Origin of the sequence: Pandoraea terrae, from assembly GCF_902459695.1 — a bacterium.
Classification (GTDB): Bacteria; Pseudomonadota; Gammaproteobacteria; order Burkholderiales; family Burkholderiaceae; genus Pandoraea; species Pandoraea terrae.
Genome location: NZ_CABPRZ010000002.1, coordinates 169,376 through 400,061 on the forward strand (window position 1 = coordinate 169,376; position 230,686 = coordinate 400,061).

At 64.3% G+C, this 230,686-nt stretch carries 190 protein-coding genes, 2 tRNA genes and 5 pseudogenes (1 of these 197 only partly in view); 83 read left to right on the forward strand and 114 right to left on the reverse strand.

Features of this window, described 5'->3' with window-relative positions:
* The 8 genes in view from PTE30175_RS02870 to fabG are tightly spaced (at most 30 nt apart) and all read left to right on the forward strand, a layout consistent with a single transcriptional unit that may run on beyond the window.
* On the forward strand, positions 1–84 hold the 3' portion of the coding sequence (locus PTE30175_RS02870; protein WP_224788572.1) for an LpxL/LpxP family acyltransferase. 825 nt of this gene lie to the left of the window's left edge; only the last 84 of its 909 coding nucleotides appear in the window; the start codon falls outside the window, past its left edge; the stop codon is at positions 82–84.
* Entirely contained in the window at positions 74–649 is a 576-nt protein-coding gene (locus tag PTE30175_RS28480; RefSeq protein ID WP_150695538.1) for a LolA-related protein, read from the forward strand. The genes PTE30175_RS02870 and PTE30175_RS28480 overlap by 11 nt, the downstream gene beginning before the upstream one ends.
* A complete protein-coding gene (locus tag PTE30175_RS02880; protein WP_224788573.1) occupies positions 646–2,991 on the forward strand; it encodes an MMPL family transporter in 2,346 nt (781 codons plus the stop codon). The genes PTE30175_RS28480 and PTE30175_RS02880 overlap by 4 nt, the downstream gene beginning before the upstream one ends.
* Positions 2,988–3,803, forward strand: coding sequence for a polysaccharide deacetylase family protein (locus tag PTE30175_RS02885; RefSeq protein WP_150695539.1), 816 nt, complete (start codon positions 2,988–2,990; stop codon positions 3,801–3,803). The genes PTE30175_RS02880 and PTE30175_RS02885 overlap by 4 nt, the downstream gene beginning before the upstream one ends.
* Positions 3,804–3,833: 30 nt before the next feature.
* Complete coding sequence (locus PTE30175_RS02890; protein ID WP_150695540.1) at positions 3,834–5,039, forward strand: beta-ketoacyl-[acyl-carrier-protein] synthase family protein; 1,206 nt, start codon at positions 3,834–3,836, stop codon at positions 5,037–5,039.
* Positions 5,036–5,836: a beta-ketoacyl synthase chain length factor gene (locus tag PTE30175_RS02895; protein WP_150695541.1), complete on the forward strand. Its 801-nt coding sequence runs from the start codon at positions 5,036–5,038 to the stop codon at positions 5,834–5,836. Before PTE30175_RS02890 ends, PTE30175_RS02895 begins: the two co-directional genes overlap by 4 nt.
* Positions 5,833–6,288, forward strand: coding sequence for an ApeP family dehydratase (locus PTE30175_RS02900; RefSeq protein ID WP_150695542.1), 456 nt, complete (start codon positions 5,833–5,835; stop codon positions 6,286–6,288). Before PTE30175_RS02895 ends, PTE30175_RS02900 begins: the two co-directional genes overlap by 4 nt.
* On the forward strand, positions 6,285–7,004 hold the full coding sequence (gene fabG / locus PTE30175_RS02905; protein WP_150695543.1) for a 3-oxoacyl-ACP reductase FabG: 720 nt from the start codon (positions 6,285–6,287) through the stop codon (positions 7,002–7,004). Before PTE30175_RS02900 ends, fabG begins: the two co-directional genes overlap by 4 nt.
* Positions 7,005–7,018: 14 nt before the next feature.
* On the opposite strand, the gene PTE30175_RS02910 is transcribed toward fabG, so the two are convergent.
* From PTE30175_RS02910 to PTE30175_RS02920, 3 genes are all read right to left on the reverse strand, one after another.
* Positions 7,019–7,792: a glycosyltransferase family 2 protein gene (locus tag PTE30175_RS02910; RefSeq protein ID WP_150695544.1), complete on the reverse strand. Its 774-nt coding sequence runs from the start codon at positions 7,790–7,792 to the stop codon at positions 7,019–7,021.
* 355 nt (positions 7,793–8,147) lie between these two features.
* A complete protein-coding gene (locus PTE30175_RS02915) occupies positions 8,148–8,576 on the reverse strand; it encodes a PRC-barrel domain-containing protein (protein ID WP_150695545.1) in 429 nt (142 codons plus the stop codon).
* A gap of 79 nt (positions 8,577–8,655) precedes the next feature.
* On the reverse strand, positions 8,656–9,558 hold the full coding sequence (locus PTE30175_RS02920) for a LysR family transcriptional regulator (protein ID WP_150695546.1): 903 nt from the start codon (positions 9,556–9,558) through the stop codon (positions 8,656–8,658).
* Between the two features lie 112 nt (positions 9,559–9,670).
* Between PTE30175_RS02920 and speB the strand changes: the two genes are divergently transcribed.
* From speB to pgm, 3 genes are all read left to right on the forward strand, one after another.
* Complete coding sequence (gene speB / locus PTE30175_RS02925) at positions 9,671–10,642, forward strand: agmatinase (protein WP_150695547.1); 972 nt, start codon at positions 9,671–9,673, stop codon at positions 10,640–10,642.
* A gap of 95 nt (positions 10,643–10,737) precedes the next feature.
* Positions 10,738–11,883, forward strand: a complete 1,146-nt coding sequence (locus tag PTE30175_RS02930) for a branched-chain amino acid ABC transporter substrate-binding protein (RefSeq protein WP_150695548.1) — start codon at positions 10,738–10,740, stop codon at positions 11,881–11,883.
* Positions 11,884–12,028: 145 nt separating this feature from the next.
* Positions 12,029–13,699, forward strand: coding sequence for a phosphoglucomutase (alpha-D-glucose-1,6-bisphosphate-dependent) (gene pgm / locus PTE30175_RS02935; RefSeq protein ID WP_150695549.1), 1,671 nt, complete (start codon positions 12,029–12,031; stop codon positions 13,697–13,699).
* A 77-nt stretch (positions 13,700–13,776) separates the two neighbouring features.
* Here the strand turns inward: pgm and PTE30175_RS02940 are convergent, their stop codons facing one another.
* The 6 genes and pseudogenes from PTE30175_RS02940 to PTE30175_RS02965 form a co-directional block, all read right to left on the reverse strand.
* A complete protein-coding gene (locus PTE30175_RS02940; protein WP_150695550.1) occupies positions 13,777–14,547 on the reverse strand; it encodes a cyclase family protein in 771 nt (256 codons plus the stop codon).
* A 40-nt stretch (positions 14,548–14,587) separates the two neighbouring features.
* Positions 14,588–16,168 (reverse strand): indolepyruvate oxidoreductase subunit beta family protein, encoded by a 1,581-nt coding sequence (locus tag PTE30175_RS02945; protein WP_150695551.1) that lies wholly within the window; start codon positions 16,166–16,168, stop codon positions 14,588–14,590.
* On the reverse strand, positions 16,158–18,446 hold the full coding sequence (locus tag PTE30175_RS02950) for a thiamine pyrophosphate-dependent enzyme (RefSeq protein WP_150695552.1): 2,289 nt from the start codon (positions 18,444–18,446) through the stop codon (positions 16,158–16,160). The genes PTE30175_RS02945 and PTE30175_RS02950 overlap by 11 nt, the downstream gene beginning before the upstream one ends.
* A 17-nt stretch (positions 18,447–18,463) precedes the next feature.
* Positions 18,464–18,766 (reverse strand): PhlB family protein, encoded by a 303-nt coding sequence (locus PTE30175_RS02955; RefSeq protein WP_150695553.1) that lies wholly within the window; start codon positions 18,764–18,766, stop codon positions 18,464–18,466.
* Positions 18,763–19,038 (reverse strand): annotated as a pseudogene (locus PTE30175_RS02960) (thiolase C-terminal domain-containing protein); the annotation flags it as partial. The gene PTE30175_RS02955 and the pseudogene PTE30175_RS02960, both read right to left, overlap by 4 nt.
* 57 nt (positions 19,039–19,095) lie before the next feature.
* The gene (locus PTE30175_RS02965) at positions 19,096–20,676 is read right to left on the reverse strand and encodes an ATP-dependent acyl-CoA ligase (protein WP_420819601.1); all 1,581 of its coding nucleotides are present in this window, start codon (positions 20,674–20,676) and stop codon (positions 19,096–19,098) included.
* Positions 20,677–20,810: 134 nt separating this feature from the next.
* On the opposite strand from PTE30175_RS02965, the gene PTE30175_RS02970 reads away from it, so the two are divergent.
* The 4 genes from PTE30175_RS02970 (at position 20,811) to PTE30175_RS02985 (ending at position 23,672) form a co-directional block, all read left to right on the forward strand.
* A complete protein-coding gene (locus PTE30175_RS02970) occupies positions 20,811–21,716 on the forward strand; it encodes a LysR family transcriptional regulator (RefSeq protein WP_150695555.1) in 906 nt (301 codons plus the stop codon).
* A 146-nt stretch (positions 21,717–21,862) separates the two neighbouring features.
* On the forward strand, positions 21,863–22,495 hold the full coding sequence (locus tag PTE30175_RS02975) for a cytochrome b/b6 domain-containing protein (RefSeq protein ID WP_150695556.1): 633 nt from the start codon (positions 21,863–21,865) through the stop codon (positions 22,493–22,495).
* 25 nt (positions 22,496–22,520) lie between these two features.
* Positions 22,521–23,309 (forward strand): molybdopterin-dependent oxidoreductase, encoded by a 789-nt coding sequence (locus PTE30175_RS02980; protein ID WP_150695557.1) that lies wholly within the window; start codon positions 22,521–22,523, stop codon positions 23,307–23,309.
* A gap of 78 nt (positions 23,310–23,387) precedes the next feature.
* Positions 23,388–23,672, forward strand: coding sequence for a pentapeptide MXKDX repeat protein (locus tag PTE30175_RS02985; protein ID WP_150695558.1), 285 nt, complete (start codon positions 23,388–23,390; stop codon positions 23,670–23,672).
* 101 nt (positions 23,673–23,773) lie between these two features.
* On the opposite strand, the gene PTE30175_RS02990 is transcribed toward PTE30175_RS02985, so the two are convergent.
* The 4 genes from PTE30175_RS02990 to PTE30175_RS03005 form a co-directional block, all read right to left on the reverse strand.
* Entirely contained in the window at positions 23,774–25,096 is a 1,323-nt protein-coding gene (locus tag PTE30175_RS02990; RefSeq protein ID WP_150695559.1) for a cytochrome c, read from the reverse strand.
* On the reverse strand, positions 25,093–25,725 hold the full coding sequence (locus PTE30175_RS02995) for a (2Fe-2S)-binding protein (RefSeq protein ID WP_150695560.1): 633 nt from the start codon (positions 25,723–25,725) through the stop codon (positions 25,093–25,095). The genes PTE30175_RS02990 and PTE30175_RS02995 overlap by 4 nt, the downstream gene beginning before the upstream one ends.
* Positions 25,722–28,553 carry a xanthine dehydrogenase family protein molybdopterin-binding subunit gene (locus PTE30175_RS03000; protein WP_150695561.1) on the reverse strand — a complete coding sequence of 944 codons (2,832 nt, stop codon included), beginning with the start codon at positions 28,551–28,553 and terminating at the stop codon, positions 25,722–25,724. Before PTE30175_RS03000 ends, PTE30175_RS02995 begins: the two co-directional genes overlap by 4 nt.
* 215 nt (positions 28,554–28,768) lie before the next feature.
* Positions 28,769–29,539 carry a COG4705 family protein gene (locus PTE30175_RS03005; RefSeq protein WP_150695562.1) on the reverse strand — a complete coding sequence of 257 codons (771 nt, stop codon included), beginning with the start codon at positions 29,537–29,539 and terminating at the stop codon, positions 28,769–28,771.
* A 225-nt stretch (positions 29,540–29,764) separates the two neighbouring features.
* Here PTE30175_RS03005 and PTE30175_RS03010 point away from each other — a divergent pair, with 225 nt between their 5' ends.
* From PTE30175_RS03010 to PTE30175_RS03025, 4 genes are all read left to right on the forward strand, one after another.
* Positions 29,765–30,424, forward strand: coding sequence for a response regulator transcription factor (locus tag PTE30175_RS03010; RefSeq protein WP_150695563.1), 660 nt, complete (start codon positions 29,765–29,767; stop codon positions 30,422–30,424).
* The gene (locus PTE30175_RS03015) at positions 30,421–31,734 is read left to right on the forward strand and encodes a sensor histidine kinase (protein WP_150695564.1); all 1,314 of its coding nucleotides are present in this window, start codon (positions 30,421–30,423) and stop codon (positions 31,732–31,734) included. Before PTE30175_RS03010 ends, PTE30175_RS03015 begins: the two co-directional genes overlap by 4 nt.
* 110 nt (positions 31,735–31,844) lie before the next feature.
* A complete protein-coding gene (locus PTE30175_RS03020; RefSeq protein ID WP_150695565.1) occupies positions 31,845–32,600 on the forward strand; it encodes an SDR family oxidoreductase in 756 nt (251 codons plus the stop codon).
* Between the two features lie 189 nt (positions 32,601–32,789).
* On the forward strand, positions 32,790–34,157 hold the full coding sequence (locus PTE30175_RS03025) for an MFS transporter (protein ID WP_150695566.1): 1,368 nt from the start codon (positions 32,790–32,792) through the stop codon (positions 34,155–34,157).
* A gap of 32 nt (positions 34,158–34,189) precedes the next feature.
* On the opposite strand, the gene PTE30175_RS03030 is transcribed toward PTE30175_RS03025, so the two are convergent.
* A complete protein-coding gene (locus tag PTE30175_RS03030) occupies positions 34,190–35,680 on the reverse strand; it encodes a sensor histidine kinase (RefSeq protein ID WP_150695567.1) in 1,491 nt (496 codons plus the stop codon).
* A complete protein-coding gene (locus PTE30175_RS03035) occupies positions 35,677–36,393 on the reverse strand; it encodes a response regulator transcription factor (RefSeq protein ID WP_150695739.1) in 717 nt (238 codons plus the stop codon). The genes PTE30175_RS03030 and PTE30175_RS03035 overlap by 4 nt, the downstream gene beginning before the upstream one ends.
* Positions 36,394–36,585: 192 nt before the next feature.
* Between PTE30175_RS03035 and msrB (PTE30175_RS03040) the strand changes: the two genes are divergently transcribed.
* The 3 genes and pseudogenes from msrB (PTE30175_RS03040) to msrA all read left to right on the forward strand — a co-directional run bounded on the left by msrB (PTE30175_RS03040) (position 36,586) and on the right by msrA (position 38,626).
* On the forward strand, positions 36,586–37,113 hold the full coding sequence (msrB, locus tag PTE30175_RS03040) for a peptide-methionine (R)-S-oxide reductase MsrB (protein ID WP_150695568.1): 528 nt from the start codon (positions 36,586–36,588) through the stop codon (positions 37,111–37,113).
* A 242-nt stretch (positions 37,114–37,355) separates the two neighbouring features.
* Positions 37,356–37,823: pseudogene (locus PTE30175_RS03045) on the forward strand (thioredoxin family protein); the annotation flags it as partial.
* 71 nt (positions 37,824–37,894) lie between these two features.
* Positions 37,895–38,626 carry a peptide-methionine (S)-S-oxide reductase MsrA gene (gene msrA, locus PTE30175_RS03050; RefSeq protein WP_150695569.1) on the forward strand — a complete coding sequence of 244 codons (732 nt, stop codon included), beginning with the start codon at positions 37,895–37,897 and terminating at the stop codon, positions 38,624–38,626.
* Between the two features lie 100 nt (positions 38,627–38,726).
* On the opposite strand, the gene PTE30175_RS03055 is transcribed toward msrA, so the two are convergent.
* The 3 genes from PTE30175_RS03055 to PTE30175_RS03065 form a co-directional block, all read right to left on the reverse strand.
* Complete coding sequence (locus PTE30175_RS03055; protein ID WP_191628802.1) at positions 38,727–39,224, reverse strand: BON domain-containing protein; 498 nt, start codon at positions 39,222–39,224, stop codon at positions 38,727–38,729.
* 315 nt (positions 39,225–39,539) lie between these two features.
* Positions 39,540–40,961, reverse strand: a complete 1,422-nt coding sequence (locus PTE30175_RS03060; protein WP_150695571.1) for a DUF2252 domain-containing protein — start codon at positions 40,959–40,961, stop codon at positions 39,540–39,542.
* A complete protein-coding gene (locus PTE30175_RS03065) occupies positions 40,936–42,693 on the reverse strand; it encodes a mechanosensitive ion channel family protein (protein WP_150695572.1) in 1,758 nt (585 codons plus the stop codon). Before PTE30175_RS03065 ends, PTE30175_RS03060 begins: the two co-directional genes overlap by 26 nt.
* A 182-nt stretch (positions 42,694–42,875) precedes the next feature.
* Between PTE30175_RS03065 and PTE30175_RS03070 the strand changes: the two genes are divergently transcribed.
* Positions 42,876–44,951, forward strand: a complete 2,076-nt coding sequence (locus PTE30175_RS03070; protein ID WP_150695573.1) for a putative bifunctional diguanylate cyclase/phosphodiesterase — start codon at positions 42,876–42,878, stop codon at positions 44,949–44,951.
* 8 nt (positions 44,952–44,959) lie between these two features.
* Here the strand turns inward: PTE30175_RS03070 and PTE30175_RS03075 are convergent, their stop codons facing one another.
* The 4 genes from PTE30175_RS03075 to PTE30175_RS03090 form a co-directional block, all read right to left on the reverse strand.
* Positions 44,960–46,564, reverse strand: a complete 1,605-nt coding sequence (locus PTE30175_RS03075; protein WP_150695574.1) for a hybrid sensor histidine kinase/response regulator — start codon at positions 46,562–46,564, stop codon at positions 44,960–44,962.
* Between the two features lie 108 nt (positions 46,565–46,672).
* Positions 46,673–47,170 carry a winged helix-turn-helix transcriptional regulator gene (locus tag PTE30175_RS03080; RefSeq protein ID WP_150695575.1) on the reverse strand — a complete coding sequence of 166 codons (498 nt, stop codon included), beginning with the start codon at positions 47,168–47,170 and terminating at the stop codon, positions 46,673–46,675.
* Positions 47,171–47,249: 79 nt separating this feature from the next.
* On the reverse strand, positions 47,250–48,788 hold the full coding sequence (locus tag PTE30175_RS03085) for a DHA2 family efflux MFS transporter permease subunit (protein ID WP_150695740.1): 1,539 nt from the start codon (positions 48,786–48,788) through the stop codon (positions 47,250–47,252).
* A 155-nt stretch (positions 48,789–48,943) separates the two neighbouring features.
* Positions 48,944–50,092 (reverse strand): HlyD family secretion protein, encoded by a 1,149-nt coding sequence (locus PTE30175_RS03090; protein WP_224788574.1) that lies wholly within the window; start codon positions 50,090–50,092, stop codon positions 48,944–48,946.
* A gap of 200 nt (positions 50,093–50,292) precedes the next feature.
* On the opposite strand from PTE30175_RS03090, the gene PTE30175_RS03095 reads away from it, so the two are divergent.
* On the forward strand, positions 50,293–51,834 hold the full coding sequence (locus PTE30175_RS03095) for an efflux transporter outer membrane subunit (RefSeq protein ID WP_150695576.1): 1,542 nt from the start codon (positions 50,293–50,295) through the stop codon (positions 51,832–51,834).
* A 97-nt stretch (positions 51,835–51,931) separates the two neighbouring features.
* Here PTE30175_RS03095 and PTE30175_RS03100 read toward each other — a convergent pair whose 3' ends face one another.
* From PTE30175_RS03100 to PTE30175_RS03135, 8 genes are all read right to left on the reverse strand, one after another.
* Positions 51,932–53,386 carry an NAD(P)(+) transhydrogenase (Re/Si-specific) subunit beta gene (locus PTE30175_RS03100; RefSeq protein WP_150695577.1) on the reverse strand — a complete coding sequence of 485 codons (1,455 nt, stop codon included), beginning with the start codon at positions 53,384–53,386 and terminating at the stop codon, positions 51,932–51,934.
* Positions 53,386–53,712, reverse strand: coding sequence for an NAD(P) transhydrogenase subunit alpha part 2 (locus tag PTE30175_RS03105; RefSeq protein WP_150695578.1), 327 nt, complete (start codon positions 53,710–53,712; stop codon positions 53,386–53,388). Before PTE30175_RS03105 ends, PTE30175_RS03100 begins: the two co-directional genes overlap by 1 nt.
* Before the next feature lie 32 nt (positions 53,713–53,744).
* Positions 53,745–54,890, reverse strand: a complete 1,146-nt coding sequence (locus tag PTE30175_RS03110; protein ID WP_150695579.1) for a Re/Si-specific NAD(P)(+) transhydrogenase subunit alpha — start codon at positions 54,888–54,890, stop codon at positions 53,745–53,747.
* A 146-nt stretch (positions 54,891–55,036) separates the two neighbouring features.
* On the reverse strand, positions 55,037–56,161 hold the full coding sequence (locus tag PTE30175_RS03115) for a porin (protein ID WP_150695580.1): 1,125 nt from the start codon (positions 56,159–56,161) through the stop codon (positions 55,037–55,039).
* 125 nt (positions 56,162–56,286) lie between these two features.
* Positions 56,287–57,081 carry a TauD/TfdA dioxygenase family protein gene (locus tag PTE30175_RS03120; protein WP_150695581.1) on the reverse strand — a complete coding sequence of 265 codons (795 nt, stop codon included), beginning with the start codon at positions 57,079–57,081 and terminating at the stop codon, positions 56,287–56,289.
* 40 nt (positions 57,082–57,121) lie between these two features.
* A complete protein-coding gene (locus PTE30175_RS03125; RefSeq protein WP_150695582.1) occupies positions 57,122–58,093 on the reverse strand; it encodes a zinc-binding dehydrogenase in 972 nt (323 codons plus the stop codon).
* A gap of 41 nt (positions 58,094–58,134) precedes the next feature.
* A complete protein-coding gene (locus PTE30175_RS03130; RefSeq protein WP_150695583.1) occupies positions 58,135–58,500 on the reverse strand; it encodes a hypothetical protein in 366 nt (121 codons plus the stop codon).
* On the reverse strand, positions 58,490–58,951 hold the full coding sequence (locus PTE30175_RS03135) for a hypothetical protein (protein WP_150695584.1): 462 nt from the start codon (positions 58,949–58,951) through the stop codon (positions 58,490–58,492). The genes PTE30175_RS03130 and PTE30175_RS03135 overlap by 11 nt, the downstream gene beginning before the upstream one ends.
* Positions 58,952–59,177: 226 nt before the next feature.
* Between PTE30175_RS03135 and PTE30175_RS03140 the strand changes: the two genes are divergently transcribed.
* The 6 genes from PTE30175_RS03140 to PTE30175_RS03165 all read left to right on the forward strand — a co-directional run bounded on the left by PTE30175_RS03140 (position 59,178) and on the right by PTE30175_RS03165 (position 67,515).
* Positions 59,178–59,468, forward strand: a complete 291-nt coding sequence (locus PTE30175_RS03140; protein ID WP_150695585.1) for a UxaA family hydrolase — start codon at positions 59,178–59,180, stop codon at positions 59,466–59,468.
* A gap of 4 nt (positions 59,469–59,472) precedes the next feature.
* Positions 59,473–60,624: a UxaA family hydrolase gene (locus PTE30175_RS03145; protein ID WP_150695586.1), complete on the forward strand. Its 1,152-nt coding sequence runs from the start codon at positions 59,473–59,475 to the stop codon at positions 60,622–60,624.
* Between the two features lie 6 nt (positions 60,625–60,630).
* Positions 60,631–61,335, forward strand: coding sequence for a GntR family transcriptional regulator (locus PTE30175_RS03150; protein WP_150695587.1), 705 nt, complete (start codon positions 60,631–60,633; stop codon positions 61,333–61,335).
* Positions 61,332–62,345, forward strand: coding sequence for an Ldh family oxidoreductase (locus PTE30175_RS03155; protein ID WP_150695588.1), 1,014 nt, complete (start codon positions 61,332–61,334; stop codon positions 62,343–62,345). The genes PTE30175_RS03150 and PTE30175_RS03155 overlap by 4 nt, the downstream gene beginning before the upstream one ends.
* Before the next feature lie 83 nt (positions 62,346–62,428).
* Positions 62,429–66,010, forward strand: a complete 3,582-nt coding sequence (locus PTE30175_RS03160; protein ID WP_150695589.1) for an indolepyruvate ferredoxin oxidoreductase family protein — start codon at positions 62,429–62,431, stop codon at positions 66,008–66,010.
* Between the two features lie 179 nt (positions 66,011–66,189).
* Entirely contained in the window at positions 66,190–67,515 is a 1,326-nt protein-coding gene (locus PTE30175_RS03165) for an MFS transporter (RefSeq protein WP_150695590.1), read from the forward strand.
* 50 nt (positions 67,516–67,565) lie between these two features.
* Here the strand turns inward: PTE30175_RS03165 and PTE30175_RS03170 are convergent, their stop codons facing one another.
* Positions 67,566–68,567, reverse strand: a complete 1,002-nt coding sequence (locus tag PTE30175_RS03170) for a DNA-binding protein (protein ID WP_150695591.1) — start codon at positions 68,565–68,567, stop codon at positions 67,566–67,568.
* 90 nt (positions 68,568–68,657) lie between these two features.
* On the opposite strand from PTE30175_RS03170, the gene PTE30175_RS03175 reads away from it, so the two are divergent.
* Positions 68,658–69,761 carry a site-specific integrase gene (locus tag PTE30175_RS03175; RefSeq protein WP_150695592.1) on the forward strand — a complete coding sequence of 368 codons (1,104 nt, stop codon included), beginning with the start codon at positions 68,658–68,660 and terminating at the stop codon, positions 69,759–69,761.
* A gap of 26 nt (positions 69,762–69,787) precedes the next feature.
* On the opposite strand, the gene PTE30175_RS03180 is transcribed toward PTE30175_RS03175, so the two are convergent.
* The gene (locus tag PTE30175_RS03180; RefSeq protein ID WP_150695593.1) at positions 69,788–70,933 is read right to left on the reverse strand and encodes a helix-turn-helix transcriptional regulator; all 1,146 of its coding nucleotides are present in this window, start codon (positions 70,931–70,933) and stop codon (positions 69,788–69,790) included.
* A 228-nt stretch (positions 70,934–71,161) separates the two neighbouring features.
* Between PTE30175_RS03180 and PTE30175_RS03185 the strand changes: the two genes are divergently transcribed.
* Positions 71,162–72,271, forward strand: coding sequence for an NAD(P)H-dependent flavin oxidoreductase (locus PTE30175_RS03185; protein WP_150695594.1), 1,110 nt, complete (start codon positions 71,162–71,164; stop codon positions 72,269–72,271).
* Between the two features lie 61 nt (positions 72,272–72,332).
* On the opposite strand, the gene PTE30175_RS03190 is transcribed toward PTE30175_RS03185, so the two are convergent.
* The 7 genes from PTE30175_RS03190 to PTE30175_RS03220 form a co-directional block, all read right to left on the reverse strand.
* Positions 72,333–73,055: an ABC transporter ATP-binding protein gene (locus PTE30175_RS03190; RefSeq protein ID WP_150695595.1), complete on the reverse strand. Its 723-nt coding sequence runs from the start codon at positions 73,053–73,055 to the stop codon at positions 72,333–72,335.
* Positions 73,056–73,093: 38 nt separating this feature from the next.
* A complete protein-coding gene (locus PTE30175_RS03195; protein ID WP_150695596.1) occupies positions 73,094–75,082 on the reverse strand; it encodes a branched-chain amino acid ABC transporter ATP-binding protein/permease in 1,989 nt (662 codons plus the stop codon).
* A gap of 2 nt (positions 75,083–75,084) precedes the next feature.
* Complete coding sequence (locus PTE30175_RS03200; RefSeq protein ID WP_150695597.1) at positions 75,085–75,963, reverse strand: branched-chain amino acid ABC transporter permease; 879 nt, start codon at positions 75,961–75,963, stop codon at positions 75,085–75,087.
* 148 nt (positions 75,964–76,111) lie between these two features.
* Positions 76,112–77,329, reverse strand: coding sequence for an ABC transporter substrate-binding protein (locus PTE30175_RS03205; RefSeq protein WP_150695598.1), 1,218 nt, complete (start codon positions 77,327–77,329; stop codon positions 76,112–76,114).
* Between the two features lie 207 nt (positions 77,330–77,536).
* Positions 77,537–78,817 carry a type II toxin-antitoxin system HipA family toxin gene (locus tag PTE30175_RS03210; protein WP_150695599.1) on the reverse strand — a complete coding sequence of 427 codons (1,281 nt, stop codon included), beginning with the start codon at positions 78,815–78,817 and terminating at the stop codon, positions 77,537–77,539.
* Positions 78,818–78,832: 15 nt separating this feature from the next.
* On the reverse strand, positions 78,833–79,168 hold the full coding sequence (locus tag PTE30175_RS03215) for a helix-turn-helix domain-containing protein (protein WP_150695600.1): 336 nt from the start codon (positions 79,166–79,168) through the stop codon (positions 78,833–78,835).
* 164 nt (positions 79,169–79,332) lie between these two features.
* Positions 79,333–82,476 (reverse strand): DNA translocase FtsK, encoded by a 3,144-nt coding sequence (locus PTE30175_RS03220; protein WP_150695601.1) that lies wholly within the window; start codon positions 82,474–82,476, stop codon positions 79,333–79,335.
* Between the two features lie 258 nt (positions 82,477–82,734).
* Here PTE30175_RS03220 and PTE30175_RS03225 point away from each other — a divergent pair, with 258 nt between their 5' ends.
* Positions 82,735–85,752, forward strand: coding sequence for a transglycosylase domain-containing protein (locus tag PTE30175_RS03225; RefSeq protein ID WP_224788575.1), 3,018 nt, complete (start codon positions 82,735–82,737; stop codon positions 85,750–85,752).
* Positions 85,753–85,873: 121 nt separating this feature from the next.
* On the opposite strand, the gene PTE30175_RS03230 is transcribed toward PTE30175_RS03225, so the two are convergent.
* Positions 85,874–88,831: a putative bifunctional diguanylate cyclase/phosphodiesterase gene (locus PTE30175_RS03230; protein ID WP_150695602.1), complete on the reverse strand. Its 2,958-nt coding sequence runs from the start codon at positions 88,829–88,831 to the stop codon at positions 85,874–85,876.
* A 187-nt stretch (positions 88,832–89,018) separates the two neighbouring features.
* Positions 89,019–89,873 carry an N-acyl amino acid synthase FeeM domain-containing protein gene (locus PTE30175_RS03235; RefSeq protein WP_150695603.1) on the reverse strand — a complete coding sequence of 285 codons (855 nt, stop codon included), beginning with the start codon at positions 89,871–89,873 and terminating at the stop codon, positions 89,019–89,021.
* A 345-nt stretch (positions 89,874–90,218) separates the two neighbouring features.
* Here PTE30175_RS03235 and PTE30175_RS03240 point away from each other — a divergent pair, with 345 nt between their 5' ends.
* Positions 90,219–90,668: a MarR family winged helix-turn-helix transcriptional regulator gene (locus tag PTE30175_RS03240; protein WP_191628804.1), complete on the forward strand. Its 450-nt coding sequence runs from the start codon at positions 90,219–90,221 to the stop codon at positions 90,666–90,668.
* Between the two features lie 57 nt (positions 90,669–90,725).
* Positions 90,726–92,231 (forward strand): DHA2 family efflux MFS transporter permease subunit, encoded by a 1,506-nt coding sequence (locus PTE30175_RS03245; RefSeq protein WP_150695743.1) that lies wholly within the window; start codon positions 90,726–90,728, stop codon positions 92,229–92,231.
* A 47-nt stretch (positions 92,232–92,278) separates the two neighbouring features.
* Here the strand turns inward: PTE30175_RS03245 and PTE30175_RS03250 are convergent, their stop codons facing one another.
* The 7 genes from PTE30175_RS03250 to PTE30175_RS03280 all read right to left on the reverse strand — a co-directional run bounded on the left by PTE30175_RS03250 (position 92,279) and on the right by PTE30175_RS03280 (position 100,311).
* Positions 92,279–93,100, reverse strand: a complete 822-nt coding sequence (locus PTE30175_RS03250) for an IclR family transcriptional regulator (protein WP_224788589.1) — start codon at positions 93,098–93,100, stop codon at positions 92,279–92,281.
* 155 nt (positions 93,101–93,255) lie between these two features.
* Positions 93,256–94,857, reverse strand: a complete 1,602-nt coding sequence (locus PTE30175_RS03255; RefSeq protein ID WP_150695606.1) for an AMP-binding protein — start codon at positions 94,855–94,857, stop codon at positions 93,256–93,258.
* A gap of 5 nt (positions 94,858–94,862) precedes the next feature.
* Positions 94,863–96,611, reverse strand: a complete 1,749-nt coding sequence (locus PTE30175_RS03260; RefSeq protein ID WP_150695607.1) for an ABC transporter permease subunit — start codon at positions 96,609–96,611, stop codon at positions 94,863–94,865.
* Between the two features lie 12 nt (positions 96,612–96,623).
* Complete coding sequence (locus tag PTE30175_RS03265; RefSeq protein ID WP_150695608.1) at positions 96,624–97,697, reverse strand: ABC transporter ATP-binding protein; 1,074 nt, start codon at positions 97,695–97,697, stop codon at positions 96,624–96,626.
* 23 nt (positions 97,698–97,720) lie between these two features.
* Positions 97,721–98,794 carry an ABC transporter substrate-binding protein gene (locus PTE30175_RS03270; RefSeq protein WP_150695609.1) on the reverse strand — a complete coding sequence of 358 codons (1,074 nt, stop codon included), beginning with the start codon at positions 98,792–98,794 and terminating at the stop codon, positions 97,721–97,723.
* Between the two features lie 77 nt (positions 98,795–98,871).
* Complete coding sequence (locus tag PTE30175_RS03275; RefSeq protein ID WP_150695744.1) at positions 98,872–99,633, reverse strand: enoyl-CoA hydratase/isomerase family protein; 762 nt, start codon at positions 99,631–99,633, stop codon at positions 98,872–98,874.
* Positions 99,634–99,888: 255 nt separating this feature from the next.
* Positions 99,889–100,311, reverse strand: a complete 423-nt coding sequence (locus PTE30175_RS03280) for a F0F1 ATP synthase subunit epsilon (protein WP_150695610.1) — start codon at positions 100,309–100,311, stop codon at positions 99,889–99,891.
* Positions 100,312–100,820: 509 nt separating this feature from the next.
* Here PTE30175_RS03280 and PTE30175_RS03285 point away from each other — a divergent pair.
* Entirely contained in the window at positions 100,821–103,508 is a 2,688-nt protein-coding gene (locus PTE30175_RS03285; RefSeq protein ID WP_150695611.1) for an autotransporter family protein, read from the forward strand.
* Between the two features lie 55 nt (positions 103,509–103,563).
* Complete coding sequence (gor, locus tag PTE30175_RS03290; RefSeq protein WP_150695612.1) at positions 103,564–104,925, forward strand: glutathione-disulfide reductase; 1,362 nt, start codon at positions 103,564–103,566, stop codon at positions 104,923–104,925.
* A 2-nt stretch (positions 104,926–104,927) separates the two neighbouring features.
* On the opposite strand, the gene PTE30175_RS03295 is transcribed toward gor, so the two are convergent.
* On the reverse strand, positions 104,928–106,298 hold the full coding sequence (locus PTE30175_RS03295) for a sodium-dependent transporter (protein WP_150695613.1): 1,371 nt from the start codon (positions 106,296–106,298) through the stop codon (positions 104,928–104,930).
* Positions 106,299–106,669: 371 nt separating this feature from the next.
* Between PTE30175_RS03295 and PTE30175_RS03300 the strand changes: the two genes are divergently transcribed.
* The gene (locus PTE30175_RS03300) at positions 106,670–107,350 is read left to right on the forward strand and encodes a TetR/AcrR family transcriptional regulator (protein ID WP_150695614.1); all 681 of its coding nucleotides are present in this window, start codon (positions 106,670–106,672) and stop codon (positions 107,348–107,350) included.
* Positions 107,351–107,430: 80 nt separating this feature from the next.
* Here PTE30175_RS03300 and PTE30175_RS03305 read toward each other — a convergent pair.
* The 3 genes and pseudogenes from PTE30175_RS03305 to aroQ form a co-directional block, all read right to left on the reverse strand.
* Positions 107,431–108,696 (reverse strand): annotated as a pseudogene (locus tag PTE30175_RS03305) (MFS transporter); the annotation flags it as partial.
* 115 nt (positions 108,697–108,811) lie between these two features.
* On the reverse strand, positions 108,812–109,687 hold the full coding sequence (locus tag PTE30175_RS03310) for a shikimate dehydrogenase (RefSeq protein WP_150695615.1): 876 nt from the start codon (positions 109,685–109,687) through the stop codon (positions 108,812–108,814).
* Between the two features lie 2 nt (positions 109,688–109,689).
* Positions 109,690–110,151, reverse strand: coding sequence for a type II 3-dehydroquinate dehydratase (gene aroQ, locus PTE30175_RS03315; protein ID WP_150695616.1), 462 nt, complete (start codon positions 110,149–110,151; stop codon positions 109,690–109,692).
* 319 nt (positions 110,152–110,470) lie between these two features.
* Here aroQ and PTE30175_RS03320 point away from each other — a divergent pair, with 319 nt between their 5' ends.
* Positions 110,471–112,360, forward strand: coding sequence for a bifunctional sugar phosphate isomerase/epimerase/4-hydroxyphenylpyruvate dioxygenase family protein (locus PTE30175_RS03320; RefSeq protein WP_150695617.1), 1,890 nt, complete (start codon positions 110,471–110,473; stop codon positions 112,358–112,360).
* A 62-nt stretch (positions 112,361–112,422) separates the two neighbouring features.
* On the forward strand, positions 112,423–113,601 hold the full coding sequence (locus PTE30175_RS03325) for a porin (protein ID WP_150695618.1): 1,179 nt from the start codon (positions 112,423–112,425) through the stop codon (positions 113,599–113,601).
* Between the two features lie 118 nt (positions 113,602–113,719).
* Here PTE30175_RS03325 and PTE30175_RS03330 read toward each other — a convergent pair whose 3' ends face one another.
* The 9 genes from PTE30175_RS03330 to PTE30175_RS03370 form a co-directional block, all read right to left on the reverse strand.
* Entirely contained in the window at positions 113,720–114,481 is a 762-nt protein-coding gene (locus PTE30175_RS03330) for a phytanoyl-CoA dioxygenase family protein (RefSeq protein ID WP_150695619.1), read from the reverse strand.
* 11 nt (positions 114,482–114,492) lie between these two features.
* Positions 114,493–114,885 (reverse strand): hypothetical protein, encoded by a 393-nt coding sequence (locus PTE30175_RS03335; RefSeq protein ID WP_150695620.1) that lies wholly within the window; start codon positions 114,883–114,885, stop codon positions 114,493–114,495.
* 138 nt (positions 114,886–115,023) lie between these two features.
* Positions 115,024–115,248: a hypothetical protein gene (locus PTE30175_RS03340; RefSeq protein WP_150695621.1), complete on the reverse strand. Its 225-nt coding sequence runs from the start codon at positions 115,246–115,248 to the stop codon at positions 115,024–115,026.
* A gap of 23 nt (positions 115,249–115,271) precedes the next feature.
* On the reverse strand, positions 115,272–115,505 hold the full coding sequence (locus tag PTE30175_RS03345) for a formate dehydrogenase subunit delta (protein WP_150695622.1): 234 nt from the start codon (positions 115,503–115,505) through the stop codon (positions 115,272–115,274).
* A gap of 36 nt (positions 115,506–115,541) precedes the next feature.
* Positions 115,542–116,438 carry a formate dehydrogenase accessory sulfurtransferase FdhD gene (gene fdhD, locus PTE30175_RS03350; protein ID WP_224788576.1) on the reverse strand — a complete coding sequence of 299 codons (897 nt, stop codon included), beginning with the start codon at positions 116,436–116,438 and terminating at the stop codon, positions 115,542–115,544.
* A gap of 9 nt (positions 116,439–116,447) precedes the next feature.
* Complete coding sequence (gene fdhF / locus PTE30175_RS03355; RefSeq protein WP_224788577.1) at positions 116,448–119,324, reverse strand: formate dehydrogenase subunit alpha; 2,877 nt, start codon at positions 119,322–119,324, stop codon at positions 116,448–116,450.
* A gap of 68 nt (positions 119,325–119,392) precedes the next feature.
* Positions 119,393–121,003: a formate dehydrogenase beta subunit gene (locus PTE30175_RS03360; protein ID WP_150695748.1), complete on the reverse strand. Its 1,611-nt coding sequence runs from the start codon at positions 121,001–121,003 to the stop codon at positions 119,393–119,395.
* 50 nt (positions 121,004–121,053) lie between these two features.
* Entirely contained in the window at positions 121,054–121,539 is a 486-nt protein-coding gene (locus PTE30175_RS03365; RefSeq protein ID WP_150695623.1) for an NAD(P)H-dependent oxidoreductase subunit E, read from the reverse strand.
* 273 nt (positions 121,540–121,812) lie between these two features.
* Positions 121,813–122,886 (reverse strand): substrate-binding domain-containing protein, encoded by a 1,074-nt coding sequence (locus PTE30175_RS03370; RefSeq protein ID WP_150695624.1) that lies wholly within the window; start codon positions 122,884–122,886, stop codon positions 121,813–121,815.
* Positions 122,887–123,183: 297 nt separating this feature from the next.
* Between PTE30175_RS03370 and PTE30175_RS03375 the strand changes: the two genes are divergently transcribed.
* Positions 123,184–124,221 carry a fatty acid desaturase family protein gene (locus PTE30175_RS03375; protein WP_150695625.1) on the forward strand — a complete coding sequence of 346 codons (1,038 nt, stop codon included), beginning with the start codon at positions 123,184–123,186 and terminating at the stop codon, positions 124,219–124,221.
* A gap of 9 nt (positions 124,222–124,230) precedes the next feature.
* On the opposite strand, the gene PTE30175_RS03380 is transcribed toward PTE30175_RS03375, so the two are convergent.
* Entirely contained in the window at positions 124,231–124,518 is a 288-nt protein-coding gene (locus tag PTE30175_RS03380; RefSeq protein ID WP_150695626.1) for an acylphosphatase, read from the reverse strand.
* Between the two features lie 163 nt (positions 124,519–124,681).
* Complete coding sequence (locus tag PTE30175_RS03385) at positions 124,682–125,824, reverse strand: PepSY-associated TM helix domain-containing protein (protein WP_150695627.1); 1,143 nt, start codon at positions 125,822–125,824, stop codon at positions 124,682–124,684.
* On the opposite strand from PTE30175_RS03385, the gene PTE30175_RS03390 reads away from it, so the two are divergent.
* The 4 genes from PTE30175_RS03390 to PTE30175_RS03405 all read left to right on the forward strand — a co-directional run bounded on the left by PTE30175_RS03390 (position 125,823) and on the right by PTE30175_RS03405 (position 129,337).
* Positions 125,823–126,137, forward strand: a complete 315-nt coding sequence (locus PTE30175_RS03390) for a hypothetical protein (RefSeq protein WP_150695628.1) — start codon at positions 125,823–125,825, stop codon at positions 126,135–126,137. The two genes, PTE30175_RS03385 and PTE30175_RS03390, sit on opposite strands and share 2 nt — an antisense overlap.
* 113 nt (positions 126,138–126,250) lie before the next feature.
* Positions 126,251–127,024 (forward strand): trehalose-phosphatase, encoded by a 774-nt coding sequence (gene otsB / locus PTE30175_RS03395; protein ID WP_150695629.1) that lies wholly within the window; start codon positions 126,251–126,253, stop codon positions 127,022–127,024.
* 77 nt (positions 127,025–127,101) lie between these two features.
* The gene (otsA, locus tag PTE30175_RS03400; RefSeq protein ID WP_150695630.1) at positions 127,102–128,523 is read left to right on the forward strand and encodes an alpha,alpha-trehalose-phosphate synthase (UDP-forming); all 1,422 of its coding nucleotides are present in this window, start codon (positions 127,102–127,104) and stop codon (positions 128,521–128,523) included.
* A gap of 22 nt (positions 128,524–128,545) precedes the next feature.
* Complete coding sequence (locus PTE30175_RS03405) at positions 128,546–129,337, forward strand: crotonase/enoyl-CoA hydratase family protein (RefSeq protein ID WP_150695631.1); 792 nt, start codon at positions 128,546–128,548, stop codon at positions 129,335–129,337.
* Between the two features lie 67 nt (positions 129,338–129,404).
* On the opposite strand, the gene PTE30175_RS03410 is transcribed toward PTE30175_RS03405, so the two are convergent.
* The 7 genes from PTE30175_RS03410 to mltG form a co-directional block, all read right to left on the reverse strand.
* Positions 129,405–130,331: a cation diffusion facilitator family transporter gene (locus PTE30175_RS03410; protein ID WP_224788578.1), complete on the reverse strand. Its 927-nt coding sequence runs from the start codon at positions 130,329–130,331 to the stop codon at positions 129,405–129,407.
* Positions 130,328–130,990, reverse strand: a complete 663-nt coding sequence (locus PTE30175_RS03415; protein ID WP_150695632.1) for an ankyrin repeat domain-containing protein — start codon at positions 130,988–130,990, stop codon at positions 130,328–130,330. The genes PTE30175_RS03410 and PTE30175_RS03415 overlap by 4 nt, the downstream gene beginning before the upstream one ends.
* A 76-nt stretch (positions 130,991–131,066) precedes the next feature.
* A complete protein-coding gene (locus tag PTE30175_RS03420; protein WP_150695633.1) occupies positions 131,067–131,846 on the reverse strand; it encodes a TatD family hydrolase in 780 nt (259 codons plus the stop codon).
* A 47-nt stretch (positions 131,847–131,893) separates the two neighbouring features.
* Positions 131,894–132,421, reverse strand: coding sequence for a GNAT family N-acetyltransferase (locus tag PTE30175_RS03425; protein WP_150695634.1), 528 nt, complete (start codon positions 132,419–132,421; stop codon positions 131,894–131,896).
* Between the two features lie 7 nt (positions 132,422–132,428).
* Entirely contained in the window at positions 132,429–133,466 is a 1,038-nt protein-coding gene (gene holB / locus PTE30175_RS03430; RefSeq protein WP_150695635.1) for a DNA polymerase III subunit delta', read from the reverse strand.
* 20 nt (positions 133,467–133,486) lie between these two features.
* Positions 133,487–134,149: a dTMP kinase gene (gene tmk / locus PTE30175_RS03435; RefSeq protein WP_150695636.1), complete on the reverse strand. Its 663-nt coding sequence runs from the start codon at positions 134,147–134,149 to the stop codon at positions 133,487–133,489.
* Positions 134,146–135,141: an endolytic transglycosylase MltG gene (gene mltG, locus PTE30175_RS03440; protein WP_150695637.1), complete on the reverse strand. Its 996-nt coding sequence runs from the start codon at positions 135,139–135,141 to the stop codon at positions 134,146–134,148. Before mltG ends, tmk begins: the two co-directional genes overlap by 4 nt.
* A 163-nt stretch (positions 135,142–135,304) precedes the next feature.
* On the opposite strand from mltG, the gene ygfZ reads away from it, so the two are divergent.
* From ygfZ to PTE30175_RS03455, 3 genes are read left to right on the forward strand one after another with little or no spacing between them, the layout of a single operon-like run.
* On the forward strand, positions 135,305–136,372 hold the full coding sequence (ygfZ, locus tag PTE30175_RS03445; RefSeq protein ID WP_150695638.1) for a CAF17-like 4Fe-4S cluster assembly/insertion protein YgfZ: 1,068 nt from the start codon (positions 135,305–135,307) through the stop codon (positions 136,370–136,372).
* A gap of 12 nt (positions 136,373–136,384) precedes the next feature.
* Entirely contained in the window at positions 136,385–136,702 is a 318-nt protein-coding gene (locus PTE30175_RS03450) for a DUF4936 family protein (protein WP_150695639.1), read from the forward strand.
* Entirely contained in the window at positions 136,693–137,511 is an 819-nt protein-coding gene (locus PTE30175_RS03455) for an NRDE family protein (protein ID WP_150695640.1), read from the forward strand. Before PTE30175_RS03450 ends, PTE30175_RS03455 begins: the two co-directional genes overlap by 10 nt.
* Positions 137,512–137,539: 28 nt before the next feature.
* Here the strand turns inward: PTE30175_RS03455 and PTE30175_RS03460 are convergent, their stop codons facing one another.
* The 10 genes and pseudogenes from PTE30175_RS03460 to PTE30175_RS03500 form a co-directional block, all read right to left on the reverse strand.
* A complete protein-coding gene (locus PTE30175_RS03460) occupies positions 137,540–138,535 on the reverse strand; it encodes an NADP-dependent oxidoreductase (RefSeq protein WP_150695641.1) in 996 nt (331 codons plus the stop codon).
* Between the two features lie 44 nt (positions 138,536–138,579).
* On the reverse strand, positions 138,580–139,020 hold the full coding sequence (locus tag PTE30175_RS03465) for a PaaI family thioesterase (protein ID WP_150695642.1): 441 nt from the start codon (positions 139,018–139,020) through the stop codon (positions 138,580–138,582).
* A 25-nt stretch (positions 139,021–139,045) separates the two neighbouring features.
* Positions 139,046–139,651, reverse strand: coding sequence for a bifunctional nicotinamidase/pyrazinamidase (pncA, locus tag PTE30175_RS03470; protein WP_150695643.1), 606 nt, complete (start codon positions 139,649–139,651; stop codon positions 139,046–139,048).
* A gap of 30 nt (positions 139,652–139,681) precedes the next feature.
* A complete protein-coding gene (locus PTE30175_RS03475) occupies positions 139,682–141,772 on the reverse strand; it encodes a 3-hydroxyacyl-CoA dehydrogenase NAD-binding domain-containing protein (RefSeq protein WP_150695644.1) in 2,091 nt (696 codons plus the stop codon).
* A 137-nt stretch (positions 141,773–141,909) separates the two neighbouring features.
* Positions 141,910–142,605, reverse strand: a complete 696-nt coding sequence (locus tag PTE30175_RS03480) for an ABC transporter ATP-binding protein (protein WP_150695645.1) — start codon at positions 142,603–142,605, stop codon at positions 141,910–141,912.
* Positions 142,598–142,909 (reverse strand): ABC transporter ATP-binding protein C-terminal domain-containing protein, encoded by a 312-nt coding sequence (locus PTE30175_RS29170; protein ID WP_420819602.1) that lies wholly within the window; start codon positions 142,907–142,909, stop codon positions 142,598–142,600. Before PTE30175_RS29170 ends, PTE30175_RS03480 begins: the two co-directional genes overlap by 8 nt.
* Positions 142,898–143,446 (reverse strand): annotated as a pseudogene (locus PTE30175_RS29175) (ATP-binding cassette domain-containing protein); the annotation flags it as partial. The pseudogene PTE30175_RS29175 and the gene PTE30175_RS29170, both read right to left, overlap by 12 nt.
* Positions 143,443–144,759, reverse strand: coding sequence for a branched-chain amino acid ABC transporter permease (locus PTE30175_RS03490; RefSeq protein WP_224788579.1), 1,317 nt, complete (start codon positions 144,757–144,759; stop codon positions 143,443–143,445). The gene PTE30175_RS03490 and the pseudogene PTE30175_RS29175, both read right to left, overlap by 4 nt.
* On the reverse strand, positions 144,759–145,718 hold the full coding sequence (locus PTE30175_RS03495) for a branched-chain amino acid ABC transporter permease (protein WP_150695646.1): 960 nt from the start codon (positions 145,716–145,718) through the stop codon (positions 144,759–144,761). The genes PTE30175_RS03490 and PTE30175_RS03495 overlap by 1 nt, the downstream gene beginning before the upstream one ends.
* A 230-nt stretch (positions 145,719–145,948) precedes the next feature.
* Positions 145,949–147,574 carry a 3-(methylthio)propionyl-CoA ligase gene (locus PTE30175_RS03500; protein WP_150695647.1) on the reverse strand — a complete coding sequence of 542 codons (1,626 nt, stop codon included), beginning with the start codon at positions 147,572–147,574 and terminating at the stop codon, positions 145,949–145,951.
* A gap of 245 nt (positions 147,575–147,819) precedes the next feature.
* On the opposite strand from PTE30175_RS03500, the gene PTE30175_RS03505 reads away from it, so the two are divergent.
* Together PTE30175_RS03505 and msrB (PTE30175_RS03510) are read left to right on the forward strand one after the other, a co-directional pair.
* Positions 147,820–149,352: a protein adenylyltransferase SelO gene (locus tag PTE30175_RS03505; protein WP_150695648.1), complete on the forward strand. Its 1,533-nt coding sequence runs from the start codon at positions 147,820–147,822 to the stop codon at positions 149,350–149,352.
* A 26-nt stretch (positions 149,353–149,378) separates the two neighbouring features.
* Positions 149,379–149,825, forward strand: a complete 447-nt coding sequence (gene msrB / locus PTE30175_RS03510; RefSeq protein WP_150695649.1) for a peptide-methionine (R)-S-oxide reductase MsrB — start codon at positions 149,379–149,381, stop codon at positions 149,823–149,825.
* Here the strand turns inward: msrB (PTE30175_RS03510) and PTE30175_RS03515 are convergent, their stop codons facing one another.
* The gene (locus PTE30175_RS03515; protein ID WP_150695650.1) at positions 149,826–150,158 is read right to left on the reverse strand and encodes a hypothetical protein; all 333 of its coding nucleotides are present in this window, start codon (positions 150,156–150,158) and stop codon (positions 149,826–149,828) included.
* Between the two features lie 291 nt (positions 150,159–150,449).
* Between PTE30175_RS03515 and PTE30175_RS03520 the strand changes: the two genes are divergently transcribed.
* The 3 genes from PTE30175_RS03520 (at position 150,450) to PTE30175_RS03530 (ending at position 152,090) form a co-directional block, all read left to right on the forward strand.
* Positions 150,450–150,983, forward strand: coding sequence for a septation protein A (locus PTE30175_RS03520; protein ID WP_150695651.1), 534 nt, complete (start codon positions 150,450–150,452; stop codon positions 150,981–150,983).
* A gap of 1 nt (position 150,984) precedes the next feature.
* Positions 150,985–151,251: a BolA family protein gene (locus tag PTE30175_RS03525; protein ID WP_150695652.1), complete on the forward strand. Its 267-nt coding sequence runs from the start codon at positions 150,985–150,987 to the stop codon at positions 151,249–151,251.
* A 62-nt stretch (positions 151,252–151,313) separates the two neighbouring features.
* Positions 151,314–152,090: a peptidylprolyl isomerase gene (locus PTE30175_RS03530; protein WP_150695653.1), complete on the forward strand. Its 777-nt coding sequence runs from the start codon at positions 151,314–151,316 to the stop codon at positions 152,088–152,090.
* Between the two features lie 98 nt (positions 152,091–152,188).
* Here the strand turns inward: PTE30175_RS03530 and purL are convergent, their stop codons facing one another.
* Positions 152,189–156,220 (reverse strand): phosphoribosylformylglycinamidine synthase, encoded by a 4,032-nt coding sequence (gene purL / locus PTE30175_RS03535; protein ID WP_150695654.1) that lies wholly within the window; start codon positions 156,218–156,220, stop codon positions 152,189–152,191.
* A gap of 211 nt (positions 156,221–156,431) precedes the next feature.
* Here purL and PTE30175_RS03540 point away from each other — a divergent pair, with 211 nt between their 5' ends.
* The 3 genes from PTE30175_RS03540 to pgi all read left to right on the forward strand — a co-directional run bounded on the left by PTE30175_RS03540 (position 156,432) and on the right by pgi (position 161,056).
* Positions 156,432–157,706 (forward strand): D-amino acid dehydrogenase, encoded by a 1,275-nt coding sequence (locus tag PTE30175_RS03540; protein ID WP_150695655.1) that lies wholly within the window; start codon positions 156,432–156,434, stop codon positions 157,704–157,706.
* Between the two features lie 88 nt (positions 157,707–157,794).
* Positions 157,795–159,312, forward strand: a complete 1,518-nt coding sequence (locus PTE30175_RS03545; protein ID WP_224788580.1) for an NAD(P)H-hydrate dehydratase — start codon at positions 157,795–157,797, stop codon at positions 159,310–159,312.
* A gap of 94 nt (positions 159,313–159,406) precedes the next feature.
* Positions 159,407–161,056 carry a glucose-6-phosphate isomerase gene (pgi, locus tag PTE30175_RS03550; RefSeq protein ID WP_150695657.1) on the forward strand — a complete coding sequence of 550 codons (1,650 nt, stop codon included), beginning with the start codon at positions 159,407–159,409 and terminating at the stop codon, positions 161,054–161,056.
* Between the two features lie 7 nt (positions 161,057–161,063).
* Here pgi and PTE30175_RS03555 read toward each other — a convergent pair whose 3' ends face one another.
* Positions 161,064–161,756, reverse strand: a complete 693-nt coding sequence (locus tag PTE30175_RS03555) for an ABC transporter ATP-binding protein (RefSeq protein ID WP_150695658.1) — start codon at positions 161,754–161,756, stop codon at positions 161,064–161,066.
* Between PTE30175_RS03555 and PTE30175_RS03560 the strand changes: the two genes are divergently transcribed.
* Positions 161,755–162,450, forward strand: coding sequence for an arylesterase (locus tag PTE30175_RS03560; protein WP_224788581.1), 696 nt, complete (start codon positions 161,755–161,757; stop codon positions 162,448–162,450). The genes PTE30175_RS03555 and PTE30175_RS03560 overlap by 2 nt on opposite strands.
* Positions 162,451–162,500: 50 nt before the next feature.
* On the opposite strand, the gene PTE30175_RS03565 is transcribed toward PTE30175_RS03560, so the two are convergent.
* The 8 genes from PTE30175_RS03565 to tig all read right to left on the reverse strand — a co-directional run bounded on the left by PTE30175_RS03565 (position 162,501) and on the right by tig (position 171,446).
* The gene (locus PTE30175_RS03565) at positions 162,501–164,417 is read right to left on the reverse strand and encodes a SurA N-terminal domain-containing protein (protein ID WP_150695659.1); all 1,917 of its coding nucleotides are present in this window, start codon (positions 164,415–164,417) and stop codon (positions 162,501–162,503) included.
* 83 nt (positions 164,418–164,500) lie between these two features.
* A tRNA-Asp gene (locus PTE30175_RS03570) sits at positions 164,501–164,577 on the reverse strand.
* Positions 164,578–164,591: 14 nt separating this feature from the next.
* Positions 164,592–164,667, reverse strand: a tRNA-Val gene (locus PTE30175_RS03575).
* 53 nt (positions 164,668–164,720) lie between these two features.
* A complete protein-coding gene (locus PTE30175_RS03580; protein ID WP_150695660.1) occupies positions 164,721–164,993 on the reverse strand; it encodes an HU family DNA-binding protein in 273 nt (90 codons plus the stop codon).
* Between the two features lie 296 nt (positions 164,994–165,289).
* Complete coding sequence (gene lon, locus PTE30175_RS03585; protein WP_150695661.1) at positions 165,290–167,707, reverse strand: endopeptidase La; 2,418 nt, start codon at positions 167,705–167,707, stop codon at positions 165,290–165,292.
* Positions 167,708–167,899: 192 nt separating this feature from the next.
* On the reverse strand, positions 167,900–169,180 hold the full coding sequence (gene clpX / locus PTE30175_RS03590) for an ATP-dependent Clp protease ATP-binding subunit ClpX (protein ID WP_150695662.1): 1,281 nt from the start codon (positions 169,178–169,180) through the stop codon (positions 167,900–167,902).
* Positions 169,181–169,334: 154 nt separating this feature from the next.
* On the reverse strand, positions 169,335–169,988 hold the full coding sequence (clpP, locus tag PTE30175_RS03595; RefSeq protein ID WP_191628817.1) for an ATP-dependent Clp endopeptidase proteolytic subunit ClpP: 654 nt from the start codon (positions 169,986–169,988) through the stop codon (positions 169,335–169,337).
* Between the two features lie 114 nt (positions 169,989–170,102).
* Positions 170,103–171,446 carry a trigger factor gene (gene tig / locus PTE30175_RS03600; protein WP_150695664.1) on the reverse strand — a complete coding sequence of 448 codons (1,344 nt, stop codon included), beginning with the start codon at positions 171,444–171,446 and terminating at the stop codon, positions 170,103–170,105.
* 414 nt (positions 171,447–171,860) lie between these two features.
* On the opposite strand from tig, the gene PTE30175_RS03605 reads away from it, so the two are divergent.
* Positions 171,861–172,649, forward strand: a complete 789-nt coding sequence (locus PTE30175_RS03605; RefSeq protein WP_150695665.1) for a TetR/AcrR family transcriptional regulator — start codon at positions 171,861–171,863, stop codon at positions 172,647–172,649.
* A gap of 113 nt (positions 172,650–172,762) precedes the next feature.
* Complete coding sequence (locus tag PTE30175_RS03610; RefSeq protein ID WP_150695666.1) at positions 172,763–175,261, forward strand: acyl-CoA dehydrogenase; 2,499 nt, start codon at positions 172,763–172,765, stop codon at positions 175,259–175,261.
* A 145-nt stretch (positions 175,262–175,406) separates the two neighbouring features.
* Here the strand turns inward: PTE30175_RS03610 and minE are convergent, their stop codons facing one another.
* The 3 genes from minE to minC all read right to left on the reverse strand — a co-directional run bounded on the left by minE (position 175,407) and on the right by minC (position 177,358).
* A complete protein-coding gene (minE, locus tag PTE30175_RS03615; protein ID WP_150695667.1) occupies positions 175,407–175,661 on the reverse strand; it encodes a cell division topological specificity factor MinE in 255 nt (84 codons plus the stop codon).
* A 9-nt stretch (positions 175,662–175,670) separates the two neighbouring features.
* The gene (gene minD / locus PTE30175_RS03620; RefSeq protein ID WP_150695668.1) at positions 175,671–176,486 is read right to left on the reverse strand and encodes a septum site-determining protein MinD; all 816 of its coding nucleotides are present in this window, start codon (positions 176,484–176,486) and stop codon (positions 175,671–175,673) included.
* A gap of 125 nt (positions 176,487–176,611) precedes the next feature.
* Positions 176,612–177,358: a septum site-determining protein MinC gene (gene minC, locus PTE30175_RS03625; protein ID WP_150695669.1), complete on the reverse strand. Its 747-nt coding sequence runs from the start codon at positions 177,356–177,358 to the stop codon at positions 176,612–176,614.
* Positions 177,359–177,695: 337 nt separating this feature from the next.
* Here minC and PTE30175_RS03630 point away from each other — a divergent pair, with 337 nt between their 5' ends.
* Positions 177,696–177,884, forward strand: coding sequence for a hypothetical protein (locus tag PTE30175_RS03630; protein ID WP_150695670.1), 189 nt, complete (start codon positions 177,696–177,698; stop codon positions 177,882–177,884).
* Positions 177,885–177,993: 109 nt separating this feature from the next.
* Here the strand turns inward: PTE30175_RS03630 and PTE30175_RS28140 are convergent, their stop codons facing one another.
* From PTE30175_RS28140 to PTE30175_RS03635, 3 genes are all read right to left on the reverse strand, one after another.
* On the reverse strand, positions 177,994–178,158 hold the full coding sequence (locus PTE30175_RS28140; protein WP_191628806.1) for an NADH-ubiquinone oxidoreductase chain 4L: 165 nt from the start codon (positions 178,156–178,158) through the stop codon (positions 177,994–177,996).
* A 29-nt stretch (positions 178,159–178,187) separates the two neighbouring features.
* Entirely contained in the window at positions 178,188–178,346 is a 159-nt protein-coding gene (locus PTE30175_RS28145; RefSeq protein WP_191628808.1) for a hypothetical protein, read from the reverse strand.
* 142 nt (positions 178,347–178,488) lie between these two features.
* Positions 178,489–178,806: a hypothetical protein gene (locus PTE30175_RS03635; protein WP_150695671.1), complete on the reverse strand. Its 318-nt coding sequence runs from the start codon at positions 178,804–178,806 to the stop codon at positions 178,489–178,491.
* Between PTE30175_RS03635 and PTE30175_RS03640 the strand changes: the two genes are divergently transcribed.
* A complete protein-coding gene (locus PTE30175_RS03640; RefSeq protein WP_150695672.1) occupies positions 178,772–179,485 on the forward strand; it encodes an SDR family oxidoreductase in 714 nt (237 codons plus the stop codon). The two genes, PTE30175_RS03635 and PTE30175_RS03640, sit on opposite strands and share 35 nt — an antisense overlap.
* 11 nt (positions 179,486–179,496) lie before the next feature.
* Here PTE30175_RS03640 and PTE30175_RS03645 read toward each other — a convergent pair whose 3' ends face one another.
* From PTE30175_RS03645 to PTE30175_RS03655, 3 genes are read right to left on the reverse strand one after another with little or no spacing between them, the layout of a single operon-like run.
* Positions 179,497–180,405 (reverse strand): recombination-associated protein RdgC, encoded by a 909-nt coding sequence (locus tag PTE30175_RS03645; protein WP_150695673.1) that lies wholly within the window; start codon positions 180,403–180,405, stop codon positions 179,497–179,499.
* 44 nt (positions 180,406–180,449) lie between these two features.
* Complete coding sequence (locus PTE30175_RS03650; protein ID WP_150695674.1) at positions 180,450–180,917, reverse strand: cyanophycin metabolism-associated DUF1854 family protein; 468 nt, start codon at positions 180,915–180,917, stop codon at positions 180,450–180,452.
* A 12-nt stretch (positions 180,918–180,929) separates the two neighbouring features.
* Positions 180,930–183,290: a cyanophycin metabolism-associated ABC transporter gene (locus PTE30175_RS03655; RefSeq protein ID WP_150695675.1), complete on the reverse strand. Its 2,361-nt coding sequence runs from the start codon at positions 183,288–183,290 to the stop codon at positions 180,930–180,932.
* A gap of 302 nt (positions 183,291–183,592) precedes the next feature.
* Between PTE30175_RS03655 and cphA (PTE30175_RS03660) the strand changes: the two genes are divergently transcribed.
* Both cphA (PTE30175_RS03660) and cphA (PTE30175_RS03665) read left to right on the forward strand, forming a co-directional pair.
* On the forward strand, positions 183,593–186,229 hold the full coding sequence (gene cphA, locus PTE30175_RS03660; RefSeq protein ID WP_150695676.1) for a cyanophycin synthetase: 2,637 nt from the start codon (positions 183,593–183,595) through the stop codon (positions 186,227–186,229).
* Between the two features lie 34 nt (positions 186,230–186,263).
* Positions 186,264–188,837, forward strand: a complete 2,574-nt coding sequence (cphA, locus tag PTE30175_RS03665) for a cyanophycin synthetase (RefSeq protein WP_150695677.1) — start codon at positions 186,264–186,266, stop codon at positions 188,835–188,837.
* 157 nt (positions 188,838–188,994) lie between these two features.
* Here the strand turns inward: cphA (PTE30175_RS03665) and PTE30175_RS03670 are convergent, their stop codons facing one another.
* The 3 genes from PTE30175_RS03670 to PTE30175_RS03680 are packed head-to-tail and all read right to left on the reverse strand — an operon-like array spanning position 188,995 to position 190,984.
* Complete coding sequence (locus tag PTE30175_RS03670; RefSeq protein ID WP_150695678.1) at positions 188,995–189,360, reverse strand: hypothetical protein; 366 nt, start codon at positions 189,358–189,360, stop codon at positions 188,995–188,997.
* A 26-nt stretch (positions 189,361–189,386) separates the two neighbouring features.
* On the reverse strand, positions 189,387–189,944 hold the full coding sequence (locus tag PTE30175_RS03675) for a DUF6445 family protein (RefSeq protein WP_150695679.1): 558 nt from the start codon (positions 189,942–189,944) through the stop codon (positions 189,387–189,389).
* A gap of 5 nt (positions 189,945–189,949) precedes the next feature.
* Entirely contained in the window at positions 189,950–190,984 is a 1,035-nt protein-coding gene (locus PTE30175_RS03680; protein WP_150695680.1) for an adenine nucleotide alpha hydrolase family protein, read from the reverse strand.
* 304 nt (positions 190,985–191,288) lie between these two features.
* Between PTE30175_RS03680 and PTE30175_RS29030 the strand changes: the two genes are divergently transcribed.
* Both PTE30175_RS29030 and PTE30175_RS03690 read left to right on the forward strand, forming a co-directional pair.
* Complete coding sequence (locus PTE30175_RS29030) at positions 191,289–192,143, forward strand: glutamate-rich protein 5 (protein ID WP_224788584.1); 855 nt, start codon at positions 191,289–191,291, stop codon at positions 192,141–192,143.
* 251 nt (positions 192,144–192,394) lie between these two features.
* Entirely contained in the window at positions 192,395–193,369 is a 975-nt protein-coding gene (locus PTE30175_RS03690; RefSeq protein ID WP_150695682.1) for a cysteine synthase A, read from the forward strand.
* A gap of 17 nt (positions 193,370–193,386) precedes the next feature.
* Here PTE30175_RS03690 and PTE30175_RS03695 read toward each other — a convergent pair whose 3' ends face one another.
* Positions 193,387–194,394, reverse strand: coding sequence for a LysR family transcriptional regulator (locus PTE30175_RS03695; protein WP_150695683.1), 1,008 nt, complete (start codon positions 194,392–194,394; stop codon positions 193,387–193,389).
* A 178-nt stretch (positions 194,395–194,572) separates the two neighbouring features.
* Between PTE30175_RS03695 and PTE30175_RS03700 the strand changes: the two genes are divergently transcribed.
* The 5 genes from PTE30175_RS03700 (at position 194,573) to PTE30175_RS03720 (ending at position 202,070) form a co-directional block, all read left to right on the forward strand.
* Positions 194,573–195,451: an alpha/beta hydrolase gene (locus tag PTE30175_RS03700; RefSeq protein WP_150695684.1), complete on the forward strand. Its 879-nt coding sequence runs from the start codon at positions 194,573–194,575 to the stop codon at positions 195,449–195,451.
* A gap of 25 nt (positions 195,452–195,476) precedes the next feature.
* A complete protein-coding gene (locus PTE30175_RS03705) occupies positions 195,477–196,682 on the forward strand; it encodes an efflux RND transporter periplasmic adaptor subunit (protein WP_150695685.1) in 1,206 nt (401 codons plus the stop codon).
* 29 nt (positions 196,683–196,711) lie between these two features.
* Positions 196,712–199,897, forward strand: coding sequence for an efflux RND transporter permease subunit (locus PTE30175_RS03710; RefSeq protein ID WP_150695686.1), 3,186 nt, complete (start codon positions 196,712–196,714; stop codon positions 199,895–199,897).
* 11 nt (positions 199,898–199,908) lie between these two features.
* Positions 199,909–201,441 (forward strand): efflux transporter outer membrane subunit, encoded by a 1,533-nt coding sequence (locus PTE30175_RS03715; protein ID WP_150695687.1) that lies wholly within the window; start codon positions 199,909–199,911, stop codon positions 201,439–201,441.
* A gap of 158 nt (positions 201,442–201,599) precedes the next feature.
* Positions 201,600–202,070, forward strand: coding sequence for an RcnB family protein (locus tag PTE30175_RS03720; protein ID WP_150695688.1), 471 nt, complete (start codon positions 201,600–201,602; stop codon positions 202,068–202,070).
* 463 nt (positions 202,071–202,533) lie between these two features.
* Here PTE30175_RS03720 and PTE30175_RS03725 read toward each other — a convergent pair whose 3' ends face one another.
* Positions 202,534–203,253: a formylglycine-generating enzyme family protein gene (locus tag PTE30175_RS03725; protein WP_150695689.1), complete on the reverse strand. Its 720-nt coding sequence runs from the start codon at positions 203,251–203,253 to the stop codon at positions 202,534–202,536.
* Positions 203,254–203,932: 679 nt separating this feature from the next.
* On the opposite strand from PTE30175_RS03725, the pseudogene PTE30175_RS03730 reads away from it, so the two are divergent.
* Together PTE30175_RS03730 and PTE30175_RS28955 are read left to right on the forward strand one after the other, a co-directional pair.
* Positions 203,933–204,637, forward strand: a pseudogene (locus PTE30175_RS03730) (HPP family protein); the annotation flags it as partial.
* A 269-nt stretch (positions 204,638–204,906) separates the two neighbouring features.
* Entirely contained in the window at positions 204,907–206,544 is a 1,638-nt protein-coding gene (locus PTE30175_RS28955) for a methyl-accepting chemotaxis protein (RefSeq protein WP_150695691.1), read from the forward strand.
* A 79-nt stretch (positions 206,545–206,623) separates the two neighbouring features.
* Here the strand turns inward: PTE30175_RS28955 and PTE30175_RS03740 are convergent, their stop codons facing one another.
* The 3 genes from PTE30175_RS03740 to PTE30175_RS03750 all read right to left on the reverse strand — a co-directional run bounded on the left by PTE30175_RS03740 (position 206,624) and on the right by PTE30175_RS03750 (position 209,454).
* On the reverse strand, positions 206,624–207,394 hold the full coding sequence (locus PTE30175_RS03740; protein WP_150695692.1) for a ferredoxin--NADP reductase: 771 nt from the start codon (positions 207,392–207,394) through the stop codon (positions 206,624–206,626).
* 102 nt (positions 207,395–207,496) lie between these two features.
* Positions 207,497–208,528 carry a UDP-glucose 4-epimerase GalE gene (galE, locus tag PTE30175_RS03745; protein WP_150695693.1) on the reverse strand — a complete coding sequence of 344 codons (1,032 nt, stop codon included), beginning with the start codon at positions 208,526–208,528 and terminating at the stop codon, positions 207,497–207,499.
* 107 nt (positions 208,529–208,635) lie between these two features.
* Positions 208,636–209,454 carry a phosphodiesterase gene (locus tag PTE30175_RS03750; RefSeq protein ID WP_150695694.1) on the reverse strand — a complete coding sequence of 273 codons (819 nt, stop codon included), beginning with the start codon at positions 209,452–209,454 and terminating at the stop codon, positions 208,636–208,638.
* A gap of 477 nt (positions 209,455–209,931) precedes the next feature.
* On the opposite strand from PTE30175_RS03750, the gene PTE30175_RS03755 reads away from it, so the two are divergent.
* The gene (locus PTE30175_RS03755; RefSeq protein ID WP_150695695.1) at positions 209,932–210,210 is read left to right on the forward strand and encodes an HU family DNA-binding protein; all 279 of its coding nucleotides are present in this window, start codon (positions 209,932–209,934) and stop codon (positions 210,208–210,210) included.
* Between the two features lie 228 nt (positions 210,211–210,438).
* On the forward strand, positions 210,439–211,350 hold the full coding sequence (locus tag PTE30175_RS03760) for a CHAD domain-containing protein (protein ID WP_191628810.1): 912 nt from the start codon (positions 210,439–210,441) through the stop codon (positions 211,348–211,350).
* Here PTE30175_RS03760 and PTE30175_RS03765 read toward each other — a convergent pair.
* The gene (locus tag PTE30175_RS03765) at positions 211,302–213,638 is read right to left on the reverse strand and encodes a heavy metal translocating P-type ATPase (RefSeq protein WP_150695697.1); all 2,337 of its coding nucleotides are present in this window, start codon (positions 213,636–213,638) and stop codon (positions 211,302–211,304) included. The genes PTE30175_RS03760 and PTE30175_RS03765 overlap by 49 nt on opposite strands.
* A gap of 68 nt (positions 213,639–213,706) precedes the next feature.
* Between PTE30175_RS03765 and PTE30175_RS03770 the strand changes: the two genes are divergently transcribed.
* From PTE30175_RS03770 to PTE30175_RS03785, 4 genes are all read left to right on the forward strand, one after another.
* Positions 213,707–214,189: a Cd(II)/Pb(II)-responsive transcriptional regulator gene (locus PTE30175_RS03770; protein WP_150695698.1), complete on the forward strand. Its 483-nt coding sequence runs from the start codon at positions 213,707–213,709 to the stop codon at positions 214,187–214,189.
* Positions 214,190–214,418: 229 nt separating this feature from the next.
* The gene (locus tag PTE30175_RS03775; RefSeq protein WP_150695699.1) at positions 214,419–215,672 is read left to right on the forward strand and encodes an NAD(P)/FAD-dependent oxidoreductase; all 1,254 of its coding nucleotides are present in this window, start codon (positions 214,419–214,421) and stop codon (positions 215,670–215,672) included.
* Between the two features lie 327 nt (positions 215,673–215,999).
* Positions 216,000–217,334 carry a putative bifunctional diguanylate cyclase/phosphodiesterase gene (locus tag PTE30175_RS03780; RefSeq protein WP_150695700.1) on the forward strand — a complete coding sequence of 445 codons (1,335 nt, stop codon included), beginning with the start codon at positions 216,000–216,002 and terminating at the stop codon, positions 217,332–217,334.
* A 174-nt stretch (positions 217,335–217,508) separates the two neighbouring features.
* On the forward strand, positions 217,509–217,706 hold the full coding sequence (locus PTE30175_RS03785; protein ID WP_150695701.1) for a DUF1289 domain-containing protein: 198 nt from the start codon (positions 217,509–217,511) through the stop codon (positions 217,704–217,706).
* A gap of 53 nt (positions 217,707–217,759) precedes the next feature.
* Here the strand turns inward: PTE30175_RS03785 and PTE30175_RS03790 are convergent, their stop codons facing one another.
* Entirely contained in the window at positions 217,760–219,190 is a 1,431-nt protein-coding gene (locus PTE30175_RS03790) for an aldehyde dehydrogenase family protein (protein ID WP_150695702.1), read from the reverse strand.
* Positions 219,191–219,423: 233 nt separating this feature from the next.
* Entirely contained in the window at positions 219,424–221,016 is a 1,593-nt protein-coding gene (locus PTE30175_RS03795; protein WP_150695703.1) for an ABC-F family ATPase, read from the reverse strand.
* 405 nt (positions 221,017–221,421) lie between these two features.
* On the opposite strand from PTE30175_RS03795, the gene PTE30175_RS03800 reads away from it, so the two are divergent.
* Entirely contained in the window at positions 221,422–222,360 is a 939-nt protein-coding gene (locus PTE30175_RS03800) for a LysR substrate-binding domain-containing protein (protein ID WP_150695704.1), read from the forward strand.
* A 117-nt stretch (positions 222,361–222,477) separates the two neighbouring features.
* Here PTE30175_RS03800 and PTE30175_RS03805 read toward each other — a convergent pair whose 3' ends face one another.
* Both PTE30175_RS03805 and PTE30175_RS03810 read right to left on the reverse strand, forming a co-directional pair.
* Positions 222,478–223,842, reverse strand: coding sequence for an 8-oxoguanine deaminase (locus tag PTE30175_RS03805; RefSeq protein ID WP_150695705.1), 1,365 nt, complete (start codon positions 223,840–223,842; stop codon positions 222,478–222,480).
* 21 nt (positions 223,843–223,863) lie between these two features.
* Positions 223,864–225,219 (reverse strand): nucleobase:cation symporter-2 family protein, encoded by a 1,356-nt coding sequence (locus PTE30175_RS03810; RefSeq protein WP_150695706.1) that lies wholly within the window; start codon positions 225,217–225,219, stop codon positions 223,864–223,866.
* 431 nt (positions 225,220–225,650) lie between these two features.
* Here PTE30175_RS03810 and uraH point away from each other — a divergent pair, with 431 nt between their 5' ends.
* The 4 genes from uraH (at position 225,651) to aqpZ (ending at position 229,725) form a co-directional block, all read left to right on the forward strand.
* Positions 225,651–226,001, forward strand: coding sequence for a hydroxyisourate hydrolase (gene uraH / locus PTE30175_RS03815; protein WP_150695707.1), 351 nt, complete (start codon positions 225,651–225,653; stop codon positions 225,999–226,001).
* A gap of 40 nt (positions 226,002–226,041) precedes the next feature.
* Positions 226,042–227,253, forward strand: a complete 1,212-nt coding sequence (locus tag PTE30175_RS03820; protein ID WP_150695708.1) for a urate hydroxylase PuuD — start codon at positions 226,042–226,044, stop codon at positions 227,251–227,253.
* A 162-nt stretch (positions 227,254–227,415) separates the two neighbouring features.
* A complete protein-coding gene (locus tag PTE30175_RS03825; protein WP_150695709.1) occupies positions 227,416–228,825 on the forward strand; it encodes an MATE family efflux transporter in 1,410 nt (469 codons plus the stop codon).
* 207 nt (positions 228,826–229,032) lie between these two features.
* A complete protein-coding gene (gene aqpZ, locus PTE30175_RS03830; RefSeq protein ID WP_150695710.1) occupies positions 229,033–229,725 on the forward strand; it encodes an aquaporin Z in 693 nt (230 codons plus the stop codon).
* Positions 229,726–230,279: 554 nt separating this feature from the next.
* Here the strand turns inward: aqpZ and PTE30175_RS03835 are convergent.
* Positions 230,280–230,561, reverse strand: a complete 282-nt coding sequence (locus tag PTE30175_RS03835) for a hypothetical protein (RefSeq protein ID WP_150695711.1) — start codon at positions 230,559–230,561, stop codon at positions 230,280–230,282.
* Between the last annotated feature and the right edge of the window lie 125 nt (positions 230,562–230,686).

Consider the following 230,686-nt stretch of genomic DNA (forward strand, 5'->3'; position numbering starts at 1 on the left):
GTCACACAACTCGAGGCGCAATGCCGCGCCGCGCCGTACAACTGGTTCAATTTTTTTGACTTCTGGGCCGACAATGCCGGGTAAATGCCGTTCGCTTGCCATATTTCTGCTCTGGGGCCTGCCGCTGCTTGCAAGTGCCGGTGAATTCAATCTCGGCAATTTGCTTGGCGAGCTGGCACAGGTCCGCTCGGCCCGCGCCACGTTCACGGAAAAACAATATCTGGGCGTGCTCGACAAGCCGCTGGAATCGTCTGGCGAGTTGGCCTTCGAGGCGCCGGATCATCTGGAAAAACGCACGCTCCAGCCAAAAGCCGAATCGCTGATTCTCGACGCCGGCACGCTCACCGTCGAGCGCAACGGCCGCCGGCAGACGCTCGCGCTGAAGGATTATCCCGAGGTGGCGGCGTTCATTGACAGCATCCGCGCCACCCTGGCCGGCGATCGGCGTGCGCTGGAAGCGGCCTACCGGATCGAACTCGACGGGCGCCATGACCGATGGACGCTGCAACTGACGCCGCGTTCGGACAAGATGCTCGCCAAGGTCAGCCGGGTGCGCATTGCCGGGGCGCGGGCGGAATTGCGGCAGATCGAGATTTTCCAGGCCGATGGCGACCGTTCGCTCATGACAATCGACAAGGTGGCGCCGTGAGGCAACGCCGTGCGGTAATCGTCGGGATCTGGCTGCTGACGGTACTCGCGGGCCTGGCCCTGATGACGCGCGCACGCTTTTCCGCCGATATGTCGGCATTCCTGCCGGCCGCGCCAACGGCCGAGCAGCAAATTCTCGTCGATCAACTCAAGGATGGCACCGTGTCGCGCCTGATCCTGGCCGGCATTGAAGGCGCCGACCCCCAGGGGCGCGCCGCGCTGTCGCGTGCCCTGGCCGACCGACTGCGGCGCGACCCGGCCTTCGCCAGTGTCGCCAATGGCGAGGCCGGTAACTTCGAACACGAGCGTCGCCTGTTGTTCGGCGCGCGCTATCTGCTCAGCCCCGAAGTGACGCCGCAGCGCTTTTCCGTTGACGGTCTTCACGCCGCGATCGGTGACAGCATCACGGCGCTGGCGTTGCCCTCGGGGGCCTGGCTCAAGTCATTGCTCCCGGCCGACCCGACCGGAGAAACGCTCCAATTGCTCGCGGTGCTGGCCAGTCGCGACGGCGCAACGATGAGCGAAGGCGTCTGGGCGTCGCGAGACGGCCGGCGCGCCCTGATGATGCTTTACACCCGCGCGGCCGGATCGGATACCGACGCCCAGGAGGCCGCCATCGCCAGCATCAGGCGCGCGTTCGATGCCGCGCGCGCGCAATTGTCGGCACGCGATCCCGCGCTCGCCGGAAGCCGTCTGCTGTTGTCCGGTCCCGGCGTCTTCGGCGTGGAAGCACGGGCCCGCATTCGCGATGAGGCCTTGCATTTCTCGCTGCTCGGCAGCGCGATCATCATCGTCCTGTTGTGGACGGTTTACCGCTCATGGCGTGTCTTGCTGCTGGGACTTGTGCCGGTCGCAAGCGGCGCATTGGCCGGCGCGGTCGCCGTCAGTCTCGGTTTCGGCACCGTGCACGCCCTCACCCTGGGCTTCGGCGTGACGCTGATCGGCGAGGCGGTGGATTATTCGATCTATCTCTTCATTCAGTCGGGGGCGCCAGGCGTAAGCGCCGTCAGCACGTGGCGCGAGCGCTTCTGGCCAACCATTCGCCTGGGGGTGCTGACCTCGGCGTGCGGTTTTTCCGCCCTGCTCTTCTCCGGATTCCCCGGACTGGCGCAACTCGGCCTGTATTCAATCGCCGGACTCGGTTGCGCCGCACTCGTGACCCGTTGGGTGCTGCCGTTGCTACTGCCCGCCAACTTTGCGGTGCGCGACCTGAGCGCGCTGGCGCATGGCGCAGCGTGCGCGGTGCGGCACATGCGCCGCCTGCGCCTGCTGGTGCCGGTGCTGGCGCTGTTGGCGCTCGGGGTGCTGCTCGGCTACCGGGAGACGTTGTGGAACCGCGAACTGGCCGCGCTCAGCCCGGTGCCGGCGAAGCAGCAGGCATTGGATGCCGCACTTCGCGGCGACCTCGGGGCGCCCGACGTGCGCTATCTGGCCGTGGTACGCGGTAGCGACCGCGAGGCGGTGCTGCGCCAGACCGAGCAACTCACGCCGCAACTCGACGCGTTGGTGGCGAAGGGCCTGCTCGCGGGCTACGAAAGCCCCAGCCGATATTTGCCGAGTCTGGCCACACAGCAGGCACGCCGAGCGAGCCTGCCCGACGAAGCCACACTGCGTGCACGTCTTCACACGGCGCTGGACGGCCTGCCGATCCAGGCGTCACGGCTGGAGCCCTTCGTCGCAGCCGTAACCGCCGCGCGACAGGCACCGCTCCTGACCCCGGCAAGCTACCGCGACAGCTCCATTGCGCTACTGCTCGACGGCATGTTGATCGATCGCCCCGGCCAAAGCCTGGCCCTGTTGCCGTTGCATGCGCCACCCGGCGGCATCGACGCCGCGACATTGCAACGAGCATTCGCGGGCCAGCCGCTATGGCTGGTCGATCTGAAGACCGAATCCGAACGGCTCTACGGCGCGTATCTGCACGAAGCGTTGGCACTCGTCGGGTTCGGCATGCTCGCCGTCGTGCTGATGCTCGCGCTGGTCTTGCGATCGCCCGTGAAACTCTGGCGGGTGATGCTGCCGCTTCTGGCGTCAGTGCTCGTCGTCGCCGCCGCGCACGTGCTGGCGCGAACGCCACTGAACCTGCTCCATCTGATAGGCTTGCTATTGGTGGTGGCGATCGGATCGAACTACGCGCTCTTCTTTGTCGGCCGCGAACGCTCGCCAAGTCTGCTGCTCTCGCTGATGGTGGCCAATGCCACGACGCTTTCCGGATTTGGCGTGCTGGCCTTCTCCAGTGTGCCGGTGCTGTCCGCCCTTGGCGGCACGGCAGGTCCGGGCGCGTTGCTGGCGCTGCTGTTTTCGGCCATGCTGGATCGTCAGGTTGACGAGGCACGTTCATGAACCTTTGGTCCGCACGCTGGCGCCCGAGCCCGCTGATTGTCGTTTCGGCGGTGCTGCACGTGGCCGTGATCTTCGCCTGGTGGGTCCGGCCGGGGGCCTGGCCCTGGTGGCTGGGCGCGGTGATTGCCGATCACGCCCTGCTTGCGGCAGCGGGCTTGTGGCCGCGTTGCCGGCTCCTGGGCCCGAACTGGACACGCCTGCCGGCGGCTGCGGCGGCGCGCGGCGAAGTCGCGATCACCATCGACGACGGCCCCGATCCTGACGTGACCCCGCGCGTACTCGACCTGCTCGACGCGGCCGGCGCGAGCGCCACCTTCTTTTGCATCGGGCGCCAGGCGGCGCGTTATCCGGACCTTTGCCGCGAGATCGTGGCGCGCGGCCATGCGGTGGAGAACCATAGCGAACACCATCATCACAGCTTTTCAGTGCGCGGCCCCCGGGCGCTGGCACGCGAACTGGCTGCCGCCCAGCGTACACTGGCGGGCATCACCGGTGTTGCGCCGCGCTTCTTTCGCGCCCCGGCCGGACTGCGCAATCCGTTTCTCGATCCACTGCTGCATCGCCACGGCCTGCGGCTGGCGACCTGGAGCCGGCGCGGCTTCGATACGCGGCAGGGCAATCCGGACAAAGTGCTCGCCGCGCTGACCCGCGGCCTGGCCGCCGGCGACATTTTGCTGTTGCACGATGGACACGCCGCACGCACGCCCGCGGGCGAGCCCGTCATCGTGGCGGTATTGCCTGCCCTGTTGGCTGAAATTCGCGCACGTAAATTGCGTACCGTTACGCTGGCCGCATCGGATCCGCGCGCCTAGGGCCAGTTCACGCTAATGGAAATACGAAACATGCAAGCCCTGCATCTCTCCGCGTTCAGCGCGACGAGCGCACTCGGTATCGGGTTGACGGCCTCGCTGGACGCCCTTGCCGCCAATCGAAGCGGTCTCGTGCCATGTGCATTCGAGACCGTCCGGCTGGCGGCGTATGTGGGCGAAGTACCTGCGCTAGCGGACGTCCGCCTGCCCGCTGCACTGGCAGACTACGACTGCCGCAACAACCGTCTGGCCCTGTTCGGTCTGGCGCAGGACGGCGTCGCCGACGCGGTACGCAGTGCGGCGCAGCGCTACGGCGCCGGCCGGGTCGGCGTATTTCTGGGCACCAGCACTGGCGGCATCCTGGAGACCGAGCAGGCGTACCGCCAGCGTGACGCTTCCGGTGCATTCGTCCGTCCGCCGAGTTATCGCGGCAGCCACACGCCGTATGCGTTGGCCGAGGTGGTGTCACGCCATCTGGGACTCGCCGGGCCATCCTTCGTGGTGTCCGCCGCCTGTGCATCGTCGGCCAAGGTGTTCGCCAGCGCGGCGCGCTTGATCGAGGCCGGCATCATCGACGCGGCGCTCGTGGGCGGTGTGGATAGCTTGTGCCTGACGACGTTGTATGGCTTCAACTCGCTCGAACTGCTGTCCCCCGAGCCTTGCCGGCCTTACAGCGCCGCGCGCCGCGGCATCTCCATCGGCGAGGCGGCAGCCTTCGCCCTGCTCGAACGCCCTGCCGCCGAATTGCCGCCAGATGCCGTACTGCTCGGCGGCGTGGGCGAATCCAGCGATGCCTACCACATGTCGTCGCCGCAACCGGAAGGACGCGGGGCCGAGGTTGCCATGCAGGCAGCCTTGGCAAGCGCCGGGCTCACGCCCCGGCAGGTCGATTACCTCAACCTGCACGGTACCGCCACATCGAACAACGACGCCGCCGAAGGGCTGGCAGTCACACGCCTGTTCGGAAACGGCGTACCGGTCAGTTCCACCAAGGGGGCAACCGGCCATACGCTCGGGGCAGCCGGCGCGCTCGAAGTCGTGATTGGCGCGCTCGCGTTGAGGCACGGGTTGATCCCCGGCAGTCCGGGCAGTGATCCGATCGACGATACGTTCGATCTCGACTACGTGCTCACACCGCGTCGCCAGACGCTGAATGTGGTCATGAGCAATTCTTTCGGATTTGGCGGCAGTAACGCCAGCGTGGTGCTTCGCCGCGCCGTGATGCAGGGGGATGCATGACCGGATTGGTCGGTTACCTGGATGGCGTGGCCGCGCTCGGCCCCGGTTTCGACAACTGGCCGATGCTCGCGGCACAACTGCGCGGCGAGCAGCCGTGGCAGGCCGCGCCGACGCAATTGCCCGCCCCGCAGGGGCTTCCGTCGGCCGAGCGGCGCAGGGTCGGCAAGCCTGTGCGGCTTGCGCTGGCGCTCGGCTTCGAGGCGGCGGCCATGTCCGGCGCAGCGCTGACACATCTTGCAACCGTGTTCGCTGCATCGGGTGGCGACGGCGACAACATGCACATGATGTGCACGGCGCTGGCCGAACCGGACCGCGCCGTATCGCCCACGCGCTTCACCAATTCGGTTCACAACGCGCCGGCCGGGTATTGGGGCATCGCCGCACACGCCGAAGCACCCTGCAATGTGCTGAGCGCCTACGATGCCAGCTTCTCGATGGGGCTGCTGGATGCCCTGGGCCAGGTTCAGGCCGAACGGCGCAGTGTGTTGCTGATCTGCTACGACACGCCATATGCCGGCCCGTTGGCGGACTTGCGCCCGCTGCCGGAGCCGTGCGGCACGGCCATGCTGCTCAGCCCGCAACCGGGACCCGCGTCGCTCGCACGCATCGCCTTGCGCGTCGACGCGGCTGCGCCGGGTACCACCGGTCACGCGGCATTCGATGCGCTGGCGCACGCTGCCCCGTCGATGCGCGCCCTGCCGGCCTTGGCCGCGCTGGCACGACGCGAGCACGGCAGCTTTGGCCTGGAGGCGCCGGCCGGCCTGGCACTCGCCATCGAACTGGAACCGTGCGCATGAACCGCGCAGAGATCGCCCGTCGCATACCCCATCAGGGCGCCATGTGCCTGTTGGCCGAGGCGTCTCACTGGGACGAATGCCGCATCGTCTGCCGGGCCGACAGCCATCGCGCGCAAAACAACCCGCTGCGGCATCGAGGCAGGCTCGGCGCGGCCTGCGCCATCGAATACGCCGCCCAGGCAATGGCCCTGCACGGCGCTTTGTGCGCGACCGGACAGGCGCCGGTACGCGCCGGGTTCCTGACCAGTCTGCGCGACGTGCACCTGTCGGTGGCCGCGCTTGACGGCTTGGCGGACGATCTGACGATCGAGGCCGAACGCATGATTGGCGATGACGACAATGTCGTGTACCGGTTCGTCGTGACGGCCGGTGCACAGCCGGTGGCAAGCGGACGCGCCGCGGTAAGGCTCGATGCAGGACGCCATCTGGACGAACAGGGAGCGCGCACATGAAACGTGCATTGATCACGGGCGGCAGCGGCGGAATCGGCGCAGCGATTTGCCGGCGCCTGGCAGCCCAAGGGCACGAGGTACTGATTCATGCCAATCAGGGGATTGCCAAGGCCGAGGCGCTGGCGCTCGAATTGCAGGCGGCCGGGTATTCGGCGCGGGCGCTGGCGTTCGACGTAACGGCGCCGGAACAGTGCACTGCGGCCCTGGAGCAGGTACTGGAAGACGGTCCGATCCAGATTCTGGTGAACAACGCCGGCGTGCACGACGATGCGGTCATGCCCGGGATGCGCGCAGCGCAATGGCATCGCGTGCTCGACGTCTCCCTGAATGGCTTCTTCAATGTCACGCAACCGTTGCTGATGCCGATGATACGCACGCGCTGGGGCCGGATCGTCAACATCAGTTCGGTGGCGGCGTTGAGCGGCAATCGCGGCCAGGTGAACTATGCTGCCGCAAAGGCGGGCCTGCACGGCGCCACCAAGTCGCTGGCGCTGGAGTTGGCGACCCGGGGTATTACCGTGAATGCGGTGGCGCCGGGCGTGATCGAGACGCCCATGAGCGAGGAGACGTTCGATTCAGCCACGATCCGCAAAATGATCCCGATGGGCCGCGCCGGCCGCCCCGACGAAGTTGCTGCGCTCGTGGGCTTTCTTTGTTCAGACGACGCCGGCTACATCTCGGCGCAGGTGCTGTCGGTCAATGGGGCACTGTACTAGGGCACGCCCACGCATCAGCGCAAACACGCCGTGGCGCGTGTGAATCGGCGCGACAGCAGGCGCGGCAAGCGTATCAGGAAGCCGAGCACCAGCCGGCTGTGCATACCGGTCAACAACAGATTGTCGCGCAGATAGTTGAAGTGCGACACGCCCCCCTCGTCCGGGCGGAAATAGCGTACCGGGCATGGCACGTTTATCGGGTACACGCCATACCAGCACAAACGCACGGCCGCTTCCGGATCGAAGTCGAAGCGGCGCATCCAGCGCTGCGGCTGCATCACGGCGATCAGCGGCGCGACCGGGTAGACGCGAAAACCGAAAAGCGAGTCGCCGATGCCCATCCACAGGGTTTCCAGGTCGGCCCACGCGTTCGACAATTTGCGGCCCCAGATCCGGATGCGGGGCGCCTCGGGACCGAACTGCGGCTCGCCCAGCACCATCGCTGCCGGGGCGGCAGCAGAGCGCGCCATGAAGTCGGGAATCGCGTAGGCAGGATGCTGGCCGTCCGAATCCATGGTCAACACATGCGTGAATCCGGCGTCCTGAGCGAGTTGCAGGCCATGCAGTACGGCAGCGCCCTTGCCGCGATTCTCCGGCAGGACTTCGACACGCAGACCGGGATCCGCCTCGGCCATGGCCCGCAGGCCCGACGCCGTGCCGTCGTCGCTGCCGTCGACGATCACCCAGACAGGATTCCATTGCGCGCGCGCTGCCCGCACCGTGTCATAAGCCTTGGGCCCCGGGTTGTAGCTGGGGATCAGGACGAGGTGACTGCTAGAGCGTTCCATCGCGGCCTCTTGACGGGGCCATTTGCGGACTGGGCGCAACGGCGACAGGCGGGTCGGGCTGGATCGGGGGTAATGAGTCAATCATGATGGCAAAAGCAGTATGCGTCCGGACGGCCCGCGTGCATTCGCGCGCAGTCTGCCGAGCCGGCTTCGACCGCAATTGTATATTGCGTCGGTGCGGGAAATGATGTCCGAACGGTGAAACGTCACCAGGAATGATCACCGATGGTGCGCCCGCGAGGTGTTTCCGTTGGTAACACCTCGCGCCCGGCTGCAAATCTGTGCAACAACTTATTACACATTCGTCGCAACGATGCCGGCGGCCCGCCCGGACCGCAGGAAATCGCGCGGTCGACTAGGGCTGCGGCCCGGTCGGATAGTACGCGTGTATTTCCGTTGCCCAGGCCGGGTCGGTCATGTCGGGCCAGTCATCCTTGTCGAATCCCGGGGCGTGTTTCAGCCGGTCGCGGTCGATGTTCAGGGCGAAACCCTCGTGCTTGGCATCCGGAGAGAGCGCATGCCAAGGTACCGCGAACAGCCGCCTGCCCGCGCCCTCCATATCGCCGAACGTCAGGACCGCGTAGCCCACCTTGCCGCTTCGCACGTCAAGCATGATGTCCCGGATATCGCCGATATGCTCGCCGCGCGGGTTGTAGACTCCGCTGCCGACCAGCGTGCTGGCGCCGATCAGGCCGGGCTTGTGGCCCCGCCGCCCATGCTTCCTGGGCTGCGCCGCCGGGTTCGGCAGATGCATCGCATAGCCGTTGTGGTCTTCATGTTTCATGACACACTCCCATTGATAATGCGCTTGCCTGGCAACGATTATGAGACGGCGCACAGAATCGGACAAGCACGCGAGCGCGTTACCCGTGGCGCGCCTCTGCAAGAAAGCCGATCAAGGTCCTCACGACACGCGGGGTACTGACGGTACGCCGCGTGACGATCTTGAAATCCAGATGGGTCGTATAGCATTGCGGCACGAGCCGGCGCAACAACCCGCGCTCGACCCACGCGTCGGCGTAGTGTGGCGGCAAGAATCCGATGTAGTTGCCCGACAGGATCAGCATGGCGCGGCCCTCGACGTTGTCCACGAGTGCCGCCGGCTCCCGCATGCCCAACAGTTCAAGCTCCTTGCGCCCGAGGTAGCCGCGTGTGGCCAGCTTCGCCGTAGCGATCTGATCCGCAAGCTCCGGGGCATCGGCGTTCGCACCATAGAACAGCGGATGCGGCGAGGCGCAATACAGCCCCTGCTCCTCCTGGTAAAGCACGCGCGAATCGAGGCCCGGTGCCGGGTCCGGGAAAGGGCCGACGGCCAGGTGCAGGCTGCCGTCGAGCACACGTTGTTCGAGCCGGTCCGGCGAATCGATTTCGATATGCAACTGGACTTTAGGCGCCGCCTGGCCGAATTGACGGATGGCCGCAAGTAATGGCGCTTGCGGATCGGTCAGCGTCGCCTCGATCATGCCCAAGCGCAATACCCCGTGCAGTTCGCGCCGTATCGCGCTCGCTTCCATATTGAACGTGTCGACCGACGCCAACAGGCGTTGCGCCGCCTCATGCATTTGCAGGCCTTCATCGGTCAGGCGGAACCCGCCGCGCCCACGCTCGCACAACCGCACGCCGAAGCGCGCTTCCAATTGCGTCATCTGTTCGCTGATACTCGATGCGCCAACGCCGAGCACGTTCTGTGCCGCAGTAAATCCACCGCAGCGAACAATCGTCTCAAAGACTCTCAACAGCTTGAGGTCAACGTCCCGGATCTGCATGCTACGCTCCTGACTTCGGATTTTTCCGAAGTTTACTTAATTATTTTCTGATTTTACCGGACAAATCGATTGACCAGAATGAGGTCACCCTTTCAAGGAATGGTGAACCCAAATGTCAACGAATCAGTACGACAAAGGACGGCTGGATCTCCCGTTCGTCGGCATCTGTACTTTCGGCAAGTCTCCGGTCGCGCTGGACTGGGACGCGATTGACGCCGACGTCGCGATCCTCGGTGCGCCGTTCGACTGCGGCACGCAGTGGCGGCCCGGCGCACGTTTCGGTCCGCGCTCGATCCGCGAGGCGTCCACCCTGTTTTCGTTCGGTCATGGCGGCGCCTACGACTTCGAGGACGACGTTGTCTACCTGCCCGCCGACGAAGTCCGCATGGTCGATATCGGCGACGCCGACATGGTCCACACGAATACCGAAAAGAGTCATGCCAACATCGAATTCGGCGTGCGAAAGATCCTGGCGGCCAGCGCGCTGCCGGTCGTGCTCGGTGGCGACCATTCGATCAATATCCCGTGCATCGCCGCGTTCGAGGGGCAGGAACCGTTCCACATCGTGCATATCGACGCCCACCTCGATTTCGTCGACGAGCGCCACGGCGTGCGCCACGGCCACGGCAACCCGTTGCGCCGCGCAGCCGAAAAAAGCGTGGTAACGGGTATGACGCAGATCGGCATCCGCAACGTGTCTTCAACGGCGCGGGAGGGCTATGCGCAGGCGCGCGAAATGGGCTCGGACATCATTTCGGTCCGGCAGCTGCGCAAGCTTGGCATTCAGGGTGTGCTCGACCGTATCCCTAAAGGCGTACGCTATTACCTGACGATAGATATCGACGGTTTCGACGTTTCCATCGCCCCCGGCACCGGCACGCCCAGCCACGGCGGCCTGACGTATTACGAAGGTCTGGAACTGTTTGCGGGACTGGCCGCGCAGGGCGACGTCATCGGTATCGACCTTGTCGAAGTCGCGCCCGACTATGATCACACCGGATCCACGTCAATCCTCGCGGCCCAGTTGCTGCTCAACACGATCGGCCGCGTAATGCACCACCGAAAACTGCGCGGCCAACGTTAAAGGCGTCTGTTAGGGACTTTCCGATCCCGCGGCGCCGGCAGGCGTCGCATCATACCGTCACGCCCCGGAAACGGGGACGTGAAAAAGGAGCCAGCATGCTTCGTCCATCTTTATGTCTCGCCAGTCTCGTGTGCGTGCTTGCCGGCACGTGGTTGCCCCAGGCGCAGGCCGCCGATACCCAGGTTGTCAGGATCGGCCTGACCGGACCATTGACCGGTGCGCAAGCCGCCATCGGCAAGGACGACGAGAATGGCCTTCGCATGGCCGTCGACCGCATCAACGCGCAGAACGTCATGGTCGGCGCGCAGCGGGTGCGCTTTGAACTCGTATCCGAAGACGACGCCGCCGACCCGCGAACCGGCATGGCCGTCGCCCAACGCCTCGTCGACGCCGAGGTGAAGGTGGTGTTCGGCCCGTTCAATTCCGGCGTTGCGATTCCGATTTCGCGGCTGCTCGACCAGGCGGGCGTGGTCATGGCCACTGTCGCCTCCAACCCGTCGATCACGCAGAGCGGCCTGCCCTACGTGTTCCGGATCTCGGCCAACGACAGCCAGCTCGGCAAGCGCATGGGAGAATTCGCGGCCGGCCGCCTGCACGCCAGGCGCTTCGCGGTCATCGACGATCGTACGGCGTACGGCCAGGGCGTCGCCGACGAGTTTGTCAAGGCGGCAAAGGCGGCCGGCATCGAGATCGTTGCGCGCGAATTCACTTCGGACAAGGCGGTCGATTTCGTGCCGATCCTGACACGCATCCGCGGCATGAACGTCGATGGCGTGTTCTACGGCGGCTACTACGCGCAAGCCGGCCCGTTGCGCAACCAGATGAAGCGCCTGGCCATGACGCAGTTGTACCTGCTTGGCGGCGATGCGATGTGCAACATCGAACTGGCCAAACTGGGCGGCGAATCGGTCGACGAGCGGGTGTACTGCCCGCAAGGCGGGCCGGTGCTTGAACAAACGCCGCTTGGCCGCCAATTCAAGGCCGATTACCGCAAGCGCTTCAACGCCGACCCGCTGACGTACAGTGCATCGCTTTACGACGGTCTCCACCTGTTGGTACAAGCCATGCAAGCGGCCAACTCGACCGATCCGAAGCGTTATCGCGCGTCGCTTGCCGCGATCGACGCGCAGGGTGTGGCGGGACGCTACCGGTTCGACGACCACCGCGATCTGCGGGACTCGCCGATCACCGTCTACACGTACCGTAACGGCGCCCAGGTGCCGCTCCCTCAAGACAAGTAAGAAACCGCCAGCCGTGCGCCCCACCGCACGGCCGCGCCTTGCGTGATTGACCATCGCACCGGGACTGGCATGCCCAATGCCAGTGCTCTGCGACCGACGGGCCGGCGGGTATACTGGGGGCCTGTTCCACCACGGAGTTCACGTGATGCAGGCGCCTCAAAGCCAAGAGATCAACCACCCGCTGGCCGGAAAACCGGCGCCGTCTGACATTCTGGTCAATGTGGCGCGGCTCGTGACGGCCTACTACGCCGACGCGCCCGACCCGGCCGACCCCGCGCAATGTGTGGCGTTCGGCACCTCCGGCCATCGCGGTTCATCGCTGCGCAAAACGTTCAACGAAGCCCACGTGCTGGCGATCTCGCAGGCGATTTGCGAGTATCGCCGCCAGCATGACATCGACGGACCGTTGTTCGTCGGCATCGACACGCACGCGCTGTCGGAGCCTGCTTTCGCCAGCGCGCTGGAAGTGCTTGCCGGCAACGGTGTGACGGTCTGCGTATCGGCCAACGGTGAATACACGCCGACACCCGCCGTGTCCCGCGCGATCCTGGTCCACAACCGCGGCCGCACCTCGGGGTTGGCCGATGGCATCGTGATCACGCCGTCGCACAATCCGCCCGATAACGGCGGGTTCAAGTACAACCCGCCGCATGGCGGGCCGGCCGAAACCCCGGTGACGCGCTGGATCGAGCAACGCGCCAACGAACTGCTGCGCGAAGGCTTGCGGGATGTCCGCCGCGTGACGTTCGAAAAGGCCATGCGCGCGCCGACCACGCAAAGCTACGATTTCCTGAACACGTACGTCGACGACCTGGTCAACGTTATCGACATGGATGTCCTGCGCGATGCGGGCGTTCGCATGGGCGTCGATCCGTTGGGCGGCGCCGGCGTGAATTATTGGCCCGCGATCGCGGACCGCTACCGCCTGGACCTGACCACGATCCGGCGCGAGGTCGACACGACTTTCCGGTTCATGACGGTGGACTGGGACGGTCAGATCCGCATGGATCCGTCGTCGCCCGACGCCATGCAGAGTCTGATCGCACAGCAGGCGCGCTTCGATATCGCCTTTGCCTGCGACACCGACCACGACAGGCACGGGATCGTCACGCGCAGCGCCGGATTGCTGCCGCCGAACCATTATCTGTCGGTCGCGATCGACTACCTGTTCCGGCACCGTCCCGACTGGCGGCATGATGCGGCCATCGGCAAGACCGCCGTCAGCAGCCAGATGATCGACCGTGTGGGCGCAAGGCTTGGCCGGCGGGTGTACGAGGTACCGGTCGGTTTCAAATGGTTCGCTGCGGGACTGCTGGACGGAACGCTCGGTTTTGCCGGCGAGGAAAGCGCCGGCGCCAGCTTCCTGCGCCTCGACGGCACCGTGTGGAGCACGGACAAGGACGGTATCGTGCCGGCGCTGCTGTCGGGCGAGATCACCGCACGCGCCGGCCGGGATCCCGGCGAGATCTATCGCGATTTGACCCGGGCGTTCGGCGAACCGGTGGAAGATCGCGTGCAGGCGCCTGCCACGCCGGCGCAAAAGGCCGTCCTGTCGGCGCTCTCGCCCGATCGGATTGCATCGACCGTGTTGGCCGGGGAACCGATTCAGGCGGTGCTGACCAGCGCACCCGGCAATGACGCCGCGATCGGCGGGTTGAAGGTGGTGACCGAACACGGGTGGTTCGCCGCCCGCCCCTCCGGCACGGAAGACATCTACAAGATCTATGCCGAGAGCTTCCGGGGCAGCGGCCACCTGCGCCAGCTGGTCGACGAAGCGCAAGCCATTGTCGATCAGGCGTTGCGCACGGCGTCGTAGGCGTCCACGAGATCCTCGAGGTGCGCCAGCCGACAGGCACAACACGTTCGCGAGCCCGATATTGGCGTGAACAGGCGCTAAACCTCGACGAGCGCCAGCACCCGGCACGGGCTGCCCGATCCGCGGCGGATCTTCAGCGGCGGTGTAATGAGCAGCGCGCCCGTGGCCGGCAGCTTGTCGAGATTCACGAGACTCGCCAACCCGAACTTGTTATTGCCGTGCATATTCGCGTGGCACGGAAACGGTTGTGAAAAGGCATAGGCCTGCCCGGCGTCCGTGCCCACGCCTTCCGCGCCCCAGCCGATGACGTTGCGCTCGCGCGCGAGAAAGGCCGGCAGGTCGGGATGCCCGCCCGGGGTATGGGCGCCGTCCTCCTTAAGGTTCAGGAATGCGTCCGGATCGGTGCGTAGCGACCAGTCGGTACGCATGAGGACCCAACTCCCGGCGGGAATGCGGCCGTGTTCCGACTCCCATTGTTCGACGCGTTCGATCGTCAGCAGGTAGTCGGGATTCTCGCGGGTTTCGGCGCTGACGTCGATGACGCACGCGGGCGCGATCAGCTTCTGCACGTCGATCGTCTCGGTCGTGTTGTCCGGAAAATCCTTGCCCGTGATCCAGTGGATCGGCGCGTCGAAGTGGGTGCCGGTGTGCTCGCCGCACGAGATGTTGTTCCAATACCAGGCGGGCCCGCGATCGTCGAAGTTCGAAATTTCCTCAATACGGAACGGCGCGCTTTGCCCGTATTGCGGCGGCAACGGAATGATCGGTGTACGGCCGTGCAGGGTTTGACTCAGATCGATCACACGGACTGCGCCGCTTTGCAGCGCTTGGGCCAGGGCCTTCAGCATGGAGTTCTCCTCAACATTTTCGGGGACTGCCACAACACACTCAGGACGCAACGGCGGCCATGGGCGCACCGTGCGGAATCGGGGCACGAACCGCCGCCGGGGCAACGGCAGGCAGGCCCGTCAGTAAATCGCTCAGGCGCTTGCCCGTGTCGTCCGCCAACGCGGCTTCACGCAGTTCGCAGACGCGGGCGGCGGCGTCGGGCAGGCCGCGCAAGGCCGGCAGCGCGGCCTCGATCGCCGTGAAGCTGTGCATGCCGCGCGCGTGCGTATCGCCGTAGCCCTTCACAAGCCGCTGGCAACGCGTGACTTCGACGGCCAACGCGTAATCGCTGCCGGCGATCTCGGCCACCGTTGCCAGCCAGCGGCCGCAAGCGGCCATCTCGCGTTCGAAGCGCAGCGACGAACGGCGCACGCCACGCATCGACGCCACCACATACAGTTGCAGGAAGCCGCGCAACGAGGACGTACGCACCACACGGCCCTCGCGCGTACGGCGCTCGAGGAAACGGCGCGCCCAGCCCGGTTTCATCAACCAACGGCCCAGCCAGGCCGGCAGCGTGTCGGCGATTTCGTCGACGCGCGGATGCAGGTATTCGTTGATATGCAGCAACTGGCCGGCGTCGGCCTTGACCTCATCGGCTACGCGCGTGAAGCGTCCGCTACGGATCTTGAGATCGGCCACGCGTACCGTGTCCTCAAACGACATCCACAGCGCAAGGTGCCGCGCCGCTTCCGTCAGCAACGTCCATCGGGTACCCGGTTGGGCTGCGTCGAGGCGATGAATCACTGCCAATTTGTCGAGATAGGCCGCGCTGTACGCGACGTCCTGATAATCCGCGAGACGGCGCACGCCGGCCTGAAGCACCGGCTGAACCGGCAGCGGAAACGCCTCGCGAATGCGAACGTCCAATGCCGTCAGGCGCGCGTCGGCAGGCAGCGGCTTCAGGTTCGGGATGACCGGCCGCCCGGACATGGCCGCCGGCGCGCCCTGCTGCGCGGCGGCATGGCCGGCGTCGAACGCCTTCAGGCTCGGCTTCACGCCGACGCCGCCGCGTTCGATGGCCGCCTCGAAATCCCCGCGCGAAAACGGCAGCACGCCGGCCCCGGCCAGCGCGCCGAACAGGACGGCGCTCATGACGCTGCCCGTCTGCTCCGCAAGCGCCGAGAAGTCGGCGGCGATGAACCGTTTGGCCGCCTCGCGCCCGGCATCGACAAAGCGCTGCGAATCGACGCGCCCGTCGCCCATGGCGGTTTTCTCCGACATGGAATAGACGCGGTGCGTCGAGGTGATCAGGGTGGTGACGTCCGGCGTGACAAAGCCGCGCTGGATGGCGCGTCCGGCTTCCATCAGTTCGGAACACAGGACGATATCGACGTCGCCGGCGGCCGGCATCAATGCCAGGATCGGCGCAGGCGCCTGCGGCGGCAGCCTGACCGGATGGAATTCTACATAGTAGATCGTGGCGCCGGTACGTTGCGCGACGCCGGGGACCGACGTCGTCTGCGCGTAAAACCCTGCGTGTTCGGCCATGCCGACGATCCAGTCGGCCAACACGCCCCCGCCCTCGCCGCCCATGGCGAGAATGGCAATGCTGACCGGTTTGACGGCGTTATGCGACATATGCGACCTCCCGCGCCTTGACGCGGCGTTGCAGCGCGGCGATCACGCGATCGGCCAGACGCTTGGAAATCCGTTCCCACCAGCCCGCATTGCTGACAAGTTCAGCCCGGTAGAACGATGGACACAATACCGCCGCATGCGAGACCTCGCCGCACAGGCCGCAGCCGACGCAGCTATTCATCACGGTGGCGACCGGATCCTGCCGCAGCGGGTCCGGATTCTCCTTGATCGACAGAGACGGACAGCCTGACAGGCGAATGCACGAGTGATCGCCCGTGCACGTGTCCGGATCGACACCGAAGCGCTCACGCACGACGCGCTTGCCTTCGCCGATCATCTGCTTCATGAGCGGCTTCACGCGGCGCTGCTTGTTCAGCATGCACTCGGATTGCGCGACGATGACCTTCGGGCCCTTCTCTTTCGTCGTCAGGGCTTCGCGCAGCACGTCGCGCATCCTGGAGACACTGTACGTGTTCGTCATCGTACGCACCCATTTCACGCCGACGCCGCGCACGGCCTTCTCGATCGGGTTGCGCGTGGAACGGATCCTGTTCTCCGCCTTCGACGACAGGATGTCCTGCCCGCCGGTCGCCGCCGAATAGCCGTTATCGACGATGACGAGCACGTTATCGCTGCGGTTAAAGACAGCGTTGCCCACGCCGCTCGTCAGGCCGTTGTGCCAGAAGCCGCCGTCGCCCATGAAGCTGATGGTGCGCCGGTCGGTCTCCGCGGTGTTGAATGCTGCCGAACCCGCCCAGCCGAGGCCGTAGCCCATGGTCGTCGCGCCAATATTGAACGGCGGCAGGATGGAGAAAAGGTGGCAGCCGATGTCGCAGCTCACGTGATGCGCGCCCAATTCGCGCTCGACCAGCTTCATCGCCGTGAAAATCGGACGCTCCGGACACCCGGTACAGAACGACGGCGGACGCGGATGCACTTCCGGTGCGAGCGCCGCAGGGGCGGCAGGGGTGGCCACGGCGGCCGGCGGCACTGTCGGCGTCACCGCCGGCGTATCGCTCACCGCATGCCCCGCCTCAACAGCCACCGGATCGGCCGGCTTTTCAGTCACGACAGGCACCGGCACCGCACGCCGGCTCGCCACCGTCGCCCGCACGCCCTCGGGCAATACGGACGCGTCGGCCAGTTCCGGCAGATAGCGGCCAAGGAATTTCAGCAAACCCTTGATGATGACGTTCGGCGTGTAGTCGCCCGCCCGCGGCAGATAGTCCTTGCCATGCACGCGCGTTTGCAGATCCGCTTGCCGCAGGATCGTGTTGAGCGATTGTTCGATGAACTCCGGCTGCCCTTCCTCGACCATCAGGACGGCGCGCTTGCCCGCGCAGAATTCGCGGACTTCGGCGTCGATGGTCGGATACGCAACGTTCATCACGTAGATGGGCAGATCGGTGCGTCCGTCGACGTCGGCCAGGCCAAGCAGCGCCAATGATCGCACCATCGTATTGTACAAACCGCCCTGCACGATGATGCCGACGTCATGGCGGCTGTCCTCGCCGAAGGTTTCGTTGAGCTGGTGACGGCGAATGAATTCCACCGCAGCCGGCCAGCGCTTCTCGACCTTCTCGTGTTCGTGCACGAAACTCGCCGGCGGCAGCACGATGCGGCCGACATCGCGCACCGGATGCTCGATGGCGTCTTTCAGGGTGAAGGCAGGGCGAATGTTCGGTTTGGTCGTGAAACGTCCGTGGACATGGCATGCGCGTATCCGGAGCTGCAGCATGACGGGCGTGTTGCTTGCCTCGGACAGCGCGAAGCCCTTCTCCACCGCATCGACGATCGACGGCAAATTCGGCCTGGGGTCGAGCAGCCACATCTGCGACTTCATCGCGAAGGCGTGCGAGCGCTCCTGCATGATGCTCGATCCTTCGCCATAGTCCTCGCCGACGATCACGAGCGCGCCGCCCGTCACGCCGCCCGAGGCGAGGTTGGCCAGCGCGTCGGAGGCAACGTTCGTCCCGACGGTCGCCTTGAACGTGACCGCCCCGCGCAACGGGTAGTTGACCGACGCGGCCAACGTTGCGGCGGCCGTTGCCTCGCTCGCGCTGCTCTCGAAATGGACGCCGAGCGCCTCGAGGATCTCGTTGGCGTCGGACAAGACGTCCATCAGGTGCGAGATCGGGGCACCCTGGTAACCGGCCACGTACGACACGCCCGATTGGAGCAATGCCTTTGTCACCGCCAGGATGCCCTCGCCGCTGAAGGTCTCGCCGGCAGGCATGCGCAGTTTCTGAACTTCTTTCTTGAACGATTTCTCAGCCACGGTGGACTTGCTCCATGTCAAATTCGATACGCCACGATGCGATTGGCATCGTCCACGTGCAAACCGACCGTATCGCCGGCCGCGACGGCGCCTTGCGTGCGCGCGATGACGACCGGCCCGGCGTCGGTCAACACGGCCGCGAGCGATACCTCTGCGTTCGCAGCGCCCCCGACGCGATGGTGCACGACGGTCGTCTGCATCGCCGTGCCGCGCGCAACCGGGCGCGCCGTCCACGCGTTTGCCCCGCATGCCGGACAGAAGTAGCGCGCAGGAAATAGCGTCTGTGCACACACGGTGCAATGGAAAACCGTAAGCGTCATGACGCGTCTCCCTTGGGTTCGGCGGCCTTTTCCAGCACGCAAGCATTCGCGCACATGCCGTAGCGGTACTCGACCATGCCGTAACCGGACACGACGGCCCGCGTCGCCCCGGCCACCTGCCGCTCGCCCGCCTCGCCGCGCAAATGCGTAATCGCCTCGACCAGCCCGTGCATGCCGCCGGCCGCCCCTGCCTGACCGGCGGAGAGCTGGCCGCCGGAGGTGTTGACCGGCAATCGGCGCGACGCGATCCGTTCGATCAACGCACGTGCATCGTGACGATGTCTTTTGCCGGCAGAGGTTTCGGGGGCAACTTCGGGACTACGGTGACTTCATTTGCGCCCCAGCCGATAGCCGGAGGCCTCCAGATCCCAGGCTGTCGGGGTGACGCCGGCATCGCGCAACTTGTACTTCTGGATCTTGCCGTTTTCAGTCTTTGGCAGGTCCGTCACGAAATCGAGATAACGCGGCACCGCGAAATACGGCAGACGCGGTTCGCAATAGCGGATCAGGTCGAGCGGCGCGAGGGCATGTGTTTCGCGCAGCACGATCGCTGCCATCACCTCGTCTTCCGCAAGCGACGATTGCACCGCGAACACGGCTGCGGTCTCGATCGCCGGATGACTCAGCAGTACCTGCTCGACCTCGAATGACGAGATGTTCTCGCCACGGCGGCGAATGGCGTCCTTGAGGCGATCGACAAAACGGTAATAGCCATCCGCCTCGCGCACCACCCGGTCCCCGGTGTGGAACCACAGATTGCGCCACGCCTCCACGGTCTTTTCCGGCATGCCGAAATAGCCGCTGGCGAACGCAAAGGGCTCGTCGGCCCGCAAAATCAGCTCGCCAGGCTCGCCATCGGGCACCGGGCGGTCGCAGTCGTCGACCACACGCGCCTCGAAGCCGGGCGAGAGCTTGCCCATGAAGCCGGGGCGCTGGTCCTCGATGCCGCCGCCGATGGCGAAGTTCGTCTCCGTGGAGCCGTAGCCGTCAAGCAGCGCGATGCCGCAACGTGCCGTGAAGTCTTCCTGGAAGTGGCCCGGCACCCCCGGCGCCAGCGCGATCCGCACCCGATGTGCGCGCTCCGCTTCCGCCGCCCCACGCCCGAGCAGGATCGGCACCATGGCGCCGAGGACGTAGGTGACCGTGGCGCGCGTGGCGACGAGCGCGTCAAAGAAGCCGCTTGCCGAGAAGCGCCGATCCGCAACGAGTTGCGCGTCGAGCGTGAGTGCCTGGAAGAAACTGTTGAGCGCGTTGGTATGAAACAGCGGCAGGCAGGTATAGAGCACGTCGCCCGCCACGACGCCAAGCTTGGCGCCCGTGTAATGGGCCCACCAGAAGAACTGTGCGTGCGGGCAGATCACGCCCTTTGACAGGCCGGACGTGCCCGACGTATAGAGAATGGCGAGCGCATCGCCGTCGGCGAGCGGCGCCGCTTCGCACGCGTGGCCCAACGGCGGCAAGGCGATGGCCTCTATCGTGGCCGGCACTGCCGGCTGGCTGGCGTCGCCGCCGATCAGCCAAACCTGTTTCAGTGCGAGATCGGGGGCGTGAGCGGCATAGACAGCGTCGACCAGATGCGCTTCGGCCACCATCAGGCGCGCGCCGGAATTGCGCAGGATGTGTTCGAGCTGCAATCCCCGCGAGGCGGTGTTGATCGGCACGACGATCGCGCCGAGCCAGCCGCAGCCGAGCACGATCTCCATGAACTCGGTGCGATTCGTGCACAACAGTGCGACGCGATCGCCGCGCTTCACGCCGTGCGCTGCCAGCGAACCGGCGCGGCGCGCTGCGATGTCGGCGGCGTCGTTCCCGCTCCAATGCGTATGTCGATCCGAGAAGAGCGGCGCGGCGCCGTTACGTGCGGCGCGTGCCTTCAGCAACGCCGGCAGCGTCAACTGACCGCCGGCCATGGGCACATCCGCAGCCGGCCGTGTCGCTATTGTCTCGATGCGCCCCATGCCCTCGTCTCCATTCCGTTGTTGAATCGAGTCTAGGATCGGGTACTATATATGTCAAATTCATCAATATTATCTCAATCATAAACGTGACTGATTTTAACGCGGTGGATCTGAACCTGTTGCGTGTCTTCCAGGCGATTCTGGAAGAACGAAGCCTGACGCGGGCCGGCCAGCGGCTGAACCTGTCGCAGCCGGCCATCAGTTATGCCCTGGGAAGGCTACGGAACCTGTTCGACGACCCGTTGTTTGTCCGTACGTCCGACGGCATGCTGCCAACGCCGACGGCCGAACAATTGGCGTTGCCGCTGGGTCGGGCGATCGCATCGATTCGCGAGGCATTACGTCATGGCGAGTCGTTCGATCCGGCGCTCAGCGCGCGCGAGTTTCGTTTGTCGATGTCGGACATCGGCGAACAGGTATTTCTGCCCCCGGTGTGCGAGACACTGCAACATGCAGGACCCGGTGTGCGGCTCGAAGCGTGGCAAGTGCCAGTCGCCGACGTGGAGGGAAACCTGCGCCTGGGACAACTCGATTTCGCGATCGGCAATCTGCCGGCGCTAAAGCCCGTCACCCGCTACGCGCTGTTGTTCCACGAGGCTTACGTCTGCATGACGCGCAAACGCCCCGGCCTGCCGCGCAAGCTCTCGCGCGACGACTTCCTCGGCATGCGCCATATCGCCGTATCATCGAGTGAAAGCAGTCACCGCAGCATCGACGACTCGTTGCGCGCGGCCGGGCTGCACAGGCGCGTGGCACTGCGCGTGCCGCATTTCACCGTCGTGCCCCAAATTCTGCAGCGCACCGAGTGGATGGTGACGTTGCCGTATCGCGTCGCGAAGTTCTTCAATGAGACCCGGCAGTTCGTAGTCTATCCACTGCCGGAGGCGATTCCGGAGGTCGAAGTTACCCTCCATTGGCACGAAACGTTCGATAATGACGATGGCAACCGATGGTTCCGTCAACTCCTCATCGACACATTGCGCGATACTTGAGTGATGTCTCGGCGCGCCCCCGGCAGTCTTTGGCGGCTCGCCCGCCAAAAAAGTATCACGTTTTGTTTATGTTTCCGTGAGGACTTCGGAACCGCCGCCAGGGAACAATGGAGGCCATCGAAGGTTAATTCTTGGGAGCGCAGCAAATGTCCACCCTGCAGCGTCCGGCCGGGCCTACTGCCCCAGGCGCCAGCGCCGGCGTCATCCATCCCGCGTGGCTTCGGGTGACCCACTGGCTGAACGCCCTGGCCGTAGTGATCATGGTCACGAGCGGCTGGCGTATCTACAACGCCTCGCCACTCTTCGACTTCATGTTTCCCAAAGGCATCACGCTCGGCGGGTGGCTCGCCGGCGCACTGCAATGGCATTTCGCCGGCATGTGGCTACTGTTCTTCAACGGACTGCTCTATCTTGCGCTGAACGTGGCCAGCGGTCGCCTGCTGCACCGCTTCTTCCCGGTCTCGCCGCGTGGCGTGCTGCGCGACGTCTGGTCTGCGCTGCGGGGCCGCCTTCCCCATGACGATCTCAAGCATTACAACCAGGTGCAGCGTTTCGCCTACCTGTTCGTGATGCTCGATATCGCCGTGCTGATCCTCTCTGGCCTGGTCCTCTGGAAATCCGTGCAGTTCGGCCACTTGCGGGCCCTTCTGGGCGGATATGAAGCCGCACGCAGGATCCATTTCGTTGCCATGGCCCTTCTGGTAGGTTTCGTCGCGGTACATCTGGCGATGGTGGCGCTGGTGCCGCGCACGCTGATCGCCATGTTGCGCGGCCGGTAAAGATACGGGAATCCAGGGAGTCATCATGGGAATCATCAAACGCATCACTCCGGCCGTGGACGGTGAGTCCATTCTGAAAGAGGCCCGCAAGGTGCTGGCGCCGCGTATCGAGCAGCCTTCGCGCCGCGCCTTCCTGACGCGCAGTCTCACGCTCGGCGGCGTCGCCATGTTGTCCGGCTGCTCGATCACCGACGAAGCGCACGTCGAAAAAGCCCTGGCCTCCATATCGCGCTTCAACGATCGCGTGCAGGGCTGGCTTTTCGATCCGAACGCGCTTGCGCCGACCTATCCCGAATCCATGATCACCCGGCCATTTCCTTTCAACGCGTTCTACGAAAAGGAAAAAGCCCCGGTCGTTGAGGAAGCCGGCTTTGCGTTGGAGGTCTCAGGACTCGTTGCGGACCGGCACAGTTGGCGTCTCGAAGAACTGCGCGCCATGCCTCAAACGGATCAGATCACGCGTCACATCTGTGTCGAGGGATGGAGCGCGATCGGTCGCTGGGGCGGCGTGCGTTTCTCCGACTTTCTCAAGCGCGTGGGCGCCGATCTCAGCGCCAAGTACGTCGGCTTCAAATGTGCCGATGATTACTACACCAGCATCGACATGCCGACTGCCCTGCATCCGCAGACGCTGCTGACCCTGACTTTCGACGGCCAGGTGCTGCCGCGCGAGTATGGCTTCCCGATGAAGCTGCGCATGCCCACCAAGCTTGGCTACAAGAACCCCAAGCATATCCAGGCCATGTTCGTCACCAACCGCTATCCAGGGGGCTACTGGGAAGACCAGGGCTACAACTGGTTTGGCGGCAGTTGATGGGCAACGCCATGTTTACCCTTTCGGCACGACGGTTGTCGCGCTGTTTCCCACCGCAGGTCCAATGAGGAGTTCACGATGAAAACTTTGACTGCTGCCGCCCTTTCGATGTGTCTGGCCTTGGGCGCAACCTACGCAATGGCCCAGGAAACGGCGCCAAAAGAAGGCATGTCGAAAGACGCGATGTCCAAAGACGAAATGAAAAAGGATGGCATGGCCAAAGAAGGCATGGCCAAGGAAGGTATGAAGAAGGATTCCATGGGCAAGGACAAGATGTCCCACGGCAGCATGAAGAAGGACGGCATGAAAAAAGACGAAATGAAAAAAGACGATTCCATGGGCAAGGAGAAGAAAGAGTATTGAGTGAGCGTACCGTGAGTGCGCTTTGATGCCGGCACATCGCCCGGACTTACCTCCGGCGATGCGCCGGCATCGTTTTATGCGCTTGCACGAACGCCTCAGCCTTACCGCAATGCCTTGACCGCCGCCGGCGTGACATTGGCCGGCTGACCACCCCAGGCCACGCGCAGATAGTTGGTCAGTTGCGCCAGTTCGGCATCGTTCAGGCGCTTGTCGAAACCCGGCATATCCTGCATTCGCTCGAGCCCCGGAAAATCCTGCGCCTCGATGCCTTCGAGCATCGCCACGATGAGGTTGCGCGGATCGCCCTGGCGGACCGTCGAGTTGCCCAGCATCGCCACGGCCACATGCGGTTTGCCTGTCCCGTCCGCGCTGTGACATCCGGCGCATACCGCGAGATAAAGATTGCGCCCCGCCGTCAATGACCCCGTATCGCCGGGCGGCGGCAACGCGTGGGCCGCCGGCGGCTGGTCGCCGAGCAAGTAGATCGTCATCGCGCGAAGATCGTCGCGCGTCAGGTACTGTGTGCTCAGATGCACCACCGGATACATCTCGCCGAATGCCGAGCCCTGCGGGGCAATCCCCGTGGCAAACAACGTCTGCAAATCCTTTCCGGTCCAGCCCCGGGCCGCCAGGCCCGCAGGCGTGATATCCGGCGCTGCGACACGCCCCAACGCCGCACCGCCCAACGCTTTCGCGCCGTCGAGCTGGCCGAAGGTTCCGCGCGGCGTGTGGCACTCGGCGCAATGACCGAGCGCGTTGCTCAGATAGCGTCCGCGCTGCCAGTCGGCCGACTGTCCCTTCGAGGCATCCGGCAGCGTGTCCTTCACGAAGATCATGTTCCAGAAACGCATTCCGAAACGGAGGTTATACGGGAACGACAGTTCGGGGGTGCGATTGGCGACGGCCGCCGGCTTGATCGACATCAGGTAAGCGTAAATGGCGTCGCTGTCGGCCCGTGAGACTTGACGGTATGACGTGTACGGCATCGCGGGATACAGCGGCTTGTCGGGGCTGATGCCGTCGTGAAGCGCCTTGTAGAACTCGTCCGCGCTCCATTTGCCGATGCCGTGCGACGGATCGGGGGTGATATTCGTGCCATAGAAGGTGCCGAACGGCGATTTCAACGCCACGCCGCCGGCAAACGGCGCGCCGTCGGCGCTCGTGTGGCAAGCCGCGCAATCGGCGGCTCGGGCCAGGTAGCGGCCTCGCGCGATGACCTCGGCCGATGCGTGCGGCCGGGGCGCGGCTGCGCTGGCAGGCGTGCCGGGCACGCTCGACGCAGCCTCGGGCGACGTCGCGGCGACGGCCGCGGGCATCATCGCCGACGAGGACGAGGACCTGTCGCCGCAAGCGGCCAGCAGCACGGCCGTCAATGCCGCAGCCAGCGCGGCGCCGCACGGGGTGCGCAACGGAAAGTGGCTCATCGTCCGACATCCTTGACGAGTCCGGGCGTGCTCAATATCACGTCGCGCACCGCCTCGTAGTAACGCACATAGCCCGTGCAACGGCAGATGTGGTCGTTCAGCGCTTCGGTGATGGCGGCTTCGACCTGGTGCTTCGCCACCGGCTCACGTTTCAGACGCTCGATCAGCACCGTTGCCGCGTTGACGAAACCCGGCGTGCAGTAGCCGCACTGGAAACTGAAGTGTTCGAGAAATTTTTGCTGCACCGGCGTCAACGCCGTCACCTTGCCGTCGGCATCGCGTGTGGCGTGCCCTTCGACAGTGCGGATTTTCTTCCCGTCAAAATAATTCGCGCCCGTGATGCAGGTGCGCACGGTCTCGCTGGTGCCGTCCGGTTTGTCATGAATGACCACGCATGCATGGCAGATGCCCTGCCCGCATCCGAGCCGGGATCCGGTCAGCCCGAGGTATTCGTGCAGGAAGTCGATCATCATCAAGCCGGCCGGTACTTCCATGGGCCCCACCGCGCGGCCGTTGACCGTGACGGTGACCGGCAATGTCGTCCATGGCTTGCGTCCCGCATCCGGCGCAGGTGCCGCCGGGGCGGCAGCCGCCGACGCGGGATCCGGCGACTGCGAAGCGTCCGTCATGCCAGCACCTCCTGGATTTTCTGCGGTGTGACCGGCAAATTGGTAAATCGGTGACCGGTCGCGTGTGCGATGCCGTTCACGATGGCGCCGACCACGGGAATCATGACGACTTCGGCAATGCCCTTCGGCGGATCGGTTTCCGTCACCGGCGGCAAGACTTCGCCTGTTTGCGTCCAGACGGCGACGTCCGTGGCGCGCGGCAGCCGGTAACGGTTGAAATTCCAGGTACCGTTGCCGGGGCCATCCTCATAAAGCGGCAAATACTCATGCAGGGCATGGCCGATACCCATGGCGATGCCGCCCTGCAACTGCCCCGAGACGAGCTGCGGCGAAAGCTGCGTGCCGCATTCGACGATCGAATGGTGCGAGAGCAGTTCCACCTTGCCGCTGGCTTCGTGCACCGACAGCTCGACGAGCGTGCCGATGGCGCTGTAATACGTCACGGCTGCATTGTTGCGTTGTACCGGCGGGATAAACACGCGCTTGCGGTCGAGCGTGCGGTAGGCCGCAGCTGGCGGCGCAGCGTCCTTCTGCGGATCCGCCGCGGGCCCGGCGCCATACCGCAGCGCCATGCCGTCGATCGGCAGACGCGCCATCGTGCCGCCCAGATCGAACTCCGCCTCGGCCCACTGCCAGCGATTGAAGACATGAACGATAGCCCCGGTCACGAGCCCGAGCGCATGCGCCGTCTTGACCAACTGTTCGAACGGCAGCGCTTCAAGCCCACCGGCCGACAACTTGCCGTCGACCCATCGCGCATCCTCGATACGGACCACGAGCGGTGCGGCTTGTCCGCCGCCCAGCCCCCGGCGCCAGATGGACAGCGCGGCCGGCCAAAGGCCCTGCGAGAACACGAGCCGCGCGGCCTCGCGCGTGCTGTGCGTGAAGTAGTAAGCGGAATTGGTCGCGCTCGACGGCGAGGCATAGCCCGGCGACCAGCGTGGATTGGCCGACAGCTTGTCCTGCTCGGCCTGCGACATCAGGTAGGGATCGCCGCTCGTGACAATCGGCAATTCGGGCCAGTCGGTGACGGCCACGTGGACCTCCGTGGCCGGCCGGCCCAGCCACCTGGCGACCGCCACGGCCTGCGACGTCGATACGCCCGTGCCGATTTCAGCGGCGGTGTGATGCAGGCGAATCCTGCCGTCGGCGTCGATCTCCACCTTGGCGAACGAGGTTTCCGCCCCCGTGCCGAAATCCTTCTGGACGCAGGCAAACCCCACACCGTAGCGCTTGCCGGGGTTGGCCGCCTCGAACGCGGCCTTCTTTTTCGCGCGATCTGTCCACAACGGGTGGCCTTTCGCCTTCTGCAAGACCTCATCCACACGGATCGCACCGGCCGGGATCGCGCCCTGCGTGTTCTTCATGCCGGAGCGAAGCGCATTCTTCAAACGGAAGTCGATCGGGTCGAGGCCAAGTTTTTCGGCCAGTTCGTCGATCATCATTTCCGTGGCCGCCATGCTCTGCAGCGTGCCGTAGCCGCGCGCGGAGCCGGCATCGATGGCGCGCGAGGCGATGGCCACCGACGCGAGATCGCTGCGCGGAAAGTAATAGATCGATTGTGCGGCGGTCGCGCCGACCATCGCCACCGACGGCGAGAAGTTCATGCGGCCGCCGCCATTGGCCTCCATGTCGGCCTGAAACGTTTGCAGCAACGCGGATTTACGGTCCACGGCAATGCGGTAGCGCATTTTGAACGCATGCCGCTTGAGCGAGGTCTGGAACTGCTCGTACCGGTCGTTCGCGAGCCGGACCGGCTTTCCGTCACCGTACATGGCCGCCACGAGTCCATAGAACGGCATGTTGTAGTGGTCCTTGGAACCGTAACCGACGGTGTAGCACGGGTGCAGGATCAGATGCCTGACCGGCAATTTGCCCTTGGCCACCATGCCGGCTGCGCTCTCGGCCACTTCGTTCGGCGATTGCGTCGGCACGACCAGGTGCAGGGTCTGGGTGGCGGCGTCATACCAGCCGTTCGCATTGTCCGGCTCGAGCGCGGCGGTGTCGATCGACTGCGTCTGATACTCCCTCTCCATCACGAGCCAATCGTCGGGCGGATGGGCCAGCGCCTGCTCGATCTGTGCCGCGTGATACATGCCCTGTGCATCGAGCTTGCCGTGCTCCTGGCCGTCGGGCCACACCGGCTGATGCTTGCGCATCATGCTCGGGAAGATGGGAGCGTCCTTGAGACTGGAGAACACATCGTCGTCGTAGGGCGTTTGGCCACCGACCCGGACAAAACGGAACGTGCCCCACGGATCGCGCTCGAGCGGGCCGGTCGCGTCACCGTAGCGGATGATCTCGTCGTGGAACTTGAGCTTGTCCTTCGCGAAACGAAAGCGTGCGAAGTCGTGATAGATGAGGATGGCGACCGCGTGACCGAGATACGCCGGCGTCTTGCCGGACGGCAGCAGCATGTCGTCGCCGTAGAACGCCGGAAAAACCAGGCCGTCGCGCGCCAGATCGGTGGCGGTCACCACCCGGTCGGGTTTGAGATCGTCACCCAGCAGGGCAAGGTCGAAACCCTCGTAGGTACGGTCGGCTTGTGTCGTACGCAGCACAAACGCATGCGACTGCGTCTTCGGCCAATTCGGCATGTCGGCTGCGCGCACGTCGCGGGCGAAGATCTTCGCGCCCGTAACCTTGGCCGTGCCGTCGATTCGGAATTTCGCCTGCCCGGTCGCGGCATCCCACGGCACGGGGGTGAGATTGTTCTCTTCAAACAAGGCCGCAAAGGCGCGGCTGCCGATCGGCGCGATGTAGACCGATACCCCCGCGACGACACTGACCTTCAGGAAACTGCGACGCGACAGGCCGGGCGGCTGCATGAACGTCTCCTTCGGCTGCCGACTGCCCGGGTATCAATGCAGTGCACTACAGCCGGGGGGCGGCGCAGGCGTCCACGCGATTCGCGCGAACATCGATGCCAAGGCTACACGGCGGTTTCGGGAATTGCAAGGCGCGCGGATCCGCGCCACGGAGAAAGCGGCGGACCGCCGAACATGCGGTCCGCCGCTTGCGCGCCGGGCACGATCCCCGGGGATCAGTGCCCTGATGAGCGCGCGGCCTTCAGCGGGAACAGCAGGGCCACGGCGACCATCATCGACACCAGCGCGGCCGAGGCGCCATAGCGGCTCAGTTCGAGTCCACCGTGGGCGATCGGCTTGTCAAGGAAGTCCCCGACGACCGCGCCAAGCGGACGGGTCAGGATGAAGGCGGCCCAGAACAGCAGCGTGCGCGAAACGTTCGTCCGGTAATAGGCGATCGCGAGCAACGCCAGCAATCCGCCGAACAGCACGGCCGCACCGAGGTAGCCGAAACCCGCCGTATCCGCGGTCCAGTCGCCGAGTGCCGTGCCAAGCGTCTGGGAGAACATGATCGTCACCCAGTAGAAGACCTCGGCTTTCGGCTCGCTGATCGAGCGAACCGATACGGAACCCATTGCGCAATACCAGATGGCGAGCGAGACCAGCACGAGCGCCAGGAGTATCGTGGATCCGCCGGCGTAACCGATGCCCAACGAGCGGTCGGCAAAGTCCGCCAGCGTTGTGCCGACGGTCGTCGTGGCGACGATCGTGGTCCAGTAGATCACCGGATGAAACCGCTTCGCGGAAATCTGGGCGCCGACGGCGATCGCGAAGAGCACCGCGAAGATGGCCGTGCTCGCCAGATATCCGAGGTTCAGGGACATGGACAGCGCGTCGCCGGCGGTCTCGCCCAGCGTGGTGGCAGCCACCTTGATCGCCCAGAAGACCAGGGTCAGTTCCGGGACTTTGATCGGCGATGATTTGGATAACGAGGATAACTGGGTCATGTGTTGACTCCTTGGCGTTGCGATTCAAGTAACATCGTGTGCGCCCGCCGTAGAAATGGGGCAATGCAGTGACAAGGGAACGGGCAAGTCGCAGTGCGGATTCTGGATGTGCCGAATTAGGTCAGAATTAGCGTGTCGCACCCGAATCGCCTCGCGCGCCCCTAACTTTTCCCTAATGATTCTGGTTTACTGTTGCAAAATGCCCTGTATACACGAGGAATTTGCGTGAGAGTCCTGCTGGTGGAAGACGACGCGATGATCGGCGAGGCGCTGATGCAAGCGCTCAAGGATGCCGCGTATGCGGCGGATTGGTGCCGCGACGGCGCGGCCGCGATCACGGCGGTGACCACGCATGCCTACGATATCGTGCTGCTCGATCTCGGCCTGCCCGATCGCGACGGTCTGGATGTCCTGAAAGCCCATCGCGCGGCAGGCCGGCGCGAGCCGATCATTGTCGTGACGGCACGCGACGCGGTCGAAGACCTGATCGGCAGTCTCGATCTGGGCGCCGACGACTTTGTCGTCAAACCGTTCGAGGTCGGTGAGCTGCTGGCCCGCATGCGCGCGGTGATCCGCCGGCATGCCGGCGTGGCCGTGCCGGTGCTCTCGAACGGACGCCTGAGTCTGGACCCTGCCACACATGAGGCCAGGTACGGCGACGTGACCTGTCTGCTATCCGCCAGGGAATATGCCCTGCTGCACGCGCTCTTGCTGCGCCCTGGCGCCATCCTGTCGCGCGACGCCCTGGAACATCAGCTGTACGGCTGGGGGGAAGAAATCGAAAGCAACGCCATCGATTTCCTGATCCATTCCGTACGCAAGAAACTCGGCGCGGACGTCATCCGCAACATTCGCGGCGCGGGGTGGCTGGTGCCGAAAGCATGACGCGCTCACTCCAGTCCCGCCTGATCGTCGTGCTGTCGAGTTGCGTGGTCGTGCTCGGCATCGTCGCGGGCTACGTCTCGTACGAATTTGCGTTTCGCGACGCGTATCGATTTCAGGACGACCAATTGATCCAGGTTGCGGCCCTGGTCGACACGCACAACCTGGCAACGATCGACAGCGAAGTCCGCAGCATGCCGATCCACGATTTCGACTACCGCCTGACGGTGCAGCCGCTCGGCGGCGTTTTCCCGAAAACGCTCAGTGACGGATTCAACACGCTCGAAGCCAACGGGCACACCTGGCGTGCGTACGTGCGCACGCTCGATGACGGGCGGGTACGCATTGCCGTAGGCCAGCCGACCGAAGGCCGCAACGAAATTGCCCGGAACAGCGGGTTTCGCACCGCGCTGCCGTTCTTTGCGATAATTCCCCTGCTGATTCTTCTGATTGCGGTCACCGTTCGGCGAACATGGCACCCCGTGACAGTCCTTTCAGCCGGTATCGACGCGCGCAGCGACACCGACCTGCGGCCCATCGAAACCAAAATCGCGCCGCCCGAGATCGCGCCGTTCATCATCTCCATCAATCGCCTGCTCGCCCGGCTCGACGTTGCGTTGACCGAACAGCGGCGTTTCGTGGCGGACGCCGCGCATGAGTTGCGCTCGCCGATTACGGCGCTGGTGATCCAGGCCGAGAATCTCGACCACCGGGCGCTCGACGAGGAAACCCGCACCCGGCTGGACAAACTCAAGGCGGGCCTGAAGCGCACCCGCGAATTGCTGGAGCAATTGCTGACGCTGGCCCGGATCCAGAGCGCGCAACCGATATCGATCGGCCCGGTGGCCCTGCGGCAGGCGGTGCACGTTGCGCTGGAGGATGCCTATCCGCTGGCCGACCAGAAATCCATCATGCTGGATGTGGACGACCTTGCGCCGGCGATGCTCGTCGACGCGTCGCGGGCAGACATTGCGACCGTGTTGCGCAATCTTGTCGACAATGCCGTGCGCTATACGCCGCGCAATGGCAACGTCACGATCCGGCTGGCAAAATCTGCCGGCATGGCGGTCATCGACGTCATCGACACGGGGCCGGGGATTCCGGCCGCACAACGCGCCCATGTCTTCGACGCGTTCTACCGCGGCCACGGAAACCGCGAAGAAGGCACCGGACTGGGCCTCGCGATCGTGCGCGCCACCATCGATCGCCTGGGCGGCACCATCGAACTTGGCGATGACCGGCCTGCCGAGCCCCACGGCCTGCACGTGCATGTCACGCTCCCCCTCCATCGCGCGTCCGGCATGGCCACCTGAGGGATCTTCCCGCGATACGGCGGTATACTGGGCTGCCATTCGCCCCCTTTCCCCCGCTGTCCTCGCGGCCCCCTCTTCGTTATCCTGATTCCGATTCGGACCCCTTGAGAATGCCCCAGACCCTTGCCATTCTGACCGGCGCCTCGCGCGGTCTCGGCGCTGCATTGGCGCGCGGCCTGCTGCAGCCAGGCACCCATCTGATTACGCTCGCGCGCCATGCCGACGCGGCGTTGACCGGCCCCGCGAACGCGAACGGCGTGACGCTCGAACAGATCGAAACCGACCTGTCCGACCCGGCCGCGGCGTCAGCGGCCGCAGCACGCCTGTTCGCCGCCCTGCCCCGCGATGCCGCGCGTTTCCGGCTGATCAACAATGCCGGGACGGTGAACCCGGTCGCCAACAGCGCCGATCTTGCCGACGCCGGCGCCATCGGTAGCGCGTTCACATTGAATGTCACGGCAGTCATGCTCCTGACGGCACATTTCCTGCGCGCCACGAATGGACTGTCCGCGGATCGCCGCATCGTCAACATTTCTTCAGGCGCCGGACGCAATCCCAATGCCGGCTGGAGCGTGTATTGCGCGACCAAGGCTGCGCTCGATATGTACACACGCGTCGTCAAACTGGAACACGAAGGAAGCGGTCTGCGCGTGGTGTCGCTGGCGCCAGGCGTCATCGACACCGACATGCAGGCCACGATCCGGTCGAGCGATCCGGGCAACTTCCCATCGCTGGAACGATTCCAGGCGCTGCATGCCACCGGCAAACTCGCATCGCCGGAAAACGTCGCCGCACGCATCCTGGCCTTGATGGAACGCGACGACTTCGGTCAAACCGAAATCGACGACATCCGGAACTACACCTGAGCGGACACCCTCAAACAAGCATTTAATTGCATCTTCTGTTGCATGTTAACCCTATAAGTGCACTATATATCTTGCATCACATGGGCTTTATCGCCTACTTTATGCATCATAGTGCACTTCGCAGCCCATCCGGTTACATGCCTTCCGGAACCCCGCGCCTCGACGGGACCGGATCCACAGGAGACATCCATGCGCCCCATCGACGTACACAAGCTGGCCGACGAAGCCCGCTTCAACCGATTTCACGGACAAATTCTTTTCTGGTGCGCGCTCATCATCATTTTCGACGGCTACGACCTCGCCGTGGCGGGTATTGCGTTGCCGTCGATCATGAAGGCGATGGGCGTGAACGCCACGAGCGCGGGGTTCATGGTCAGCTCGGCGCTGTTCGGCATGATGTTCGGCGCGATCGTGATGGGCATGGTCGCCGACGCGATCGGACGGCGCGGGTCGATCGCGATCTGCATCCTGCTGTTCAGCGTTTTCACGGCGGCGGCAGGTTTCACGCATGAGCCGGTCACGTTCGGCGTGACGCGCTTCCTCGCGGGTCTCGGCATTGGCGGTGTCATGCCGAACGTCGTGGCGCAGATGACCGAATACTCGCCGCGCAAGATTCGCGGGACGATGGTCACCCTGATGTTCAGCGGCTACTCCGTCGGCGGGATGCTTGCTGCCTTGTTGGGCAAGGGTTTGATCGAAAGCTACGGATGGCAGTCGGTTTTTCTCGCCGCCGGCTTGCCCGCGCTGCTTGTGCCGTTCGTGCTGGGGTCGATGCCCGAATCGATGCCATTCCTGATCAAGTCGGGACGCACGGCCGAACTACAGCGCATTGCCGCTCAGATCGAACCCGCGTATCAGCCGGCGCCCGGCGATCATTTCGCGTTGGCGAGCGCCGGCCGTCGCAACGCGGCGCCGATCAGCCAGTTGTTCCAGGGTGGCCGCGGCTTCAGCACGGCCATGCTGTGGGTGGCGTTCTTCATGTGCCTGTTCATGGTGTATGCGTTGAGTTCATGGCTGACCAAACTGATGGCCGGCGCAGGCTACAGCCTGGGGTCGGCGTTGACGTTCGTGCTGGTGCTGAATTTCGGCGCGATGCTCGGCGCCATCGGCGGCGGCTGGCTGGCCGACCGCTTCAATATCAAATACGTGCTCGTGGGCATGTACGCCCTGGCCGCAGTATCGATCACGCTGCTCGGCTTCAAAGTGCCCACCGGCGCCCTTTTCGTGCTGGTCGGCCTGGCCGGGGCATCGACCATCGGCACGCAGATTGTCACGTATGCGTACGCGGGACAGTTCTATCCGATGGCTGCGCGCGGCACGGGTATCGGCTGGGCGTCGGGCGTGGGCCGCAGCGGGGCCATTCTCGCGCCGATCGTCATCGGCATGCTGGTCGGCATGTCGCTGCCGTTGCAACAGAACTTCATCGCCATTGCGGTGCCTGCCGTAATCGCCACCGTCGCGGTCCTGCTGATCGATCACCGCCGCTCGGCCACGGTCCAACAGGCCGTGTTGTCGGCCACCGGCACGCCGCACGCCCCCCAGGATGCGCCTGCATGAACCCCATTGAGGATGCTCCCGCCCGCGTCGCATCAACGCGTACGGGCGGAAGCGCTCCCCGGGTCCGCCGGCAGGGAAAACTGGAATGTTGCGCCTTGTCCCGGCACGTCGATCAGTGCGATCACGCGGCCGTGCAGCTGCAGAATGCGATGCACGATCCGCAAGCCCAGGCCGCCTTCGCGGCGCGCACCGCCCACCGTGAACGGCCGCTCGAACAGTCCATCGCGAGCCGACATGGGAATGCCGGGCCCGGTGTCGCCCACCGTCACGTCGACTTCTCCATCGCGCGGGGACAATGTGACCTCCACCGCGCCGCCCGCCGGCGTGTGCCGCAGCGCGTTGTCCAGCAGATTGGTCAGCACCCGTTCGATCAAACCCAGGTCGGCGCGCACTGCGGGAATCTGCGGCGCGAGATGCGCGCGCAACGCCACCTGCCGCGCCTCAGCCGTCAGCTCGAACTTCTGGAAGACGTCCTGCACGAGATCTGTCAATGAAAAACGCTCGGCTTCCGGCTGAACGAAGCCGTGCTCGAGGCGCGCCAGTTCGAACAGCGATTGCGCCAATCCGCCGACCTTGCGGCTTTGGTCCAGCGCAATGCCGAGATAACGGCGGCGTTCGGCCGGCTCCAGCGTGGCGTCCTTGAGCGACAGCGTTTCGAGATACCCGTGCAGTGACGACAGGGGTGTGCGCAGGTCGTGTGAAATGTTCGCGATCAACTCGCGCCGCTCCTGATCCTGACGCGTCAGCGCCCGCCATTGCTCGCCGATGCGTGCCGCCATCTGCCGGAACGCGGTATCGAGCACGGCAATTTCGTCGGTGCCGTCGACGGGAAGCGCCCGGTCGTCCGGCGGCGGCAGGATCGCCGGTGCGGCGTCGATATCGAAGTCACGGACCGAATCCGTCAGGCGGCGCAAGGGGCGGGTGATCAGCGCGAAGGCCGTGAGGCCGGCGATCAGACATAGCGCCGCCACGAGGCCTATCGACCACAAGGCCGCATTGAGCGCTGCGCTGGTCGCACCGAGCGCCGCGTACTTGTCATGCGCCTCACCGAGCAGCACCACGTAAATGTATCCGGATTCGCGCCCATTGACCCGCAACGGTGCCGCGCTGAAGACCTTTTGGCCGCCGGGGCTACGCGGATCGTCGCCGTAGACCGGCAATGCCTCGCCGGCCAGCAGCCTGTGAATCGGCGCCAGATCGACCCGGTCGCGACGCAGGTGCCCGGCGGGTGCGGCATGACCGGCAATATTTCCGGCCTGGTCGAGCAGATAGACCTCGACGCTCGGATTGACCACCATCAACTGTCCGAACAACTGCCGCACGGCGTCTGGCTTCAGGCCGTTGGCATCCATGAGCTGGGCATTTTCGGCGATATGCTCGGCCAACCCCTTCGACAGACCCTGCACGACCTCCGCGTCATGCATGCGATTTGCTCGGATCTGCAGCCACGCCGAGGTGCCGCAACATACCAGCAGCAGCACCGCGAACACCAGTGACAACCGCTGTGTCAGCGTCAGTTTCATGACCCGCCTCCCGCCGCAGCGAACTTGTAGCCGTGGCCCCACACGGTCAGGATGCGCGTCGGCTGCGCCGGATCGGCCTCGATCTTGGCGCGCAGACGGTTGATGTGGGTATTGACGGTATGCTCGTAACCCTCGTGCCGGTAACCCCACACGGCATTGAGCAGGTCCATGCGTGAAAACACCTTGCCGGGCTGGCGCACGAAGAAGTACAGGAGGTCGAACTCGCGCGGGGTCAGGTCGAGACGCTTGCCGTCAAGCGATGCTTCACGCGTCAGCGGGTCAATGAACAGGCCGTCGCACGAGAGACTGCCCGCATCCATGCGGGCGTTGCGCGCCAGCGCATCGACACGGCGCAGCAGCGCCTTGACGCGCGCCACCAGCTCCAGCACGGAAAACGGCTTCGCCAGGTAGTCGTCCGCACCGAGCTCCAGCCCGAGAATGCGATGGACTTCACTGGAACGGGCACTTGTGATGATAATGGGCGTGTAGCGCGTCATCGCGCGCGCCCGGCGGCAAATCTCGAGGCCGTCGACACCGGGCAGCATGAGGTCGAGAATCAGGGCATCCCAGCCACCCTCTTCCAACCGGCGCAGGCCTTCATCACCGTCGGCGCAATGCACGACATCGAGGCGCTCGTCGCGCAGATGCAGCTTGAGCAGGTCGGCGATATGCGTGTCGTCCTCCACGAGGAGAACACGTTTGGGCTGGTCCATGGCGTCGTTGGATGTGGATGCTGTGCGGGGCATGGCGCGCGATCGGCGCACAATGCTGGCGCGATGCCCTCATTGTGCAAAATTCCGCCGCCCCGAGGTATCACGAATTGTTTAATTCTACGTGAGGACTTCGCGACTGCCGCCGACGTAACCTGCCGTCATTCAGCAATCACGCCATTTTCGGAGGATGTGATGGTTTCAAGACGAATTTTCATGCTGACGGGGACGGCTGCTGCGGCCGCACTGGCCACCGGACTGGTACCTCGCCTGGCCCGACGCGCCACGGCCGCGGACGGAAAGACGCCCGCCAAAGCCGCTGCCGAGACATTCGAGGTCACGCACACGGACGCCGAGTGGCGCACCCGCCTGACGCCCGCCCAATATGACGTATTGCGCCGTGAAGGCACGGAACGCCCGTACAGCAGCCCGCTCAACGACGAGCACCGCGCCGGCACCTTCGCCTGCGCAGGCTGCGCCCTGCCGTTGTTCTCGTCGCGCACCAAATTCGACAGCCATACCGGCTGGCCCAGCTTCTGGATACCGCTCGAGCATGCGGTCGGCACGCGCTCCGACACCACCTTCGGCATGGTCCGTACCGAAGTGCATTGCCGCCGTTGCGGCGGGCATCTGGGCCACGTTTTCGACGACGGCCCGAAGCCCACCGGCCTGCGCTATTGCATGAACGGCCTGGCCATGACGTTTACGCCGCAGCCAGCATGAACCGCCACGCCCCTACGGCCCCACACCGTCCGTTGATAGCCTGCGTTTGCTCGTACCTATCCAAGTCCTGCGCCATGTCGCTACTTGCTCTCGCCAAACTCCGCTCGACGCTGCTGCTGGTGGCGTGCGCGGCCGCCACGGCCACGTCGCCGGCCTTGGCCGAACGCTTCACGGCGCCACTCCCGGGCGGCAACGCATCCGCAATCGGCGCCGCCGGCGGTGCAGTGATACTGAAGACGGGCAACGTCGCGCCGTTGCCGGTTGAAGGCCCGTTGCCGCCGCTCGATGGCGCGGTGCAGTGGCTCAATTCGCCGCCGCTGACGGCACAATCATTGCGCGGCAAAGTGGTGCTGATCGATTTCTGGACATTTTCGTGCATCAACTGCCTGCACACGCTGCCTTACGTGAAGGCGTGGTCGCAAAAGTATCGCGATCAGGGGTTGGTCGTGATCGGCATTCACGCGCCGGAGTTCGCATCCGAACGCGACATCGGGAACGTCAAAAAGGCCATGCACGATCTCGGCATCGATTATCCGGTCGCTATCGACAACAACTTCGCGATCTGGCGCGCGTTCCGGAACCGGTATTGGCCCGCGTTCTATTTCGCCGATGCGCAGGGGCGCATCCGCTACCACCATTTCGGCGAAGGCGAGTACGCTGAATCGGAACAGGTTATCCAGCAACTGCTGCGCGAAGCGGGGGCAAAACAGGGCGAAAACCGCCTTCCCGCCATTACCGCTGGCGCGCCGCGCGTGCTCGCGAATCAGGAGAAAACCGCATCATGACGATTTCGAAAACCTCGCCCTTGTGGCGCGCCCTCACGGCCGGTGTGGCCGTCGCCGCCGGCGTGCTGGTCTGGCAATGTGCCGCATACTCGTTCGGCGGTGCCGAATCGGCGGTCGTCATTCCGCCGCCCAAACAGGATGAACCCGCGAGCGCCGCCGCGCGCACGGAAACAGCCGTATTTGCCGGTGGTTGCTTCTGGGGCGTTCAGGGCGTCTTCCAACATGTGCGCGGTGTGCAGCGCGTCGTGTCGGGCTATGCCGGCGGCACGGCGAAGACCGCGCAATATGATACGGTCAGCGGCGGCGGAACCGGGCACGCCGAGTCGGTGCAGATCACATTCGATCCGGGTCAGGTGTCTTACGGCGCCCTGCTCCAGATCTTCTTTTCCGTCGCGCACAATCCGACGGAACTGAACCGTCAGGGGCCCGATTCGGGAACGCAGTACCGTTCCGCCGTTTTCCCGATGAGCGACGCGCAACGGCGCGTGGCCGAGGCCTATATCACCCAGCTCGACGCCGCGCATGCGTACTCGCGCCCGATCGCCACGCGCGTGGAACGTTACGCCGGGTTTTATCCTGCTGAAGCCTACCATCAGAACTTTCTGACGGAACACCCGACGTATCCGTACATCGTCATCAACGACTTGCCGAAAATCTCCGACCTCAAGCGGATGTTCCCGGCGCGTTACCGTGACGATCCGGTGCTGGTGAAAGCGGCTTCACAGTAAGCGCGGCGGACGCCGTTCGGCGCGCTGCGGCCCGATCGGCGTGCCCGACAATCTGAACCCGGATGACGCGCGTTGGCAAAATCGGGTTCCCTGCAGACGATCAAATTTCGTGGCCGGCCTGACTTTCGCCGGGGCCGCTCACCGGCACATGCTTCCTCTCATGCAGACGATTGTCGATCCGCACAAGACCTTCGGCGTCGGCGATAACGCTCTCGGCGACATTGCGCATCCAGGGTTCCGGCACTGACCCTTCGAGGACAGCCACGCCATTGGCGACCCTTACGGCCACGTCGGAGATGTCGACGTCGAGGGCGCACGCGAGACGTTCGCAAACTTCCACGTGCAAGCGCTCGTCGGTCACGCTACGTGAACCGGTGCCGGATGTCGCGCCGACCGTGCCCTCCGGCCACTCGATCCGGTGTGGATCGAACGGTTGGCGCGGCATGCTGGCCTGCATTTGACGTGTGCCGGCGCCCGCCGGCGGCGAGCCGCCGGCCCTTCCGCCGCGTTTGGCCGGGGTGTGCTGGCCGGCAAGCGTGTCGAGATGACCACCGGTCGTTTCAGCGTCGCCGTCTTCGTGCACAAGCAGGTAATCCATATCGCCTTCATTTCGGGCGCCCACGCCTGCGCCGCGCTTGGCCCGCGGGTTGGTTCGGCGGGTAGGCGATGTAGCGGGCGGGCGTTTGTCGGATGCTGTCGGGTGATTCGTACGCATTGCGGCACTCCATATCCGCGTCTACGCAACAAGTGTAGAAACTTGTCCGGCCAGACCCAATCGGAAACTTCCGAAAAACGCGTAGGCGGTTACTGGCAAAACCTGTCCCACGAAAAATAATTCTCTTATAGATCAATTCATTATAGAAATGATCTCACCTGCTTTCTTGAAAAATACGGCCTTTGCGAATTGCATCCGTCACGCAGTGAACTCCGCGGCCATGTCCGCGTCGGTGCGCGCTTCGAGTTCGCCCTTCTGGCATGCCTTGCGGAAGACCTCGTAATCGTGCTCGATCTGATCCGCGTAGCCCGTCGCATATTTCACCAAGGCTTCCCCCATGCGGACACCGCGCCCCAGATAACCCGACAGCTCAGGCGCGCACGCACCCGCCTTCGCGTGGGCGCGCGCCAGCACCCATCCACACAGCGTCGCGTACCCACGGAACGTCTCCGGACGAAACAGCTCCAGTTGTGCCGAGATTTTCATGTCGCGCAACTGCCGTCCGTAGATCGAACGCCCGAACGGACCGGAGGCCCATCCCAGGAACGGATCGGTGGCCGCCTGCATCAGGCGCTGGCCTTCGACCACGCGGCGCCCGTCGTGCTTCGGCACCGCGGTCCCCTTGCCTTTGAAGAAGCGCGTGACCACCGACCGGGTGGCCTCCTTGAACTGCAAGAACAGCGGCAGGTCCCGGACGTCCGTCAGCAACATGACGAGACACCGCGTCCCGACGCTGCCCACGCCCACGACCTTGAACGCCACGTCCTGCATCGCGAAGTTGCCGAGCATGCGCGCGCGGTCCGGCGGCAGGGAACTCAGATAACCACGATACAACGACTCAATCAGTGCGCGCCAATCCCCGAGTCCGAGCCAGTCATCCTCATGCGTGAACAAGGTCGTGCTGCCGTGCACATGAAACACTGCCGGCGGCGCGTCGCGAATCTGCCAATGGTCTTCCACGCGCTCGGCCAATTTCGGCAGCACCGCCTCGTGTGTGCGGCGCGAAGCACGTTCGATGCCGCGTTTGACGCGGTCGCGAACCTCGACGCTGCGCGCGTTGCCGAGCATGCGATCGAACGTGATCTGCTGGTGCCAGAGCGCCATCGTGCCCATCTCGGAGAATTCGGCCATTCGCCGGCAGTAGCTTTCGACCATGCCTTGCACCAACGCCGTCCCGAGCGAATCGCCGAAGCCGAATTGGCGCGCGGCGAGGACGAGACTCGCCGCAAGCCGCTTCATGTCCCATTCCCACGGTCCCGGGGCCGTTTCGTCGAAATCGTTCAGATCGAAAATCAGCGCGCGTTCCGGCGTCGCAAAGCCCCCGAAGTTCGACAGATGGCAATCGCCGCAGATTTGCATCGTCATGCCGGTATCCGGCGTCCCGGCCAGATCGTGCGCCTGGACGATCGCACTGCCTCGATAAAACGCGAACGGCGAGGCGAGCATGCGCCCGTAGCGCAGCGGCACCAGGGACGCCACACGCCCTTCGCTGCTCAAACGCAGTAAGTCGATAACATTACGATGGGTGTCGCCAATCTTGGCGTGGGCACTGCGCGGCACCTTGTCGCGCAAGGCACGGCCGGCGGCGAGGCGGTCAGCGTGGGACGTCGGCGTGGCCATCTGATTCTCCGTTGCCCCGTGCGGGGCGCAAAATCGATAAACCGTCGGCGCTTCCCGCTGCCGAGTTTGCCGGCGGTGGCGCCGGCGGTCGTGCTGGCGCCGGATACCAGCCGTCGGGAGAAACCACAACTGCGTCTTTCGGTTGCGTCTCGAAATGCGGCGACATGATCTGGACGCCGTATTCATTGAAAACATCCTGAATCTGGCCATGCAGTTCGCTGACGGCGCGAAAACGCGCCGCTGGATCCTTCAGGGCAGCGAATAGTTCGTACTCGACGTAAAAATCCGACAACGCCCGTTGCAGGACAAAAGGCGCAGGCTGCGCAGCGATGAGGCTCGTGCGCAAAGCGGCGTCCGTCAGCATGGCGTGCACCTGGCGCCACGGCGTGTCGTAGCCGATCGTCACGGTGGTGCTGAGCGCGGCGCCCGTGCGGCTGCCCTGGCTCGAATAATTGCGCACGATGGCGCCGACGACCACGGCGTTCGGAATCGTCACCTCCACCTGCGCGAGATTGACGATCTTGACGGAAAGCGCATCCACGCCGACGACGGTGCCTGTCGCGTCGCCGATCGTCACGAGATCGCCTTTACGCAGCGCGCGGCTGTAGATGACGACCATGCCGCTCATGAGTTGATTCACGATGCCGGACGATCCCAGCGTTACCATCAGGCCGAGTAATACGGAAAGCCCTTTGAAAACATCGCTCTGCGCGCCGGGAAGGTAGGGATATGCAAACGTCAGCGCCAATCCCCAGAGCAACACGCTCACCACCCGGCGGGTGGCACCGGCCGTCTCGGGGTGCATGCCGGGCAAGGTGAGGCGCCCGGCCTGGATGGCATCGAAGATATTATTGATGAGGCTTTGCAGCGCCCGGGTGAGCAGGAATATGACGATCACGGTGATCACGCCGGGAATCGCGGCGGCCGTGCCGAGCGCAAAATGGTCAATCAGCGCCCAAAGGAAGCCGGACAATCGCCCGCCCATCGGCGCGGTCGCCGGGAAACGGCCCAGCACGAAAATCAGATAGACATAGGCGAACATCAGTATCAGGCCCAGCGCCAGCAGTTGAACGATCTGATGGACCAGGTGAAACGCCGATCCGGCCCAGTCGAAACCGCGCACGGTACGTTGGAGTACCCGGGTCTCCAGCGCGCGCTGGAGGTTCGCATGAAGCCGTGTGCGCATTCGGCCGACGCCGAAGACAAGGAGCGCCAGGACCGCCGTCGCGAGCACCGAAAACGCCACGCCGCGAACGATCGTCGGGACATGCAGCTGCTCCCGCCGCGCAGCCATCGCGACTTGCAGCTTGCTGCGCACGTCATTGGAGATGGCGTCGAGCGAACGGTTGTCGCCCGGTTCGATGTCATCGGAGGTCAATGCAAAGAGAATGCGATCCTGCAGGCGAAATGCGATAACGCTGCGCCCGCCAAGCGTGCCTTGCAGCAAACCGATCGGCGCGTCGAGCAGCGTGTTGGGCAGGCCTTCAAGCGTGGCTTCGGCGCGGGCAGCCCGTTGCGCCGGGCTCGCGCCGGCGATGGCGCCGCGGAATGTGACGATTGGCCGATCCATGAAACGCAGTTCCGCCGCATCGGCTTGGGACGCTACACCCGCGGCAGCACCTGGCGGCGCGCCGGCATCCGGCGCGCTTGTCTGCGCGAACGCCGTGGCGGCCATCGCCAACCATCCCGCCATCCACCAAGCTGTCAGGCACTGCCTCAGGCACATGCGCATAAACCGCCTCCGTGTCCGGACGATCGGATTCCGAGAATTATTCACCAAGCGACTGGAACTGTCGAGTCGAAGGCAGGGCGGGCGCCGTCCCGGATATTTCGCATCGCGAGACAATTTATCGCTCAACTATTGAGCGGGACTGCCGATAACCAGTTAAGCGGTAATTTCAGGTCTCTTCCCTTATGCCCAGTACGTACAGTAGTTGGCTCGTCGCGTTGTCGCTCGTCGTCGCGGTGTTGGCGTCTTATACGGCGCTCGACCTGTCCGGGCGGATCTATCTTCTGACACAGCCCCGCCTGCGGCAGGGGTGGCTGGCGGTCGGCGCAACGGCCATGGGGATCGGCATCTGGTCGATGCACTTCATCGGCATGCTGGCGTTCTCGCTGCCCATTGACATTGGCTACGATCCGGTCATTACGGCAGCGTCGCTCGTGATCGCGATCGTCGTATCCTTTTTTGCGCTGCGGCTCATCGCGCGCGAGCGGATGTCGCGCTGGCGGCTGGGCGGCGCCGGCGTCACGATGGGACTGGGCATCGCAGGCATGCACTACACCGGCATGGCCGCCATGCGCATGTCACCTGCCATCCAGTATGAACCGTGGCGCTTCACGGCATCGATCCTGCTCGCCATGGGCGCGGCGACGGCGGCACTGTGGATTGCCCAGACGCTGCGCGACGCCAAGCAGCGGCACGTGCTGATGAAACGTTTCGCGGCGTCGTTCGTGATGGGCATCGCGATCACGTCGATGCATTACACGGGCATGTCCGCCGCACAATTCCCGATCGGCGCAGTTTGTGGCGCAGCGGGCGGCATGAATTCGCCCTGGCTGGTCACGACCGTCAGTGTGTTTACCTTCCTGATCCTGATGACCACGCTGCTCGTCTCGCGCCTCGATGCCCGCAGCAGCTTCCTGGCCAGTTCGGTCATCCAGCTCAACAGCCAGATCGCGCGGATGGCGACATTCGACGCCCTCACCGACCTGCCGAACCGCCATGCGCTCCAGGACGCGGCGCAAAGGGCGCTGGCCGCCGCCCGCCGCGACAATCGTCGCTTCGCGGTGTTGTTCATGGACCTTGACGGTTTCAAGACAATCAACGACTCCCTCGGACACACAGTGGGCGACGACGTACTGCGCGCGTTCGCAAAGCGTCTGCGCAAGAATGTCAACGGCGACGACGTGGTCGCCCGTCTCGGGGGCGACGAATTCGTGGTGCTGCTGGGCGCCCTGTCCTCCCCGGAAGTCGCGGGCCGTGTCAGCCAGCGCCTGCTCGACGATATGCGCAACGGACTGCGGGTCGGCCCGCATTCGCTGCATGTGATGCCAAGCATCGGGATCGCGCTGTATCCGGACGACGGGGAGGACATCGGCATCCTGCTCAAGCATGCCGACACGGCGATGTACGAAGCCAAACGGGCCGGGCGCGGCACCTATCGCTATTTCGAGCCGAGCATGAACGCGGCGGCGCAGCGCACGTGGGAGATTCAGCAAGCGTTGCATGACGCCGAGCGCGAGCAATATTTTTCGCTGCACTTTCAGCCGAAGTTTCGGGGGGACGACGAGGCGCTGGCCGGGGCGGAGGCGTTGCTGCGGCTCGATCATCCGCGATTCGGCGAATTGGTGCCGCTCGATTTCATCCCGGTGGCCGAGCGTTCCGGCCAGATCGTGTCGATCGGCTACTGGGTGGTTCGGGCGACGTGCCAACAGATCCGCCGCTGGGACGCCGTCGGTCTGCCGCGGATCAAGGTGGCGATCAACTTGTCGCCGCGTCAGTTGGGTCAGGCCGCGCTTGTCGAGAATATCGTCGGCATCGTGCGCGACGAAGGGCTGACGTGCGACCGGCTCATGTTCGAGATTACGGAATCGGTCGCGATGTACGATGCGCCAAAGTCGGTGGACGTCATCCATGCGTTCCAGGCGCACGGGTTTGAGGTCGCGATCGACGATTTTGGCACCGGCTATTCGAGCCTGGCGTATCTGCAGCGGTTCAGGGTCAAACAATTGAAGATGGACCGCTTCTTCACGAACGGACTCGACGCGCACGGTCGGGAAGGCAATGCGGTGGTCTCGGCGATCATTGCGCTGGCGCACTCGCTCGAGATGGACGTGGTGGCCGAAGGGGTCGAAACGGATTCGCAGCGGGCGGCGCTCAGGGAGCTCGATTGCGATGAGCTTCAGGGGTTCCTGCTGGGCAAGCCGCTCACGGGCGAGGATTTCGGCGATCTGCTGGCGGCACGCGGTCTACCGGTCGAGGTGTAATCCTGCCTTTAGCCTCGAACCGCCCCTTTTTGCATGAATTCCAGTGCCACCTCGAGCGCGTCCATGAACTCATCGAGCTTGATCGGCTTGGTCAGGTAGCGGAAAAATCCTGCCTTCATGCCTTTCTTGATGTCGTCCGGCATGGCGCTCGCACTGAGGGCAATGACGGGAATGTGCGCTGTTGCGGGGTCTGTGCGCAGCATTTTCAGGGCTTCGACGCCACTGATATCGGGCAGGTGGATGTCCATCAGGATCACCTGCGGCAGTGCGGCGCGCGCAAGTTCGATGCCCAGTCGCCCGGTCACTGCAGTCAGCAAGCGCATGTCGGTGCGGCGCGCGATAAGTTGCTCGACAAGCTTCAGGTTGGCCGGGTTGTCCTCGACGTAGAGCAGGGTGTGCAACGACGCGTCGTTCTGCAGCGGCACTTGGACAGGGGCGGCGGGTTTGCCAGCTTCGGCCGCAATTTCCGGGGCGGGCGCCCAGTTCAATTCGATCCAGAACACACTTCCCACGCCGACCGTACTTTCCACGCCAATGGCGCCCTCCATCAGTTCGACCAGTCGCTTGGCCACCACGAGGCCAATACCCGTGCCTTCCTCGGCGCCGGCCTCTTGCCCGAGACGATTGAATGGCTGGAAAAGTTGCGCCAGCTGTTGCGGCGACATCCCCGCTCCGGTGTCCTGAACGCTCACGCGCACGCGGTCCGGCGTGCGCATGCTGAACGTCACCTCGACCGCACCTTGCTCGCGGTTGTACTTGATCGCGTTGGACAGCAGGTTGACGAAAATCTGCTTCAAGCGGATCCGGTCGGCACTCACAAAGCAGGGGATGTCGAACTGGGGAAATCTCATGCGAATGCCGCGCTGTTGCGCCTGCGGTTCGACCATGCTGTGGCATTCACGCATGGCGTCGGCCAGCGACACCGGTTCCGGCGACAGCGACACTTGTCCAGACTCGATCTTTGCCAGATCGAGGACGTCATTGATCAGCTCGAGCAGATGCCATCCGGCGCGGAGAATCTGGTCAATGCTGGCCCGCTGGGAGGGCGTCGGCGGCGGGGAGTCGGAGGCCATCAACTGCGCGAACCCGAGGATCGCATTGAGCGGGCTGCGCAACTCATGGCTCATGCTGGAGAGGAAATCCGATTTCGCGCGGTTAGCCCGTTCAGCAGCGGCCTGCGCCTGCTTTTGGTCCTCGATGTCGGTGGCGGTGCCAAACCACTTTACGATATTTCCGCTTGCGTCTTTAAAGGGTAATGCGCGGCCAAGGTGCCACCGATAGACGCCATCTACTCTTCTCAGGCGGTATTCCATCTCGAATTCGCCGCCGCTCTTCAGTGCGCTCATCCACTGAGCGACGACACGGCGCACGTCATCCGGGTGGACGACTGACTCCCACCCCCTACCTTGGTCCTGGTCCTGAGCAATGATGCTTCCTGTTCCTGTATAGGCGACGCCCCGCCGGTTGACGTAGTCCACCCAGCCATCCGGCCTGGCTGTCCAGACGATATGGGGAATCGCATCCGCGAACGATCTGGCGCGCCGTTCGCCTTCTTCAATCCCGCCCATTGCAGGAGGCAACTCGGCCGAGGTATGCGTACGTAGTTTCCGCATAATGAGCCACCGCAGGAAGCATGAACCCTTCGATAGTAGACGCTACCCCGGACCGGCTGACAATAATTCAGAAGCCAGGACACCGGGACTTGCGACGTGGTGACGCATTTATCTTGTTCTACGCCCGGCGACCGCCGCCAGTCGCTCACGCGTGCCATCGCTGGCAGCCGGCCCGGCGGCAACCACATGTCGGCCGGGGGTCAACGGCACGCCCGTCACCTTGTCCACCACCATCGGCTCGACGGACTGGCCGGTCTGCGTATCGACCAACTCCACGGCGACGCCCTCCGGCGCAAAGTGTTTGTTGCCCCATTGGAGCAAAGCCCACATGACGGGCCGGAAATCCCGCCCGCGGTCGGTCAGCACGTATTCGTAACGCGGCGGGCGCTCGGAATACTGCCGGCGCGCCAAAAGCCCCTCCTCCACCAGCGCCCCAAGTCGGCGTGTGAGCATGTTGGGGGCGATATCGAGCTGTTTCTGGAATTCGTCGAAGCGCGTGGTGCCGTAGAATGCTTCGCGCAGGATCAGGATGCTCCACCATTCGCCCACCCGCTCAAGGCTGCGGGCGATCGGGCATTGCATGTCACGGAAGGTCTTTCGTTGCATATCGGTAGCGCGGCATCGCGCAAACGGCTATCACCATGCAATCCAGCATAACCCTATCGACGCCGGCGGGCAACCCGACTCAATGAGCATCAGCCGGCGGCGCTTTTGGCGGCACCACTTTCTTCATCAGCGGCACCATTGCCGTCGCGATCACGAAGCAACCCATGATGACGAGAAACACGTCGCCGAAGGTCAGCGTCTGCGCCTCGCGAAACGCCAGCGCCCAAAGCTGCCGGAGCGCAACCGTCTGCGCGTCCGCCATGTCGTAGCCCCATTGCGTCATCCGTTGCACCATGCCCTGGAGCGTCGCGTTCATCGCCTCGTTGCCCACGTTCAGATGCTCGGTCAGCCGCAGGAAATGCAGGTTCGTGCGGTCGTTGAGAATCGTCGCACAGACCGCGATGCCGATGGCCCCGCCGAGATTGCGCATCAGGTTGAACAGCCCCGACGCCAGCCGCAACCGCGCCGGCGGCAGGCCGCCCAGCGTCAGTGTGACCGTCGGCGCCACGGCGAACTGTTGCGCAAAGCCGCGCAAGGCCTGTGGCAACAGCAGTTGCGCCGAACCCCAGTCGTGCGTGATCGGCGAGAACTGCCACATCGACAGCGCAAAACACGCCAGGCCGAACATCATCAGCCAACGCAGGTCGACGCGATTGGCGAAGAATGCGTAGATCGGGATCGCCGTCAACTGGAACAGGCCGGTCGAGAACACCGCCAGGCCGATCTCCAGCGCAGAGAAACCACGCACCCGCCCGAGAAACAGCGGCGTCAGGTAGATCGTTGCGAATATCCCGATACCGGTGACGAACGAGAAAAAGCAGCCCAACGCAAAATTACGATCCTTCAGCGCGCGCAGATCGACGACCGGTTGCGCGTACGTGAGGCTACGCCAGAGGAACGCGATACCGGCGATCCCTGCCGTCCATGCCGTGGCGCGAATTGTGTCGTCGGCCAGCCAATCCCAGCGCGGCCCCTCCTCCAGCGTGTATTCCAGGCAGCCGAGGCTCAACGCCAACAGCACGATGCCGAGGTAGTCGGCACCGCGCAGCAGCGACAGGTCAGGCTTGTCGATCTTCACAAGCAGTGGCACCGCGATTGTCACGAACAGACCGGGCACCAGATTCACGAAGAAGAGCCAGTGCCACGAGAAGTTGTCCGTGATCCAGCCGCCGACCGTCGGGCCGAGCGTCGGGGCGAGCGAGGCGATCCCGCCGACCACCGCCGCCGCAATCACCCGTTGCGGGCCGGCGAAGAATGCGAACGCCGTGGTGAAGACGAGCGGGATCATCGATCCGCCCAGGAAACCTTGCAGCGCGCGGAACGCAATCATGCTCTGGATGTTCCACGCCATGCCGCACAGCAAACTGGTCACGGTAAAACCCGCCGCCGACGCCGCGAACAGCCAGCGCGTGGACATCACGCGCGACAGCCAGCCGGACAGCGGGATTACGATGATCTCGGCAATCAGGTAGCTGGTCTGCACCCAGACGGTTTCATCCGCACCGGCGGACAAGCCTCCGCCGATGTCGCGCAGCGAGGCCGAGACGATCTGGATGTCGAGCAGCGCGATGAACATGCCGAGACTCATCGTCGCGAACGCGAGAATCTTCGCGGGCATGCTCATCATGACCGGCCCGAACGCCTCGCTCGGCGGCGCAGATGACGGTGCCGCCCTGGCTTCGTTGCCGGGCGCGGTCCTGCCGGACGGATTCGCGGTCCGCGGTTCCTCCGCCGGGCGCGGCAACGGCAATGCCGACGTGCCGTGCGCCGAGGTCATTGCGCCCCCCCGGCCTTCGGACGCGTATCCACTTCGGCGGTCACCGACAGCCCCGGGCGCAAGGTATCGAGCTTGCCGTCGGCGTCGTCGAGCAGGACACGTACCGGCACGCGCTGCACGATCTTCGTGAAGTTGCCCGTCGCATTCTCAGGCGGCAGCACGCTGAATTGGGCGCCGGTGGCCGGCGCCAGGCTCGCGACGCGACCGTGATAGACGCGCCCCGGCAGGACGTCCGCCTCGACCGTCACGCGCATGCCGGGTCGCACGCGCGCCAACTGCCCTTCCTTGAAGTTCGCGTCGACCCACAGGCCGTGGGCCGGCACGAGCGACAACAGTTGCATGCCCGCGGACGCAAAGGCGCCGGGGCGGGCGCGCCGATTGCCGATGACGCCGTCGATCGGCGCGCGCACTTCCGTGTCGGCCAGGTTGAGCTTCGCGATGTCGCGTTCGGCCGTGGCCTGCGCCAGGGCAGCCAGCGCCTGCTGCTTTTGCGTACCGATCACGTCGAGCTGACGTTGCGCCGCCACCAGCCCGGCCTGCGCCTTCTCGCCGTTCGCGAGCGATTGGCGGTAGTCGGCGTCGGCCTTTTGTGCGCTTTGCACCGACACGGCCGATTTCGCGACGAGATCGCGATACCGGGCCTGGTCATCCTGCGTGCGGCGGGTATCGGCCGCAACGGCGTTTACGCCGGCACGCGCCTGCGCGATCACCGCGTCCTGAAGCTTCGCGGTGGCATCCAGATTGGCCAGCGCCGCTTGCTGCGCGGCCACCGCCCCTTCGGCGCGCGCCAGCGCGGCGCGATAGTCCCGATCGTCGAGCTTGAGCAGCACGTCACCCGCATGGACCGCCTGATTGTCCGCCACCATGACCTGCGCGATATAGCCGGGCACTTTCGGGCCGAGCACCGTGACGTCGCCGCCGACGTAGGCGTCGTCCGTCTTCTCGATGAAACGCCCGTCCACCCACCAGTGCGCGCCGTAACCGAGCGCCGCGATGACCGCGAGCCCGAGCACGCCGCGCACGGCAAGACGTTTGCCGGACCGCCCGACCGAGGCGTGAGACGTGCCGGACGTATTGGCCGGCGCACCGGCCGGAGCCAGCGCGACGCCGGGCATGGCGGTGGGGGATTGGGTCGTCGAGGTCATGAAAAATCCTTGCTTGCGAGAATCGCCGCACTGCGCGGGCATTCGCGTAAAGACACATCACATTGGCCGGTGGGGCGGTATCGGAATCGAAACGATGTTGCTTTCACGATGAAAGTTAGTATAGAGTTATAGATATCATCATGCAAGTAACTAGTTATATTTTTTCTCGCGGAGGGAACGGCCAGTCGGCCGGCTGCACCATGAATTCACTGCCAAGCGTCGCGCCCGGGACTTTTTCTTCATTGCGTCATCCGCATCATGACGGCCGCAGGTCGCGTCTACCGACGGCGACAGCGGCATTCGTCGCGCTTTGGCTGGCAGGTTGCGCTGTCGGCCCGGACTACAAGGCGCCTGTGGCCGATTTGCCAACGGCCTACGCGCATGCCGATGCGCTGGCCGCCCGGCACGGTGCCTTGCCCGCGCCGTCGATCGATCGCTGGTGGTCGGGTTTCGACGATCCCGCGCTCACGCGCATCGTCGAGCGCGCCCTTGCGGAAAACCTCGATCTCGCCGCCGCGATGGCGCGCGTGACACAGGCGCGCGCGGCAGCACAAGGTGCGGGGGCGCGTCTGTTGCCGGACGTCAACCTGAACGGCTCCGCCGTGCGCCAGCATCAATCGCTCGACAGCCCGTTGGGCAAGCTCGCGAGCGCACAGCCGGGCTACAACCGCAACCAGACGGTCTATGACATCGGCGCCGGGGCAAGTTGGGAGCTGGACCTGTTCGGCGGCTTGCGGCGCGGTGCGGAAGCGGCGAGCGCAGAGGCCCAGGCGGCGCAAGCGGACAGTGCGGGCGTGCGCGTCACCATTGCCGGCGAAGCGGCGGACGCCTATTTCCGTGTGCGCAGCGCACAGCGCCGCCTGGCCATCGCACAGGACCAGATCGACACCGAGACGCGACTGCTCGACATCGTCAAGGTGCGCCGTGGGGATGGACTTGCCACCGAACGCGAAGTCGCCCAGGCGGAAGCGCTCGTCGCCCAGGCGCGCGGCACGTTGCCCCCGTTGCGCATCGAGCGCGAAACGCAATTGAACCGTCTGGATGTCTTGATGGGTGCGGCGCCGGGCACCTACGCGCGAGAACTGACCGCCGATGCGGCGCGGGTGGATCGCGTTGCCGCTGTCAGCGGAAACGGAAGCGGCGGGCTGGCGGTGCCCGCGATCGAGGATGCCGGCGGGCCGGCCGCCCTGCTTCGGCGACGTCCCGATGTCATCGCCGCCGAGCGGCGCCTGGCCGCCACCAACGCACGCATCGGTGCGGCCGTGGCCGAGTATTACCCCAAGGTGTCCCTGTCCGGCGTGCTCGGCTTCGAGACGCTGGCCGGCGGCCGTGTGCCGAGCGCCGCGACATTCCAACCGTTGGCCGCGCTCGGCGTGCGTTGGCGGTTATTCGATTTCGGACGCGTCGATGCCGAGGTCGCGCAGGCCAAGGGGGCGAACGCCGAAGCGCTGGCGCGTTACCGCGCGTCGATGTTGCGGGCGACCGAGGACGTTGAAAATGCGATCGTCACCCTGACTGAGCTTGAGAACCAAAGCGCGGACCTGTCGATCGAGGTCAAGGCACAGACCCGGGCGCGCGACAGCGCGCAAGACGCCTACAAAGGCGGCGCAGTCAGCCTCTATGAAGTTCTGGATGCCAACAGACAGTTGTTGGCCGCCCGCGACAGCCAGGCGCGCGTGCATGCCGACAACGCACGCGCGGCCGTCGCCACCTTCCGCGCCTTGGGCGGCGGTTGGGAATAACGCCGGCAACAGGACAACCGGCCGCGCACGCCACCAGATACGGCTCCGCCATATGTCCTGTCGCCTGAGTCTTGCGGCACGTGGTGACCGCGCAACCTTACGCCGCCGCCTTCATCATGTCCTCGATCACCTTCTTCGCATCGCCGAACACCATCATCGTCTTGTCCATGTAGAACAGGTCGTTGTCGAGACCGGCGTAACCCGCCGCCATCGAGCGTTTGTTGACGATGACCGTGCGTGCCTTATACGCCTCGATGATCGGCATGCCCGCGATCGGCGACTTCGGATCGTTCTTCGCCGCCGGATTCACCACGTCGTTCGCACCGAGTACCAGCACGACGTCGACCTGACCGAACTCGCCGTTGATGTCGTCCATTTCGTAGACCATGTCGTACGGCACTTCGGCTTCGGCAAGCAGCACGTTCATGTGTCCCGGCATCCGTCCGGCCACCGGGTGAATCGCGTATTTCACCTCGATGCCCTTCTCGACCAGCTTGTCCGTGAGTTCCTTCAACGCATGCTGGGCACGCGCCACCGCCAGCCCATAACCCGGCACGATCACCACGGTTTGCGCATTGCCGAGCATGAACGATGCGTCGTCTGCCGAACCGGATTTCACCGGACGTTGCTCCGCCGACCCGCCTGCCGCCGCCGCGCCCGCTTCGCTCCCGAAGCCGCCAAGAATCACGTTGAAGAACGAGCGGTTCATCGCCCGGCACATGATGTACGACAGGATCGCACCCGACGCTCCCACCAGCGAGCCCGCGATGATCAGCATCGGATTGTTCAGCGAGAAGCCGATGCCCGCTGCCGCCCAGCCCGAATACGAGTTGAGCATCGACACCACCACTGGCATATCCGCGCCGCCAATCGGGATGATAATCAGCACACCGAGCACGAACGCGATCACCGTCATGATGATGAACGGCAGCCACGACTGCGTGAGGAAGAAGATCACGCCGAAGCCGAGCATCGCGATGGCCAGCATCAGGTTGACCATGTGCTGGCCCGGGAACACCACCGGTGCGCCCTGGAACAGGCGGAACTTGTTCTTGCCCGACAGCTTGCCGAACGCGATCACCGACCCGGAGAACGTAATCGCACCGACAAACGTGCCGATGAACAACTCGACGCGATTGCCGTACGGCAGGAAGCCCGGAATCGGATTCCCGGCATCGACGAGACCGAAGGCCGACGGCTCCGACACCACCGCATAGGCAATGCACACGGCGGCGAGACCGATCAGCGAGTGCATCGCCGCGACCAGTTCCGGCATCTTGGTCATCTCGACGCGTGCCGCGACGAACGCGCCGATCGCGCCGCCGACAATCAGCGCGGCAAACAGCAGGCCGAATCCGAGCGCCAGATTCGAGCCGAGCCCTGCGGCCTGCTTAGCGATCAGCGCAATGGTCGTGAGAATGGCAATTGCCATCCCGACCATGCCGAAGGTATTGCCGGTGCGCGCGGTCTTCGGATTCGACAGCCCCTTGAGCGCCTGGATGAAGCAGACCGACGCGACCAGATAAAGCAGCGTGACGAGGTTCAGGCTCATTACGCGTTCTCCTTGGCGGCTGCGGGGAGCTTGTTCGGCGCTTTCTTCCTGAACATCTCCAGCATTCGCCTTGTCACGAGAAAGCCGCCGAGCACGTTGACCGCCGCGAGCGCGACGGCCAGCGTGCCGAAGCACTTGCCGGGCGTACCCAAAGTGAGGCCCGCGGCCAGCATCGCACCGACGATCACGATCGCGGAGATCGCGTTGGTCACGGCCATCAGGGGCGTGTGCAGCGCAGGCGTGACGTTCCAGACGACGTGGTAGCCGACGTAAATCGCCAGCACGAAGATGATCAGGTTGATAACGGTGTGATTGATGACTTCCATTCCCTTCTCCTTTGTCCCATGCGACATCGTTGCTATGCCTTGCGCGTGACAGCGCCGTCGCGGGCCAGCAGCGTGGCCGAGACGATGTCGTCCGCGAGATCGATGTTCAGTGCGCCTTCCTTGGTGATGATCAGCTTGAGGAAGTCGAGCAGGTTGCGTGCGTAAAGCGACGACGCGTCAGCCGGCACCATCGAGGCCAGATTCGTATAGCCGACGATCTGCACGCCGTTATCCGTCACGACGACCTCGTCCGGCTGGGTGAGCGGACAGTTTCCGCCGCGGCGTCCGTCAATGACCGGGCCGCGTCCCGCAGCGAGGTCGACAATCACTGAGCCTGCCTTCATTGCCTGCACCGTATCCACGGAGATCAACGTCGGTGCGGGACGGCCCGGAATAAGCGCCGTCGAGATCACGATGTCCGCGTGTTTGGCCCGTTCATGCACAAGCGCCGACTGACGTGCGAGCCACGAAGGCGGCATCGGCCGCGCATAGCCGCCCACGCCTTCCGCCGCTTCACGCTCCTCATCGGTTTCGTAGGGCACATCGAGAAACCTCGCGCCGAGCGATTCGATCTGCTCTTTCACAGCGGGGCGCACGTCGGAGGCCTCGACCACCCCGCCAAGACGCTTTGCAGTCGCAATCGCCTGCAAGCCCGCGACACCTACGCCTAGCACCAGCACGCGCGCCGCCTTCACGGTGCCCGCTGCCGTCATCAGCATGGGCATAAAGCGCGGATAATAGTGCGCGGCAATCAGCACGGCCTTATAGCCGGCGATGTTGCTTTGTGACGAAAGAACGTCCAGGCTTTGCGCGCGCGTCGTGCGCGGCGCGGCTTCGAGCGCGAACGCGGTCACCCCTGCCGCTGCGAGCCGCTTGGCGTTCTCCGTGTCGAACGGGTCGAGCATGCCCGCCAGCACCGCCCCGGGTTTCATCAAAGGCAATTCGTCGGCTGTCGGCGAAGCGACCTTCAATACGATCTGTGCGCCATAGGCCGCAGCTGCATCGCCAATCTGCGCACCCGCATTCCGGTACGCGTCGTCCGTGTAGTGCGCACACTCGCCGGCACCAGCCTCGACAGTCACACCATGCCCTTGAGCGACGAGCTTTTTGACGGTCTCCGGCGTTGCCGCAACCAATGCCTGGCGGTCTCTCGACTCAGCGGGTATTCCAATCTGCATGTCCAACCTCACGTTGCGCATATCTGCGCGATACTGTTTTCACACTGATGATCCACACCACCGGCCCGCAGTCGCGGGCGCGGATGGTGGTGGCGCGCGAAACATCTGCCAAACCAACGCCCGCCGCATTCCGGTCACACCTTTGGTCAGAAGAGATGCCTGATGCCGAACTCCACGCCGAGCTGATTCGACCCGGGATGCGGCGCCGCAGGGACCGCACTTGAGGCCGACACCGAGTAAATGCCCTGCTTGCCGCTGTTCTTCATGTAGGCGAATACGCCGTAGAGCGCGGTCCGCTTGCTGAGGTTGTAGTTGGCCCGCACGGTGCCCATCATGCCGTCGGCGTCGTAGGCGCTGTCACTGATATGCGAGACCTGCGCATCGAAGGCCCATGCGCCGTAGGGCACCGATGCGCCGAGGTATTCGATGTCGATTTTGGCCGACCGTGCGTCACCCTCGACTCGCCGGTGCAGCCATCCCGCGCCCACACGCACCGAGCTGATATTCAGGTGCGCAGCCAGTTGGTAGCGTCGGTCGGTATCGCTGGACTTCGTGAAGGCGATACCTGCCGCACCCGGGACGACGGTGATGGGCGTCGCACCCGCACCGCCGCGCTGCTCGTCGTAGGTCGCAGCCACGCCCCATGCGTTGCCTTCGTACTTGAGCATCGCCGAGATCGCGCGACAGGCAAGTAAGTCATTGCCAGTCTGACCCAGACAATTTCCCGCTGCACTTGAATCGCGTCCGGTCGAATAGCTCGCGCCGACAGTGACCCCGGAAAACGTGCCCATGTAAACCACGTCGTTATCGAAGCGCGCAGCAAGCAGATACGGATCGAACGACGCCAGGCCACCGAATCCACCCGCGCCGATGATGTTCGACTCCGCCATGCCCCAGTTCGTCATGCTGTACTGTCGGCCAAACGTGAGTTGCCCCCATACGCCACTCAAGCCGACGTAAGACTGCCGACCGAATAGCCGGCCGCCCTGTTGAAGCGCACCGTTTGACACAGAAATGCCGCTTTCGAGCGCGAAGACCGCTTTTAATCCGCCACCAAGATCCTCTGCCCCTCGCAATCCCCAGCGCGACGGCACGTCTCCCCCGCCGATCACGGGCATTCGCGCAACGGAACCACCCGTGGGTGTGGCATGCGTGAAATACTCAATGCCGGTATCGACGATCCCATACAGCGTGACCGAGCTTTGCGCAATCGCCGGTGCCGAAGCAATGGCCGCCGCCACTGCAGCCAGCGACGTCGTAACCTTTTTCATCTACCCCCCCTTTGTGCTGATTTTCTCAATTTGCTTTAAAGTTAGCATGCCTAATCAACTAAAATTCGACCCATCCTGTCATTCATCTCATCCGGCCGCCTGCCGATGCGCGATCCGGCGATGCCTCAGACCGGCACTTCTCCCTCCAGCGTAATACGGTTCAACACGCGTTCCGCTTCGCCATAGTCATGCACGGCATAGTGCATGGTGCAGCGGTTGTCCCACATGACGACGTCCCCCACCTGCCACATGTGGCGGTAGACGTTGTCGGGCGTCGTGGAGTGTTCGTACAGGAAGTCGAGCAACGGCCGGCTCTCGGCAACGGTCATTCCCTCGATCTGCTGCGCCGTGTCCGGATGGCCTACATAAAGTGCCTTGCGGTGCGTCTCAGGGTGGGTGCGAACGATGGGATGCACCGCCGACGGAATCTTGTCGATACCTCTCATCCGGGCGAGCCGCAGGCCTGTGAACCGTGCACGCAAGCCCTCGAGCATGCGCTGCATGGCCGGCGACAGGCGCTCGTAGGAGACATACTGATTGCACCACATCGTATCGCCGCCATGCGGCACGACGACGGCAGAAAGAATCGAGATCTTCGGCGGAACGGGTGTATAGATCGAGTCGGAATGCCACGCTTCCGTAGATGCCGTCTCCTTGGGAATCTTCGTGACCTGGATCAGGCCGGGGAAGCCAGGCACCGACGGGTCCAATGGGTTGTTTTGCGCCGGGTTGCCCCAGAGCCTGGCGAACTCGACGTGCGCCCCAGGTTGCAGGAACTGCCCGCGGTAGACAAGCACACCGTGCTCGAGAAAAGCGCGATGCAGCACTTCGAATACATCGCGGGTGACGGGCTCGTTGAGATTGACACCTTCAACCAGCCCGCCTACCGAGCCAGTCAACGGTGTAATTTGGATGCTCATTGAAATCTCCTGTAAATCGATAGCATCAAACCAGGCGAACTCATGCGACCGTCAGCACGATCTTTCCGACATGCTGATCAAGCTGCATGTACGCGTGCGCGTCTGCGATCTCGTCGATCGCAAACGTGCGGTCGATCGGCAAGCGGATACGGCCTGCTTCGAGAAACGGCAGCAAGTCGCGCGCGCACGCCTGGATACATTCGAGCCGTTCCTGCTCCGTACGCGTGCGGAACGTCACGCCGATCAGCTTCAGGCGCTTGAGCCATAGCTTCGTCAGGTCGATCTGGGCCGTCGCTGAGCCAAGACGCGCGATATTGACGAGCCGCCCTCTGACCGCCAGGCTGTCCATGTTCGCCTCGAATACCGGGCCGCCGACGGTGTCGATGATCACGTCGACACCGCGCTTGTCGGTTGCGGCCATCACAACCTCGAGCTGCGACTCACGCGACGAATCGATGCCGACATCGACGCCGAACTGGCGAAGCTTCTCGAGCTTCGCCGCGGAGCGGGATGTCGCGATCACGGGCTTCGCGCCCAGCAACGAGGCAATCTGAATTGCCGCCATCGCCACGCCCCCCGACGCGCCATTAACCAGAATCGACTCGCCCTTGCGAAGCTCCCCGTTCGTCACGACCGCATCGTGCGCGGTGATAAAAACGTTTGGGAAAGCGGCCGCATCGACCCATGAAAGGTTTTCCGGCACCGGCATCAGCGCAAGCGGGTCGAGGACGGCGTATTCCGCCTGACAGCCCTTGCCGTGACCCATCACGCGATCACCTTCGCGCCAGCCGGTGACCCCCTCGCCAACCTGCGCGACCTCGCCAGCCAGCTCGACGCCGGCGGTAATCGCGTTGCCCGAACGGAGTTCGCGCGCCTGGTTGATCTCGCCGCGATTCAATCCCGCGGCACGGACCCTGACAAGCACCTGTCCAGCCCCGACCTGCGGCACGGGGATGTCCTGCACTTCCACTTTGCCGCCTTGCGGCGTCGGCACTACTCGCACTGCTTTCACTGTTGTCTCCTCCTTTGAATACGGGTTGTCTCCCGTGCCAGTCAACTGCCTGCCGTCGCCTTGAGACGGATAGCCGATAGCAACTCACGCGCACGGTCCGCAGCGGCCTGGGCGCCAGGCATATTGCCGCGCACGAACGCCGGACGCAGGTCCTCGATTTCGGACAGCGCGCGAACCATCTCCTCGTTTGCCACGCACAGCTTCCGATACGCGTTGACCGTGAGAAGATAGGTGTGAAAGACATCGCTTTCCGGCTGCGTCGCGCCCATACGGTGCAACGCGGCGTTCAGCCAATGAGTGCCGGCCAGCATCGCCCCTTCGATCTGCATCTCCGCGTCTTGTGCACCGCATTTCCGCAGCGAGTGCTCGATGCGCCCGGCGGCGGCGATGTGTTGTTCAATGTTCATGCAACGCTCCTTCCATCCGCTCATTCAACAGACGAAAACACACCCGCAAAGCCTTGTCGCACTCCTCCACGATCGCAGCCGTCGGTGCGACACCCGCACGTACACAGGGATCGCGATACTGCTCCACGACTTCCATCAGATGCATCATCGACGCGATGTCCTCTGGAACGGGTGCCTCGACAACAGGCCGGCCCACATGCAGCACGTCCCCTAAAGGATGAAAGGCAGCTTGCAACGTGCCATCCGGCTGAGGAACGAGGTAAACCCCTGGCTGCGCCGCGTAGACGTCGTCAGCAGTGGTGATCCCCGCATGGTGCAGTGCAGCATTGACGGCATGGGTGCCGCCGGTCATACCGCTCCAGAACCACAACTCGAAATCGTCCAGCGGATCGAAGCGCGCCCGCAGCGCTTCCAGTCTGACGATCTTCTCCAGATGCGACTTCACGTTCATCGGAAATCTCCTTGTCCGTACGCCCGCCGCATTGCAGTGCGTGCTTTGAAAGATAGATGGAGGCCACCCACAAGTCAACAACTTCTATATAGAAGTAGTTGGAAACACCTATATAGAACATTCCGCGCCAACTCTATTCTATGGCTCATTGATTAAGGAATATTCGGCTTGACTAACCCCGCGCCGGATCCTACAGTTTGATAAACATCTATATAGGAGTTAAACAATGCCTCGTGCGATCGTGCTCAACCCGTCAGACAATGTCGCCACACTGCTCGATTCAGGAAGCGTCGGCGACGCCTGCGTTCTTCAGGGTGAACGCTCAGGTGAGGTCACGCTGCGGCAAGACGTGCCATTCGGGCACAAGGTCTGCATTGCGCAGACCCCTGGTGGCGCGGAAATCCTCAAATACGGCCAGGTCATCGGCACCGCGCGCACGTCGCTGGCAGTCGGCGAACATGCGCATGTACACAACATCGACTCGACCCGCGGACGCGGCGATCTGAATACGAGGTAAGCAGATGAAAACATTTCTCGGTTATCGGCGCGCAAATGGCACCGTCGGCGTGCGCAACTGGGTCGCCATCATTTCCGTCATGGACAATTGCAACCCGGTGACACGGACGATTGCGAGCGCGGTAGACGGTACGATTCCCGTCACCACGCTGTTCGTACGGGGTCAATACGGTGCGGATCTCGACTTCGCGTACGAGTCGCTCGCCGGTCTCGGACGGAATCCCAACATTGCGGCCGTCCTCGTTGTCGGCCTCGAGGAATCGTCGACAGAGGACGTCGCCTCGCGCATACGCGATACCGGCAAGCCCGTCGACACCGTACACCTCCAACCGCACGGCACCATTCACTGTATCGCCGAAGGCACGCGCAAGGCGCTGCGGCTCTCGATCGCCGCCTCGAGCCTGCGGCGCGAGCCGTGCCCGATGTCGGAACTCATCGTGGGCGTCGAGTGCGGCGGCTCCGATACGACGTCCGGTCTCAGCTGCAATCCGACCATTGGGCGAATGGCGGACCGTTTGATTGCGGAAGGCGGCACCGTCATCATTTCCGAAACGTCGGAGTTCATCGGCGCGGAACATCTGTTCGCCGCGCGAGCGGCAGATGAAACCGTCAGAGCGGCATTCGTCGACGCGGTCCGGAAGATGGAGCACGCCGCGATTGTGCGTGGCGTGGATATGCGCGAGTCCCAACCGTCGCCGGATAACAAGCGCGGCGGGCTGACCACCGTCGAGGAAAAAGCGCTTGGCGCGATGGCCAAGGCCGGTTCGACCCCACTTGTCGGCGTGCTTCGATACGGCGAGGCGCCCCGCCGCAAAGGACTTCATTTCATGGACGCGCCTGCCGCGGCCGTCGAAAACCTGACAGCGCTCGCCGCGGGCGGATGCCAGCTCACGTTTTTCGGCACGGGCGTCGGGAACCCCATCGGCAACATGGTCGCGCCTACCGTCAAGGTGTGTGGCAACATCCATACTCTGCAGACGATGGCGGACAACATCGATTTCGACGCCAGCGGCATTCTCGAACAGGGAATGAAAATTTCGGATCTAGGTGACCGGCTGTATGACTATGCAACGGACGTGGCATCGGGCACGCGTCTCGCCAGCGAAGTGCTCGATGTACGAGAAACTGCCGTCAGCCGTTTTGAACGCAGCCTCTAAGAGAACATGACAAAACTATCCATGGTGTCGGAAGCGATCATCCGGCACATCGAATCCGGGTCATTGCGCGAAGGTGACCGTCTGCCCTCCGAGGGCGACCTTGCAGCGAGCCATGGCGTGAGCGTCGGGACGGTCCAGAAAGCGCTCGTCCAACTCGTGCACTCGGGGCTCATCACCCGCGAGCAGGGGCGGGGCACGTTCGTGTCGGGCTCGCGGGTCGCTCCCGCCGACGTGCGCTATCTACGCTTTCGCGATGCGGATGGCAACGACCTTCCCTCCTATGTTCATGCCCGCTCGGTGAAGCGGTTGAAACGCAAGGGGCCATGGTCGGAGTTCCTCGACGGCGACGGATTCGTGCGCATCGAGCGTGTCATCAGCGTGGGCGGCCGGTTCGATCTCTACAGCGAGTTCTGGCTGCGCGAGGAGGATTTCGCCGAGCTTGGCGGTGTGGACCGGGCCGCGCTGGAAAAAAATCTGCGCGAGCTCGTCGCCCAACGGCTCTCGCTGCCGACGCTGCGGGTAGACCAATGGATCCAGTTCGGCAAGTTACCAGCCGCGGCGGCGAACGAACTGAGCATCGATCCGGGCGAGCCGGGGTTCATCATGGAACTGCGCGGCTACACGCTGCGCAACCGGCCGCTCTACTACCAGTCGATCTATTCCGGGCCGTTTTCCGAGCGGCTCGTCATCGTACGAGAGAATGCGCAATGAGTGCTCGCCTGCTTCCCGATGCCCTCGAAAACTGGACGTCCAGGGTTTTCGAAACGTGTGATGTGCCGCCCGCACAGGCCGCCGAAGCGGCATCGGTGCTGGTTCGCAGCGAACTGCGCGGCTACGGCACGCACGGCATGACACGCCTGGCTTCCTACGTCGAGCGGCTTCAGTCAGACGCGTTCAACCCGCGGCCGACGATAACGCACAAGGCTTTCCCCGGCGGCATCGTGGTCGATGCGGACGGCGCAATGGGCCAGTTGGCGGGTCCGTACGCGGTTCGGCTCGGGCTCGACGCGCTGAAGACGAGCGCCTCCGTACTGATCGTCATCCAGGCATGCGGCCATCTGGGCGCGCTGGGCATCCACACGCTGCTCGCCGCCGAGGGCGGCGCCTTTAGCATGATGGGCCAACACACACCGCCCGCGCTCGCGATGCGGGGATTCCGCGGGGCAGCCATCGGACACAACCCGATCGCATTCGGCTGCCCGCGACCTGGGCACACACCGATCGTTTTTGACGTAGCCTGCAGCGTCGCTGCGCGTGGGCACATACTCCTTGCCGCGCGCGACGGCGAGCCGATTCCGGAGGGCTGGGCGCTCGATGCCGAAGGCCAACCGACAACCGACGCGAAACGCGCACTCGGCGGCTCCCTGCTCCCCATGGGCGGGCATAAGGGTATCGGCATCGCGATGATGGTCGAATGCCTGGCGGGTGCGTTGACGGCGGCCGCCCCTGCGCCCGCGCCGCAGCGCCGCGCTGCGATGCAAGGTGCGTTTCTATGGCTTGTACAGCCGGAGCAATACGCTGGGCAGCCGGCTTTTGGAGATTACATGAACGACTGGACCCAGACATACCGTGCAGCAGGCGGCGACGGCGCGCGGCTACCGGGCGAACGCGGCGACGTGCTGGAGCGGCAGGCACGCGAGGAAGGCGTGGCATTACCCGCGTCCATCTCGGAAGAACTGCGTGCCCTCGGTGATCGCTTACGCGTGAGCTTTCCCGGATAGGGAGACCTCACGCTCCGGCATTGCGGCGATTCAGGCCAATAAATTAGTCATCCTTATTATAAATACCGACGAGACACGTTCCTATGAATGCCCCTCTTACAGCAGCGAACCGTAAGGCCATGGAAGTCGTCACGCTCGACGACAAGTACACCTTGGAAACGGGGCGCGCCTTCATGAATGGCACGCACGCGCTCGTGCGCCTGCCGATCATGCAACGCCGGCGCGACGAGCAAGCCGGGCACAAAACCGCAGCGTTCATCTCCGGCTACCGCGGCTCGCCTCTCGGCGGCTACGATCAGGCACTCTGGCAGGCGAAAAAACTTCTGGCAGAGCAGCATGTCGTATTCAAGCCTGGCGTCAACGAAGAACTCGGTGTCACGGCGGTGTGGGGCTCGCAGCAACTGGAGTTCGACGCGCCCAGCAAAAAGTACGACGGGGTGTTCGGCATCTGGTATGCCAAAGGACCAGGCGTCGACCGAAGTGCCGACGCGCTCAAACATGCGAACCTTGCGGGCACCGCGCCGCGAGGCGGCGTTATCGCGCTGGCAGGCGACGATCACGTGTCGAAAAGCAGCACCCTCGCGCATCAGAGCGACCACACGTTCATCGCCTGCGGCCTGCCGGTATTCTTTCCCGCCAACGTGCAGGACATCCTGGACCTCGGCGTGCACGCGTTCGCGATGAGCCGCTACAGTGGTCTTTGGGCCGGCATGAAGACGGTGCAGGAAGTCGTCGAAGCGGCGTCTTCTGTGCTCACGGATGCCCACCGCATCCAGACAGTGATTCCGAGCGACTTCGTGATCCCGCAAGGAGGCATGCATATTCGCTGGCCGGACGATCCGCTCGAGCAGGAAGCGCGCATGATGGAGTACAAGTGGCCTGCCGCGCTCGCGTACATCCGCGCGAACCGCCTGAACCACAATGTCATCGAAGGACCCCATGACCGTTTCGGGATCGTCGCAAGCGGCAAGGCGTATGGCGATACGCGCCAGGCACTGCTCGACCTCGGTCTCGATGACGCGCAATGCCGCGCACTCGGCATCCGGTTGCACAAGATCAGCGTCGTGTGGCCGCTCGAACCCACAAGCGTCCGGGAGTTCGCGAGCGGTCTGCGCGAGATTCTCGTGGTCGAAGAAAAGCGCCCGCTCGTGGAGCAGCAGTTGAAGGACGAGCTCTACCATTACCCCGCCGACGCGCGTCCGGTCATTGTCGGCAAATACCATGCAGCCGGCGCGGACCACCCCGGCGGCGAATGGAGCCACCGCGCGCCGGGCGAGGACTGGCTGTTGCGCGCAAAGGCAGATCTTTCTCCCGCGCAGATCGCGAAGGCGATCGCGGCTCGCCTGAAGCGACTCGGCGTGCCTGCGGACGTCGCGGCGCGCATGGATTGCCGCCTCGCGGAAATCGATGCCAGAGAGTGCGCCGTCAGTCTGGTCACCGGCGAATCCGAGCGGAAACCCTGGTTCTGTCCGGGCTGCCCGCACAACACCAGCACCCGAGTGCCTGAGGGTTCGCAAGCCACGGCGGGTATCGGATGCCACGGCATGGCGACCTGGATGGACCGCTCAACCACTTCGTGGTCCCAGATGGGTGGCGAAGGCGTGGCGTGGATGGGGCAGGCACCATTCAGCCGCCGCAACCACATGTTCGCGAACATCGGCGACGGCACTTACAACCATTCCGGCCTGCTTGCCATCCGTCAATCGATCCATGCAGGCGTGAACATCACGTATAAGGTTCTGTTTAACAGCGCCGTCGCGATGACAGGCGGCCAGCCCGTCGACGGCCAGCTCGACGTGCCTGCCATGACCTGCGAGTTGGCGGCCGAAGGCGCCAAACGCATCGTCGTGGTGACCGACGAGCCGGCCAAATATGCGGCGGCGACCGGCCTGGCAACGGGTGTGACGGTACGCCATCGCGACGAACTCGACGCTGTCCAGCGCGAACTTCGGGACGTGCCAGGCGCCACGGTCATCATTTATGACCAGATGTGCGCCACGAAAATGCGCCGGGAGCGCAAGCGCGGCACGATGCCCGAACCCGACAAGCATGTGATCATTAACGAACTGGTGTGCGAAGGGTGTGGTGATTGCGGCGTGGAGAGCAACTGCGTTGCGGTCCAGCCGCTCGAAACCGAGTTTGGGCGCAAGCGGCAGATCAATCAGAACACCTGCAACAAGGACTTTTCGTGCGTGAAGGGTTTCTGTCCGAGCTTCGTCACCGTCGAGGGCGGACGGCTTCGGAAGCCTGAAGCCGCGCGCAAGGTGACGCTCGCCGACATGTTGCCGCTACCGGAACCGCAACCGCCCGGTGCCGCAATCGCACGCCGTATCGTGGTGGCAGGCGTGGGGGGAACCGGGATTGTCACGATCGGCCAGGTGCTTGGAATGGCCGCGCATCTCGAAGGCAAGCGTGTGATCACGCAAGACGCGACCGGCATGGCTCAGATGGGTGGCGCGACCTGGAGCCACATCCAGATTGCGGATCAGGACGACGCCCTGCATGCTGCGCGGGTCGATGTGGCGATGGCCGACCTGGTGCTCGCCTGCGATATGGTCGTAGGTTCGCAAAAGTCCACGCTCTCGATGATGCAGCCCGGGCGGACCTTCGTTGTGCTCAACAGCCACGTCACGTCGACGGCCGCGTTCGTGCGCAATCCTGACTGGAAAGCACCCGGCGACGAGGCAATGGCGGCGATCGCCCAAGGTGTCGCCCCCGGACAGATGGGTGTTTTCGATGCCGAACTGACCGCAACGCAATTGCTCGGCCAGTCGATCTACTCCAACCTGATGATGCTCGGGTATGCATGGCAGAAAGGCCGCGTGCCGCTGGCGCGGGAATCGCTGATGCGGGCAATCGAGCTGAACGGTGTGCAGGTTGAAAACAACAAGGCGGCCTTCGAATGGGGACGACACTGCGCGCACGACCTCGCCAGCGTGCCGGTGCGCGACGCCAGTGCGCAGGTGATCCAGATCACCAAAAAGCCGTCGCTCGACCAACTCATCAGCAAGCGTGCCGCATTTCTCACGCAATACCAGAACCCGTCATACGCCGCTCGCTATGAAGCGTTTGTTGATCAGGTGCGCGACGCGGAGTCGCGGTTCGGCAGCCACCGCCTGGCCGAAACGGTAGCGCGCTACCTGTTCAAGCTGATGGCGTACAAGGACGAGTATGAAGTTGCGCGCTTGCACACCGACACCGCGTTCACCTCAAGCGTAGGGTCGAAGTTCGAGGGCGACGTCCGCCTCGTGCATCACCTGGCACCGCCGCTCTTCGCGAAACGCAACGCAAACGGTGAACCCGTCAAGCGTCCGTTCGGGTCCTGGGTTCGCCCGGCCTTCCGTGGACTTGCGGCATTGAAAGGGCTGCGCGGCACCCCGTTCGACCCGTTCGGCCGTACCGAGGAACGCCGCACGGAGCGTCGACTCATCAGCGAGTACCGAGCGTGCATCGAGGAAGTTCTGAAGGGGCTCTCCGAGGACAATCTTACCGTTGCGCTCGAGATTGCCAGCGTCCCGGAAGGAATTCGAGGATATGGTCACGTCAAGGCGCGCAATCTCGCGGCGGCGCGCGTACGGTGGGAGCAACTCATGAAGCGATGGCGCGATCCGGCGTCGCCGGCACATGACCAGGAGCAAGATGTCCTCGATCGGATGACCCGGTAACACAGCAACGTGCCCCCGGTCGGGCAACACCGCTTCGAAGACTCGACCGGCCCGGCACGACGCAGGAAACGAGCGGTCTCGCACCACAGCACGAGCCGCACACCCGGTACCTCATTACCGTTCCAATCCGCCAAAGAGCGGGCAAACGCTGGCGCCGCCAGACAATTCAGGAGACTTCGATGTCCAACCAACGCAGCGCCTCTCATGCGCCAGTACGTCCAGGCGCTTCGAGCCGATCCGTATCGCGGCCACTCTCCAAACCGGGGACTATCGCCGCGATCACAATCGGCAGCGGTCTGGAACTGTACGACTCCGTTGTGTACAACTTTTTCGCCACGCTGATCGGCCCGATGTATTTCCCTGTCAGCGACCGGTACGTCCAGCTATTGCTATCGTTCGCCGCATTCGGCATCGGTTACGTGATGCGGCCTATCGGCGGACTGGTGATCGGTGCTTACGCGGACCGGGTTGGACGCAAGCCCGCAGTGATACTCACGCTGTGGCTGATGGCGATCAGCGCGGCGCTTCTCGTGTTGACGCCGACGTACGCGCAGATCGGCCTATTCGCGCCAATCCTGATGACGGTTGCCCGCCTCCTTCAGGGCTTCGCGATCGGCGGCGAAATGGGGCCGGCGAGCGCCATGCTGCTTGAGTACGCAGATGAGAAGTCGCGCGGCTTCTATACGAGCTGGCAACCATTCAGCCAGGGGCTCGCGGCGGTCTTTGCCGCACTCGTTGCGCTGTCGTTGACCAACGTTCTCACACCATCCGCGCTAGGCTCCTGGGGATGGCGGATGGCGTTCGTGATCGGCGTTCTCGTGATCCCCATCAGCGTGATGATCCGCAGCCGCCTCGACGAAACGCTCGTGCCGAAGAAGTGGGGAGAGAGTGATGCGGACACCCATCGTCAACTGCTGAAAGCGCATTGGCGCGAATTACTGGCAAGCGTGCTTCTGATGATCGGTCTCGCGTCCGCCGTGCACGTGGTCGTGTTCTACCTTCCCAATTACGCCGCGATCCAACTGCACATTCCACTGTCCCAATCGATCTGGGCCGGTTTCGTCGGCTCGCTCGTACTCATGCTTCTCTCCCCGCTATCGGGTTGGCTCAGCGATCGCCGCGGCCGCCGCGCTGTCGTCTGGTGGTCACGCGTGGCGCTAATGGTCATGATCTATCCGGCTTTCGCCTTTCTGAATAGCCATCCTTCATTGCCCGCCCTGCTGGCAGTGGCAACCTGTCTGGCCGTGCCCATGGCAATGACCTCGCCGTCAACCCTCGTGCTGGTGAGCGAAGTGCTGCCTCAGCGGCTCCGCGCCACGGGCTTGTCTTTCAGCTATTACGCGGCTGTGGTGGTGTTCGGCAGTTTTGCCCAGTTTTCTTCGACGCTGCTGATTCATTTGACCCACGACGCCAATGCTCCCGCGTATTACATCATCGGATGTGGCCTGTTGTCGCTGATCGGTCTGGCGATGGTGCGAGAGACGTTGGGCCGCCGACTGAAATAGCCTGCTTCATCGCAGGCGTCTGTTCTCGTCGTCTCGCCGCCTCCAGCCCTTTACCGCCGCCCGCGCCGGGCCCCGGGCGCCACGGCGATGGCCGCGGCGGCTGACGGGCGTAGCCGCCGGCCGCCGGCCGCCGTCATCGAGGAAATCGATTCGCGCGGCGCCGCGATCAGCGCACGGTACTGCGCCACCAGTAATTCCTGTGCAGAGAGTTGCTCGCGCAGACGCCCCGTGACCGCCTCCTGAACGGTGCGCGCGGCTTCCAGGCCGAGTTGCGTCTCGCGTAACGCCGCAATCGTGCCTTCCGCCGCAGTCACGTCCTTCTGCAAGGTTTTCTGAGCGGCGATCATCGCTTTGTTCGCTTCGCGCTGACCGTCGAGTTCGAGCATCAAGCGGCGCTCGCTCGCGTCGGCGCGCGCGTTGACCCGTTGACGCTCCTCATCCCAGGCCGCACGTTCTGCGTCGCGCTCGGCCTGCAATGCTTCCTTCTCCTGACGTGCAAGCGCGAGCAGCCGGCGCGATTCGACGGCATCGGCTTGTGCCGTGACCCATTGCGCCTCGGCACGACGCGCCTGCGCCTGCGCTTCGTCGCGCGCCTGACGTGCATCGGCGGCGGCCACTTCGGCCGACGCAAGCCGCTCTTGCAGCACCGCCCTTGCCTGCACCAACGCTTCGCGCTCGGCCGCCAGCGCTTGTGCCTGTGCATCCAATTCGCTCGTGCGTGCCGCCGCCATCTCTGCGACTTCTGCCTTGCCGGCCGTCAGCGCCACGTCCCAAAGATGGGCCGCTGCCTGCGCAACCGTTTCCGGCACCGTCCCGCCCGACGCCCCCGCGAACCCTTGCGGTTGCCGCAAACGCGCCCCAAGCCCGGCGAACCAGGCATCGAGATAGGGACTCACCGTATTGGGCGAGCCTCGGCCCATTTGTAGACGAATTCGCTCGATGGTCGGCCGCTGCCCGGCCAGCAACAGCGCATCGGCGGCCTCCCAGACGTCCTGCTCGGAAATTCCCCGCATTCCGCTGCGCGGATTCGGCGTTGTGCGCGGCATGACCATGGCGACCTCATTTAAGTTACGATAATGAAAGATTATCGTGATCTAACTCTGTGCTACGTATTATTTTTTACATCATACATATTATTTATTATGGATCGCAAGATTTTCGGCGAAATCGTCGCCCAGACTGCCGAAAATGGCGTCACCGCCCCGCTCAATCCAACGACGCTGGATCCCGCAGCCGAAGCGGCAGCGGCGGCGCTCGCCCGCGAAGGCGATTCAGTCAACACGCGGCAAAGCTATCGCTCCGCCCTGCGGTATTGGGCCGCCTGGTACGGTTTGCGATACCGCCAACCGTTGCTGCCGCCGCTCTCGTCTGCGGCAATCGTTCAGTTCATCGTGGATCACGCCGAACGGACGACGCCGCAAGGCCTCGCCACGGAAATGCCGGCGGCACTGGACGCCGCGCTCGTGGCGCTTGGCATGAAGGCGCGCCGGGGTGCGCCTGCACTGGCGACGCTACGTCATCGGCTGGCGGTGATCGGCAAGCTGCATACGGTTCGCGGGCTCGCCAATCCGTGCGCCGAGCCGGCGGTGCGGGAATTGATGGCGAAGACGCGCCGGGCATACGCGAAGCGCGGGGTTCGGCCCGCGAAGAAGGCGGCATTGACGCGCGATCCGTTGCGGCAGATTCTGGCCACGTGCGACGACTCGCTGCGCGGAAAACGCGATCGGGCCCTGCTGCTGTTCGCCTGGGCCAGCGGCGGCCGGCGGCGCTCGGAAGTCGTGCGGGCCTCGTTCGATACGCTGCGGCGCACCGGTGACGATGCCTACGTTTTTACCTTGACGTGGTCGAAAACCAATCAAGGCGGCGAAGCACGGGCGGAAAACGACAAACCGATCGTCGGCGAAGCGGGGGCGGCACTCACGGCGTGGCTGGCTGCCTCGAAACTCACCGAAGGGCCGCTGTTTCGGCGCATCCGTCGTGGCGGGCATGTGGGCGAACCGCTCACGGAGGCGGCAGTACGCGACATCGTGCGCAAACGTTGTGCAATGGCCGGATTGGAAGGCGATTACTCGGCGCACTCACTGCGCGCCGGATTTGTGACGGAAGCGGCCCGGCAGCAAATTCCGCTGGCGGAAACCATGGCGATGACGGGCCACACCAGCGTGGCGACTGTCGTCGGCTACTTCCGTGGCGCGGATATCTCACGCTCCCGCGCCGCGCGTCTCATTGACGACGAGCCGTCCTGAACGCTGCGAGCCGGAAGCATGAAGGTTCAGGTTTTCTTGCAGGCCAGCGCCGCGACGCTGTTGAGCAGGACGCGAACGAGTTCGGACTGACGGGCCACGCCGGTCTTGGAGAAAATCGAACGCAGATGCGCCCTGACGGTGTTTGTGCGGACGTTGAGCGCAACGGCTGCCTCCTCCAGCGAGAGTCCTTTGGCGAGCTCCATGGCGAGCGCCGCCTCGGCAGGCGTCAAGCCGAACATTTGGCGCACAACCTCGTGCGTTGCCTGCGGCTGGCTATCCGGGTCACGCACGAATACGGCCACGGCGGGCCGGCGCTTACCCTCCGACCACTCCCCCATGGGGACGCTGCGCACCACAACGCCGAGGTTCCGCTTGCCTGACGGGCGCATGACCGACATGGCCTCGACGACCGCCCGTCCCGGTTTCGCATGTCCGCACAACGCCCCCTTGACGAGCCGCTGAAGCTCACGGTCGTCGCGCGGGTACACCGCCGCCAGCGCGTTGTCGGCAAGTCTGAGCCCGTCGCGTGCTTGCAGCAGCTCGTCCGCCGGCGCGTTGGTTTGCAGTATCTTGCCGTTTTCGTCGAGGATGAGCGTCCCGACCATCAGGCGGTCCATCGCCCCCGCGTAGAGCTTGCGCTCGGACTCGCTCCGGTCGAAGTGCGCGTGCAATATCATGGCGCGCTTCAGGTGAGGCAGCAGCAGGCGACAGAAGGCCTTGTCATTTTCCGAAAACGCCTCGGCCTCGCGCGGACGACAGACGCGTAGTCGGCATTCCTCGCCGCCGGGGGTACGAACATCCGCCCCCATGATGTGAAAAACGTTGTAGTGTGCGAGAAATTCCTGATAGAGGGGTGAGGCTATCCATTGCGCCTCGCCCAGGATCTCGTGGACCGTGACGACCTGCTCGGGGGGCAGGTCCACGAACGGATCTAGCGAGTAGTAATACGTTGCATAGGAGACAGATCCTTCCGTCGTGACGTCTCCCGCGCTGATATACAACCCCGGGTCATCCGGCGTCGATGAGCGGAGAATCAATGTGACGTAGTTCGCACGCAAGCGCTCGCGGATGAAATTGAGACTCTTCTGCCAGGGAACGGGTTCGAGTGGCCCCTCGTAGATCAGGCCGATCAACTGGCTAAGTTCATCGGCAGACAGGGAAGCAGGATCCATCTTGGTTCTCGTGGGCGGGACGATGAGTCAGGCGCTGTCAGAACACTGCGCACGCTCGTCGTCCAGTCTGGTGCGCGGCATAGCGCGTGTCAAGTATTCCGCCCGCCTGGGCGCGAGGGGTACGCCTTCCTCGCCAGAAGCTACATTTGAATGGTATGTTTCGACATGCCGGCCGCGCAGCCACGACCTGTCCTTCGCCCCCCCTACCCCGATGAGGTGCCCAACGTCATGACTTCGTCCAACCCATTGCTCGTTACCAAGCTTGGCATCAGCACGCCGATCATCCAGGCGCCCATGGCGGGCGTCACCACGCCCGCGCTCGCCGCCGCCGTTTCCAACGCCGGCGCGCTGGGCTCGCTCGGCGTTGCCGCCATGGGCGCGGATGGCGCACGCACCGCGATTCGCGAGACTCGGGCACTCACGGACAAACCGTTCAACATCAATGTGTTCTGTCATCCGCCCGCTACGCTGGATGCGGCACGCCAGTCGGCATGGATTGCTTACCTTGCCCCCGAGTTTGCGAAGTTTGGCGCCGCTGCGCCCGCCGAGTTGCGTGAGATCTACACGAGCTTTCTCGCCGACGAGGCCATGTACAAGATGCTGCTTGACGAGCGTCCGGCCGTCGTCAGCTTTCATTTCGGCTTGCCACGTACTGAGTGGATCAAGGCGCTTCACGATGCAGGCATCGTCCTGCTCGCCAGCGCAACGAATCTCGACGAGGCCAAACGGATCGAAGCTGCCGGCATCGACGCCATCGTCGCGCAAGGTATCGAAGCGGGCGGCCACCGCGGCTTTTTCGAAGATGCCGGTGATCGCGGTCCGAACGTCGACGAAGGCCTCGGCACCCTGGCGCTGGTGCGTTTGCTCGTGGAGAAAACCACGCTGCCCGTGATCGCGGCCGGTGGCATCATGGATGGCGCGGGCATCGCAGCGGCGCTTGCACTCGGTGCGCAGGCGGCGCAGCTCGGCACCGCCTTCGTCGCCTGCCCGGAATCGTCGGCGGACGCTGCCTACCGCGCGGCGCTTACCAGCGCAAAACCACCGCGCACCGCCATGATCCGCGCGATCTCCGGGCGCCCTGCGCGCGGGTTCGCCAATCGGTTGTGGGAGTTGGAGCAGGCGGCCGACCGACCGCTCGTCGCGGGCTATCCGATGGCCTACGATGCCGGCAAGGCGCTGGGCGCCGCCGCGAAGGCAAAGGGTGACAGTCACTATGCCGCACAATGGGCGGGACAGGCCGCGCCCCTCGCGCGCGCCCTGCCCGCCGCCGATCTGGTCGCGGCATTGCGCACCGAGACGCGCGCCACGCTCGACGCCTTGCGGACGCTCATCATCTGACGACGCAAAAACGCCCGGCCAACGCAATGCGTTGCCGGGCGCGCTGGCTACACCACCGTCGTCAATGTCCGCCGCCGAGATACGCAGCCTTTACGGCCGCGTCGTTGCGCAAACGCTCGGCCGGTCCATGCACCGAGATCCGTCCGTTTTCCAGCACATAGCCATAATCGGCCACGGCCAACGCCGCACTGGCGAACTGCTCCACCAGCAGCATCGTCACCCCGTCGGACTTCAGGTTGCCGATGATGCGGAAGACTTCGTCCACCAGAATCGGCGCCAAACCCATCGACGGCTCATCGAGCAACACGATGTCAGGCCGCAACATGACGGCGCGCGCCATGGCGAGCATCTGCTGCTCGCCGCCGGACAAGGTTCCGGCAAGCTGATTGCGGCGCTCTTTCAGGCGCGGGAACAGGTCCATCGCCCGCTCCAGGTCGGCGGCCACGTCGCCGCGCGGACGGCTGCCGGTCAAGCGTGCAAACGCGCCGAGCCGAAGATTGTCGGTCACCGACATCGTCGCGAACACGCGCCGCCCTTCCGGGGAATGGGCCAGGCCGCGCTTGGCGATGCGGTGCGAGTCGAGCCCGTCGATACGCTGGCCGCTCAGCGTGATCTCTCCGCCGGTCGGCTTGATCATGCCGGAGACGGCTCGCATGGTGGTGGTCTTGCCGGCCCCGTTCGAGCCGATCAGCGTGACGACTTTCCCGGCCGGCACTTCGATGTCGATGCCATGCAGCACCTGCACCTTGCCATAACCGGCTTGCAAATTGCGAATCGAAAGCATATGCGGTCCGTGTTCAGTTGCGGTTGCGGGGTGGCCTCTCAGGCGCTCACGGCGCCGGCGCCACCGAGATACGCTTCGATCACCTTCTCGTCGGACTGAATCGCGGCAGGCAGGCCTTCCGCAATCTTCTGTCCGAAATCGAGCACGGACACCGTCTCGCAAGTGCTCATCACCACGTCCATGTGGTGCTCGATCAGGATCACGGTGATGCCGTGGTCACGGATCTTGCGGATGATGGACAGCAACTCGCGAATATCGGGCGCGGTCAGCCCGGCAGCCGGTTCGTCGAGCAAGAGCAGTTTCGGATCGAGCGCCAGCGCGCGGGCAATCTCGAGCAGGCGCTGTTTGCCGTACGGCAGATTGCGCGCCTCTTCGTCCGCCAGCGGCGCCAGGCCCACGAATTCAAGCAGCGACAGGGCCCGTGCGCGCGCGGCCGCCTCGTCCCGGGTGTAGCGCGGCAGCCTGAGCGCCACGTCGGCCAGGTTCGCGTCGAAGGTGTGATGCAAGCCGACCAGGATATTTTCGAGCGCCGTCATCTCGCCGAACAGTTGCACGTTCTGGAACGTCCGCGCAATGCCCGACAGCGCGATATCGGCCGACGACTTGCCCGCGATCGACTTGCCGGAAAACTCGATGGTGCCGGCTGTGGGCACGTAGATGCCGGTCAGCACGTTCATCATGGTGCTCTTGCCCGAGCCGTTCGGGCCGATCAAGCCGTGAATCGTGCCGCGGCGCACGGTCAGATCGACCTGGTTCAGCGCCTTCAGGCCATCGAACTGCATCAGGATCTGCCGCACCTTGAGCAACTCGTCCGGCCCGCTGGCGGCAGCCGCCAGCACAGGGTCCTGCTTGGTGGCGACGGCGTCGTCGATTTGCGCGGCCGACACCGTCATCGCCCGGCGGCGATGCAGGATCCCCTGGCGCAGGAAGCCGACAATGCCGTCCGGCAGGTAATACACGACGAACAGGATCATCAGGCCGAAGATCGTCAGGCGCCAATCGGTCAACGCTTCGAGCCGCCACGCAACGGCCGCCAGCGCCACCGTGCCGATCGCCGGCACGGCCGCCCGGCGGGGCGTGGTGCGTGCGCGCGCGATCGCGACGCCGGCGGCGGCGACCGTCACGACGGCAATCAACGATGCCACGATGCGGAAGATGGCAATGTCGTCGAGCAACTGCGGCAACAGGACGATGATCGCGGCGCCGAGCAACGAGCCGCTGCGCGTCTTGCGCCCGCCCATGATGACAGCCAGCAGGAACAGGATCGTCAATTCGAAGTTGTATGTGTTCGGCGAAATGTACTGTTCCGAATACGAATACAGGCAACCCGCAAGGCCGGCGAATCCCGCGCTGATCACGAATGCGTAAACCTTGTAGCGATAGACCGAGACCCCCATGCAATCCGAGGCGACCGGGCTGTCGCGCAATGCCTCGAACGCGCGGCCCAGATGCGACTTGAGAATGCGGTGCGCCACCAGCATCGCGGCGAGCAACAGTATGGCCACGACCCAGTAGTACTCGACTTCGTCGATGGCATGGCCGCCGATCATCGGCTTGGACAATTTGATGCCGAGCGGGCCGGACGTCAGAAAGTCCATTTCATTGATCAGGATCTGGAGGATGGTGCCGAACGCAAGCGTCACCATCGCCAGATACGGTCCGATCACCCGCAACGCGGGCAGCGCCAGGAGTGCGCCGAACCCGGCCGTGACCAGCACCGAAGCAGGCACGGCGAACCAGAACGAAAGGCCGAGTTTCGTGAAGAATACGCCGGCGACATAGGCGCCGACGCCGAACAGCCCCGCATGGCCGAGCGACACCTGGCCGGTGTAGCCGACCACGATGTCGAGCCCGAACAGCAGGATCGCGTAGATCATGATCGTTTCGATCATGTGGATGTAATACGGATTGCTGACGGCGAGCGGAAAACCGAACAACGCCACCAGGCCCGCCAGCGCGCCGAGCGCGCCGAAAACCCCGAGGCCGCCAAAGGCGCGCAGGGATTGGGAAGTCGTCTGTGCGCTCATGCTCACACCTTCTTGATGGCGGTCTTGCCGAACAGGCCGGCGGGCTTCACGGCCAGCACCAGCAACAGCAGCACGAGTCCCGGCACGTCCTTGTAGCCGGTCGACAGATAAAAGCCGGTGGTCGTCTCGGCCACCCCAAGCATCACGCCGCCCACGAGCACGCCCATGCCGGACGACAGGCCGCCGATAATGGCTACGGCGAACGCCTTCAGGCCAAGCACCGCGCCCATCGTCGCGCCCGTGAGCGTCAACGGCGCAATGAGCACCCCGGCGAAAGCCGCGGTCATCGATGAGAGCGCGTACGAGAAGGTGATGACGAGGCTCGTATTGATGCCCATGAGACCAGCCGCGTCGCGATCGTTCGACGTCGCCACGACGGCCTTGCCGTAAATCGAGCGGCGGTTGAAAAGCTCGACGGCGGCCATCATCAGGAGCGCGCCGCCCACGACGAGCAGTTCCATCGGCAACACATTGGCGCCAAGCAGATGCACCGGCGCTTCCGGCAGCGGCGACGGAAACTTCAAGTCGTCCCGCCCCCACAGGTTTTCAGCAACATTGCGGAAGATGATGCCGAGCGCGATCGTCGACATGATCCAGCCGAACTCCGACTTGATGCGAAGTGCGGGTCTCACGCCGATCCGCTCGACGAACGCGCCTTGAAGCAGCCCGAACAGACAGACAATGGGGATCATCAGCCAATAATTGAGGCCGAGGGAATCGACGAGGGTCAGGCCAACCAGGGCGCCAAGCATCAACGCTTCGCCCTGTCCAAAGTTCAGCGTGCCGGACGTCGCGAACGTCAGTTGATAACCGAAGGCGATCACGGCGTAAATCATCCCCAGCGCGATACCGCTGTAGATGAGTTGAATCAGGATGGTCATGCGGTCCTCTCTCGCGTGAGGGCGAGCCTACGAGACACTGCGGCACAGGAGACGTCATGGCAGACGTATCACGTCGGGGCCCGGCCCCATGCGCCGCAGCCCCGACGAAAAGCCGGCCAACGTGTGGCCGGCGTCACTGCCTGAGGGTTTATTTGCTTGCGTGTTTGGCGCGCACATTCGCACCGTTCTTGAGGTCCGCGTCATAGGCGTAGACCACTCGGCCGCCCTTGACTTCGCCCATCACGGGAATATTGGCCGTGATGGCGTCATGGTCGTCGCGGGTGAACGGCTTGTCGTACGTCGTCACAACGCCTTCGACCTTCGCTTGAAGGCTTTCGAGGGCTTCACGCACCTTCGGGCCGTCCGTGCTGTTGGCCTGCTTGATGGCGGCGGCCAGCAGATACACCGAGTCATAGCCTTGCGCAGCCGAGACCGGCGAGTCGATCCGGTTGTTCTTCGGCTTGAACATTTTCAGGTAGCCGTCGATGAAAGCCTTGCGCTTGGGCGTGTTCGCCTCCTGGATGAAGGTCTGCGGCATGCGCGCGCCTTCGCCGTTGGCGCCCGAATTGTCGATGTAATTGGCCATCGACAGGGTCCAGCTGCCGACGATCGGCAGTTTCCAGCCGAGCTTCGCCATGCCGTTCGCGATCTGGGCCAGTTCCGGTCCGATGCCGTAGGTCAGGATCACATCCGCGCCGGCCTGCTTCGCCTTCAGCAGTTGGGCCGTCATGTCCACGTCCTTGATGTTGAACTTCTCGACGGCGACCGGCTTGATGCCCTTCGCGGCCAACGCCTTTTCCAGGTCCTCACGGCCAAGCTGGCCATAATTGGTCGAATCGGCCAGGATCGCCGGCTTCTTGAAGCCGCGCTTGGCGATGGCTTCCTCGACGATCATCGGCGCCTGGATGCTGTCCTTCGCCGAGTTGCGGAAAACGTAGTTATCCGGATATTGCGGTGGCTTGAACTGGTCGGTAATGATGGTGCCGGTCGCAACGTTGTTGAACACCGGAATCCTGGCGTCCTGATAGAAGCGCTGCGAGGCCAGCGCCACACCGGTGTTGATGTAGCCGACGGTCGCGACCACCTTCTCCTTGTTGATCAGCTCCTGCGCGACCTGCACGCCGCGCTCGTTCTTGGCTTCCTCGTCGCGTTCCACGAGGACAATCTGGCGGCCCAGCACCCCGCCCGATTTGTTGATTTCAGCCGCGGCCAGCCGCACCCCATCGCGCATGGACACGCCCATCGACGACGAACCGCCCGTGAACGGCCCGGAAACCCCGATCTTGATCGGATCGGCCGCCACGGCTGCGGTGGCCGACACAGCGAATGCAACGGCGCCAGCGATAAGCTTGAAACGGAAGTGCATATGGTCTCCTGTCGATTGCGTGCGGTACGACGCTTGAATATAGCCAAGGCATGCTGACGCGCATCGATACGTCTCCTGCTTTTGCCGCCCCATGCTTGGAATTCGTTTCAGGGCAATCGGAACGATGCGAACGACAGGCCTAGCGCGCCGATTATGTGACCGCTGAGTTTCGCACGCAAAGGCGGGAATACCCCTATATTAAGGAGATCAAAGGGTCGGAAAATCGCTTGCGACGCGCGCGATCTCGTCGCCGGGGAGTCCCGCCGAGGCCGCGTGACGAGGCCATTCGGCAACGGCGTCCTGGACTTGCGTGACGATGCTTCGGTGTGCAGGCACCAGAAAACGGTCGCCAACTTGCCGAAGATCTTCGCGTGTGATGCCGCGAAAGGCGCCGTTGACCGACATCAGGTGCTGATACGTCCATTCGCCATGCGGGTTGTACGCGTGCGTGATGTCATACGCCGGCGAAAGCCGCCAGCGTCCGGCGCGGTCCATCAGGAACGACAGATTCTTGGTGTGATCGTCGCAGTTGGCCGCAAGGACGTTGAACGTCATGCGGCGAAACGCTTCCTCGCGCGCCTCGGCGGACAATCCGAGTGCATCGATCGCCTGAAAATACTGGTTGTAGTCGTGCGTGCCGCGCTGTTTGTAGTCGAGATGCTGCATCGCGCACAGTGTTTGTGCGTGCAGTTTCTCGTCGCCCACGCGATCGAAGCGGCGCGTCATGAAGTGCGCTCGGCCATTTTCTTCGAGCAGCCGGCATTCGCTCATCTCGATGCCTGCGGCCAGTGCCATGCGGTGGTACGCGTATTCGATGCGGCCGTAGTGACCGCCCGTGCCGAGTTCGGCATCGCGCCCGACGCCATCGAGCTTGAGCAGCCAATACTCGAAGCCCGGGTCCGCCGGCAACTGTCCGGAACGGATTTCATGGGTGTCCGGATGCCAGGCAATGACGGCTTTGGCGCGTGCGCCGCCGGCGGACGTGCCCACCTGGATCAGGTGCAGGAGCGCGGCTTCCGTCTCGCGATCCCCATCGAAGCGCCCTGCGAGGGCTCGACGCGAGCCGGCCACGAGTTCGCTGATTTCAATGGCCGTCGGCTTGACCCGGCGGGGACCGCGGGCGGGGCGAAATTCGAGCGCGCCCATGCCGCGCCCGGCCATGTACGCAAGCCGGTCCAGCGGCGTAATGGCGGCTTTCGTCACGCCTTCACGGGCCAGGTAGGCGTCGATCAGGGCATTGCCGAAGTCATCCGGCAGCGCATCGGCCAGCACCGCCGGCAAGCGCTTGAACGTGGCCTCCGGCAGCAGCGGAAAGACATGTGTCGACCGGGCGACCGGCAAGTTCACCGGCGAAATCTCGATGCCTTGCGACTGCCATTGCGGTGCATATTCAAAAACGTAATAGCCGAGCGTCGGATCCAGCGTCACGGCGCCGACCGTCTGGCCCCACATGCGGACTTCGATCAGATCGACAGGGCGATATGCCATGTGGGAATGTCTCGCTCAAAGATCGCCGTGGGCGCGCTTGCGCGGACGCGAAACCCGCTGGCGCGGGGCCTTGTGACGGCTGGCCTTGAGCATCTGCATCGGGCTGACGCTGATCCGCGGTGCCAGGGCTTCGAGCCAGTCCGTGCGTTGCAGGGCACGCAGCACCTTGATCATCGTCGTCATCGACGAGCCCTTGCCCCCTTCCAGGTTCTTCACCGCCCCAACGCTCACGTCGGCACGCTGCGCCAGCGTCTCCTGGTCCCAATTGGCGCGCAATCGCATCGCCCGGCATTGATCGCCGACGTAAACCATCCAGTCGTCAGTGGAACGTGCTTCCGTCTCAACAGCCATAAATTCACCTTTTAGACGAACTTTTGATGCGTATGGCTACTATTATAGCTCAGACAGCAATTTTCACTAACAGATAAAAAAATGGCCATTAGCTTACATATTACATTCAAAAGCCATAAAGTTGGCTATTGAAGCAAATCGAATTTTCGGCGCAATGCACGGGATCAGTCCCCACCAGGTGCAAGGACGTCCCGGGTGCCGTTGCGGCCCATTGGCGAAACGAGTCCGGCGGCCTCCATTTGCTCGATCAGGCGAGCCGCACGGTTGTAGCCGATGCGCAGTTGGCGCTGGACAGCGGAAATCGACGCTCGCCGGGTATTGAGCACGAAGGCGGACGCCTCGTCGTACAACGGGTCGGCTTCCGCATCGCTCCCGCCCTCGCCGAACAGGTCGGCCGATGCGGCATCGGCCGGGTCGCCCGCGAGGATTGCCTCCTCGTAATCCGGTTCGCCGTACTGCTGCCAGTGTTCGACGACACGATGCACTTCGTCGTCGGCCACAAATGCGCCGTGCACGCGTTGCGGATAGCCGGTGCCGGGCGGCAGGAAGAGCATGTCGCCCTGCCCGAGCAATGATTCCGCCCCCATCTGATCGAGAATGGTGCGCGAATCGATCTTCGACGACACCTGAAACGCTACCCGTGTCGGAATATTGGCCTTGATAAGCCCCGTGATGACGTCGACCGAGGGCCGTTGCGTCGCGAGTATCAAATGAATGCCGGCAGCACGGGCCTTTTGCGCCAGGCGCGCGATCAATTCCTCGATCTTCTTGCCGGCCACCATCATGAGGTCGGCCAATTCGTCGATCACCACGACGATCAGCGGCAGGCGGCCCAGCGGTTCCGGCGCATCAGGCGTGAGCGAAAACGGATTGCCGACCTTCTGCCCTGCAGCGTTGGCCGCGTCGATCTTCTGGTTGTAGCCCGCGAGATTGCGCACGCCCAACGCGGACATGAGCCGGTAGCGCTTCTCCATTTCTCCAACGCACCAGTTCAACGCGTGCGCGGCTTGCTTCATGTCCGTCACGACCGGCGCCAGCAGATGGGGAATGCCGCCGTAGACGGACAACTCCAGCATCTTCGGGTCGATCATGATGAGCCGGACGTCGTCCGGCGTCGCCTTGTACAACAGCGACAGGATCATGGCGTTGACCGCCACCGACTTGCCCGAACCGGTCGTGCCGGCCACCAGCAAATGCGGGGCGCGGGCCAGATCGGTGACGACGGGCACACCGGTAATGTCCTTGCCCATCGCGAGGACCAGGCGCGAGGCGTGCGTCTCGAACGGACGTGCCGTGAGGATTTCCGACAGACGGATCATTTGCCGCTGGGCGTTAGGCAATTCGAGGCCCATGCAGGTCTTGCCCGGGATCGTTTCGACGACCCGAATCGACGTGACGCCCAGGGCGCGTGCGAGATCCTTCACCAGTCCGACGACTTGCGCACCGCGCACGCCGACGGCGGGCTCGACTTCGAAGCGCGTGATGACCGGCCCGGCGGACGCGCCGACGACGGTCACCGGCACCTTGAATTCCGCGAGGCGTTGCTCAATCAGTTGCCCAACGGCAGCCAGCGCTTCGGCGGGCACCTCGGCCGTACCGTCGGCGGCCGGCGTAAGCAGCGCCAGCGGCGGCAAATCATAGTTGACGATCGGCGCCGGCACAGAAGGTTCATCGGCCTGCGCATCGGCGGCCAAATCGGGTGCCGAGCCGAAGTCCGTGTCCGTGTCGAGTTCGACAACGCGGGCCGGCGGTGCCGACGAAGCGGCCGACGAATCAAGCGGCGGCAACGTGTTACCGACCACCGCGCGAATCACATAGCGCGGCTTCGGCTTCGGCTTCGACGCCTCGTCCGGCACAAGATGCGACACGCGTTCGACGGGCGTGACGTCGGAGGCGTCCGGCTCGACCGGCCAGTCCGGGACTTCCGGCGTCGACGGCGTATCCGGCACTTCCGGTGACGGCGGCCAACCCGGCACCTCCGGAGTCGCCGGGGCATCCGGGACTTCGGGCGTGCCCGGCGTCCCCGGCACCTCGGGTGTCCCCGGCACCGGCGGCGTGCCTGGCGTCTGCGACGACTCGGGCGCCTGAGCCGTCTCCGGAATCCCGAGCGTCGCAGGTGTCTCGATAATCGGGGACCCCGGCGTCAATTCGAGCGCGGACGATTCACCACGCGTCCATGCGGCCCATTGCTGCAGATCGCGCAACAGCACCTCGGCTGCCTCACGCAGCGCCGCCATTTCCTGCCACGCCGCCTCCCGGGCAATCCGGTCGTGCGCTTCGTCGTGCGCTTCGTCGTGCGCTTCGTCGTGCATTTCGTCGTGCGGCGGCGGCGGCGCATCACCCGTATCTACATGCGCTGCCACAGCGCTCGCCGCGTCAGCCGCCGATGGCAACACCACCGCCGCGGCGGCGGCGCCTGCCGGCGCCAACCCCATTGCCGGCGCGGTCACGCCGCCCACAGGCGCTGCCGGCGGGGGGCGCCGGAAATCCTCGAGTCCGAGTTGCGGTTTGCGAAATGGGCTGCGTACGATCGTCCCGCGCAAATGCGCTGGCGCGACACCGGGCACCCGCGCCGGGCGCGTGTTCGGCGCCAGCGTCGTTTCGGCGGCATCGGCGTTTCCATGTGGCCCCGCAATGGCGCCGTTGCGCCGTACAGTCGGCCGAGGTTGCGCCAGGGCGGGTTCGGTTCGGATCACGCCGCGCACCTGCAACGGCGGCGGCGGCGCCGAATCGAGCCGGGCGCGCTCCTTGTCGGAAAGTTTCCAGCGCGGCTGGGCGGCAAGCCCCCTGCGGCGCGGCACGATTTCCTCGGGCAAGCGGCCCACACTGTGGTGCCCCCCTGCCCCGCCGTGCCATTGCGCGATGCTCTCCGGGACGCCGCGTACGCTTCGATATGACGTGCCGCGAGGCGTCTCATGGCGCACATCGAAGCGCGCCTCGGCGTCATGCGCATCGGCGTCGTTCTGCGCGCCGGATGGCAGCAACAAGCCCCACCACGTCGTGCCGCACAGCATCGGCAGCACCAGCAGCAGTGTGCCGGCGGCCAGCGCGAGGGCAATACCGCTGCCCAGTACTCCCGCCATGCCGCGCGACAGCGCTTGGCCGACAGCGCCGCCGGCCGTGCCGGCGCCTGCGCCGGTCAGGGCCGCCAGCGTGGCACTGCTGACCATCGCGAGGGGCGTGCCGACCGCGACGCGCAGCGTACCCGGCCCCAACAGGCGCAGCTCTGCGCCAAGCAGACCCCGCACGCCAGGCCAAAGCAACGCCAGCAGCCAAAACGTCGAAAGTCCGAACCAGCCAAACGCCATAGTCGATCGAAAATCAGTAAACCTCGGGCAGAGATTGTAGCAGGTCGATCACCCGAAACCGGCCTGCCATCAACGTTTCACAACGATGAAATCGCGTCACAGCCGGCCGCCGCTAGGGTATACACGATTTGGCCGCATGGCATAATCTGTCATCTTTGAAGGGAAGTCACGGCCGCCGGACAATCGCGTCGTGCCGCGTCCACGGGCGTGGTCCTCGATGCCAGCGCACTCCACCACTCCAACAAAACCCACCCAACTGTGACACGACGCACTTGGGCCTTATTGATCGCGGTGGCCATCGTCGGTGGCCTCGTGTACGCCGTCGTCCAAATCGTGGCCGAGGAGGCTGCGACTTCACGCTGGCAGTCGCGCTATCTTTCGCGCGTCGGACGCGACGCGACTTACCAGATGGCCCCCGGCCCGAGCGACGCCATCCGATTTCCCGGCAGCGGCCCCTACGATGAGCGACTGGGTTATCACGCCCTGCCCGATTACCTCTCGCGGCTGACGCAGCACGGCTTCGCGATTACTGAACAGGCACGCATGTCTGCCGGCATGCTGTCACTTGGCGGTGACGGCCTGTTCTTGCCGTACCACGAGAAAGCCCAGGCCGGCCTCGCCCTGACCGACTGCAACGGGGACATGCTGTACCGCCAGCGCCTGCCGCGCCGCGTCTATTCCGATTTTGCATCGGTGCCGCCAGTCGTCGTCGCCAGCCTGCTCTATGTGGAAAATCGCGGGCTCCTCGATCCCGAGTACCCCACGCGCAATCCCGCCGTGGACTGGCCGCGGTTCATGCTCGCAGGCACCGATCAACTGCTCCGATTCGTCGATCCGCACCACACCAGCCCGGGCGGGAGCACATTGGCCACGCAATTGGAGAAATACCGTCATTCGCCATCCGGGCGCACCACCTCGCCGCGCGAGAAGATCCGGCAAATGGCCAGCGCGTCCGTGCGCGCCTACCTCGACGGCCCGCTCACGATGCCCTCACGCCAGCACATCGTGCTCGATTACCTCAATTCCGTGCCGCTCTCCGCCCGCGTCGGCCACGGCGAGGTCGAAGGGCTCGGCGACGGCCTCTGGGTCTGGTACGGGACCGACTTCGACGAACTCAACCGCCTGCTCTCCCAGGCGCCCGGCACCGACGAGAGCCTGCGTCATCCGACCGAAGCCCAGGCGCGCGCATACAAGCAGGTGCTCTCGTTGATCATCGCCCAGCGGCGTCCCTCGCAATATCTGCGCCAGGACATCGCCTATCTCGACACCTTGACGGACAGCTATCTGCGGCTGCTTGCCGCCGCGGGGACCATTCCCGCCGGCCTGCGCGACGCCGCGCTCGGCATACGCCTGGAACGCGCCACGCCGCCCGGGCTGCCGGCGCAACCCTCGTATATCCAACGCAAAGCGGTCACCGGATTACGCACGCGCATCTCGTCGCTGCTCGGTGAGCCGTCGCTCTACAATCTCGACCGCATCGACCTCAGTGCGGCGAGCAGCATCAATGCCGCCGCGCAGGAGGCGGTCACCGACCAGTTGGTGCGCGTGCGCGGCAAGGACGGCGCGCACGCCGCCGGACTCTACGGCTTCAATCTGCTGCGCGAGGGCGACGACCCATCCAAGTTGATGCTGTCCGTCACGCTCTATGAACAACGCGACCACGCCAATCTGCTGCGCGTGCAGGCGGATAACATCGATCAGCCATTCGATCTGAATCGGGGCGCGCGCATCAACCTCGGTTCGACGGCAAAATTGCGAACGATCGTGACGTATCTCGAAATCATCGCGGAATTGTATGACCAGTACCACCTTATGTCCCCCGCCGAATTGCGCGCGCTCAAGCTGCCGCAGGGTGACATACTGAGCCGCTGGGCCGCCGATACGCTGGCGCACACGCCCGGCATGACGCGCGAGGATCTGCTTGACGCAGCGATGGACCGGCGCTATTCCGGCAACCCGGGCGAGGCCTTCTTCACCGGCGGCGGCATGCAGGGCTTCGAGAATTTCGAGCGATGGGAGAACTCGGTGATGATGCCGGTACGCGAGGCGTTCCAGCATTCCGTGAATCTGGTGTTCATCCGGCTGATGCGCGACATCGTTCGCCACGAGACGTACCGCATTCACCCGGACCTCGACGTCTGGCTGCCCGATCCGGATTCGCCGCAGCGGCGCGAATATGTGGTCCGTTTTGCCGACAAGGAAGGCACGGATTACCTGCTGCGCTTCTACCGCAAGTACCACGGACTGAACGCCGCCGCCGCGCTCGACCGCATGCTCGATGGCCGGCGGCTGACGGCGGTGCGCCTGGCCACGGCGCTGCGCAGCGTCGCGCCCGACATGCCGCTGCCCGAGTTCACGCGGCAGATGCGGGCCCGCTTGCCGAAACCTGCGTCCGCCGCGCTGGACGACGACGATCTCGCCAAGCTCTACCGGAAATACGCACAGGACAAGTTCTCGCTCAATGACCGCGGCTACCTGTCGCGCATCCACCCGCTCGAGCTGTGGCTCGTGGAACGCCTGTCGCGCACGCCGGACGCCACGTTCGCACAGTTGCGCGACGACAGCCGCGACGTCCGTCAGACCGTCTACGCGTGGCTGTTCAAGACGCGTCACAAGCAGGCGCAGGTCGGCAAGATCCGCCGGCTGCTGGAGGTCGAAGCCTTTCAGGAAATCGCGAAGCGCTGGCGCCGCGTGGGCTACCCGTTCGACAGCCTGACGCCGTCGCTGGCCACTGCCATCGGCGCTTCCGGCGACCGGCCGGCGGCACTGGCCGAACTGGTCGGGTTGATCGTCGACGACGGCGTGGGACGTCCCATGGAATCGCTGCGCCGGTTCACGTTCGCACAAAACACGCCCTTCGAGACACGCCTTTCGCTGAGCGCTGGCGACGGCACGCGCCGCCTGCCGTCGGACATCGCGGGGGTGGTACGCGCGGCAATGCGCGATGTGGTCGAGGGCGGCACGGCGCGTTCATTGCGCGGCATCTTTCCGGTGCAGGTGGGCGGCAAGACGGGGACGGGGGATCAACGGTTCGAGACGTACGGCCCGGGCGGCCGGTTGATCGCTTCGCGCGTGGTCACGCGCTCGGCCACATTCGTGTTCTTCCTCGACGACCGGTTCTTCGGCACCGTCACCGCGTTCGTGCGTGCGCCCGACGCCGCGCATTTCAGCTTCACCAGCGCACTTGCGGTGCAGTTGTTGAAGTCGCTCGCGCCGGTGTTGTCAGACATGTCGCGCACGGGCGCCGAGGCGGGGCCGTTGGCCTGCCGCGACTAGCGCCGGCGATACGGCCGGCGTGCGTGTGCCGATACCATGGCTTCAGCAGTGTGGAGAGCATGGCTTCCTGGTTAGGACTATGAATGAATACCGCCGGCATCGTGCCGCAGACGGGAAAGCGTTATTGCATACGCGTGCGACCACCGTACGCATAGTACTCGTCGCCCAGCTCGGTCAACAGCATGGCCAAATCCGGATCGCGGATGAAGCTGACGGCCGAGTCGGCCGTGAGGATCGCCTCAGGCGACTGCGGACGCGCAATCAGGTATCCCTGAACATAATCGACGCCCAGTTCCGACAATGCCTCGAGGGTCTCGGCGTCCTCCACCCACTCGGCAACGCTGCGCATGCCGAGATTCTTGGCCAGCGCCACGATTGCCTCGACGATCGCCACATTGGCCGGATGGGTCAACATGCTCTTGACGAAGGCGCCATCGATCTTGATGGCGTCGACCGGCAGATCCTTCAGATACGAGAACGAACTGAAGCCGGCGCCGAAGTCGTCGAGGGCGATCTTGCCGCCCAGCGTGTGAATCCGGTCGACGAACCGCCGCGTATTGTCGAGATCATGCAACGCCACCGTTTCCGTGATCTCGATGCACAGAAGTCCCGCTACCCGCTCGTATTCGGCGAGCGTGGCGAAGATGTCGCGAATGAAATGCTCATCGTTCAACGATGCGCCGCTCAGGTTCACGCAGACAAAAAGCGTCTTGGGCAAGCGCTCGCGGTGGGCATCGAGCCAGGCCAGCGTACTCGAAAGCACCCATTTGTCGATCATGCCGATAGTGCCGTTTTCTTCCGCCGCCGTGATAACCCGGTGCGCCGGCACGACATTGCCGTCGCCATCGCGCATTCTCAGCAACACTTCGAAGTTCAACGAGCCGCCGGGGTCGGCCATCGCCATGATCGGCTGCATTTCCAGATACAGGCTGTTGGGCGTGAGGCCGGCGTCGAGGGCGTCGATGAGACGCAACTCGTCCAGCCGCTCGCGAAACGCCGATGCGCCGCGCTCGTACACGACCAATTCGCGCCGCGCCTTCTTGGCCTCACGGCACGCGCGATCGGCCGCTGAAATCGCGTCGGGCACACGCATGTCGGCCGCCAGCTCGATGACGCCGATCGACGCGCGCACCTGAAATGCCCGGTTGCCGATCGGGTACGGTTCCCCTGCAATGGCGTCGACGAGCCGCCGTGCGATCGCGCCGGCCTCGCGGATCGTCGCGTCGCGAAACACGATGATGAATTCATCGCCGCCGGTGCGGCCCACGCTCTGGTCGGCCGACAGTCGTTGGCGCACGCGGTCGCACACCTGACGCAACACTTCGTCGCCGGCATGATGGCCGAACAGGTCGTTGACGAGCTTGAAGCGGTCGAGATCGAGATACGCCAATGCGGCCGGACGGGTGTCGGACAATGTACGGATCGCTTCTTCCAGACTCTTTTCGATACCGCGCCGGTTCGGCACGCCCGTCAGCGAATCGTTTTCGGCCAGAAAGCGCAGCTGCTCCATGGTCTTGGCGCGTTCGGTGATGTCCTGCAGCGACCCTTCGATGCGGCCGTTGGCGAGAATCGCCTTGACCAGATAGCGGTTGCTGCTGCCGTCCGGCTGCGGCAGCGACAAGATTTCCAGCTCCGATTCGCCGCGTTGCTGCGCAACGTCCTGGAGCATGCGCCACGTACTCTGGCCAAAGAAATCGTCCCAACGGAACTCATGCGACCCCAAGGCGCCGATACCCAGCATCGTATGCAGCGCGGCATTGGCGCGCACGAACGCGCCCTGGTCGTCGAGCGTAAACAGCCCGACCGGCGTGACGTCGTACGCATTGCGCAGTTCCGCCTGCGCCTGAAGCTTGCCTTGATGTTCGGCGCGCATCTGTTCGGCGATGGCCAGCGCCGCCATCATGCTCGAGAAAAGCGCGGCCGTGACGCTGTTGAGCGTGCCGGCCAGCGCCCGCGCATTGAAAGCGGCGGCAACGACTTCGGAGAACGTGGCAAACAGCACGATCGCGAGCGATGCGCTGTACCACAGCGCTACGCGAGACCGCGTCATCACGAGAATCCTCACGAGCAGACACAGCACGATGACGATGCCGAGCGCGGCCACGACCCACAGCACCGGCACGAAATGCGCGTACGGCAACGCCACGGCGGCAGAAAACAGCAGCACGCCGCTCCATTGCAGCGCCATCACCATCCAGCGCAGACCGATGCGCTGCAGTTCCCGCCGGAACAACTGCGTGAACAGCGAGTAGGTCAGAACATAGTAGATCGCAAACGTCAATTTCCGGACAAATGCGTCCCAATCGGTCGGAATCGCCCGTTCGAGCCACTGCGTATCCGCGCCGATGGAGTTCGCCGCAAGCCGCAGATTGCCGACGAGCCACGCCGCGAACAGCACGTAAAGCCATTCCTGATTGATGATCGCGGTCACGAGCACGAACCCCGACAGCGTCAACAAGCCGCCCTCGAGCAAGCCCGTGCTGCGGTGGAATTCCTTCTCCGACAACGACAACTGGCTCGATGGCCATGCCGTGAGCGTCAGGTGCGCCGGCCCGGAAAACGTCCCTTGGCAAAGCAAAATGGCCGGTTCTTTCAGGCGGCCAAGATTGATCGAAAAACCCGCCTTCGACACCCGGATGCCGCCGGAAACGCCGGTTCGGTCGCCATGACCGACCGGTTGCTGCGCACCATCGCGCCAACAGACGAGCGATTGGGCGTGGCGCGAGGGAAATTCGATATAGGTGGATTCGTTGGCCGCGGCAGGCGTGACGGCCACGCGGAACCAGACCGGTGCTTCGGACAGGTGCGTATCGTACTGCCGCAGTTCCGGGGTGGCGGCGACCGCATGCTCGGCCGCCTCGAGACTGAACGACGACGGCAGGTCACCGCGCGCCTGGAACGACAACGGGAGGTTGCCGTGCACAGCGTACTGGTTTTCCTGAAAAAACAGGACAAGCAGCGACAGCAACAGGATGGCAACGGGCACCGCGTACAACGATACCGTATGAAACAGCTCGTCGAGCCGCGCCGACACGCCCCACCGCTTGCTTGTCCGTTCGCTCCCGGAGACCCCCGTCATGACCCTTGCCCTTGGTTTGATGATGCGCTCCCCGACCGGCGCGGCGCCCGACGGGTGAAGCCCGTGCGTCAACATGCCTGTGCCGCGCCCGTCCCGCCGGAATCGGCCGGCGGGCAGGCGTCTCGTGTCACGAGGCATTACATTCTTTCCATCACTGCCCACTTGCGCGTGTTACCGCTTAACGGCATTACACGGCCACACTGTAATGTGATGGTTCGAATGCTACAGGTTCGGCGGCAAAAGATAAATCCCGCAAATGCGCGTGGTCACTGGCTTGCGGTAGCGTTAGGCGGTCTGTGACATCGCCGGACGTTTCATGCAACTGCAGGTCCGGGTGGAAAGTCTGGCACATGAAACCGAAGAGAGGGTGGCCCGCCGCTTGCCAGCGCGGCCGCGCCATGCCGACTTCGAGGGCCAGCACATGATGGCCGATACCCCCGACGTGCGCCATCGGGATGACCCCTCGATCCGGGAACACCTCCTGGAACATCAGCGCCTGATACTGCCGGTGCAGCGGCGGGCGCGCCGTAATGACCATCCAATCGATGCCGTTAAGCAGGCAATATTGATAGAACGCCTTGAACAACGTCGTCTTCACAACCTTACCCATCGGCCCTGAAACCACCCCGAGCCGCGTTGCTTCGGCCAGCGCGCAGTGGGCCAGCCAGTTCGGCAGCGGCGCCGATTCCTCCAGATGCAGCGGCTGGAACTGGTTGGTCTGGATTCTCATGGTGCCCAGTGGCGCGCCGTCGAGCCGCGCCTGAGCCACCAGCACGAGGCTACCGGGCTCGCGATCGCTGTCCTCCGGCTCGCCGAGCGTCGCCGCCAGCTCCGGCAGATGACGGCCGTAAGCGGACTGGCGCATCGACACGGCTTTCCGGAGGGACGCATCGTCACGGGCGATCCGGACGGTAAACGGCAGCCGCTCTTCCCGCAGGCTGGCGAGATCGCCGATCGGCAGCCGGGCGGGCGTGAGCACGGCGTCCAAAACCGCCGGGGTCTGGGCATGGGCAAGCGCGAATTCGTGTGTAAGGTCGTACATATGTGACACTCCTGATAGTCGTTGAACGAATGTGCCGACCGCGCGGCACGGATCGCCGCGCGGTCGGCACCTCTCTTTCTTGACCTAGGATTCCTACGTGTCAAGTGCTTATTACTTCGTTGTTTTTTATCGTTTGTCCGACATCGCTCGGCGTCCTCATCGTGTTGCCCCGCCCACCGCCCGCCCACAAGGCATTCCGCCGGTCGCCCCCCTCCCCGCGCGCCCGCATCCCTCAGGAACACCCCAATCCCGACAAGCGTTTTTTATTTCTTCTCCCCCCCTTTACGCGGAATATCGGGTTCTGGCAAAATGATAAACCTGTTTATCATTTTGCCCGCTGCCTCCATGCCCCCGATTGATTGGTCGTCCCGTTTCGGCACCCTGGTTCACGATGTCGCCCGGGTGTACTCGCGCTCGTTCGACCGGCGCGCCCGTGACCATTTCGACCTGACGCGCGCGCAATGCCGGGTGCTCGTCATGCTCAATCGCTACGGCGTCATGAGCCAGGCGGAACTGGCCGAGCGCATGGAGCTCACCCCGATGGCGCTGGTGCGCCTGATCGACCGGTTGAGGGAGAAGGAATTGGTACTGCGCTTGCCCGATCCGCGCGACAAACGCGCCTTTCAGTTGCATCTGACCGAAAAATCGAATGCCAAGATCGACACCATCATTGCGTTCGCGAACGCGGTGGAGACCGAGGCGCTGCAGAATATTTCCGAAGCGGAGCGGGCCGAACTGGTCCGCGTTCTGCGCAAGGTGCTCGACAACCTGACGTCGTCCGAGCACGAAAGGTAAGACGTGTCCGCCATCCAAGCCGCCGCCCAGGCGCCGTCCGACGAAAAGCATCGCGCCATGATCACCATGTCGGTGATGCTCGCCACGGTGCTGCAAACGCTCGACAGCACCATCGCCAACGTGGCGCTGCCCCACATGCAGGGCAGCCTGTCCGCGTCCCAGGATTCCATCACCTGGGTGTTGACGTCCTATATTGTCGCGGCCGCGATCGCCACGCCCCTCACCGGTACGCTGTGCGCGCGCTTTGGGCGCAAGCGCGTATTCCTGTGGTCGGTCGCCGGCTTCACCATCGCCTCCGCCCTGTGCGGCATGGCGCAATCGCTCTCGGAAATCGTCGTCGCCCGATTGTTTCAGGGCATCTGCGGCGCCGCGCTGGTGCCGCTCTCGCAGGCCACCATGCTCGACATCAACCCGCCGCACAAGCACGGCTCGGCGATGGCGGTGTTCGGCATGGGCGTGATGGTCGGTCCGATCCTGGGCCCGTCGCTGGGCGGATGGCTGACCGACAGCTATAACTGGCGCTGGGTGTTCTACATCAACCTGCCGATCGGACTGATTGCGCTTCTCGGCATCGCCGCCTACCTGCGCGAACCGCCGCCGGTCAAGGTGGAGAAATTCGATTCCCTCGGTTTCGTCACGCTGGGGCTCGCCATCGGCCTGCTCCAGCTATTGCTTGACCGGGGAGAGCAGCAGGATTGGCTCAGTTCGCCCGAAATCTGGATGGAAATGCTCGGTGCGATCATCTGCTTCGCGTATTTCGTCGTCCATACTTGGACAACCCACGCGCATTCCTTCTTCAACCGTGCCCTGCTGCGGGACCGCAACTTCAATACCGGCGTGATCTACATCTTCGTGGTGGGGATCATTCTGTATGCGACGCGGGCGCTTCTGCCGCCGATGCTGCAGAGCCTGTTCGGCTATCCCGCCATCCTCACGGGCCTCGTGACCGCGCCGTCCGGCGCCGGGACGATGCTGGCAATGCTGTTCGTCGGCCGGCTGGTCGGCCGCGTCGACGTACGGCTGCTGCTCGGCTTCGGTTTCGCGGCCACGGCGTTTTCGCTCTACCAGATGGCCGGCTATACGACCACGCTGAGCCCGTCGGACATTGTCTGGCCGGGCGTCATCCAGGGTTTCGGCCTCGGCTTCGTGTTCGTGCCGCTCACCACGATCACGTTTTCCACCCTGGCCTCGCACCTGCGTGCGGATGGCGCCGCCATCTACAGCCTGTCGCGCAATATCGGCAGCAGTATCGGGATTTCCGTCGTGCAGACGCTGCTCACGCAGAATACGCAGATCAACCACGCCTCGCTTGCGCAGCACGTGAGCCCGTACGCCTCGCTCGGCGACGGCGCGGCAGACATGTTCACCCGGGCCTACGGCGCGTCGGGGCTGGCGGCGCTCAACGCCGAGATCACCCGGCAGGCAGCGATGATTGCCTATCTCGACGACTTCAAGCTGATGATGATCATGACGATCGTGGTCATGCCGCTGCTGCTCCTGATCCGGGTCAAGAAGCGGCACGCCGCAGAACCGGAGGAAATAATGCATATTGCGGCCGACTGACGACTCGGGGCATCGGCGGCGCCGGCGCCACCGGCATGCGCCCGGCCTCAGATCTCCTGGCGCCGCCGCACCGAGATGGCGCTCGCCGTGGAAAGGACAAGATCGGCGAACCGGCGCTCGTCGCGCTCGGCCTGCCAGCGCACCCGCGGCACCGCGATGTTGATCGCGCCGATCGCGCGGCCGTCCTGATTGGTGACCGCCGCGGCCGTCGAGATATCGCCCATGAAGTATTCGTCTTCGGTATGCGAATATCCCACCTTGCGAATCCGCGCGATCCGCTCCTTGATCTTGCGGACGTTCGTGAGGGTCGACGGCGTATACGCGACGAGATTGGTGCGGGCGAGAATGTCGTCGACTTCGTCGTCGCCAAGCGTCGCGAGCATTGCCAGCCCCGGCGCCGTGCAATAGGCCGGCAGGCGCGAGCCGACGATCACGTTCGCGTTGAACACGTTGCGGCTCACGATCCGCAGGACAAACACGATGTCCGTATCGAGCCGCACCGTCAGGTTGGTCGCCTCCTCGACTTCGGCGGCCAGTTGCTGAAGATACGGCGCGGCGCGGCTCACCAGTTCGTTTGACACAAGATAGTGATACGTAAAGTCGAGCAGTTTCGGCGAGAGCTCATACTTCTTGCTTTGCGTGTCCTTGAGCAGATAGCCAAGCGCAGCGAGTGTGTAGGTGAAGCGCTGCGCGGCGCTGATGTCGAAGCCGGTCGCTGCAGCGATCTCGGAAAGCGAGAGGTGGCGTTTTGAACCGTCGAACGCCGTGAGCACCTTCATCGCCTTCTCGACCGACTGGACGTACAGCGTCGATTCGGTCGACAACGGGGTCGCGTCATCGGACGACGCCTTCGCACGGGGTTTGCTGATTTTTTGCGTGGCCACGATGAGGAGCAGGGAAATAGGGGCGGATGGGCTGAAATTATCTCATAAAAATAAGACTCTATTTGCATTCGATAACCCGAGGCCCTTTCACGTGAATACACGCGTCACGGCGGGCCCTGCCCCGATCCGCCTTGCGCGTCTCAGGCCGGGATACCGATGCGGTCCCAGGCGGCGCCGGCGTCGCGGGCCAGCAAGTGCTTCTTGATGCGTTCGCTCGGTGTCGTCTCGAACCGGTCCGCGCGCAAATAGTAACGCGGACACTGATAGCTGGCGAGCTTCTCGGCGGCCCACGCGGACAAGGCTGGCCATTCGACGCATGCCCCTTCGCGAAATTGCACGTACAGCAGGATCTCCTGCTCGCCGATCGCGCTGGCGACGCCGACCGCCGCGCTGGCGGCAATGGCCGGATGGCGTGCGAAAACGCGTTCGATCTCCCACGCAGACACGTTTTCACCGCGCACGCGCATGCTGTCGGTGCGGCGGCCGACGAAATACAAGTCGCCATGAGCATCGCGCCGCGCGCTGTCGCCAGTATGAAGCTTGCCGTCACGCAACGCGCTGGCGGTGGCATCGGGATTGTCGAGATACCCCGGCAGAAATACGCCCTCGACATCGCTCGACAGCACCACTTCCCCGATCTCGCCATCGGTGACCGGCAGGCCGTCGTCGCCAAGCAGCTCCAGCGTGAGCCATGGTAATGGCTTGCCGATGGAACCGGGCTTGTCTGCGTCGTTCAGGGTCGCGAAGCTCGAGCACTCGGTCATGCCGTAGCATTCACGAAGCGCACATTGCAGGCGCTCGCGTGTGGCTTGCCACGCACTGACCGAGACGCCCGCCCCCCACGCCACGCGCAGGCTATGATGCTTGGGCTGCGATTGTGCGGGCAGTTGCATCAGAATGTCGAGAATGCCGCCGAGGTAATGCAGCTGCGTCGCTTGCGACGCTTCGCATTGCGCCCAAAATCGGCTCGCCGAGAAGCGCTCCACCACGTGAAGCTCCACATGGCACAGGAACGGCAGCAACAACATCTGCGCGCCGCCGATATGGCACAGCGGCTCCCACAGGAACAAACGGTCGCCATCGCGCCCGTCGGCAACGCGCAAGGCCGCTTCGCTGGCGATCCGCATCATGCGGTGCGTGAACAGCACGCCCTTGGGCGCCCCTGTCGTGCCAGACGTATAGATGATGCACAACGTATCGTCGTGACGCACGGCCGGCAATGGCAGCGCCGCGCCCGATGACGTCGCGGCGGCGTCCGTCATCACATCCGCGAGCCAAACGCGCGGTACGGCAACGCCGGGGCGTTCAACGGATTCGGCGCTCAGCGCGTCGCTGGCCGCAAGGACATCGCCAAAGCACGGTTCGCTCACGAGCAGCTTGGGCGCCGCATGCTGCAGCAGGTACTGCAGGCCGTCGCCCTTGAGGCGCGTATTGACCGGCACCCACACCAGTCCGGACAGCATCAGCGCGTAGATCAACGCAATCTGTTCGGCACTGTTGCCGAGCATGACGGCCACGCGGTCGCCGTGGCGCAACCCTTGCGCCGCCAGCCACCCCTGGAGTGCCGCAACTTGCCGGGCCATTTCCGCGCGGCCGATGGCACGACCCTCGTAGACGACGACCGGCGCGGCTGCGCGCTCGGCGTCGAGCAGCCCGGCATGCAGCAGCGGTGCGACGTCGAGCCCGTCGCCGTGGGCGCGCTGCGGGAAGTATTTCGTATAGGGATGCGAGGGGGAGTGCATGGTCTTCAATAGCTATGACGTTTGAAATACGAGGACAGCCAGACGACGAAGGCCACCAGGAACACCAGCGACGTGGCCACTGCGGCGAGCGTCGGCGTGACGGCGAGCTGGATGTCGTCCCACATCTGCTTGGGCAGCGTGGTGTTGAGGCCGCCCGATACGAAGATGGCGATCGTCAGGTCGTCGAACGAGACAATGAACGCGAACAGGAACGCCGCGCCAAGACTGGACGCGAGCAGCGGCAACAACACCGTACGCACCCGCGTGAAACCCGACGCGCCGAGCATCTTCGCGGCATCGTCGAGACGCCAGTCGAAACGCTTGAAGCTTGCCGACAGCGTCACTACCACATAGGGAATCGCCAGCACCGTGTGTCCGATGACGAGGCCGGCATCCGAGCCCGTCAGGCCCAGCCGGGCGAACAGATACAGCAGCCCGACCGCGATCACGATGCGCGGCACGATGAGCGGCGCAATGAACATCGCAAACAGCGGTTTGCTGTAGCGGCCAGACATGCGCGACAGGGCCAGCGTCGCCCCGAAGCCGAGGGCGAGCGCGAGCACGGCCGTCGAGAAGCCGACCGCGAGCGAGCGCCACAGCGCGGCTTGCCAGACAGCCGAACTCAGGAACGCCCCGAACCATTTCAGGCTGAACAGATCCGGCGGAAACGCCACGAACGGACTGCGCGTGAACGCCAGCGGCACCACGAACGCGATCGGCAGCACCAGCAGCAGCACAGCCGCCCACGTATACAGCTTCAAGCCGCGGTTGCCCGGCACACGCCCGGCGCGATGAAAATGCAACTTCCCGGCCGCGCGGCCGATCGCCAGCAGCACCGGCAACGCGCGGCCGCCCTGCCCGCCTTTAGGGCGCGGTGCATCGCCCGACAGCGACGACAGGCCGACCACCCGGTCGTAGACATAGAACACCAGGATCGAGCACAGCAGCAGCACGGTTGACAGCGCGCCGGCGAAACGCAGGTCGAACAATTCGAGCACCGACGAGATCACCAGTTGCGCAATCATCGATTCCTTCGGCGAGCCGAGCAGTGCCGGCACGATGAAGAAGCCGAGACTCGTGATGAATACCAGCAGGCCGGCGGCGGCCGCGCCCGGCTCCGACAGCGGCAGGAAAATCGTGAAGAAGCCCGTGGCGCGGTCCGCGCCGAGCGTCTCGGCGGCTTGCACCAGCTGTGTGTTGATGCCTTGCATGATCGGCAGCATCGTCATCACGGCGAGCGGCAGCATCGCGTGCACCATGCCGATCAGCACACCCATCATCGACGGCGCCAGCGTCGACGTGTCGGCAATCAGTCCGAGGTGCGACGCGATGGTCGTCAGCACGCCGGTTTTCGACAGCAACAGCATCCAGGCATACGTCTTGACGAGATAGCTGGTCCAGAACGGCAGCATGATCCAGAGCAGCCAGCGTTCGCGGGCCCGGGCCGTCAGACGCGCGAGCAGGTAAGCGATCGGATAGCCGAGCACGACCGACAGCGCGGCCGTCAGGAATGCGATCCAGAACGTCGTAAGCATCACTTTCGCGTAGACCGGCGTGTGCGTCATGCGCGCGAATTGTGCCGTGGACAGCACGCCATCGGCGTTGTACAGACCGCCCTGCAGGATCTCGACGACCGGCACGACGAAAAACACCACGAGGAACAACAGCGCCGGCACCGCGGGCAACCAGGCGCGCAGGCGGCGCGGCCAGGACGGCCGCGTTCCCGCTTGGGGCAAGCGTTGAGCAAGCAACATGGGAAGGCTTCCTTAGCGGGTAAGCAGCGTGGCGCGGGCGTGATCCCACGCGAGCCCGACCGTCTCACCGACGCGCGGCGACAGATTGCGGGGACAGCGGACCGTAAAATCGACGTCGGCGGCAGCGCCGTTGTCATTGCCTAGCGACACGATGGCGCGCGTATCGCTGCCGACGAATACCACTTCCCGGATCGTGCCCGCGAGCGCACCGTCGGCGGGGGCCGTCAGACGCGCGGCTTCCGGGCGCACCAACAGGCAAGCTTGCCCGCTGGCCGGAAGGTCGGCCGACGGCGCAACCGGTACGAGACGGTTGCCGATACGCAGCGCCGCGCGGCCGTCGGGCAAGGTTTTTACCAGCCCGTCGAGCAGATTCGAGTGGCCGAGGAAGTCGGCGGCGAAGCGCGTGGCGGGCCGGTCATACAGTTCCGCGGGCGTGCCAATCTGCTCGATGCGCGCCTGGTTCATCAGGCAGATCCGATCCGACAGCGTGAGCGCTTCGTCCTGATCGTGGGTCACGTAGATGAACGTCGCGCCGAGTTCCTGATGCAGCCGGCGGATTTCCAGCTGCATGTGTTCGCGCAGTTTTTTGTCGAGCGCACCGAGCGGTTCGTCGAGCAGGATGATCGACGGACGAAACGCGAAGCAGCGGGCCAGCGCGATACGCTGCTGCTGGCCGCCGGAGAGTTCCGTGGGGAACCGCTGCCCGAACGCCTGCATCTTGACCATGGCGAGCGCCGCATCGACCGCGCCGCCCAACTCAGCCTTCGGCAGACGCCGCATGCGCAACCCGTAGGCGACGTTGTCCCACACCGTCATGTGCGGAAACAGCGCGTAGCTCTGGAACACCATGCCGATGCCCCGTTTGCCGGGGGCCTCTTGCGTGGCTTCTCGGCCGTCGATAAAGAGTTGGCCGGCGCTGGGCTCGACCAGCCCGGCAATCATTTGCAGCAGCGTGGTCTTGCCCGAACCGGAGGGTCCCAGCAGCGTCAGGAATTCTCCGGCGGCCACCCGCAGATCGGTCGGCAGCAGCGCCGGCGTTTCACGGTAGGTCTTGGCGAGGCCGACGGTCTCGAGTTTGGCGGTCATGATGGCGTCTACGGCAAGAGAACTTACGACAGGATCCACGCGTTGAAGCGCTCGGTCGCGGCGGCGCGATGCTCGGCCCACCATTGCGGGCTCGGCAGGCGCATATTCTTCAGGTTGTCCGGGGCGGTCGGCAGGATCGGCGCGCGCTTGGGCACAATCGAATCAAACGCCTTGAGGTTCGTCGGACCGTAGGCCAGATCCGTCGTGATCAATGCCTGGCGCTTTGCATCGCCGCAAAAGCGCACGAACTGCTTCGCGAACTCGGCGCGCGGCGTGCCCTTGGGGATGCCCCAGCCTTCGATCGAATAGAGTCCTTCGTTCCAGACGATCGACACCGGCGCGCCGTTATCGATCGCGGCCTGGGCGCGGCCGTTCCACGTCGACATCATGTCCACGTCGCCGCTCTGGATCGCCTGCATCGCTTGTGCGCCGGACGTCCACCACAGATTCACGTGCGGCTTGATGCGATCGAGGCTCTTGAAGGCGCGGTCGAGATCGAGCGGATACAGCTTGTCGATCGGCACACCGTCGGCAAGCAGCGCCTGCTCCAGCGTATCGATCGGACTGCGGCGCAACGAGCGGCGGCCCGGATACTTCTTGACATCCCAGAAATCGGCCCATGATTTCGGGCCGCCTTTCGCGAACTTGTCGGTCCGGTAGGCAAGCACGGTCGAATACACATCGACGCCGAGCCAGTCGGGCGTGACCGCTTGCGGCATCACGCCGGGGAAGTCCGTGGCTTTGAGGCCGATCGGTTCGAGGAAACCTTTGGATTCCAGAAACGGAATATCGGCGGACAACGTGAGCGTGGTGACGTCCCACACGTAATTGCGCGTCTGCACCATGGCGGCGAACTGGGCGACCGGTTGCGCGTCGCGTGCGACGTTGACGACCTTGATGCCCGTGGCCTTCTCGAACGGGTCGTAGAAGGCGGCGCGGTATGCGGTCGTGTAGGGACCGCCGGGGTCGGACACCACGAGTTGCCTGGCTTGGGCATGTGCCGCGCGCGGCAGCGTGGCGGGTAGTGCAGCGGCGGCGGCAAACGCGCCGGCGGCTTGAAGCAGGCGGCGGCGGGTCGGGTTGCGCGGTTCGGACATGAGGGTCTCCGGAGCGTGGGGCGAAGATACGCGTGGAACGTGAGGCGTGGGCGGCGCGGGAATGCGCCGACCTCCGATCACTGCTTGGCGCGTTTTGCGAAGAACGCTTCCATCATGCGGGCCGGTTCGCCCGAGTCGTACGACTCGCGCTGGATCCGCATGCCGGCTTCGATCGCATCCCGGAACGTGCCTTCGGTCATTTCGCGGAAGCGTTGCTTGTCGAGGCGCATGGCCACCGGCGGCTTGGTCGCCAGTTCCGTGGCGATCTCGACGGCCTTGTCGAATACCTGGTGTTCCGGCACCAGATGATGGATCAGGCCGATTCGATAGCACTCGTCGGCGTCCATCAACCGTCCGGTCAGCGTGAGTTCAATGGTGCGCGACATGCCGAGCATGTGATTCATGATCCACGGGCCGGTAGTGCTGGCGATGCCGGCGTTGATCTCCGGCTGGCCCATGCGCACGCCCGGGTGGCCGACGCGAATGTCGCCGAGCAGCGCGACCTGGAACGCCGAGCCGGCGGCGGTACCGTTGAGCGCCATCACCAGCGGCTTCTTCAGGCCCCGCAGCACGGCATAGTAATGCTCCCAGCCCTTGATCCACGACACGGCCTTCTCGCCGTCGAAGTCATGCGCTTCGCCAAGGTCCTGCCCGGCCGAGAATGCACGGCCGGCGCCGGTCATGATGATCGCGGATACGGCGTCATCGGCGTCGAAGCGCTGCAACGTGTCGATGATCTGTTCGCGCATGGCGATGGTCCACGCATTCAGGCTCGCGGGACGGTTCAGTGTGATGACGCCCACCGGGCCGACGTGTTTGACGAGGATGTCCTGGCTCATTTGGGTAACGATTTCCTTTGCAGTTGCGTTGCTCATTAGTTATCTCACTGTAATAACTATTATTTAACTGCAATATAGACGCATCAAAAAGATGGCGCAAGACCGATCGCGTCAGGGTTTACGCGATCGGGTTGCACCTATTGAGGAGGAGAGCGCGCTTGGCGCCGAGGGGGAATGATGGACGCACGCCGAGCGTCGTACGCGGCAGCGGTAGTACCTTTTGTTGCGCAGCAGTACCTGATGCGCCTGATGCGCCTATCGCGGCGTCTGCCGGCGAATCCGGTTGATAGCCTGGAGTTGGGCGACGGCCTCGGCGAGCTCGACTTGCGCCTTGGCGTAATCGATATTGCCGGACTGATTCGCGAGCCGCTCCATGGCTGCCTCCCGCGCTGCCGCGGCGCGCGCCTCGTCGAGGTTCTCCGCGCGAATGGCGGTATCGGCGAGCACTGTCACCAGATGCGGCTGGATTTCGACGAACCCCCCGGCAATGTAGAGAAACGTCTCCGTGCCGTCTTCTGCCTCGATCCGGACCGTTCCGGGCCGCATCGACGTCAATAACGGCGTGTGCCCCGGCAAAATGCCCAGTTCGCCGGCGGCGCCCGGCACGGCGACAAAACGCGCTTCGCCCGAGTAAATCGAGGTTTCCGTGCTGACGACGTTGACGTGAATCAAAGCCATGAATCGTGTGTCCCGGGGAGAGGATACGGATACTGTACTCGATCGAAACCCGGTTGCGGCGGCCACGACGACAAATACTGCATGTGGCCCGAGCGGCAGTCACGATGCCGATCAGGCGTGATGTCAGGACATGCAGCTCACGTCGGACGGCGCAAGGACGTCCTGCGCATCACGCATGTGCGCCTGCTTCAGCCGACACCGTGGATACCGAACTATTCGTCTACGCGCCATCCATCGATGGTCAGGCGTTCGAAACGTTTTTATCTTGATTCATGAGAAAACGCCAAGACCGCCACGCAACCCTATGATTTTATTTATTTTTTACGCGCCCAATTTCCGCATGGCGTACGCGATGAGGTGGCAAAACGCTTCCGTTATCAACCACACGGCGCAATATTTCATCTATTTATTAGCAAAACGAAACATTATGTTACGAATCTTGCGTTGCCTTTACGGAGACGCCTTCTTAGGCTCAGGTAACCCCGGCGTTGCGCCGACAGGAGACGACAATGCACCAGAGCCAGCGACGTTCCCGCAGCCGATCCGCCGTGCCTTCACGTCTTTCCCCCCTCCTCGTTGCACTGGGATTCCTGCCCGCCGCCTCTGCCTTCGCGACTTGCACCACCACTGCGCCGCCGTCCAACACCACAGTCACCTGCAGCGGCACCTCGACCACGCCGGTCGTCGCGCAACCCGGCAGTACGAACGTCACCGTCCAGGCCACTGCCGGCGGAACCGTCAGCACCGTACACACTACCGATGCCGATGCGGTCGCGTTGCGCGTGGATTCCGCCAGCACCATCGTCAATGCCGGCACGATCTCGGTATCCGGCACGGTCGGCTCGGGCCTTCATCGCGGCGCCGGCATGTTGGGCTTCAACGACGGCAACCAACTCACCAACACGAGCACGGGGATCATCAACACGACCGGTGGGTTTAACGACGGCATGGCGATCAATGGAAACAATGGCACGCTGACGAACGCGGGCGCCATCACGACCAACGGTACGCAAGCTTACGGGATGGCGGCGGAATGGGGTCAGTCCGCCAGCCCGAATGCCGACAACAATACGTTCACGAATACCGGTTCGGTCACGACCCACGGCGCTGCCGCGCGCGCGATCAGCGTGGTCGGCGGGCACGGCACCGTCAACAATAGCGGGACGCTGCTGGCGACAGGCAGCGGAACTGCCTACACCGTTTATATGCAGGGCAATGCGTCTTTGCTCAACAACAGCGGTCACATCGAGGCGACCGGCACCGGCGCCGATGCGGTCGTCGTCAATTCGCTCGGCACCACCTTCACCGCCACGGTCAATAACATGACCGGCGGCGAAATCGTCAGCCGCCAACGGTTTGGCATCCGCACGACCAATGGCATTTCCACGATCACCAATGCCGGGTTGGTACAAAGCGATGCGGGTACCGCCATCGCGATGGGCACGCTGGGCCACAATACCCTGATCCTGCAAACCGGCTCCCGGATTGTCGGCAGCGCCGACGGCGGCAACATGACCAACAGCCAGCTGATCCTGCAAGGCACCGGGGTCGCCGACAGCCCGTTCAGCAACTTCGGCAAGCTGCTTGCCCAGGGCACCGACTGGACTTGGGCCGGCAGCGGCACATTCAACACCGTGCAGGTGCAGAACGGCCGGTTCAATCTTACGGGCACGATCGGCGGCACGACATCGGTTGCCGCCGGCACCGAACTTGCCGGGACCGGGACGTTGACGGGCGACCTGACCAACGCCGGCACCGTGCACCCCGGCGCGGGCAATGCCACGGGGGCGCTCACCGTCGTCGGCAACTACGTCGGGCAAAACGGCACGCTCGCCATCGATTCGGCGCTCGGCAACGACAGCGCCCCGGTCAGCCCCCTGGTGCTGAGCACCGGCGCGGCCAGCGGCAACACCACCGTCTCCGTGCGTAATCTCGGCGGCGCGGGCGACTTGACGACCGCGGACGGGATTCCTGTCGTGAGAGCCGTCAACGGTGCCACGACCGCCGCGGGCGCATTCGCGCTCGGCTCGCGTGTCAGTGCCGGCGCATATACGTACTTCCTGTATCGGGGCGGCGTCAGCGCGGGCACGGCCGACAGTTGGTATCTCCGGTCGAGCGTGGCCGCCGCACCGCTTGCGGCGTTTGCTGCGTCTGCTGCGCCCGGCGTGCCGACCATTGCGCCGCAAGCCGCACCCGGCACGCCGCCATTGCCGACGCCGGACCCCGGCGACGATCCTGTCCCGACCTATCGCGTCGAAGTGCCAATTTACTCCGCCATGCCGGTCCTCGCGCGTGCCGTCGGCATTGCGCAACTCGGCACGTTTCACGAACGCCAGGGGCAGCAAGGACTCCTTGACGAACAAGGCCGGCTGCCCGCCGCCTGGGGCCGCGTCTGGGGTCAAGCCTCACAGTTGCGCGCAACGGGAACGGTCACGCCGCAGTTCGACGGCACGCTTGGCGGCGTGCAAGTCGGTCACGATCTGTTCGCGAGCACCAACGAAAGCGGCCATCGCGATCACATCGGCGTGCTGGCCGGCTGGACCGGGGCCCACGGCGACATCACTGGCTTCGCACTCGGCTGGCACGACACGGCCGCCGGCAGCCTCGGCGTCGACGCTTACAGTGCCGGGCTGTATTGGACCCACATTCTGCCTGCCGGCGCGTACACCGACATGGTGTTGATGGGCACGTCGATGCAGTTTTCGCCGAAATCGGCCAGCGGCATCAATACGTCGACGCGCGGCAAATCGTTCACCGCCTCCCTCGAGACCGGATGGCCGCTCGCCATCGCGCCAAATCTCAGCCTCGAACCCCAGGCGCAGGTGATCTGGCAACGCCAGTCGATCAACGATTTCGACGACGGCATTTCGACGGTCGGATTTTCCAACGGCAACAGCGGCCTGGCCCGGATTGGCGCACGCCTCGAAGCCAATCTCGACGGTCCGCGCGGACTTTTGCGCCCCTATCTGCTCGTCAATCTGCTGCACAGCTTCGGCGCGGCCGGCAGCGTACTGTTCGGCGGCGTCACGCCGATCACGACCGGCACGTCGAGCACCGCTGCACAGTTCGGCGTCGGCATGGCGGGACGCGTCGGCAAATCGGCAAGCGTCTACGCAACCGTGGCTTACCTCACGCAACTGGACGCGACGCGCCAACAAACCATCTCTGGCACAATCGGACTTCGCTGGTCGTGGTAGCGTAACGTCCGTTCGAGGGCACGCGCGGCACGCCTGGCAAGACAAGGAGTCCGCGATGCCCCAATTCGATGTCGACCTGTTCGTGATCGGCGCCGGCTCGGGCGGTGTGCGCGCTGCGCGTATCGCCGCCCAATACGGCGCCAAGGTGAAAGTGGCAGAAGAGTACCGCGTCGGCGGCACCTGTGTGGTGCGCGGCTGCGTGCCGAAGAAGCTGCTGGTCTACGCAAGCCGCTATGCCGACGAATTCGAGGATGCCGCAGGCTTTGGCTGGCAGGCCGGCACGCCAACCTTCGACTGGAACACGCTGATCGCGCGCAAGGACAGCGAGATCGCGCGTCTCGAGAACGTTTATCGAACGAACCTGGCAAAAGCCGGCGCCGAACTGATTGAAGGCCGTGCTGTCGTCGAAGGCCCGCACACGGTGGTGCTGCCGACCACCGGCGAGCGCATCACGGCGCGCGTGATCCTCATCGCCACGGGCGGACGCCCCGGCGATCAGCCTCACTTCGCCGGGCGCGAGCATGCGGTCTCGTCGAACGAGATGTTCCATCTCGAGCGCCGCCCTGCCCGCGCAACGATCATCGGCGGCGGCTATATCGCCGTCGAGTTTGCCGGCATTCTTGCCGGACTGGGCACGCAGACGACACTCGTCTACCGTGGACCGCACCTGCTGCGCGGCTTCGACGACGACCTGCGCGAAGGTGTCGAAAAGGCCTATCGCGACAAAGGCATCGAGGTCATTCTCAATCGCACTGTCGAGCGCGCCGACAAACATGGCGACATCCTTCACATCACCCTGTCCGACGGCAGTGCCCACGAGACCGATCTGCTGATGTCCGCGGCCGGCCGCGTGCCCTACACCCAAGGGCTCGGACTCGCGGCATCGGGCGTGGCGTTGGGCGCAAAGGACGCCGTCATCGTCGACGAATTCTCTCGCACCAACGTGCCGTCGATCTACGCCATCGGCGACGTGACGGACCGCGTCAACCTCACGCCGATGGCGATCCGCGAAGGCCAGGCATTTGCGGATTCCGTGTTTGGGGAACGTCCGACGCGCGTCGATCACACGCTGATCCCGACCGCCGTGTTCAGCACCCCCGAACTCGGCACGGTCGGACTGACCGAAGCCGATGCCCGACGCGCGTACCCGGATCTTCAGGTCTATCGCGCCGAGTTCCGTCCGCTCAAGGCAACGCTTTCGGGCCGCGCCGAACGTGTGCTGATGAAGCTGCTGGTCGACGGTGCGACGGACAAGGTCGTCGGCGCGCACATGCTCGGCGAAAGCGCCGGCGAACAGGTGCAACTGCTCGGCGTGCTGCTCGCCATGGGCGCGACCAAGGCGGATTTCGACCGGACGCTGGCCGTGCATCCGACCGCCGCCGAGGAGTGGGTCACGATGCGCACGCCCGTGGCGTGACCTCAGAGATTCTGATACCAGATCGCGAGGACCGCGATCGGCGTGAGTACCAAACACATGCCGCGCCATGTCGGCACGAGCCAACGTGCGCGCATTCCACCAAGCACCGTGCGCGCCTGCGGCCAGATCCGCCAGCTGACAAGCGCCGCGACGAACAGGCCGCCCAGCGGCATGCCGATGTTCATCGCCGTGTAGTCCATGATGTCGAACAACGAGCGGCCGAAGACTTCGACATCCTTCCAGGCGCCGAACGATAGCGCGGCGGGAATGCCGGCGACGAAGGTGGCGATGGCCACCACCACGACCGCCCGGCGGCGCGGCCATGCGTATTCGTCGATCAGGAACGCCACCACCGGCTCGAGCAGCGACACGGATGAGGTCAGCGCCGCGAACAGCAGCAGCAGGAAAAACGCGATCGCGACCGCGTGGCCAAACGGCATCTGCGCGAAGATGGCGGGCATCGCGATGAAGGTCAGGCCAGGGCCGGCGTCGGGCGGCAGCCCAAAGGCGAACACGGCCGGCAATACCATCAACCCGGCAAGCAGACAGGCCAGCGTGGCCATCGAGCCCACCCATACGCAGGAACTCACGAGCGGCGCGTCTTTCGGCAAGTACGATCCGTAGGCAATGATGATGCCCGCGCCGAGCGACAGCGAGAAAAAGGCCAGGCCGAGCGCCTGGAGCAGCGATTCGCCGCTCAGTTGCGCGAAGTCGGGCATCAGGAAGTACGCCACGCCATCCATCGCGCCGGGCAAGGTCAGTGAACGCGCGATTACCATCAGCATCAGCACGAAGAGCGCCGGCATCAGGATCTTGCCCGCGCGTTCGATGCCCTTCTGCACACCGCCGATCACGACGACGGCGGTCGCGACGAGAAACAGGCCCGCAAACGCGAGTGCCTCCCAAGGATCGGCAATGAATGTGTTGAATTGACTGTGCAGGCGCGCGGTATCCGCCACCAGCGCTTCACCGGTAATGGAACGCAGCAGATAGGCAATCGTCCAACCGCCCACCACGCAGTAGAACGCCAGGATCAGGAACGCATTGAGCGCGGAAATGCGCCCCGCCCATGCCCATGCGCGCCCGCCAAGCATGCGGAATGCGGTCGTGGCCGAACGCCCCGTCAGCCGGCCAATGGTCATCTCGGCAAGGAGCAGCGCCAGGCCGAGCGTGAACACGCTGGCGAGATAGACGAGCAGGAACGCCCCGCCGCCGTGTTTGCCGACGACATACGGAAACTTCCAGACGGCGCCGAGACCGACGGCGGAGCCGGCGGCGGCAAGCACGAAGCCGGCACGCGAGCCCCAGCCCGCACGCGCCGGTTCAGCGGCGTTGCGCGATGCATGAGACGAAGCCAAGGAAATATCTGACACGGAAAATCCTCCGGAAAATGTGGGGTCGCAACGGTCGGTGGCGCCGTCGCTGAACACAGCCTAGCAAGATCGAGGGCCGCGTGCCGCCAACGTGGGCGCGCGCGCTGAGCGGCGTTTGATTCCGCCGCATGCCCCGGGTTCCGGGGGATGGGACGCTCGAGGGTTCACGGGCACCACTTTAAGAAATTGCCCTAAATCTTCCGAGAAAATGTAAACCGGTGTAACCATGACACACCCGTTTCATGTGCCATATCTGCACCGGCTCCCCGTGTTTGGTTCGGCGCCAGCGGCCGGACGTATCGGGCCACCTCACCCCATTACGGCAGAAGCTTGCGTGCTAACATCCCTGTTTTCGTTGCCACGACAAAGCCATGAAGCGCCCGGTGACCAATGACAAGCAGAATTCCGCAGCCGCGCCGGCATCGCCGGAAGGGCGCAGGAAATACGACGCCGAACAGACCAAGCGCAACATTCTGGATATCGCTACGCACGAATTCTCGACCATGGGCCTTTCGGGCGCGCGTGTCGACGCCATCGCCGAGCGCACGCACACCACAAAGCGCATGATCTATTACTACTTCGAGAGCAAGGAGAAGCTTTATGAAGCCGTGCTCGAGAAGGTCTACAGCGATATCCGCGTTCTCGAACAGGCATTGAACGTCGATGCCATGGCGCCGACGGAAGGCGTCCGCAAGCTTGTCGAGTTCTCCTTCGACTACCACGACAAGCATCGCGATTTCGTGCGCCTGGTGTCCATCGAGAACATTCACCAGGCAAAGTACGCAGAACAACTGGCGTCGTTCAAGGACCGCAATGCCCCGATCATCGCAACGCTTGAGTCCCTGTTGCAACGCGGCGCGCAGACCGGCGAGTTTCGAACGGGCGTAGATCCGCTCGATCTGCATCTCGTCATCAGCTCGTTCTGTTTCCACCGCATCGCAAACCGGTACACCTGGGCAGCGGCGTTCGGCCGCGACCCGTCGCACGCCCGCCTGCGCGCGCAGCACCGCGAAACGGCCGTGGAACTCGTGTTGCGCTACATTAGCGCCTGAGCCCGCGCCCACGGAAACCACCGAACGCGAAATGGCCCCGACACGCCTACGGCGTTCGGAGCCATTGTCATTGCGTCGGGTCAGTCTTCCAGCACGATGCGCTTGATGTCGCCGACCACGAAGATGTATGACAGTGCGCCCACGATGGCGATGGCACCGATGAGCGTGAGCGCCCATACGAACGACCCTGTCGCCGCGACGATAAAGCCGATCACGAGCGGCGTGACGATGCCAGCCAGGTTAGCCGCGAAGTTGAAGATGCCACCGGTCAGGCCCAGCAGGTTCTTCGGTGCGATATCGGACACCAGCGTCCAGCCCAGCGCTGCCATCCCTTGCGCGAAAAACGCCACCGACAGGATCGCGATCACGGCCGCGTTGTTGTCCACGTAGTTTGCCGCCACGATGCTCGACGCACCGAGCAGGCCCGCAATGATCGGCAGCTTGCGCGCCACGTTCGCGGAGCGCCCGCGGCGCAGCAGCCAATCGGAGAACGATCCGCCGAACATCACCCCCACCGAAGCCGCAATGAACGGCAAGATCGCAAAGAAGCCGATCTTCAGCCAGCCCATGTGGCGCTCCGTTGCCAGATACGTCGGGAACCACGTCAGGAAGAACACGAGCGTGGAATTGCCCGCGAATTGACCGATGCAGATGCCGAGCAGCTGGCGGCGGCGGATCAATTTGCCGACCGTCTTCCAGCTGAAAGGCTGACGCTCGGCGGCCGCCACCGGCGTTGCCGGCTCATCGCGTTGAATGTAGGCAAGCTCCGCAGCGTTGGCGCCCGGATGATCCTGCGGTTCACGATAGCAACGCCACCAGACCAGGCCGAACAGCACGCCGACGACGCCAACGGTGATGAACAGCGCCCGCCAGCCGAAAGCGCCTGCAATCGCGAACAACACCGGCGAGAAGAACGCCAGGCCGATGTACTCCCCTACCGTGTAGGTACCCGTGGCCATCGCGCGCTCGGTCTGCGGGAACCACGTGGCGACGACGCGACTGTTGACCGGGAAACACGGCGCCTCGGCCAGGCCCAGCCCCAATCGACACGCGATCAGTCCCCCAAGGCCGGTAACGAGACCGTGCGTGAGGGTGAACAGCGACCAGAAGGTCATCGACAGGTAGTAAGTGAGCTTGCTGCCGAAGCGGTCGAGAACGATACCGCCCGGCACCTGCGCCAATACGTAGCTCCACGAGAACATCGAGAACACGATGCCCATGACCGCGGCGCCGATGCCCAGCTCCTTGGTCAGTTGCGGCGCGGCCACACCGAGCACGGTGCGATCCAGGTAATTGATCATCGTGCCAATCGCAAGCAGCGCCAGGATCTTGTAGCGCGCGTTGGACTTGGTTCCGGAAAGGGTTGCTTCCATGGCCCGTTGGGCTGCGCCCCCCGTTCGGCCGCCCTGCTGGCCGGCACGTTGTGATGTGTACGACATGTCTCCTCCGTCTGGAATGGTATCAACTGGACAGCAAGCTTCGGAAGTGATCGAGCATGCGGTCTGGATTCGGCGTGATGCCCGTGTAGATCTGGAACGCATCGACCGCCTGGTAAACAGCCATGCCGCCACCGTTGAGCGTGCGGCATCCCGCTGCGCGCGCTGTCCGGATCAGTTCTGTTTCGATCGGAAAATACACAACGTCGGCCACCCACATCGACGACCGCAGCAGCTCGGCGGGGATGGGCATGCCCGGCAGCTTGGTCATACCGGTCGGCGTGGCGTGGATCACGCCATCCACGTTGTTCATGGCCTCGCGAATGTCGTTTGCACGAACCACGCGGGTGCCGGGAAAGCGCTCCTGCAGATCGTCGGCCAGGCGTTGCGCCCTGTCTGCGTCGACGTCGAACACGCGCAACTCGCGTGTGCCGAGCTTCATCGCCGCGTGCCCGACCGCGCATCCGGCGCCGCCCGAACCGATGAGCGCAACGCGTTCCGTCGCGACATCCGCAGGCAGTCCCTGGCGAAAGCTTCGATAAAAACCCGACCAGTCCGTGTTGTGGCCAATGCGACGACCGTTGCGGAGCACGACGGTATTCACGGCACCCAGTGCCTTCGCATCATCGGAGAGTTCGTCCAGCAGGCCAATGATTGCCTGCTTGCAAGGATAGGTCACGTTGAAGCCGTCGAAGCCGGCGTCCTCCAGCGACTTCACCAGTGCAGGGAGCGCAGTCGTGTCGCGCCCGAGCTCGGCGAGATCGATGCGGCGGTAGACATACGACACGCCCAGGCGCCTCGCCTCCTCCTCATGAATGGCCGGCGACAGCGACGCGGCGATGCCTTCGCCGATCAATCCGATCAGGAAGGACTTCGGCTCGACGCGCAAATCGTGATTCATGGTCAGCCCTCCCGGCGAGCGGCATGCTTCGCGAGATAGCGCAGCCCGTACTCATAGCCATCGGAACCGCATCCGCAGATCACGCACTTCGCCACCGGCGAAACGTATGAGCGGTGGCGGAACACCTCGCGCTGATGCACGTTCGACAAATGGACTTCGACGATCGGCAGGTCCGATGCCCTGAGCGCATCGGCAATAGCGACTGACGTATGCGTATAGGCGGCAGGGTTGATCACGATACCGTCGGCCTCGAGCCGCGCCGCATGGATCCAGTCGATCAACTGGTGTTCGGCATTGGACTGGAAGATCCGGACATCCATTTCCAGCCCCTGCGCCACGTTGCGACACTTCGCCTCGATATCGGCAAGCGTCTGTGCGCCATAGACGGCCGGCTCCCGCGTGCCCAGCAAGTTCAGATTCGGGCCGTTCAGTACCCACACCGACGGCTTCGTGCGATTCGACATCCCTTTACTCCTGTATTCGGTCCGACAGGCCCATCGTGACAGGGCGTTTGCGCGGTCAATCTCATGATCGGGTCAACGCATACACGCCGAGGGCTCCATCAGGTTTGTGACTTTAGGGACAAAATCGAGGCTCGTCATCAGGGGTTAACTCTAATTTGAACTATCTAGTTAGTTTCTTTATTATCCGAGTCATGCCATTGATTTAATGAAATAGTTTTACTCTATCAATGTTCTAACTGGTACGTGTAAAAATGATTTCGAGGGCAAATCTTCACTGTCGACGACGTCGGATTCCAGGCCGGCAAGCACCAGAACGGGTATGAAAACTTCTATCGCCACCGTTTCCCTGTCGGGCATGTTGCCCAGCAAGCTGACAGCCATCGCCGCCGCCGGATTCGACGGTTTCGAACTATTCGAAAACGATCTGCTCTACTTCGACGGCGCGCCCGGTACAGTGCGCTCGATGGCGTGCGACCTCGGTCTGGAGATCTATCTCTACCAGCCGTTTCGCGACTTCGAGGGCGTGAGTGCGGCGCAGCTCCAGCAAAACCTGGAGCGCGCCCGCCGCAAGTTCGACGTGATGCACGCGCTGGGGGTCGGCACGATGCTGGTCTGCAGCAACGTGTCGCCGCAGGTGATCAGGGACGACGCATTGGCGATCGATCAGCTTGGCGCCCTGGCCGAACTGGCGCGGCAATCGGACGTGCGTATCGCCTACGAGGCGCTGGCATGGGGCGCGTACGTTAACTCATACAAGCACGCGTGGCACCTCGTGCAGGCCGTTGGAAGCCCCTATCTGGGGCTCGGACTCGACAGCTTCCACACGCTGTCGATCGGCGACGATCTCGACATGCTGGCGCAGATTCCGGGCGACAAGCTTGCCTTCATGCAGGTGGCCGACGCTCCGGTGCGGAAGATGGATGTCCTGGAGTGGAGCCGGCACTATCGCTGCCTTCCCGGCCAGGGCGAACTCGACGTGACGGGGTTCGTCGCCACGGCGCTCGCCGCAGGCTACTGCGGACCGCTGTCTCTGGAGATTTTCAACGACGGGTTTCGCGCCGCACCCGCCGAGCTCACCGCACGAGATGGCCTCAGGTCGTTGCGCTTTCTCGAATCGCAAGCACGCGACGCCCTCGCGAGCGCCGCCAATACCGAAGCCGCCGGAACGCTCGCGCCCTTGCCGCCGGCACCTGCGTCGGCCGATCTGCAATTCCTGGAATTCGCGGTGGACGCCAATGCCAGCGCGACACTGACCACATGGCTGGAGAAGCTTGGCTTTCTGCGCATGGGGCGCCATCGATCCAAGGACGTCACGCTGTTCCAGCACGGGCGCGCATCGATCATTCTCAACGCCGAGCCCGATTCGTTCGCCAGCGCGTTCTTCATGCATCACGGCGTTTCCTTGTGCGCGTCCGCGTTTCGCATCGATTCGCCGCAGGAAGCCGCGATGCGGGCCACGAAGCTCGGCTACGCATTGTATGAAGGCAGGGTCGGACCGAACGAGCGCAATGTGCCTGCCGTGCTCGCGCCCGACAGCAGCCTGTTCTATCTCGTCGATGAGTTGCCCGATGCGCCCACGCTGTACGAATCGGATTTTCACTTGACCGATTTCGATGGACCCACCGAGGCGGGGCCGATCGTCGGCGTCGATCACGTGACCTTGTCGGTGCCCGGAGACACGCTGGACAGTTGGGTCCTGTTCTTTCGCGCGGCGTTCGGCTTCGTGGCGGAACATTCGGTGGTCCTGCACGACCCGTTCGGCCAGATCCAGAGCAAGGCGATTCGCAGCCGGGACGGCACCGTGCGCATCGTGCTGAATGCATCGGTCGACCCGCGCACGATCCATTCGGAGACGATCTCAGCCTACAAGGGCTCCGGCCTGAGCCACGTCGCGTTCCGGACGACCGACATCGCATTCGCGATCCGCCGGCTCGAGGACGATGGCGTGCCGATGCTGCGCATAGCGCAGAGCTACTACAACGACATCGCGGCGCGCTTCAATCTCGACGACGCATTCGTAAACGTCCTGCGCAAGCACAACATCTTGTATGACCGCGACGTCAACGGCGAGGAATTCCTGCACGCCTATACCGAGCAAGTCGATCACCGCTTCTTCTTTGAATTGGTCGAGCGCCGTGGCGCGTACGACGGTTACGGTGCCCCCAATGCCGCCGTCCGTCTGGCCGCCCAGGCCACTCACCGGGGATAGTCCGCGGTAAAGCGGCAAAACCCGACAGCAACACACATCAATAAACGGAAAGGAGATGTTTCATGAGCAGGACACGTCAGTGCAGGCGGCCGGCCGCCATGGCAGCAGGCATGTTGATCGCCGGCGCAGCGTCCGCGCAAACCAGCGTCTCGCTGTACGGCATGGTCGACGACGCCATCACGTATGTGAATAATCAGAACGGGGCAAAGAACATCTATCTGCGCCAGGGCAATCTTTACGCATCGAAGTGGGGCCTGCGCGGCCGTGAGGATCTTGGCGGCGGTACCGCAGCCATCTTTGACCTGCAAGCCGGCTTCGATCTGAACACTGGCGCCGCGTCGAGCGCGGGCTTGCTGTTCAACCGCCTGTCGTTTGTCGGTCTGCAACACTCATCGGCGGGCACGCTGACGTTGGGCCGGCAATACACGCCCTATTATTCGTTTGTCGGCCCGCTCACGGGCAGTAACTTCCTGACCGGCGCGACCGGCGCCCATCCGGGCGATATCGACGGTCTCGATACGACGATCCGCATCAACAATTCGGTCGTTTATACGACGCCGGCATACGCGGGCCTGCAGGCAAGCTTCATGTACGCGCTCGCCGGAATTGCCGGCAGCACGGGCAAAGGCAGTACCCTCAGCGGCGCGCTGCGCTATGACAACGGCCCGGTATCGTTAGGCGCGGCCTATCTGCGCCTGAATAATGCGGCACGAACGGCAGGCTTTGATCCCACGTCAACCGGATCGTTCGGCACCTCCGTGTTGAACCAGGGTTATGTCAGCGCCCGCGCGATCGAACAATGGGCGGCAGCAGGCACCTATACGTTCGGCAATCTGCTCGTCGGCGCGAATTACTCGAATGTCCGGTACGAACCCGGTGCGAATTCGATCTTCGCCAACACGGCGGTCTTCAACACGATTGGCGTGCTCGGTGTCTACAAGCTCACGCCGGTGTTCGACGTCGGCGCGGGGTATTCGTACACGACGGCGTCCAGGGCGAACGGCATTTCGGATAGCGCGCGTTATCACCAGTTCTCGCTGCGGGAGTATTACCACCTCTCGAAGCGTACGACCCTTTACGCGCTGCAGGCCTATCAGCACGCTAACGGACAGACCCTTGGCAAGAACGGGGCCGGCAATATTGTTGCCGCCTCACCCGCGGTTGGCGACTCGCAGAATCTGACCGGTTCCAGCACTTCCGGACAATTCGTCGGAATGGTGGGTATGGCTGTGGTTTTCTAACGGCATCGAGGGGATCAGTGAAGCGCAAACGCACCTGCCACCAAAACCTCATGCCAGTAAGCGTAATACTCATGGGCTTACCCTTCGAGCACGGCAGGCAGGGCCGGCCGTTTGAAGGTCAGTGACCGAGCTCGGCCTCTCCGGCAGAGGCCGAGCGGGTGCCCGGCGTGGGCGGATTGCTCGCGCCGCGATAGGCGAACACGACGGAGAACTTCGGTTCCGTGCCGTGGTTGGGTCCCGCCGCGTGGAACAGGCCGCTGTGAAACAGCACGACGTCGCCCGCCGCCAGTTCCACCTGGATGCCGCGTTCCACCAGCGGCTGGTTTTCGGGCACTTCCGGACGCAGGAAATCGAGCGAATCGAGCTGATGCGGCCCGATCGCCTCGCGATGCGAGCCGGGGATGAAACGCAACGCACCGTTCGCCCGCGTCTCGGGGCCAAGGGCCAGCCAGACGGACACGAGTTCGTTGCGCGGGAACGACCAATAGCGGATATCGCGATGCCAGCCGGTGGCGGTGCCGAACGCCGGGTGTTTTGTCATAACGCAGTTGTGGTGCGCGAGCGTCAGCACGACATCCTCACCGAAAATCTGGGCGAGCGATGTCACCAGATCCGGGTGCGTGGCCCAGTTGCGCAAGGCCTCGCCCCGATCGTAGGCCTTCAGGAGCCGGCGCACGGTGTGCCCGCCCTCGGCCTCGCGCGAGGTCGGCGCGCCCGCATAGCCGACATCCGCCTCGAACTCGATCGGCCCGCTGGCTTCCTTCAACTGGCGCTTCGCGTCGGCCAGGATCGCCTCGCGCCGTTGCGCCGGCACGTAGTGCGGCAGGATCAGAAACCCTTTGTCGTGGAATTCGGCGAGTTGCCCAGCGGTGAGTGCCATGCGTGTTGCCCTTATGCCGCGCGTTTTCGGCGGCGGCCGTTGCCCACGGAAGCGAGTGTCGCGGCCTGTACCGTGGCGGGCTCCGGCTCGGCGATTTGCGGCACGTCGGTCCCGGGCAGCGACGGTTGCGCCGCGCTGGCCGGACGCGGCAAATCCGGCGTATCGACAACGCTGCGCAGGCGGTCGAGCTCACGCGTGAGCTTGGCCAACTGATATTCGAGCTGGCAGTTCTTGCGGTACAGCGTTCGCATTTTCTGGCTGAGCGCCTGCGTCTGTGTCCAGTAATCCGGATACATGACGAAACGCCCATCCGGGCGCTCGACAACGCCCAGCCCGCTCTGGCCCATCACATCGATGGTTTCCAGCGCGAAGCGTCGAACTTTTTTTACCGTACCTGCCGCCATTTTTTCCTACAGTCTCAGCCTGAGAGAGTCAGGCGCGGCATTTTGCCATGAATTCGGCCCGGCCGGGCAGCAAACCCGGGCCGGGCCGATGAATATTTTTTTGCCGCCGGGGCCCTAGGCGCAAGGCGCCGCAGCCAATTACGGCTTGGAAGCGCCCGGCGCCGGCGTCTTGGCGGTGTCGATCGACACCGGGTCGCTCGCCGGGAAGGTTTCCTCAAGCGCTTCGTCGAGATCGTGTTCGCGCTGATCTTCGTCCTTCGGATTGGCCGGGTGGGTATTCTGACTCGGGCTATCGTGACTCGGGGTATCGCGCATCGAAGCCTCCGGATAAAGGCCGCCGATTCGAACGGCCGACAGGGTCATGATACTCCGCCCCGCCGGTTCATTCAGGCGTGCGGGGTCAGCCGTGCCCGATGCTGCTGCAACGCCTCGCGCACGAGTTGATGCATTTCCGCTTCGGCCGGCGTGCCTAGCATATCGAGAATCTGGGTCCGCATGCGCGGGTCCCAGAATTTGTGGAGATGGCCGGCCACTTCGCCGACCGCTTCATCATGGTCCGGCATCGAACCGAAAAAATCGCCGATGCTGTTGGCCATCCGCACCAGATTGTGTCCGTCCATCGTTCTGCGCTCCTGCTACACGATACTTGGATACTTTTAGATACTTGCATTGTCTTCAACCACGTTCGCGCCACCCGTATAGACGACGCACTGTGCCCCGCGCACGAACCCGACCAGCGTAATGCCGGCCGCCTCGGCCGTGCGCGCCGCCAACGCGGTCGCCGCCGACACGGCCGCGACCAGCGGAATCCCGACTTGCGCCGACTTCTGCACGATTTCCACGCTCGCCCGGCTCGTCATGAGCACGAATCCCCCGGTGCGCTCGGCGTCCGCCTTGGCAAGCGCGCCGATCAGTTTGTCCAGCGCGTTGTGACGGCCGACGTCCTCGCGGAACATGACGATCTCGCCCGCCGGCGTACACCACGCCGCACCATGCACGGCGCCCGTGCGCTGATTCAACGGTTGGCTCGCCGCGAGCGCGGCGTGGGCCCGGGCCAATGCCGAGCGCGTCACACGCAACCGCGGCGGCGCATCCGGCAAGGGTCGCAAGACCTGATCGAGACTTTCCGTGCCGCACAGACCGCAACCGGTACGCCCGGTCAGATTGCGCCGCCGTTCCTTGAGGCCTGCAAAGGCCCGCGACGCAATCTCCAGATGCGCGGTGATCCCGGCCGCCGAGGCCGTCACATCAATGCCGTAGCACTCGCTGCGCGTCGCGAGAATCCCTTCCGACAGCGAGAAGCCGAGCGCGAAATCCTCCACGTCGGCGGGCGTCGCCAGCATCACGACGTGAGAAATGCCATTGAATTCCAGCGCCACCGGCACTTCCTCGGCGAGATCGTCGAGCGCTTCGTGCCATGCGCCCTGCCGGTAGCGGCGCACGGCGCGGCGCTCGTGGGTCGCGAACGATTCGGGCGCCACCGGGGCCGCGCACGAGTCGTGCGCCGCGCCTGCATCATGCGCCCGACGATCCGTCATCGTGTCGTGTTGCACTCCCGCCTCCTATTTCGCCGCCAGCGTGTCGGCCGGCGCGCGCGCCGCGTCGAGCAGATCGAGTTGCGTGCGGTTGAAATCCGAATACTGGCGCTGCCATTCGGATGGCTGCGCCACCGGCAGCACCTGCACTGCCGTGACCTTGTATTCGGGGCAGTTCGTCGCCCAGTCAGAGTTGTCTGTCGTGATGACATTCGCGCCCGACTCCGGGAAGTGGAATGTCGTGTAAACCACGCCCGGCTGCATCCGTTCACTGACCACGGCCCGCAGCACCGTCTCGCCGGCGCGGCTCTTGATGCCGACCCAGTCATTGTCCCTGATCCCGCGATCTTCTGCATCGACCGGGTGAATTTCCAGACGGTCCTCGTCGTGCCATTGCACGTTTTCCGTACGCCGTGTCTGCGCGCCGACGTTGTACTGCGACAGGATCCGGCCGGTCGTCAGTAGCAACGGATAGCGCGGTGTGACCTTCTCGTCCGTCGGCACGTATTGCGTGATCATGAAACGCCCCTTGCCGCGCACAAAATGGTCGACGTGCATGATCGGCGTGCCGTCGGGCGCTTCGTCGTTGCACGGCCATTGCAGGCTGCCGGCCTCGTCGAGGCGGGCATAGCTCACCCCATGGAACGTCGGCGTCAGGCGCGCGATCTCGTCCATGATCTCGGACGGATGACGGTAGTTCATCTCATAGCCGAGCCGCTTGGCAAGTTCGATAGTGACCTCCCAATCGGCCAGGCCCGGCATGGGCGCCATCACGCGGCGCACGCGCGAAATGCGCCGCTCCGCGTTCGTGAACGTGCCGTCCTTTTCGAGGAACGTCGTGCCCGGCAGCAGGACGTGAGCGTACTTGGCCGTTTCGTTCAGGAAAATGTCCTGCACGACGATGCATTCCATCGATTCCATGGCCGCCGCCACGTGGTGCGTGTTCGGATCGGACTGGACAATGTCCTCGCCCTGGCAATACAGTCCCTTGAACGAGCCGTGGATGGCCGCATCGAACATGTTCGGGATGCGAAGGCCCGGCTCCGGCTGGAGCGTGACGCCCCACGCTGCTTCGAAAAGATCGCGCACGCTGCTGTCGCTCACGTGCCGGTAGCCCGGCAGCTCATGCGGGAACGAGCCCATGTCGCACGACCCCTGCACATTGTTCTGGCCGCGCAGCGGATTGACGCCGACGCCCTCGCGCCCCACGTTGCCGGTGGCCATCGCCAGATTGGCAATGCCCATGACCGTGGTCGAGCCTTGCGAGTGTTCGGTAACGCCCAGACCGTAGTAGATCGCGGCGTTGCCGCCGCTCGCATACAGGCGCGCGGCGCCGCGTATCTGCGCAGCCGGCACGCCGGTCACGTCCGCCATCGCTTCGGGCGAGTTTTCGGCACGCGCGACGAATTCACGCCATTGATGGAAGGCGCGATCCTCGCAGCGCTCGGCGATGAAGGCGTCGGCCAGCAGCCCTTCGGTGACGATCACGTGTGCAAGCGCATTGACCATCGCCACGTTCGTGCCCGGACGCAACGGCAGGTGGAAATCGGCCTTGATGTGCGGCCCGTCCACGATATCGATGCGGCGCGGATCGATCACGATCAGCTTGGCGCCCTCGCGCACGCGGCGCTTCAGGCGCGACGCGAACACCGGGTGACCGTCGGTCGGGTTCGCGCCCATCACGAGGATGACGTCCGTGTGCTCGATCGACTTGAAGGTTTGCGTGCCCGCCGATTCGCCGAGCGTCTGCTTGAGACCGTAGCCGGTCGGCGAATGACACACGCGGGCGCACGTATCGACATTGTTGTTGCCGAACGCCGCCCGCACGAGCTTCTGTACGAGATACGTCTCTTCGTTCGTGCAGCGCGAGGACGTAATGCCGCCGATCGAATCGCGGCCGTATTTGGCCTGGATCCGCCTGAATTCGGATGCCGCGTAATCGAGCGCTTCGTCCCACGATACTTCGCGCCAAGGGTCCGTGATCTTCGCGCGGATCATCGGGCGGCGGATGCGCTCCTTGTGCGTGGCGTAACCCCACGCGAAGCGGCCCTTGACGCAGGCGTGGCCCTCATTGGCCAAGCCATCCTTGTAGGGCGTCATGCGCACCACCTCGCCGCCCTTCATCTCCGCCTTGAACGCGCAACCGACGCCGCAGTAGGCGCAGGTCGTCACCACGGCGTGTTCGGGCTGGCCCATGTGGATGATGGACTTTTCCTGCAATGTCGCCGTCGGACATGCCGCGACGCACGCGCCGCACGACACGCATTCGGAGTCGAGGAACGATTCGTCCTGCCCTGCCGAGACGCGCGATTCGAAGCCGCGCCCGGAGATGGTCAGCGCGAAGGTGCCTTGGGTTTCCTCGCAAGCGCGCACGCAGCGATTGCACACGATGCACTTCGACGGATCGTAGGTGAAGTACGGATTCGATTCGTCTTTTTCGCTGCAGAGATGATTGTCGCCGTCAAAGCCGTAGCGCACTTCGCGCAAGCCGGTGACGCCAGCCATGTCCTGCAGCTCGCAATCGCCGTTGGCGGCGCACGTGAGGCAATCGAGCGGGTGGTCGGAGATATACAACTCCATCACATTGCGGCGCAGGTCCTGCAATTTCGGGGACTGCGTACGTACCTTCATGCCCGCTTCCACGGGCGTGGTGCACGACGCGGGGTAGCCGCGCCGGCCTTCGATCTCGACCAGGCACAGGCGGCACGAACCGAAGGGTTCGAGACTGTCGGTGGCGCACAGCTTGGGCACGTTGACGCCGTCTTCCGCGGCGGCGCGCATGATCGACGTGCCGGCCGGCACCGTGACCTGGCGGCCGTCGATTTCAAGGGTAACTTCCTGGACGGATTCGCGGCGCGGCGTGCCGAAGTCGGCGCCGTGACCTGGGGTGACCGTGTTGCGCATGGGCATCTCCGGGGATAACGTAGGGGCCATGAGTCTGCTTGGGCCTGAAATGACGGATGTGGGCCTTCTCAGGCGGCTTTGGCGGATGCGTCGGGCACGAGGCCGAAATCGGCCGGAAAATGATCGAGCGCGGACAGCACCGGGAACGGTGTCATGCCGCCCATCGCGCACAGCGAGCCGTTGACCATCGTGTCGCACAGGTCTCGCAACAGCGTGATCTGCTTGGCCGACGTGTCGCCGCCGCGGATGCGGTCAATGACCTCGACCCCGCGCGTGGAGCCGATGCGGCACGGCGTGCACTTGCCGCACGATTCGAGCGCGCAGAACTTCATCGCGTACCCGGCGAGCGCGGCCAGGTCGGCGGTGTCGTCATGCACCACCACGCCACCGTGCCCGACCACCGCACCGACGGCGGCATAGGCTTCGTAGTCGAGCGGAATATCCCACTGCGACGGCGGCAGGTACGCGCCAAGCGGGCCGCCGACCTGGATTGCCTTGGCGGGCCGGCCGCTGGCCGTACCTGCGCCGAAGTCTTCCAGCAGCGTGCGCAGCGTGACGCCGAAGGCCAGCTCAATGAGTCCGCCGCGGCGCACGTTGCCCGCCAGCTGTACCGGCAGCGTGCCCTGCGAGCGGCCGATCCCGAAATTGCGATAGTGCTCGGCCCCCTTGGCGAAGACGACCGGTACGCTCGCGAGCGTAACGACGTTGTTGATCAGCGTCGGCTGCCCGAACAAACCCGAAAGCGCCGGAATCGGCGGCTTGGCGCGCACCACGCCGCGCTTGCCTTCGATGCTTTCGAGCATCGCCGTTTCTTCGCCGCAGATATAGGCCCCCGCCGCACGCACCACACGCAGGTCGAAGGTCTTGCCCGAGCCGAGGACGTCCGCGCCCAGCCAGCCTGCACGGCGCGCCTCGGCGCATGCGGCCTCGAGCGCGGCGACGGCGTGCGGATATTCGCTGCGAACGTAGATCACGCCTTGCGTCGCGCCGACGCACACACCTGAGATGGTCATCCCTTCGATCAATACGAAGGGATCGCTCTCCATGAGCAGCCGATCGGCAAACGTGCCCGAATCGCCCTCGTCCGCGTTGCACACGACATATTTCTGCGCGGCCTGCGCCCGGCTGACCGTGCGCCACTTGATGCCGGCGGGGAACGCCGCGCCGCCCCGGCCGCGCAACCCCGAGTCGAGCACGGTCTGGCAGGCGGCCTCCGGGTCGAGCGCGAGCGCCGCGCGCAAGCCGGCCAGGCCGCCATGCGCTTCGTAATCGGCAGGATCGAGTGGATCGGTGATGCCGATGCGCGCGAAGGTCAGGCGTTGCTGCCCGGAAAGATACGGCATGGCGTCGACGATGCCGATGCAGGCAGGCGCGGCGGCCTCCCACGCGCCGTCGTACGCGGCCGGGTCAACCGGCAGCAACGCGTGGGACTCGGCCGTCACCGGCCAGCCGGTGTCGAACAGGGCCGCGACCTGATCCGCGCGCACATTCGCGTAGCCGACCCGGCCTGAAGGCGTCGCAACCTCGACCAGCGGTTCGAGCCACAACAGTCCGCGCGAACCGTTGCGCACGATGTCGACGGCAATGCCGCGGCGCGCGGCTTCATCGGCCACCGCGGCGGCGACACGATCTGCGCCAAGCGCAAGCGCTGCCGAGTCGCGGGGAATGTAGAGGCGCAACGTGCGCGACGCCGGGTGCCCGGCAGACACCGGTGCGGAGTGTTGAGCGGTCACGAGCGGTCTCCTTCGGCACACGCCGATTGCGCTTCGGACAGCAAAGCGTCGAAACGGGCGGGTGTGACGCGCGCATGCAACGTGTCATTGATCGTCAGCGCAGGCGACAACGCGCACTGCCCGAGGCAATAGACGGATTCAAGGCCGATATCGCCACACGGCTCGCCGTCGAACCGGCCGCCGGTGCATCCTTCGATGTGGCGCGCAAGCGCCTCCCCGCCACGGCTCTGGCACGCTTCGGCGCGGCAGAGCTGGATGATGGTGCGCGGCGGCGGCGCCGTGCGGAAGTGATGGTAGAACGTGACAACGCCATGCACTTCGGCGCGTGACAGATTCAGTGCCGCCGCAATCGCCGGCAGATGCGCCGGATCGACAAAGCCGTCGGTGTCCTGCAAGGAATGCAACAGTTCGAGCAGCTCGGCGGGCTTACCAGCGTGGCGGGCCAGTAAGGGGGCGAGCGTCTCATGGGTGGCATGCGCCATGGCCATTGTCTCCGTGGGTGGCGTCGCCTCATATGTTCATTCGTGCATATGATGACATGACAGCCTGAAAGGTTTCATTGCCACAGTAGTGCAATTCGGCCGGACTCGCAAGTCCCCGCATAAACACCAACCCTCAACCCACACGCGGATTTTCACGGAAAAACGGCCCGAAAGCCCATGCCAACGCGATTCTTCTGCGTGATGCGCCGCGCAAACAAATATGCATAATTATTCATATGCAACGACGATTAACACCGATTCATGGCCACCCGATCACTTCAGCGCCGGAAAAGCCTCCGACAAGGGGGTGACGCGCCCCGTCTCGCCGTCGCCGTAACCTGGAATGGCGTGCACCGCCTCCTTGTATTCGCGGCTTTGCAATATATCGAGCAGGCCCCGAATCAACGGATGCCCTGCCGCACTTTCGGGGAACATCAGGCAATAGCGCTCGGTCAGCACGGGCAGGAAGTCCAGTCCGAACTGCGCGGCCGCCGCTTCGATGGCGAGACCGGCATCGGCGCGGCCGCTGGCGATATAAGCCGCAACCGCCGCGTGTGTCAGTTCAATATTCTCGGTGCCATGAATATCGGCAGGATCTTCCCCTGCCTGCGCGAGCAGCAATTCGAAAATGATCCGCGTGCCCGAACCGCGCTCGCGGTTCGCGAAACGCGCCCCCACGCGGGCGAGGTCCGACACCGACCCAATACCCAGCGGGTTGCCGCGCGCGACCAGGAGCCCCAGCCGGCGCGACGCCACGTCGGCAACGCGGTAGGCCTTGCCCTTCAACAGCGGCGCATAGTGTGCGAGCACCGGCTCGGCGAGCGGGCCGACGGGCACGTGGAAACTGGCCATTTCGCATTCGCTCTTGCCCAGCGCCGCCACCGCTTCGAGGCTGCCGCGATAACTGACGTCGAGCGGCAAGCCCGCGCGTGCGGCGAACTCGGCAAGCGCCGCGACCGCCAGCCCGTGACTCGCGAAGATCCGCAGCTGGCGGGTGTCGTGAACGATCAGGTCGTCCAGTTCGTGTTGCAGCTCGGACGCCATTGTCTCGAGCAACGGCCCGAGACGCGCGGCAAGCCGCTTCTGGCCCCACAGCAAACGCTGGGCGAGCGGCGTGAGCACGGCGCCCCGGCCGCGCGCCATCGTCAGCAGCGGCGCCCCCATCACGGCCTCGGCCTCCTTCACATGGCCCCATGCACCACGATACGACAGCCCGAGCACCTGGCTCGCCGCCTGCAGATTACCGTGGATATCGACTTCGGCCAGCAAGGCGAGCAGTTTATCGAGCGGCACGTCCGACTGATCGTGGCGAAAACGCAATTGCGGCGCGATCGAGATTCGCTTCATATGCCCTTATATATGCCATTGATTACATAAACGTCGTCATGCAAGTTCCTGACCGGACTGCCGGGATGCCGGCATTTCAAGGACACAGTCTCGACTCACCTCGACGATCAGCGGCGAACAACGCCCGATGATTATGCATCACCTTACCGATATTGCGCGTCGTTGCGCGCGATTCTCGGCGCGCGGCGCACCGCGCCGGCAGCAGCCCGATGACATATTGGCGACTCGAAAACGTCATAAGCTGGCCCATTTGTTGCTGTACGCCCGTTGTCCCGGGCGATCGCCACCGGAGACCTTATGCCGCACCCCGCCGAGCCCCAGTGTGCCGACCTGATCACCGAACTTGCGCCGCTGTCGACCGGACCAACGGCGCTGGCAACGGCGCACGCGCCGGCGTCCCTGCGCCGTACGCAGCCATTGCGGCTAAACCGCTGGCTTATCGGACTCGTCGCCGCCGCCGGCCTTTGGCAATGGTTCGGCCTGCCGTTCATGCTGGACGCGTTCGGCGGCGCGGCGGCCTGGACGCTCTTGCCGGTACTGCTGCTCACGCCGATGCACTGGGGTCTGATACACGAATCGATTCACGGGCAACTGCGCCCGGCTGCCAAGGCAAACGAAGCCGCAGGGCGAGCGTTGTCGGTGCTGCTGGCGCTTCCCTACGACATCATGCGTTTCGGGCATCTGCTGCATCACCGCTTTACGCGCCAGCCGTTTGACCGGCCCGACGTCCTTCCGGCCGATCATCGCGGCAGCCATGCGGTGGCGTGGCTCAACTATCAGATGCGCCTGCTTGGGGGAATGTGGGTCACCGAGCTTGTTGCCCCCCTGCTCGCGTGGGTGCCCGTGCGCCATCTGCCGCAGCTCGCGGAACGCGCGATGGGCCGCGCGCCGGAAGACGACGCAGTGCGCCGGCGCGTCGTCACGTTCGTCGGCGATCCGGCACGCCGCAAACGCATCCGCCGCGACTTCGCGATCACACTGCTGTGCGTCGCGCTCGCTGTCTGGGCCTATGGACCGTGGTGGCCGGTCTTCGCGTGCTCGCTCGCCGCGCGCGGCATCTGGCTATCGATCGCCGATAACCTGCCGCACTACGGCGTGGCCCTCGACGAACCGGCACGTGCGCGCAACTTCCGCACGTCGTCCGTCGGACGGGCGCTGCTGCTCAATCAGAACCTGCACCGCGTGCATCATCTGTATCCGACGGCGCCATGGCATACGCTGCCGGCCATCGCTGCCGCGCATCCCACGCCGGGGCCGCAGATCCCCTATTTCCAGGCGGCCATCCGCCAATTTGGCGGCCCGGTCATGGCCCATCGTCCGCCAAGCCGATCCTGAGTCGAGGCGTCAGAACACGTCCGGCATGCGCTGCTCAAAGCGCGTGAAAATGGTCTTGGTGAACATGGCTTCGTCGACCGAGCATTCGCTGACGCGCGCCCCCGGCGGCCCGTGCCGCATCCAGTCGCACATGGCCAGCAACTGGCCCGGCTCGCCTTGTGCGAGCACCTCGACCGAGCCGTCACGGCAATTGCGCACCCAGCCGACGACACCAATCTCACGGGCTGCCGCCACACACGCCGCGCGATACCCAACGCCCTGTACCTGTCCGCGTACCACGATTTGCCACGTCGCCATCTCAGCGCTCCCGTCGTGACCGAAGGCGTGGCACGTATCTCGCCACGCATTTGACATCAGTATATGTCGCGACGGTAGCGTCCACCCTCAACCAGATCGTCCAGCGCTTCGCGGCCCAGCGTCGTGCACGCAACGGCGAGCCGCGCTGTCTGCCCGGCAACGCTCACGACTGCAGCGCGCGGCTTGCCGGCGCCTGGCGCTTCTTCTTGCGGCGGTCGAGATAAAGCATCCAGCCCGTGATCGCGAACAACGGCATCGTCAGGCTCGAGAGGCCCATGATGATGATCCCCGGCTGGCCGAAGAAGCTCCCGCGATGCAAGGCGGAGACGTTCATCATGAACTTGCCGCCGTCGGACTTCTGCGCGTACAACTCGCGCGAGACGATCGCCCCGCTTTGCGCATCGACGTTCATGCGGTCAAACGCGCGATCATGCGAGGCGCCGGCGTCCAGATAGGTGATCTGCAGCGGCGCACCGGGACGTTCGGGCATTCGCACGGAGGCCTTCTCGTAGGCGGGCACGGCTTGCGTAAAGACATCCCACGCCGCCGTGAGGTTCGGCGCGGCCAGCGGCGCGCGCTTTTCGCCGTGGCGTTCCTCGCCGGCAGGTTTGGCCGCCGGTTTGGCGCGCGCGGGCTCCGGCACGCCGGCCAGACTGAACATGGCGCTGCGATACCAGTCATACGACCAATACAGCCCGGTGAAGGAAGACATCAGATAGGGTACCAGCACGATCGTGCCGATCACCGCGTGAAGATTCCACAGGAAACTTCGGCCGGTGCGTTTGAAATCGATGTGAAACCAGGCACGCCAGTTTCCGGGGCGGCGCGGCCAGCGCAGATACAGCCCGGTCAACGCCATGCCGATCAGCAACAGCACCGATATGCCGGTGATCTGTTTGCCGATGCCTTCGACCGCCAGCCAACGGTGCACGCGCCTGATGAACAGAAAGACGTCCGCCGCCGCCGATTGCCCGAGCAGCTTGCCCGTGTACGGATCGACGAAGTACTCCTCGCCGCGCGGACTGTCGCCCATGGACAGACGCACGGATACGGCGTCGCCCGGCGCCGGCGACAGCCCCATGAACAGAATCCGGCGTCCCGGCTCGGCCGCTTGCACGCGCGCATAGATCCCGGCGGGCGGTAAAGGCGCAGCGTCCCGCACCGGCACCGTCATCACGCCCGGACTGAAGCGTTTCGTCAACGCGTCTTCGTAGGACAGCAACGCGCCGGTCAGACCGACCACCGCCAACACCAGTCCCGCCGTGATACCGACGAACCAGTGCAATCGTGACCACAGTTTTCTCATGGCAAATTCCCAAGCAACACGGCATCTTAATGCAAATGATTCTCATATTCAATATCAGCACGATAACAAAAACAGCGCAAAACAGCGCGAAACAGTGCGAAACAGTGCGAACCGCCAATTTCGGCCCTCCGCCTGCCTGCGCCGGCCCGCACGCGGCGATATTTACGCCGTTGCCCGCGACGGCATCTATATTTCTATGAGCAGGGGTTGGCCGCGCCGCCGAGGTCTGTCGGTGCTTTCCGACACGCAAATCATCGTGAGCCCGACGGTCAACGCACCGCAACGCCGCTACGATGGAGGAAACACGCATTAGTCTGGCGCCATGCGCGCCCACTCATCGGGTTTGCCGTGCCGCTCCCCGAAGGGGCGCCCCATGTTCCGGCGGGGCGATTGACACGGCAAGATCGCCGCCGGCGACGGAGCCTCATGGAAGTGAATACAAGCGCCACGCAGGGTGCCTCCACCCCTTTTGACATCGATATCCCGGTCGCCACGACGGCGTTCTTTTTCGACCTGGACGGCACGCTCGCCGATCTGGCACCGACGCCTGACGAGGTGCGCCTCCAACCGGATACCGCGTGTGCACTCGCCGCACTGGCCAAACACAGCGGGCGCGCGATGGCCGTGATCTCGGGCCGCGCGATCGTCGACGTGGACCATATCCTGGCGCCGCTTGTCGTCGCCGTCGCCGGACTGCACGGCGCGGAGATCCGCAACGCCGCCGGCGTCGTCACGCACTCGGCCTCGCGCATGGCCGACACGGCACAGGTAGCAGACATGGCCGCCGTGCTGCAGGCGTTAATCGACCAGCACCCGGGCCTGCTGATGGAGAACAAGGGCAGCGCGCTGGCATTGCACTATCGTGGCGCGCCCGAGTTGGCCAATGTGGTGCGTGACACGATGCGCGCGCTGGCCGATCAGCACGCGCACGCGTTCGCGTTGCAGCCCGGCAAGCTGGTGTTCGAGTTGCGTCCGCGCGGTGTGAGCAAGGGCGGCGCGATCGTCACCCTGATGGGCGAGGCGCCCTTCGCAGGACGCACGCCGTTGTTCGTCGGCGACGATCTCACTGACGAAACGGGTTTTGCGCGGGTCAACGAGGCCGGCGGCATCACGATCAAGATCGGCGATGGGCAGACCTGCGCCCGGCACCGGCTGCCCTCGCCCGGCGCGCTGACGACGTGGCTGTTGACGTTGCAATAGCCATGACGAACGCGGTCCCCTGCGGTCGCGCCTGGCCCGCCGGGCGTGGCATGGCCGGACAACACGGGAGAAAAGGCATGAGTCGTTTGGTTATCGTTTCGAACCGGGTCGCCCCCATTACCGAAGGCAAGCCTACCGCAGGCGGCCTGGCGGTCGGCGTGTTCGACGCGCTCAAGGACGCCGGCGGCATGTGGTTCGGCTGGAACGGCGAGATTGCCGCCGATGTGCCGAGCGAGCCGACCATCACGCATCGTCGCAAGGTGACGTTCGCCACCGTGCCGCTCACGCGCCGCGAGTACAACACCTACTACCGGGGGTTCGCCAACGCCACGCTATGGCCGACGTTCCATTACCGGGACGATCTGACCCGCTTCCAGCGCGACGAATACAATGGCTATCGCCACGTCAACGCCCGCTTCGCGTCGATGCTCGCGCCGCTGTTGGCCGCAGACGATCTGGTCTGGGTCCACGACTACCATCTTCTGCCGTTCGCCCAGGCGTGCCGCCAGATCGGCGTGAAACACCGGATCGGCTTCTTTCTGCATATCCCGTTTCCGTCGCCGCAGGTGCTGATGACCGTGCCGCCCCATGAAGCGCTGGTGCGCGCCATGTGCGAATACGATCTCGTCGGCTTCCAGACGGAGACCGACCGCACGGCGTTCACGGACTACATCGTGCGCCATGCAGACGGCACGCTGGCCGGCGACGGGAATGTCACCGCTTACGGCAGGACATTGCGCACCGGCGTCTACCCGATCGGCATCTACCCCGACGAAATCCAGGCGCAGTCGGTCGCCCGCGCCAACATGAAGCACATCCTCGACCTCAAGCAGGGGCTGCAGGAACGCAAGCTCATCATGAGCGTGGACCGTCTCGACTATTCGAAGGGGATGCTGGAGCGCTTCCGGGCGTTCGAGCGCTTGCTTGAGTTGTGGCCGAACCAGCAGGGCACCGTCAGTTTCGTTCAGGTCGCCCCGCCGAGCCGCTCGGACGTCGCCGGATATGGCGAGATTCGTCTACAGCTCGAGGCCGAGGCGGGTCACATCAACGGCCGCTTCTCCGATTTGGCCTGGACGCCCCTGCGCTACATCAACAAGCGGTACGATCACGAAGTGCTGATGTCGCTGTTCCGTTCCTCGCAAGTCGGCTACGTCACGCCGTTACGCGACGGCATGAACCTCGTGGCGAAAGAATACGTCGCCTCGCAGGATCCAGCGGACCCGGGCGTGTTGGTGCTGTCGTGCTTCGCGGGCGCGGCCCATGAACTCACCGGTGCCCTGATCGTCAATCCGTACGACCTGGACGGCATGGCTGAAGCATTGCGCAATGCGCTCAACATGTCGCTTTCCGAACGTCAGTCGCGTTACACGACGATGATGGCGCAATTGCGAGAACACAATCTGTCGGTTTGGCGGGACCGATTCATCCACGACCTGCGCGAGCCGGCCGCGTTGCCGCTGCCGGCGCTCCTGCGCAGCGCGCCGGCCGCCGCCGCGTAAGCCCTGCCCTCGGGAGGTTGCCATGCCGCACGCCCCTCTGCCATTTGTCGACGTCGAGACCGACGGACCGGTCTGCATCATCACCCTGGCCCGCCCCGCGCGCCGCAACGCGGTCGATCGCGAGGTCGCGACGTCGTTGCGCACGGCGTTCGAGCGCTTCGAGCAGGACGACACCCTGGCCGTCGCGGTGCTCTGCGGCAAAGGTTCAACCTTCTGCGCGGGCGCGGACCTGTCCGCGTTCGACGATCCCGCGCGCCGCAACGAACTGACGCCCGACGGCAGCGGCGCGGGACCGATGGGCCCCACGCGCCGGCATCTGACCAAACCGGTCATTGCCGCCATCTCCGGCCATGCGGTTGCCGGGGGACTCGAACTGGCGCTGTGGTGCGATCTGCGCGTGGCTGACGTGTCCGCCATCTTCGGGGTGTTCTGCCGGCGCTTCGGCGTGCCGCTGATCGACGGCGGCACGATACGCCTGCCCCGCCTGATCGGCATGAGCCGCGCGCTCGACCTGATTCTGACCGGCCGTGCCGTCGGTGCGCAGGAAGCGTTCGAGATCGGTCTGGTCAATCGCCTGGTGCCGGAAGGGATGGCGCGTCAAAGCGCCGAAGCGCTTGCCAGACAACTGGCTGCCCTGCCGCAGGGGGCGATGCTCGCCGACCGCCGCGCGGCGTATGCGCAATGGGACCTGCCGATCGACGAGGCACTGCGCCGCGAAGGTGCGGCGGGTCACGGCGTTGTGCTGTCGGAGGGATTGGACGGCGCCCGGGCGTTCGTGCGGGGCGCCGGGCGGCACGGCGCCCCCAAGGACTGACGCGTAGCGGCCGGCGCTTGATCCGTGCGGCGCACGCCCCGATACGAAGGCGCCCGGCGCGGCGGCATCAGTGCGGACGTGTCAGGGCGCAGATGGTCTCGGAGTCCCCCGTCTCGATTTGCAGTGTCACGTGCCCGATGCCGAAGCGTACCCCGATGGCCGCTGCCGTCTCTTGAAGGAAACCGTCCCCCGGATGTCCGTCGCGCATGAGCAGATGCGCCGTCATGGCCGTTTCAGTCGTGCTCATCGCCCAGATGTGGAGATCATGAATCCCGGTGACCCCGGGCTGCCCGGTCAGGAATGCGTGCACGGCCGCAGCATCGATGTTGTTCGGCACGGCCTGCAGCGCCATCGCGACCGAGTCGCGCAGCAATGCCCAGGTCCCCACGAAGATGACCACCGCCACGGCCACGCTGATGGCCGGGTCGAGCCAGCGCCAGCCGAGCCACAGCATGCCTGCGCCGGCGAGCGCAACGGCCACCGACACGCCGGCATCGGCCAGCATGTGCAGATAGGCGCCGCGCACATTCAGGTCATGCCGGCGGCCGCCGAAGAACAGCCAGGCGGTAACGCCGTTGATGACCACCCCGGCCAGCGCGACCCAGATCACGACGGCGCCCGGCGGCAATACCGGCGCGCGGAACCGCTGGGCGGCGCCCCAGAAGATGCCGGCAATCGCCGCGAGCAACAGCAGCGCGTTGCCGAGCGCCGCGAGGATTGTGGCGCTGCGCCATCCGTAGGTATAGCGCGGCGTGGCCCGGCGTTGCGCGAGCGCCGCCGCGCCCCACGCCAGCAGCAAGCCAAGGACGTCCCCGAAATTGTGGCTGGCGTCCGCCAGCAATGCGAGCGAATCGACCCGCCACCCGATGCCGCCTTCAATGACAACGAACGTCAGGTTCAGCCCGACACCCCACGCAAACATCCGCATCGGCGTGCCGCTGCCCGGCGCGGCATGATGATGGTGATGCCCGTCGTGGCCGTGATCGTGGCTCACTTCGCGCCCGCCTGCATCTTCTCCAGTCGCGACCGGAGGCCATCGGCGATTTCCTTCTGATTGGCCCGCGCGGCGAAGTCGATGGCTGTCATGCCCAATTGATTCTTGAGCCGCACATCCGCACCGCCGTCGAGCAGCACCTTGCACGTCGTGATGTGCCCGCCGCGCGCGGCCATCATCAGCGGCGTCGTGCCATTCGGCGATTCGGCATCGATATATGCGGAATGATCGACGAGCAACTGCACCACGTCGTCGTGCCCGTTGGTCGCGGCGTAATGCAGCGGCGCCCAGCCGTGTTTGTTGACTTCGGCGTCGTGGTCGATGAGCAAGCGCACCATCGGCGTGAGCCCTTGCAGCGCCGCGAGCATCATTGCGTTCTCGCCGGACTTGTTGGTCGCTTCCAGATCCGTCCTCGGGTCGTTGATCAGCAGCCTGGCTACGTCGACGGCCTTCTCGCGCATCGCGATCACCAGCAGCGGATCGCCCTTCGCATCGAGCGTATTGGGGTCACGCCCCGCCGTCAGCGCAGACTGCACCGCCTTGACGTCGTTGAATATGACCGCCTTGACCAGCGCATCGCGCGAGGTGGCCGCAGACGCGCATGCGGTCAGAAACAGCACACTCGCCATCAACCACGCGCGGATCGGAAGGTTTCGCATTGAAGACTCCTGTTCATCGTCCAAGCAAATCGGAAAATCGGATGCGGCGGCAACCGCACGGCAACTCAGCGCATGTTCACGCGATGCCGGGAAAAAGCCGGAAGAAGTTCTCGGTCGTGGCCTGCGCGATCGTCTCGACCGATTCGCCGCGCAGTTGCGCAATGAACTCGCCCACGTGGCGCACATAACCGGGCTGGTTCATCTTGCCGCGATACGGCACCGGCGCCAGATACGGGGAATCGGTTTCGATCAGCATGCGCTCGAGCGGCACGCGACGGGCGACGTCCTGCAGTTCGCGTGCACTCTTGAAGGTGACGATCCCCGAGAACGAGATATAGAAGTTCTCGGCCAGCGCAGCCTGCGCTACCGCCCAGCTTTCCGTGAAGCAGTGCATGACACCGCCCACGTCCGCCGCGTTTTCCTCACGCATGAGGCGCAGGGTATCGTCGGCGGAAGCGCGCGTATGGACGATCAACGGCTTGCGCGTCACGCGCGAGGCCTGGATGTGGCGTCGAAAACGTTCGCGTTGCCATTCCATGTCCTCGATCGACCGGCCTTCGAGCCGGTAATAGTCGAGGCCGGTTTCGCCGATGGCCACGACTTTCGGGGCGGCGGCGAGGCGCACGAGATCGTCGACGGACGGTTCCGGCGTGTCTTCGTAGTCGGGATGCACCCCGACGGAGGCGTAGATATTGTCGTGCGCCGCGGCAATCGCGAGCACGTCGGGCAGCGTCGGCAGGTCGACGGACACGCACAGGGCGTGGCTGACCTGGTTGTCGCGCATTTTCGCGAGCAGATCGGGCATCTGCCCGGCCAGCTCCGGAAAATTGATATGGCAGTGAGAATCGATGAACATGGCGCGATGACGGTCGGGAAAGCGCGTGCGGTTACGTACGCGGACGCTCAGGCGGGAACCCCGTCGGGCAGGCGCAGCCCGACGATGATGAGGTCACGCTCGACGCCGTCGAGTTCCGCGACGCCCGGCAGATCGCCCCAGCGCGCGAACCCGAACGCGCTGAACAGCCGCAGGCTGGCTTCATTGTGACCGAAAATGAATCCGAGCAGCGTGCGCACGCCGAACCCCGGCGCGCGCGCGATCAACTGCTGTAGCAGATAGCGCCCCAGGCCCTTGCCGCGCGCGGCTTCGCTGAGATAGATACTGACCTCGGCCGTACGATGATACGCCGGGCGTCCATAGAAATCCGACAGGCTCAACCAACCGAGCATCACGCCATTGTGCTCGACGACCCACAGCGGACGGGTCTTGGGCTGATGCGCATGGAACCATGCGACGCGGCTGTCGACCGGAATCGGGTCGAGATCAGCCGTCACCTGGCGCGAGGCCACGGTGCTGTTGTAGATGGCGACGATGCCGGGCAAATCGTCGAGGGTGGCGTCGCGCAGCGACAGCAAGGCAGGATCGAAAGTCATGGAACGGTCAAGCCGCGGGGGCGGCGGTAAAGAGTTGCTTGTATTGCAGGAACAGCGCTTCGAGCAGCACACGCGTATTGAGCGGATGATTCTGCACCTGGCGCTGCTGCGCGAGTTCGCGCAGGAACCCGAGCAGGCGGACGTCATCCGTGGCGTTGCCGCAGCGGCGCAGGGCGTCCGCGTAGCCGGGATAGAAGCGCACTGCGCCGGTCATGCGATCGGCCAGAACGTCGAAACACCAGCGCTGCAACGTGTCGAGTATGCCGGGCAAGCTGCCCTTGTGCAGTTGCTCGGCGCAGACGAACGCATCCAGCGTCCCGCCGCCGGCCAACTGGCCGATCAGCCAGTCGCGCCAGCCGCGCTCCTCGGGTTCGGCCAGCGCTCGCGCAGCAAGCGGCGCGCCCCCGGCTTCCGCGAGCGAGGCCATTGCCGTGGCCTTGTCGAGTCCGCCATCGGCCATCAACCATTTCGCCGCGGCCCCCGCGTCGGGGCGCGTGAGCACGAGGCGGCGGCATCGGCTCAGAATCGTCGGCAGAAGCCGGTCCGGCTGTGTCGTCACGAGAATGAAGACGACCCCCTCCGGCGGCTCTTCCAGCGTCTTGAGCAGCGCGTTGGCGGCGTGGATGTTGAGCGATTCGGCGGGATACAGCAACACGACGCGCCGGCCCTGCCGATGACTGCCCAGGCTTGCGAAGTCGATCAATTCGCGCACCTGCTCGATCTTGATTTCCTTGCTCGGCGTCTTGCTTTTCTTCTCGCTCTCGCTCTCCGCCTTCGCGTCGCCGGGGACGGGCTCGGCCAGGGCTTCCGGACACACCAGCCGAAAATCGGGGTGATTGCCGCTCTCGAACCATTGGCAAGCGCTGCAGCCGCCACACGGTTGGAGGTCGTCACGGGCGGTCTCGCACAGCAGGCCCTGCGCGAAACGGCGGGCAAGCGCGATCTCGCCGATGCCCGGCACCGCCTGGAGCAACAGCGCGTGCGGCATCTGCGCACGCAAATCGGTCAATTGCGACCAGTCGCGGGATTGCCACGGATACAGCATGCAGAGCTCCTGGTCCAGTGTCATGCGCGCGGGAGTTCGAGCGCGGCCAGCACGCCGGCGAGTTGCGCGGCAATCGCCTCGACAGTCTGCTCGGCGTCGATCACCACGAAACGGCCCGGCATCTCGGCGGCGCGGCGCAGGTACTCGTTGCGCACACGCGTGAAGAAATCAATCGATTCGCGCTCGAACTTGTCCGGCGCGCGCGCCCCGGCCAGTCGCCGCGCGGCGACTTCGGGGGCCAGATCGAACAGCACCGTCAGATCGGGTTGGCGCGTGCCCTGCACCCAGCGTTCGAGCGTCGTCAGCTTGTCGAGCGACAGACCGCGACCGCCGCCCTGATACGCAAACGTCGCGTCCGTAAACCGGTCAGAGACGACCCAATCGCCGCGCTGCAGGGCCGGCTCGATCACGCGCGCCAAATGCTCGCGGCGGCCGGCGAACATCAGCAGCGCTTCCGTCTCGAGGTCCATCGGCGCCTCGAGCACGAGCGCGCGAAGTTTCTCGCCGAGCGGCGTGCCGCCCGGTTCGCGCGTGCCGACAACCTGCCGGCCAAGGGGTGCGAGACGGTCGCGCAATGCCTCGACGAAAGCGTTGACGTGCGTGCTCTTGCCCGCGCCGTCAATGCCCTCGAACGTCACGAATTTGCCCGGCACGACCGCATGCGTGCTCGTGTCATGCGTCATTGCTCACCTCGCTGGTATTTGTCCACGGCGCGATTATGCTCCTGCAGATTGGCCGAAAAATGGCTGGTCCCGTCGCCGCGCGCCACGAAATACAGCGCATCGGACTGCGCCGGATTGAGCGAAGCCGCAAGCGATGCCGCACCCGGCAGCGCGATCGGCGTGGGCGGCAATCCCGGCCGGGTATAAGTGTTGTACGGCGTGTCCGTGGTGAGATCGCGGCGTCGGATGCGGCCGGTATAGAGATCGCCCATGCCGTAAATGACGGTCGGGTCCGTCTGCAGCAACATGCGCTTGCGCAGGCGGTTGACGAACACCGCCGCGACTTGCGAACGTTCATCCGCCTGGCCCGTCTCCTTTTCGACGAGCGATGCCATGATCAGCGCCTCGTACGGCGAATTGTACGGCAGCCCGGCCGCGCGCGACGCCCAGGCTTCGTTGAGCCGGCGCTGCATCAGGCGATAAGCGCGTTTGTACACCTCGACGTCGCTCGATCCCTTGGGAAACAGGTACGTATCCGGGAAAAACATGCCCTCGGCTTCGGCCCGGTCGGCGCCGATCAACTGCATCAGGTCGGCATCGGGCAATCCGGAGGTGTCATGCTTGAGCGCCGGATTGGCGTCGATTTCCGCGCGCATCTTCTTGAAGGTCCAGCCCTCGATCACGCTGACGACATACTGGTTGACGTCGCCGCGCGCGAGCTTTTGCATGAGTTCATAGGGCGAAATGCCCGTGGCGAATTCATAGTTGCCCGACTTGAGCTTGGTGCCGACGTCCATCACGCGCGCCAGCAGATTGAACAAGAGCGGGTGCACGGGCACGCCGCCGGCGCGCAACTGCACCGCCACGCTGCGCACCGAGCTGTACGGCTTGATCGTGACGTCGAGCGCGGGCTGGGCCAGCGTCATCGGGGCATTCGCCCAATGGTACATGGCGCCGCCGGCCGCAAGCGCGACGACGACGAGGAGCAGAATCAGACGTTTGATAACAGACATGCAAGAGATAAGTAGACGAGACGGCGCCTGCACGCCCGGGCCGTCCAACGGCATGCGGCAGGCAAGCGCGCTACCGGGTGGGGTGATCCGCACGTCCGTGCGCCAGAGCCCATATAATACTTGGACTCGCAGAACCCTCACAGATTGACAGGCGCATTCCTTTATGAATTCCCATTGGCGCGAACTTTTGTCTTCCCTGCCCGCCGCGACCCCTGCCACGCCCGCCGAGCAATTTGCCGCGCTGCAGACAGGCAGCTTCGCCTCGGTCCTGGCCGACGCGGGCCTGATCACGGTCAGCGGCGCCGACGCCGCGGATTTCCTGCACAACCAACTGACCAGCGACATCGAGCGCCTGCCGGCCGACATGGCGCGGCTCGCGGGCTACTGCTCCGCGAAGGGCCGCCTGCTGGCCACGTTTCTTGCATGGCGCAACCCCGTGCAGGACGACACGCAAATCTCGCTCGTGTGCGCGGCCGACGTACAGTCAGCCGTCCAGAAGCGGTTGTCCATGTTCGTATTGCGCGCCAGGGCGAAACTGACCGACGGCACGGCCGAGCGTATGCTGATCGCCGTCGGCGGACCGGCAGCCACCCACGTCCTGGCGCAGCATTTCGCGGCATTGCCCACGGTTCCGCTGGCCGTCGTGCACGATGCCGGCGGCAGCCTGGTACGTTTGCCCGATGCGGGCGACGCGCGTACCCTGCCGCGCTATCTCTGGAGCGTGCCGGCAGATGCCGCGGCGGCCGCGTGGCAAGCGCTGCTGGCCGCCCCCGGCCTGGTCGCGGTCCAACCGGAATTGGCTCACTGGCTCGACGTGCGTAGCGGCGTACCGTCGATCGTGGCGGCGACGCAAGAGCAGTTCGTGCCGCAGATGATCAACTGGGAAGTCCTTGGCGGCGTGAACTTCCGCAAGGGCTGCTATCCGGGACAGGAAGTCGTGGCGCGCAGCCAGTATCGGGGCGTCATCAAGCGCCGCCTGTTCCTCGCACATCTCGACGGCGGACAACCGGCACCCGGGCGGGAACTCTTCGAAGCGGCCGATCCCGGTCAGCCCTGCGGCCTGATCGTGAACACCGCGCCGGCGCCGCAAGGCGGCTGGGACTGCCTTGTCGAGCTCAAACTCACGGCCCACGAGGCGGATGCCGTCCATCTCGGCACCGCCGAAGGGCCCCGCCTGCAGTTTGCCGAGCTGCCCTACGTGCTGTTCGATCCGACCGAAACCACGTCCTGAGTGCCGCCGCGCATGGATTGTTACGTCTACTACCGCGTTGCGCCTGAACACACTCCCAACGCGCGCGCAGCGGTGACGCGCCTGTTTGCGGCCGTCGTGCTGGAGACGGGCGTGCGCGGCGAATTGCAGTGGCGCTGCGGCGCCGCCGACGGCGTGCCCGAACAGGCGCCGGCCACCTGGATGGAGCGATACGACGACGTACCGCCCGGCTTCGCGGCGCGTCTGGACGCCTGGGTCGCAGCCGCCGGATTCGACGGTTTGACGGCCGGCCCGCGCCATCTCGAATGTTTCGCCGCCGCACCGGCGGCCACGGATAGCCCATGTGCCTGATCGTATTTGCGTGGCGGCCGGAACACGACACGCCGCTGGTGCTGCTTGCCAATCGCGACGAATTCTTCGAGCGACCCGCGGAGCCGATGCAGTGGTGGGCCGATCGGCCGGATGTCCTCGCCGGACGCGATCTGCGCGGCGGTGGAACCTGGATGGGCATCACGCGCGCAGGACGCTTCGCAGCCCTGACGAACTTTCGCGACGGCCGTGCACCGATGGCGCCGAAGGACACCCCGTCGCGCGGCCTGCTCGTCTCCGCCATGCTCGACGCGACACCGTTCGATGCAGACCTTCGGCGTGTGGAAAACCATGCGCACGAATACGCCGGATTCAACCTGGTGGCCGGGGACTTGCCCGCCGGCGACTTGTTCTGGCTGGGCAATCGGGAAAACGGCGCGCAAGCGGTGCATCGCTTTCATCGCGTGACGCCGGGCGTGCATGGCCTGTCGAATGCGCTGCTCGATACGCCTTGGCCGAAGCTCGTGAGCCGCCGCGACGCACTGGCCGCCGCCCTGCATGACAATGCCGGCGACGACACGCTGCTCGATCTGATGCGGGACGCGACGCCGGCGGCCGACGACCGTTTGCCGGACACCGGCGTGCCGCATGCCTGGGAGCGCACGTTGTCGTCGGCGTTCATCGCTTCGCCCGCGTACGGCACGCGCTGCACGACGTTGTTGCGATTTTCGCGCGACGGTTCGGTCACGGCGATCGAAGCCACTGTCAGCCCCGGCCAGAATCCGCACACGCCAGGCATTCGTCGGCGTTATTCGTTTGCCGTGGAACGCATGGCGTCGCCCGTCAAATAGACGGTCCGGTCATTCGTGTGAACAGGCCCTAGATCAGACGAACCACCTGCTTTCCGAAATTCTCGCCGCGCAGCAGGCCGAGGAATGCCGCCGGCGCACTTTCGATCCCCTGGCTGATCGTTTCGCGATACCGCAACTCGCCCGACGCCAACGCCTGGGCGAGCGCCCCCAGGGCTTCGGGCCACACTTCGAGATGCTCGGTGACGATGAACCCCTGCACGAGCAAGCGCTGCGTCAGGAGCAACCCGGGCGCCTGCAACGGCACCGGCGCGCCTTCGTAGCCGGCGATCATGCCGCACAGGGCAATGCGCCCGTGCGCGTTCATGCGGCGAAGGACCGCGTCCAGGACCGCGCCGCCGACATTCTCGAAGTATCCATCCGCGCCGTTCGGCAGTGCTGCCTTGAGGTCCTCGTCGAGCCGGCCGGCCTTGTAGTCGACGCAAGCGTCGAAGCCGAGCGTGTCGACGACGTACGCACATTTCTCCGGACCGCCGGCGATGCCGACAACGCGGCAGCCGGCGCGCTTGGCCAATTGGCCCGCCACGCTCCCGACCGCACCGGAGGCTGCGCTGACGACAACCGTCTCGCCTGCCTTCGGCGCAATGATCTTGTTCAGGCCATACCAGGCAGTGACGCCCGGCATGCCCGCCGCCCCGAGATACACGGACAGCGGCAGCCGCGCATCGCCAATCCGGCGCAGGTCGGACCCATCGGAAATGCCGTACTCCTGCCAGCCGAACATGGCGGCGACCTTGGTGCCGACGGGCCAGTCCGGATTCAGCGATTCGACGATTTCCCCGACCGTGGCGCCGATCATGACGGTATCGACCGGCTGGGGCGGCGCATACGACTTCGTGTCGTTCATGCGCCCCCGCATATAGGGATCGAGCGACAGATAATGATTGCGCACCAGCACCTGGCCGTCGCCGAGGGCCGGCACCTCCGGTGCTGCCAGTTGAAAATTATCGAGTGTGGCGGCGCCTTTCGGGCGCGACACCAGCAGGATCTGACGGTTTACGGTCATGACAGGTTCTCTCCCGGGAAATGATGAGGGTAGGCGATCAAGCATCAATCGCCCGGCGGCGCGACGCGCGGGCGTTGCTGCCGCACTTCACGGCCGACGGCGAGCCGGCGCAGATACTTGAACGTGCCCATCGCCTTGGCGACCAGCTTGTCTTGCGCGTCGCGCACCTCGCCCTCGCAGTACACCATCGTGGTCGTGCGGTGCAGGACGCGACCGAACGCGCGCATTTCGCCCTGCCCCGGCTGCATGAACGTGGTTTTCATCTCCACGGTCACGACACCGCTGCCTTCCGGCGAGGCAGTGCGGCCCGCGAGGCTCAGCGCCACGTCGAGCAGCGACATTGTGACGCCGCCGTGCATGACCTCCCAGCTGTTCATGTGATGGGCCGCTAGCGGCAGGCGAAGTTCGGACTCGCCGGCCGCGGCACGAATCAATTCGATGCCGAGATGATCAATGAATCCCGATTGGATCGATGGATGGCTCATTCCCTGATTCCCTTCTTTCGTGCTTTCATTCGCGCGCGACACCCGCCGCCGCGAGATCCGTCCACGCACGCGCCAGAGAACCGTTCAGATCGATGGCGCGGCAGGCCTGTTCAATAACGCACACGTCGAACCCCGCCGCCTTGGCATCGAGTGCGCTCCATGCCACGCAAAAGTCGGTAGCCAGCCCCACGCAGTGGACGCGCCGCACATGTTTCTCGCGCAGGTATCCCGCGAGCCCGGTCGGCGTCTTGCGATCCGCTTCGAGAAACGCCGAATAACTGTCGACCTGCGGGTGATAGCCCTTGCGCACGATCGCCTGCGCGTGCGGAATCGACAACGCGGCGTGCAGCGCCGCGCCCTGGGTGTTCTGCACGCAGTGCGTGGGCCAGAGCACCTGTTCGCCGTAGGGCAACATGACCGTTTCGAACGGCTGCCGCCCCGCATGATGCTCGGCGAACGATACGTGTTGCGGCGGGTGCCAATCCTGCGTCAGCACCACGTGCGCAAACTGGCTGGCCAATGCGTTGATCGCCGGCACGACTTCGTCGCCATGCGGCACGGCCAACGCGCCACCCGGCATAAAATCGTTCTGCACGTCGATGACGAGCAGTACTTCATCCATCGCTTTCATCGCCCACTCCCGACACGCTGCGTCTTGTCCTTACCCGGTAAACCGCTTGCCGGCCTCGGCGAGTTCCACCAGCCGCGGCGCGGGTGTCCAGGCTTCGCCGTGACTGCCCGCGGCAAACTCGCGCACGCGCGCCAGCACCTTGTCGAGGCCGGTCATATCCGCGTACAGCATCGGGCCGCCACGCCACAGCGGAAAACCGTAGCCGTTCAGATAGACCATGTCGATGTCCGAGGCACGCGCGGCAATCCCCTCGGCCAAGACCTTCGCGCCTTCGTTCACCAGCGCGTAGACGAGGCGGTCGACAATCTCTTCGTCGGAGAATGCGCGTCGCGCGATGCCGTGCTGCTGCGCGTGGTCTTCGATCATCTGTACGACGGCCGGCGACGGCTGCGGGGCGCGATCGCCGGCGGCATAGTCATACCAGCCCGCCTGGGTCTTCTGGCCGAAGCGGCCGGCTTCGCACAGGACGTCGGCAATGCGCGGGTAATCGAGCCCCGGATGCTCGGCATGACGACGCTTGCGAATCGCCCAGCTCACGTCGTTGCCCGCAAGGTCGCTCATGCGGAACGGTCCCATCGCGAAGCCGAAGCGCTCGATGGCGGTGTCGATCTGTTCGGGGGTCGCACCCTCCTCGACCATCCATTGCGATTGCTTGAAGTACGGCTCCAGCATGCGGTTGCCGATGAAGCCGTCGCCCACGCGCGCCACCACGGCCAGCTTGCCGATGTGCTTGGCCAGCTTCATGACGGTCGCGAGCACATCCTTGCCCGTCGCTTCGCCGCGCACCACCTCGAGCAACTTCATCACGTTGGCGGGACTGAAGAAGTGCAGGCCCACGACATCCTGCGGGCGCTTCGTCACGCCGGCCAACGTGTCGAGATTCAGCGTCGACGTGTTCGACGCCAGAATCGCGCCGGCCTTCGCGGCGGCGTCGAGTTCACGGAATACGGTTTGCTTGACGCCCAGATCCTCGAATACCGCCTCGACAATCAGGTCGGCTGCCGCGACATCGGCATACGACGTCGTCACCGAAATCAGCACCATGCGGCGTTCGGCTTCCTCCGCAGCCAATTTGCCGCGCGACACGGTGCGCGCGTAATTCGCGCGAATGGCTTCCCGGCCGCGATCGAGCGCGGCTTGTGTCGTGTCGACCAGCGTGACCGGCAAACCCGCATTCGCAAATGTCATCGCGATACCGCCGCCCATGGTTCCCGCGCCGATCACGGCGACGCGGTCGATCTTGCGAACCGGCGTGTCGTCGGGGACGTCGGCAATCTTCGCCGCAGCGCGCTCGCCAAGGAACGCGTGGCGCAACGCCCTGGATTCCGGCGATTGCACCAGGCTGACAAAACACTCGCGTTCAAACTTCAACCCGTCGTCGAACGACTTCGTCAGGGCGGCCTCGATCGACGCGACGCACTTCTGCGGCGCCGGGAAATGCGCCGATTCACGCATGACGCGCTCGCGCGCCGCGTCGATCACCTGCTGCGCGTTGCCCTGCGGATCGTCGAGCGCGCGATCACGCAGACGCGGGTACGGCGCGGGCGAATTTGCCGCCTGCGCTGCAAAGGCCAGCGCGCCCGTCAGCAAATCGCCATCGATCATGCGATCAAACAGCGACGTATCGGCCAATTGCTCAGACTTCACCACCTTGCCGCTGACAACCATGTCGAGCGCGCGCACCAGTCCGACTGCGCGCGGCAAGCGCTGCGTGCCCCCGGCGCCGGGCAAAAGCCCGAGCTTGACTTCCGGCAGTGCAATCTGTGCGCCCGGCACCGCCACCCGATAGTGGCAACCGAGTGCCAGTTCGAGGCCGCCGCCCATCGCCACTGCGTGGATCGCCGCCACGACCGGCTTCGTACACGTCTCGAGCGCGGCGATGACGTCGACGAGCAGCGGGCTTTGGGTTGCCTTCGGCGTGTTGAATTCGCGAATGTCGGCACCGCCCGAGAACGCGCGGCCGCCGCCGATCAGCACGATCGCACGAACCTGGGCATCGGCCTGCGCCTGCGTCAGGCCGTCGACAATGCCGGCGCGCGTGGTGTGGCCCAACCCGTTGACGGGCGGGTTCTCGAGGGTGATGATGGCGACGCCGTCACGCACCTGATACGCGGTACTCATGTCTCTCTTTCCTTGTCGTTCAGCAGATGGGGGATGCCGTGGGGTCCGGTTGCCGCGATGCATACGGGCACATGGGGGCACATGGGGGCACGGCCTGACGATCGTTCGATTCTAGCGCAGCGGGTGCCCCGCCACCATCAGACTTCAAGCCATTCCTTGCGCACTTCCGGTGTCTTTGCGAGATCGTCGGGGGTGCCTTCAAAGCGGATGGCGCCGCGTCCCATCACGGCGACGCGTTGCGCGCATTGCATTGCGAGCGTCAGTTTCTGCTCGATCAGCAGGATCGCGACGCCATCGTCACGCAATTCACGCAGAATATGGCCAATACGCGCCACGAGCCGAGGGGCAAGGCCTTCGGTCGGCTCGTCCACGATCAGCAACCCCGGCGCCGCCATCAATGCCCGGCAAACCGCCAGCAGTTGCTGTTCGCCGCCGGAAAGCGCAGCCGCACGCGTATCGCGGCGCGTCTGCAATTCGGCGAAGCGCCCGTAGGCATCCGCGAGCGTCAACGCGCGCGGCCCCGTGCCCGGGCGCAATCCCAACAGCAGATTCTGTTCGACCGTCAGCGATCCGAAGACATCGCGCGTCTCCGGAACATAGCCCACGCCGCGACGCGCAATCTCATGCGGCGCGAGCCCGTCGATCCGCTGTCCTTGCCAGCGGATGCATCCGGTGCGCGCGATCTGCCCCATCACGGCACGCGCCAGGGTCGAGCGCCCTGCACCGTTGCGGCCCAGGACGGCCACGATCTCGCCGTGCCGCACATCGAGACTGACGCCAGACAGGATGCGGCTGCCGCCGTAACCCGCGTGCAGGTTTTCGATCTCAAGCATCGTGGTCGCCTCCATCACCCGGGGCCGCGCCGGTGGCGTCCGGCGGGCCGGCGGGCGCATTGTCGGCGTAGTCGCCGAGGTACGCCGCGCGCACATCCTGATGCGCACGCACACGCTCCGGCGTATCGCAAGCGATGACGGCGCCGCGCGCCAACACGGCGATGCGGTCCGCCAAGCGGAACACCACGCCCATGTCATGTTCGATGAGCAGCAGCGACCGGCCGACGCTGAGCGTCCGGATCAGTTCGACAACGCGCACCGATTCGGATTGGCTCATGCCCGCCGTGGGTTCATCGAGCAGCATCACGTCACCGCCGACGCCCGCGCACAGCCCGATCTCGAGCATGCGCTGTTCGGCATAACTCAAGTGCGCGGCAAGCGTGTCGCGGCGATGCGCCAGCGCAAGCTGATCGAGCAATGCATCACAAGCCTGCGTCACGTCCGCCAGGGCCCGCATCGGCCGCCAGGGGGTATACCGGTGACCGAGCCGCCACAATACGGCGCATCGCAAATGGTCCACGACACTGACCGTCGGAAACAGTTGCGCCGTCTGAAAACTGCGCGTGAGACCAAGCCGGCTGATGGCGTGCGGCGGGCGCCGGGTGATATCGCGCCCGTGTAGAAACACACTGCCGGCGTCCGCGCGAGAGCGTCCCGAGATCACGTCGAACAGGGTGCTCTTGCCCGCGCCGTTAGGGCCGATCACCGCCAGCCGCTCGCCGGCCGTCAGCGTCAGGTCGACACCTTGCAGCACGTGCGTGCGTCCGAATCGCTTGTGCACACCGTGCACGCGCAACGCGGCGACCGGACCGGCGGCACTCATGAAACCGCTGTTCATCATGCGCCGCCTCCTGCCGGGCCGGCGGGCGCCGTGGACGCCCTTAGCGCGGCGGCGAGGGCGGGCCACGACAGACGCAACGCCACGAATCCGGAGATACCGTACGCGGCGGCCAATGCCCACGCCACGGGGTGATGGGCGTCGAACCCGCCAAGCCAGAATGGCGCGTGCGCAACGGTCTCGACGTCGAGCCGAACGTGGTACGCCATCTCGATCAACGCGACGCCGCCGGCCAGAAGCAACGCCAGTGCGATCACGACCGCCAGATACGGCCGCCACACCTTCCGCCATCGCCCGACGCGGCATGCGCGCACATGTGCCGCGCCAATCCCGGCAAGGCCGCCCGGCGCAAACACGACCACGACCAGAAACGCGAGGCCGAGATACAACTGCCAGGCACGCGTCATGCCGGACAGCACAATTGTCGCGAATACGCCGCTCGCCGCGCCGATCAACGGCCCGGCAAAATAGCCCGTACCGCCGAGCACCGTGAACACGAGCACCGCGCCCGAGCGTTCAAGGCTGAAGGCATCCGCACTGACGAGTTCGAAATTGAGCGCATTGAGTCCGCCGGCGACACCGGCAAAAAACGTCGCCAGGATCTGCATCCGGTAACGCACCGTGGCGGGCGACGGCCCGAGAAACGCAACGCGCACCTCGTTGTCCCGCACGGCCCGCGCCAGATAGCCCAGCGGCGTACGCGTGAGACAGTACATGGCCAGCGCGCACACGAACAGCCAGGCGGCGACCAGGAAATACACGTTGCGCTGCGGACCGAGGGTGAGCCCGAACCACGCGGCGCCCGATGTCCGATCGGCGGCAATGCCCCGCTCGCCGCCGAACCATTCCGGCAGCATCGTGGCGCCGACCCACACGAGTTCGGCCACACCGAGCGTGATCATCGCGAAAGTCAGGCCTGTGCGCCGCGTCGTCACGAAGCCGAGCGCCGCGCCGCCGAGCGCCCCCGCGAGACCGCCGGCCAACGGCACGAGCGCCATCGGGACCGCCCAACCGCCGCCGATCCGATGCATGCACCAGACAGCGGCGAACGCACCGAAGCCTGCATATGTGGCGTGACAAAAACTGAGCATGCCGGTCTGCCCGAGCAGCAGATTGAACGACAGCGCCAGAATGCCGGCCGTGCCGATCTGGCAGAGCAGCGTCAAGGACGCGGCCGACGGAAACAGCCATGGTGCGACGATCAGCGCGAGTGCAAAAGCCATCCACAGCCCCGCTCGCTGGCGGTCACCGGACCGGTTCGCGATGGACGCGCAAAGCGCGCTGCCGTCAGGAAGGCCACGCGTACGCATGCGCATCAGGCCTCCCGTACGCCAAACAAACCGCGCGGCCGCACCAACAGCACGACGACCATCAACAGGTACGGCACGACAGGCGCCAACTGCGTCATTGTCAATTGCCAGAACGGCGCGCTCGCGTGACTCGGAGACGCCCACTCGGGGACGCCGATCAGGCTCGCAAGGTTGGCGTCGCTTGCCACCGCCCAGGTTTGCAGCACACCGATCAGGATCGACGCGGCGAATGCCCCGGCGAGCGATCCCAGTCCGCCCGCCACCACCACGACGAAGATCACGCTGCCGACGGTTGCCGCCATGCCGGGCTCCGTCACCAGCACGTTGCCGCCTGCCGCCCCGGCAAGCGCCGCCAACCCGGCGCCGCAGGCGAACACGCTGGTGTACAGGCGCGGTACGTCGTACCCCAGCGCCTGGGTCATGGCGGGCTGGGAAAGCGCCGCCTGCATGACGAGCCCGGCACGCGTGGCGCGCAATCCCAGCGCCAACGCGGCCGCAATCGCCAGCGCCAGCGCCATGATGAATACGCGATACGCCGGCAACGCCAACCCGAAAAAGGGAACGAGCACGCCTTCAAACAGGCCCGGCACGCGATAGTCGACCGGTCCGCGGCCCCAGATCAATTGCACCACTTCGACGAGGACATACGCCAGCCCGAACGTGGCAAGCAATTCCGCCAGCGCGCCGCGCGCGCGCAAATGCCGCAGCACATGACGCTCGAAGACCCCGCCGCCAAGACCGACGAGCAGGGGCGCCCCGACCAGCGCCGGCCAGAACCCCACCACCGCGGACAGCGTGTACGCGAAGTACGCGCCGAGCATGTAGAAAGTCGCGTGCGCGAAGTTCAGTACCCCGAGCATGCTGAAGATCAGCGTTAGTCCGCTCGACAGCATGAACAGCAGCAGCCCGTAGCTCACGCCATTGGCGAACATGACGCCCAGTGTGAAGTCGAGCGAAGCGCCCATCGAATCCACTCGTTCTCCCTTGACGACCGCCGCATCGCAGCCGGCACAGCGGCACGCCCACCGTGCACGGGCATGCCCTGAGCCATGATGCGGGATCCATGATCAGGGCGTCATTATAGGGGGACGATCCCCGCCGCGGCGCATGCAACCGTCGTTTTCATCCGCGCGCCCGCACGCGGCATGCGGCGGTGTCCGAAATAGCGTGCGGCACACGCAGGCCGGCGATCGTGTCAACCGGGTGTGTAGTCCTGGAAACGTTCGCGCAGCTTGAGCTTGAGCATCTTGCCCGTCGCGGTATGGGGAATTTCGTCGACAAACACGACGTCGTCCGGAATCCACCACTTGGCGACCCGCCCCTGGAAGAACGCGAGCATCGCTTCGCGCGTCAGCGTCGCGCCCGGCTTGCGGACGATCACCAGCAACGGCCGCTCTTCCCACTTCGGATGCTTGACAGCGATGCAGGCCGCCTCGTGCACCTCGGGGTGCGCCATGGCGACATTCTCGACCTCGATCGAACTGATCCACTCCCCGCCCGACTTGATCACGTCCTTGCTGCGATCGGTGATCTGCACATAGCCGTCCGGGTCGATCGTCGCCACGTCGCCGGTGGGAAACCAGCCGTCGACAAGCGGCGAACCATCGGTACGGAAATAGCGGTCGATGACCCACGGCCCGCGCGCGTAGAGGTCGCCGAACGCGCGGCCGTCCCAGGGAAGTTCGTCACCTTCGGGCCCGACAATCTTCAGGTCGACACCGAAGACTGCGCTCCCCTGCTTCTCCAGGATGTGCTGCTGCGCTTCGGGCGGCAAGCCGCGATGCTTCGCTCGCAGGTGGCACAGCGTACCCAACGGCGACATTTCGCTCATGCCCCAGGCGTGAATGACACGCACGCCGTAGTCTTTCTCGAACGACGTCAGCATGGCCGGCGGGCAGGCCGAGCCGCCGATGACCGTGCGCTCGAGCGTGGAAAAGCGCGCGCCGATCGACCGCATATGGGTCAGCAGGCCGAGCCATACCGTCGGCACGCCAGCGGAGAAAGTCACGCCTTCCGCCTCGAACAAGTCGAACAGCGATTTGCCGTCGAGGTCCTTGCCGGGGAACACGAGCTTGGCGCCCGTGAGCGCCGCCGCATACGGGATGCCCCACGCGTTGACGTGGAACATCGGCACCACCGGCAGCACCGCGTCGTGCGACGCAATGGCCATCGAATCGGGCAAGGCGGCGGCATAGGCATGCAGCACGGTCGAGCGGTGACTGTAGAGCACGCCTTTCGGGTTGCCGGTCGTGCCCGACGTATAGCAAAGCCCCGACGCCGTATTTTCGTCGAACGACGGCCACGCGAGCCGGCCGTCCTGCGCGTCGATCAGGTCCTCGTAGCACAGCAGGTCGATCGGACTGGCGGGCATATGCGCACGGTCCGTCATCGCGATCCAGCCGCGCACGCCCGGACATTGGGGCGCGAGCGACTCGACCAGCGGCAGGAAGGTGGTATCGAACGCGACGAACCGGTCTTCCGCGTGATTGATGATGTATGCGATCTGCTCGGGAAAGAGGCGCGGATTGACCGTATGCACCACGCTGCCCATGCCGGAGACGGCGTAATAGGTCTCGAAGTGACGGTAGCCGTTCCACGCCAGCGTCCCGACGCGCTCCCCCAGCCCTACGCCCAATGCGCCGAACGCTTGCGCGAGTTGGCGAGCCCGCTGTTCGGCGTCCCGGTACGTGTAACGATGGATATCGCCTTCGATCCGGCGGGACACGATCTCCGTGTCGCCATGGTGCCGGGCGGCGTGCGTCAACAGCGAGGAAATGAGGAGCGGGACGCCCATCATCTGACCAAGGATCGGAATGGCCATGCGTTGAATCTCCAAGTTGTCGTACGAAGTCCGCACCGGGTGCGGAACGACCAGCGGGATTGCCATCGCGGGCGGAGGCTGCCACCTGACAACGATTCTTGACGCCGCGGGGCGACCGGTCAATCACCATCGATTGTGCGTCGCAGCATGCTGCGCAGCGGACCGGCGGGCTCCGGCGCCGGACGATGTTCAGCGCGTCGCGTCCCCCTCAAGTAAAATGGGCCATCATCCAAAGGAAGGTCCTCATGCCGTCAACCGCAGGCGCTCCGAACGCGTCCGGCACCCAGCTGCCGCGCGCTGCGCCGCCGTTCGCCCCGCTGTCCCTGTCCAACCGTTTCGCGCAACTCGGCGAGGCGTTCTTCACGCGGCTGCCGCCGCAGCCGTTACCCGACCCTTATCTGGTCGGCTTCTCGCCCGAAGCTGCGCAGCTGGTGGGCTTGCCGCCCGAGGCGGCGCACGATCCGGCGTTCGTCGAGACATTTACCGGCAATCGTCCACTCGAGGGCGGCGACACGCTTGCGAGCGTCTATTCCGGCCACCAGTTCGGCGTCTGGGCGGGGCAACTCGGCGACGGCCGCGCGTTGCTGCTCGGCGAGGCGGACACGGCCGCCGGACATTGGGAAATCCAACTCAAGGGCAGCGGATTGACGCCCTACTCTCGCATGGGCGACGGCCGCGCTGTCCTGCGCTCGTCGATTCGCGAATTCCTGTGTTCGGAAGCGATGTTCCACCTGGGCGTGCCGACAACCCGCGCGCTGTGCGTGACCGGCGCCGATGCACCGGTACGGCGCGAAACCATCGAGACGGCAGCCGTTGTCACGCGCCTGTCGCCGAGTTTCATCCGCTTCGGGCACTTCGAGCACTTCTATGCGGCGGAGCGCATCGATGATCTGCAGCGCCTCGCCGATTTCGTCATCGACGGGCACTACCCGCAATGCCGTGACGCCGCGAATCCTTACCTTTCGTTGCTCGCCGCCGTGTGCAATGCGACGGCTGACATGGTGGCGCATTGGCAAGCCGTCGGCTTCTGCCACGGTGTGATGAATACGGACAACATGTCCATTCTCGGCCTGACGATCGATTACGGCCCGTTCGGCTTCCTGGACGGATTCAACGCCAACCACATCTGCAACCACTCCGACACGCAGGGCCGCTACGCCTATCAGGCGCAACCGAATGTCGCGTACTGGAACCTGTTCTGCCTCGCGCAGGCGCTTTTGCCCTTGTTCGGCGAAGGCCAGGCGGCGGTGGAAGCCGCGCAGGAAGTGCTGCCCGTCTACAAGACGCGTTTTGCAGGCCAAATCGATCTGCGAATGCGCGCCAAACTTGGCCTGCGCGAATCGCATGCGGGCGACGAAGCGCTGATCAACCGCCTGTTCCGCCTGATGCATGAAGGCCGCGTGGATTTCACCCGCCTGTTCCGGCAACTCGCCGAATTGCGCATGGCCGATCCGTCGCACGATGCCCCGGTGCGCGACATGTTCATCGACCGGCCCGGCTTCGATGCATGGGCCGCCGACTATCGCGCCCGCTTGCAGGCCGAGGCGGGCAGCGACGCCGAACGCCGCACCGCCATGCGGCGCGTCAACCCGAAATATGTGCTGCGCAACCATCTGGCCGAAATCGCCATTCGGCATGCGAATGAGAAGGATTTTTCCGAGGTTGAAACGCTGCGCCGCGTACTGATGCGCCCGTACGACGATCAGCCCGAGTTCGAGCGCTACGCCGACCTGCCGCCCGACTGGGCCGGCCAGCTCGAGGTGAGCTGCTCGTCATGACACAAATTCCCCGCCAGGAGACAACCATGAGCAAAGTGGAGAAAAGCGACGCCGAATGGCGCTCCCAACTCGACGACGTCGAATATCAGGTCACGCGCCATGCCGCGACCGAGCGCGCCTTCACCGGCCGCTATTGGGACCATTGGGAGAATGGCACCTACCGCTGCATCTGTTGTGGGGCGCCGCTGTTCGAGTCCACCGACAAGTTCGACGCCGGCTGCGGCTGGCCGAGCTATGCGAAGCCGATCGAAAAATCGGGCATCGAGGAAGTCATGGACTACACCCACGGCATGGTGCGCGTCGAAGTGCGTTGTCGGAACTGCGACGCTCACCTGGGGCACGTTTTCGAGGATGGCCCTGCGCCAACCGGTCTGCGCTATTGCATCAACTCGGCGTCGCTGGCCTTTGACGACAACGCGAAAATGCCGGCGAGCGAGGCGGGCAAAACGCCCGGCGACGGCGAGAAGGACTGACTAGCCCGGCAACACGATGCCGAACACCACGTTGAACACGACCAGTCCGGCGTGCAGCAGCATGCCGGCCCGGGCCGGTGCGACCGAAACCCGCGGCACGTTGCGGTAACGCGCGTATTGGGTCAATGCGCCCACAAAGAACGCCGTCGGAAAAAGCGTGCCGAGCGCGGCGAGCAAAACCGGGGGGCCGTCGTGCGGCATGTGCTGACGCCCCGGCCCGTGCACCGAGACCTCACTCCACACCAGCACCGCCAGTGCACCTACCAGCCCGATAAAAAAGGCCCATAGCGACGTAACACCCACGGCCATCGTGTCTTCTTCTTGATATGTCATGCATTCCGGGAGACGTTGCGAGTTGATGAAAAAGTTTAGTCCGCCAACCTGAGGAAATGCCCAAAAATCCATTGAAAATCAAGGATTCGCACGATTTTTCAGTGCTTTTCACGCATTTTGGCCCGCCCGCCATGCGCCCCCATTGACTTGGACCAGCCCGCCGCGATGGGCGCGCTGCGCGTCCATCCGGAAAAAAACCTTGCCGTGCCGCTTGGCAGCGGTACGCGCGAGCCGTTGGCGTGGCGCATGAAATATAATGGCCGATTGTCGCGAGACCCTTGCCGAGACACCATGAAATTTCTGTTCGACCTGTTGCCGGTCATCCTGTTTTTCATCGCCTTCAAGTTTGCGGGCATTTACGTGGCCACAGGCATCGCCATCGCCGCCACGGTAATTCAGGTCCTGTGGGTCTGGATTCGTCATCGCAAAGTGGAGCCGATGCAATGGGTGAGCCTCGCGATCATCGTCGTGTTCGGCGGCGCCACCATGTGGCTTCACAACGAAACCTTCATCAAGTGGAAACCCACGGCGCTGTACTGGCTGTTCGGCGGCACGCTGTTCATTGCGGAACTCATCTTCGACCGCAACCTGATCCGCGCCATGATGGAAAAGCAGATGGTCCTGCCCGACAGCCTGTGGCGCATGGTCAACTACAGCTGGGCGCTATTCTTCATCGCCATGGGCATTCTGAACCTCGTCATCGCGTACCACTTCTCGACCGATACGTGGGTCAATTTCAAGCTGTTCGGCGGCATGGGCCTGATGGTCGTGTTCATCGTCCTGCAGAGCCTGTGGCTTGCCAAATACATCAAGCAGGACGAATGAGATGAGTGTCATCGAACAACAGATCGAGGCGCGCCTGCGCGCCGCCCTCGCGCCGACCGAGTTCACGTTGGAGAATGACAGCGCACGGCATGCCGGGCACGCCGGTGCGGCGTCGGGCGGCCACTATAACCTGCGCATCGTGTCGAGTGCTTTTGCGGGACGCAACCGCGTGGCGCGGCATCGCTTGGTGTATGATGCGCTTGCCGATTTGATGCAGAACGGCATTCACGCCCTCGCCATCACCGCGCTCGCGCCGGATGAAGTGTGAGCGGCAAGCCATTCCCCCGTCGAATAATCCTTTTGCCTTCGTCAAACGTCAGGAAAACCAGCATGGCATTGAAACTTGCCCGCACGGTGCTCGCCCTCGCCGCGACCGTGTCCCTGCCCGCATTCGCCCAGAACGTCGCCGTCGTGAACGGCACGCCCGTACCCGTGTCGCGCGCCAATGCGATGGTGGCCGAAATGGTGCGTCAGGGCCAGCCGGATTCGCCGCAACTGCAACAGCAAGTGCGCGAAGAACTCGTCAAGCGCGAGATCCTGGCACAGGAAGCGGTTCGCCGCGGCATTCCTGCCCGCCCGGATGTCAAGTTCCAGGTGGAGATGGCCAAGCAGACCGTGCTGATTCGCGCGCTGATCGCCGATGTCGTGAAGACGCCAGTGAGCGATGCAGAGCTTCAGTCGCGTTACGACCAGATCAAGAAGCAGTTCGGCGACAAGGAGTATCACGCCCGCCACATCCTCGTGCCGAGCGAAGACCTCGCCAAGGAGATCATCGCCAAGCTCAAGGGTGGCGCGAAGTTCGCCGATCTCGCGAAGCAGTATTCGAAGGATCCGGGTTCGGCCCAGAACGGCGGCGATCTCGACTGGTCACCGGCCAACGCCTACGTGCCGGAATTCGCGGCCGCGCTGGGCAAGCTGCAGAAGGGCCAAATGACCGATGCCCCGGTCAAGACCAACTTCGGCTACCACGTGATCCAACTCGACGACGTCCGCGATGCGCAGATTCCGTCGCTTGCCGAAGTGAAGCCGCAGCTGGAACAGCAGATGCGCGAGGAAAAGCTGCAGAAGTTCGAGCAAGAGCTCGAGAAGAAAGCGAAGATCCAGTAACACGCGATCCGCGCTGCCGGGTACCGCCACCGGTACGCCGGCCAATAAAAAACCCGCCAATCGGCGGGTTTTTTATTGGGTGATGGGGTGCGGCCGTTTTAGCCCACCGCGCGGCGCGCGTTGCGGAACATGCGCATCCACGGGCTGTCCTCGCCCCACTGCGCCGGCGCCCAGCTCATTTGCGCGGTGCGGAAGACGCGTTCAGGGTGCGGCATCATGACGGTGAAGCGTCCGTCCGCCGTGGTGAACGACGTCAAACCGCGCGGTGAACCGTTCGGGTTGAACGGATAGGCTTCCGTCGCCGCGCCGCGATTGTCGACGAAACGCATCGCAGCGATGGCGCGGTCGATGTTGCCCTGCTGACCGAAGTTCGCAAAACCCTCGCCGTGCGCCACGACGATCGGCGCCTGCGTGCCAGCCATGTCCTTGAAGAACATCGACGGCGAATCGAGCACCTCGACCTGCACCAGGCGTGCTTCGTACTTCGACTGGTTGTACGTAAACTTCGGCCAGTCAGCCGCGCCCGGGATCATGTTCGACAGATTGCTCATCATCTGGCAGCCATTGCACACGCCCAGCGCAAACGTATCCGCCCGGTTGAAGAACCCGGCGAAACGGTCGGCCAGCGACGCGTTGAACAGGATTGTCTTGGCCCAGCCTTCGCCGGCGCCGAGCACGTCGCCATACGAGAAGCCGCCGCACGCAATGAAGCCCTGGAAGTCGGCCAGCTTGGCCCGCCCAGACAGCAGATCGCTCATGTGCACGTCGTACGCCGAAAATCCTGCGCGGTCGAGCACGTACGCCATCTCCACATGCGAGTTGACGCCCTGCTCACGCAGGATCGCCACCTTCGGACGCGCCCCCGTCGCGACGAACGGCGCGGCGATGTCCTCGCTCGGATCGAACGTCAATGTCGGCGACAGCCCCGGATCGGCCACGTCGTTCAATGCCTCGAATTCGGCGTCGGCGCACGCGGGGTTGTCACGCAGACGCGCGATACGCCAACTCACTTCGCTCCATACGCGTTGCAATTCGGCACGCGGCGCACCGAAAACCTTCTTCGCATCACGGTAGATCTCAATGACGTCCGAGGTATTCGGCTTGCCGATGACGTGGCTGCACGCCGACAGGCCGTGCTCGCGCAGCGCCTGCAGCACGGCGTCGCGATCGTCCGCGCGCACCTGGATCACGCCGCCGAGTTCTTCGTTGAACAGCGCACGCAGCGTCTTGTCTTCCCGGCGGCCGGCCGTCTGCTTGGCCCAATCCTTGGCATCGCCGTAGTCCGACTCGAAGCCTTCGTCGAGCGTCAACATGTCGACGTTGAGCGACACACCAACATGACCGGCAAAGGCCATTTCCGCCACGGTCGCGAACAGGCCGCCGTCCGAGCGGTCGTGATACGCCAGCACCTTGCCCGCGCGGTTCAGCGATTGGATGGCGTCGAAGAAGCGCTTGAGATCGGCCGCATCGTCGACATCCGGGGCAGCGTCGCCGATCTGCTGCGTGACTTGCGCGAGAATGCTGCCGCCGAGGCGGTTCTTGTTGCGGCCCAGATCGATCGCGATCAGCACGGTCTCGCCGACATCGGCGGTGCGGCGCAGTTGCGGCGTGACCTGGCCGCGCACGTCTTCCACCGGCGCGAATGCCGAGACGATCAGCGACACGGGCGCCACGACTTCCTTGCCACGGCCGTCGTCCTGCCATTGCGTGCGCATCGACAGCGAATCCTTCCCCACCGGGATCGACAAGCCCAGCGCCGGACACAGTTCCATGCCGACAGCCTTGACCGTGTCGAACAGCGCGGCGTCTTCGCCCTCGCTGCCGCATGCGGCCATCCAGTTGGCCGACAGCTTGATCTGATCGAGCGACGCGATTGGCGCCGCCGCGATATTCGTGATCGCCTCGCCGACCGCCATGCGGCCCGAAGCGGGCGCGTCGATGACGGCCAACGGCGTGCGCTCGCCCATCGTCATCGCTTCACCGCGATAACCGGCGTAGTCCATCATCGAAATGGCGCAATCGGCCACCGGCACCTGCCATGGGCCGACCATCTGGTCACGCGCCGTCAAGCCACCGACGGTACGGTCGCCGATGGTGATGAGGAACGACTTCGATGCGACGGTCGGGTGGCGCAGTACAGCACGGGCAATATCACCCAGCGCAAGGCCGGTCACGTCGACCGGCGGGAAATCCGGCGTGACGCGCTTGACGTCGCGGTGCATGCGAGGCGCCTTGCCGAGCAGCACTTCCATCGGCATATCGACGGGCGCAGGCGCTTCCGGGTGCAGTGGATCGACCAGTTGCAGCTGACGTTCCCCGGTCGCGATGCCGACCACCGCGACCGGGCAGCGTTCGCGTTGGCAAACCGCCTGAAACGCCGGGAAGCTGTCGGGTGCGATCGCAAGCACGTAGCGCTCCTGAGCCTCGTTGCTCCAGATTTCGGCCGGCGACATGCCGGACTCTTCCAGTTGCACCTGGCGCAAATCGAAACGCGCGCCCTTGTCGGCGCCATCGACCAGTTCGGGGAAGGCGTTGGACAGACCGCCCGCGCCGACGTCATGGATCGACAGGATCGGGTTGGCATCGCCTTGCGTCCAGCACCAGTTGATGACTTCCTGCGCACGGCGCTGGATCTCCGGGTTGCCGCGCTGCACCGAATTGAAATCGAGTTCAGCGGTGTTCGTGCCGGTGGCCATCGAGCTGGCGGCGCCGCCGCCCATGCCGATGCGCATGCCGGGGCCGCCGATCTGGATCAACAGCGTGCCGGCCGGCAGGTCGAACTTGTGCGTATGCTTGTCGGAGATGTTCCCCATGCCCCCGGCGATCATGATCGGCTTGTGGTAGCCGCGCACGCGGCCTGCGACATTCTGTTCGTAGGCACGGAAATAGCCGCCGAGGTTCGGGCGGCCGAATTCGTTGTTGAAGGCGGCGCCGCCGAGCGGGCCGTCCGTCATGATCTGCAGGGGCGAGGCAATGCGGTCGGGGCGGCCGTAAAACTGCCCGCCGTCGTTCGGATTGCGCTGTTGCGGCGGCACCGTCACGTCGCGATCGTTTTCCCACGGTTCGACCGCGCCGGGCAATGCCAGGTTCGACACCGTGAAGCCGCACAGACCGGACTTCGGCGTGGATCCGCGGCCCGTGGCGCCCTCGTCGCGAATTTCGCCGCCGGCGCCCGTGCTGGCGCCCGGGAACGGCGAGATGGCAGTCGGGTGATTATGTGTCTCGACCTTCATCAGGGTATGGGTCAGCTCGGTGCTGCGGCCATACTCGCGCGCCTCACCGCGCGGATACCAACGCTCGACCTCGGCGCCGACCATCACCGACGCGTTGTCCGAATAGGCGACGACGGTGCCCTCCGGGTGCAGCTGGTGCGTGTTCTTGATCATCTGGAACAGCGACTTGTCCTGCTTGACGCCGTCGATGGTCCAATCCGCGTTGAAGATCTTGTGGCGGCAATGTTCGCTGTTGGCTTGCGCGAACATCATCAATTCCACGTCGGTCGGGTTGCGCTTCAGCCCCACGAACGCGTCGACCAGGTAGTCGATCTCATCGTCGGCCAAGGCCATGCCCCAGTCGCGGTTCGCGGCTTCCAGCGCGGCGCGGCCGCCGGCGATCACGTCGACCGTCTGCAGCGGCTTGACCTGCAACTCGGTGAAAAGCGCCTCGGCGTCCTTGCGATTGGCCACGACGGTCTCGGTCATGCGGTCGTGCAGCACGGTGGCGACGCGGCCAAGCACTTCCGGCGACAGGGATTTCTTGCCGCCGAGCAGACCGGTCTTCACGCCGATGGTGAATTCGACGGCGCGCTCGATACGGCGCACGTTTTCGATGCCGCAATTATGGGCGATATCGGTGGCCTTGCTGGCCCACGGCGAGATTGTGCCAAGGCGCGGAATCACGAGCAGCGTGTCGCCTTCGGCATCCTCACGCGCCGGCTCGCCATAGGTCAGCAACCCCGCCACGCGGTCGGTATCTTCACGCGAGAGCGCTTCGGCGCTGGCGACGAAGTGGACGTAGCGCGCGTCGATACGAACGATCGAGGCATCAATGGCTTGCAGGGTCTGCAAAAGGCGTTGCTGGCGAAATTCGGAAAGCGCCAAGGCGCCGGCGAAGCAGGCAATCTGAGTCATGGAAGGACGGAGGCAGAGCGCACGGGCGCGTTCAATACGAGGGGGAACGACAAAGGCGGATTATACCCTCTCCGGGCCGTTTTCTGGGCGTCCGATGCGCGCCCGCGCCCCGGTGGCCGCCACTCTCTGGTAACCTATGCCCCCCCGTGCACGACAAAAAGATGCTAACAAGCGAACGAACGGGCGTTCGCGACATACCAGACGGTTGGGAATGAAGGTCATCGTTATCGGCGGCGGGGTTATCGGCACGTGTACCGCCTACTATCTGGCTTCGGCCGGCCACACGGTCACGCTCGTCGAGCGCAACACCACAGTGGCCCAGGAAAGCAGCTTCGGCAATGCCGGCGTCATTGCGCCCGGCTATGTCACGCCGTGGGCGGCGCCCGGCATGCCGCGCAAGCTGCTTGGCTATATGTTCAGCTCGGCCAGCCCGCTGATCTTCCGGCCCGGCCTGTCGGCCGGCACGTGGCGATGGGCCCTGCGCTGGCTGCGCGAGTGCAAGCTCGACCGCTACCGCGCCAACCGTGCGCGCATGCAGCGGCTCGCCTTCTACAGCCAGCAGTGTCTGCACGCCCTGCGCGAACATCATGAGTTCGACTACGAGCAAACGCAGGGGTATCTGCAGCTGTTCCGTACCGAGCGCGACATCAAGCTGAACGAGCCGGCGCGCGCCATGCTGGCCGAAAACGAGGTACCGCACCGCCTGCTGACAGCCGAGGAATGCCTGAAGCTCGAACCGGCGCTGTCGACCGACGCCAAACTGGCTGGCGGCCTGCACCTGCCCCGGGATGAGACGGGCAATTGCCCGCTGTTTACCAAGCGGCTGGCGCAAATCGCCCGGGAAATGGGCGTGACGCTCGCCACGGAAACCACGGTGCTCGCCGTGCAGCCGAATCTCGGCCGAGCGGGCGTCACCGTCACGACGGCCGCAACCGGCAGCCCGGTGCAGACGGCAACGTGGCAGGCAGATGCCGTCGTCATGGCGGCAGGCGTGGCAAGCGCGGCGCTGCTGCGCCCGTTGGGCATCGACGTGCCGCTGTGGCCCATCAAGGGCTATTCCATCACGGTACCGGTCAAGAGCGAGCTTTTCAGCCCGCGGCTGGCCGTCATGGACGAATCCTACAAGACCGCGGTCACCCCGCAGGGCAATCGTCTGCGCATCGCGGGCACGGCGGAGCTGGGCGACGCCGCGCTCGTGTTGCGCGAAAAAGCCATCGCCACCCTGTACAAGGTGGCCACGGACTGGTTTCCGGGCGCCGGTCGCTACCGCGAGGCCCGCGCATGGGTCGGCGCGCGCCCGATGCTGCCGGACGGCCCCCCGTTGCTGGGCGCGACCCATCTGCCCGGCATTTACCTGAACCTCGGCCACGGTTCGACCGGCTGGGCGATGGCCTGCGGCTCAGGCAAGGTCCTGGCAGACCTGCTGTCCGGACAAACGCCGGACATCGACATGGAAGGCCTCACCCTTTCGCGCTACGCGCACTGAACCTCCCGCAGCGTTCATAATGGACGGCAGATACCGGCGCCCTCATCCCGCGCCCGGGTCCTTGAACGCATGCCGGGAGCGTCATTTCGTGCCTGAAACCCCTCGCTCACTGTATCGAATCGCCGCATTGCGCGCCGTCGAGCAGCACAGCGCCAGTGGATTGCCGCCGCACACGCTGATGGCGCGTGCCGGCGCTGCAGCCGCCGACTGGCTTCATGCGCGCCTGTCCGCGTCCGCGACAGCGGGCCGCCGGCCAGTGCTCGTGCTCGCCGGGCCGGGCAACAACGGCGGCGACGCCTATATCGTTGCGTGTGAACTGGCGTCACGCGGCGTCGCCGTGCAGATCTGGCAGACGGCGGCGCCGACTGCGGAGGACGCCCGTTGGGCGCACGCACGGGCCGTGGCCGCACAGCTCCCGATAGCACCGCCGCCCACGGCGTGGCCCGACGGCATGGCGTTCGACTGGGTCATTGACGGCCTCTTCGGCATTGGCCTGACGCGTCCGCTCGAGGGCAAGACCGCCGCGCTCGTCGAACAGCTCAACGATCGGCGGCTGCGCGTGCTCGCGCTCGACATTCCGAGCGGATTACAGGCCGATACCGGACAGTCGGCTGGCCCCATTGTGAACGCCACGGCCACACTGGCCTTCCTTGGCGCCACGCCGGGCCTGTTCACGGGCTTGGGGCGTGACGTCGCCGGCGACGTCGACGTGGCGGATCTGGGGGTGTCTTCCGCGCTTGGGCAAGTCGACGCTGCGGCGACGTCCGTGACACCCGGCACATTTGCGCATGCGCTGCCGCAGCGCCGCCACGCCAGTCACAAGGGCAGCCATGGATCGCTCGGGGTGCTGGGCGGACACGACGGCATGGTCGGCGCCCCGCTGCTGTCGGCACGCGCAGCGCTGTTCAGCGGTGCGGGACGCGTCTACGCGGGCTTCGTCACGCAATCGTACCCTGCCTACGATGCCGGTCAGCCGGAACTCATGCTGCGTAACGCGGAAGATATCGATGTTGCCAGCATGCAGGCGCTTGCGATCGGCCCGGGACTCGGCACGGATGCCGCGGCGTCGGCCTGCCTGGCGCGCGCCCTGGCGCGCCCCGATGTCCCGCTGGTGCTCGATGCCGACGCGTTGAACCTGCTTGCCGCGGAACCCGCCTTGGCCGAACGCGTGCGCACACGCGGCGGCGCCACGGTGCTGACGCCGCATCCGCTCGAGGCTGCACGATTGGCGGGCTGCGACGTCTCGCACGTCCAGTCGGACCGGCTGGCGGCCGCACGCGGATTGGCCCGGCAATTTCGCGCCGTCGTGGTGCTCAAGGGGTCGGGTACGATCGTCGATGACGGAAAACGGGCGTGGATCAACCCGACCGGCAATCCCGCGCTGGCCACTGCAGGTACCGGCGACGTGCTGACCGGCTTGGCGGGCGCATTGCTCGCACAGGGCATGGACGCCGCGAATGCCGCGCTGGCGGCGGTTTGGCTCCACGGCCGGGCGGCGGACAATCTTGTCGCGAACGGCACGGGGCCAGCCGGTCTTACCGCCTCTGAACTTTTGCCGGCGATTCGGGACGAACTGAATCTGCAGATGCGGGCGGCGCGCCGGTAAATTCCGCGTGCGCGCCCCAACTTGCGCGGCAACGTCGCCGCATCAACCGTTATACTGCGCTTGTTGCGCCTAAACGAAATGAACTGATTTGCCTATGACGTCTTCGCAGTCCGACCGTCTCGACCGAACGCCCGCCTGGCAGGCGCTGACCGAACATCGTACCGAGATCGACACGCAACATATGCGCGACTGGTTCGCAGCCACCGGCGCGGCGGATCGTGTCGAGCGGTTTTCGCTGTCGGCGGCGGGCTTGACCCTCGACTACTCAAAGAACCGCATCAACGACAAGACGTTGACGCTGCTGACGCAGCTGGCCCGTGACTGTAACGTTGCCGGAAAACGCGACGCCATGTGGCGCGGCGAGCATGTCAACGTTACGGAAGACCGTGCGGCGCTGCACGTGGCATTGCGCGCACCGGCCGGCGTGACGTTCCGGGACATGCAGGGCGACGTGAGCGGCATGGTCCGGGCGAGCCTGGCGCGCATGCGAACGTTTGCCGACGCCGTGCGCGACGGCAAATGGCGCGGCGCTACGGGCAAGCGCATCACGAAGATCGTCAATATCGGGATCGGCGGCTCGGACCTCGGCCCGCGCATGGTATGCGACGCGCTGGCCCCGTTTGGCGCGCCGCATCTGAGCATGCATTTCATCGCCAACATCGATCCGACGGAGTTGGCGCGCGCTTTGCCGACGCTCGATGCAGAAACCACGCTCGTGGTGGTCTGCTCGAAGACCTTCACCACGCTGGAAACCATGACGAACGCGCGGACCTTGCGCACGTGGTTTTTGGCCAACGGCATACCGGAAGCCGCGCTGGGCCAGCATTTCGTTGCCGTGTCGAACGATGCCGACGCTGCGGCCGCGTTCGGCATCGACCGCGATCACGTCTTCGAATTCGGGGAGTGGGTCGGCGGCCGCTACTCGCTCTGGTCGCCGGTCGGCCTGACGATCATGCTGTACCTGGGCCCGAAGCACTTCGACGCCCTGCTCGCCGGCGCGCACGCGATGGACACCCATTTCCGCGACGCGCCGCTGCACGCCAACATGCCCGTGCTGCTTGCGTTGATCGGCATCTGGTACCGGAATTTCTTCGATGCCCAGACACTGTCCATCGCACCGTATACGGATGCCCTGCTGCGCTTGCCCCCCTATCTCCAGCAGCTCGACATGGAGAGCAACGGCAAGTCGGTGCAGACCGACGGCGAGCCTGTCGCGTGGCAGACGGCGCCCGTGATCTGGGGGCAGCCGGGCACCAACGGCCAACACGCCTACTTCCAGATGCTGCATCAGGGCACCTCGCTCGTGCCGGTCGATTTCATTGCCGTGCTGGAGCCGCAGTATCCCTTCCCGGAACACCATCGCAAGCTGCTTGCCAACTGCTTCGCGCAAAGCGAGGCGCTGCTGCAAGGCGGCTCGATGGCCACGTCGGCGCAGGCCGGCGGACCGTTGGCGGCGCAGCGCTGTTTCGAAGGCAACCGCCCCAGCAACACGCTGCTGATCGACGCCCTGACGCCGGAACGGCTTGGCGCGCTGATCGCGCTATACGAGCACAAGGTGTTCGTTCAGGCGGCCGTCTGGAACATCAATCCCTTCGATCAATGGGGCGTCGAACTCGGCAAGACGCTATGCAGGGCGATCGAGCCGGAACTGGCATCGCCCGATGCGCTGACGCCCGGCGCGCACGATGCGTCAACGGAATCGCTGATTCGCCGCGCGAACGCCGTGATACACAAGCGCCGCTGAACAGGTCCTAGGCCTGGGCGCCGTTCATCATGCGCCCGCCCGAGAGCGCCAGGGTGGCATCGCAACGGCTGGCGATCGCGAGATCATGCGTCACGAGGACCAGCGTGGCGCCGCTTGCCTGGTTGAGCGAGAACATCAGTTCGATGACCTTCTCGCCGGTGGCGGTGTCGAGGCTGCCGGTGGGTTCGTCCGCGAACAGGATCGCGGGTTCCGTCACGAACGCGCGCGCCAGCGCGACACGTTGCTGCTCGCCGCCGGACAGTTGCTTCGGGTAATGGCGCAGGCGCGCCGCGAGGCCCACTTTTTCGAGCAATAACGTGGCACGTTCGCGCACCTGCGCTGTCTCACCGAGCAGCTCGAGGGGCAGCATGACATTCTCGAGCGCGTTCAGGTGCGGCATCAGTTGAAAGGACTGGAATACGAAACCGACGGAACGCCGCCGCAATGCCGCGCGCCCTTCCTCATCGAGTTCGCCGAGCGACTGCCCGAGCAGGTTGACGGAGCCGGCGGTGGCGGTATCGAGCCCGGCGAGCAGGCCGAGCAGCGTCGATTTGCCCGAGCCCGATGCGCCGACGATCGCGACGCTCTGGCCACGCGCCACGGAAAAATCGATATCCTGCAAGATGACCAGCTCGCCGGTGGCATCGCGCAAGCGTTTGCTGAGGCCGCGCACTTCAATCACGTTTTCGGAAAACGACATGGCGAAAGGATTTTGGAGATTCGGGGCGGCAGCCCTCATGGGCTGGTACATGCTGACAGGGACCGCGGCGCACGCCGCAAGTTCAGGTGCGCCGACGATTCTTGTCGTCGGCGACAGCCTGTCAGCTGAGTATGGCATTGCGCGCGGCGCGGGCTGGGTCAACCTGCTGCAACAGACGGTCAGTCAAAACGGTTTCGATTATAGCGTCGTCAACGCGAGCATCAGCGGCGACACGACCAGCGGCGGCCGCGCACGCCTGGCGCCGTTGCTGACACGTTACCGCCCGGCCATCACGATCCTGGAACTCGGCGGCAACGATGCATTGCGAGGCATTCCGCTGGATCTGACGACGCGCAACCTTCGCGAGATGATCGACGCGGCGAAACGGACCGGCAGCCGGGTCGTCGTGGTCGGCATGCGCATCCCTCCCAACTATGGCCCGGACTACAGTGAGAAGTTTTATACAATGTTCGGCGCTATCGCGAAGCAGGCAAAAGCGGCGTATGTGCCCTTCCTCCTTGCCGGCGTCGCAGAGCATCCCGAGTTGTTCCAGGCCGACCAGATTCATCCGCTGGCGTCAGCGCACCCGCGGATTCTGCAGAATGTCTGGCCGGTGGTGCTGCCGATGCTGAAGTCGGAAGGCAACGCACGCGCTGCCGCGAAACCGGCAACGCCTGCGCGGCATGGGGGCTAGGAAAAAAAACGGCCCAACGGGCCGTTACTTTCTTACGTCGAAGGGGGGAGTTATCCGCCCGACTTCGTCACGTCCTGATTAATCTTTACCTTGGACCGTTCACGCAGACCGGCGACATATGCATTCCACTCGGATTGCCCCGCGATCTGGTTCAACTGCTGCGTTTGCGCGGCGAGCCGTTGCGGATCTTGTGCCGTGGGCTGCGTCACCTTGCTGATTCGATAAATCGTATAGCCTTGGTCGCCCTGGTCGACACCGACATAGGCCGGCAACGATTGGGTATCGGCACTGAAGATGGCATTCAATGCGGCCGGCGCCAGCTTGCCCGGATTGTCGCGCGACACACGCTGCGCCCCGTCGAAGCCATTGGCGCCGCCACGGCGCATGGCTTCAAGCTTCGCCTCGCCATCCTTCTTCGCGGCTTGCGCAGCCAGTTCCGCCACCACCTTGGCCTTCACCTGCGGCTCGATGGCCGTCAGCGCCGGTGTGGCAGCCGGATGGTACTCAACGATATGCGCCGATACCAGCACGCCCTGGCCGACATCCACGGCCTCGGTATTGCGCTTGTTCTTCAACGCTTCGTCACCAAAAATGGCGCGCAGCAGCTTTTCGTTGTTGAGCGGGCTCTGGCCCAGCGCCGGATTTGGAGTACGCCCCACGTCCGCTGCCTGGATCTTCAACGCCAACTTGTCGGCAACCGGCTGCAGGCTGTCGGGCTGCTCATAGACCGAGTTGGTGAACTGATCGGCCAGCTTCGCATAGTCCTTTGCCTGCTGCTGCTGACGCCATTCGGCGGCCAACTCACCCTTCACCTCTTCAAACGGCTTCGTCTGCGCCGGCTTGATGCCGGTGAGCTTCAGGATGTGATAACCGAAATCCGTCTTGATGACGTCCGACAGATCGCCATCCTTCATGGCAAACGCCGCGTCTTCGAACGGCTTGACCATCGCGCCCCGGCCGAAAAAGCCCAGGTCGCCACCCTTCGATTTCGAACCCGGGTCGTCCGAGTTTTCGCTCGCCAATTTGGCGAAGTCGTTCGGGTTCTTGTGCAATTGCGCCAGCAGTTGGTCAGCCTTGGCCTTCGCTTTCGCACGGTCGCCCGGCGTCGCATCGGCCGGCGCGGCGATCAGGATGTGGCTCACGCGACGCTGTTCGTCCGTTTTGTAACGGGCGACATTGTCCTTGTACAGTTTCTGGAGATCGTCGTCGCTCGGCGTGGCCGATGCGCTCGCCGGCATCGCCTTCGGGTCGAGCACGACGTACTGGATCTTCGCCGACTCCGGGGTCTGGAACGACGCCTTGTGCGCGTCGTAATACGCCTGGATCTGTGCAGGCGTCGGCGTGATCTTCCCAGCGAATTCGGCCGACAGAATCGCCAAGGCAGATACCTCGCGTTCCTGTGCGCGCAGTTGCGCAAATCGGTCTACGACCGCCTTCGGCAACATCGCGCTCGCCTGCACGCTCGACGGCAATTGACGCGACGCCAACTCGAAACGGATCTGCGCTTCCAGACGCTGTGGCGTCAGGTTCTGCGCCGCCAGCAACTGCATGTACGCCGCCTCGTCGATACTGCCGTCAGGCTTGCGCAACTGTTGAATCGCCGGAATGGCAAGCAGCGCTTCACGCACCTGCTCGTCGGACACCGACAGATTCTTCTTCAACGTTTCCTGCGTCAACACGCGCTGCTGAATCAGATTGTCCAGCACCGCCTGGCGCAATTCCGGCGTGTTGATCTGGCTGGCATCGACCGCACCACCAAACATCTGGCGCATGCGCTCCGTCTGGTCGCGCAACACATTGTCGAATTCCTGGCGCGTGACCGTCTGGTCACCCACGTGGGCGATCGTGCCGCGGTCCTGCGCGTATTCCTGCCAGCCGTGTACACCGAATACCACGAATGATGGCACGATCAGTACGGTCAGGAAAACGAGGACCAGTCGTTGGTGACGGCGGATGAAATCGAACATACGGGATCGGAAGATTCGTAAGGTGCGCCATTTCAGGCGCCATATAGCAAAAAAGGCGAACCTAAGTTCGCCTTTTCCCAAGCTGGCGGAGCGGACGGGGCTCGAACCCGCGACCCCCGGCGTGACAGGCCGGTATTCTAACCAACTGAACTACCGCTCCCCAAGATCTGGAACTGGTGGGTGCTGAGGGGCTCGAACCCCCGACCTACGCCTTGTAAGGGCGCCGCTCTACCAACTGAGCTAAGCACCCGTTCCCGATTTTGTTCTTATCTGCAGCTCCCTGCATTACTGCAGGAAAGTCCATTAGTTTAACGCATCTTTCAGTGCTTTGCCAGGGCGAAATTTCGGAACCTTGGCCGCCTTGATCTTGATCGCATCACCGGTGCGCGGATTGCGGCCGGTGCGCGCCGCACGCTTGCCAACATAGAACGTGCCGAAACCGACGAGGGTCACATCATCATTCTTCTTGAGCGACTTCTTTACGGCACCTACCAATGCATCGAGCGCACGCCCAGCAGCAGCTTTCGAGATGTCTGCCTCGCTGGCAATATGATCGATCAGTTCGGTTTTGTTCACTGTAACCCCCTTGCAAGGTTAATAGGCGATTTGGCCGCGGCGGTATGGTTAACGCACCATCGATAAGGCTTGCAGAATCCGCTGGCTCTGCCATTAAACAAGCCGAAAACCCTTATGTCAAGCGGTTTTGCAAGGATTTCAGTGGCTCTGCGAGGGGGTAAATTCGCTTGCGCAGACACCGCGATTTTCAACTTGGCATCATGCTGCGCCGAATGCGCGGCACAAAAAAGCCCGGGCAATGCCCGGGCTCCGCTTTCAGTGACAGGCCGCCGCAGCGGCCGCCATCCGTGTGCGCCTTAGTGCTTGATGACTTCCTGGTTTCCGGCATCGGTCGACGGCGTGACCGGCGCGGGCTTCGGCTCTTCGTCGGGCAGTGCGGTGGGCGCACGTTCGAGCGCGAGCTCGAGCACCTTGTCGATCCAGCGCACCGGCACGATCTCCAGCGCATTCTTCACCGTGTCCGGAATCTCGGCAAGATCCTTGACGTTTTCTTCCGGGATGAGCACGAGCTTGATGCCGCCACGATGCGCCGCCAGCAGCTTCTCCTTGAGACCGCCGATCGGCAGCACTTCGCCGCGCAGCGTGATCTCGCCGGTCATCGCCACATTGGCGCGCACCGGAATGCCCGAGAGAACCGACACCAGTGCCGTGGTCATCGCAATCCCTGCCGACGGACCATCCTTCGGCGTCGCGCCTTCCGGCACGTGGATGTGAATGTCCTTCTTCTCGAACATCTCGTCGGTGACGCCCAGACGGCGAGCGCGCGAGCGTACCACCGAGCGCGCCGCCTCGACCGACTCCTTCATCACGTCGCCGAGCGAACCCGTGCGGATGATGTTGCCCTTGCCCGGCATCAGCGCGGCTTCGATGGTCAGCAGATCGCCGCCCACTTCCGTCCACGCCAGACCCGTGACCTGCCCCACCTGGTTGTCTTTCATCGCCAGGCCGAAGTCGAACTTGCGCACGCCGAGGAAGCCGTCGAGATTGCTCGCATCGACCTTCACGGCACCCGCATCGGCCTTCTTGAGCAGCAACATCTTCACGACCTTGCGGCAGATCTTCGAAATCTCGCGCTCGAGCGAACGCACACCGGCTTCGCGTGTGTAGTAGCGAATGATGTCGCGGATCGCGGACTCGGCCAAGTCGATTTCGCCTTCCTTCACACCGTTGTTCTTCTTCTGCTTCGGCAACAGATAGCGTTGCGCGATGTTGACCTTTTCGTCTTCGGTATAGCCCGACAGACGGATCACTTCCATGCGGTCGAGCAACGGCGCCGGGATATTCAGCGAGTTCGAGGTGGCCACGAACATCACATCCGACAAGTCGAAGTCGACTTCGACGTAATGATCGGAGAACGTATGGTTCTGCTCCGGATCAAGCACCTCCAGCAACGCCGAGCTCGGGTCGCCACGGAAGTCCATGCCCATCTTGTCCACTTCGTCGAGCAGGAACAGCGGGTTGCGCACGCCGATCTTCGACAGGCTCTGCAGGATCTTGCCCGGCATCGAGCCAATGTAAGTACGGCGGTGACCGCGAATCTCGGCCTCGTCGCGCACGCCGCCCAGCGCCATGCGCACGAACTTGCGGTTCGTGGCGCGTGCGATCGACTGGCCCAACGAAGTCTTGCCGACGCCCGGAGGCCCGACCAGGCACAGGATCGGCGCCTTGACCTTGTCGACGCGCTGTTGCACGGCAAGATATTCAAGGATACGTTCCTTGACCTTCTCAAGACCGAAATGGTCTTCGTCGAGCACCTTCTCGGCGTTCGACAGATCGTTGTTGACCTTACTCTTCTTGCGCCACGGCAGACCGACCAGCGTGTCGATGTAGTTGCGCACGACCGTCGCTTCAGCAGACATCGGCGACATCAGCTTGAGCTTCTTGAGTTCGGCGTCAGCCTTCTTCTTGGCTTCCTTCGGCAGATGCGCGGTCTTGATGCGTTTCTCGAGCTCTTCGAGATCCGCACCTTCCTCGCCTTCGCCGAGTTCCTTCTGAATGGCCTTGACCTGCTCGTTCAGGTAGTACTCGCGCTGGCTCTTTTCCATCTGGCGCTTCACGCGGCCGCGGATGCGCTTTTCCACCTGCAGGATGTCGATCTCGCTTTCGAGTTGCGCGAGCAGATGCTCGAGGCGCTCGATGACCGGGAACATCTCGAGGATCTTCTGCTTCTGTTCGAGCTTGAGCGGCAGATGCGCGGCAATGGTGTCGGCCAGACGACCCGCCTCGTCGATGCCCGACAGCGACGTCAGGATCTCCGGCGGAATCTTCTTGTTCAGTTTGACGTATTGGTCGAACTGGGCCACGATCGCGCGGCGCAACGCTTCCGATTCCGGTGAGTTACCGTCATCGGGCTCGAGCGGCATGACTTCGGAAGTGAACTGCGTCTCCTCCTCGTCAACCCGCAAGGTGCGCGCACGCTGAATGCCCTCGACCAGCACCTTGACGGTGCCGTCGGGCAGCTTGAGCATCTGCAGGATGTTCGCGACGCAGCCGATCTCGTAGAGATCCTTCGACGTCGGCTCATCCTTGGCCGCGGCTTTCTGCGCGACCAGCATGATGTGCTTGCCGCCTTCCATGGCGGTTTCAAGCGCTTTAATCGATTTCGGACGCCCCACGAAAAGGGGAATCACCATGTGCGGAAACACGACCACGTCGCGCAAAGGCAACAGGGGCAGTTGAATCGCTTCGGGCGGGAGGATTTGGGTGCCTGACATCTCGTTCCCCATATATAACGATACCGTTGTGTTCCTGCTAATTGAGGCCGGCCTCGGGAATTGCAAGTCCCGGCTTCGACACTTTCCCGCGAATTGCGCTGCAGAACCGCTTTGAGGGCCCTGCTGATAGTATGTCGGAAAAAAAGCCGTCCATGTTCCCATGAACGGCTTCTTTAACTGTCAAGGATCCGTTCAGTTGGAGCCGGCGACTTTGGGCGACTCCTGATAGATCAGCAATGGCTTGCCGTCGCCACTGATGGCGTTTTCGTCAAGAATGACCTTCGTCACGCCCTTCAACGAGGGCAGCTCGTACATGACTTCCAGCAGCGCCTGCTCGAGAATCGAGCGCAGGCCGCGCGCCCCGGACTTGCGCTTGATGGCCTTGCGGGCCACCGCATGCAATGCCGCGGGACGAATTTCCAGTTCCACGCCTTCCATCGAGAACAAACGCTGATACTGCTTGAGCAACGCGTTCTTCGGCTCGATCAGGATCGTCACCAGCGCCGCTTCGTCGAGCTTGCCCAACGTAGCCACCACCGGCAGCCGGCCGATCAGTTCCGGAATCAACCCGAACTTGATCAGGTCTTCCGGCTCGACGTCGAGCAGCAATTCGCCTGCGTCACGCTCTTCACCCGTCTTGACCGTTGCACCAAAGCCTATACCGGTCTTCTCGGTACGGTTGATGATGATCTTCTCCAGACCGTCGAACGCGCCGCCGCAAATGAACAGGATGTTGGTCGTATCGACCTGAATGAAATCCTGGTTCGGATGCTTGCGGCCGCCCTGCGGCGGCACCGATGCCATGGTGCCTTCGACGAGCTTGAGCAGCGCCTGCTGCACGCCCTCGCCGGAGACGTCACGCGTGATCGACGGATTGTCCGACTTGCGGCTGATCTTGTCGATTTCGTCGATGTAGACGATGCCCTTTTGCGCCTGCTCGATCTCGTAGTTGCAGTTCTGCAGGAGCTTCTGGATGATGTTCTCGACGTCCTCGCCCACGTAACCGGCCTCGGTCAGCGTGGTCGCATCGGCAATGACGAACGGCACATTGAGCAGGCGCGCCAGCGTTTGCGCCAGCAGCGTCTTGCCCGAACCGGTCGGCCCGATGAGAAGGATGTTGCTCTTCGCAAGCTCGACCTCGTCGCGCTTGTCGCCGAGATGCTTGAGCCGCTTGTAATGGTTGTAGACCGCCACCGCGAGGATCTTCTTCGCGCGATCCTGCCCGATCACATACTGATCCAGGCTTTCGCGAATTTCCTGCGGCGAAGGCAGGTCGGACTTGCCACCTGTGCCTTGCTCGTCGTCGGCCGCGGCCGCTTCGTCGCGGATGATTTCATTGCAAAGGTCGATGCACTCGTCGCAGATGAACACGGACGGTCCCGCGATGAGCTTCTTGACCTCGTGTTGGCTCTTACCGCAAAAGGAGCAGTAAAGCAGCTTCTCGCCGTTGGATGTACTTTTCTTGTCCACCATAGTCTGCCTGCTAGCAATTTGCGCCCCGGTCGTCCCCCGCCGGGGCGGCAAACGCGGCAATCGTGAGTCCCATTGTAACGCCATGCCGGTCTGGCGTGTAGCTCACCTGCCACACCGGCGATTTCCCTTTTTCAACAAGAACTTAGCTTGTGAATCAGGGACGCTTGTCGAGCACGCGGTCGATCAGGCCGTATTCCACGGCATCCGCCGCCGACTTGAAGTTGTCGCGGTCGGTATCACGCGCGATGACTTCCAGCGACTGACCGGTGTTCTCGGCCAACAGTTTGTTCAGGCGCTCCTTCAGCAACAGGATTTCCTTCGCATGGATCTCGATGTCGGACGCCTGACCGCGCGCGCCGCCCAGCGGCTGGTGAATCATGATGCGGGCATTCGGCAAGGCAAAACGCTTGCCCTTCTCGCCGGCTGCCAGCAGGAAGGCGCCCATGCTTGCCGCCATGCCCATGCAAAGCGTGGAGACTGCCGGTTTCACGAACTTCATCGTGTCGTAGATCGCCAGCCCCGCCGAGACGGAACCGCCGGGCGAGTTGATGTAGAACGAGATGTCCTTGTCCGGGTTCTCGCTCTCAAGGAACAGGAGTTGGGCAACCACGAGGTTGGCGGTGACGTCATTGACTTCACCCACCAGGAAAATCACGCGCTCCTTGAGGAGACGCGAATAAATGTCGTATGCGCGCTCGCCACGGCCACTTTGTTCGACGACCATCGGCACCAGGCCGAGCGATTGCGTCTCAAGCGCGGAGTTGTAAGCCGGGGAAGCGAGTTGGGCGAGCAATTCGGAGCGGGTAATCATGTCGGTTCGGCCCTTGTGTCGATATTGGGTTGCGCGCCGCGAGGAAGGATGGCCAGGCCGAGGCCAGGGAAAACCGCCACGGCTGTCTGGCCGTGACGGTTCGCCGGTCGATTAACCTTGCGTGTTGCCTGCCAGCTCTTCAAAGCTGACCGGCTTGTCCGTGACCTTGACTTTGCCCAGGACGAACGCGACGACATTGTTCTCGACGACGTAGCCTTCCATCTCCGCCATGCGCTGCTGATCGCCATAGTACCAGCGGACGACTTCCTGCGGGTCCTCGTAGCTCTTCGCGAACTCTTCGACTTCCGCCTTGATTTGTTCCGGCTTGGCTTGCAGGTCGTTTTGCTTGACCAGTTCGGCCAGGATCAGGCCCAGCTTGACGCGGCGCTCGGCTTGTTCCTTGAACATTTCAGCCGGGATCGGCACGTTGCCGGCGTTCGGCACGCCGCGCTGCTGCAGGTCCTGACGCGCCATCGCGACCAGGCGCTCCTGGTCCTGCTCGACCAGTGCGTTCGGCGTGTCGAGTTCCGACACGGAGATCAGGGCGTTCATGACCTGATCCTTCAGCAGGGCCTGGGTGCGGCGCTTGACTTCACGCTCCAGGTTTTCCTTGATGTCGGCGCGCATCTTTTCGATGTTGCCGTCGGCGATGCCGAGCGACTTGGCGAATTCGGCGTCGACTTCCGGCAGGTGCGCCCACTCGATCTTCTTGAGCGTGACGGTGAACATCGCAGTCTTGCCGGCCACTTCCTTGCCGTGGTATTCGTCCGGGAACTTCAGTTCGAAATCCTTGGCTTCGCCGACCTTCAGGCCCAGCGTGGCCTGCTCGAACTCGGGCAGCATGCGGCCTTCGCCCAGCACGAACACGAAGTCTTCGGCGCTACCGCCGGCGAACACTTCGCCGTCGATCTTGCCCACGAAGTCGACCGTCACGCGGTCGCCGGTCTGTGCGCCTTCCACTGCGCCACCGTCACCGTGTTCGCCGGCTTCGCCGCGCACGTGGTAGTGCACACGCTGCTTGCGCAGGATGTCGAGCGTGCGGTCGATTTCACCTTCGGTGATTTCGGTCGTGGTACGCGACACTTCGGCCGACGCGAGGTCGCCGATCCTCACTTCCGGATAGATTTCGAACGTGGCGTCGAAAGCGTAGTCTTCGGCGGCGCCGTCCGTCTTCGGGGCGAAGCGCGGCTGGCCCGCGACGCGCAGGTCCTGTTCCTTGCTGACTTCGAAGAAGCGCTGGCCGACTTTGTCGCTCACGACTTCGGCTTCGACTTGCCCGCCGTATTGCTGCGTGACCATCTTCAGGGGCACCTTGCCCGGACGGAAACCAGGCATGCGGACGCTCTTCGAGAGCTTGCGAATGCGCGATTCGATTTCTTGCTGCACTTCCAGCTTCGGGAAGGCAATGGTGAAACGACGCTCCAGCTTGCCGAGATTTTCAACAACGATAGTCATGAGGATATGTGTCCATCCAGAAGGGTTGTTCTATGTCGCAGTGAGGGCATTCCGCGAGCGAACCCTGTCAAGTTAATCAACCTTGGGCCGGCACCGACAACGCTGGCCGGCTATCCCTCCGCCCCCGGCCCGGCGGCTCTTCGAGCCTGCTTGACCAGGGTGGCGCCAAAACTGTACTGCGCGAAACGGGATATTTTAGCAAATTATTCGGCCCATAAGCGCGCCGCCCCCGTAAATCGGCCCGATTCCGGCATCCTTGGGTATGTTCCCAAGCGCCCGTTTAGAGGGGACCGCCCAGAATTCGCACTTGGACGCGCCGGGCACGGCGGCTAATATTCATTCAAACGTTTGAATGAAACAAGAGATTCAACTGACGCGCGTGGCGCCACGCCATGCCATGCCGAGGAGTGTTTGATGCGCCCACGTCAACCGTCCGGCCGTCCGGCCGGCGACACCAAGATCCGGATCCTTGACGCCGCCGAGGACCTGTTCATCGAATTCGGATACGAGGCCATGTCGCTGCGCCAGATCACCTCCCGTGCGGAAGTGAACCTGGCGGCGGTCAACTATCACTTCGGCAGCAAGGAGACGCTGTTGCAAGCCATGCTCGCGCGCCGGCTTGACCGTCTCAACGAAGAGCGGCTGGCGTTGCTCACCCGCTGCGAGGCCGCGTGGCCCGCCCCGCACCTGTCGTGCGAACACGTGCTCGGCGCGATGTTTGTCCCCGCGCTAGCCATTTCGCACGAGCCCGATGCCGGCGGGCGCGCCTTCCTGCGCCTGCTCGGCCGCGTGTACGCGGATTCGTCGCCGTTTATTCGCGAGTACCTGCAGCGGCATTACGCGCCCGTGTTTGAGCGCTTCTTCGAGGCCTTCGCGCGGGCGCTGCCGCACCTGCCCCGCCAGGAACTCGGCTGGCGTCTGCATTTTGCCCTGCAGGCCTTGTCGGGGGTGCTTGCCGGCACGGATACGTCGCGGCTGCTCGACAATTTTTCGCAGGGGCAGGCAACGGGCGACCTGCAGGTCGTGGCGCGGCTTACAGCGCTGATGGTCGCCGCCCTGAAGGCGCCGATGCCCGGCGCCGAGCAGATCGAAAGCTTCGCCGCCGTGTTCGCGCTGGCCGAGCAAGAGGATGCGGCCGATGCATCGGCCCACGGCAAGGCGGGGCGTGCGCCAGCCGCCGGCGCCGAAGCCGCCGGCGCCTGAAGGGATCCCCACGGCAGCGATGGCGGGCATCCCTGCCCGCCCCGCACCGCGCACGACAATTCGAAGGCGCCGAACACGACGCCCACGCATCGCAGGCTCAGCTGGAGGCGCGCATGACACTCTGGATCGTCGTTTTCGTGGCCGGCTTCGTCGCCGCCCTGTACGCCCGCGCACCCGCGTGGTCATGGCTCGCCGGCACGGCGCTGTGGGTCGCGGCCGGCGCAGGCGCCGGCTTGACCGGGCCGGTTGCCACGGCCGTTCTGGCAGGCGTGTTCGTGCTGCCATCACTTGTCATGGCGACGGGCCCGGTGCGCCGTGCCTTGCTCACGGCGCCGCTGCTCGGCAAGTTCCGCGCGATCATGCCGGAAATGTCCGACACCGAAAGAGACGCCATCGAGGCCGGCACGGTCTGGTGGGACGCCGACCTGTTCTCCGGCAAACCCGACTGGAACAAGCTGCTGGCCATGCCACCGCCCGCACTGTCGGCCGAAGAGCGCGCATTCATGGACGACCAGGTCGAGCATCTGTGCGATCTGTCCAATGACTGGGAAAGCACCGAGGTGTGGCAGGACCTGCCGCCCAAGGCATGGCAATACGTCAAGGACGCCGGCTTTCTCGGCATGATCATCCCCAAACGCTACGGCGGGCTCGAATTCTCGGCTTACGCCCATTCGCAAGTGGTGATGAAACTCGCCTCGCGCTGCTCGGCCGCCGCCGTGTCCGTCATGGTGCCCAACTCGCTCGGTCCGGCCGAACTGCTGCTGCACTATGGCACGGAAGCGCAGAAGAACTACTATTTGCCGCGCCTGGCCAAGGGTCTGGAGATTCCGTGCTTCGCACTGACGAGTCCATACGCCGGCTCGGACGCTGCCGCCATTCCCGACGTGGGCGTCGTCTGCAAGGGCGTGCACGAGGGCCGCGAGACGCTGGGTTTGCGCGTCACGTGGAACAAGCGCTATATCACGCTCGGCCCGATCGCGACGGTGCTCGGCCTCGCCTTCCGTGCGCTCGATCCCGATCGCCTGCTGGGCGGCGACGAGGCGCCGGGCATCACCTGCGCCCTGATTCCGACCAGCCACCCGGGTGTCGTCATCGGGCGCCGCCACTGGCCGCTCAATGCCGTGTTCCAGAACGGACCGAATTCGGGCAAGGACGTCTTCATTCCGCTCGACTGGGTGATCGGCGGACGCGAGCAGGTCGGCCACGGCTGGCGCATGCTGATGGAATGTCTGGCCGCAGGCCGCGCGATTTCGTTGCCGTCGTCGAACGTCGGCTTCTCGAAGATTGCCGTGCGCGCAACCGGCGCGTACTGCGCCGTGCGCCGGCAATTCCGTACACCCATCGGCAAGTTCGAAGGCGTACAGGAAGCGCTCGGCCGCATGGGCGGCAATCTCTACGCCATGGACGCCGCGCGCCGCATGGCCGCGCTGGCCGTGGATCTGGGCGAGAAGCCGTCGGTCATCTCGGCCATCGCCAAGTATCACGTGACGGAGCGCGCCCGCAAAGTCGTCAACGACGGCATGGACGTTGTCGCCGGCAAGGGCATCTGCATGGGCCCGAACAATTTCCTCGCGCGCGCCTATCAGCAAGTCCCCGTGTCAATTACGGTCGAAGGCGCCAACATCATGACGCGCTGCCTGATGATCTTCGGCCAGGGCGCGATCCGTTGCCATCCGTATGTGCTGGCGGAAATCACCGCAGCGCAGAACGCCGACCGCGCCGCCGCCGTGCGCGCATTCGACGATGCCTTGTTCGGTCACCTGAGTTTCGTATGCAGCAATATCGTGCGCGGCGCCCTGCAAGGCATCACCAACGCGCGCTTCTCCGCAGTGCCCGCCAAGGCCGCGCCGGAACTGCACGCGTACTATCGCGCGGCGAATCGGCTGTCGACGCTGCTCGCGATTCTGGCGGACGTGTCGATGGGCACGCTCGGCGGCTCGCTCAAGCGCCGCGAAAGCATTACCGGCCGGCTCGGCGACATCCTGTCGCAACTGTTCCTGCTGTCCGCCACGCTCAAGCGGTATGAAGACGAAGGCCGCAAGACCGAAGACCTGCCGATGGTGCATTGGGCCGCACAGGACGCCCTCTGGCAAGCGCGCGAAGCGTTCGAAGGCGTGCTGGACAACTATCCGTCGCGCGCCGCCGCCTGGTGGCTGCGCTGGAAATTCACCCCGTTCGGCCTGCCCTACCGCAAGCCGGCCGACGCGTTGGGCGCCGCCATTGCCGACGTCATGCAAACCCCCGGTGAAGCACGCGAGCGCCTGATCGCCGACTCGTATTCTCCTCGCCTCGAGATTGACGGTCTGGCGTACGGCGAACTCGTCTTCCAGATGAATCCGGAGGTCACGGCGATCGAGCAACGCCTGCGTGCCGCCGTCAAGGAAGACATGCTGCCGCCGATGCCTCAGAACCTGCCGGAGTTCTCGCAGTGGGTCGCACGTGCCGCGGCGCAGGGGCTGGTGAGCGCGGACGAAGAAAAACGTCTCACGCTGTATGCCGACTATGCCGCGCATGCCGTGGCCGTCGACGACTTTCCTGCCGACTTCCACCGCATGGCCCATCTCAAGCAGCAACAGGCCGCGCAGGCAGACGACCCATCGTTGGCCGCCTGATCCTCGGACCGCTGCCCATGCAACAGACGAAACCGCCCATGGCAGACCGATCACGTCGGCCGCCATCGGCGGGTTCACCGGAGTGCAGGCGCGCCGGATACCGGGCGCCGCACGATGGGCTTTGCGAGGGCCTGCTCGGGCCTGCCTACGCCTGCGGAATCTCGATCTTGACTTCGAGCACTTCGAGGTTGTCCTGACGTTCCAGACTGACCCGGATGTCGTCGTTGTCGATCTTCACGTACTTCGAGATCACGGCGACCAGCTCGCGTTGCAACGCCGGCAAGTAGTCGGCGGGCGGCGACTTGCCTGTGCGCTCGTGCGCGAGAATGATCTGCAGACGCTCCTTGGCGACCGAAGCGGTCTTTTTCTTCTCCCCCAGGAGAAATGACAATATCGACATGCCCACTCCTTACTTGGCGCCGAAAATCCGCTGCAACAACCCCGGCTTTTGATAGTCGGTGAAGCGCATCGGTTTTTCTTCGCCCTTGAAGCGGTTGACGACGTCCTTATAGGCTTCGGAGACATCCGAGCCGTCGATATGAATGGCCGGCACGCCCTGGTTGGAGGCATGCAGAACCGATTCGGACTCCGGAATAACACCGATCAGCTTGATACGGAGAATTTCCTGGATGTCCTCGAGCGACAGCATCTGGCCGTCGTTGACGCGCTTCGGGTTGTAGCGCGTGATCAGCAGATGTTCCTTGATCGGCTCGCTGCCTTCGATGGCACGCTTCGTCTTGGAGGCGAGAATGCCGAGAATGCGGTCGGAATCGCGAACTGACGAAACCTCCGGATTCGTGACGACGAGCGCTTCGTCGGCAAAATGCATGGCGAGCAGCGCGCCGCTTTCGATCCCGGCGGGCGAATCGCAGATGATGTATTCAAAGCCCATGTCCGTGAGGTCATTGATGACCTTCTCGACGCCTTCCTGGGTCAGCGCTTCCTTGTCGCGCGTTTGCGATGCCGGAAGAATGAACAGGTTGTCGCAGGCCTTGTCCTTGATCAGCGCCTGATTGAGGTTCGCTTCGCCCTGGATCACGTTGATCAGGTCGTACACCACGCGACGCTCGCAGCCCATGATCAGATCGAGGTTGCGCAGGCCGACGTCGAAGTCGATCACTGCGGTCTTGTGGCCGTGCAGCGCAAGGCCGGCGGAAAAACTGGCACTGGTCGTGGTCTTGCCGACACCACCCTTGCCAGAGGTCACCACAATCACTTTTGCCATCTGTCGATGCCTTCCCAAACTATGGATGAATATTCAGGGCACGCGTTGCCACGCATCCGTCGAATCTTGTTTTTGATTCGCCGGTACCGACCGCATACCCCGCGGCGCCGGACGAATCCGTTACTTTACTTGAGCCCGAGGGGCTCGAAAATCAGCTTGTCGTCGACCAGCCGCACTTGCACCGAGCGGCCTTGCACTTCGGCGGGGAGCACATGCTCCCCGGTCCGGTAGATACCGGCGATGGAAATCAGTTCGGGCTCCAGGCAGGTGCAGAAAATCCGGGCGTCCAGGTTACCTCGCACCCCGGCCAGCGCGCGCCCCCGCAACGGGGCATAAATGTGAATATTCCCTTCCGCAATGACCTCTGCCCCATAACTGACGAGATCGAGCACCACCAGGTCGCCCTTCGCGTAGACCTGTTGGCCGGAACGCAACGGCTTGTCGATGATCGTCGTGGGGACGGCGGGCGGTTCCGGCGCGACCGTCGCTGCCGGCGCCGGTGCATCGACCGCGGCATCCGCCGCAGGGTCGTCCTTGCCGCCACGCGACGCGCGGCGCTCATGGCTGTCGAGCCATGGCAATCCGTCGGCATGCGCCCAATCCGCCTGATTCGGGTGCGCGACGACGCCGATCGGCGTCATCTTGAACTCGGCAAGCAGCGCGGCGAGCTCAGGCACCGGCACGGTTTCGCCGGCTCCAAGGCGGCGCACGTCGATCGCCACCACGTCGCCGGCGAAAAATTCGGGTGTCGCCTCGAAACGCTGCGCCAATTCGGTGCGCAGTGTGTCCAATTGCGGCGTCTTGACAACGAAATGCAGGGTATCCACGGCACCGCTGCGCAACTCGAAGTATGGCGTTTTCTTCTGCGGCATGTCTGGTTGTCGTTGATGGGCGGCGCCGCGCAAGTCCGAAGGATTCGCGTGCGAACGTTTGGAAATTGGGCCATTCTACCGTTGTCCGCGCCCGTGCAAACCCCGAAAAAGCAGTCAATTATGGAAAACGTGGTCTTTTGCACCGCAACAGGTGCACGTTTTCCGGGCCTCAGTGTCCCGCGATACCGTTTATCGGCGGCTCGGAATATTCCAGGATTCCGGTGCTGCGACGCAGCATCGAAAGTCGGAAAATTGTCGCGCAACTGCCATATTCGTGTCCTATTCTTAAAGTCCCTAATCAGGGACCCCCTGTTGAACCGCAAACCGGGAGACGAAGATGCTGAGTCATCATGAATTTGCCACCCTTATGCTGGTCAAGGATGCTCCGGACCAAGTGGAGCTTGACCGCCCGGACCTCGATTCGCTACTGGAGAGCAAGCTGATCGAATGGGAAAAGTTGTCGACGGGCGCGCAACGCCCTCGATTGACTGTCCAAGGCAAATATGTACTCCAAGCTGTCGCGTAAACGTTCGGTATCCTGCAAGAATACGAAAAACCCGCCCTTTGGCGGGTTTTTTGTTGGGTAAGTCTGGAACGGCACAAGGCTGACAGCCGCTTATCTCCGTTCTCCCCCTTCAATGGCCGTGACGCACGCGCTCCCAGAATGGGCGGCGCGGATCGACAAGTTCGCGGTGCTTCCGGTGCGTGCGCCAGTAATCGACGAGCACCAGCAATACGGCGACCATACCGAATCCGGCCAAGGCGAGCAGCACGAGCCATGGTGCTTCCCAAGCCGACATGGACAACCTCCCTACGTTTTTACAACCTTTCAGCCGTGACGAATGCGACCGCGCCCCTTCAGGCTGCGTAGCAGACGGCCACGGGCCTTCGGATGTTCACGGCACCAATCGCGGTCGACGAGCCAAGCCACCGCTGCCGCGACGACCAGCACGATCACCATCATGGCTATCAAGCTCCCTGAAAGCATGGCGGCCTCCTATCTTTGACATGGCGGGATGGCACGCTTCCATTCTAGGCAAACCCCGTCAACTTGGGAACGGGAACGGCATCGGGGTATACGGGGGGAATCGCTCGCGAATCGGACCTCTGGCAAGATGAGCGAACGCGCTTCAACCCTGGCAGCGGATCGGACGCCCTCCCCCTGCGGCACCCAGGCAGGAAAATCCGGCCGACGACAGGATGCCGCGGAAAAATAACAAAAATATGTCAGCGAACGCCTGATCGAACGGAAATTCGCGCAGACGCCGCGCCAGGGACTCGGACACCGGCAGCAACGTCGCACAAGCGTGGTCGAGCCGAACTTTCCGCTTGTGCGCTCCGACTGTCTTGTCGCCAAAAAGAGCACACAATGTTTCCGTGGCGACAGCCCCGTTCTGGATCCAGGAGCATGAGATGACGAAATTCGAAAGCCAGCGCGTGCTGGTCATCGGCGGCAGTTCCGGTATCGGACTTGCTGCGGCACAAGCATTCGCCGCCTCTGGCGCGGCGGTGACCATCGCATCGCGCAGTCAGGCCAAGCTCGACGCGGCGTTGTCCGCGATCGGGCCCGGCGCGCGGGCTGTCAAACTCGACACCACGGATGCCGATGCCGTGCAGCATTTTTTCGACGGGCACGATCCGTGGGACCATGTCATCGTTTCCGCCGCGCAAACCGCCAGCGGCCCGGTACGCAAGCTTCCACTGGCAGATGCCCAAGCGGCACTTGGCAGCAAATTCTGGGGGGCGTATCACGTGGCCCGCGCGGCGCGCATTCGAGATGGCGGCACCCTCACGCTGGTTTCGGGATACCTGAGCGTGCGCCCGAGCGCCGCATCGGTCCTGCAAGGCGCCATCAACGCCGCGATTGAGGCGCTGGGCCGTGGCCTTGCGCTGGAACTGGCGCCGGTACGCGTGAACACCGTGTCGCCGGGCCTGACGGTCACGCCGCTGTGGGACAAAATGAGCGAGGACGACCGGGCCACGATGTTCGCCAACGCAGCGGCACGCCTGCCTGCGCGGCGCGTCGTCGCAGCTGCCGACGTCGCCAACGCCATCATCTATCTGGCCAGCACGCCGAGCGCTACCGGCTCCACCGTCCTGCTGGATGCCGGCGGCGCGATCGCGTAGCAGCAGCGCCCTCAGGCCGCCTTGTCGAGCGCCCGTTCGCCGCCCAGCGCTTCGACGAGGTCGGCCAGCATCCTGGCGAGTTCGCCGGTCATGAGCGCGAAGTCGGCCTCGAACTTCTCGTCGTCGCCTTGCGCGGTCGGATCGGCCGCATCCTTGATCACATCGAGCGGCGCCACGCGCTTGACGACAAACGCGTCGGTCAGCACGAACGAAATCCGGTCCGCCCAGGTCATCGCCAGGCGCGTGCAGCGCTTGCCCGCTTCGATATGGCGGCGAACGTCGTCGCCGTCGAGCGGATGGCGCACGTAGCGCACGGCCGCCTTTTCGTCGGCATTCGAGCGCAACTCGACATCCTGATCGATCGAGAATCCGCCCGGCGTGTCCGCGCCGGCGAGCCAGGATGTCATCGAGGCCACTGGCGCTTCATTGAGCTGCACGGTTTCCAGGATGATATCCATCGACTTCAACAGCAGGCCGCGCACTTCGTCGGCCTTGACCGGCGAGGCAGCGTCGATCACGAGCCAATGGTTGACCGGATCGATCCACACGCGCGTATCGCGACGGATACCGAAAGCGCGCGGCAGCAGTTCATCCGTGACCTGCTCCTTAAGCTCTTTCATCTGCTTGCGGCCAGGCTTGAAGCCCTGCTGCTCTTCGAGCTCTTGCGCGCGCGCCTTGGTCACCTGATTGACGACCGTCGCGGGCAACAGCTTCTTCTCCGTACGGAAAACCAGCAGGAACTGGCGATTCACGCTATAGACCAGCGAGCCGTCATCACGCGGCGCCGCCCAGCCTTGCGTCTGCATTTCGAGGCTTCCGCCCTCGCGAAACGCATGCTTCTCGAGGGCGTCTTCCATTTGGGCGACGCTCATCGACCAGCCCGCGGGAATTCGGTGCAACTGAAGATTCTTGAACCACATGGGCATCACCGCAAAAAAGCTTCGATTCTACCTAACTGAGTCGGCTACAGGAAACGATCAAGGATCTTTCGGCTCGGTTTATCCAATTGTCCGAGGTCCCGGATCAGGAAATGGATGCCGTGGCTGTCCGTGATCAGCAAGGTCTGGGGCCCCAGGCGGCGGATGTCTTCCTCGCCCTTGAGCACGAAATCGGCCGTGCCGCGATTCGTCTCGACAGTCCACGTGCTTGGCGTCGCATACGTCGTTACGCCCGCGATGCGCGCCACTTCCGGCATGAACTCACGCGCCGCAAGCTCTTCCTTGACCAGCGCGCGCATGTCGGCGGGCAGCACGTCGAGCCGGTCAAGCCACGCGAGCTCGTGCCCTTCCGTGGACACCAGCGCAAGGCCGTCGTCGGGCGCGCCGATCGGGAACGCGCGCACCGGCACCACGCCTTCATGCGCGACGCCGGCCGCGTCCGTCAGCACCAGGCGGCCAAACGCGTTACGGGACAATGTGAAATCGATCTGCATGACTACGTCCGGTTAATTCGCGGAAAGCGGCTGCGCGGACGCTACCGCGGCGGCGGCAACCGCGGCGGCGCCTTCCGCATCGAGGGCCACTTCGCCGGCCTCGGCGTCGACGTTGCGCGCCTGCGCCTGATACAGTGTGTAATACGCACCCTCGCGGGCGAGCAGTTCGTCGTGATTGCCGACCTCGACGATCTTGCCGCGATCGAGCACCACGAGGCGATCCGCCTTGCGCAGCGTCGACAGACGGTGCGCGATCGCGATCGTTGTGCGGCCCTGCACGAGATTGTCGAGCGCCTTCTGGATTTCCTTCTCGGTGGCCGTGTCGACCGATGACGTCGCCTCATCGAGAATCAGGATGCGCGGATTGATCAGCAATGCGCGCGCAATCGAGATGCGCTGGCGCTCGCCGCCCGACAGGGCCTGTCCGCGCTCGCCCACCAGCGAGTCGTAGCCGTGCGGCAAGCGCAGGATAAACTCGTGCGCATGGGCCGCGCGTGCGGCGGCAATGATCTCGGCGCGCGTGGCCTCCGGCTTGCCGTACGCGATGTTCTCCGCGATCGTGCCGAAAAAGAGGAACGGCTCCTGCAACACCAGACCGACGTTACGCCGATACTCCGACACCGGCAGCGCACGAATGTCGACGCCGTCGATCTGGATCGAGCCTTCGGCGATATCGTAGAAACGGCAGATCAGGTTGACGAGCGTGCTCTTGCCCGACCCGCTGTGCCCTACGAGACCGATCATCTCGCCGGGTGCGATGCGCAGGTCCATGCCGCGTATCACGGCGCGATTGCCATAACGGAATCCGATGCCGCGCAAATCGATCGCGCCCTTCACTTCCTTCAGATGGACCGGATTGGCCGGCTCGGGCACGTTTGACACGTGATCGAGAATATCGAAGATCCGCTTCGCGCCGGCGGCCGCCTTTTGCGTGACGGACACAATCCGGCTCATCGAGTCCAGACGCGTGTAGAAGCGGCTGATGTAGGTCAGGAATGCGGTCAACACGCCGACCGTGATCGCGTGATTCGACACCTGCCAGATACCGAAGATCCAGACCACCAGCAGACCAATTTCGGTCAGCAACGTAACCGTCGGCGAGAACAGCGACCAGACCCGGTTGACCCGGTCGTTCACGATCAGGTTGTGGCGATTGGCCTCCTTGAAGCGCGCCACTTCGCGGTTTTCCTGCGCGAACGCCTTCACAACGCGAATGCCCGGAATCGTGTCAGCCAACACATTGGTGATCTCGGACCAGATGCGGTCGACTTTCTCGAAGCCATGGCGCAACCGGTCGCGCACCAGATGAATCAGCCATGCAATGAACGGCAGCGGCAGCAACGTCACCACGGCCAGCCATGGATTGATCGAGATGAGGATCGCCGCCGTCATCACGATCATCAGCACGTCGGTCGCAAAATCGAGCAAGTGCAGCGAGAGGAACACGCAGATCCGGTCGCTCTCCGAACCGATACGCGCCATCAGGTCGCCGGTCCGCTTGCCACCGAAGTATTCGAGCGACAGGCGCAGCAGATGCTGATACGTGGCCGTGCGCAGATCGGCGCCGATACGCTCGGACACCTTGGCCAGCAGATAGGTCCTCGCCCAGCCCAAACCCCAAGCCACCAGGCCTGCGCCGAGCAGTCCGCTCAGATAGATGCCGACCAGGTGATAGTCGATGGGCTTGCCGTTCTGGAAGGGAATCAGCACGTTGTCCATCAACGGCATCGTCATGTACGGCGGAATCAACGTAGCGCCGGTCGCACACAAGGTCAGCAGGAAGCCGGACAGCAACTGGAACTGGTATGGACGCGCAAAACGCCACAGGCGCAGCAAGGCCCATGTCGACGGCGGGGCCTCGACCTCCGGATTGCACTGCGGACATTCGTCGGTGCCCGGCGGCAACTCCGCGTTGCAGATCGGGCACGTGGCGGGCGCCTCGATCTCGGCGGCCTGGCCCGACACGGCGAGATCGCGCTGGCGCACGAACGCATCGAGCAACTGCAGCGCGGCAGGGTTGCGGCCCAGCGTATAACGCCAGCAGCCCAGTCGGACCCGGGTATCGGTCAATTCGAGCATGCCGACACCGGCGTGGTCCGTATGCGTCATCTGCATGCCGGCGCGGAACGCAAAAGTTTCCCACGTTGCGGGAATCGCACCGTCGCCGGCGCGCGACAGGACGCGGCGGTCGGTCACCAGCACGTGGCCGCGCGTAAAGTGCAGCCTCGCATCGAGATCGACCGTAAGCCAGGCCACGACGGACTCGCCCGGCGCAAGCTGCGGCGCGACCTCCGGATACCACGCTTCGGCGGCAGGGGTTCGCGCCCCAATGGGTGGGCGTTCGGCTAAAACCTGTGTGGAATTGTTGTTCATTGATGCGGCAAGACGTGTCCTCAAGCGGCGGACATTGAATCCAACGGAGTGAGATCATTGAACGCGAGCCCACCCTGACGGCCCGCGAATTGCCGCAAGTATAACCAAGCGACGGCCCCGGCGGGGTTTGGTTCCCCGCATGACACACTGCAACATGGATTTTTTTCCCGAAACGTCAACCATCCGGCACCTGTGACGTTAACGAAAAATGTTGACGGAAATTTCCGAGCATAGATTTCGAGCAACGCGAAGCAGCGGTTCGCACGCTCGATCCCCTGCCTTCAGCCTGAAATAGCCATTTGATGAAAAAGAAAGACATTGAGATTTTCGATGTCCTGTCCCTGCGCGGCCCGAATATGTGGACATACCGGCCCGTTCTCGAGGCATGGGTCGATATCGGCGAGCTTGAGGACTTTCCTTCCAACAAGATCCCCGGATTCCCCGAACGCCTGTCCGAGTGGCTGCCCACACTGATCGAGCACCGCTGCAGCGTCGGCGAACGCGGCGGCTTCCTGCAGCGTTTGCAAGAAGGCACTTGGCCTGGCCACATCCTGGAACACGTCACGCTGGAGCTGCAGAACCTCGCCGGCATGCCCGGCGGCTTCGGCAAAGCTCGCGAAACGCCGATTCGCGGCGTCTACAAGGTCATCGTGCGCGCTCGGCACGAAGACGTGAGCCGCGCCGCGCTGTTCGCCGCGCGCGACCTGGTCATGGCGGCCATCGAAAATCGGTCGTATGACGTCGGCGCTGCCGTGGAGCATCTGCGCGACCTCATCGACAAACATTGCCTTGGACCGAGCACGGCCTGCATCGTCGATGCCGCAGACGACCGGGGCATCCCCCATATCCGCTTGTCCGACGGCAATCTCGTCCAGCTCGGCTACGGCGCCCGCGCCCGCCGCATCTGGACGGCCGAGACCGACCGCACGTCCGCCATCGCCGAGAGCATCTCGCGCGACAAGGACCTGACCAAGCAACTGCTGGAGTCGTGCGGCGTGCCAGTGCCGGAAGGCCGTCTTGTGGACAGCGCCGACGACGCCTGGGAAGCCGCAGAAGACATCGGCGTGCCCGTCGTCGTCAAGCCGTACGACGGCAATCATGGCCGCGGCGTCTTCATCAACCTCACCACGCGCGACGAAATCGTCACCGCTTACGAGGTGGCCATCGAGGAAGGCAGCGGCGTGATCGTCGAGCGTTTCGTGCCCGGCCTCGAACACCGTCTGCTCGTCGTGGGCGGGCGCGTGGTGGCCGCCGCGATGGGTGAAACAGCCTCGGTCACGGGCGATGGCAAACGCACCGTCCTCGAACTCATCGAGTCGCAAATCAACAGCGACCCGCGCCGCGGCAACGCCGAAGATCAGCCGCTCAACCGCGTGCGCATCGACGCATCCGCGCGTCTGGAGCTCAAGCGCCAGGGCTTCGAGGCCGAATCCGTGCCGCCGGCCGGCAAGAATGTGCTCATCCAGCGCAACGGCAACGTCGCGTTCGACGTCACCGACCGCGTCCATCCGAGCGTGGCCGCCCATGCGGCACTGGCCGCGCGGATCGTCGGCCTCGACATCGCCGGCGTGGATCTCGTCGCGCAAGACATCGGCAAGCCGCTGGCAGCGCAACGTGGCGCCATTGTCGAAGTCAACGCCGGTCCGGGTCTGCTCATGCACCTGAAACCCGCCTCGGGCGAACCGCGTCCGGTCGGACGTGCCATTGTCGACCATCTATTTCCGGAGGATGACGGCGGGCGCATTCCGATCGTCGGTATTACCGGCACGAACGGCAAGACCGTGGTGGCGCGCCTGCTAAACCATTTGCTGCGGCTTTCGGGCAAGCGTACCGGCCTCGCCTGCAGCGACGGCCTGTTTCTGGGCAACCGTTTGGTCGAGCGCGGGGATCGCGCCAATTGGGACGCTGCGCACCGCGTGCTGATGAACCCGGCGGTCGACGCCGCCGTGTTCGAGAACGACAGCGGCGCCATCCTGTCCGAAGGGCTCGCCTACGACCGCTGCCAGGTCGGCATCGTCACCAATTTCGATACGCCGGATCACCTGGGCCAGTATTTCGTGGAAGACATCGACCGCATGTACAGCGTACTGCGCACGCAGGTCGACGTGGTGCTGCCCGAAGGCGTGGCGGTGCTCAACGCGCGCGATCCGATCGTCGTGGAAATGGCGGATCTGTGCGACGGCGACGTGATTTTCTTCGGCCTCGACGAGGCTCTGCCGGCCATCGCCGCGCATCGCGCCGCCGGCAAACGCACCGTGTTCGTGCGCGACGCTCGCGTGATACTGGCGACGGGCGACACGGAAATCGTGCTGGCCGCCACCGCCGCCCTGCCGTTGACGTACGACGGCCGCGTCGACTTCCAGATCGAGAACGTATTGGCCGCCGTGGCCGCCGCCTGGTCGATGGGCGTATCGCTCGACGTGCTGCGCGCCGGCGTGAGCACGTTCGATGTGGGCCAGGTCGACGTGCCCGGCCGCTTCACGCGCTTCGAGAAGCAAGGCGCGACGGTGATCGTCGACGACGTTCACAACGCGCCGGGTCTGAAGGCGCTGGCGGCCGCGCTGGAAAAATTCCCGGCGCGCCGCCGCATTGCCGTTTTCGGACCGGGCGCCGATCGCATGGATGACGCCCTGCAGGCACAAGGCCGCCTGCTCGGCGAGACGTTCGACCGCGTGGTGCTGTGCAACGACGCCAGCGTCAAGCAGGAGCGCCCGTCCTCCGAGTCGCGCGCACAGTTGCGCGCAGGCATCGCAGCGGCCGGCCGTGCGCCGCAGATCATTGAAGCAGGCGCCCGCCGCCAGGCCGCAGAAGATGCGCTCGCGCAACTCGTGGCCGGCGACGTGCTCGTCTTGCAAGCCGACGAAGGCGGTCCTGCCGCCGTCGTTGATCTCGTGCACCAATGGATGGGCCAGCCGAGCGCGCGCCCGCTTGCCGCCTGAGAGACGCGAAGTGGACAGACAGGGATTGCAATTTATGGAAGTCTCCCGCATCCGCGCGCTGCGCGGCCCCAACCTCTGGTGCCGTCACACCGCCATCGAGGCGATCGTGACCTGCACCGATCTCGAATACTCCATCGGCAATCTCGCCGGTTTCGAGGCACGCCTGCGGGCGCGTTTCCCCGGGCTGGCGGTGTTGACGCCCGACGCGGAAGAACGCCCCGCATCGCTGGCCGACGCCCTCGCTACCACGGCGCTGCATCTGCAAGCCGCCGCAGGTTGCCCGGTCACGTTCAGCTACACCGCGCAAACGATCGAACCGGGAACGTTTCAGGTCGTCGTGCAATACAGTGAAGAGCCGGTCGGCAAGCTGGCGTTCGAACTGGCGCAGAATCTGGTGCGCGCCGCCCTGGACGACACCCCGTTCGATCTGGCCGACGCACTCTATCGCCTGCGCGATCTCGACGAAGACGTGCGCCTCGGGCCGAGCACCGGCTCGATCGTGCACGCTGCCGTGGCGCGCGGCATTCCCTACCGCCGCCTGACCGAGGGCAGCATGGTTCAGTTCGGCTGGGGCAGCAAGCAGCGCCGCATCCAGGCCGCCGAAACCGACCGCACCAGCGCCGTTGCCGAATCGATCGCGCAGGACAAGGACCTGACGAAGTCCCTGCTCCACGCCGCCGGCGTGCCGGTGCCGCTTGGCGCGACCGTACGCAATATCGAGGACGCCTGGCGTGCCGTGCAGGCCATCGACGGCCCGGTCGTGGTCAAGCCGCGCGACGGCAACCAGGGCAAGGGCGTGGCCGTGCGCCTTCGCACGCGCGCGGAAATCGAAAAGGCGTTCGAAGTCGCGTCGGCGATCAGCCGCGACGTCATCATCGAGCGCTACATCCCCGGCCATGATTTTCGTCTTCTCGTCGTCGGCGATCAGCTGGTCGCCGCCGCGCGCCGCGATCCCCCGCAGGTGACGGGCGACGGCGTGCACACCGTGCGCCAACTCGTGGAGGCGGTCAACGCCGATCCGCGCCGCGGTGAAGGGCACGCGACGTCGCTCACGAAGATTCGCTTCGACGACATTGCGCTCACCACGCTCGCCAAACAGAATCTCAATGCCGACTCGGTGCCCGACGCGGGCGCGCGCATCCTGCTGCGCAACAACGCCAACCTGTCGACCGGCGGCACGGCCACGGACGTGACCGACGACGTCCATCCGGAAATCGCCGCGCGCGCCGTGGCGGCCGCGCAGATGGTCGGCCTCGACATCTGCGGCGTGGACGCCGTTTGCGAAACCGTCATCAAGCCGTTTGAAGAACAGGCAGGCGGCATTGTGGAAGTCAATGCTGCACCCGGCCTGCGGATGCACCTGCAACCGTCTTACGGCCTGGGCCGCGCAGTCGGCGAAGCGATCGTCTCGACGATGTTCGCCGATGGCGACGACGGCCGTATTCCCGTGGTGGCCGTCTCCGGCACGAACGGCAAGACCACCACCGTGCGCCTGATCTCGCATCTGATCGGGCGCGACGGCAAGCGTGTCGGCATGACGGGCACGGACGGCATCTATATCGAGGGGCAACGCATCGACACCGGCGATTGCAGCGGCCCGCGCAGCGCGCGCAACGTGCTGCTGCATCCGGATGTCGACGCCGCCGTGTTCGAAACGGCGCGCGGCGGCCTGCTGCGCGAAGGCCTCGCGTTCGATCGTTGTGACGTTGCCGTTGTCACCAATATCGGCATGGGCGATCACCTCGGCCTGTCATACATCAGCACGGTCGAGGATTTGGCGGTGCTCAAGAGCGTGATCGTGCGCAATGTGGCCCCGCGCGGCATGGCCGTGCTCAATGCTGCCGACCCGATGGTCGCGCGCATGGCCGATGCCTGCCCCGGCAACGTGACGTTCTTCGCCCGTGACCCGTCGCACCCGGTCATGGCGACGCATCGCGCGCAGGGCAAGCGTGTGGTGTTCGTCGACGGCAACGACATCGTCGCCGTCTGCCGCGATCAGGAAACGCGCTACGCGATGTCTGCGATTCCCCTCACGCGCGGCGGCACGATCGGCTTCCAGGTCGAGAATGCGATGGCCGCGATTGGCGCGGCGTGGGCGTTGAATCTGCCGACGGACCTGATTCGTCAGGGACTGGCGACCTTTGTGAACGACGCGGGCACCGCGCCGGGGCGCTTCAATCTGTTCGACTATCGCGGCGCGACAGTGATCGCCGATTACGGCCACAACCCGGACGCGATCCTGGCGCTCGCGCAAGCCGTGGAGGCGATGCCGGCGACGCGCCGTTCAGTGGTCATTTCCGGCGCGGGCGACCGTCGAGACGAGGATATTCGCCGCCAGACGGAAATCCTCGGGGACGCGTTCGACGCGGTGATCCTGTATCAGGACCAGTGCCAGCGCGGCCGCGAGGACGGCGAGGTGTTGGCCTTGCTGCGCGAAGGCTTGGCGCACGCGCAACGCACGAAGGACGTGCAGGAAATTCACGGGGAATTTCTCGCGATCGACACGGCGCTCGCGCAAGTCAAAGCCGGCGAACTCTGCCTGATTCTGGTCGATCAGGTCGACGAGGCGCTTGCGCATATCGCGCAACGCGTGAACGAAGCCGCCTGACGCCGGGCGGGCACGCTACCGCGGGACCGGCGTCGACATCCAGGGCGTCTGTTCGGCAACCCGTGCCCGCACATGCCGATAGAAGCCCGGCAAGGTTTCGCAGATCGCCGGTCTGGCCAGGCTGCCCGGATGCCGGCGAGATCGACTTCGCCGGCCGCTATTTTGTCTTGCCCTGCGCCGGCCGGTCGGCCGCGCGCTCCTTGTCAGGACGCGGTGCCATCAACTTCGTATGCGCCGCGAATACCTCGCCTTCGACCGGCGGGTTCGCCATCTCGGCAATCACCGAGGCGATGACTTGCGCACCGGCAGGCTCCTGTGAAGGTCCCGCACCGTAATGCACGACGATGCCGCTGAGCCCGGGCACCCCGGAGAGCGGCAGGAAATGGTTTTCGCTCGACATCGGCACGACGCGATAAATCGGCACGGCGTTGACGTCCTGCCCTAACGCCGCCTTGATCGCCGCCGATTGCTCCTTGCTGAGTTCGATTGAACCAACAGGCAGAAAAAATTCCGATGATTCCATTGCGCCCCTCCTGAGATGGATTGAAGTCAGAAATCGGTGTTGAAGAAAAATGTCTGGAAGAGCCGCCCGGTCCGCTTGCAATGGCCGAAATGGCCCTGACTGCAATGAAATCGCTTGCCGCGAAACAAGACGAGACGATTGAATCGATTGGCGACCTGATCGGTCAATATCCATCGTTCACGAACGCTCGCGTCCTTGTCGCATCGTTGCCGCTGGACATGATCGTCCGGGTAGAGTTCAATGCCGGTCTCGATATGCCGAAAGAACGCAGTCCCGGCACCGGGCGGCGCGTTCGGGCTCAGGTACAGGACGCCGGACCACAGCGTGGTGTGGTCCGCGTGTACCCACGTGCGATCGTCCTTGACGCTGAACTGGAACGCCCCGTTGTAAGTGTCGACAGGCCAGTACGTGATCGGCCGCTTGACGATCGCCTGAATGGCCGCGCCGACATCCGCCTGCAAGAACGGTCCTGTGCGGGCGCCCGGATAGTTGCCCTTCACGGAAAAATCCTGCGCCAACGCGAACTCGCGCACGCGCATTGGTTCCTGATAGAAGTCATCCGTGACAATGATGGAATCTTGCATCGGCATCACCTTGGCAGCACGTCGGAGGCATCCGGGCCGCGTGGCGTGTCGGCAGCCTCGCGTGCGTCGGCCAGCTTGTCCTCCATGCGCGACTGCACCCAGTGCAGATGTTCCGGCGCGATGCGTGGCCGTTCGACCTTTCGGAATCCGACGCGCCGATCGTAAAATCCCGCTCGGATTTCCTTGGAAACCTCGAAAATATGGGGGTTGTAGCCGTAGACATCGTACAAATGCTGTTCGACGACGCCGATCAGTTTGCAATTCGACGTGTTGCCTGCAATGGCGACGCTATGCCATCCTGCCGCCCGAATCAACGCGAGCTGCTCCGACTCGCTCATGCGCCGTGAGAGCAGCGGCGACGCGCACATGAACGCATTGTCTTCATTTCGTTTCGTGAACGCGCTGACCGGATAGGCCAGCGGCGGAAACCGATGCCCACTGAGGATCAGCCGAAGATTGCGGGCTCTGCAAGTCTTTGCCATCGCAGCGAACACGCCCCCGATACACGACGTACAGGGGATCTTGCCGTCGGTCGATTGCAGCGACTCGCGCGCCGCGCGACGAATGTCGATGGTCTCGATCACCAGATCGACGCCGAAGCGTGCGCACAGTGCGCGGCCATTCTCTTTCACGGCATCGGGTATGAACCCGTTGTCCACCAGAACCGCGACTGGCTTGAGCTTCAGTTCATTGACGGCGAGCCATAGCGCAAGCGCACTGTCCTTGCCGCCCGAGAATGCCAGCACCGAATCCGGCGTGCCCGCCCCCCGGTACGTACTGACAACTTCAAGCAGCCGCTCCGGTGCATAGAACCCTTGTGCCGATTCGACTTCGAATTCAACACAGTCACTGCACAGGCCCGTCGGACCGATCTGCACCCCCGGAAGGTCTTCCGCCAACAGGCAGCGTGTGCAATGGCGGTCAATGGCGCGGGCGACGCCGCTCGATACGTCGATGCCGAGCCGGCGCAACGGCATGCCGGTGGCGTTGAACAATGCCTCGCGTTGTTCCGGAGACAGATTCAGGATGGCGGATGACATTTCCGAAACTCCCAGGCGGGAAGGACAGCACGGATTCAAACAGCGCAGGCGCACGTGCGGCGCGGCCATGACGACGGGCACCGGATGAGAGCGGACGATGCTGCCGCATCGATCCCGGGCGATTGCGCCAGGAGCGGCCGGCCGCGTTGTGCGCCCGGCGGCTCCTGCCACGCATCACTCGTCGTCAGTGCTCGCCTTAATTACCCTGCGGTCCCTGAATACCATTGAGACCTTGAGGACCCTGTGGGCCTTGCGCGCCTTGAAACCCCTGCGAACCTTGGACGCCTTGGGGCAGCGGATGCCCTTGGACACCCTGAGCGCCCTGCATGCCCTGGTAGCCCTGGACGCCTTGCGGCCCCTGCACGCCCTGAACGCCTTGCGGGCCCTGGATGCCTTGGTGCCCCTGCATGCCGTAGGCGTTTTGCGGACCTTGGAAGCCTTGCGGACCCTGCATGCCTTGTACGCCCTGCGGGCCCTGGATGCCTTGATGCCCTTGCACGCCATAGGCGTTTTGCGGACCTTGGAAGCCTTGAGGACCCTGCACGCCCCAAACACCTTGATGACCTTGCATGCCTTGAACGCCCTGCGGACCCTGCACGCCTTGCGGGCCTTGGAAGCCCTGCACGCCTTGGAAACCCTGAGGGCCCTGGAAGCCCTGCACGCCTTGGAAACCCTGCGGGCCCTGGAAGCCCTGCACGCCTTGGACGCCCTGCGGGCCTTGGAAGCCTTGATGTCCCTGCAAGCCTTGAGCGCTTTGCGGACCTTGGAAGCCTTGCGGACCCTGCACGCCCTGGACGCCTTGCGGACCTTGGAAGCCCTGATGACCCTGCACGCCCTGAACGCCCTGAACGCCTTGCGGACCTTGGACGCCTTGCGGGCCCTGGAAGCCTTGATGCCCCTGCATACCCTGAACGCCTTGCGGACCCTGGAAGCCTTGCGGGCCCTGAACGCCCTGAACGCCCTGAACGCCCTGGAAGCCTTGCGGTCCTTGGACGCCCTGGACGCCCTGAACCCCCTGGACGCCTTGCGCGCCCTGGAGTCCTTGTGCAGCCCCCTGAGGCCCCTGTATGGCCGGCGGATGGGAGACAACCCTGATCGACGCAATATCTTGCCCGGTCATTGCGCGGATGTGCTGGATTTGCTCCGGATTCAGCGGTAGTACCAAGTCATGTTCACTCATGATGATTTGCCCCCTTGGCAGCGAAAAAGAATCAACAGCTGACGGACATGATTTTCATGAGATCCGGGGCATCGCCACAAGCTAGCCAGGTTGCCAGGAAACCCAAAGCGCGGGCCCTCTGCGAATACCCGCCGGCGAAAGCGTGGCGATACGACCGCACGGCACCGTCCGTCGAACTATGCTGTATGTGTGTGCGGCGCGCAGTCGTTGGATCGCAGGCAGGAGGCAGCATGGCCATACAGGATGGTTTCGTCGGCAGTATCGGCAATACGCCGCTGATCCGGCTTGGCAAGCTCAGTGCCCAGACCGGGTGCGAGATTCTCGGCAAAGCCGAATTCCTGAATCCTGGCGGATCGGTGAAAGACCGTGCCGCCCTCTACATCATTCAGGATGCCGAGCGGCGCGGCACTCTCAAGGCCGGCGGCACGGTGGTCGAAGGCACAGCCGGCAACACCGGCATCGGATTGGCGCATATTTGCGCCGCACGCGGATACCGATGCGTGATCGTCATTCCCGAAACCCAGTCGCAGGAAAAAATGGATCTGCTGCGCGTGCTCGGCGCCGAGGTGCGCCCGGTGCCCGCGGTGCCGTACAAAGATCCCGACAACTATCAGAAGATTGCCGGCCGATTGGCGCAGGAGACCGACAACGCGATCTGGGCCAATCAATTCGACAACCTCGTCAACCGGCAGGCTCACTTTGAGACGACCGGACCGGAAATCTGGCGCGACACCGCAGGGAAGGTGGATGCGTTCGTCTGTTCCACCGGTACCGGTGGCACGCTCGCGGGCGTTGCGCGGTATCTCAAGGAACAAAACCCGGCCGTCAAAACGATCCTGGCGGATCCGCACGGCAGCGGCCTGTACAGCTTCGTGAAGACCGGCGACATCCAGGCGGAGGGCAATTCCATCACGGAAGGCATCGGCTCCACCCGCGTGACCGCCAACCTCGAAGGCACCCCCATCGACGATGCCATCCGCGTCGATGACCAGACTTGCGTCACGATGGTGTATCGACTGTTGCGGGAAGAAGGTCTGTTCGTCGGCGGCTCGACCGGAATCAACGTGGCGGCAGCCGTCCGGCTCGCACGCGAAATGGGACCCGGTCACACCATCGTCACGCTGCTGTGCGACCGCGGCAATCTTTATTTTGCCCGGCTGTTCAATGCGGCCTGGCTTGCGGAGAAGGGGCTGGTGGCAGGCTGACAAGGCGCCGCAGCGCCTCACACCACCACTTCAGGCGTGGTATCGGCCCCTTCCCTGCGCCACCGCATATCGCTTGCGGAGGCGACGGTCGGTTTGCATTCGATCGACGTCTCGTCCAGTCCTTGCAGCAGCGGGCATCGCTCGAACAACTCGGCCACCCAATCGACAAACACCCGCACCTTCGGCGACAAATGTCGATTGTGCGGATACACGGCCGAAATCGGCATGGGAGGCGGCTTCCACTCAGGCAGCAGTTCCACCAACTGCCCGCTTTGCAAGTACGGCAGCGCCATGAAGCGCGCGATCTGGATGATGCCGAAGCCTTCGAGCCCGCACGTCAGATACGCCTCGGCGTCATTGACCGCGACCGGGCCCGCCATGCGGATCTCGACCTCCTTGCCGTCGACGAGAAACTCGTCATCGAGCACGCGGCCCGTTCGGCTGGAAAAATAGTGCACCGCAATATGTTGCTGGAGATCATCCAGTGTGCGCGGCACGCCCATGCGTTCCAGATAGCCGGGGGCGGCACACGTCAGCCCCTGGAACAGGCCGATTCGGCGCGCCACCAGGCTCGAATCCTGCAGCGTGCCCACGCGCAGCACGCAGTCCACGCCTTCCTGAATCAGATCGACCGGTTTGTCGCCCATGCCGATCATCAATTCGACTTCCGGATACTTCGTGTGGAATTCACACAACGCCGGCAGCACGATCAATTTTCCCATCGAGCCCGGCATGTCGACGCGTAACTTGCCGCGTACACGCTGGCTCCCCTCCCGAAACGATGATTCGGTCTCCTCAATGTCGGCCAGGATCCGCAGACAGCGTTCGTAGTAGGCCGCGCCGTCCGGCGTCAGGTTGAGACGGCGCGTGGTTCGCTGCAGCAAACGGGTGCCGAGATGCGCTTCGAGATTCTGGATGACGGTGGTCACGGACGTGCGCGGCATTTCGAGCATGTCAGCCGCGCGCGAGAAGCTGTTGGCCTCCACCACGCGCGTGAATACCTGCATCGCTTGTAGGCGATCCATACGATTCCCCAAATATATGAATATTCCACCAGGGCATAAACCAATGCCGGCGCGGGTAGCGCGGATTAGTCGTCATGGCCGAATAGTGTTGCCAAATTATAGGCGTTTATCCGCGCGTGCGTGGTGACTAGACTTCGGTTCATTCTCTCTGCCAAAGGGGCGCTCAGCGCCACGCAACATGTCAGCCACTGCCCAGCCGAAAATGTCGGCGCCCATCGCCGGGGTTCGCACCGACGACGTCACTATCGAAGGCCACGCCGGCCAGATCGCACTGCGCCTGTACCGGCCGCAGCCGCATCAGGCGGCGCCGTCGGGTGAAGACGGCGTTGTCGTGCCGCTCGGCGCACGCCTGCCGACCGTCATGTATTTCCATGGTGGCGGCTTCACCCGGGGTTCGCTCGACGATGGCGACGCGGCGGCCCACTATCTCGCCAGCCAGGTGCCGGCGCTGGTCGTGTCGGTCGCCTACTCGCTTGCCCCGCAGCACCCGTTTCCGGCCGCGCCGGAAGACGCCTATCGCGCCGCCCTCTGGGCATATCGCCATGCCCGCCGCTTCGGCGGCGACGCACGCCGCATGGGCGTCGCGGGTCACGACGCGGGCGGCAATCTTGCAACGGCACTCGCCATGATCGCGCGTGATCGCGGCGAGATCGAGATTGGGGCACAGGCGCTGCTCGCGCCGCTGCTCGATCCGAGCATGACTCGCCTGGGCGACGTCAAACTGCCCTCCGACGTCGAAGCCCGCGAATGCGCCGCCTGCTACCGCGCCTATCTGCCGCACGCGGCGCAACGACTGCATCCGTATGCCGCGCCGCTCGAATCTCGCCGGCTGGCGGGCCTGCCCCCGGCGCTTATTGCCTCGGCCGAACACGACCTGCTGCACGTGGAGGCCGAGAAGTACGCCGGCGAACTGATCGCCGCCGGGGTCCCGACGCAAGTCACGCGCCATCGCAGCGCCTCGCATGGCGCACTGGCCGCCCTGCCCGCCGCGCTCTCCGAAGTTGCGGCCTTTTTTACCCGTCAACTGGCGTTGCCGCCGGTCGGCCATAACAAGTAAATCCCTGTCTACGGAGATTTTCGACATGACTATCGCTCGCAAACCCCTCGCCTTCGCCATTGCCGCCACGCTGGCCGTGATCGCCATCGGCACGTTCACCGTCGTGCGCGTCGACGCCAGCACGCCGTCGGCCGTGCAATCCGTGCCGGCCGCGGAAGTCGACGTTGCCAACGTCCTCGCGCGCACCATCACCGACTGGCAAAGCTATTCGGGCCGTCTCGAAGCGATCGACCGCGTCGACATCAAGCCCCTCGTCTCCGGCACGATCGTCGCCGTCCATTTCAAGGACGGCGCCCTGGTCAAGAAAGGCGATCCGCTGTTTACCATCGACCCGCGCCCGTATGCCGCCGAAGTCGACCGCGCCCAGGCACAACTCGCCGCCGCGCAGGCCCGTGACGTTTACACCAGCACGGATCTCGCCCGCGCCCAGCGCCTGATTGCGGACAACGCGATCGCCAAGCGCGACTTCGACCAGAAGGACAATGCCGCGCGTGAAGCCGCCGCGAACCTGAAGGCCGCGAAAGCTGCAGTGGAAACGGCCCGCATCAATCTCGGCTACACCCAGATCGTCGCCCCCATCGCGGGCCGCGTATCGCGCGCGGAAATCACCGTCGGCAATACGGTCTCGGCCGGCGCCGGCTCGCAACCGTTGACGACGGTCGTGTCGGTCTCGCCGATCTACGCCTCGTTCGACGTCGATGAACAGACCTTCCTGCGTTATCTGTCGAAAGACGCGCGCAGTACCGCCCCGGTGCCCGTGTCGCTCGGCCTGGCCAACGAAGACGGCTATTCGCGCACCGGCGACGTGGCCTCCGTCGACAACCGCTTCGACACGACCTCCGGCACCATCCGGGTGCGCGCACGCTTCGACAATTCGGACGGCACGCTCGTCCCCGGCCTGTATGCCCGCATCAAGGTCGGCGGCGGTGCGCCGCATGCCGCAGTACTGGTGGACGAAGCCGCGATCGGCACCGACCAGAGCAAGAAATTCGTGATGGTGGTCGATGCACAGAACAAGGTGCAGTACCGCGAAGTCACGCTGGGCGCGCGCCACGAAGGTCTGCGCGAGATCGCGACCGGTCTCGAGGCCGGCGAGCGCATTGTCGTGAGCGGCCTGCAACGTGTGCGTCCGGGCGACGCCGTCAATCCGAAGTCCGTGCAGATGGCGGGCGCCGACACCCCGGCGCCAGGCAAGACCGTCGCCGCCAATCCGGCAGCGCCGCGTTCATAAAAACGCCGCGACCCTGATCGAGTTTCGTCATGAACATATCAAAATTCTTTATCGACCGACCCATTTTCGCGGGCGTGCTCTCGATCGTGACACTGCTGGCCGGCCTCATCGCCGTCTTCCAGCTGCCGATCTCGGAATACCCTGAAGTCGTGCCGCCGTCGGTCGTGGTGCACGCCCAATATCCGGGGGCGAACCCGAAAGTGATCGCCGAAACGGTCGCCGCGCCGCTCGAAGAGCAGATCAACGGCGTCGAAAACATGTTGTACATGCAGTCGCAGGCCAATAGCGACGGCAACCTCACGACGACCGTGACGTTCCGCCTCGGTACCGATCCGGACAAGGCCCAGCAGCTCGTACAGAACCGTGTCTCGCAAGCGCTGCCGCGCCTGCCGGAAGACGTGCAGCGCCTCGGCGTGACGACGATCAAATCGTCGCCGACGCTGACCATGGTCGTCCACCTGATCTCGCCGAACGACCGCTACGACATGACGTATCTGCGCAACTACGCGCTGATCAACGTCAAGGACCGTCTGTCGCGCATCAACGGCGTCGGCGAGGTCCAGTTGTGGGGCGCCGGCGACTATTCGATGCGCGTGTGGCTGGACCCGGCCAAAGTGGCCGAGCGTGGCATGACCGCTTCCGACGTCGTCAAGGCGATCCGCGAGCAGAACGTACAGGTCGCCGCCGGCGTCATCGGCGCCTCGCCGAGCCTGCCGGGCACGCCGTTGCAGTTGAACGTGAACGCCCGTGGCCGGCTGACGAGCGAAGATGAATTCCGCGACATCATCCTGAAGACCTCGCCCGACGGCGCCGTCACGCACCTGCGCGACGTCGCCCGCGTACAGCTCGACGCATCGCAATACGGCCTGCGTTCGCTGCTCGACAACAAGCCTGCCGTGGCGTTGGCGATCAACCAGTCCCCCGGGGCGAACTCGCTGCGGATTTCCGACCAGGTCCGTGAGGCCATGAAGGAACTGCAGGCCGACATGCCGCCGGGCGTCGAATACCGGATCGTCTACGATCCGACGCAGTTCGTGCGCTCGTCGATCAAGGCCGTCGTCCATACCTTGCTTGAAGCCATCGCGCTGGTCGTGCTGGTCGTGATCGTGTTCCTGCAAACGTGGCGTGCGTCGATCATCCCGCTGCTGGCGGTGCCCGTATCGATCATCGGCACATTCGCGCTGCTGCTCGGCTTCGGCTATTCCATCAACGCGCTCTCGCTGTTCGGCATGGTGCTGGCGATCGGGATCGTGGTCGACGATGCAATCGTCGTGGTGGAAAACGTCGAGCGCAACATCGCCTCCGGCTTGTCGCCAAAGGAAGCGACCTACCAGGCCATGCGCGAAGTCAGCGGGCCGATCATTGCCATCGCGCTCACGCTCGTGGCCGTGTTCGTGCCGCTCGCCTTCATGTCGGGCCTGACGGGACAGTTCTACAAGCAGTTCGCCATGACGATCGCCATCTCGACGGTCATCTCCGCATTCAACTCGCTGACGCTCTCGCCTGCCCTCTCCGCGCTACTGCTCAAGAGCCATCACGACAAGCCGGATTGGCTCACGCGCCAGATGAACCGCCTCTTCGGCCGCTTTTTCGCCGCGTTCAACCGTGTATTCCACCGCGGCTCGGAGCAATATGGCCGCGGGGTGACGCGCGTGATCAGCCGCAAGGCCGTGATGATGGCGATCTACCTCGTACTGCTGGGCGGTACTGTGCTGATGAGCAAGGTCGTTCCCGGCGGCTTCGTGCCTGCGCAGGACAAGGAGTACCTGGTTGCCTTCGCGCAACTGCCGACCGGCGCATCGCTCGACCGTACGGAAAAGGTCATCCGCGACATGACGGACATCGCCCTCAAGCAACCGGGCGTGCAGAGCGCCGTCGCGTTCCCGGGCTTGTCCGTCAACGGTTTCACGAACTCGTCGTCGGCCGGCATCGTGTTCGTCACGCTCAAGCCGTTCTCCGAGCGTCATGACAAGACGCTGTCGGCCGGCGCGATCGCCGGCACATTGAACGGCAAATTCTCGCAAATGAAGGATTCGTTCATCGCCGTGTTTCCGCCGCCGCCCGTGTTGGGTCTCGGCACGCTCGGCGGCTTCAAGCTGCAGGTGGAAGACCGCGGCGCCGTCGGCTACGAGGCGCTGAACGCGGCCACGCAGGCGTTCATCAAGAAAGCCTCGCAGACCAAGGAACTGGGCCCGACGTTCTCGTCCTACCAGATCGACGTGCCGCAATTGAACGTCGACCTCGACCGCGTGAAGGCCAAACAGCTTGGCGTGCCCGTCACCGACGTGTTCGACACGATGCAGATCTACCTCGGCTCGCTGTATGTCAACGATTTCAACCAGTTCGGCCGCGTGTATCAGGTGCGTGTGCAGGCGGATGCGCCCTACCGCGCCCACGCCGACGACATCGGCCTGCTCAAGACACGCAATGGCAATGGCGAGATGGTGCCGCTGTCATCGCTGGTGAAGGTGTCGCCGACCTACGGTCCGGAAATGGTCGTGCGTTACAACGGCTTCACCGCAGCCGACATCAACGGCGGCCCGGCACCCGGATATTCATCGGGCCAGGCGCAGGCTGCGGTCGAACGCATTGCGGCGCAGACCCTGCCGCATGGCGTGAAGTTCGAATGGACCGACCTGACGTTCCAGCAGATCCTGGCCGGCAACTCGGCGATGTGGGTGTTCCCGATCAGCGTGCTGCTCGTGTTCCTGGTGCTTGCGGCGCAGTACGAAAGCCTGACCCTGCCGCTGGCGGTGATCATGATCGTCCCCATGAGCATCTTGTCCGCGCTGTTCGGCGTATGGCTGACGCGCGGCGACAACAACATCTTCACGCAGATCGGCTTGATGGTACTGGTGGGACTCTCGGCGAAGAACGCCATCCTGATCGTGGAATTCGCCCGGGAACTGGAACTGCAGGGACGGACCGCGCTGCAAGCGGCGATCGAGGCGAGCCGCTTGCGTCTGCGCCCCATCCTGATGACGTCGATCGCCTTCATCATGGGTGTGGTGCCGCTCGTGACATCGACGGGCGCCGGTTCGGAAATGCGTCACGCCATGGGTGTCGCGGTGTTCTTCGGGATGCTCGGCGTGACCGGCTTCGGCCTGATGATGACCCCCGTGTTCTACGTACTGTTGCGCACGATGGCTGGCAAGCGCGCGCTGCATAGCGCCCATGCGCCGACGGTCCCGGCCAACGTCACGGCTGAAGTTTGAGGAATCGAATCATGAAGACGATGTGGATGAAACGCGGCTTCGGCGTCTCCGGGCTGCTTGGCGCCCTGCTGGTGGTTGCCGGCTGCTCGATGGCCCCGACCTATGAAACCCCGGCCGTCTCAATGCCGACGGCATTCAAGGAAGCGGCGCTCGCCTCGCACGAAGCGGGCACGTGGAAACCGGCGCAGCCGTCGGAAGCCGTCGCGCGCGGCGAATGGTGGAAGGCATTCGGCGACGCCACCCTCGACAGGCTCGAGACCGAGGCGCTTGCCGCCAACCAGAGCTTGAAGGCGGCGGCAGCGCGCGTGAAGGAAGCGCGCGGTGTACAGCAGCAAGCGCGCGCCGGCCTCTTCCCGAAGATCGATGCGGGCTTCGGTCCCACGCGCGAGAAAGCGTCGCCGGCCTCGCAAGGCTTGCCGGCCGACGGCAACGTTGCGCCGCAGACGCTGTGGCGCGCGCAAGCCACCGTCGCGTACGAGGTCGATCTGTTCGGCCGTGTTTCGGACAGTATCGCCGCCGCACGCGCTGACGCCGATCAAAGCGAAGCGCTATTCCGTTCGGTGCAATTGGCATTGCAGGCCGACGTCGCGCAGAACTACTTCAACTTGCGCGAACTCGATGCTGAACAGGATCTGTTCACGCGCACCGTGACGTTGCGGGCGGAGGCCCTGAAGCTGGTACAGCGGCGCTTTGAGGAAGGCGATATCGGCGAGCTCGACGTTGCCCGCGCCAAGGCCGAACTGGCGACCGCGCAGTCGGATGCGCTGGCGGTGGCGCGTTTGCGTGCCGCGTCCGAACATAGTCTCGCAATCTTGCTCGGCAAGACGCCGGCCGAGTTTGACATGCCGGCGCGGCCGCTCGTGCCTGTCGGCGTGCAGATTCCGGCGGGCCTGCCATCCGCATTGCTGGAGCGCCGCCCCGATATCGCTGCGGCCGAGCGTGCGATGGCCGCCGCCAACGCGCGCATTGGTGTCGCCAAGTCGGCGTTCTTCCCGTCGCTGTCGTTGACGGGGGCAGGCGGGTTCGAGGCGGGCTCGCTTGGCGACCTGTTCAAGTGGTCGAGCCGCACGTTCCTGCTCGGGCCGCTCGCGGGCACGATGCTGTCGCTGCCGATCTTTGACGGCGGCGCGCGCAGCGGCAACCTGGCGCGTGCGCGTGCGCAGTACGAGGAGGATGTGGCGAACTATCGGCAGCAGGTGCTCGTTGCGTTCCAGGAGGTCGAGGACAACCTGTCGAACCTGCGTTTGCTTTCTGATCAGACGCGCGCGCAAGGCGACGCGGTGAAGGCCTCGAACCGGGCGGCGCAACTGTCGCGCACGCAGTATCAGGAGGGTTCGATCAGCTATCTGGAAGTCATCGATGCGGAACGGTCGGTGCTTCAGTCGCAACGTAGCGCGGTGCAGTTGGCGGGCGCGCAAGCGGTGTCGACCGTCAACCTGATCCGCGCGCTCGGCGGCGGCTGGGGTGATGCGGGCGGGCCGGCAACGTCCCCGCAGCAATCGGCGCCGCAAAGTCTCACGCCGGCAACGGTCGCGGCACGCTGATCGTCATTGCGAAGGCCCTGCGGTCGTGCGAGCGGCCAGGATGGATGCAATCAGCAATCCGAATGTTAGGATGGTGGCGTCAGCCGGCCTGCCGGCTGACCGCGGGTGTACCCGAACACCATTCCCGGTCTTCCGACCGCATCGACAGGGAGCCTTCGATGACAACGCGACGTGCACTTCTGGCGCTCTTCACGGCAACGGCCACCGCCGGACTCGCCGGCATATCGACATTCGTCCAGGCGCAAGGCGGACCGCAGACACTGCCGTCTGGCCCGGGCCGTCCCGGCGGGCGCCCTCCCGGAAACGGCGGGGGCCGACCGCCCGGGCACGGCGGACGCCCTCCTGGACACGGTGGCCGGCCACCGGGCCACGGCGGGCGCCCTCCCATCCATGGTCGTCCACCGCCCCGCCCTCCGTTTCCGGCACCGCCGCCGTGGGCACACAAGCCATGGCGCCGGGGCGATAGGATTCCGTATGATTACCGCGGCCGCAATTACGTGATCGAAAACTGGCGCCCCTATGGCCTGCCGCCGCCACCGTATGGCTACCAATGGGTCGGCGTGGGCAGCGATTACCTTCTGATATCCGTTCGGAGCGGCATCATCGCCCAGATTGTCATCGGGCGCTGATACCTTCGGGGCCGGCAGTGTGTCGCTTGCGTATCGATGCTCGCACCGGCTGCAACTGCCCGTCTTGCCTATGGGTGCTCACGCCGGCCGCAGCATTGACCCGCTTTCCGCTCCCGACAGAACACACGTACGCGGAAAGCGGGTCAACGCTCCGGCGAACCGCCACCGTTCCGTCGACACACTGCCTCAAGCCACCCAATGCTTGCCCCAGTCTGACACTACCGCCGTCTTCACCAGCCGCTCCACGCGGCATGCCGATTCCCGGACTCGCTCTCGAGGGACCGGCGTCGACTCCGATAATCGTCATGCCGTGACACCCCGGCGGTCCACTCAGCCCCCGCGGCCTCGGGGCCGTAAACCGAACGTGGGTTTCGACGCACCACTGCGTATCACGCGGTGCCGTTCATCCGCGACGACGTCGGGCGCGCTTCTCGCGTATGAGATCCCCCGGTCAAAAGTACCATCACTTCACTCCCGCAACCGGTCGAGCCAGATTCACGGCGCAACGCACCGTGTGCGTCGCCGGTAGCCCCGGCCCCATCTCCCACGTATCAAGATTTCTCCCGGTAATCATGGGGTCACGGGAAAACCGGTTGAGAACCCCGCCTGACGGATAGTCGCCTTCCGCATAGCCGCGTTCGACCCGCTTCGTGCCGCTCGCCGGCCCCTTGGGATCCCGCTCGGGGCTCACCTGGTAATACGAAGCGTCATACCGGTCCTGCATCCACTCCCAACCGTTCGAACTCATGTCATAGAATCCCAGCGGATTCGGCGGAAACATGCCCACCGGATTGAGGGCCGTGCGCCAGACGGCCCCCTGACCTGTCGGATGACCTTTCACCACTGGGCTCAGCAACTTTTCCTGCTCGTAAGAAGGGGCATTGCGTCCGATATCGAGATGGCCGTTGTCCGTCGCCCAGATGAAGTTTTGCCCACCGCTGCGCGCTGCGTACTCCCATTGCGCCTCCGTCGACAAATCGAACGGCACGCCGGTGGCCAAGGCGGCATCGATTCGCTGGATGAGGAATTCGTTCATGCGTTCTTTGAGCAACTCGAAGAACTCGCGAGCACTGCGCATGAACTTTCGGCGCAAATCTTCGAGCAGCGGAACCACTTCATCGAGCGTGCGCAGCCGCTTGCCGCGTAACGCCCGCCCGCAGCGGCCGCTTTGCCCGGATGGCATCTCATCCGGGCGGTTATCGATGCGTTACCGCCCAGACCTTCGCGATAAGGCCGGAATACACCGAGGGTTTCAACGAACCGGGGCGCATCGTGCGGTGCCGGCACATCGAAACCCGCGTTCGGTTTACGGCCCCGAGGCCGCGGGGGCTGTGTGGACCGCCGAGGTGTCACGGCATGACGATTATCGGAGTCGACGCCGGTCCCTCGAGAGCGAGTCCGGGAATTGGCATGCCGCGTGGAGCGACTGGTGAAGACGGCTGTCGCGTCAGACTGGGGCAAGCATTGGGCGGCTTGAGGCGGTGTGTCGACGGAACGATGGCGGTTCGCCGGAGCGTTGACCCGCTTTCCGCGTACGTGTGTTCTGTCGGGAGCGGAAAGCGGGTCAATGCTGCGGCCGGCGTGAGCATCAATAGGCAAGACGGGCAGTTGCGGCCGGCGCGAGCATCAATGGCAAGCCCGGCGGCAGACGGCACTAGTAAAAAGGCAAGAAAGCCCCCATCCGAAAACGCATTCCCGCCATGCCTCAAGCACCCCCGCCCTTTCCATATCCCGAAAATTACATCACAATACGATATTTTTTCGCAGACACCCCCATTTCAAGAAATACGATATATCATGCACGAAATATCATCCAGGCCTCCCGCCAAGGACAGGGGCCTTCGACATTGGAGCAACATGGCATGGTGACGTTTTCGGACATCCGGCGCTGGTTGACCGGCTTCGCGCCCGCAGTGGCGCCGGTTCGATGGTCCGAGCGCCTGCGCGCAGGGTTCGGCGCACTCGTCGGTATCGCCCTCACGGGCGGGTCGATGCATTGGCTGCTCGGCCCGGCGGCGAGCATTCCATGGCTGGTCGCCCCCATGGGCGCCTCGGCCGTACTCCTGTTCGGCGTACCGGCCAGCCCCCTTGCACAACCGTGGTCAATCCTCGGCGGTAACCTGATTGCCGCCACCGTCGGTGTCGCCTGCGCAAACTATTTCGGATCGCCCGTTCCCGCCGCCGCCGCCGCAGTCGGCGTCACCATCGCGCTGATGTTCACTTTCCGGTGCGTCCACCCGCCTTCAGGGGCTGTCGCGCTGACCGCCGTCCTCGGCGGCCCGTCGGTCCACGCACTCGGTTTCGGGTTCGTGCTCGAACCGATCGCCGTGCAATCCGTCGCCCTGCTGGGTACCGCGATCCTTTACCACGCGCTGACCGGCCACCGGTATCCGCATGCCGCAGTTCGCCCCGCCACACCGACCCCGAAACCCGTCATGATGACGCCGATTCCGGTCCTGCTTGAAGACGTCGAAGCCGTGCTCGCACGCCGCGAAGACATGCTCGACATCGACCCGAACGACCTGGCCACGCTGCTGCGTGATACCCAGCGCGAAGCCTACGCACGCATGGCGCGCGCCGTCGACCATTTCGGCTTCAAGGCCGCGCACGCGTCGGCAGCAACACCGCCACAACCGCGAAATGAAACATCCGGCCACGCAAACGCCGGCAAAAACATGGAAACGACCGAATCGCTGCAGTAACACCGGCCTCACCTCAAGTTCCGGTTCTTATATGCCGATAATCCCTATACCCCCGCGTTAGTCGCATCAACGCCCGGGACGGGGCCGCGCAAGGGACATGCGCGCGACCAGGACAATCCTCTCCTGTCGAAAACATGTATAAGAACATCACGATTCGGACCAGCCTGACGCTGGTCGTTGGCTTGCTCGGCGCCCTGCTCATTGTTGTCTGCGTACTCGGCATGAGCGCCCTGGCGTCGAGCAATCAATCCCTCAGCGCCATCTCCAAGGTCGATACCCCCGCGCTCGCGGAACTCAAGATAGCCTCCGAGCAACTGCTACGCCTGCGCCTGTCGATGTCGACGTATTCGTCATACCTCGCGCTCGGCGACGACCCCGAAGGCGCCGCCAAGGTCTTCAAGCGCAGCAGCGGGTACGTCGAGCAATCGGACGCCCAGTGGAAAGCGTACATGACACGCCCGAAGGACGATGCGAAGGAAGACGAACTTGCCCGCGCCGCAGACCTCAAGCGTCAGGCTTTCCTCAAGGAAATCATCGATCCGTCCATGGCCGCGCTCAAGGCCGGCGACATGACCACGTACCACCAGATCCAGTCACGCATGGCCCCCCCCGCCTACGCCGCCTACGACTCGATCCTGCGCAATCTGGAAGAGATACTGATCGCCCGCCAGAATGCGCGCTTTCAAGCGGCGCAAACGCGTTTTCTCACCATGCAGATCTCGCTCGGCGTAGCCCTCGCCGTCGCGCTGGTCGTCGGTGTGTGGGGCCGCCTGATGCTCGCGCGCGCGGTGGTGCGCCCCATTCAGCAGATGATCGGCCACTTCGAACGTATCGCCGGCGGCGATCTCAGCGCCCGCGTGCAGCAGCGCACATCGAATGAAATGGGCCATCTGTTCGGTGCGCTGGGCCGCATGCAGCAATCGCTCGCGACCACCGTCGGTGTCGTGCGCGAAAGCACCGAGGCGATCCATGCCGGCGCCCACGAAATCGCGGAAGGCAATGCGGATCTCTCGCAACGCACCGAATCGCAAGCGTCGTCGCTCGAACAAACGGCAGCCAGCATGGAAGAGTTGACGGCGGTCGTCAAACAAAACGCCGAGAATGCGCGCCAGGCCAGTCAGCTTGCCGTGACCGCTTCCGAGACGGCCGAACGGGGCGGGAATGTGGTTCAGGAGGTCGTGACAACGATGCGCGGCATTGCGGAAAGCTCGCAGAAGGTCACGGAAATCCTGACCGTTATCGACGGCATCGCCTTCCAGACGAACATCCTCGCACTCAATGCCGCCGTCGAAGCGGCGCGTGCCGGCGAACAGGGCCGCGGCTTTGCGGTCGTGGCCGGCGAAGTCCGCACCCTCGCCCAGCGCAGCGCGGCGGCCGCGAAGGAGATCAAAGGGCTGATCGAAGCCTCCGGCGAACGGGTTCAGAACGGTACGATGCTGGTCGAGCGCGCGGGCACCACGATGGCCGACATCGTGCAGGCCGTCAAACGGGTCACGGACATCATGGGCGAGATCTCGGCCGCGTCCATCGAGCAAAGCAGCGGCATCGAGCAGGTCAACCGCGCAGTCACACAGATGGACGAGATGACGCAGCAGAACGCGGCGCTGGTCGAGGAGGCGTCGGCGGCAGCCGGGTCGCTCGAAACGCAAGCGCAGCGCCTGCGCGAGTCGGTCGCGTTGTTCCGCCTGTCTTCGCATGAGGCGCCCGTTGCCGCCGCGACAGCGCCAGGCTACTCGCGTGACACCCAAGGAGGAATGGCATTGGCCGCCTGAATACGGCCTTGATCCGGACGGCATCGCGCCGCTGGAGAATGGTGCCGCCTGACGATCAGGCGGCACTCGGCACGGCCGATCAGCCGACGAACGCGCGCTCCACGAGATAATGCCCCGGCGCGTGATTGTGGCCTTCGGTGAACCCGCGTGCTTCAAGCAGCGCACGCGTGTCCTTGAGCATATCCGGGCTGCCGCACAGCATGATGCGATCGTCCTGCGTCGAGAACGGCGGCAGGCCGATGTCGGTGAAAAGCTTGCCCGACTCGATCAGTTCCGTAATACGGCCCTGGTTCTCGAAGTCTTCGCGCGTGACCGTAGGATAGTAGATCAGCTTGTCGCGCACGTACTCGCCCAGATACTCGTGCGCCGGCAGGTGCTCGGTAATGAGGTCGCGGTAGGCAAGTTCGTCGACGAAACGGCAGGTATGCGTGAGCACGATGTGTTCATAGCGCTCGTAGACTTCCGGATCGCGGATGATGCTCATGAACGGCGCCAGACCCGTGCCGGTCGACAGCAAATACAGGTTCCTGCCCGGCAGCAGGTTGTCGACAATCAGCGTGCCCGTGGGCTTGCGGCCGACAATGACCGAATCGCCCGGCTGCAGATGCTGAAGCCGCGACGTCAACGGCCCCTCCGGCACCTTGATGCTCAGGAACTCGAGCGTTTCCTCGTAATTGGCGCTCGCCATGCTGTAGGCGCGCAATAGCGGCTTGCCCGCGACTTCGAGGCCGATCATGGTGAACTGGCCGTTGACGTATCGGAACGAAGCGTCGCGCGTGGTCTTGAAGCTGAACAGCGTGTCAGTCCAGTGATGGACCTCCAGCACCGTTTGTTGATTCTGTGAACTCATATTGAAGTAGACATGGGCGATGGCCCGCCAGGCAGCGTCGACGCGATTGCCGGCGCCGCGGGCCGGTGAACCTGTCTATTTTACCCTACATGGGAATGACTTTCATTTGTCTGAACGAAATCCGTGCGGGTTTTGTGCCTGCCAGCGCCAATGGTCCGCGCACATCCGCTCAAGGCCGAACGCCGCCTGCCAATCGAGCAGGCGCTTCGCGGCGCCCGGCTCCGCATAGCACGCCGCAATGTCGCCAGGCCGCCGGTCGACGATCTCGTAGGGCACTGGCCGCCCGCTCGCCGCTTCGAACGCCCGAATCACTTCCAGCACGCTATAACCTCGTCCGGCGCCAAGGTTGACGGTGAAGCCGCAATCGAGCGTCGACAGGCGGTCGAGCGCCGCCAAATGCCCCCGCGCCAGATCGACGACGTGAATGTAGTCGCGTACGCCGGTGCCGTCCGGCGTCGGCCAGTCGCCACCGAAAACGCGCAATCGGGGCAATTTGCCCACGGCGACCTGGGCGACGAACGGCATCAGATTGTTGGGGATGCCTGCAGGATCCTCACCGATCAGCCCGCTCTCGTGAGCGCCGACCGGATTGAAATAGCGCAGCACGGCAATGCGCCACGACGGGTCGGCCGCGGCAAGGTCGGCCAGGATCTGTTCGCCGATCAACTTCGTCTGGCCGTACGGATTGGTGGCGGACAGCGGAAACGATTCGTCGATCGGCACCGACGCCGGGTTGCCGTAGACAGTCGCCGACGAGCTGAAGACAAGCGTCTTCACGCCACGCGAGCGCATGGTTTCCGTTAGCGTGAGCAGGCTGCCGATGTTGTTGCGGTAGTACTCAAGCGGCTTTGCGACCGACTCCCCGACCGCTTTCAAGGCGGCGAAGTGAATCGCGCCGGTGATCGGATAACGGTCGAACACCCGCGCCATAGTCTCGGGCGAACACGCGTCGCCCTCCACTAACGCCAGGTCGCGCCCGGTGATGCGGCGCACGCGGGATATCGCTTCGGGGCGGCTGTTGACCAGGTTATCGAGCACGACGACGTCGTAGCCGTGTTCAAGCAGTTCGACACAGGTGTGCGATCCGATATAGCCGGCGCCGCCGGTGACGAGAATGGTGCCCTTGGTGGTCATATCAATTTCGGGGTCTGCGGGACGGCCGCCTCAGCGGCCGCGCCCATTCTACCGCAACGGATTTCGCGAAATCGCGCGGCGTGCCGGCGCTGACAGGCAAGTACCGCTCAGCGCAAAGGCTCACCTTCGAACGTCAGCGGTCCCTCGTACGTTTCGGTGTAAGCGAGGTGCGAGCGCAGGCCCGCGTCAGGGTGCCAGAGATACACGCCATAACCGGGCGGTTCCAGCATGATCGACTCAGGCGCCGCCGGCTCGAGTACAAGCGTGATCTGATGGGCCGTCGATACGCAAGTCGATGCAATCGTGCCGGCAAAGCACGCCGTGATGCTCCGATGCACATGTCCGCACAACACGCGCTCCACATGCGCGTGACGCGACAGCACCTCGGCGAGTCCGCGTTTGCCCGCCGCCGACAGGCCCAGTTCGTCCATGAACCCGATACCCGTGTCGAACGGCGGGTGATGCATCAGCACGACGGTCGGACGGCCCGAGCGGCGCCCGAGCTGTTCATCGAGCCACGCCAGCCGCTGATCGCACAAATGCCCGCCTCCATTCGGCGGGTCTTGTGTATCCAGTGCGACGATCGACAACGGCCCCAGTTCCAACGTGTACTGCACGAACGGCCCGCCGGTACGCAGATAGGCATGCTCGGGGAACGCCCTGCGCAATTTCTCGCGATCGTCGTGATTGCCAACGAGGAAAAACACGGGCACTTCGAGTGGCGTGAGCAACTCACGCAAATATTCGTACTCCAATATATCTGCGTCGTCGACCAGATCGCCGGTGGCGAAGACGGCCTGCGGTCGCGGACGCAATGCGTTGATGGCAGACACCGCGCGCCGCAGCGCTGCGGCGGTGTCGACGCGCGCACAGGCCAACTCGCCCGGACGCTTGATATGAAGATCGGTGATTTGGCAAAACAGCATGACATGCCTCTGGGGGAACGCTGACGGCCGGTGCCGGAACGACAAACACCGCCTCTTTCGAGTGTAGACCGCGCAGCATGGGCCCGATATTGGCACGAAGATGCACTAGGGAAAGCACCGAGTACCGCCCATCAAGGGGTTTCGGCTGCCGGACCGCGTAAGTGCCTCATCTGACGAGGATTTCCCCGGCCGCCATGAAGTTTTACGGGGAATTACATGTCAAAAAGCCCGCAAACCACCGCCAGAACTGGCCCACAGAGCGCCGAAGGCTCTATAATGCGGCTGCCCGGCTAGTGCCGGCGCCGTTGCGGGCCCTCCGCGGGATGGGGTGATTCACCCCTCGCGGGACGGCTCCGAGACGGTAGCAATGACGCACGCACCGCGTGGGTTATGGCGCGGATACAACACCAGCACCCGTCAAATGGCGAAAGTGTTAGAGTTGTCGCCGGTATTTACCACCTCTCAAGGGAATTACACATGAACAAACAGGAATTGATCGACGCCATCGCTGCCAAAACCGGCCAGAGCAAAGCCCAAACCGGCGAAACGCTCGACACGGCTCTGGAAGTCATCAAGAAGACCGTTAGCAAGGGTGATAACGTGCAGGTGATCGGCTTTGGTTCGTTCAGCTCGGGCAAGCGTGCCGCTCGTGTCGGCCGTAACCCGAAGACCGGCGAAGAGATCAAGATCCCGGCCGCCAAGACCGTGAAGTTCACGGCTGGCAAGGCGTTCAAGGACGCAGTCAACAAGAAGTAATTTCGGTTGCGCGCAGGCCGGCCTTCGTGCCGGCCGCTCTTTTTCGCGCACCCAACGCGGGCGGCGGCACGGACTTCGACGCCGTGCTTTCCCCGCGAATGGCTTTCCTCCATAATGGAGTAACCATGCCATTTGCTCGGCACACCGGCCCGTTCGGCCCGAGGTCCGCCGGCACTCCTTCGCGTGAACGCCACCGCTTGCCCGAAGCTTCCACCACTGCGCCCACGCGTGCTGCGCAGACGATCGGCCCACGACGCCGTCACGCGGCTCGCGGCCGAAATCCTCGCCCGATGGCCAACGCCCGACCCCGTTTCCGGCGCGCCGACCGATCCTGAGATCATCCACGACTGCCGAGTCGCAACGCGTCAGATGCGCACCCTGCTCGATGTGTTTGCGCCGTGGCTCGAACGCCGGTGGCGGCAGCGATTGCGCAGGCGTCTGCGCAAGTTCGCCGGTGCGCTTGGCGCGGCGCGCGACGCAGATGTCTTCCTCACGGCCACGCTTCCCGCCTTGCAGCTCGCGCACAGTACGATCGACTGGGAAGCCACGCGCGCGGCCGCCGAATTACGCCAGACCGAAATGTATGGCAACGCTGCGCAAGCCCTTTTCGACGCGCGCCATGCCAGGCTTGTGCGCCGGATCAAGCGCGCGTTCGGCATCGGCGCAAAGGGATCGCCGAACCTGCGCCGTGCCCGCGCGCTCAAACCCGGCCGTGGCGCGTCCGCCACCGGGCCCAAGGCATTGGCACGGCGGGCGGTGCGGCAGTTGCGCCGCCATTGCGACAGCCTGTTTCCCGAGGTCGGTCAAATGGCCACGCTCTCGCCCGAGCAACTCCATCGATTGCGGGTGCGAATCAAGGCAGCCCGCTACGCCACGGACATGTTGTCGCCGTGGCTTCGAAAATCAGTATGCACGAGATATCTCGCCACCCTGCGAACGGCGCAGGACCTGCTGGGCGAGGTGCATGACCTTGGCGTCGCCCGCCAGCATTGCGACACTTGGCCCGTTTTGCCGTCGCAACGGGAGGTTATCGGCCACTGGCTCGACTCGCGCATGGCAAATCTGACGCAAACCGCCGCGCAGGCGGTGCATCAACTGCCTTCGCCCGACGCATTGCGGCGCGCGATACGCCAGCGTTGACCGGCGGCCACGTCCGCCGTGCGCAACAGCCGCATGCCGTTGGCGATCACCAGCAGGCTTGCGCCGACGTCGGCAAACACCGCCATCCAGAGCGATGCCGCCCCCGACAGTGCAAGACCGAAAAACACCACCTTGATCCCGAGCGCCAGCACGATATTCTGCGTGAGCACCGATGACGTTCGGCGCGACAGACCGATATACGCCGGGAGTTTGCGCAAATCGTCATCCATGAGCGTGACGTCGGCCGTTTCGAGCGCCGTGTCGGTCCCCGCCAGGCCCATGGCGAAGCCGACGTCCGACGCGGCCAGTGCAGGCGCGTCGTTGATCCCGTCGCCGACCATGCCGACGGGCCCGTACGTCTTGCGAAGCTGCGTGACCGCTTGCCATTTGTCTTCCGGCAGTAGCTCGGCCCGCACATCCGTCACGCCCGCTGCGTGCCCGATGACATCTGCCGTGGCGCGGTTGTCGCCCGTCAACATCACGGTGTGAATGCCCAAGGCCGTCAAACGTGTCAGCGCTTCACGGCTCCCATCGCGCAAGGTATCGGCGACGGCGAGCACGGCAAGCGCTTGGGTTTCGTCGGCCAGCACAATCGCGGTGCGCGCCTGCGCCTCCAGCCGTTGCAACGCCGCTTCCACCTCGGGACGGCACACCCCCAGCGATTCGATCAGCCGGTGATTGCCGAGGTAGTAGAGCGTGCCTGCGATACGGCCGCGCACGCCCTGCCCGTGCAACGCTTCAAAGGCATCGACGGCCGCCAGCGGCCCCGCGTGGGCGGCCACGACCGCGCGGGCGATCGGATGGGTCGTGTGCGAGTCCAGCGCGGCCGCCAAGGCCAGCATTTCGGCGCGATCCCGGCCGTCAAGCGGCTCGACATCCGTCAGGACCGGCTCGCCACGCGTGAGCGTGCCGGTCTTGTCGAGCGCGACGACGCGCAGGCGCCGCCCCGTTTCGAGGAACGCCCCGCCCTTGATCAAAATCCCCATGTGCGCGGCGGCCGTTAGTCCGCTCACGACCGTCACCGGCGTGGAAATCACGAGCGCGCACGGACACGCGATCACAAGCATCACCAACGCGCTATAGATCCAGGGGGTCCACGCCAGTCCCAATGCCAACGGCGGCACGAACGCCACGAGCAAGGCGCACAAGACGACAGCCGGCGTGTAGACGCGGGAGAACCGGTCAACAAAACGCTGCGTCGGCGAGCGCTGCTGCTGTGCGGTTTCGATGATCCTCACGATGCGCGCAAGCGTCGTGTCGCCCGGCGCGGTGCTAACGCGGTAGGCCAGCAGGCCACTCTCGTTGATGCTGCCTGCGTAGACCACGTCGCCGGGATGTTTGTCGACGGGCACGGACTCGCCCGTGATCGGCGCCTGATTCACGGCGGACGCCCCCTGCTCGACGACACCGTCCAAGGCGATGCGTTCGCCGGGACGCGCGCGCACCACGGCGCCGACGGTGATGCGTTCGACCGCGGTGTCCTGCCAAGTTCCGTCCGCCTGGGCGACGGACGCCTGCTCGGGACTCAGCTGCATCAATGCCTCGACCGCCCGGCGCGCGCGCGTGAGCGACGCGGCTTCCAGCTTCTCGGCGAGTGCGAAGAGCACGATCACCATCGCGGCCTCCGGCCACTGGCCGATCGCAAGCGCGCCGAGCACCGCAAGCGACATCAGGAAATGGATGTTCAGCGTCACGTGACGTAGCGCGATCCAGCCCTTCTTCAGCGTAGGCAAGCCGCACAAGGCAATCGCGGCAACGACCGCCGCACCGATCCACGGGCTGTGCTCCGGCACGCCAGCCCACGCGGCCCCTTCGGCCAAGGCCGCCAGCGCACCGCCGGCGCCAAGGCGCCAAACACCCGCGCGCGCACGGCGTGCAGCATCCGGGGCAGCGTTTGCCGCATTGTCGCCGGGACCGAGCCGCACCGGCGTCATGCCGAGACTGCGCAGTGTCCGGGCCGACGCCTCCGATACGGCGGCGACATCAGCCGCGGCGGCGGCCACCACCGTCAGTTCGCGCGTGAGCAGATTGAAATACAGATCGGCGACGCCGGACTGCTTCCCGAGCTGGTCGCGAATCAGTTGCGCCTCGGTCGGGCAATCCATCTGCTCGATCCGGAATCGCACCTGCGGCAGCGCATCGGAGGGCGCCGCCGTCACGGCCGCCGTCCCAGCGTGGGCGTGATCGTGGCCGCAACACGGCGCCGGGTGCGCGCCAGTCCCGGCATGATCGTGCGACGGCCTGGACGGCAGCGAGGGGGGCATGACGGTGTCCGTATTGCTCGGCATGAATTCTCCCGGTAACGCAAAAAGTGTTACCCTAGATTGAAAACCCTGTAGCGACTACGGAGTCAAGCATGAGAATTGGAGCGCTGGCCAAAGCCGCCGACACGGATGTCGAAACCATCCGCTATTACGAACGCGCCGGCTTGCTGGCCGCCCCGCCGCGCACCGATGCGGGCTACCGGGCATACGGCGAGGAGCATGTGGAAGCCCTGCGGTTCATCCGCCATTGCCGCTCGCTCGACATGCCGCTGGCCGACGCCAAACGTCTCGCGGAACTGGCCCATGACACACACGTGACCTGCGAGGATGCGAACCGGCTGATCGAATCGCATCTGGCGCGCGTGCATGCGCGCATCCACGCCCTGCAATCGCTGGAGCAGCAATTGCTGCACCTGCAGTCGCAATGCCGCAGCCGTCACGAAACCCAGGACTGCGGCATCCTGCGTGCCCTGATGCAGGGGGCGCACGGCGAAGCGTGCGCCTGCCACACGGACGCGCAGACCGGCCAGGAGACGATCACGCCCACCTGCGACGAGGCATGTCACACGCATTGACGTGCGTTCCTGCGATCCTCCCGGTCAACCCCGTTCGCCCATGGCGCGTTTGTTGCATGAGGAAACTCGCTGGACGCTGGCGAGTTCGATACAATGCGACAAAACCCGTTCGCACTTCGATTGAGTGCGGATGAACGGCACGCAACGCGGGGCCGCGTGAATCGCGAACCGCACCGATGCCTGCAAAACATTTTCGCGCCCGACCGCGCGCCACACTCTCGGAGACCTTATGCCAAGCGACGTATTCGCCACGCCCCAGCCCACGACGACTGACAGCGCCGACATCGTCATCATGGGCGGCGGCGCCGCGGGCATTTCCGTTGCCGCGAGCCTGCGCCGCCGGCGCCCGACGCTCTCGATTACCATCGTCGAGCCTGCCGACACGCACTACTATCAGCCCGCCTGGACGCTCGTGGGCGCCGGTGAATTCGAGTCCGCCGACACCGCACGTCCAATGGCGAGCGTCATTCCGCCAGGCGTGACATGGCTCAAGGCCGCCATCACGGCGTTTGCGCCTGAGCAGAATCATGTCAGCCTGTCCGACGGCCGCCGCCTCGGCTATCGCTTCCTGATCGTTGCACCCGGTCTGCAGTTGAACTGGGAAGCGATCGACGGCCTCTCCGAAACCCTCGGCCAAAACGGCGTGACGTCGAACTACCGCTTCGACCTGGCCCCTTATACCTGGTCGCTGGTCAAGCAGTTTCGCGGTGGCAACGCCCTGTTTACGCAGCCGCCGATGCCGATCAAGTGCGCCGGGGCGCCGCAGAAGGCCATGTATCTGTCGGCGGACACCTGGCGCCGCCAGGGTGTGCTGGACAAGGCCAGGATCGAGTTTCACCTGGTTGCCCCGGTGCTGTTCGGCGTCAAGGATTTCGTGCCGGCCCTGATGGAGTACGTCAACAAGTACGGCATCTCGCTGAACTTCGGTTCGCATCTGCGTGCCGTCGACGGCGCACGCCGCGTGGCGCGCTTCGAGATCGTCAATGCGGAAGGCCAATCGACGTTTGTCGACAAACCCTTCGATATCCTGCACGCCGTGCCCCCGCAAAGCGCGCCCGATGTGGTGCGCGCCAGTCCGCTGGCCGATGCTGCGGGCTGGTGTGCCGTTGACCAGGGCACGCTCCAGCATCCGCGCCACGCCAACGTCTTCGGTATGGGCGATGCGTGCTCGGCGCCCAACGCAAAGACCGCGGCCGCAGCCCGCAAGCAAGCCGTGGTCGTGGCCGAGAATCTGCTCGCGACGCTCGACGGCCGCCCGATGCCGCTCCAGTACGACGGCTATGGCGCCTGCCCGTTGACCGTCGAGCACGGCAAGATCGTGCTGGCGGAGTTCGGCTATGGCGGCAAATTGCTGCCCACCTTCCCGATCGACGGCACGCATGCCAACCGCATCGCCTGGGTGCTGAAAAAGTACATCCTGCCGCAGGTGTATTGGAACGGCATGCTGCGCGGCCGTGAATGGCTCGCGCGTCCGGCGCGGTGACACCCGATCGGCCGGCCTGAATCCCGTCGGCCGGTCCGCCATGCCTTCCGTTGCAACCCGGCCTCAATTTTCTGGGCCGCCTGCCGTTAACAGGACGAGAACCCGATAGCACCGCAACCGGGAACGCGCATCCGTCAGGCCACGCCTTGCGCGCGGTCTGCCGGTCGGCCAAGCCGTCTGGCCGACATTTTCCCCGCGTCTTATGCAGAACATGACTGAAAGGTTATTTGGCGGCACGACCTGTTTGACACGTAGGCACGATATCGGCGGAAGCCCGGCCTGCCCCGGACGGGCGCCGTGCGCGGCGACGCATGTGCGGCCGGCGCTATGAACGACACCAACGCCCTGCGCCGCCAGGTAGCGCTGGCCGATCTGCTGCTCGATCGCCAGCGGCTGTTGCGCGCCTTGAGCCTGGAGCTTCGCACGCCGAACTCGCCGGGCGCCCACAGCGCGCTGCTCGTGCTGCATGTCGGCCGCGGTCAGAACACCGCGCGCCACAAGCGTCATCTGTCCGATGCCGACATGCTGGCCACGGTCGCCTTCCGGATCGGCTCGCGTATTCGCCGCCGCGACCTGATCGGCCGCGTGGCCGATCATCAGATCGCCATCCTGCTGCGCGACCTCGGCAACCGCGACGCAGCCGTGCAAATTGCCAAACGCTTCATCCGCGCGGGCGAATCACCGATGCCCTGCGGTGACGGACTGCTCTACCCGATTATTTCGGCCGGCATCACGCACCTCCCGCAAGTCCCCGTCTGGCCCGCCACGCTGCTCAAGCACACGGCGGACGTCGCGGATCTGGCCATTCGCGAGAGCGAAGCGCGATTCCTGGTGAGCGAGGCGCCGCAGAGCGATACCAACGCGATCGAGCCCGACGCTGATGCTGGCGACGAAACTTACTGGCGCAGCATGATCGGCCAGGCGCTGTCGGGCGCCGAGTTCCGACTGCACTATCAGCCGCAGATCGACATGCGCACCCACCGCCTGACTGGCCTGGAAGCGCTGATCCGATGGCAACGCGACGACGAACTGATCATGCCGGGCGAATTCATCCCGGCGGCCGAGCGATGCGACGTGATCGGCCCGATCGGCGACTGGACCCTGCAGGAGGCCTGCCGGCAACTCGACCAATGGCGACATGCCGGCGAGGAATACCCCCGCGTGGCCGTCAATCTTTCCGCGCAGCAAATGCGCGTGAGCACGCTCGATACGGTCCGCTACGCGCTCAAGCATCATCGCGTCGATGCCGAGAAGCTCGAGATCGAAATTACGGAATCGTCATTGATTTCCCATCTCGACGAAGCTGCCACGCTCATGAACGAACTCGTTGCGATGGGCGTGCGCCTGTCGCTCGACGACTTTGGCACCGGCTACTCCAGCTTCGTGCGACTCAAGCGGTGGCCGTTCGGTACCGTCAAGATCGACTATCAATTCGTCGCGGGCGTGCTGATGGGCGGTTATGATACCGAACTGATTCGCGCCATCATCGCCATCGCGCGCAAACTCGAAATCGAAACCGTTGCCGAGGGCGTCGAGACCAGCGCCCAGCGCGATGCGCTCGCAAGTCTCGGGTGTCATGCGTGGCAAGGGTATCATTGCACTCGTCCCCTGCCGCCCGGACACATCGAATCGTTCATTCGGGACTGGCACGGACGCATGTAGTCCCGGGCGGCGTGCGGGTTCTCGCGCCGGCGACCGCTTTTTACGCCGGAGGCGAGGAGATGCGATAATGTCGTCCATGACACCCGAGGCGCACGCGCTTCGTGACTGCCCGAGGGTTGTCCGGCTATTTTTCGCGCTCCCGCTCCACTCCCCACGGCGCTTCGCCGCGTTGCCATGTCCGAACTTCACGACCGCCCTGACAGCCCTTGCATCGGCGTCTGTTCCACGCTTTTCGACGACGTTTGCAAAGGTTGCGGCCGCACCGCCCATGAAGTCAGCAACTGGGTGTTTCTCTCGGACGAGGAGAAGCAGGCCGTGTGGACGCGCATTCAGCGCGAAGGTACGGCCATGCGATTCTGCAATTCGGCGTGAAGCATGGGTGGCGGCACCGCGTGGCGCCGCCATGACGCCCGAAGCGATGGCCTCTACTTTGGCGAGCGGAACTGCAGGGATTTATATTCCAGGAACTCTTCAAGCCCGTACACGCCGTTTTCGCGGCCGTGTCCCGACTGCTTGAATCCGCCGAACGGCGCTTGCACGTTGAACTCTCCGCCGTTGATATCAACCTGTCCGGTGCGGATACGCCGTGCCACCCGCACTGCACGTGCCTCATCGCCCGACCACACGCCTCCGCCCAAACCGTAGATCGAATCATTGGCGATGCGCACTGCATCGTCTTCGTTGTCATACGTGATGATCGACAGCACCGGGCCGAAAATCTCTTCCTGTGCCACCGTGGCATCGGGCTTGACCTTGCCGAGCACGGTCGGTTGCACGAAGAAGCCGGTTTCACGGCCGGCCGGGATATCGGGGCCGCCTGACACCAGTTCCGCTCCCTCGGCCAGACCACGCCGAATATAGCTGGTCACGCGCTCCCGCTGCGCGGCGGAAGCCAGCGGACCGAGGCGTGTCCCCTCCTCGCGCGGATCGCCGAGCGTGAAACGCTCCGCAAACTGCTTCGCCAGCGCCTTGGCTTCCTCGTAGCGCGCCGCCGGCACGAGCATGCGCGTATGCGCCGAGCAGGTTTGGCCTGAATTGAGATAGCACGCATTGAGCGTGCCTTTCACGGCGGCTGACAAATCGGCGTCGTCGAGAATCACCGAGGCTGATTTGCCGCCCAGTTCCAGCGCCACACGCTTGACGGTTGCCGATGCGACCTCCGACACGCGCTTGCCTGCGCGTGTGGAGCCCGTGAAAGACACCATGTCCACGTCCGGGTGGCGTGCCAGCACTTCACCGACGACCGGGCCGAGCCCCGTGACAAGATTGAAGACACCCGCCGGCAACCCTGCCGCGTCGATGACTTCGGCCAGCACGAACGCATTGAACGGCGCCACTTCCGACGGCTTGAGCACGACAGTACAGCCGGCGGCCAGCGCGGGTGCGACTTTCAACGTGATCTGATTGAGCGGATAGTTCCATGGCGTGATCGCGCCGACGACGCCGACCGGCTCCCGCACGACGACCGAATTGCCGACACGCTCCTCGAACGTGAAGGACTCGGCGAGCTCTGCGTACTTGCCCCAATGGTAGACGGGACCGCCCACCTGGATGGCGCGCGCGAGCTTGATCGGCATGCCGGTTTCGCCGGTGATGAGTTGCGCGAGTTCGTCGGTCCGCGCTTTCAGACCGGCGGCGACACGGCGCAGGTAGCCGGCCCGGTCGGCGGGCGGCGTGGCCGCCCAGGCGTCACGCGCCGCCGCAGCAGCGGCAATGGCTGCTTCCGTGTCGGCGGCGGTCCCGGCGGGAATCGTGCCCATCAATGTTTCGTCGGCCGAATGAAAGACTTCCAGTGTGTCGCGGCACGAGGGCGCCACCCACTGTCCATTGATGTAAAACCTGTCGTAAGCGGTCATGCTGTCGTCTCCTGCAGCGTCCATGAACGGCCCATTGTAGCGCTGCCGTTGCCTGGCTCCCAGCGCTTCGGCGCAAATCGGCGCCATCCGAGCCGGCGCTTCCATTTGTCCGATGCAGCCGCCAGCCGCAGCCGGTAAACGACGCAGGGCGCACGGTTGCGCGTGCGCCCTGCGGCTGCCGAACCGGGGGCGTCAATTCCCCGTGCCGGCGTCGGACCGGTATCCGAAGGCGATCAGACCTCGACGCCCTGGCTGGCCAGATACTCTTCGTAGGTGCCTTGATAGTCGGAGATTTTGCCGTGCTTGATTTCGATAATCCGCGTTGCGAGCCCTGACACGAACTCACGGTCATGCGAAACGAACACCAGCGTACCCGGATACTGTTCGAGCGCCATTTGCAGCGATTCGATCGATTCCATGTCCATGTGGTTGGTCGGCTCGTCCATCATCAGAACGTTATGACGGCCCAGCATGAGCTTGCCCCAGATCATGCGGCCCTTTTCGCCGCCCGAGAGCACCCGCACCGACTTGCGCACATCATCGCCGCCGAACAGCAGCCGTCCGAGCGAGCCGCGAATGACTTGATCGTCGTCGCCTTCCTTGGCCCACTGGGTCATCCAGTCGGTGAGCGTCAGGTCTTCAGGGAACGCGCTGGACGTATCCTGCGGCATATAACCGATATTGGCGTGTTCGGCCCACTTCACCGTACCGGCATCGGCTTCGAGGTCGCCGAGCAGGCTACGCAGCAACGTGGTCTTGCCTACGCCATTCTCGCCAATGATCGCGACCTTCTCGCCGGCGCGCACGGCACCGGTGAAATTATTGAAGATCGGGCGGTCATAGGCCTTGCTGACGCCTTCCGCTTCGACCGCCAGATTATGCAGTTTCTTCTCGAATTCGAAGCGGATGAACGGATTCTGACGCGATGACGGCTTGACGTCCTCGACCTTGATCTTGTCGATCTGTTTCAGGCGGCTGGTGGCTTGGCGGGCCTTCGACTTGTTGGCCGAGAAGCGGCGCACGAAGTCCTGCAGATCGGCGATACGTTCCTTGGCCTTGGCATTGGCGCTGACCTGGCGTTCGCGGGCTTGCGCCGACGCCAGCATATAGTCGTCGTAATTGCCCGGATAAACCTTGAGTGTGCCGTAGTCCATGTCGGCCATGTGCGTGCAGACCTGGTTCAGGAAATGTCGATCGTGCGAGATGATGATCATGGTGGAATTGCGCTCATTGAGCACATCTTCCAGCCAGCGGATCGTATTGATATCCAGGTTATTGGTCGGTTCGTCGAGCAGCAGCACGTCCGGATCGGAGAACAGCGCTTGCGCGAGCAGCACGCGCAGCTTCCAGCCCGGCGCGACGGCGCTCATCGGCCCCTGATGCTGATCCGTCGGAATACCGACGCCCAACAGCAGTTCACCTGCCCGCGCTTCCGCCGTATAGCCACCGTACTCGGCAAACTTCGCTTCGAGTTCCGCCGCGTGCATATAATCGTCGTCGGTCGCTTCCGGGTTGGCGTAGATGGCGTCGCGCTCGCTCATGGCGGCCCACATTTCCACGTGCCCCATCAGTACGACGTCGAGCACGCGCATCTCTTCGAACGCGAACTGATCCTGCTTCAGCTTGCCCACGCGGACATTCGGCTCCAGCATGACCACGCCGCTCGACGGCTCGAGGTCATCGCCGAGGATCTTCATGAACGTGGATTTCCCGCAACCGTTCGCTCCGATCAGGCCGTAGCGGTTGCCCCCGCCGAACTTGACGGAGATATTCTCGAAGAGCGGCTTTGCGCCGAATTGGATGGTGATATTGGCAGTGGACAGCACGGGCGGATTCCGGAAGGTGAGGCGGTATTTGAAGCGAAGAACTGCGAAACCCGGCATTTTACCATCGTTGCGCGAATAGATTACGACGGCGGGGCGTTAGCGCCTTCGACCAACGCACGCGCTTGCCTCGGCGGCCTTCACCCCTGGGGGCATGCCGACGGCTCGACTTGCCTTGCAAACCGGGGCGCGTTCATATAAGTAGGTCGGTTGGCGGCCCCGGGAGTGGGCAGGGGCGCAAGCGGCGCAAATCGCGATGTTGACGGAATCCTGGTCACGCAGGGGAGGCCTGAGTCGTCATTGGCGCAATGATAAGGGGTTCTCGCTATGGCTCGCACCCGGCTAATGCTTCATAATGGATTAGTTATGCATTCCCGGGTCCGTCATGCGCGGATCAATATATTTCTCATGAGTCAAAACCGCGAACCGATCGACACCTACCTGCTGCGCGTGCTTTACACCTTGCTGATCGAGCGTAGCGTCACGCGCGCCGCTGTCAAGCTGAATCAGTCGCAGCCGGCCATCAGCGCGGCCTTGCGCCGCCTGCGCGATATCACCGGCGATCCGCTGCTGGTGCGTGGCAAGTCGGGCATGGTGCCGACCGAATACGGCCAATCGCTGCTGGAGCCGACGCAGAACGCATTGCGGGAGATCGAACGCATCACGGTGCAACAATCGAATTTCGATCCGGCGACGACGGTCCGCACGTTCCGCATCGGGTCGCCCGACTACCTGAATGTCTTTTTCGTGCCGACGGTCGTTGAACGTTTCCGCCAGCAAGCGCCGAACGCACAACTCGAGGTGCACTCGCTCGGCCCGGCGTTCGACTACGAACACGCGCTCGAAGACGGCAAGGTGGACATTGTCATCGGCAATTGGCCGGAACCCCCCGAACAGTTGCATTTATCGAACCTGTTCGTCGACCAGATCGTCTGCCTGATGCGCAATTCGCATCCTTATGCCAAGCGCGGCCTGACGCTGGAGCAATACCTGGCGAGCCCGCATCTGGCGCCGACGCCCTATTCCGTCGCCCAGCGCGGCGCCATCGACATGCATCTGGCGCGCGAGCGGCTCAAGCGCAACGTCGTGGTCACGATTCCGTACTTCAATCTGGCCCCCTATGTGCTGCTGAAATCGGATCTGATCTTCACGACGACGCGGCTCTTCGCCGATCATTACGCCGAATTCCTGCCCCTGACCGTGGTCGAGGCGCCCATCGATTTTCCGCCGATGCAGTACTACCAGTTGTGGCACGAACGCACGCATTATTCCGATGAAGTGCGCTGGCTGCGCGGCGTCATCTCGGACGCCACCCGCACACTGCTCGAACAGCGTCCGCAGTCGTAACGCCGTTTTACCGGCGGAGCGGCCCCCACCGCCCCGCCGAACCGCCAGCGGCATGTCCATGCGTAGACACACCGCCTTCTCGCGACGACGCCGTCGCCCGGGGCCCTGGGGCCCGGGTTAGCGCGCCGCCTCGGCCAGTTCCCGCGCCAGCTGATTGTGACGATGGATGACGTTCGGCAGGTCGACCGTCGTCAGCCGCCCCTCCCGCACCACCACCCGGCCGTTCACCACACTGTACGCGGCGTGTCCCGGATTACAGAAGACCAGCGCCGCCACGGGATCGTGCAGGCCGCCGGCCATGCCGACACCGCGCGTATCGAAAGCGACGAAGTCTGCCGCCATGCCCGGCGCCAACGCACCGATATCATCGCGGTTCAACACCCGCGCGCCGCCGAGCGTCGCGATCTCCAGCGCCTCGCGCGCGGTCATCGCGTTGGGCCCGAAGCCCACGCGCTGCAGCAAGAGCGCCTGACGCGCCTCATTGATCATGCTCGCCGCGTCGTTCGATGCGCAGCCATCGACGCCCAACCCGACCGGCACGCCGGCGTCGCGCATGCGGCGGATCGGCGCAATGCCCGACGCCAGCCGCATGTTGGAGCACGGGCAATGCGCCACCCCCGTTCCCGTCTTCGCGAACAGGGCGATGCCAGGATCGTCGAGCTGCACGCAGTGGGCGTGCCAGACATCGTGACCCACCCAGCCCAGATCCTGCGCATACTCGGCTGGCGTCATATTGAATTTTTCGCGGCTGTAGGCGATGTCGTTCACGTTCTCTGCAAGGTGCGTATGCAGCGAGACGCCGAAGTGGCGCGCCATGCCCGCCGCCTCGCGCATCAGGTCGCGCGACACCGAGAATGGCGAGCACGGCGCCACGACCACGCGCAGCATGGCATAGCGGCCGGCGTCGTGATACGTCTCGATCAGGCGCTGCGTGTCCTTGAGAATGTCCGCCTCGCGCTCCACGACGCGGTCCGGGGGCAAACCGCCCTGGCTCTGCCCGACGCTCATGCTGCCGCGGCTCGCGTGAAAACGCATGCCGATCCCGGCCGCCGCCTCGATACTGTCGTCGAGCCTGCAGCCGTTCGGATAGATATAGAGGTGATCGCTCGACGTCGTGCAGCCCGAGAGCAGCAACTCGGCCATCGCCGTCTGGGTCGAAACCCGGATCATCTCCGGCGTGAGCCCCGCCCATATCGGGTAGAGGTTCGTCAGCCAGTTGAACAGTTCACCGTCCTGCGCGGCAGGAATCGCACGCGTGAGGCTCTGGTACATGTGGTGATGGGTATTCACCAGCCCCGGGATCACCACATGACCGCGCATGTCGAGGATTTCGTCGGCCGTCTCCGGCAGCGTGTCCGTCGGACCGACCGCCTGGATGCGGTTACCCTCGATGAACAGGCCGCCGCGTTTGATCTCGCGCCGGCCGGCATCCATCGTGACCAGGACTTCCGCATTCCTGACGAGCAGCGTTTTCGCTTGCATGACCGCTTCCCTTTACAAAAATCAGTGCGCTTCGCAACCGAGGGCCGCCCCGTCCGTCTGCGCGTCCGGCTTTTTCAAGCCGTTGAAGTATGCGTTCAGCGCCACGGCCGAAATCGTGGCAAGCAGGATACCGCTGTGCAGCAGCGGTGCCAGTTGCTCCGGCATCTTGGCGAAGAACTTGTTCGAGGCCACCGGGATCATGGCCATGCCGATGCTGATCGCCACGATATACAGGTTGTAGCGATTGTTCGTGTAGTCGACCTTGGCGAGAATCTTCACGCCGGTGGCCATCACCATCCCGAACATCACGACGCCCGCGCCGCCCAGTACGAACTGCGGAATCGACGCCACGATCACCGACATCTTCGGAATCACGCCGAACAGCAGGAGGATGCCGCCTGCCGCCACGCACACCCAGCGGCTCTTGACGCCGGTAACGCCCACCAGGCCGATATTCTGCGAAAACGAGGTATGCGGGAAGCTGTTGAACAATCCGCCGATGACCGTCGCCAGGCCATCCACGCGCAGGCCGGACACCAGCGCTTTTTCGTCCACCGGCTTGCCGACGATCTCGCCCAGCGCCAGGAACATGCCCGTCGACTCGATGAACGTGATCAGCATGACGATGGTCAGCGTGCCGATGGCCCACGGATCGAACACGGGCATGCCGAAATGGAACGGCGTGACAATGTCGAACCACTTGACCTGCTCGATGCCGGCGAAACTCACCTTGTGCAGCAGCACCGCGATGATGAACCCGAAAACGATGCCGAGCAGCACCGCGATATTCGAGAAGAAGCCCTTCACGAAGCGCGTAATCAGCAGGATGAACACCAGCACGGCGAACGACACGCCCAGATAGACCGGATCGCCGTACTCGGGGTTGCCGACGCCTCCGGCCGCCCAGTTGATGCCCACGCCGACGATGGTCAGCCCGATCGACGTGATGACGATGCCCGTGACGATCGGCGGGAAGAACCGCAGCAGCTTGCCGACCAGCGGCGCAATGAGCGTGCCGATCACCCCTGCGGCAATCGTCGCCCCGAAAATACCGTTGATGCCCAGCGACGGGTTGTTGCCGATGGCCAGCATCGGGCCGACGGCGGCGAATGTCACCGCCATGATCACCGGCATGCGGATGCCGAATTTGCCGATGCCCACACTTTGCAGCAGCGTCGCGATACCGCAGCACATCAAGTCGGCGGAAATGAGAAAGGCGATCTGGTCCTTCGGCAGGCCAAGCGCCCCGCCGACGATCAAGGGCACCGCAACGGCGCCCGCATACATCACCAAAACGTGTTGCAAGCCCAGCATCAACAACTTTCCGATCGGCAGTCGTTCGTCGACCGGATGTACGGCATTGACAGTCTTACGCATTGCGTCTCCGTCCCACGGGGGGTGTTCGAATGTATTTTTTGGGTGACTCAAAGGTAACTTTTGCCCCCCAGCGCGACAAGACGGCCCGAGGCTATAGTGCTTTTTTCATGAGCCGTATGCCTCTGCCGTTATCTCGCTTTTCGGGTTTTCCCCAAGAACTCACGTAACGACTGGCGTTCCGGGGCGATTGTCCGTGCTTTGCGTACCGGTCTGATATCGCACGCCTTATGCTTGGCATAACGGAATCGCACAGTGGTCCGTTTCGACGAATTAAATTAACGCTGAATTGTGGACTCGAGGGGTTGCCTGCGGTGTGTGACGGCGTGCAAGCGCTGCGTGCAGCGATATGCGCCGCGTTTTATCTTTGGTATTGCGGGCACGGTGATGCCCGCATTCTCCCTACAATGCATCCATCCATTACAGGAGACATCATGGGACGACTGACTACCCACGTACTCGATACCGCCCACGGCAAGCCGGGCACCGATATTCGCGTGGAACTCTGGAGCGTGGCCGGCGAGCGCCGACTGCTGCGTGACGTGAAGACCAACCACGACGGCCGTTGCGACAAACCGCTGCTCGAAGGCGACGATTTCCAGGCCGGCGAATACGAACTCGTATTCCACGCAGGCGACTACTTTGCGGCACAAGGCGTCGAAGTTCCGACGCCGCGTTTCGTCGATCGCGTCGTCCTGCGTTTCGGGATTGCCGAACCGGATCAGCATTACCACGTGCCCCTGCTGGTGTCGCCGTGGAGCTACAGCACGTATCGCGGCAGTTGAGACCGCGGCGTCGACATTAGGCAGTAGAGGAGAATATAAGATGGAAGCGTTTATCACCGACTGGCTCAATCTGTTGTTGCGCTGGCTGCACGTCGTGGCAGCCATTGCCTGGATCGGCGAGTCGTTTTACTTCGTCATGCTCGACAACGGCCTGAAGCCGCCCAAGGAAGCCGAAGCGAAGCAGCGCGGCGTGTTCGGCGAAATGTGGTCCGTGCATGGCGGCGGGTTCTATCACTCGCAGAAATACCTGGTGTCCCCGCCGAAGATGCCGGAAGACCTGCACTGGTCGAAATGGAAGTCGTACACCACGTGGATGTCGGGCTTCGCCCTGTTCTGCGTGCTGTATCTGCTGCAACCCCAGACCTACCTGATTGACAAGAATGTCGCTGATCTCGCGCCCTCCACGGCCGTGGGCATCGCCGTCGCCTTCCTGATCGGTGGCTGGTTCGCCTACGACGGCCTGTGCCGCCTGCTCGGCAAGAACGAGCGCGTGCTCGGCATCGCCGTGGCGCTTTTCGTCGTCGTCTGCACATTCGCTACGACGCATATTTTCGCGGGTCGCGCGGCCTTCCTGATCGTTGGCGCGATGATGGCGACCGCCATGTCGGCCAACGTGTTCTTCTGGATCATCCCGGGCCAGCGCAAGAGCGTGGACGCCCTGGCCAAGGGCGAAGTGCCGAACCCGATCTGGGGCAAGCTCGGCAAACAGCGCTCGGTCCATAACACGTATTTCACGCTGCCGGTCGTGTTCATCATGATCAGCAACCACTACGCGTTCACGTACAGCAACAAGTACAACTGGCTGATCCTGTCGATCATCATGCTCGCAGGCGCCATGATCCGTCAGTTCTTCGTGCTGCGTCATTCGGGCAAGAACCTGTACGCCCTGCCGGTCGCGGGCGCCGCCCTGCTGGCCGGTGTTGCCGTGTTCGCCGCGCCGCGTCCCGCCCCGGCGCCTGCTGCCGCGCACAGTGAAGCGGGCGCCACTGCGCCTGCCGCGCTCAAGCTGTCGGAAATCCAGCCGATCCTGACGCAACGCTGCGCCACGTGTCACTCGGCCAAGCCGACGATGATGGGCAGCGCGCCGGCCGGCGTCATGTTCGATACGCCGGACGAGATCTCGCAAAACGCCCAGCGCATTTATCAGCAGGCCGTCGCCCTGAAGGCGATGCCGCTGGGCAACGTGACGCAGATGACCGACGACGAACGCCAGAAAATCGCCGCATGGTTCAACGGCGGCGCACAAAAGTAACACTGCATCGCACCGATTCCTTCTTGCTGTACCCCATGTTGAGGCGCTTCGGCGCCTCTTTTTTATGGTGCCGGAACTCCCGCCGTTTGCCCCGGTCTGTTACCTTCGGCGTCCGGTAAGCCGCGTCCCGAAACGACGCGGTGGCTCTCCACGAGGGGCACCATGTCTCACACGAGTACTTTGCAACGCACGAATAACGCCTTGCTCAAGCAGTATGTCGCGCTCGCGGTTCCGACCATCCTTTCCGGCTGGGTCTATACGGTCTACACGCTCATCGACGGGATCTTCATCGGCCGTTACGTCGGCCAGCAGGCGCTTGCGGCCCTGAACCTCGTCGTCCCGCTGCTTTATGTGCCGTACGCCTTCAGCGTCATGATCGGCGTCGGCGGCGCCACGCTGATCTCGCGCTTGCTCGGCCAAAACCGTGAGGCCGAGGCACGCCAGGTCTTCGCGCAAGTGCTCTGGACCATGCTGTGTGTGAGCGCCGTCATGAGCGTGGCCGTGCTGCTGTTCTCGCCGCAGATCGTGACGATGCTGGGCGCCACGGGCGAACTGGCGACGCAGGCGGAGGCCTTTGTATGCATCTATGCGTACTTCATCCTGTTCGCCAACGGTCTGTACGCCATGGAACTGTTCCTGCGCGCGGAAAGTGCGAAGGCGGCCCGCTTCGGCCTGTACGCCATGTTCATGGGCGCGCTGACGAACATCGCACTCGACTATTGGCTCATCGTGGTTCAGGGCCGCGGCATGGCGGGTGCGGCCTGGGCGACCGGTATGAGCATGTGCGTATCGAGTCTCGTCATGCTCGGGTATCACCTGTTCCTGGCCAAGCGCGTCGTGCCCGCATGGCGGCCGTTCGCCTCGGGCGAGTCGCACGTCGGCAAGATGCTCTACAACGGCGCGTCGGAGTTCCTCGGCGCGATCGCACCGGCCATCACCGTGTTCGCGTTCAACCGCGTCATCCTTGCGAATTTCAGTGAAGCGGGGCTCGCCGCGTACGCGATCCTGGAATACATGACGCTCGGCGCCACGGTCACGATGGTCGCGCTCGTACAGAGCATGCAGCCGATGATCAGCTATTACCGTGGCGCGCACGATCGTCAGGCGTTGCGGGGTTCATTCCGGCTCGGCGTCGTTGCCGTCGTGGGCTTCTCCGTGCTGGTCGCCATTGCAATGGCGACGCTGTCGCGCCCGCTCACATTCCTGTTCCTGCCGGAAGGTGGCCAAGCGTGGAGCATCCTTGAACACGCGGTGATCTGGTACGCCCTCGCGTTCTTGCCTGCGGCGGGCAACCTGATCGTCGCCGGCTTCCTCACGGCGATTGAGGCGCCAGGTCCGTCGGCAATCATCGCCATGCTGCGCAGCTGGATTTTGCTGCTCGGCATCCTGTGGCTGCTCAACGCTGCCTTCGGGGGCGCGGCGATCTGGTACACGCTGCTGATTACGGAGTTGCTGACGCTCGCCGCGAGCGCATGGCTCTACCGCACGGCCGATCGCAGCGGCCGTGCCTTCAAGGACGTTGCGCCGGTGGCCGGGCCACGCGGGCCCGATATTCGCGTGAACAGGCCCTGACGGCCGGCGCCAGCACCGGCATTGACAGATCGGCATCGAGGCTCGCTCTTGGGCGTTTTCCCAATCTCGGCCGAGTCACCCCTCCCCTGGGAACGAACGCGCCACAGCCACATCGAAGACGTTCCTGTATGACAGGACGGCGAACCACCCCGGTCATTCAACGCTGGCGGGCTCGCCGCGCATTTATTCATCGCAAGGAGTTCAAGGATGACCAAACGTCTTACCGCAGAGTTCTTCGGAACATTCTGGCTAGTCCTTGGGGGCTGTGGAAGTGCTGTGCTGGCCGCGGCATTTCCCGACCTGGGCATCGGCTTTGTCGGCGTTTCTCTGGCTTTCGGCTTGACCGTGCTCACGATGGCCTACGCTGTCGGCCATATCTCCGGTGGTCATTTCAATCCGGCGGTCACTATCGGGCTGCTGACTGGCGGCCGGATCGCGGGCAAGGATGTCGTGCCTTACGTCATCAGCCAAGTCGTCGGCGCCATCGCCGCAGGGGCTGTGCTGTATCTCATTGCCAACGGCCAGGCGGGTTTCGATGTCACGGCCGGGTTTGCCACCAACGGCTACGGCGAATACTCGCCCGGCGGCTTCTCATTGACGGCCGCAGTGGTCACTGAATTTGTGCTGACGGCGTTCTTTGTATTGATCATCCTGGGTGTGACCGGCAAAAATGCGCCTGCCGGGTTCGCCCCGCTGGCGATCGGTCTGGCCCTTACGCTGATTCACCTGATCAGCATTCCGGTCACCAATACGTCGGTCAATCCGGCGCGCAGTACCGGCATGGCCCTGTTTCAGGGCGGCTGGGCCTTGTCGCAACTCTGGGTGTTCTGGGTCGTCCCTCTGCTGGGCGGTGCCGCTGGCGGCTGGGTTCATCGCGCGCTCCTCGCCGATGACCGCTAAATGAACGCTGCCGTAACTGCGCGTCTTGAGTACTGATGCTCGCGCCGGCCGCAGCCTCGTGTCTTGCCTATTGGTGCTCGCGCCGGCCGCAACTGCCCGTCTTGCCTATTGATGCTCGCGCCGGCCGCAGCATTGACCCGCTTTCCGCTCCCGACAGAACACACGTACGCGGAAAGCGGGCCAACGCTCCGGCGAACCGCCACCGTTCCGTCGACACCCTCCCTCAAGCCACCCAATGCTTGCCCCAGTCTGACGCTACCGCCGTCTTCACCAGCCGCTCCACGCGGCATGCCGATTCCCGGACTCGCTCTCGAGGGACCGGCGTCGACTCCGATAATCGTCATGCCGTGACACCCCAGCGGTCCACACAGCCCCGCGGCCTCGGGGCCGCACACCGAACGCGGGTTTCGACGTACCGGCACCGCGCGACGCGCCCCGGTTCGTTGAAACCCACTGTGTATTCCGGCCTTATCGCGAAGGTCTGGGCGGTAACGCATCGACAATCGCCCGGATGACATGCCATCCGGACAACGAGCTGACGCTGCGGGCGGGCGTTACGCAGCAAGAGGCTGCGCACGCTCGACGAGGTGGTTCCGCTGCTCGAAGATTTGCGTCGAAAGTTCATGCGCAGTACTCGCGAGTTCTTCAAGTTGCTCTAAGAACGCGTGCACGAATTCCTCATCCAGCGAATCGATCCCGCCTTGGCCACCCACCATCGACAGCGCGACGATCTTGCCAGTCACATTGCGCAGTTCAACCGCACGTTCATCCTGCTCCCTGCGACACTGGGCAATCGCTTCGTCTTCCAGGGAAAGTTGACGCTCAACTTCAGACATATCACCTCCAACACAACAAAGTGGGTTTGCGCCCGCTCAGCGCTGTCGAGGGAGTGACGTAAGAGATGGCGTTCCGATGACGAACGGGTGGGCGGGCACCAGGCCGGGGTGAGATGCCGTGCAAG

Bases quoted from the DNA above. Each gene is read 5' to 3' on its own strand.
- PTE30175_RS03330 (WP_150695619.1), bottom strand. From the start codon at position 114,481: ATGGCACTCACCGCTGGGCAACTCGCCGAATTCCACGACAAAGGGTTT.
- gor (WP_150695612.1), top strand. From the start codon at position 103,564: ATGCCCCAATTCGATGTCGACCTGTTCGTGATCGGCGCCGGCTCGGGC.
- PTE30175_RS03035 (WP_150695739.1), bottom strand. From the start codon at position 36,393: ATGGACCAGCCCAAACGTGTTCTCCTCGTGGAGGACGACACGCATATC.
- PTE30175_RS03740 (WP_150695692.1), bottom strand. From the start codon at position 207,394: ATGAGTTCACAGAATCAACAAACGGTGCTGGAGGTCCATCACTGGACT.
- holB (WP_150695635.1), bottom strand. From the start codon at position 133,466: ATGCTGTATCCGTGGCAATCCCGCGACTGGTCGCAATTGACCGATTTG.
- PTE30175_RS02955 (WP_150695553.1), bottom strand. From the start codon at position 18,766: ATGACGCTTACGGTTTTCCATTGCACCGTGTGTGCACAGACGCTATTT.
- PTE30175_RS03025 (WP_150695566.1), top strand. From the start codon at position 32,790: ATGCGCCCCATCGACGTACACAAGCTGGCCGACGAAGCCCGCTTCAAC.
- PTE30175_RS02910 (WP_150695544.1), bottom strand. From the start codon at position 7,792: ATGGAACGCTCTAGCAGTCACCTCGTCCTGATCCCCAGCTACAACCCG.
- PTE30175_RS03695 (WP_150695683.1), bottom strand. From the start codon at position 194,394: ATGGATCGCCTACAAGCGATGCAGGTATTCACGCGCGTGGTGGAGGCC.
- PTE30175_RS03380 (WP_150695626.1), bottom strand. From the start codon at position 124,518: ATGGCGACGTGGCAAATCGTGGTACGCGGACAGGTACAGGGCGTTGGG.
- PTE30175_RS03700 (WP_150695684.1), top strand. From the start codon at position 194,573: ATGTCAGCCACTGCCCAGCCGAAAATGTCGGCGCCCATCGCCGGGGTT.
- PTE30175_RS02900 (WP_150695542.1), top strand. From the start codon at position 5,833: ATGAACCGCGCAGAGATCGCCCGTCGCATACCCCATCAGGGCGCCATG.
- PTE30175_RS03170 (WP_150695591.1), bottom strand. From the start codon at position 68,567: ATGGTCATGCCGCGCACAACGCCGAATCCGCGCAGCGGAATGCGGGGA.
- PTE30175_RS03110 (WP_150695579.1), bottom strand. From the start codon at position 54,890: ATGCAGATTGGAATACCCGCTGAGTCGAGAGACCGCCAGGCATTGGTT.
- PTE30175_RS02980 (WP_150695557.1), top strand. From the start codon at position 22,521: ATGGGAATCATCAAACGCATCACTCCGGCCGTGGACGGTGAGTCCATT.
- PTE30175_RS03630 (WP_150695670.1), top strand. From the start codon at position 177,696: ATGCTGAGTCATCATGAATTTGCCACCCTTATGCTGGTCAAGGATGCT.
- PTE30175_RS03075 (WP_150695574.1), bottom strand. From the start codon at position 46,564: ATGCGGAAACTACGTACGCATACCTCGGCCGAGTTGCCTCCTGCAATG.
- PTE30175_RS03725 (WP_150695689.1), bottom strand. From the start codon at position 203,253: ATGCCATCCGGGCAAAGCGGCCGCTGCGGGCGGGCGTTACGCGGCAAG.
- PTE30175_RS03260 (WP_150695607.1), bottom strand. From the start codon at position 96,611: ATGTTGCTTGCTCAACGCTTGCCCCAAGCGGGAACGCGGCCGTCCTGG.
- PTE30175_RS03460 (WP_150695641.1), bottom strand. From the start codon at position 138,535: ATGACCGTAAACCGTCAGATCCTGCTGGTGTCGCGCCCGAAAGGCGCC.
- msrA (WP_150695569.1), top strand. From the start codon at position 37,895: ATGACGATTTCGAAAACCTCGCCCTTGTGGCGCGCCCTCACGGCCGGT.
- PTE30175_RS03520 (WP_150695651.1), top strand. From the start codon at position 150,450: ATGAAATTTCTGTTCGACCTGTTGCCGGTCATCCTGTTTTTCATCGCC.
- cphA (WP_150695676.1), top strand. From the start codon at position 183,593: ATGAAAAAGAAAGACATTGAGATTTTCGATGTCCTGTCCCTGCGCGGC.
- PTE30175_RS02920 (WP_150695546.1), bottom strand. From the start codon at position 9,558: ATGCAGATCCGGGACGTTGACCTCAAGCTGTTGAGAGTCTTTGAGACG.
- PTE30175_RS03775 (WP_150695699.1), top strand. From the start codon at position 214,419: ATGCCAAGCGACGTATTCGCCACGCCCCAGCCCACGACGACTGACAGC.
- PTE30175_RS03320 (WP_150695617.1), top strand. From the start codon at position 110,471: ATGAAAACTTCTATCGCCACCGTTTCCCTGTCGGGCATGTTGCCCAGC.
- PTE30175_RS03375 (WP_150695625.1), top strand. From the start codon at position 123,184: ATGCCGCACCCCGCCGAGCCCCAGTGTGCCGACCTGATCACCGAACTT.
- PTE30175_RS03455 (WP_150695640.1), top strand. From the start codon at position 136,693: ATGTGCCTGATCGTATTTGCGTGGCGGCCGGAACACGACACGCCGCTG.
- PTE30175_RS03655 (WP_150695675.1), bottom strand. From the start codon at position 183,290: ATGAACAACAATTCCACACAGGTTTTAGCCGAACGCCCACCCATTGGG.
- PTE30175_RS03095 (WP_150695576.1), top strand. From the start codon at position 50,293: ATGAATTCACTGCCAAGCGTCGCGCCCGGGACTTTTTCTTCATTGCGT.
- PTE30175_RS03515 (WP_150695650.1), bottom strand. From the start codon at position 150,158: ATGACATATCAAGAAGAAGACACGATGGCCGTGGGTGTTACGTCGCTA.
- PTE30175_RS03310 (WP_150695615.1), bottom strand. From the start codon at position 109,687: ATGAATCACGATTTGCGCGTCGAGCCGAAGTCCTTCCTGATCGGATTG.
- tmk (WP_150695636.1), bottom strand. From the start codon at position 134,149: ATGACGCATGACACGAGCACGCATGCGGTCGTGCCGGGCAAATTCGTG.
- PTE30175_RS03420 (WP_150695633.1), bottom strand. From the start codon at position 131,846: ATGTTCATCGATTCTCACTGCCATATCAATTTTCCGGAGCTGGCCGGG.
- PTE30175_RS03820 (WP_150695708.1), top strand. From the start codon at position 226,042: ATGGAAGCGTTTATCACCGACTGGCTCAATCTGTTGTTGCGCTGGCTG.
- PTE30175_RS03085 (WP_150695740.1), bottom strand. From the start codon at position 48,788: ATGCCCGCGAAGATTCTCGCGTTCGCGACGATGAGTCTCGGCATGTTC.
- PTE30175_RS03210 (WP_150695599.1), bottom strand. From the start codon at position 78,817: ATGGCATATCGCCCTGTCGATCTGATCGAAGTCCGCATGTGGGGCCAG.
- PTE30175_RS03805 (WP_150695705.1), bottom strand. From the start codon at position 223,842: ATGCAAGCGAAAACGCTGCTCGTCAGGAATGCGGAAGTCCTGGTCACG.
- PTE30175_RS03405 (WP_150695631.1), top strand. From the start codon at position 128,546: ATGCCGCACGCCCCTCTGCCATTTGTCGACGTCGAGACCGACGGACCG.
- PTE30175_RS03275 (WP_150695744.1), bottom strand. From the start codon at position 99,633: ATGAGCCAGGACATCCTCGTCAAACACGTCGGCCCGGTGGGCGTCATC.
- PTE30175_RS03060 (WP_150695571.1), bottom strand. From the start codon at position 40,961: ATGGCCACGCCGACGTCCCACGCTGACCGCCTCGCCGCCGGCCGTGCC.
- PTE30175_RS03155 (WP_150695588.1), top strand. From the start codon at position 61,332: ATGAGTGCTCGCCTGCTTCCCGATGCCCTCGAAAACTGGACGTCCAGG.
- PTE30175_RS28480 (WP_150695538.1), top strand. From the start codon at position 74: ATGCCGGGTAAATGCCGTTCGCTTGCCATATTTCTGCTCTGGGGCCTG.
- PTE30175_RS02895 (WP_150695541.1), top strand. From the start codon at position 5,036: ATGACCGGATTGGTCGGTTACCTGGATGGCGTGGCCGCGCTCGGCCCC.
- PTE30175_RS03565 (WP_150695659.1), bottom strand. From the start codon at position 164,417: ATGTTCGATTTCATCCGCCGTCACCAACGACTGGTCCTCGTTTTCCTG.
- PTE30175_RS03135 (WP_150695584.1), bottom strand. From the start codon at position 58,951: ATGAACGTGAAGTCGCATCTGGAGAAGATCGTCAGACTGGAAGCGCTG.
- PTE30175_RS03175 (WP_150695592.1), top strand. From the start codon at position 68,658: ATGGATCGCAAGATTTTCGGCGAAATCGTCGCCCAGACTGCCGAAAAT.
- PTE30175_RS03195 (WP_150695596.1), bottom strand. From the start codon at position 75,082: ATGAGCGCACAGACGACTTCCCAATCCCTGCGCGCCTTTGGCGGCCTC.
- uraH (WP_150695707.1), top strand. From the start codon at position 225,651: ATGGGACGACTGACTACCCACGTACTCGATACCGCCCACGGCAAGCCG.
- PTE30175_RS02990 (WP_150695559.1), bottom strand. From the start codon at position 25,096: ATGAGCCACTTTCCGTTGCGCACCCCGTGCGGCGCCGCGCTGGCTGCG.
- PTE30175_RS03245 (WP_150695743.1), top strand. From the start codon at position 90,726: ATGATCACCATGTCGGTGATGCTCGCCACGGTGCTGCAAACGCTCGAC.
- minC (WP_150695669.1), bottom strand. From the start codon at position 177,358: ATGCCGCAGAAGAAAACGCCATACTTCGAGTTGCGCAGCGGTGCCGTG.
- PTE30175_RS28145 (WP_191628808.1), bottom strand. From the start codon at position 178,346: ATGCTTTCAGGGAGCTTGATAGCCATGATGGTGATCGTGCTGGTCGTC.
- aqpZ (WP_150695710.1), top strand. From the start codon at position 229,033: ATGACCAAACGTCTTACCGCAGAGTTCTTCGGAACATTCTGGCTAGTC.
- fabG (WP_150695543.1), top strand. From the start codon at position 6,285: ATGAAACGTGCATTGATCACGGGCGGCAGCGGCGGAATCGGCGCAGCG.
- PTE30175_RS03270 (WP_150695609.1), bottom strand. From the start codon at position 98,794: ATGTCCGAACCGCGCAACCCGACCCGCCGCCGCCTGCTTCAAGCCGCC.
- pgi (WP_150695657.1), top strand. From the start codon at position 159,407: ATGACGTCTTCGCAGTCCGACCGTCTCGACCGAACGCCCGCCTGGCAG.
- PTE30175_RS03500 (WP_150695647.1), bottom strand. From the start codon at position 147,574: ATGGCCATTCCGATCCTTGGTCAGATGATGGGCGTCCCGCTCCTCATT.
- tig (WP_150695664.1), bottom strand. From the start codon at position 171,446: ATGACTATCGTTGTTGAAAATCTCGGCAAGCTGGAGCGTCGTTTCACC.
- PTE30175_RS03235 (WP_150695603.1), bottom strand. From the start codon at position 89,873: ATGTACGACCTTACACACGAATTCGCGCTTGCCCATGCCCAGACCCCG.
- PTE30175_RS03770 (WP_150695698.1), top strand. From the start codon at position 213,707: ATGAGAATTGGAGCGCTGGCCAAAGCCGCCGACACGGATGTCGAAACC.
- PTE30175_RS03780 (WP_150695700.1), top strand. From the start codon at position 216,000: ATGAACGACACCAACGCCCTGCGCCGCCAGGTAGCGCTGGCCGATCTG.
- PTE30175_RS03425 (WP_150695634.1), bottom strand. From the start codon at position 132,421: ATGACTTTCGATCCTGCCTTGCTGTCGCTGCGCGACGCCACCCTCGAC.
- lon (WP_150695661.1), bottom strand. From the start codon at position 167,707: ATGTCAGGCACCCAAATCCTCCCGCCCGAAGCGATTCAACTGCCCCTG.
- PTE30175_RS03480 (WP_150695645.1), bottom strand. From the start codon at position 142,605: ATGCTTGAGATCGAAAACCTGCACGCGGGTTACGGCGGCAGCCGCATC.
- otsB (WP_150695629.1), top strand. From the start codon at position 126,251: ATGGAAGTGAATACAAGCGCCACGCAGGGTGCCTCCACCCCTTTTGAC.
- PTE30175_RS03690 (WP_150695682.1), top strand. From the start codon at position 192,395: ATGGCCATACAGGATGGTTTCGTCGGCAGTATCGGCAATACGCCGCTG.
- PTE30175_RS03055 (WP_191628802.1), bottom strand. From the start codon at position 39,224: ATGGATTACCTGCTTGTGCACGAAGACGGCGACGCTGAAACGACCGGT.
- PTE30175_RS03265 (WP_150695608.1), bottom strand. From the start codon at position 97,697: ATGACCGCCAAACTCGAGACCGTCGGCCTCGCCAAGACCTACCGTGAA.
- PTE30175_RS02945 (WP_150695551.1), bottom strand. From the start codon at position 16,168: ATGTCGCATAACGCCGTCAAACCGGTCAGCATTGCCATTCTCGCCATG.
- pncA (WP_150695643.1), bottom strand. From the start codon at position 139,651: ATGAAAGCGATGGATGAAGTACTGCTCGTCATCGACGTGCAGAACGAT.
- PTE30175_RS03790 (WP_150695702.1), bottom strand. From the start codon at position 219,190: ATGACCGCTTACGACAGGTTTTACATCAATGGACAGTGGGTGGCGCCC.
- PTE30175_RS03150 (WP_150695587.1), top strand. From the start codon at position 60,631: ATGACAAAACTATCCATGGTGTCGGAAGCGATCATCCGGCACATCGAA.
- PTE30175_RS03100 (WP_150695577.1), bottom strand. From the start codon at position 53,386: ATGAGCCTGAACCTCGTCACGCTGCTTTATCTGGTCGCGTCGGTCTGC.
- PTE30175_RS03810 (WP_150695706.1), bottom strand. From the start codon at position 225,219: ATGCGTAAGACTGTCAATGCCGTACATCCGGTCGACGAACGACTGCCG.
- PTE30175_RS03335 (WP_150695620.1), bottom strand. From the start codon at position 114,885: ATGGCGGCAGGTACGGTAAAAAAAGTTCGACGCTTCGCGCTGGAAACC.
- PTE30175_RS03220 (WP_150695601.1), bottom strand. From the start codon at position 82,476: ATGGCGTTTGGCTGGTTCGGACTTTCGACGTTTTGGCTGCTGGCGTTG.
- PTE30175_RS03005 (WP_150695562.1), bottom strand. From the start codon at position 29,539: ATGACCCAGTTATCCTCGTTATCCAAATCATCGCCGATCAAAGTCCCG.
- PTE30175_RS03300 (WP_150695614.1), top strand. From the start codon at position 106,670: ATGAAGCGCCCGGTGACCAATGACAAGCAGAATTCCGCAGCCGCGCCG.
- PTE30175_RS03015 (WP_150695564.1), top strand. From the start codon at position 30,421: ATGACGCGCTCACTCCAGTCCCGCCTGATCGTCGTGCTGTCGAGTTGC.
- PTE30175_RS03670 (WP_150695678.1), bottom strand. From the start codon at position 189,360: ATGGAATCATCGGAATTTTTTCTGCCTGTTGGTTCAATCGAACTCAGC.
- PTE30175_RS03145 (WP_150695586.1), top strand. From the start codon at position 59,473: ATGAAAACATTTCTCGGTTATCGGCGCGCAAATGGCACCGTCGGCGTG.
- PTE30175_RS03065 (WP_150695572.1), bottom strand. From the start codon at position 42,693: ATGCGCATGTGCCTGAGGCAGTGCCTGACAGCTTGGTGGATGGCGGGA.
- PTE30175_RS03450 (WP_150695639.1), top strand. From the start codon at position 136,385: ATGGATTGTTACGTCTACTACCGCGTTGCGCCTGAACACACTCCCAAC.
- PTE30175_RS03415 (WP_150695632.1), bottom strand. From the start codon at position 130,990: ATGCGAAACCTTCCGATCCGCGCGTGGTTGATGGCGAGTGTGCTGTTT.
- purL (WP_150695654.1), bottom strand. From the start codon at position 156,220: ATGACTCAGATTGCCTGCTTCGCCGGCGCCTTGGCGCTTTCCGAATTT.
- PTE30175_RS28955 (WP_150695691.1), top strand. From the start codon at position 204,907: ATGTATAAGAACATCACGATTCGGACCAGCCTGACGCTGGTCGTTGGC.
- PTE30175_RS03160 (WP_150695589.1), top strand. From the start codon at position 62,429: ATGAATGCCCCTCTTACAGCAGCGAACCGTAAGGCCATGGAAGTCGTC.
- PTE30175_RS02885 (WP_150695539.1), top strand. From the start codon at position 2,988: ATGAACCTTTGGTCCGCACGCTGGCGCCCGAGCCCGCTGATTGTCGTT.
- PTE30175_RS02915 (WP_150695545.1), bottom strand. From the start codon at position 8,576: ATGAAACATGAAGACCACAACGGCTATGCGATGCATCTGCCGAACCCG.
- PTE30175_RS03530 (WP_150695653.1), top strand. From the start codon at position 151,314: ATGGCATTGAAACTTGCCCGCACGGTGCTCGCCCTCGCCGCGACCGTG.
- PTE30175_RS03675 (WP_150695679.1), bottom strand. From the start codon at position 189,944: ATGCAAGATTCCATCATTGTCACGGATGACTTCTATCAGGAACCAATG.
- PTE30175_RS03385 (WP_150695627.1), bottom strand. From the start codon at position 125,824: ATGAGAAAACTGTGGTCACGATTGCACTGGTTCGTCGGTATCACGGCG.
- PTE30175_RS02985 (WP_150695558.1), top strand. From the start codon at position 23,388: ATGAAAACTTTGACTGCTGCCGCCCTTTCGATGTGTCTGGCCTTGGGC.
- cphA (WP_150695677.1), top strand. From the start codon at position 186,264: ATGGAAGTCTCCCGCATCCGCGCGCTGCGCGGCCCCAACCTCTGGTGC.
- PTE30175_RS03835 (WP_150695711.1), bottom strand. From the start codon at position 230,561: ATGTCTGAAGTTGAGCGTCAACTTTCCCTGGAAGACGAAGCGATTGCC.
- PTE30175_RS03555 (WP_150695658.1), bottom strand. From the start codon at position 161,756: ATGTCGTTTTCCGAAAACGTGATTGAAGTGCGCGGCCTCAGCAAACGC.
- minE (WP_150695667.1), bottom strand. From the start codon at position 175,661: ATGTCGATATTGTCATTTCTCCTGGGGGAGAAGAAAAAGACCGCTTCG.
- PTE30175_RS03610 (WP_150695666.1), top strand. From the start codon at position 172,763: ATGACACTCTGGATCGTCGTTTTCGTGGCCGGCTTCGTCGCCGCCCTG.
- PTE30175_RS03475 (WP_150695644.1), bottom strand. From the start codon at position 141,772: ATGAGTACCGCGTATCAGGTGCGTGACGGCGTCGCCATCATCACCCTC.
- fdhF (WP_224788577.1), bottom strand. From the start codon at position 119,324: ATGCGCAACACGGTCACCCCAGGTCACGGCGCCGACTTCGGCACGCCG.
- PTE30175_RS03020 (WP_150695565.1), top strand. From the start codon at position 31,845: ATGCCCCAGACCCTTGCCATTCTGACCGGCGCCTCGCGCGGTCTCGGC.
- PTE30175_RS03825 (WP_150695709.1), top strand. From the start codon at position 227,416: ATGTCTCACACGAGTACTTTGCAACGCACGAATAACGCCTTGCTCAAG.
- PTE30175_RS03645 (WP_150695673.1), bottom strand. From the start codon at position 180,405: ATGTGGTTCAAGAATCTTCAGTTGCACCGAATTCCCGCGGGCTGGTCG.
- PTE30175_RS03635 (WP_150695671.1), bottom strand. From the start codon at position 178,806: ATGACCAGCACGCGCTGGCTTTCGAATTTCGTCATCTCATGCTCCTGG.
- PTE30175_RS03090 (WP_224788574.1), bottom strand. From the start codon at position 50,092: ATGACCTCGACGACCCAATCCCCCACCGCCATGCCCGGCGTCGCGCTG.
- PTE30175_RS03650 (WP_150695674.1), bottom strand. From the start codon at position 180,917: ATGCAGATCGATTTCACATTGTCCCGTAACGCGTTTGGCCGCCTGGTG.
- PTE30175_RS03115 (WP_150695580.1), bottom strand. From the start codon at position 56,161: ATGAAAAAGGTTACGACGTCGCTGGCTGCAGTGGCGGCGGCCATTGCT.
- PTE30175_RS03490 (WP_224788579.1), bottom strand. From the start codon at position 144,759: ATGCGCATGCGTACGCGTGGCCTTCCTGACGGCAGCGCGCTTTGCGCG.
- ygfZ (WP_150695638.1), top strand. From the start codon at position 135,305: ATGAATTCCCATTGGCGCGAACTTTTGTCTTCCCTGCCCGCCGCGACC.
- PTE30175_RS03285 (WP_150695611.1), top strand. From the start codon at position 100,821: ATGCACCAGAGCCAGCGACGTTCCCGCAGCCGATCCGCCGTGCCTTCA.
- PTE30175_RS28140 (WP_191628806.1), bottom strand. From the start codon at position 178,158: ATGTCGGCTTGGGAAGCACCATGGCTCGTGCTGCTCGCCTTGGCCGGA.
- PTE30175_RS03030 (WP_150695567.1), bottom strand. From the start codon at position 35,680: ATGAAACTGACGCTGACACAGCGGTTGTCACTGGTGTTCGCGGTGCTG.
- PTE30175_RS02975 (WP_150695556.1), top strand. From the start codon at position 21,863: ATGTCCACCCTGCAGCGTCCGGCCGGGCCTACTGCCCCAGGCGCCAGC.
- PTE30175_RS03230 (WP_150695602.1), bottom strand. From the start codon at position 88,831: ATGACGGGGGTCTCCGGGAGCGAACGGACAAGCAAGCGGTGGGGCGTG.
- mltG (WP_150695637.1), bottom strand. From the start codon at position 135,141: ATGTCTGTTATCAAACGTCTGATTCTGCTCCTCGTCGTCGTCGCGCTT.
- PTE30175_RS03370 (WP_150695624.1), bottom strand. From the start codon at position 122,886: ATGAAGCGAATCTCGATCGCGCCGCAATTGCGTTTTCGCCACGATCAG.
- PTE30175_RS03800 (WP_150695704.1), top strand. From the start codon at position 221,422: ATGAGTCAAAACCGCGAACCGATCGACACCTACCTGCTGCGCGTGCTT.
- PTE30175_RS03705 (WP_150695685.1), top strand. From the start codon at position 195,477: ATGACTATCGCTCGCAAACCCCTCGCCTTCGCCATTGCCGCCACGCTG.
- PTE30175_RS03720 (WP_150695688.1), top strand. From the start codon at position 201,600: ATGACAACGCGACGTGCACTTCTGGCGCTCTTCACGGCAACGGCCACC.
- PTE30175_RS03120 (WP_150695581.1), bottom strand. From the start codon at position 57,081: ATGAGCATCCAAATTACACCGTTGACTGGCTCGGTAGGCGGGCTGGTT.
- PTE30175_RS03280 (WP_150695610.1), bottom strand. From the start codon at position 100,311: ATGGCTTTGATTCACGTCAACGTCGTCAGCACGGAAACCTCGATTTAC.
- PTE30175_RS03750 (WP_150695694.1), bottom strand. From the start codon at position 209,454: ATGCTGTTTTGCCAAATCACCGATCTTCATATCAAGCGTCCGGGCGAG.
- PTE30175_RS02995 (WP_150695560.1), bottom strand. From the start codon at position 25,725: ATGACGGACGCTTCGCAGTCGCCGGATCCCGCGTCGGCGGCTGCCGCC.
- galE (WP_150695693.1), bottom strand. From the start codon at position 208,528: ATGACCACCAAGGGCACCATTCTCGTCACCGGCGGCGCCGGCTATATC.
- PTE30175_RS03755 (WP_150695695.1), top strand. From the start codon at position 209,932: ATGAACAAACAGGAATTGATCGACGCCATCGCTGCCAAAACCGGCCAG.
- PTE30175_RS03205 (WP_150695598.1), bottom strand. From the start codon at position 77,329: ATGCACTTCCGTTTCAAGCTTATCGCTGGCGCCGTTGCATTCGCTGTG.
- PTE30175_RS03715 (WP_150695687.1), top strand. From the start codon at position 199,909: ATGAAGACGATGTGGATGAAACGCGGCTTCGGCGTCTCCGGGCTGCTT.
- PTE30175_RS02890 (WP_150695540.1), top strand. From the start codon at position 3,834: ATGCAAGCCCTGCATCTCTCCGCGTTCAGCGCGACGAGCGCACTCGGT.
- PTE30175_RS03325 (WP_150695618.1), top strand. From the start codon at position 112,423: ATGAGCAGGACACGTCAGTGCAGGCGGCCGGCCGCCATGGCAGCAGGC.
- msrB (WP_150695649.1), top strand. From the start codon at position 149,379: ATGAGCAAAGTGGAGAAAAGCGACGCCGAATGGCGCTCCCAACTCGAC.
- PTE30175_RS03000 (WP_150695561.1), bottom strand. From the start codon at position 28,553: ATGCAGCCGCCCGGCCTGTCGCGTCGCAGTTTCCTGAAGGTCAGTGTC.
- PTE30175_RS03340 (WP_150695621.1), bottom strand. From the start codon at position 115,248: ATGACCCTGTCGGCCGTTCGAATCGGCGGCCTTTATCCGGAGGCTTCG.
- PTE30175_RS03710 (WP_150695686.1), top strand. From the start codon at position 196,712: ATGAACATATCAAAATTCTTTATCGACCGACCCATTTTCGCGGGCGTG.
- PTE30175_RS03180 (WP_150695593.1), bottom strand. From the start codon at position 70,933: ATGGATCCTGCTTCCCTGTCTGCCGATGAACTTAGCCAGTTGATCGGC.
- PTE30175_RS03240 (WP_191628804.1), top strand. From the start codon at position 90,219: ATGCCCCCGATTGATTGGTCGTCCCGTTTCGGCACCCTGGTTCACGAT.
- PTE30175_RS03525 (WP_150695652.1), top strand. From the start codon at position 150,985: ATGAGTGTCATCGAACAACAGATCGAGGCGCGCCTGCGCGCCGCCCTC.
- otsA (WP_150695630.1), top strand. From the start codon at position 127,102: ATGAGTCGTTTGGTTATCGTTTCGAACCGGGTCGCCCCCATTACCGAA.
- PTE30175_RS03680 (WP_150695680.1), bottom strand. From the start codon at position 190,984: ATGTCATCCGCCATCCTGAATCTGTCTCCGGAACAACGCGAGGCATTG.
- PTE30175_RS29170 (WP_420819602.1), bottom strand. From the start codon at position 142,909: ATGCTGCTCGATGAACCCACGGCGGGCATGAGCCAATCCGAATCGGTG.
- msrB (WP_150695568.1), top strand. From the start codon at position 36,586: ATGGTTTCAAGACGAATTTTCATGCTGACGGGGACGGCTGCTGCGGCC.
- minD (WP_150695668.1), bottom strand. From the start codon at position 176,486: ATGGCAAAAGTGATTGTGGTGACCTCTGGCAAGGGTGGTGTCGGCAAG.
- PTE30175_RS03540 (WP_150695655.1), top strand. From the start codon at position 156,432: ATGAAGGTCATCGTTATCGGCGGCGGGGTTATCGGCACGTGTACCGCC.
- PTE30175_RS02930 (WP_150695548.1), top strand. From the start codon at position 10,738: ATGCTTCGTCCATCTTTATGTCTCGCCAGTCTCGTGTGCGTGCTTGCC.
- PTE30175_RS03165 (WP_150695590.1), top strand. From the start codon at position 66,190: ATGTCCAACCAACGCAGCGCCTCTCATGCGCCAGTACGTCCAGGCGCT.
- PTE30175_RS03560 (WP_224788581.1), top strand. From the start codon at position 161,755: ATGGCGAAAGGATTTTGGAGATTCGGGGCGGCAGCCCTCATGGGCTGG.
- PTE30175_RS03345 (WP_150695622.1), bottom strand. From the start codon at position 115,505: ATGGACGGACACAATCTGGTGCGGATGGCCAACAGCATCGGCGATTTT.
- PTE30175_RS03505 (WP_150695648.1), top strand. From the start codon at position 147,820: ATGCCGTCAACCGCAGGCGCTCCGAACGCGTCCGGCACCCAGCTGCCG.
- PTE30175_RS03215 (WP_150695600.1), bottom strand. From the start codon at position 79,168: ATGGCTGTTGAGACGGAAGCACGTTCCACTGACGACTGGATGGTTTAC.
- PTE30175_RS03105 (WP_150695578.1), bottom strand. From the start codon at position 53,712: ATGGAAGTCATCAATCACACCGTTATCAACCTGATCATCTTCGTGCTG.
- PTE30175_RS03365 (WP_150695623.1), bottom strand. From the start codon at position 121,539: ATGGCGCATGCCACCCATGAGACGCTCGCCCCCTTACTGGCCCGCCAC.
- PTE30175_RS03070 (WP_150695573.1), top strand. From the start codon at position 42,876: ATGCCCAGTACGTACAGTAGTTGGCTCGTCGCGTTGTCGCTCGTCGTC.
- PTE30175_RS03185 (WP_150695594.1), top strand. From the start codon at position 71,162: ATGACTTCGTCCAACCCATTGCTCGTTACCAAGCTTGGCATCAGCACG.
- PTE30175_RS03080 (WP_150695575.1), bottom strand. From the start codon at position 47,170: ATGCAACGAAAGACCTTCCGTGACATGCAATGCCCGATCGCCCGCAGC.
- aroQ (WP_150695616.1), bottom strand. From the start codon at position 110,151: ATGTCGAATCGCACGAAGCCGTCGGTGTGGGTACTGAACGGCCCGAAT.
- PTE30175_RS03130 (WP_150695583.1), bottom strand. From the start codon at position 58,500: ATGAACATTGAACAACACATCGCCGCCGCCGGGCGCATCGAGCACTCG.
- PTE30175_RS03765 (WP_150695697.1), bottom strand. From the start codon at position 213,638: ATGCCGAGCAATACGGACACCGTCATGCCCCCCTCGCTGCCGTCCAGG.
- PTE30175_RS03255 (WP_150695606.1), bottom strand. From the start codon at position 94,857: ATGCACTCCCCCTCGCATCCCTATACGAAATACTTCCCGCAGCGCGCC.
- PTE30175_RS03640 (WP_150695672.1), top strand. From the start codon at position 178,772: ATGACGAAATTCGAAAGCCAGCGCGTGCTGGTCATCGGCGGCAGTTCC.
- PTE30175_RS03785 (WP_150695701.1), top strand. From the start codon at position 217,509: ATGTCCGAACTTCACGACCGCCCTGACAGCCCTTGCATCGGCGTCTGT.
- pgm (WP_150695549.1), top strand. From the start codon at position 12,029: ATGCAGGCGCCTCAAAGCCAAGAGATCAACCACCCGCTGGCCGGAAAA.
- PTE30175_RS03495 (WP_150695646.1), bottom strand. From the start codon at position 145,718: ATGGGCGCTTCGCTCGACTTCACACTGGGCGTCATGTTCGCCAATGGC.
- PTE30175_RS03200 (WP_150695597.1), bottom strand. From the start codon at position 75,963: ATGACCATCCTGATTCAACTCATCTACAGCGGTATCGCGCTGGGGATG.
- speB (WP_150695547.1), top strand. From the start codon at position 9,671: ATGTCAACGAATCAGTACGACAAAGGACGGCTGGATCTCCCGTTCGTC.
- PTE30175_RS02965 (WP_420819601.1), bottom strand. From the start codon at position 20,676: ATGGCCGGCGGTCAGTTGACGCTGCCGGCGTTGCTGAAGGCACGCGCC.
- PTE30175_RS03190 (WP_150695595.1), bottom strand. From the start codon at position 73,055: ATGCTTTCGATTCGCAATTTGCAAGCCGGTTATGGCAAGGTGCAGGTG.
- PTE30175_RS03390 (WP_150695628.1), top strand. From the start codon at position 125,823: ATGGCAAATTCCCAAGCAACACGGCATCTTAATGCAAATGATTCTCAT.
- PTE30175_RS03605 (WP_150695665.1), top strand. From the start codon at position 171,861: ATGCGCCCACGTCAACCGTCCGGCCGTCCGGCCGGCGACACCAAGATC.
- PTE30175_RS03465 (WP_150695642.1), bottom strand. From the start codon at position 139,020: ATGAGCCATCCATCGATCCAATCGGGATTCATTGATCATCTCGGCATC.
- PTE30175_RS03140 (WP_150695585.1), top strand. From the start codon at position 59,178: ATGCCTCGTGCGATCGTGCTCAACCCGTCAGACAATGTCGCCACACTG.
- PTE30175_RS02940 (WP_150695550.1), bottom strand. From the start codon at position 14,547: ATGCTGAAGGCCCTGGCCCAAGCGCTGCAAAGCGGCGCAGTCCGTGTG.
- clpX (WP_150695662.1), bottom strand. From the start codon at position 169,180: ATGGTGGACAAGAAAAGTACATCCAACGGCGAGAAGCTGCTTTACTGC.